The sequence below is a fragment of the Brucella cytisi genome (assembly GCF_038433355.1).
GTDB classification, from domain to species: domain Bacteria; phylum Pseudomonadota; class Alphaproteobacteria; order Rhizobiales; family Rhizobiaceae; genus Brucella; species Brucella cytisi.
Map to the genome: position 1 here is coordinate 1 of NZ_JBCAUP010000013.1, position 192,833 is coordinate 192,833.

Below are 192,833 nucleotides of genomic sequence, written 5' to 3' on the forward strand. Positions count from 1 at the left end.
GGACAATCTCGGCAGCCATAAGTCGGCAACCATCCGTCAATTGATCAAAGCCGCCGGTGCGCGCCTCTGGTTCCTGCCACCCTATTCGCCGGACCTCAATCCGATCGAACAAGCCTTTTCCAAGATCAAGCATTGGATGAGAAATGCACAAAAGCGCACCATCGAAGACACATGGCGTCATATCGGCAGGCTGGTCGAAACCATCCAGCCCGCCGAATGCCAAAACTATTTGGAAAACGCCGGATATGGTTCCGTTAAAAGGTGAAACGCTCTAGACACGGAAACTATCGGCCTGAACGGATCATTTCTCTGATTTTTACCGCTTTTTCAAAGTGATCAAGGGTATGGGTATTGATCCACCACTCTGCAGCTTCCATGAGCAATTCCGGATCCGTGTTCTTGTTGGCAAAGAAAGCATAGAACGAAATACCGACCAGCTCGCCTTTTTTCGCTATCTTCTCATCGCAAATGGCGATGGCTTTTTCTCTCAAGCTCGATCTCATGTTCAGCCAGTCTCGTTCTCGCACAATCTGTTGTTGGCTAATTTGGTGATATTCGCCCTTAAGGGTGAGATATGGGAATCGTAACACCTGCGAATCTCACCGCAACGTGAATTCCTATTGATTGCAGGACTTCTTACATAATAGATGTCAGCGACAATTATTGCAGGATGAAACGAAGTGATACTCCACGCCCCCTTCTATGGGACAGGTTCATGGCTTACCGGCGAGCATTTGCCCGGCTGGCGTAGCATCTGTGCCGTTCTGGGGCTGGCATTCACCGGCTGCATCCCCATGCAGGGGCCGGCCAAGGCACAAGACAGCGGCAAGAAGACCGCCGTTCTGGAGCTCTACACCAGCCAGGGCTGCAAGTCCTGCCCCAAGGCTGACCAGAATTTCGCGAAATATGCCGACGATCCCAATGTTCTGGCGCTGTCGTTCCATGTCAATTACTGGGATTATATGGGATGGCGCGACACGCTTGCCACCCAGGAAAACACCGACCGGCAGAACGCCTATCGCAACTCCTTCAATGCGCGCATGATCTATACGCCGCAAGCCATCATAAATGGTACGACGGAAGTGAACGGTCGCGACAGCGAAGCCGTTCAGGCGCAGATTGCGGCCAACAAGCTGGATGTGCCGGTTTCGATCACACAGCTCGATGATGGGCGCCTGTCCATCGATATCGGTGCAGGCAAGAAGCCGGAAGCGCCGGTGCATGTCGTGCTGTTCTATTTCCGCGATTCCGTGACCATTCCGATCACCGAAGGTGAAAATGCCGGTGAGGCTGTCACCTATCGCAACACTGTCCGCGACACCAATACGATCGGCATGTGGGACGGCAAGCCGCTGAAGATCGAAATCCCTGCGTCGGAACTGAAACGCAAGGATGTTTCAGGCTGTGCGGTGGTGCTGCAGGAAACGCGCGATGACAATTCGCTCGGCCCCATCCATGGCGCGGCCATGTTCAAGCAGAAGAAGCCGATCGGCCTTTGAGCATTCTGCGATCCTCATCGCTCTTGCGCGATTTACAGCAAGAAATGCGTTTCGATCAGATCGAACAGATTCTCATTTTGGGCTGATGTAGCGTCGGGCATCTGGGCGAGTGTTGCAACTTGGTTCAGCGGGGGCTGGAAAAGGTTGGTTCGGCTCGGGCAGTCCTTTGGGCGGGGGGCTTGGGGTCGGACATACCCGAACCGAACCGTCTCAGGCAACGTGTAGATGCTGAAGCCATAATCAGGCTGGAATGCGAAGCTGACAAGGCGAAAATGTGGCCGACAATCACCATTCCAAACAGGCATTCTCTTTTCGTGAATAACTAATATATAGCCCATAATCCCTATTTATTGGGGCTTTCCTTACTAGATAATTGGCGATGAAAACCGGCCTGCGAAAGCCTCCCCTTGAAATTGCTTCACAAAAGCATCACCCTGTTGTCATGCGCCGGTTCGGTTCGCTTCGTCGCCATTGCCGAATATCCAAACCGGTTGCGCGCAGTTTGTTCTTGATCCCGCCCGGTCTTCGGTCCGGCTCTGCAAAAGGCTGAAAGGAACGACATGAATACGTCAAGCGTGGCGAATGAGGATTTGTCATCCCCTTCTCCCTCGTCTGCTTCGCCAAAGGTCGTGACTATCGACCGTGTGCGACCGGCTCCCATCAGTTTCAACCGGCATGAACTCGCCAAAATCCTGAACATTTATGGCCGCATGGTTGCCTCCGGCACGTGGCGTGATTACGCCATTGATCATCTGGCTGACCGTGCGGTGTTTTCCATCTTTCGCCGCGCAAGCGAAGTACCGCTCTTCCGCATTGAGAAGAATCCGAAGCTGGCGCAGAAACAGGGCGCTTACTCGGTCATCGCTGCAAGCGGGCTTATCATGAAGCGCGGCCATGAGCTGGAACGCGTGCTGCGCGTGTTCGACAAGAGCCTCAAGCTCGTCGAAAGCTGATTTCGGCAGCGACTACAGGATCATGAAAGCGGCGGCGTCCCCGGCTCGATTGAACGCCCGCCGTTGAGCGGTAACTGCATCAACACCGTATCCAGCCAGCGTCCATGCTTGAAGCCGGAACCCTCGATACGTCCGCAATGGGTGAAGCCAAGGCTCTCATGCAGCTTGACCGAACCAATATTGTGTTCGCCATCGCCGATGATCGCCAGCAATTGCCGGAACCCCAATGCAGCAATACGGTCGATGAGTTCCCGCAGCAAAAGCTTGCCGATACCCTTTCCCTTCGCGTCCGGGGCGATATAGATCGAATCCTCCGCAAGCCAGCGGTAGGCAGGCCTGACGCGGAAATAACTCGCATAGGCATAGCCCAGAACCTGGCCGTCCTCCTCTGCGACGAGGATCGGAAAGCCCTGCTCTACGAATGCCTCAAAACGCTTCACCATTTCGTCCACTGTAGGCGGCTCGATCTCGTAAGATCCGGCGCCGGTCAGAACGGCTTCCGTATAGATTGTGGTGATCGTTTCGATATCGGCGGGCTGGAAATTACGGATGACGGGCATGGGAGGAACCGGAGTAAAGTGTTTTGATAAGGCTTCTACCATGCATCAGTAATCATATGGACAAAAGCAAAAAGGGCAGCGTTTCCGCTGCCCTTTTGTTCCATCACTCTTCAGTCGACTATTCACGGTTGCCCATGAACTGCAGCAGGAAGGTGAACATGTTGATGAAGTCGAGATAGAGACGCAGCGCGCCCATTACGACCTTGCGGCCATGCGCATCCGAAGAATCACCTTCGTAGTACATTTCCTTGATCGACTGCGTGTCGTAGGCGGTGAGGCCTGCGAAGATCAGAACGCCGATCACCGAGATAGCGAACTGCAGCGCGGTGGAGCCGAGGAAGATGTTGACGACCGATGCCAGGATCAGGCCGAACAGGCCCATGATCAGGAACGAGCCCATGGCGGACAGGTCGCGCTTGGTCGTGTAACCGTAGAGCGACAGCGCGCCAAAGGAAGCAGCCGTCACGAAGAAGGTGCGAACGATGCTCTGGCCGGTGAAGACCAGGAAGATCGACGACAGCGACAGGCCGACGAGAGCTGCATAGCCCCAGAAGACGGCGTTAGCGGTCGAGACCGAAAGACGTTCGATGCGGAAGCTCAGGAAGAACACTGCCGCAAGCGGCGCAAGCATCACGACCCAGCGAAGCGGAGACGTGTAGAGCGCTACACCAAGACCGGTGAGCATCTTGCCGTTGGCGAGCTGGGCGACGGCTGCGGACGGGTCCGTGGTCGTTGCGAGTGCTGCAACGGCAAATGCGGCAAGGCCGGTAACGGCCAAGCCGATAGCCATCATGTTATAGACGCCGAGCATATAGCTGCGCAGGCCCTGATCGATGCCTGCATCAGCGCGAGCGCCGCCTACCGGCCTCTGCTGCGCCTGAATATTGCGAAAGTCAGCCATGACTTAAATCCTCTTGCCATATCCCGTCCGGTGTCGGGGGCGCTCAAAAGGTCGAGCCGCCGCCAGGCGCCGCTGGCGGGACCCCAGCATGCCTGCCTGACATTATGGGGATTTCGGCCTTCGCGTACAAGTACCACCTGTAAAAAAACGTGATGCAGCAGTCTGGAAATGCAAACGCTTTCTCCATACGATCCAATGACTTACGTTTTTCTGCCCGTGACGATTACAAATCGTTCATATCGTCCTGAGTACCTGGGCAGGCTTTTGGCCGAGAACGCGCCATGTCCCGGCCAGGCCGAAACCGACAGTCAGCACCAGCGCGATGGCAACGGTCATCAGCGCGACATCAGGCAGGAAGCTCGCTTTCAGCTTCATGATTTCCACCACGACATACCAGCCCGCCACGCTGCCAGCGACGAGTGCGAAGACCGCAGTTGCAAGCCCGAGCAGCATATATTCAAGCACATAGGCCGTGATCAGCGTGCCGCGCGTGGCGCCCAGCGTCTTCAGCACCACGGCATCGTGGACACGGGCGCGGTTGCCCGCAGCCAGCGCTCCGCCCAGCACCAGAACCGATGCAGCCAGCGCGATGGAAGCCGCAGCGCGAATGGCGGTTGCAAGCTGGCTGATCAGATCATTGGCGACATTGAGCGCATCGGTCACGCTGACCGTCGTGACGGCGGGCCATGTCTTGGTGACCTGCCGCAGCACATCAGGCGCAAGGTTCTTCTGGCTATCGGGAATGGTGAGCGTCGCCAGCCAAGTCGCAGGCGCACCGGCAAAGGTATTGGGCGAAAACACCATGACGAAGTTCATCGCAAGCGTTTCCCACTGAACTTGACGAAAGCTTGCGATCTTCGCGGTGATGTTGCGGCCCAGCACATTGACCGTCACCGTGTCGCCGAGCTTCAGGCCCAGTTCCTTGCCCTCGCGCTCCGCGAAGGACACCAGTGGTTCGCCACTATAGTCGTTCGGCCACCATTCGCCTTCCGTCAGTGTCGAGTTTTCGGGGACTGTATCGGAAAAGGTGATGCCACGGTCGCCACGCAGCACCCAGGCTGCTTCCGGCGGGATGGTCATGTCGCGCACATTGGTGCCGTTGAAGGCAACGATACGCCCCCGCAGCATCGGACCGGAGGTCAATTTGCCATCAGGCACGATGCCGCTGACCAGCTTGGTGAAATCGCCGATGTCACGGTTCTGGATATCGACGAAGAAGAAGTCAGGCGCCTGCGCTGGAATGTTTTCCGTTACCTGGCGACGCAGATTGCCATCGATCAGCGCGATTGCCACCATCAGCGTCAGGCCAAGGCCCAGTGAAAGCACCACAGAGGGCGTGAGCGCGCCGGGTCGATGGATGTTGCCCACTGCGAGCCGGAGCGACGTCGAGCGCACGCGCGGAACCCGGCGGGCAAGCCAGCGGATGCCGTCGGCGACTAGCCGCAGCACGCCGAAAGCCGCAATGGCCGAAACGATGAAGATTGCGGCGATGCGTCGATCATAGGCGACGTAAAGCGCCAGCCCGGCGAGAGCTGCAATCAGCAGAACCGCCAATCCAAGGTAAAGCAGCGGTGGCAGGCCACGCTGCTCAAAACCCTGCTCACGGAAAAGCGCCGTCGCCGGAATATCCCGCGCCCTGCCAAGCGGAATGATGGCAAAAGCAAGCGTGGTAATGAGCCCGAAGACGGCGGCAAGTGCCAGCGCACCGGGGAAGAAACCGCCGCCACCGGCGACCGGCAGATAATTGGCGAGCGCCATGGCAGCGGCATAGGGGATAATCGCCGCCAGTATCAGCCCGAGAACAATGCCTATGAAGCCGATCACCATAATCTGCACGAGATAAACCAACACCGCGAAGCGCGCTGGCGCGCCGAGCGACTTGAAGGTGGCGATCACGCCGCGCTTGCCGTCAAGATAGGCGCGCACTGCATTGGCGACGCCGACACCGCCGACGATCAGGGCTGTCAGGCCCACCAGTGTCAGGAATTGCGAGAAGCGCTCGATATTGGCGCTCAGCGCCGGAGCGGCATTGGTGCGGGAACGGATGTTCCAGCCTGCATCGGGGAAATCGGCAGCGGCCTGCCGCCTGACTTCGGCAATTGCTGCATCCGGCGCACCATCTGTGAGGGCAACCTTGTAGATATGATCGACAAGGCTTCCGGGCTGAATGAGACCGGAAGCGCGCAGGCCATCCAGCGAAACCAGAAAGCGCGGCGCAAAATTGAAACCCGAAGAAAGCAGGTCCGGTTCGCTCTCGATCAGGCCACGCAATTCAAACACTTGCGAACCGAGCAGCACTTTTGCGCCAAGCGACAGGTCCATGCGATTGAGAAAGTCCTGGCTGACGGCAGCACCATAGGTGCCGTCTTTCTCGCCGGTCATATCGGCCAAAGATTGCTGCGGTTGAACCTTCAGTTCGCCATAAAGCGGATAGGCCGCGTCGACAGCCTTCACCTCGACCAGCGACTGGTCGGAACCATCGGGCATGCGCGCCATGGAGCGCATGGTGGCGCTTTCCGCCATTCTGCCCTGTTTTGCGATGAAGGCGCGCTCTTCCGCCGTTGCTTCCCGCTGATTGAGCGCGAAGCTGACATCACCGCCCAGAATGCTCTGGCCTTCCGATGCAATGCCGGTGCTGACCGACCGCGCCACCGAGTTGACGCCGCCGATGGCGGCAACGCCAAGCGCGATACAGGCGAGGAAAATATAGAAACCGGACAGGCCGCCGCGCATTTCACGCAGCGCAAAGCGGAGAGCAAGCGAGAACGACTTTGCAGCACTCATGCGCCAGCTGCCAGCGATTCGAGAACGGAGCCGCCCTGTGCAGGCTCTTCGATCCGGCCCGAGCGCACCGGAATTTCGATGTCGCAGCGCGCCGCAAGCGCCGGGTCATGCGTGACGAGCACCATGGTGAGGCCGTTTTCGCGCTGCTTGGCGAACAGAAGATCAGCAATCTGGCGCCCCGTCGTGGTATCGAGATTGCCGGTCGGCTCATCCGCGATCAGGATTTTCGGGCTTGGCGCAAGAGCACGGGCAATCGCAACGCGCTGCTGTTCACCGCCGGAAAGCTCCGATGGATAATGGGTGAGGCGCTCGCCAAGGCCGACGGCGCGCAATTCGCGTTCCGCCACCTCGAAAGCATCGCGACGCCCGGCAAGCTCCAATGGCACGGCGACATTTTCAAGCGCGGTCATGTTGGGAATGAGGTGGAAGGACTGGAACACGATGCCGATATTGGCGCCACGGAAAGCGGCGGCCTGATCTTCGCTCATCTGGCTGATCGTCTCACCGGCAATCTTCACAGTTCCGTTATCAACATGCTCCAGACCTGCCAGAACCATCAGCAGCGTGGACTTGCCGGAACCGGACGGTCCGACGATGCCAACCGACTGTCCTTGCGATATATGAAGGGAAACGCCCTTCAGCACATGCACCGATGAGGCGGCGTGACCAAGGGTTAGATGAACGTTCTCAAGTTCGATAATCGGGCCAACAACCTGTTCCGTCACGCGGTTTTTATCCTATATGAATCTTTAGAACCAAACAGCGCGCCACAAATTTGAACTTATGTTGCGCCAATTATTGAAGAGAAGTCCGGCGGGCCATTTGCCCACAGCCCCTCAAATATGGGTTTTCGACGATGCGTTTCAAACTCTCAATTCCGGCATGGCTCCCGATTTTTGCGATGATGGCGTCTTTTATGGCGGCAAGCCCCATCATTGCGGCAAGCGCGCAGGAAGATCCGACCGGCCTCGAAGACGCACTGCCGACCGAGCAGCTTTCACAGGTCAAGATCGTCGGTTTCGGCGACAGCCTCATGGCGGGCTATCTGCTGCCGGCCAATGCCGCCTTTCCGCAGCAGCTTGAAAAGGCACTCAACGACAAGGGTGTCGAGGTTTCGATCGAGAATGCGGGCGTGTCGGGTGACACGACCACGGGCGGGCTTTCGCGCATCGACTGGTCCGTTCCCGATGGCACCGATCTGGTCATCCTTGAACTGGGAGCGAATGACGCGCTGCGCGGCATCGAACCCGACATTACCGAAAAGAACCTCGATGAGATGCTGGCGCGCCTGAAGCAGCGCGGCATTTCGGTCATTCTTGCCGGCATGATGGCCCCGCCCAACATGGGCAAGGACTATGCCGCCAAGTTCAACCCGATCTATCCGAAGCTGGCACAGAAATATGGCGTGCCGCTCTACCCGTTTTTCCTCGACGGTGTAGCAACCAAGAAGGACTTTCTGCTCGAGGACGGAATGCACCCCAATGAAAAGGGCGTCGAAACGATGGTGTCTAACTTTATGCCCACTATCGAAAAGAGCCTGACAGATATGCAAAACAAGGGGACATCGGGAGGCTGACGCCGGTCGGGAGCATAAACAGCTTGCTCCCGGACTCAAACTTTGATTCGCTGCAGTTGCATCAACTTAACCGAATCAATTCGGCAGGTACGATGCACTGACTCTCTAGGCTAGAGTGTCCTTTATGCATCCTTTGGATGCCCGGCGCTCTGGCATGGAACGCTTCGAGGAGGATGCCTTATGCCGCGTCTTTTCACTGCCCTCGAAATCCCGCGCGACGCCGCGCTTTCGCTCTCGTTGTTGCGAGGCGGTCTTCCCGGCGCACGCTGGATTGATGTCGAAAACTACCACATAACGCTGCGTTTTATCGGAGATGTGGAAGGCCACGTGGCCGACGAGGTTGCCAATGCGCTTGATCGCGTGCGGCGGCCGGAATTCATGCTCAACCTGTCGGGTGTCAATGCTTTCGGTTCCAAAAAGCCGCACAGCATCTATGCGGGTGTATCCCCCTCGCCTGAGCTCAACGCATTGCAGGCGGAAATCGAACGGATCTGCCGGCGACTTCACATTCCCGCCGACCCGCGCAAATTCACGCCCCATGTGACACTGGCGCGGCTGAGAAATCCCCGCATCGAGGATGTGGTGCGCTATCTCTCCTCACGTGGCAACTTCGCGACGCTGCCCTTCAAGGTGGGACGGTTCGTGCTGATGTCGTCGCGCGATTCCGTCGGTGGCGGGCCTTATATCGTGGAGGAAGCCTGGCCTTTGGTTGCCCGTTCCGGCCAGAACTGGTCGGCAAGCGCGATGGAGGCTGCCAGAACCATCCGGTAAACCTTTTCGAAGTCCCCGGTCCCGCCATAATAGGGATCGGGGACTTCAACCGCCCGCCCTTCGGCAATCTCGGTGAAAAGCCCGATATGCGCGCTTGCATTTGCGGGCCTGCGCTCAGCGATCATCCGCATATTGTAACGGTCCATCCCAAGGATCAGGTCAAAACGGCTGAAATCACCGGCGATGAGCTGGCGGCAGCGCTGTGCGGAAATATCGAGACCATGATGCGCTGCAACGCTGATGGAGCGCTCGTCCGGCTCCTCGCCGGTATGATAGCCATTGGTTCCGGCAGAATCGACCAGCACATGGCGGATGCCCCGCTTTTCCAGCACATGCCCCATCACGCCTTCGGCAAGCGGAGAACGGCAGATATTGCCTGCGCAAACGAAAAGAATGCTGGTCGGGGCTTGTGCGGCTACGGATACGATCACGGAACTCTCGCGCTCATGATAAGTTAGTTCAGGAACCGCAACATAGGCGAAAGACGATGGCACGCAACCGGCTGACAGAAAATGAACTGAACGAAGCGCTCACTGAACTGGATGGCTGGCAGAAGGTCGACGGACGCGAGGCGATTGCCAAGAGCTTCAAGTTCAAGGATTTCAATGCCGCCTTTGGCTTCATGACGCGCGCAGCGCTCCATGCGGAAAAGCTCGATCATCACCCCGAATGGTTCAATGTCTACAACCGCGTCGATGTTACGCTCGCCACCCATAGCGAGAACGGCATTACGGAACTCGACATCAAGCTTGCGCGCAAGATGAATGCGATAGCCTGAATTTAGAGCTTTGAAATATAGACGTAAATCTTCCGGCGATCATAATTGAAGCTGCCATCTGGATTGCGGCTGGAATAGGGTAGAACGCGGGTAAGATTGATGCGATCCTGCCAGTTCTGCCCGAGTTTGCCGCCATGGACGCCGCGGATATGGACATCGCCAAGCGAAATGGCGGCATGGAAAATATGTCCCGCCTGAACATCATAGAAGCCGATTGCTCTGCCGAAGGGCAGCGCCGAATAACCGTTCCATTGTTCGCCCGCCCTGAAATTCAGGATCGGTATCCAGTTCTGGCTGGATGTGCCGCGCAAAGTGTTGAGCGAAATTCCGGCTCCGAAGAGAATCCGCAGATAGACGGCGGCATCGTAGCATCCCGCCTCCGACAGATCGACGGTGATGTAATTATCTTCGCTTCCAGCAGCCAGTAGCTGGTTGCCGCGAAACAGCCGTGTTGAACGGTCGCTGCGGATGAAATTTTCCCCATAGCCGGTCAAATGCATCAAAACCTCCATTCGTTCGGCATCGCTCCAGCGCGGTCCAAGCCGTTTGGTGAGCAATCCGGTCGAATCTGTATTTTGGGGATTTGACGGGGGCGTTGTAGCTGATGGTTCTTGCAGGATAGGACTACGGGGAAATCGAACTGGCCTTGCAAGAGCGATACAAACTCCCCATTTTTTACCGGTCAGAACCCGCATTCGACGATTGGAATCGGGACGACAGGAGTTGAACGAGAATGGATAACATCAGAATCGGTGAAATCCTCGAACCCGGCAGCGAGAGCGAATTCAAGAAGCGCAGCGAACGGGTGAAGAACGGATTCTGGAAGGCCGCGCGCCGCGCCGGTCGCATGGTGCCATTCATGGATGAGGTGGTGGCAGCCTATTACTGCGCGCTCGACCAGAGGACCCCAACCCGTGTGCGCATGACCCTGATGGCGGCGCTCGCCTATTTCGTCCTGCCCTTCGACGCCATTCCCGATATTCTGGCCGGTATCGGCTTCACAGATGACGTTGCTGTGCTGATGGCAGCGCTGACAGCCGTTCGTGCCCATATCACACCGGCGCACCGGCTGGCCGCGCGACAGGCACTTGAGGATGAGGGAGCAAGGGAATAGCGGCGGCTGATCACAGCTATGTGATTCTGGCTACTTTGCTTCAATTGCCCCCGCTTTTTTCCTTATTTCCCTAGTTCCGACATCCTATTCCCCTTCAACATATTGCCTTAATCCCCTGCTGCCTTATTGCCTTATCCCCACGAACACACTCTCGCCGCTTTCTTTTAATTCAAGTGGAGCCAAGGGATGGCGGGGCGACTTAGCTGCTCATTCAAGTTTTCTTTCGAAACTTCACCGTTTGGTAACCCAGATTAAGGCAATTTAATCGGCAACTGAGCGGGACGGCGTGATGAACGGCGGCATCCCGATATTCAAGTTTGAAGCAAACGAAAGAGAACCGGTAAAAACCAATGCTTGGAAAATCGATCGTCGCGGCTTCTGTGTTCATGATTGGGATGGCGGGTTCGGCACTCGCCCAGACCCCGAGCCAGATCAGCCAGTTCAATGCCTGGGGCGCCTACAGCTATCAGTCGGGCAACGGCAAGGTCTGCTATGTCCTCTCCGTACCGACCCAGAAGGCTCCGGCCAATGTCGATCACGGTGACAACTTCTTCCTCGTGAGCCAGAAGCCCGGCCAGAACATCTCGTTCGAACCGCAATTCATGGCCGGTTACGACCTCAATACCAATGCCAAGGTCGTCGTCTCCATCGGCAACCGCAACTTCAACATGTTCGTCAACGGCAAGTCCGGCTGGATGGAAAATGCAGCGGAAGAGCCGCAGCTCATCGCAGCCATGCGCGGCGGTTCGGAAATGAAGGTGCAGGCACAGTCGAAGCGCGGCACCAAGACCAACTATACCTATTCGCTGAAGGGTATTTCGGATGCGCTGAAAGCCATCCAGAAGTGCAAGTAATCCTCGCGATCGGACAACTTTCAAAGCCGGGCTTGCGCCCGGCTTTTTCTTTTGCAGCCTTGCTCCCCGCCGTCATGCATAGCAGACCGGATTTCATGTGGCCGGATTTCATGTGGGATGACGAATGCGATATTGTGTGCTAAGAGCGCGCGCAACAGGGGTCGCAAAGCCAAGTGACGGACCCTATTTATCCATGCATTCGGGCCAGATTATCTGGCGAAGCTTATCGACGCGCTTCAGCCGTCGTCTCCAACAGTTGAAAACAGATGTCCATTTCGTTCGACCTTACCATTGATGATACGCGCGACCAGCTTGCCCGCCATGCGCGCGCCAGCCTGGAGGCAAAGCCGTCGCTCATCGGCATGTCGCGCGAGGAAATGGCCGAAGCGCTGATCAAGGCCGGTGTGCCCGAGCGTCAGGTGAAGATGCGCATCAGCCAGCTCTGGCATTGGCTCTATGTGCGCGGCGTTTCCGATTTCGCCGACATGCGCAATATTTCCAAGGATTTGCGCGCCATGCTGGCGCAGCATTTCACCATTGCGCGGCCTGAAGTGGTCGAAGAACAGATTTCGCAGGACGGCACCCGCAAATGGCTGTTCCGTTTTCCGCCGCGCGGCGCAGGCCGTCCGGTCGAAATCGAAAGCGTCTACATTCCCGAAGAAGGCCGTGGCACGCTCTGCGTTTCCTCTCAGGTCGGCTGCACGCTGACCTGCTCGTTTTGCCATACCGGCACGCAGAAGCTGGTGCGCAATCTGACCTCTGAAGAAATTCTGGCGCAGCTTTTGACCGCCCGCGACCGGCTCGGCGATTTCCCGGACAAGGATACGCCCGACGGCGCCATGGTTCCCGCCGAAGGTCGCAAGATCACCAATATCGTGATGATGGGCATGGGCGAGCCGCTCTATAATTTCGAGGAAGTGAAGAAGGCTCTGCTGATCGCCTCCGATGGCGACGGCCTGTCTCTCTCCAAGCGCCGCATCACGCTTTCGACCTCCGGCGTCGTGCCGGAAATCTATCGCACCGGTGACGAGATCGGCGTCATGCTCGCCATTTCGCTGCATGCCGTGCGCGACGAACTGCGTGACATTCTGGTGCCGATCAACAAGAAGTATCCGCTAGAACAGCTCATCAAGGCCTGCCGCGAATATCCGGGCCTGTCCAACGCCAAGCGCATCACCTTCGAATATGTGATGCTGAAGGACATCAATGACAGCCTTGAGGATGCCAAGCTGCTGGTGAAGCTTTTGCAGGGCATTCCGGCCAAGATCAATCTGATCCCGTTCAACCCGTGGCCTGGCACCAATTACCAGTGTTCGGAATGGGAGCAGATCGAGAAATTTGCCGATTATGTGAACGCAGCTGGCTATGCATCGCCGATCCGCACCCCGCGCGGTCGCGACATTCTCGCGGCCTGCGGCCAGCTTAAGTCGGAATCGGAGCGCATGCGCAAGAGCGAGCGCCTTGCACTCGAAGCCATGATGATTGCCGGGCATGGTGAATAACGGGGTGAATAAACCGATGGGTGAGCGCGCTTGAACGATACTTTCGATTACATAACGCGCTTCGCCATCGTGGTATTCGGCTATTGCTGCGGTGTATTGACGGCAGGCTGGTTTCTCGCCGCCATCCTTTTCCGCACCCTCGGGATCGATTCCTTCATGAATGATTTCGTCATGATGGCAAGCGATGCGGATGCCGGTTCGCTCTTTGCAGCCACCAGCTTCTGGAGCGCCGTCTTCGTTGGCGGTTTTGCCATTGCAGCCATGGCTGGCGGATTCAGCTTTGTGCCCGCACTCATCCTCATCATTCTGGCTGAAGCGCGCGGTTACAAATCGTCCCTGTTCTATTGCGTTGCGGGCGCCCTGATCGGGCTTGCCGCCGCAGGCGCATCGCTTCCATTCAGCGATGGCCGGAGCGTGCCGGAAAGCTCGCTCTGGATCGCAGCCATTGCAGGTGCCGGCGTCGTCGGCAGCTTCGTCTACTGGCTGCTGGCAGGGCGCAATGCCGGACGGCTTTTATCCCGGCCGGCTGAATAAGGATTTACTTTGCCTGTGCTGTGATGATCTTCAGCGCGAAGGCCGAGAATACGCCCGCAAACATCCAGTCCACGATGCGCGTCACGGTCGGGTTCTTTTTCAGGAGCCCGGCGAAACGATCTGCCGCCACGACCATCGGAATGGTGAAGGGCAGCGCCATCGGAATGAACGACAGGCCGAGGAAGAACAATTTACCCATGGCATGCGGGTCATGCGCGGAGACGAACTGCGGCAGGAAAGTCATGTTGAACAGGATGATCTTCGGGTTCAGAAGGTTGATGCCAAGACCGGTCAGCCAGTTCTGGAACAGCGTATGCTTCTTGCCGCCATTCTTTTCCGGCGAGAAGGCCGATCCCTTGCGGATCGCCTGTACGGCCAGCCAGACCAGATAGCCCGCGCCCACCACTTTCAGCGCCGTAAAGGCTGCGGGAGACGCCAGAATCAGCGCCGAAAGGCCGAGCGCCACCATGGTTGTGTGAATGACGATGCCGGTGCTGGCGCCAGCCATGCAGGCAAAACCTGCGGCCTTGCCTTCGGACAGGGCGCGCCCGACGAAAAGCGTCATGTCGGGGCCGGGCGTGATGGAAAGGATCGCGGTTGCTATCGCGAACTGGACAAAAATCGTCCATTCGGGAATGAAGGTCAGGTTTGTCAGAAAAGACATCGAAATGTGCTCCAGGAGATGGCGCACGCTAGAATAATTTCCGGGCAAATGAAACAGTGGAATGGAGACAGAAATGCTGCTGATCGTGGGGACCGTCCGCCTGCCGCCGGAAAACCTCGCCAAAGCGCGTGAAGCCATGCAGCGCATGATCTCCGCCAGTCGGGCGGAGGATGGCTGTGTGGACTATGGCTATGCCGCAGATATTCTCGAACCGGGTCTCATCCATGTGAAGGAGATGTGGCGCGACCGTGCTTCGCTCGACCGGCATTTTGCCTCCGCCCATATTGCCGAATGGCGTGCGGCCTGGCCTGGGCTTGGTATTGGCGACCGCAATCTCGTTGTTTATGAAGTTGGCGAACCACAGATCACGTAATACCAAAACTCGATGAGTTTGACTCATCGAGTTTTGGTTAAGCCCGTGCGGCGACTGAGCATTTTCAGGGCGTGATGCGTTAGCATCTCAGCGCCCTGGTATAATCCGCATGAGTTTTCGCGATAAGTCTCGGCTTGCACGCGGCTTGGCAACTGCTAAAAGAACTACGGACAAATTTTGGGCGCCGCTCTGGAGCGCCTGATGAGACGGAAGTTTATTATGAGCAAGTGGAAAGACGTTAAGAAAGTCGTTCTCGCCTATTCGGGCGGCCTCGACACCTCGATCATCCTGAAGTGGCTTCAGACGGAACTCGGCGCAGAAGTTGTGACCTTCACTGCCGATCTCGGTCAGGGCGAAGAACTTGAGCCAGCCCGCAAGAAAGCGGAAATGCTGGGCATCAAGGAAATCTTCATCGAGGACGTGCGCGAAGAATTCGTGCGCGATTTCGTTTTCCCGATGTTCCGCGCCAATGCCGTCTATGAAGGCGTCTATCTGCTCGGCACCTCGATTGCCCGTCCGCTGATCTCCAAGCACCTGATCGAAATAGCCAGGAAGACCGGCGCCGACGCAATCGCGCACGGCGCGACCGGCAAGGGCAACGACCAGGTTCGTTTCGAGCTTTCGGCCTATGCGCTGAACCCGGACATCAAGATCATCGCCCCATGGCGCGACTGGTCGTTCAAGAGCCGCACGCATCTGCTCGAATTCGCTGAACAGCACCAGATCCCGGTTGCGAAAGACAAGAAGGGCGAAGCGCCGTTCTCCGTCGACGCCAACCTGCTGCACTCCTCGTCCGAGGGCAAGGTTCTGGAAGATCCGGCTGTCGAGGCACCGGAATATGTACATATGCGCACCATTTCGCCGGAAACTGCGCCCGACAAGGCAACGACCATCAAGATCGGCTTTGAAAAAGGTGATGCCGTTTCAATCAATGGCGAGCGCCTGTCGCCTGCGACGCTTCTTGCCAAGCTCAACGACTATGGCCGCGACAATGGCATCGGTCGTCTCGACCTCGTGGAAAACCGCTTCGTCGGCATGAAGTCGCGCGGCGTCTACGAAACGCCGGGCGGCACGATCCTGCTGGCAGCACACCGCGCCATCGAATCGATCACGCTCGACCGCGGTGCGGCGCACCTGAAAGATGAGCTGATGCCGCGCTATGCGGAACTGATCTATTACGGCTTCTGGTTCTCGCCGGAACGCGAAATGCTGCAGGCGGCAATCGATCACAGCCAGCGCCATGTCGAAGGCGAAGTCACGCTCAAGCTCTACAAGGGCAATGTGATGGTGATCGGCCGTGAATCGGACAAGTCGCTTTATTCCGACAAGCTCGTCACCTTCGAAGACGATCAGGGTGCTTACGACCAGAAGGACGCCGCAGGCTTCATCAAACTCAATGCACTGCGCCTGCGCACGCTTGCTGCGCGCGATCGCAAATAAGCATATCCAATCCGGACAAAAGCCCGCCTTCCGGCGGGCTTTTGTTTTTAGAGCGGGACGTGAATTTTGTCTTTCTATCCGGCCCTGCCTGTCTGCATTCTGCTCGGCATCTATCTACTGATCCGCTGCATACCCATTCTGTGGAAAATGATCATGCCGGATGTCCGCCACCAATTTGCGGGTAACGCCCGGCCACATATCTTTCATTTGCCGAAAGCCGGGCGCTACGCGATCAGCATCGTGTTTCCGCCGTTTACCGTTCTCACCGGAACAGCCTATTTCTCAACGCAGTTCGCGATCAAGGCGCGCGCATCTGGCGCCCTGATTGCCTATCATTCCACAAGCCGTTTTCTGTTGAGCGTCCGGCGGACGGACATGCGCGGCAATGCTTCTCACGCTTTGGGTTATTTCGACTGCACGACACCCGGCGACTACGAAATCACCTGCCTGACGCCTGAAAACATCAAGGCGAATTTCCGGCTGGAAATAACGCCCCATATTTCTTTCCTGAAACTCGCGCCCGCCATCGCAGGGACTATTCTTGCCGCTGGAATGAGTGTGGGCGGGACGATTGTCTTTGTGCTCTGGATGACCGGCAGGATCGCATGAGATCAAGCGGCGTGTCTTATACCCGCCAGCATCTTTTCCTCGCCGGGACGCAAGGTCAGCACCCGCACGCCATTTGAGGTGACTGCGACAGTATGCTCAAACTGCGCTGACAGTTTTCCGTCACGCGTCACCACCGTCCAGCCGTCCTTTTCGGTCTTCACCTTGGCCGTTCCCTGATTGAGCATCGGCTCGATGGTGAACACCATGCCTTCGCGGAGACGAACGCCGGTGCCCGGCTTGCCGAAATGCAGAACCTGCGGTTCCTCGTGCATCTCGCGACCGATACCGTGGCCGCAATATTCCCGCACGATGCTGTAGTCATGCCGCTTGGCGTGACGCTCAATGGCATGGCCGATATCGCCCAGCGTCGCGCCGGGTCGCACGGCGGCAATCCCCTTCCACAACGCCTCATAGGTCACACGGACCAGCCGCGAGGCAAAGGGAGCAACGTCACCGACCATGTAGGTCTTGCTGGAATCGGCGATATAGCCGTCCTTTTCCAGCGTGATATCGAAGTTGATGATCTCGCCGTTTTCAATGATCTCGTCATCCGACGGCATGCCGTGGCAGACGACTTCGTTCCTGGAACTGTTCAGCACATAGGGATAGTCATATTGCCCCTTGCTGGCAGGCCGCGCCTGCAATTCGCGGGTAATATAATCCTCGACCAGATCGTTGACCTGCATCGTGGTCATGCCCGCCAGCGGCGTGCGGTCGAGAAGCGCAAAAACGGAGGCGAGCAGCGCGCCGGATGCCGCCATCTTTTCCACTTCGGCAGGGGTTTTGGTCATGACGACTGCACAGTAAGAACGGGCAGAACCGGCAGCTCGACCTGTGCTGCGCGCAACTGCATCTGCACGATCTCGTTGAACGACAGGTCGGGATGGGCTTGTGCCAGCATGCCGATCTTCATCCAGTATTCAGCCTGCGCATTGATCGAACGGCACATGACGTCACTCGCCTTGCGCAGTTCCTCATGCAGTTCATCGCCGATTTTCACGATACCCATAGCATTGTCCAGACCATATAGTTCATATACGGATCATATATAAACCGTATATATCTATCGATCAAGCTCTCCACTGTTCCTGCTCAAGCAATCAAAGTCATTTGCATTTAGTATGGCGCCATACTATAAGTCGCCGTATGGAAATAATCGAGCAAAAGCACCACGCCCTTCTGAGCGAAATGGAACGCCGGCACAGCCCGTCCACCGACGCGCTGAAAGCCTGCTTTGAAGTTTTGTCACTTGCTGCGGCCATTGACCGGGATTGCGCCAACCGGCTTGCACCGCACAAGCTTTCGGAAGGCAAGTTCGTCCTGCTGTTTCTGCTGCACAATGCGCCCGACGGCCTCTCGCCGCACGAGCTTTCAGAACGCGCAGGTGTCACGCGCGCCACCATCACCGGCCTGCTCGATGGGCTGGAGCGTGATGGTTTCCTCAAGCGCCATGCAGACACGCAGGATCGCCGCAAGCTGACTGTCCGGCTGACATCCGAAGGGGGGCTGCTGGCGCAACAGCTTTTCGAACAACATACCGCATGGATTGCAAGCCTGATGAGCGATCTCTCGTCAGGCGAACAGCAGCTTCTCAGCACCTTGCTGCGCCGCATCTGGAGCCGCACCGATGCCGGTCGCTCTTTCAAGATCAATGAGACCCTAAGGGATATGACATGACCTATTACCTCGCCGAGCTTTATTCCCCGAAATCGAGCTGGCACGCGCTTGATGCTCAAGGCAGGCAGGCCTTCTTTGAGAAAGTCGGCGCGGGTATGGGCGGGCTTGGCGCGCTCGGTATCGAGGCTTTGGCATTAGGTCCCGTCGACGCGACAAAGTCTTTTGCGCCCAGCCAGAGTTTCTTCGCCATTTGGCGTTTCCCGGATGAAGCAGCTCTCGACATGCTGATTGCCGGAATCACCGCCACCGGCTGGCATGATTATTTCGACACGATCAATGCGGCTGGTGCAGGCACCGACCTTCCCGGCCATCTAGCGCAACTGGCAGGCGTGCCTTTCAGGGACGCCGCCTAATCCAAAACCACTATCACGATGATAGAGCGTATCCCGAAAAGTGTGAAACGCCTACGCAAGGAAATCAGTCCGCTGGACTGATTTCTGATCCCGCTTGACTCTTGCCTCGCTCGATTCAATACTAGAACATATAGAGAACAAAAAGATGGAATCTAGACGTGAGCGGCATCGACATCGCGGCGCTGCGGCGCATGGTTACGACCATTGAAGGCAACGATCCGCAAGGCAGTTTTGCAAATCAGGGGCAAACGGGCTTCGGGCGGGCGCGCAGTTTCACGCTCGGCCTTGCCGGAGCGGATGCCGCCTTTCCGCATGGCCTTGCAGGTGATGCGCTGCATGAGGTTTTTGCCGAAAACCCCGGCGCTCATATGGCCGCAACCGGCTTTGCGCTCGCCTTTGCCGCCCGTGCGGCAGAGCCTCGTCGCCCGATTATCTGGATCGAGGAAGAAAGCGCTGCAAGTGAATATGGCGGGCTTTATCCGCCGGGACTTCATGCCTTCGGGATCGATCCGTCGCGACTTCTGATGGTGCGCTGCCCCACGGCACAGGATGTGCTGAAAGCAGCAAACGATGCGCTGGAAGCCGGAACCGGCGGCAAGGCCTCGCATCTTGTTTCCGGCGTCGTCGCCTCGGTGACAGGCCAGCCGAAATGCCTCGACCTGACCGCTTCGCGTCGTCTGCTTCTGGCAACCGAAACCGCGCAGTTGCCCGTCATCCTGCTCCGGAGCCACCGGACAGGCGTGCAGAGCGCTGCCGTCAGCCGCTGGCGGGTGGCGCCCGCGCCGTCCCGTTCAAGCGGAGCGAACGCACCCGGCAGACCTGTCTTTTCGGCGGTTCTGGAGCGCAATCGCCACGGCACATACGGGCAATGGATCATGGAATGGAACAATGAAACCCAGGAATTTGGTGCTAACGAACGGGATGGCAGAACGTCTGTTTCTCGCCCTCTGGTTTCCGTTTCTGCCGACCGACCGGCTTCGCAGCAGCGTTCCGCCTGACGGCAAACCGCGCCTGCCTTTGGTTGTGACCGAACGCACGGCCAATGCGCTGCGCCTGACAGCAGTGGATGCCGGAGCGGCAAAGCTCGGCCTTTTTCCCGGTATGGCACTGACGGATGCGCGCGCCCGCGTGGAACGGCTTGAAGTGGCAACGGCAGCACCGGAACATGATGCGGCATTGCTCAAGCGTCTTGCCCATTGGTGCGAGCGCTACACGCCGCTTGTCGCCTTCGATGAACCGCATGGGCTGATGCTCGACATAACCGGCTGCGCGCATCTTTTTGGCGGGCTCGAAGCCATGCGTGCCGATGCAATCCGGCGTCTGGAACGAGCCGGGCTTGGCGTACAGGCGGCGGTTGCCGATAACAGTTTTGCCGCGCGGCTTCTGGCACGGGGAACGAAGGGCGGCGTTTTCAGCAGGGCGGAGGCCGACCGGCTGCTTCCCCGCCTGCCGCTCTCCGCGCTTGAACTGGCGCAAGCTGCCGAAACCGGCCTCAAGCGCGCCGGATTGAAACGCATCGGCGATGTGATGGGGCTTCCGCGCGCCGCACTCACCGCCCGCTTCGGCACCGATCTTGCCACCAGGCTCGACCGGCTGGCGCGGCAAGAACGCGCACCGATTTCCCCCTTGCGCATTATGCCGCTCAGTGCCGTCGAGCGCCGCCTGTCAGAGCCGGTTACCGCAATGGAACTGGTCGAACGCATCTTGCAGGAACTGGCGCAGGAGCTTTTTACGCAGCTTGAACCGGAGGGAAAAGGCGCGCTTCTGATTGAGTCCTCCTTCTTCCGTGTCGATGGCGAAGTGCGTCATATCCACATCGAAACCGGCCAGCCCTTGCGCAGCGACAAGGTTTTCCTGCGCCTTGCGCGTGAAAGGCTCAACGCCTTGACCGACCCGCTCGACGCCGGTTTCGGCTTCGACATGATCCGGCTGGCAGCGCTGAGCAGTGCGGCAATCGCCCAGCGCCAGACGGGGCTCGACCAGCATGAGGAAGATGAAGCGGGGTTTAGTCAGCTTGTCGACCGGCTTTCGGCGCGGCTTGGACAGAACCGCGTTCTCGTTTCCTTTTCGCGCAAAACGCATATTCCTGAACGGGCCTTCGGCCTGCGCCCTGCCCTGCACTCGGATGGCAAAGGCGAAGCCGATTACGAAAACACAGCAGCGCTTCCCGGCGACCCGCCAGCGCGCCCCATAAAACTGTTTCGCCCGCCGCAGTTGATCGAAAGCGTGGCGGAAGTGCCCGACAGTCCGCCTTCGTTTTTCCTGTGGCGGCGGGTGCGCCATCATGTGCGCCTTGCCGAGGGGCCGGAAAGGATCGAACCGGAATGGTGGCTCGCAATCGGTCACACGGTTCCGGAGCTGCGCGATTATTACCGGGTGGAAGACGAGAATGGCCAGCGCTTCTGGATTTTTCGCGAAGGCCTTTATGACGGCGCCAATCATCCACGCTGGTTTCTGCATGGACTGTTTGCGTGATGACTCATTATTTCGAAATGGCTGCCGCCAGCAATTTTTCCTTCCTGTGCGGCGCTTCGCATCCGCAGGAACTGGTAGCGCGTGCGCATGAGCTTGGCCTGTCCGGTATCGGCATTGCCGACCGCAACACGCTGGCCGGTGTGGTGCGGGCACATGCGGCATGGAAGGATTTTCGCGACAAGAGCGATTTCCAGCTTTTCATCGGCTGTCGCCTGTCTTTCACCGACGGCACGCCGGATATGGTCGTCTATCCGCGTGATCGCGCTGCCTATGGGCAATTGTGCCGCCTGCTGACGGAGGGCAAGGTACGCGCCGCCATCAAGGGCGAATGCCACCTCGAATGGAGCGACCTGCTGTTTCGCGCCCGGCAGTTCCAGATCGCGGTCTTTCCGCCTGAAGACGACAGGCCGGATTTTGCCGCACGCCTGACGGAGATTGCACAAGCTGCCCCCGGCTCGGTCTGGCTGATGCTCGCCATGCCGCATCAGGGCCATGACGGGCGCCGAGCCGAACGCATCACCCGTTTTGCAGCCGAAGCCAATGTGCCGCTGCTCGCCACCAATGACGTGCTTTATCATCATCCCGACCGCCGAGCGCTTCAGGACGTGCTGACGGCAACCCGCCACCACACAACTGTTTTCGCAGCCGGGCAGCTTCTCGAAAAGAATGCCGAACGCCACCTGAAACCACCAAAGGAAATGCTGCGACTGTTTCGCGACTACACTGAGGCCGTCGAAGCAACCGCCGATTTCGTCGCGCCCATCACCTTCCAGCTTGACGAGCTGAAATATGATTATCCCGACGAACCGGTGCCACCTGGCAAGACGCCGCAACAGCATCTGCATGATCTCACCTGGGCAGGTGCCGCCCGTCATTACGGCGCTAACAGCATCCCGCCGAAGGTGCAGGCGCTGATCCACAAGGAACTGGCGCTGATCGAAAAGCTGCAATATGCGGCTTACTTTCTCACGGTTTATGACATTGTGAGCTATGCCCGCCGAGAAGACATTCTGTGTCAGGGGCGCGGTTCGGCGGCCAATTCCGTTGTCTGCTTCTGCCTTGGCGTCACCGGTGTGGACCCGACACAGGTTGACCTCCTGTTCGAGCGCTTTCTTTCGGTCGAGCGAAAGGAACCGCCGGATATCGACGTCGATTTCGAGCATGAGCGGCGCGAAGAGGTGATGCAATATGTCTATGACCGCTACACCAGAGATCGCGCGGCCATTGTCGCAACCGTCATCAGCTATCGGTCCCGCAGCGCCATTCGCGATGTCGGCAAGGCACTGGGGCTGACTGAGGATGTGACGGCAGCACTCGCCAATACGGTCTGGGGCATATCGGGCGGCGGCATCGACAAGCAGCATATCAGACAGGCGGGTCTCGACCCCGACAACCCCATCATCCGGCGCGCGGTGGAACTGGCCATCACGCTGATCGGCTTTCCGCGCCATCTGTCCCAGCATGTCGGTGGTTTCGTTCTGACCCGTGATCGACTGGACGAGACCGTGCCCATCGGCCCGGCAGCGATGGAAGACCGCTCCTTCATCGAATGGGACAAGGACGATATCGACGAGGTGGGGCTGATGAAGGTCGATGTGCTGTCGCTCGGCATGCTCACCTGCATCCGCAAGGCCTTTGATCTCATTCACCAGCACAAGCCGGAAAAATATGATGGCAAGAAGCTGACGCTAGCGACCGTGGAGCAAAAAGACGAAGCCGTGTACGACATGCTGTGCAAGGGGGATTCGCTCGGCGTGTTTCAAGTGGAAAGCCGCGCCCAGATGAACATGCTGCCACGCCTGCGCCCGCGTGAGTTCTATGATCTCGTCATCGAGGTCGCCATCGTGCGGCCCGGTCCCATTCAGGGTGACATGGTCCATCCCTATCTGCGGCGGCGAAACAATGAGGAACCCTGCACCTTGCCATCGCCAGCGCCGGAGTACGGGCCGCCCGACGAGTTGCTGCAGATTCTCGGCAAGACCAAGGGCGTACCGCTGTTTCAGGAACAGGCGATGCGTATTGCCATGGAGGCTGCAAAATTCACACCGGATGAGGCCAACCAGTTGCGCCGCGCCATGGCCACTTTCCGCAAGATGGGCACCATTCATACGATGGAAACGAAGATGATCGAAGGCATGGTCAATCGTGGCTACGATCGGACCTTTGCCGAAAACTGCTTCAACCAGATCAAGGGTTTCGGCGAATATGGCTTTCCCGAAAGTCATGCGGCAAGCTTTGCGCATCTGGTCTATATTTCCGCGTGGATCAAATGCCACCATCCGGAAGTGTTCGCCGCCGCGCTTCTCAATTCCCAGCCCATGGGTTTTTACGCACCCGCCCAGATCGTGCGCGATGCCCGCGAACATGGTGTGACGGCGCTGCCCGTCGATGTGAACTTCAGTCACTGGGATAATATTCTGGAGGAAACACCCGATGTTCACCTGGCGCTCCGGCTCGGCTTCCGCCAGATCGACGGTTTTTCCAAACGGGACACCGAACTCCTGATTGCAGACCGGCAGGAGCCTTACCGCACCATTGAAGACATGCATCGGCGGCTCCGGCTCGACCGGCGCGCCTTCACGCTTCTGGCTGATGCCGATGCCTTCGGCTCGCTTGACATCGACCGCCGCGCAGCACTGTGGGCCGTGCGTCGTCTGCCCAATGACGAAACCCTGCCGCTGTTCCGCGCCGCCGCAACCAGCGAACTGGCGGAGGAACCGCGCACAAAGCTTCCTGAAATGGCGGCATCCGAACATGTGATTGCCGATTACGAGACGACGCGGCTTTCGCTGAAAGGGCATCCGCTGCAATATCTGCGCGAGGGTCTGGCAGCGGAAGGCGTTTCCACCTGTCGCGCAGTGCAGGAAGGTGCCGACGGACGCCGCATGAAAGTGGCGGGCGTCGTCACCGTGCGCCAGCGCCCCGGCAGTGCCAAGGGCGTGGTGTTTCTCACCATCGAGGATGAAACCGGCATCGCCAATATTGTCGTCTGGCCGAAGATTATGAAAGCGTTTCGCCGCGAAGTGATGGGCGCGCGGCTGATCCATATCGAAGGTCGCCTCCAGCGCAGCCCCGAAGGGGTCGTGCATCTGGTGGCGTCAAAGCTGCAGGACCGTTCGGCAGCATTGATCGAAATGAGCGGACGCGAAGCGCAGCGCCTCGTCGCTCCATCCCAGATGGCGCATCATCCGCGCAATGTTAAAATCATGCCAAACTCGCGAGACTTTCATTGAGCAATCACGCGCTCCGAAGCCCGTTCGCTATTTTGGCTATGACGCGACGAAAATGGTGCAATTCGAGAACCGGAGCGGAGTGTACTTTAAGGTACATGAGCACCGGAAGCGCAGAAGTGCGCCATTTGCAGACCGTCAGAGCCGAAATGGAGCGGGCTTCAGTTCCATGCGCCAACGAAAAACACCGCACAATAATGCAGTGCCGCGCCCACCACGACGAAGCCGTGCCAGATAGCATTCTGAAACCGCAGGCGCTCCCAGACATGGAAGATCACACCCAGCGAATAGACCATGCCACCGGCTGCAATCAGCCAGAAAACGGCTGGCGGCAGCGACTGCACCATGGTGTCATAGACCATGACACCGCTCCAGCCGAGCGCCAGATAAAGCAGGATCGACAGCCGGTCGAAACGACCCGGCATGAACAGTTTCAGCATGATGCCGACGAAAGCCACGCTCCAGACGAAAAGAAGCAGCGGGAGAGCGCGGTCGCCCATATGCATGGCAAAAGGCGTGTATGTTCCGGCGATCAGAAGATAGATCGCCGAGTGGTCAAAACGGCGCAGGAACCATTTGGTCGGCGAAACCGGCCAGATATTGTAGACAGCCGAAATGCCGAGCGCTGCCAGAAGGCTCGCGAGATAGACACCCGACGAAATCGAGGTCGCTGCAGGCATGTTCGGCAGGAAATAGATCAGCATGGCAATGGCGCCTGCAAGCGCCAGCCCGACACCCAGAACATGGATGACGCCATCGGCCCACAATTCGGCCCGGTCATATTTCCATTTGACTGGATGAGGCAGTCTTACATTCATGAAATTGCCCTGTCGTCGGTTCCAGAGCGCGTTTCGATCTGATTGGGTCAGATCGGCGCTCTAGTCCTTTGTTTTAACGCGCATCTTTTCCGAAAACCGTTTCACACTTTTCGGGATGCGCTCTCAACAGGAAACTGCCATCACTTTGCAGCGTCAAGATGACAGTTAGTTTATTGCCCCGCCGGTGCGTAGGAAGCCTGAATGGGAGCGACGCCGGGGAGCGGTGCTGCCCCGCCTTCCGGCAAGGATGCCGGCTGGATGGAAGCGGCTGCGTCGCGGGTCGGGCCACTGCGCTTCCAGCTTCCGTCGAGGCCGGTTTCCTGCAACAGTCCCTTGCGCTTGGCATCGTAATAATAGCCCCGCGCATAATAGCGGACTGCCTGGCTTTCATCACCGCCCGCGACCTTATAGGCGCCGGACAGATAGCGAACCGCATATTTCAGATTGGTTTCCGCATCGAGCAGGCCCTTGGCCGCGCCTGTATAGCCCATGCCGCGCGCAGTCGGATGGCTGATCTGCATCAACCCCCAATAAGGTCCGTTGCGGGCGCCCGGATTGAACCGGCTTTCGCGATGCACGACCCGGCGCACAAGACGTTCCGGCACATCATAGGCGACGGAATATTTGGTGATCAGCGCATCGAGTTCTTCCGGCGCATGATCCGGTGTCTCAAACGCCATATTGGCGGCAACGGATGCCGGCGAAGCGGCAGCCTGCGCACCGGCATAGGCCATCATCGGTTCGGACTGGCCACGAATGCCGGGAATGGGAACAACGGCAGGCAGGACCGGATCGGAAGGATCGGTCACGGCTGCGACAGTCTGCGTTCCGGCAGCAGCGCCCGCATCGCCAGTCGCCGTGCCTGCGGTATTGGCCGTGGCACTGGCAGCGCTGCCTGCTGCGGAAGCGGTCTGGCTGGAAGTATCGGTCTGCGTGATCAGCGCCGTTTTCACGGGCTTGCCGTCATTGGTGGTGTTGCAGGCGCTGAGCGCCACGGCACAACCAAGAAGCATGAGGCCCTTGCGGACCAGACCAGCGGAGGAAGAAGAGGAAAGCGCGTAACGCATGACCGGATCCGTTCTCAGGAATCGAAATCTTTTTCGATGCGTTTTTCAAGCTCGACCAGATCTTCAGGCAGAGGCAAACCGCTGGCCCGCAGCGTATTGAGCTTCTCGCGAACCGTTTCACGGATTTCATGAGCGTCTTGCGGCTGATTCACCATTTGCTCGAAAAGCAGCGCAATTTCCGCCTTGATGTCCTCGAATGCCATCCAGATCCTCTTGGCTTTACAGGCATCGGAAAGCGCCCGTTTCAGTCAATATTCTTTCGGTCGATGAGGATCATGTACCATGCAAAAGACGGCAAACGGAAGCGCTAAACGTCGGGGCTCTGCGAAAATGAATATTTCAAATGGTAACAAAAAGATTAACGCACTCACAAAATGCGCGGTGACACCGTATCTACCACATTGAAATCAAAAGCAAAAATACCGAGATCATCAAAGTCCAGACCGCCATTTGGATCGAAGAGATAAATGCTCATCCAGACGAGCGCGATCACGAGCACAATTGCCAGAATCATGAGAATCAAAAGGCGTCGCCCGAGCGCGGTCTTGCGACCCGCTCCTTCCGGCGGCTGTTTGGCCATAGTCAATTGCTGCCTTGTTCAATCGTCATTGGTCGCGTTCAGTTCATCCGGCGGTGTGCCGTGTTCGGGCTCCGCCGACAGATAGCCCTCGCGCACCAGCCATTTGCGCAGGATAAGCGTCATCGCCTCGGTCTGGTTGAGACCAGGATGCTTTTCGGCGATGAAGCGCTCCAGAGCGTCGTGCACGTCATCGGGAAGATAGATGCTCATTCATGCTCCTCCACGTGAAGAGAATCAGACTACGGTAACGGTGAGGGTTGCCACGCCGTCGACCTTGCCTTCCAGACGGTCGCCGCGCTTCACCGGCCCGACGCCCGCAGGCGTACCTGTAAAGATAAGATCGCCGGGTTGCAGCTCAAAGAGCGAAGACAGGTAGGAAATGGTTTCCGCCACCTTCCAGATCATCTGGTTGAGGTCGCCCGACTGGCGGGTTTCGCCATTGATGGCGAGCGAAATCGCAGCCTTTTCCGGGTGGCCGATTTCCGACACCGGCACGATGGCCGAACAGGGCGCGGAGTGCTCGAAGGCCTTGGCGACTTCCCACGGACGACCGGCCTTCTTGGCCACGGCCTGCAGGTCGCGGCGCGTCATGTCGATGCCAACGGCGTAGCCATAAACATGGTCCAGCGCCTTTTCGACAGCAATGTCGGTGCCCCCGGCCTTCAGCGCCACCACAAGTTCGATCTCGTGATGCACGTCCTCGGTCTTCGGCGGATAAGGGAAATCACCTCCTTCGATCACGAGGCTGTCCGGGTTCTTCTGGAAGAAGAAAGGCGGATTGCGGGTCGGATCACCACCCATTTCGATGGCGTGATCGGCGTAGTTCTGGCCGACGCAATAGATGCGATGCACGGGAAAGCGCGCGTCCGTTCCCTTCACAGGCAAAAAAGGCTGCGGGGGCGGCGCAAAAACATAAGTCGTCATGGGGAACTATTCCGGTCGGAAACTGATGAAGCGATTTTTCCCATCATGCAGACGCAAGCGCATCGCCGCAACCCTTGAAAGGTGCAATTCCCTGTTATCGCCCGTCCGAGACCACGACAAAATCCGCCTTGCGCGACTGCGCTACCACGAGTTCGGCATTGGGAATGTCGTTGGAAAGGGCGCGGTTTCGGGCGGTTTCGGCATCGAAGCCAAAGCTGAGCCAGCGTTCGTTCAGGCGGCGCTCCAGCTCTGCAAAGGGCACATCCAGATAGAGCGTCATGTCGAAAAAAGGTGCAAGCTGCACCCATGGTTGCTGATCGAGCAGCAGATAATTGCCTTCGACCAGAAGCACGCGATGCTCCGGGCCGACCACGGATGCCGCAGCGCGGGACAGCTCCAGAGAACGGTCGAAAACCGGAATGAAGATTTCGCCCTCTGCCTGTTTCAGTCGCTGCAGCAACACCGCAAATCCGGCGCAGTCGAAAGTGGGCGGCGAGCCCTTGCGGCTCAGCAATCCACGCTGATCGAGAATCCCGTCATCAAGATGAAACCCGTCCATGGGCACGACGATGGACGGCGTTTCGCCGCCCTTGTTGATGGCATGGAGCAGATAATCGGAAATGGTGGATTTTCCGGCTCCCGGCGGGCCAGCGATGGCCACGACCAGGCGCTTGTCGGTTTCCGCCAGCCGCGCAAGAATTTCCGAAGGCAGGGCTTCGCGCTCAATGGGCGTCATGTCCGGTTTCCGTGATTCGTCCTGTCACCGTGTTAAAGGCGCAGCAACCCTGTTCAAGCGCAAGTGGTCAAGCCGCTTCCTTCGGTCTCATCGCCCCGGTCATCAGCGCCACGGCATCCGACATGGAATATTCCTTCGGGTCGATGACCGTCAGGCGGCGCCCGAGCCGGTGAATGTGGATGCGGTCGGCAACCTCGAACACATGCGGCATGTTGTGCGAGATGAGGACGATAGGCATGCCGCGCCGCTTCACGTCCTGAATGAGTTCCAGCACGCGGCGAGATTCCTTGACGCCCAGCGCCGCCGTCGGCTCGTCCATGATGACCACCTTGGAGCCGAAGGCGGCGGCACGCGCCACCGCAACGCCCTGACGCTGGCCGCCCGAAAGGGTTTCCACCGCCTGACCGATATTCTGGATCGTCATCAGGCCCAGTTCGGACAGTTTTTCGCGCGCGATCTTTTCCATCGCACCGCGATCCAGCATGCGAAACAGCGAGCCAAGCGGCCCCTTGCGGCGGATTTCGCGGCCCAGAAACAGATTGTCGGCGATGGAAAGCGCAGGCGACAAGGCAAGGTTCTGATAGACCGTCTCGATGCCCGCCTGCCGTGCCTCCATCGGTGAATGAAAGCTGACAGGCTTGCCGTCGAGCAGGATTTCCCCCTCGTCGGGCTTGATCGCGCCGGACAGCGCCTTGATGAGCGAGGACTTGCCGGCGCCATTGTCGCCGATGACCGCGAGGATTTCGCCGGGATAGAGATCGAAGTCGGCATGATCGAGTGCGGTGACGCGACCATAGCGCTTGACCAGACCTTTGCCAGACAGAACAGGCGTGGTGTTCGTTTTCATGCGGCAGCCTTTCTGATCCACTGGTCGATGGCGACGGCAGCAATGATAAGAACGCCGATCAGGAGATAGGTCCATTGCGGATCGGTGCCCCACAGGCGCAGCCCCAGTGAAAACACGCCGACGATCAGCGCACCGAACATGGTGCCGAGAATGGAACCGCGTCCGCCGAACAGCGAAATGCCGCCGATCACCACCGCGGTGATGGATTCGATATTGGCGAACTGGCCTGCGGTCGGCGATACCGAACCGAGACGGCCGATCATCGCCCAGCCTGCAAGCGCGCAGATGATACCGGCCAGCACATAGACCGACATGAGGATCGGCTTGACCGAGACACCGGAAAGCTGTGCCGCTTCGGGATCGTCGCCAATGGCATAGACGTGCCGTCCCCAGGCAGTGTGGTTCAGCACATACCAGAACAGCAGAACCAGAAGCACCATGGCAATGACGCCATAGGTGAAGACCGCGCCGCCAAAGCGGATGCTCTCGCCGAAGAATTGCAGGATCGGCGCTTCAGCCGTGATTTCCTGCGCGCGGATCGTCTCGTTGGCGGAATAGAGGAAGTTTGTGGCGAGGATCACCTGCCACATGCCGAGCGTCACGATGAAAGGCGGAAGGCGGACATAGGCCACCAGAAAGCCGTTGATGAAGCCGCACAGCGCGCCCGTGGCAAAGCCGCACAGAACAGACAGTTCGGCGGGAAGCCCATAGCGAAAGGTGAACTGGCCCATCACCACCGATGAAAGGACCATGATGGCGCCGACCGAAAGATCGATACCCGCGGTCAGGATCACAAGCGTCTGCGCCACGGCGATGATGCCTGTGATGGCGACCTGTTGCAGAATGAGGGTCAGTGCGAAGGCGGAGAAGAACTTGCCGCCAAGCGTGATGCCGAACACCAGCAGCGACAGGACGAGCACGATCAGCGGCACGGCAGCGGGATTGTGATGCAGGAAATTCCGCATCCGATAAAGCAGCGACTGGTCGCCCGCATCGAAAGAGGCGACATCAGCCGCGCTCTGCGCCAGCGTCTTTTCATAGTCCTGCATAGACGGTTTTTGTGCAGCGGAAGCCGCCTGTGGCTCACTCATGTCTGTCTCCTGCCTTCACCTGCAGAAAGGTCCGGCAAATCTTCCGATCTGCCGGGCCTGAGTTTCAGAAAGGGGATCAGCCCCAGCACTTGTCGAGTGCGGTTTTCGTGTCGATGGACGGAACGCCCTCCACCGGCTTGTCGGTGACAAGCGACACGCCGGTATCGACGAAGTCCTTGCCTTCGGTCGGCTTCGGCTTTTCACCCGTATCAGCAAACTTCTTGATCGCCTCGATACCGAGTGCCGCCATCTGCAGCGGATATTGCTGCGAAGTCGCGCCGATTACACCGGCCTCGACATTCTTCACGCCGGGGCAACCGCCATCGATGGAGACGATCAGCACGTCCTTTTCACGCCCGACAGCCTTCAGCGCCTCATAGGCACCGGCGGCGGCAGGTTCGTTGATGGTGTGGACGACATTGATGTTCGGATCCTTCTGGAGAAGGTTTTCCATCGCGCGACGTCCGCCTTCTTCGTTGCCATCGGTCAGGTCGCGACCGGCAATGCGCGGATCATCCTCGTCACCGAGCTTGGTCTTGTCTTTCGGGTCGATGCCGAAGCCGGTGGCAAAACCCTGATCACGCAGAACGTCGACGCTCGGCTGCGACGCGGTGAGGTTGAGAAAGGCAACCCGCGCATCCTTGGCCTTGTCGCCAAGCGTTGCCGCTGCCCATTTGCCGACCAGCTCACCAGCCAGGAAATTGTCGGTTGCAAAGGTTGCGTCCGCCGCATCGGCAGGCTCAAGCGGCGTATCGAGCGCGATGATGAGCAGGCCCGCATCGCGTGCCTTCTGCAGCGACGGCACGATGCCCTTGGTGTCGGAAGCCGTGATGAGAATACCCTTGGCGCCATCAGCAATGCAGGTTTCGATAGCCGCAACCTGGCTTTCGGAATCGCCGTCGATCTTGCCCGCATAGGTCTTGAGATTGACGCCCAGCTCCTTGGCCTTGGCGATAGCGCCTTCCTTCATCTTGACGAAGAACGGATTGGTATCGGTCTTTGTGATGAGGCACGCGCCGACATCGGCGGCATTCGCTGGCAATGCGGCAGCGCCAAGCGCGAAGGCAGCAAAGGCTGCCGACAGAACTGTCTTCTTCATGGACTCCTCCCAGATTGAAACCGGTCCTCTTCCCCCGGCAGAAGAGAAGCAAAACACGGCTTCAAAACAGAGTCAATTAATAAATCCACTTGATTTATTAATATGCTGTGTCACTCTGGAAGACGGAGGAGAGAGGATCGAAAGAGGCAGGCACCGAGCCCGCTGCCGCGCCGCGTGATCGGTCTTAGAGACTGAATCAAAAAGCGGCAGGCCGAGGCGAAAATGGTGATTTTCGAGTACCGGAGCGGAGCGTACTTAAAGGTACGTGAGCACCGGAACGTAGAAAGGCGCCATTTGCAGACCGGCATGGTGACTTTTGGAGCAGGCTCTTAAGCGTTTGTTTTTATTTCATATCCCTTGCAAAGAGGGCTTTTTCTCCTTCGATGGTTGGTTTAGGAATTCCGGCATTCCATGGCTGCATTTCGAGATTGCATTCCATGGCACGGAATCTGGGAGAGGCTATGGTCAGGCATAAAGTTGAAGGCGAACCAGACAGCGGGTCTGCCGACACGCTTTCAGGCACTCTCTCCGGCACTCCGGGGCCTGCCATGCTTCAATTTGCCGGGCCGGGCGCGAGCGTCAATCGCGGTTCAAACCAGATCGGCGTGCGCGCCTATAATGAGCGGCTGGTTCTGGCGCTTGTGCGCCGGCATGGCGCGCTCGCCCGCGCCGACATTGCCCGCCTGACCGGACTTTCGGCGCAGACGGTTTCCGTCATCATTCGTGCGCTGGAAAAAGACGGCCTCATTACGCAGGGCGAACGGGTGCGCGGTCGTGTCGGCCAGCCTTCCATGCCGATGCGCCTTGCCGCCGACGGGGTTTTCTCCTTCGGACTCAAGATCGGGCGGCGCAGCGCGGAAATCATCCTGATGGATTTTCTGGGAGCGATCCGCGAACGGCGGCACATCACCTATCGCTGGCCTGTACCGGGTGAAATCCGTCGCTTCGCCGTCGAGAGCGTCGCCGCTTTCACGGCAGCCCTCGAACCGGCCAAGCGCGACCGCATTGCAGGGCTCGGCATCGCATTACCCTTCGAATTGTGGAACTGGGTCGAGGAAGTGGGTGCACCTGCCGAAGATCTGGATGCATGGCTCGGCGCCGATCTCGTCGGCGATTTCGCCAAGGCGTTTTCGTTTCCGGTCTTCGTGCAGAATGACGGAACGGCAGCTTGTGGTGCGGAACTGACCTTTGGTCGCGGGCCAGAATTCACCGACTTCGTCTATTTCTTCATCGGCTCGTTCATCGGCGGCGGTGTGGTGCTGAACAACACACTCTATCCGGGCCGCACGGGCAATGCGGGCGCGCTCGGCTCCATGCCGATGCGGATGCGCGGCACGTGGGAGCGCGGCGAAACCTTGCAGCTCATCGATACGGCTTCGCTGTTCGTCCTCGAACGCATGTTACAGGAGCGGCACCTGCCCTCCGACGATCTGTGGCTTTCACCGGAAAACTGGCGCAATTTTGGTACGCCGCTCGACGAATGGGTAGCGCTTGCCGCACGCGGGCTGGCCCATGCAACGGTAGCTGCCGCCTCCGTGATCGACTTTCCCGCCGCCGTCATCGACGGCTGGTTGCCGGGTAATGTGCGTCACCGCATCGTGGAAGCGACCCGCGTGGAGCTTTCATGCCTCGACTTGCAGGGCCTGCGCGCGCCGAAGATCATCGAGGGCAAGGTTGGTGTGCATGCCAAGGCAATGGGCGCGGCAAGCCTGCCGCTTTCCAACCGCTATCTGTTCGACCAGAGCGTCCTGTTCAAGGATGCAGGTTAGTTCCCTTTATGGCCTTGTCGATATCTTTCTTTGGGCCGTAAAGCGCTAGGCCGACCAGCTCGGGTGCGTCGGCATTTTCCGCCTTGAATACAGCGCGGTTGGCGACGTCATGCCCGGTCTCGAACATGGCGCGCACATAGGGCGCACGGATAAGATCGCGCTGGATCGATTGCTGCCATGCCCGTTGCAGGACGTCCGGTGTTGCCGAGAAGATCAGCATCGGCTGGCCGAGCAGACGCGTATGCTTGCGGCCTGCCGCATCTTCATAAGGATCGCCCATGGCGTGCGGCACAGCGCCGGATATGCCGGTCGCGATAAAGGCAGTCACGTTCAGCTTCTGCCAGACAGGCAGATCATGCAGGACAAGAATGGCTACTTTTGTATCGAAAATCATGAGCTTTTCCTCTTTCGAGGACAGGCCTAACGGCTTTTCACCGCAATTTCTGGAACGTTTGTGCGTCCCTTGCGATAAGCGGCAGGCGTCATGCCATAGGCGCGGCGGAACCAGCGCCCCATATGGCTCTGGTCGGCAAATCCGCTGAGCGCGGCCGCTTCCGCTGGCGCCACTTTTTCGCGCAACAGGCGCCGTGCTTCAGCAAGGCGCAACTGCACCAGACAGGCATGTGGCGAGGTGCCGTATTCACGCCGGAACCCACGTGAAAGCTGGAAACGGTCGGCGGCCCCGACCACTTCCGCCAGTTCATCGAGGCCGAACTCCTCGTCGAAGCGCGCCCGCAGATAGTCCATCGCGCGTGCTGCGACCGGATGTGGAGCCGACCCTTTTTCTGTCACGTCCTGCCCAAGATGCCGGGCCAGATGGTTCGTCACCTGATCGCGGCAGTCTTCAATCATCAGGCGCGGCGCTTCGAGGAAGATTGCCTCGCAGGCGCGGGCGACCGCATGAAACAACTGTCCGTCATCGGCCAGCGTCTCGCGAAAACCGATATACGCATCATTGCCACCCATCGCGCTTCTGACCAGCGATTGCGGCATATAAAGCATGTTATAGGCAAAACCGTCCGCGGCGACCGCCTGCCCGTCGTGGCGTTCGCCCGGCTCGATGAGAATCACTCGCCCCGGCGTGCTCTGCCGCCGCCTGCCCCGGCAGAAAAAATCCTGCACGCCCGCATGGGTCACGCCGACGAGCCATTCGTCATGAAAATGCATGTCATAGGCATGGCTGTGAAAACGGGCAGCCACGGCTTCCAGGCCGGTAGCGTCGTCGCGTTTCAGCCGCATCACATCGCGCGGGCCATTGATGGGGCGAGCATTGTCGGTCATGGCAGAATTTGTAGCATGGCCAGCGACAACCACACAGTTTGTTATTTTCAATCAATAAGTTTGATCTATGTTGTCTTGCAATGACCGCAAATGCCAACACATTGACTGCTTAATTCATTTAATCGAACGGGAAAGATATGACCGTCAAGACAATCGCCACCACGCCATACCAGGACCAGCAGCCGGGCACTTCAGGCCTGCGCAAGAAGGTTCCGGTTTTCCAGCAGCCCAATTACGCTGAAAACTTCATCCAGTCGGTTTTCGATGTGCTGGAAGGTTTTGCCGGCAAGACGCTCGTGGTCGGCGGCGACGGACGCTATTATAACCGCGAAGTGATCCAGAAGCTCATCAAGATGGCCGCCGCCAATGGCTTCGGGCGCATCATGGTGGGTCAGGGCGGCATTCTTTCGACGCCTGCCGCCTCCAACATGATCCGCAAATACAAGGCTTTCGGCGGCATGATACTTTCAGCAAGCCACAATCCCGGCGGGCCTACGGAAGATTTCGGCATCAAATACAATATCGGCAACGGCGGACCGGCACCGGAAAAGATCACCGAGGCGGTCTTCGCCCGCTCGAAAGTGATCGACCAATACAGAATCGCTGATGTGGCCGATATTGATATCGACACGATCGGCACGAGCCGGATCGGCGACACCGAAGTCGTCATCTTCGATCCTGTCGCCGATTATGCCGAGCTGATGGAAAGCCTGTTCGATTTCGACGCAATCCGCGCCATGATCAAGGGCGGTTTCGGTCTCAAATTCGATGCCATGCATGCGGTGACCGGGCCTTACGCCAAGGAAATCTTCGAGCACCGTCTAGGCGCGCCGGAAGGCAGCGTGATGAACTTCGTGCCCCTGCCGGATTTCGGCGGCCACCATCCGGATCCGAATCTCGTCTACGCAAAAGATCTCTATGATCTGCTCATGTCCGACCATGCGCCGGATTTCGGCGCCGCCTCCGATGGCGACGGTGATCGCAATCTCATCATCGGACGCGGCATCTTTGTCACGCCGTCCGATTCGCTTGCCATGCTGGCCGCCAATGCGCATCTGGCGCCGGGTTACAAGGACGGCATCAAGGGCATTGCCCGTTCCATGCCGACAAGTGCTGCCGCCGACCGCGTGGCTGACAAGCTCGGCATCGGCATGTTTGAAACGCCGACGGGCTGGAAGTTCTTCGGCAATCTGCTCGACAATGGCAAGGTCACGATCTGCGGCGAGGAAAGCTCCGGCACCGGGTCCGACCATGTGCGTGAGAAGGATGGCCTGTGGGCCGTACTGCTCTGGCTCAATATTCTGGCGGTGCGCAAGGAAAGTGTGAAAGACATCGTCGAGGAACATTGGGCGCGTTTCGGGCGCAATTATTACACCCGCCATGACTATGAAGCTGTCGATTCCGATATCGCCAAACAACTGGTGGCCGATCTTCGCGGCAAGCTTGCAAGCCTGCCCGGCACGACCGTCAATGGCCTCACAATCGAGAAGGCCGACGACTTCGCCTATCACGATCCGGTCGACGGCTCGATCAGCGAACATCAGGGCATCCGCATCTATTTCCCGGATGGCGGCCGTGTGGTGCTGCGCCTGTCCGGCACCGGCACGTCGGGCGCAACCATCCGCATCTATATCGAGCGCTATGAGGCTGATACCACCAGGCACAATCTCGATACGCAGGAAACGCTGGCCCCATTCATCGACGCGGCAGAACAGATCGCGCAAGTGAAGAAGCGCAGCGGACGGACAGAGCCGAGCGTTATCACCTGACAAAAGAAAAAGGGCCGTTTCCGGCCCTTTTTTCATTCGAAGACAATCGCCGGCGCGGGCTTTCCAGCCCCCTTGCCGCCCTTCATGTTGTCCCAGACCTTGCGGGCGATCCCGCGATAGATTTTCGCGTGTTCGCTGTCCGGTTCATGGACGGTGATCGGCGTGCCCGCATCCGAATAGGCGCGCACATCCATATGCAGCGGCACTTCGCCCAGGAACGGCACGTCGAGACGCTCCGCTTCCCTGCGCGCTCCGCCATTGCCGAAAATATCGTAGCGCGCGCCAGTATCGGGCGCGATGAAGTAGCTCATGTTCTCGACGATGCCCAGAAGCGGGACATCCACCTTGCGGAACATGTTCAAGCCCTTGCGCGCGTCGATCAGCGCCAGGTCCTGTGGCGTCGAAACGACCACAGCACCTGCCAGCGGCACCTGCTGCGCCATCGTGAGCTGTGCGTCACCGGTGCCGGGTGGCATGTCGACCACCAGAACGTCCAGTTCGCCCCAGGCCACTTCGCGCAGCATCTGCGTCAGCGCCGACATGACCATCGGCCCGCGCCAGATCATCGGCGTTTCCTCATCGACCATGAAGCCCATCGACATGACCTTGATGCCGTAATTTTCCATCGGCTTCAGGATGCGGCCCTCGACCGTTTCCGGACGACCGGAAAGGCCGAGCAGGCGCGGCATCGACGGCCCATAAATATCGGCATCGAGAATGCCGACCTTCAGCCCGTTGGCGGCAAGACCGAGCGCAAGATTGACCGCGGTGGTGGACTTGCCGACGCCACCCTTGCCTGATGCAACAGCGATAATCGCGCCAACGCCCGGTATGCCGGGCTTGGTCGCTGCGCGCTGCGGCTGTGGCGGGTGGCGATGCTGAACCGGAGCGGCTGCAGGTCTGGCCTGCGGCTTTGGTGGTGGGGGCGCATCGTCGCTGGTACGTCCGCCTTTCTTTTCGGCGGTGAGCGTGACCAGCGCGCCGGTGACGCCCGGAATTTCCTTCACGGCCTTTTCAGCGGCAAGCCGCATCGGCTCCAGCGCATCGGCGCGCGCTGCCGGAACCGTGATGGAGAAGAAAACCTTGCCGTCGGCAATAAAGATATCCGACACCAGTCCGAGCGACACAACATCGCTTTCGAAATCCGGTCCCGTCACGGTCTTCAGCCGTTCCTGAACCTGTTCGCGTGTTACGCTTGTCATTTCGATTCCTTTAATGAAGGCAGCAAGGGAATACCGAAGTAAGGAAGCATGTCCGATGTAAGAACATATTGCCCTACTCCCCTATTCCCTTTTCATCAAAAGGCCAATGCCCGTTTCAGACCTCTGTCAGGCTGCCTCCTCGCAGACGGCAGCCTCGGGACGATGCCCCATTAGGTAGAGCGCGCAGGTGGTGCGCAGCATGGAGGCAAAATTCGGGATCGCGCCATTGGCCTCCAGCGCTTCGTCGTAAAGCGTCGATATGAAGCGGGGCGTGGTCAGGTTCTGGCTGGCCGCGATCTCATCCAGCAGGCGCCAGAAGGTGGCCTCCAGCTGAATGCTGGTGGAATGGCCGCCTATGCGCACGGAGCGATTGATCTGCCGGTAGCCTTCCGGGTCCTGCTCGGCGAAAACCTTGCACATGGGTTCCTCCCTTCATTAAGAGCACGAACTTGGCTGTGGTAGCCGATTGCCACCACGCCGTCGCTTTTTCTTTCATAATCGACAACCAGCAAGACAATCGCAAGCCGCTTTTGAGGAAGCGGCAAAAGAAACAGGAGTAGCTTGTGGCTAAAGCCATTCATTCGATGATCCGTGTTCTCGACGAGGAAAAATCCGTTTCCTTCTATAATCAGGCTTTTGGCCTCGATATTGCCGAGCGCATTGATTTCGAAACCTTCACGCTGATCTATCTGCGCAATGCCGAAGCCGATTTCGAAGTCGAGCTGACGGTCAACAAGGGCCGCACCGAGCCTTACAATCTGGGCGACGGCTATGGTCATCTCGCCGTGGCGGTCGATGACGTCGATGCCGAACATGCCCGTTTCACGGAACTTGGCTTCAAGGTCGGCAAGCTTGTCGATTTCAAGAATAACGGCGTGCAGCTTGCCCGCTTCTTCTTCGCGGAAGATCCGGACGGCTACAAGATCGAAGTTCTGCAACGGGGTGGCCGCTACCAGTGAGCCGCTCCCCATCGTCTTTTCTGGCCGGGAGGAGCGGCCACGGAAGACGAGAAAGCAAGCATTCCCGGTGGTGAAAATCTCCGGGAACGCATAGCCAGCCAGCCCATTCCGGACGGGCAAGCAAAGGAGGAGAACCGAATGACTACCGTTTTTAACGGTCTTTCCACCCGAGAGAAAAAGACACTGTCCCGCCGCGATATTCTCAAGCGCGGCGCAGGCCTCAGCCTCGGCGCCATGCTCGTTGTCAGCGGCAATGCCGTTATCTGCCCGCAATTCGCATGGGCGCTTGAAACCACCACGCTCAAGCCCGAAACCATGGCGACCCTGATCCAGCTTGCGCGCGACATCTATCCGCATGACAAGCTTCCCGACCGTTTCTATGCCATTGCCGTCAAACCTTATGACGCGGATTCCGCCAAGGACGAGACGCTCAAAAAGCTGATCGAGGACGGTGTTGCCGATTTGAACAAGCGGGCTGGAGCCGGAGGCTATCTGGGGCTTGGCTGGGAGGAAGAGCGCGTCGCGATCCTGCGCGAGATCGAGAAAAGCCCCTTCTTCCAGAAGGTGCGCAGCGGGCTTGTGACCGGCCTTTATAACCAGAAGGATATCTGGCCGCTCTTCGGCTACGAGGGCGAAGCCTATTCCAAGGGCGGTTACATCCAGCGCGGCTTCGACGATATCGAATGGCTCTAGGCGCCCCCGGCGCAGGACATACCAATTTCAAAGCGGCACCACCGTCCTGCAAGCGCCTTGCGTTTTGCGGAAACGGGAAAGCATTGGGAGGAAACAATGGCTGCTCCATACAATCTCAAGGACGACAAGGTCGTCGTTATCATCGGCTCGGGCGCTGGCGGCGGCACGCTCGGCAACGAACTGGCCCAAAAAGGCATCGACGTCGTCATTCTCGAAGCCGGAAAACGCCACGAGTTCGAAGATTTTATCAATGATGAATGGGATAGTTTTGCCCAGCTCGCCTGGCTCGACAAGCGCACGACATCGGGCAGCTGGCGCGTGGCGCACGATTTCCCGAACCTGCCCGCATGGATCGTGAAGGCTGTCGGCGGCACCACCACCCACTGGGCTGGTGCATCCTTGCGTTTTCAGGATTACGAGTTCGAGACCCTGACCCATTACGGCAAGATCGAGGGGGCAAATCTGCTCGACTGGCCGATCACGCTGGCCGATCTGGAGCCTTACTACGCCAAGGCCGAGGACAAGATGGGGGTCACCCGCACCAACGGCATTGAAGGTCTGCCCGGCAACAATAATTTCAAGGTTATGAAAGCCGGTGCCGACAAGCTCGGCTACAAGGAATGCCATACGGGTCGCATGGCTATCAATTCCGCGCCGCGCGACGACCGCATGGCCTGCCAGCAGACCGGCTTCTGCTTTCAGGGCTGCAAATGGGGCGCGAAATGGTCGACGCTCTATACGGAAATTCCCAAGGGCGAGGAAACCGGCAGGCTGGAAGTTCGCCCGGAATGCACGGCGCTCAAGATCGAGCACAATGCGGCTGGCAAGGTGACGGGCGTGCTCTATGCCGACAAGGATGGCAAGCAGCACTTGCAGAAGGCGCGCGTCGTCTGCGTGGCAGGCAATTCGATTGAAAGCCCGCGCCTTCTGCTCAATTCGGCTTCGTCGAAATTCCCGGACGGCCTCGCCAATTCGTCAGGACAGGTCGGGCGCAACTATATGCGCCACACCACCGGTTCGGTCTATGCCTCGTTTGAAAAGCCGGTTCACATGTATCGCGGCACCACCATGGCAGGCATCATCCGCGATGAGGCTGCGCATAATCCGAAACGAGGCTTCGTCGGCGGCTATGAGATGGAAACCGTTTCGCTTGGCCTGCCTTTCATGGCTGCCTTCCTCAATCCGGGCGGTTGGGGGCGCAGCTTCACCTCGGCACTCGACGATTATGTCAACATGGCCGGTCTCTGGATCGTCGGCGAAGACATGCCGCAGGAGAAAAACCGCATCACGCTGAGCAAGGACGTGAAGGACGAACACGGCTTGCCGGTTCCCGACGTCTATTACGACGATCACCCGAACGATATCGCCATGCGCGATCATGCCTATGCGCAGGGCAAGGCGCTTTATGAGGCCGTTGGTGCCGTCCGTACCTTCCCGACCCCACCCTATCCGTCAACGCATAATCTGGGCACCAACCGGATGAGCGAAAAGCCGCAGGATGGCGTCGTGAACAAGCACGGACAGACGCATGACATCAAGAATCTGTTCGTTTCCGATGGCAGCCAGTTCACAACCGGCGGCGCGGAAAACCCGACCCTGACCATCGTGGCTCTCGCTATCCGTCAGGCTGATTATATCGCGGAACAGATGAAGAAGCGGGCGATCTGACTTCCAGATCTATTCTCCCGACCGCTGGAAAACAGAAACGGCGCGACCAATTCGCGCCGTTTCTGTTTGATGCTTGGCAAAGACAGCTCCTTTAGGCTAGGTAAATTCGGCTTGAATGGAGAAGCTTTGAGTTGAAGACAAGCATCGGCCAATATCGGATATCCTTGGCTATACGCGTCCTTAGCGTATTCGCCCTGATGTTCGTCGCCTTTGCGCACAAGCCCATCGACCTCAATGCGCCCGACAGCTACCTGCTTGCCCAATACCAGTTGCCTGATGGAACCTACCCGGTGCTCTGCATCGGCGATCATGGTTCCGATCCCAACCATCAGGGTCACGACAAGCATCTGAGCAACAATAGTTGCGAAGCCTGCCGGATTTCATCGGCCTTCCTGTGCCCTGCGCCTGCGGTTTCAACCGGTGCTGCCCCGCATATCGCCATGGCGGACGGCCTCGTGCCGCCACAACCGATCCTGCAGCACAACACCTATCCGCCAGCGGCACCGCCGCAAGCGCCGCCCCTCGCCTGAATAATATCGTTTGAGCGAATGCGCTCCCCGGATCGCATTCGGAAATGAAACGCGCCCGAACCCTGTTCCCCCGAACTTGGTACCGGTGTGCCTTCCAATGATTATTCAGGTTTGACACAATGAAGAACTATCGTCTTTTCGCCTCCGCCATCTCGATTGCCGCACTGTGCGCCTCTGCTGGCCTGGCCCAAGCCCACTCCTCCCTCGACCAGAGCGAAGCCAAGGCAGGTGGCTTCTACAGGGCAACCTTCCGCGTACCGCATGGCTGCGACGGCAAGGCCACGACCGAAGTGAAGGTCGAGCTGCCTGAAGGCTTCATTTCGGCCCAGCCGCAGGTCAAGGCGGGCTGGAAGATCGAGACCGTCAAGGGTGACTATGCCCAGAGCTACAAGGTGCACGGCAAGGATGTGACTTCCGGCGTCCGCGAAGTCCGCTTCACCGATGGCAACCTGCCCGGTGATTTCTACGACGAGTTCACCGTTGTCGGCCAGCTCGCCAAGTTCGACAAGGATACCACCCTCTCCTTTCCCGTGACGCAGGTCTGCGGAAGCGATGCGTCGGTTGCGTGGACGGAAGTGCCCAAGGATGGCCAGAACCCGCACGATCTGGCGCATCCGGCACCGCAGCTGCTGGTGAAGGCCGCAGGCGCCGACGATGGGCACGGCGGCCATGGTGGGCACGACAAGATGGGCCAGATGGATGGGGCCTCCATGCAGGCAGCAGTGCCGACGAAGCTTGGCGAACTGGAAATCACGGCACCTTCGGTGCGCGCCATGGTTCCCGGTGCCAAGGTTGCAGGCGGGTTCCTGACCATCGCCAATGACGGCAAGGACGCTGACAAGCTGGTTTCCGTCACTACCGGCGGTGTCAAGCGCGTCGAAATCCATGAGATGTCGATGCAGAACGACGTGATGAAGATGCGCCAGCTTGAAGGCGGTCTGGATATTCCGGCAGGCGAGAAGGTCGAGCTGAAGTCCGGTGGTTATCACCTCATGTTCATCCAGCCGGAAAAGCCATACAAGGAAGGCGAGACCGTTGCTGTCACGTTGGAATTCGAAAAGGCCGGCAAGGTCACAATCGACTTCCCCGTCACCGCCCAAAGCGGTCAAAAGGGCGGCCAGAAAGATGGAGAGCATTCGGGTCACTAGAGCGCGTTTCGATCTGACTGAATCAGATCAGCGCGTCTCGGCTTTTTGTTCCAAAGCGCATCCTGAAAACCGTTTCATACTTTGCGGGATGCGCTCCAGCGCTACAGTTGCAAATTCGTCAGGCCGTGGCGAGAAGAGTGATTTTCGAGTACCGGAGCGGAGCGTGCTTCCAGGCATAGTCCCGAAAAGTTGCAGACTTTTCGGATAAGGCTACGCGCCAGAGAAAGCTACGTGAGCACCGGAACGGGGAAGATTGCTATTTGCAACCCGGCATCACGAAGAATGCGACTGTGGTGTTAGCAAAGGGGCGAATGATCCGCGTCCTCTCTCCTTCGCGCATTATGCGCCCGTTTGCCGCAACCGCTGCTCCCCCACAGCGGTTGCGTTCCTTCTCGAATGCTGTAAACATGAGTATTAAAGTCTAGAATAATTCCAAACAATTGAAATCTAATAAGATTTTAAACCTGAGTAATTGACTCCAGATGGATTTTCTGGCTTTTATGCATGGTGCAAATTCACAACCTTTGATGTCTGGGCCTTGAACCCTTTCGATTGGAGGACCCTATGATTGGTCTCGGCGAATGCCGGTCCGCAAATGTCGACGGCCTGCCCTGGCAGCTCAGTCTCTTGCCGACCGGATATTGCAATGTGCGGGGGGAAACCGAACGTCCCTCTGTAAAAGTGCAGGGTTCACACCCCGCATGCATGTCTTCATTCCGTAGCTTCTACAGGAGGCGGACATGAATATGCGCATATCCCAACTGAACGGCGCCAACACTGCGGGCTATTTCGATCGCCTGCCGGAAAAGCTGGTGCTGGAAGGTTATCGCCGCTGGACTGCGGGTTTCGAGACAGGCTCGATCATCCCGTGGGAAATGACCTGGGGCCTCTATTCGGAAGTGCTTGGGCCTTCGGAAGCAAAACGCGCGGTGGGCGAGCTGTCGCATTTCATCCGCGTGCTGCGCCATTGCGCTAGCTGCCAGTTGCGTGCTTTCCCTTTCGACTCGCACTATGTCTGCCGTGAGGAATGCCTGACGCTGGGGCTGATTTCCGGCATTCAGAATCAGGACGCGTTGCTGCTTGATACCTGCCTTGAAGCCATTGCCTGTCATCGCCGCTGCGACGATGTGGCAGGGGCTGCCCGCAATTTTGCCGACACGCTGGCTGATTTCGGCCAGACTTTGTTGCCAATACCGATCCATGCCATCGACAGCGCTTTGAATTTTACGCCGCGCGCGACTTTTCACTGATTGACCCAAGATCGGCCCCAGATCGATCCTTGGCCGGAAAGTCCCAGCGTTTTGCGAATGAAGATGATTCCAGATTTCAAGTCGCCGTTACCCGGCGCAAGGAGATAGAAATGCAGGCCAGAACCGAACGACGCCTCGGCATTGCCGCCGCCCTCGTCCTGACCGCAGGAGCGTTTGTCATGCCGGGCGTATCCACCCAGATCGTGCAGAACGATGTGGTGCCGCAGAGCCAGATTCATATGGCTTCGGCAGAAAATCTGCGCGCCGAGCTGCGCCATTTCGTCAATCTCGGCGAGGCCATGCCGAAGTCGGTGCGCTACGAGTAATCGTATCGAACCTGATACAAAAAGGCCGCGCCAGATCTGGCGCGGCCTTTTTATTTGCAGCAGAAACGCTTCAATTTCCAACGGACGCTGATGCACCGTGCGGACCGTTGAGATTTCGGTTATGACGAGCCGAAAATGGTGGAGTGCGAGCACCGGAACGCAGTGTACTTTAGGTACATGAGCACCGGAAGCGCAGCACAACGCCATTTGCAGGCCGTCAGAGCCGGAATTCCTCCGGTCCGGTTATCCGACGATGATCGGAGCCTTGCCCTGTACGCGGTTATAGAGATCGATGATGTCCTGGTTCATCAGGCGGATACAGCCGGATGACATGGACTGGCCGATCGACCACCATTCCGGCGAGCCGTGGATGCGATAACCGGTGTCCTGCCCATTCTGGAAAATGTAGAGCGCGCGCGCACCCAGCGGATTTTGCGGGCCAGGTTCCTGACCGTTACGATATTTTGCCAGTTCCGGCTTGCGCTGGATCATTTCCGGTGGAGGCGTCCAGACCGGCCATTGCTTCTTGTACTGGACATTGGCAGTGCCCGACCACTCAAAGCCCGCCTTGCCGATCCCGATGCCGTAGCGCAGCGCTTCTCCGCCCGGCAGAACATAGTAGAGAAGATGATCCTTGAGGCTGACAACAATCGTTCCCGGCGCCTGCCCTGTCGGGTCCGGCACGATCTGACGGCGGAATTGCTTCGGCACCTTCTCGTATGGAATTGCGGGCAGTGAATACGGCCCTTCCTGCACGGCGGCGTACATGACATCCGGCGTCGTGATATCGCGGTCGACGCTGATCTGCGGACGCATCGGCGTAATTCCGCCCGTCGACATCGGATCGACATTCATCTGGAAAGCCGACATATCCATCGTTTGGTTACAACCGGCAGCACCGGTGAGGAGGACGGCACCGGTGCCGAAAAGGAAGCGGCGGCGGCTCAGATCGTCAATGAACTTGGTCATGCAAATTACCCGGACAGAAGTGTTGAAACACAGCCGTCAAGCGACCGCCATACTCAACAGCAATTTGCATTCTTATGGTTGAAGAACGGTTAAACAACTCGCGCAAACGTGTCTGAAAATTCCGTTTGAAAGCATAAATTGCAGTGAATGTGAAAACTTAATCGATTTAATTTTCATGGCAAATGCGGCGAACGTATGTATCTCATGGCTATTTAATGGCGAAAATGTGGCTTTGTCTCAAAACCGCTATTCTGAATTGTAGCCGGATAGCAAAAGGCCGGGTCATGAAACCCGGCCTTGATTGCCTTCAATAATTTGCGGCGATCAATAATCTTTTTCGTAGAAGATACCGCCGCTTGAATCGCCTTCCGCTCCCAGCGATCCCTTGGCTTTCAGGTTGCGGGTGATGTCGAGATTGACGGTGCCCTTGGTCGAGCCGCCTGAACCCGCTTCCACACCCAGATAGATATTGTCGCGGATATAGCGACCGGCACGAACTGCCGTCTGGCCCTTGTCATCCGTCACGACATCAAGATCATCGAGACCTGTCCCGGCGCGCAGCTTGTTCATGAGCGAGTTGTTGGAGCCGCCCGCAAGTTCAGCGGCGGCAGCGGCAAGCTGTGCGATCTGGAAGGCCGACAACTCGCCGATGGAGCGCTTGAAGATCAACTGCGCCAGCACTTCATCCTGTGGCAGTTCCGGCGTCGACGAGAACTTGATGTCGAGATTATCAACCGTGCCCGTCACCGTCACGATTGCGGTGATTTCATTGCCTTCCGAACGGGCGACGAAGTTGAGCTGCGGATTAAGATCGCCCACCAGCGTGACATGGCCTTCATCGAAGGTAATGCGCTGCCCGAGAATACCGATGCGGCCGCGGATCATGTCGAACGCGCCGACCGGCTTGATATCGGTCACAGGCCCGGTCAGGCGAAGACGTCCGCCCAGTTCCGTATCGAGGCCGCGACCGCGCACGAAAATCTGGTTGGGCGCGTTGATGACAACGTCGAGGCGCGGTACGGTCGGACGCGCTGTCGGCGTCGGCACTTTGCTGCGACGCGTTTCGACCTTGGCACGATCAAGCGTCACCTGAACGTTCTTCGGCGTGTTCTTGTGGCGAACCGGAACATAGGCTGCGCCGCCGCCCAGATTTTCCGGCACCGAAATTTCAGCCCTGTCGACATCGATGCGGCCTGAAATCAAAGGATCTCGCATCAGCGGTCCGCTGATCGTGATTCCGCCGTCGACGGTCGCCACGACCAGCTTGCCGTCGGCATAGCGGGCACGATTGAGCTTGATCTCGATATTGGCCGGGAAACTCGCTTCGGCATTGGTCGAGATCGTACCGCTGGCGGAAACCGATCCGCCGCTGCCGAGCGCGGCATTGACCTGACGCAGCGTGACGGTTTCGCCATCCAGGCTGCCCATGACATTGATATTGTTCAGGCGAACATTGGTGTCCGGATCGACAAAGGTTGCGCCATTGGTGGAGAACATGCCGCGCAATTGTGGACGGTTGAAGCCGCCCGAAACGCTGGCCGTCAGCGTCAGCGTACCGTTTACCTGCGCACCGCGATCCGCCAGGAAGCGGTTGGCGAGCGCCAGCGGAATGCTACCATTGACATTGACTCCAAGCCCCTGCCCCGAGAACGGAACCTTGCCATTGGCGGTGACATTGAGGCCGCGTGGACCGTCGACGGTCAGCGACGAGAAGTCGATAGCCATGGCCGCATAGCTGCCTGCAGCTTGCAGGGTGAGCGGCGCAAGTCCGTTATCGCGCAGCGGCTTGGCCGCAAGGCCTGTACCGCGCAGATTGAAGCTTGCAGCAGGATTGGTGAGCGGTCCTGTGACACGCGCCGTTCCGGTCACATTGCCCGCGAGATCCTGTCCCTTGACCGCACCGTTCAGCGCCGTCAGCGGAAGATTGGCGAGATTGACGTCGATGGCAAGGTCTCCCTTGCCGAGCGGCACGCCGCCATTGGCGCGAACATCGATGCCGCCTCCTCCGGTTACATGCGCATCGACATTGAGCCGGTTATTGGCCGAGGTGCCTTTGGCATCGGCATTGAGAGCCGCAATGCCCTGCTTCTTGAGCTCCGCGGCCGTCACGCCTCGCGCCGCCATGTCGAAAGCGACATTGGGCGCTTCTTTCGTGCCGGTGATGCGGGCTGTGCCGTTGACCGTGCCGCCAAGCCCCAGTTCCGGCTTGAACGTATTGGCCAGAGCCAGCGGCAGATTGGAAAGGGCGACCGAAAGATCGAGACGACCATCGACCACGCCATTGACCTTGACCTGCCCGGCGCTGGCATCTGCGCCCGTATTGATGATGATATCCCCGAAGGAGATTTCCTCGCCCTTCATGGAAATGGTGGCGGGCGCGGCCAGATTGGCGCTGAGTGTGCCCTGCTTCACATGAGCCGAAGCCAGTCCCAGTTCAAAACCGCCATTCTTCGGCTCAAGCGAACCAGCCGCGCTGGCGACTGTGCCGATTTTCAACTTGGTATTGGCAGTGAAATCGGTTTTCGACCCGGTCGCATTGGCCTTGGCATCGAAGCTGTCGATGCCGAAAGTGCCGACCATTATGTCGCGCGCCGCAGCATTGCCGTCCACCACCGGCACGCCGAACAGGTCCTTTGCCGTCAGGGCAATATCAGCCGAGGTGATACGATTGCCATTGACCTTGATGTCCTTGGCATTGGCAGTGACCGATGCATTCTGGCGACCGTCATTGGCGTCGAGCTTGATATCAGCATTGGCCGCACCGGTCGCCTCTGCCAGCGCCAGGGCTGCTGCAGTGGAGATATCCGGCGCATCGAGCTTCAGCGCGCCGGTCAGGAGACCTTTCGCGGTCTGGGTGACATTGCCCGAAAGATGCGCACCGCCTGCATTGAAGACGAGGTCGGTCAGACGCTTTTCGTCATTGACGATGTCGATGAGCGTTCCAAGATCAACACGCTGGCCATTAAGGAATGCACTGCCAGCAAGCTTGCCGGAAAGGGCAGCACCTGTCTTTGCATTTCCATCGAGCATGGCATTGAAATCGAGACCGCCTTCGGAAAGCTTGCGACCGGCCAGAGTGCCCTCCGGCGCATCGGCGCGCAGCGCCAGCGCGATCAGCTTGTCGTCGCCACGCGCACTGCCCTTGACGGTCATCCGCCCCGATGCCTGATCGGAAAGAAGCTTGAGATCGGACAGCATGACGCCGAAATCAAAGCTTGCCTTGTCGGACGCAAAGGAACCATTGGCAGTGATCTCGCTCAGCTCATTGCCGATGCGGAAATCCCGCGCCGAAAATCCCTCGCTGCTGCGGCCAAGCGCGCCGCTGAGATTGACGGCACCATCGAGAATGCGGTCGACCGCTTCCGTGCCGGTGCGCATGTTCTGTGCTGTGCCGTTAAGGTCGAGCTGGAATGCACCGCTGACCGGGCGAACAATGCCCTTGGCGTTGACATCGATGCTGCCTGCAAGGTCACGGTCAGCCAGAGCGCCGAACGGCGCAAGGCTTGCAATCTTGGCGGCGATATCGCCATTGAAGGCAAAGTCGTCGATATTGCCCTTGAGATCGAGGCTGAGACCGTTACCGGCAATATTGGCTTGCGCCAGTTCGACCGGCGAGCCGGCGCGCCATGCGCCATCGATGGCGAGCGCAATCTTGCTGCCAAGCGCCTCGGCAATTTCCGCCCGTTCTGCCGAAATGCCATCCATCCCGCCATTGACCTTGAAGGTGATATGGCGATTGGCGGCATCGCTCAGGTTCTCGGCAACGCCGCCCATGTCGAGCGCGATGCTGTCGGCGGAAATCGTTGCGTTCTTGAGACCGGCAATTGCAAGCGTTCCCGTCCAGTCATTGGTCGGGCGATCACCGTAAGCGACCTGGAGCTTTGCATTGTCGATATAGGTTTCAGCGCCCTTGACCGGCAGGAGGACGCGGCCCTTGCTCTCATCGGCAATGGAGGCATCGATGCGCAGCTTGTTCAGGAAGCGGTCATTGCCGGTTTCGGCAGAAGCCTTCAGTTTCAAGGCAGCGCTGTTCAGCGCCAGATCATCAAGGCGGAAGCCGCCTGCATCCTTCAGGAAGCCATCCGCCGACAGTACGGTTTCGGCACCGAAGAAATCGCGGAATACAGGCGGTACAAGAACCGCGATCGGACCGTTGAAACGGGCAGAGAAAACACGTCCGCCATCGGGCGCCTGACCTTGCCGGTTGAGCGCGAATTCGCCTGTCAACGTGCGGCTGCCATTGGTGTCGAGCGCAAGATCGACCTTCAACTCGTCAAGCGGACCGGCGCCTTTCAAAGTAAGATCGACCGGAGGACGACCATCGATGTTCAACAGGTTGGCGACGATGCCGTTAGCCGGTTCCGAGACTTTAAGGTCGAGATCGACCTTCTGGTCAGAATTGGCATAGGCCGCGCGAAGGGCAAAATTTCCGCCGGGACCGTCGAGACGCTTGATGTCGAAATTTGAATCGAGCGAACCATCGGCAAGCGACAGGCTGCCATTGGCAGAAACTTCCGATTCAAGACCGAAAATGTCAGGCCCGAAATGCAGGCGCGCAATGGCGAGCTGGTCGAGGCTGATTGAAATCGGCAGTTCCGGCAGGCTGAACGTGGACGATTCCGGCGACGGCAGGCTGTTGTCAGGCAACGGCTTGCGAATGATATCGATACGCTCGGCAGCAAGCGACTGGATGCTGAGACGACCAACAAGAAGTGCGGTACGGCTCCAATTCAGCTTGGCATTCTCGATGCGCAGCCAGACGCCTTCGCGGTCGGCAATGGTGATTGAGCCGACGGTTGCTTCCGAAGACAGAACACCGCTGATGCCGGAAATGGAAATACGGCGGTTCGGCGCGGAAAGCTGGCTTTCCACGAAGGACAGGAAATAGGATTTCTCTTCTTCTGCTGGTGCTTCTGCCTGTTCCTGTCCAGAGGCCTGATCTTGAGCCTGAGCGGGAACTTGAGCTTGAGCCTGCAACTGTTTCTGCTGTTCCGGCCAGCCGAAGATGACTGCCGTGACGGAGAAAGCGACGAAGGCGATGATTGCGAGAAATCTGGTCAAAACGCCTGTCCTATACCTACGTACAAGCCATAGCTCGGGTCACCCGAGCGGCGGTTGAGCGGAACGGCGACATCGAGGCGGATCGGTCCGAGACCGGTCAGATAGCGCAGACCGCCACCGACGCCGACGCGCATCTGTTCCGAGAAATCGGGAAAAGACTTTTCACCGACATAACCGGCATCGACGAATGCCACCGCGCCGATGGAATCGGTGATGCGGGTGCGCACTTCGCCATTGGCCTCGACAAGCGAGCGCCCGCCGATAATCTCGCCATCGCCCGCGCTGACGCCGATATTGCGATAGCCATAGCCGCGAACCGAGCCGCCGCCACCTGCCAGGAAGAGCTGGCTCGGCGGCAGGTCCTCGATGGACGCGCCGACGATCGAACCGAACTTGAGACGGCCTGCGAGGATCACGCGATCCTTTTCGCCAAAGCCGTAATAGGTGCGGCCTTCGGCGGTGAAACGGGTGGCGAAATTGCCGTACTGGAATTCGTAGAAGGGCTGGATATTGCCTTCCAGATAGAAGCCCGAACTCGGATCCGGCTTGTTGTTGCGGCTGTCATAAAGAAGATTGCCCTCAAGACCCGCCGTCGTGAAGCTGCGCGAGCCGAAGACGTCATCGTCGAAATGACCCTGGCTCGCCTTGGCATAGAGCGCGCCTGACAGCTCGTCGCTGAATATCTGCGTGAAGCCGGTCTTCGCATTGACCGATGTTTCGGTATAAGCATCCAGCACTTCGCGCTTGGCATCAAGCGATGCGACAAAATCCGTATCCGGTGTATAGACGCCCGGCTTCGTGAAGCTCGTACCCAGAAGATAGGTAAAGTTCTTTGGATCGAAGGAATTGTCCTGCGTGCCGCCGATACCGCTGACCTTGGCGTCGAAACGCAGGCGCTCGCCGCGTCCGAACAGGTTGCGGTGCATCCAGTAGCCGGTCAGGCCGAAACCATCGATGGTCGAATATTCGGCACCGAAGCCGAAACGGCGCGGCTTGCGCTCCTGCACGTTGAGCGTCATCGGCAGGCTGCCGTCCCGCTCGATCTTTTCGGCTTCCTCGAAGCTCATGGCGCGGAACACTTCCATACGACCGAGACGCTTCTTGGCTTTCTCGATATCGTCGGGATCGTATTCCTGGCCTTCTTTCAGCCCGGTCATCCAGGCCACGAATTGCGGGTCCATGCGCGCGGTTCCGACGACGCTGACCGGGCCATAATGCGCCTTCTGGCCGGGATCGAGCGAAACATCGGCAGAAACCCGGTTATCGGCATGGTCCGCGACGATATCCTCATCGGTAATCCGCGCCTTGGCATAGCCTTGCTGGCGCCACGCCTCAACGGCAAGGCGCTCCGCCTTGATGACCGTGCCCGAACGCGCCACCTGTCCCGGTGCGAAGCCCGCATCTTCGGGCGACTGCACCTGATCGCGCTTGTCGACCGGCGGTGGCGCAATATTGGAAATGGCCGTGCGCGAGAACAGAAATTGCGGGCCGGGGTCAACCGAGATCGCGACCTTCGCATCATTGGGGATTTCCGCGTCGGGCGGAATGTCGTTCGCCTCACGGCCATCGACTTGAATAGAAATCGTACCGCCATAGCGGCCTTCGCCATAGAGTGCGGCCAGAATGCGGCGATAATCGCCGCGCGCCTTGGCCAGCAGTCCGGCAGAGCCCGAAGCTGGTCTCTCCGCATCCGAAACGAGGCCTGAAGCGCCTTCAATGGTGGATTTCAGATCGGCTTCCGTGCCGTCCGCATTCTTGCGGTCGCCCGTGGTCGTGACCTCGACGGAGTAGGTCTTCGGGTCGATGATGTCAGGATCTTCCTTCTTGTCCTCGCCCCACAGACGAACACCAAAGATCTCGAACGCCAAAGCAGGCGACACGATGAAAGAGGAAAATTGAGCCGCCAGCAAAAGCATGGCGATGCCCCTTCCCTGTATCGTCCTGTTACTCCAAGTCATACGCGCTACTGTCCGGTTCCTGTCTATGCGGTCGCCTGGCGGCGTCCCGTTCATTACCCCCAAGCCCAGGACGATTCAGGGATTACCATAGGGAGAACGGAAGTCCAAGCAACAACGCTAGATATGGACCATTTCAGTCAATGGAGTATTAACGTTACCACACCATTGCAACTTCCCGCGCAGATTGAAGCGCTTTGTGTTCGCATTCCGCATTGATTGCAGGGCGCGATCAGAAAATTGTAACGGCTCGCCGGCGGGGTGCTGCCGGCGAGCTGTCCATCAGGCCATTGGGAGGAGGGAGAACGACCTGATCAAAATAAGTTCTGGCACAAGCACACCGGATGCCGTCAGCGGCCAGCGTGCATCGGGCGCATATTTCCGAAATGGAAACCGCCGCCGCCCATACCACCGCCGCCAAAGCCGCGGTTGAAACCACCAAAGCGGGTCGGAGACATGACCGAACCGCGACCCCAGTTGCGACGTATCTGGCCCTGCGGCCATCCACGCCCGCCCCAGTTGCCGCCGCCGCTCCAGCGCGGGCCATGGCCCCAGCGCGGATTCCAGCCGCTGCGATTGGACTGGCAATTGCGGCCAATGCAGCCATTGACGTAGTTCGGTCCGCCGCGCCAGCCTGGACCCCAACCACCGCCCCAGCCGGGACCCCAATAGCCGCCGGTCGCCCAGCCGATACCAAGTCCGAGGCCGAAGCCGTCATCGTAACCGTCATTATTGACGATCACCGTAGTGCTGGACGGCGCGGCATAAGCGGGGCAGCTATAGGCGCCGAGACCCAGCCAACACGGCTCCCGTTATAGATCTGGCACCAGCCATTGCGGCAGGAACTGGCATTGACCGTCGCACCGGCGGGGAGCGCAACAAGCCGTCCGTAGTTGGAACCGGGGGCCGAACGGACATTGACCGAAGCCGAGACATAGGCTGTTGCAGCGGAAGCAATAGCGGGCGTGAACAGGGTTGCAGCAATAACAGCCGCACCAAGAATACGATTATTAGTAAGCATTCCCGTAAATAAAGGCATCGCACCTTCTCCAGATTAGCGGCCGAACAGAGACGCAATAAGTATAAAACACGAGATAATTTAGGTTAATATATTACACTATGCAAACAATATGTGTAATAATGGTAAATTTAGGGCGTATAATATTATTTTCTACACTTATATATTGATTGCAATCATCTTTATTTCACAAAATACAACGTCGCACTTAAAGCATTTTTGATTAAAATTTTACAGGAAATGTTACTCTCACCTCTTTGACGGACAGTCAAAAAGAAAGGCGTCCCGGAGGGAACCGGGACGCCACGCGGCTTTGGGGGGAGAGAGGGAGGATAAAGCCGCGATCACGGGCCGTCAGGCCAGTTGTTTTGCGAGGCTCACAGATGCATTCCCTGCAGCGTTGTGGTGCAGGGAATGTGTTTGACGAGCCTTTTATAGCAGGGCGCTAAGATGCTAGCGCTATCCACGCCCTGAAAATGCTCTATCACCGCACGGGCTTAACAAGTCTCGCTGAGTCAAACTCAACGAGACCTGATATTACGGCAGATTACGCACGTCTTCCGGCGACATGTACATCGGCATCATATTGGTATCGAGGTGATGCATGACCCAGATGGAGCCGGCAAGAACGATAGCCAGAATGATGACCGTGAAGATGAGTGCCAGAATATTCCAGCCGCCTTCCGACTTCGGATCGAGGTGCAGGAAGTAAACCAGATGCACCAAAATCTGAACGACGGCGATACCGAGCACAATTGCTGCGGTGGTTCCCGGCGTGAAGTAGCCGTTCATGGCCAGCATGAATGGAACGACGGTGAGAACGACTGCCAGCACGAAGCCGATCAGATAGGTCTTCAGGCTGCCGTGGCTCGCGCCGTGATCATGTGTTTCGTGTGCAGAGCTCATCACAGTACACCCAACAGATAGACAAGGGTAAAGACGCCGATCCAGATAATATCCAGGAAGTGCCAGAAGAGGCTGAGGCACATCACGCGCGTCTGGTTCTTTTCCGTCAGACTGTCACGCAGAAGCTGGGCCGAAAGCACCAGAATCCAGATTAGGCCCGACGTGATGTGAAGACCGTGGGTTCCCACCAGCGCAAAGAAGGCCGAGAGGAACGCGCTGCGGCCCGGACCTGCACCTTCATGGATCAGGTGATTGAACTCATAGACTTCCATCGCGAGGAAAGCAGCGCCCAGCAGGAAAGTCACGCCCAGCCAGAACAGAAGGCCGGCACGGTTCTTCTTGAACATCGAAAGCGTGGCCAGACCATAGGTCAGCGACGACACCAGCAGGAGCATGGTTTCGATCAGAACAAAGTTCAAATCGAACAGTTCACGGCCGGTCGGACCGCCCGCAAACTGATGCGCCAGAACGGCATAGGTTGCAAACAGGCCCGAAAAGAGGACGCAGTCGCTCATCAGGTAGATCCAGAAGCCGACCAGCGTGGTCGACCCTGCATCGTGATGGTCCTCATGAGCGGGGTGTTCGTTCCCGCCCGTGAACGGAGCGGTGGTTGAAATGCTTGCGCTCATCGGAATCAGGCCTCCTGAGCAGTGAGTTGCCGGGTACGGAGGTCTTCGACTTCCTGCACCTCTTCGGCCGAGACGTAAAAGTCTCTGTCATTATTGAAGGAGTGAGCGATGGCAACGGCCAGCACAGCGACGGCGGAGGCGATTGCCAGCCACCAGATGTGCCACACCAAGGCAAAGCCGAGCGGAATGTTCAGAATGCCGATGATGAAGCCGGTGCCGGTGTTCTTCGGCATGTGGATGCGCGCGAACTTTTCGGTGCGGCGCACATAGCCGTTCTGCTTCATATCCCACCAGCCGTCATGATCGCGCACATGCGGAACTTCGGCGAAGTTGTAGAAGGCAGGCGGCGAAGCCAGCGACCATTCCAGCGTACGGCCCGTACCCCAGCTGTCGCCATTGTTGTCGCGCAGCTTTTCGCGGTCGCGGATCGAAACTGCGATCTGCAGAACCTGGAACACGATACCGCAAAGGATGATCGCAACGCCGATGGCGGCAATGATGAGGTAGATATGCCATGCCGGGTTTTCGGTGTGGTTCAGACGACGGGTCATGCCCATCAGCCCGAGCACGTAGAGCGGCATGAAGGCCAGGATGAAGCCGACGAGCCAGCACCAGAATGCGTTCTTGCCCAGACGTTCGTTCAGCTTGAAGCCGAAAGCCTTCGGCCACCAATAGACGAGACCGGCAAAGCAGCCGAACAGCACGCCCGAGATGATCACATTGTGGAAGTGGGCGATCAGAAACACCGAGTTGTGCAGCACGAAGTCTGCTGGCGGAACTGCGAGCAGAACGCCCGTCATGCCGCCGACAACGAAGGTGCACATGAAGCCGATGGTCCACATGACCGGCGTTTCCATGCGAACGCGGCCCTTATACATGGTGAAGAGCCAGTTGAAGACCTTCGCCCCCGTCGGGATCGAAATGATCATGGTTGCCACGCCGAAGAAGGCGTTGACGTTGGCACCGCCACCCATGGTGAAGAAGTGGTGGACCCAGACCAGGAACGACAGAACCGTGATGGCCACAGTGGCATAAACCATCGACTTGTAGCCGAACAGGCGCTTGCCGGAGAAGGTTGCCACGATTTCCGAGAAGATACCGAAGCACGGCAGAACCAGAATGTAGACTTCCGGGTGACCCCAGATCCAGATGAGGTTCACATACATCATCGGATTGCCACCGGCATCATTGGTGAAGAAGTGGAAATCCAGATAGCGGTCCAGCGAAAGCAGGGCCAGCGTGACGGTGAGGATCGGGAAGGCTGCGACGATCAGCACGTTCGAGCAGAGCGCGGTCCAAGTGAAGACCGGAACCTGCATCATGCCCATGCCGGGCGCGCGCATCTTGATGATGGTGGTGATCAGGTTCACGCCCGAAAGCAGCGTACCCATACCGGAAATCTGCAAGGCCCAGATATAATAATCCACCCCGACATCCGGGCTGAATTCCTTGCCGGAAAGCGGCGGATAGGCCAGCCAGCCAGTCTTGGCGAATTCGCCGACACCGAGCGAGATGTTGATGAGGATCGCACCGGCAACCGTCAACCAGAAGCTGAGCGAGTTGAGGTACGGGAAAGCCACGTCGCGCGCGCCGATCTGAAGCGGCACTGCGAAGTTCATCAGGCCGACGATGAAGGGCATCGCAACGAAGAAGATCATGATCACGCCATGGGCGGTGAAGATCTGATCGTAGTGGTGCGGCGGCAGGAAGCCTTCATTGGCGCCGGAGGCGATTGCCTGCTGGGCGCGCATCATGACCGCATCCGAGAAGCCGCGGAACAGCATCACGAGTGCCAGAATGATGTACATCACGCCAATGCGCTTGTGGTCGACGGACGTCAGCCAGTCGTTCCAGAGCGGAGCCCATTTGCGGTAGTAGGTAATGGCTGCAAGAATAGCGAGCGCCCCGCCAGCCACCGCGGCCAAAGTGACCATGATGATTGGCTCGTGATAGGGTATCGCTTCGAGCGTAAGTTTTCCGAACATTTTTTATCACGCTTCGATTTTAGCAATTCCGGGACGGCGCAAGACGCGCCATCTTTCCGGAACCGCGTGAAACAAAGGATTGAATGCGGATGGCCGTGACCTCCTGCGAGATCACGGACCTATCGGCACATCAGTTTTCGAGCTGCGAGAGGCGCTGCGGCTGGACTGCGCAGATGATGTCGCTCGCCCACTGGCTGAAATCGACAGGCGACGACTTGCGCAGATTGGCACGCGCTTCGCGGATCATCTGTTGACGATGCATTTCATCGTCGAGGCAGACGGACTTGCCGTCCCAGCAGCGGTTCACGATGTTGTGGAACAGCGCCTGGTCATTATAGGTGAAGAACTGCGGCGGAACCTTCTCGCTCGGCTGAACCAGCGAGGCGTAACGGTCGCGGCTCAGCTCTTCGCCATTCGCCTTGGCCTTCACATCGGCAACCCACTTGTCGAAGTCGGCCTGATTGTAGGCATGCGCCTTGAAGCGCATCTGGGCAAAACCCTGACCGCTGTAATTGGCGGAGATACCGTCGAACTCGCCAGCATGATTGGCAATCAGATGCAGCTTCGTCTGCATGCTCGGCATCGTGTAGACCTGACTGCCGAGCTGCGGGATGAAGAAGGAATTCATGATGTTGCTGGAGGTCAGCTTGAAGTTGACCGGCACATCGACCGGCATTGCCATTTCATTGACGGTGGCGATGCCCTGGTCCGGATAGATGAAAAGCCATTTCCAGTCGAGCGCAACGACTTCGACATTGATCGGCTTTGCATTCGATTCCAGCGGGCGGTACGGATCGAGCTTGTGGGTGGCAATCCAGGTCACGGAGCCCAGAACGACGATGATCGCCAACGGGATGAGCCAGACGGCGAGCTCGATCTTGGTCGAGTGGTGCCAGTCGGGCTGGTAATCCGCCTTCTCATTCGAGGCGCGGTACTTCCATGCGAAGTAAAGCGTCATGAAGATGACGGGAAGCACGACGAGCAGCATGATGCCGGTCGCAAAAAGCATGAGATCGCGTTCTGCCATGCCGATTTCCCCTTTCGGGGAAAGCAGGACCTGGTTCTCGCAGCCTGCGAGAAACGCCGTGAGGGCCAAGACGGCGAACGAAACGATCGTCCGGGGGGTGCCGTGTTTCATTTGTCTTTCCATCCTGCGCGCGGAGTATCATCTCCGGCGCATGCGTCATTTCCTAGTTTTCGGTAAATTCTGAAATTTCCAAAAGTACCGTTATAACGAATAATCCCGTTTGTCACGTGCCTGACGAAAATTGTGCTGGATCGTAATGTCGCGCCCAAAAGCGGGCATTTTGTCTGAACAATCCGGCCAGATCGCTGATGCGGGCCATGTTTTGGGCAATGCATAAATGCAATAAATCCATCGGCCCTCTCAAGGGATCGATGTCCTGACCGGCGGTCTGAATGGGTCACCAGTTGTCAGGTGCGGCGGAGCGAATAGGCCCAAAGGAAAGGGTTTGCAAGATGAAAACCGCCATCTACCCCATGAATAAACGGGATCGTGATGGGAATTTACCGAATTTGACGCGAATTGCGCGCATCTCGGAAAGTGTTAAACGGTTTTCGGACAGCCGCTCCGATCCATGTCCGACGTTTTGTGGCGGCACGATCCTCGGCAAAATAACCCCGGGGCGCAGAGACGGTTTATCTTCCGCGCTGTGTATGCTTATTGAAAATGCGCGAGGGAATTGGGGATAGAAATGATATTTGCCGAAATGCCGCTTGATGAAGCCGAAGGTGCAATTCTCGGCTATGCCATGACGGCAGGTGCGCTCACTTTACGCAAAGGCACAGTTCTTGATGCCCTCAATCTTGCCCTGTTGCAGGAGGCAGGTATCAGCTCGGTTCTGGCTGCGCGCCTGGAAAAGGGCGATATCGGCGAGGATGAGGCCGCACTCGCCATCGGACGTATGCTTATTTCCGGCGAAGTGGAGATCGGCAGCCCCACAACCGGACGGGTCAATCTGCACGCCCGGAAGAATGGCGTATTTTTGGTAGATGCCGACCGTATTGATGCGATCAATGCGCATGATGCGCGCATTTCCATCGCGACGCTGCGCAATCATGTGCGGGTGGAAGCCGGACAGATGGTCGCCACAGTCAAGATCATTCCTTTTGCTGTGCCGGGGATCCTTTTGCGGGACATCGGCCTCGATGCACGGCCTGCGCTGCGCATCCATCCCTTCAACGGCGCGCGGATCGGGCTGATCCAGTCGCGCCTTCCCTCGATACGCGAAACGGTTCTTGAGAAGACCCGCGAACTGATGGGAAAGCGGACTGCTCGAAATGGCGGGACACTTGTTTGCGAGAAGCGCGTCGCGCACGATCAGGTTGCGCTGACAGCGGCAATCGCGGAAGTGAGCCGCACCTGCGATATTATCGTGATCTTCAGCGCATCGGCGGTTGCCGACGAGGCAGATATCGTGCCGCAGTCGATCCGCATGTCGGGCGGTGAAATCCTGCGCATCGGTATGCCGGTCGATCCGGGCAATCTGCTGGTTTTGGGCCGGCATGATGGCAAATATATTGTCGCCGCCCCCGGATCAGCCCGCAGCGCCCGCGAAAACAGCCTCGACTGGGTGCTGGATCGCCTGATGGCGGGGATCACACTTTCCGCCGACGATCTTTCCCGCATGGGGGTTGGTGGACTGGTTCTCTAGAACGCGTAGTCGAAAACCAATATGCCCTCGATGCCACCTTCAGCGGCTTCGACGAGGCTTTTGCCGACCTTCGCGTGTTCGGGATGCGGAAGATAGGCATCCCGCGCCGCGCTATCCGTGAAATCGACGACAAAACCGTGCCGGAAACCCTTTTTCGAGATTTTCCAGACTGTTGTTTTCGCCAGCCGTAATGGACAGGATGCCACCGATCTTGTCCTTGAGGGCCACAACGGCCTGCAGCTTCTCGTCGATCTGCGCGGCTCCGAGTTCGGACCTGAATTCGACGAGAACGATATGGCGTATCATGAACGGTTTCCGTGATTGAAAATGAGATCGCGCGGCCTCCAGAAATGGCAGCAGGCAACCTCTTTCATACGGTATTTATCGAGCGGGGAAAATGTTTCCTGTCATGCGTCACTGAAACGGAACCGCACCGAAAGCCATTTCGCAATTCCATGCGGCCTCGACCGGAACTCGCCTGACGGCAGTACTCCAGAGCGGTTCCAGTTAAAAACAGAGCCGCTGAACCGCTGCAAGTATTTGTTTCGTCGCATTATCCAACGCATCGAAGCGAGATAAGAAACCAATCCCGTGGACCGGTTCCCGGCAGGGACACGTCATTCTTTCCGGAAAATACGCTAAAAACGAAAAAGGCCGGGTTGAACCCGACCTTCCGCTTTCACCTGAGTTGCGCCAGTACATCCGTGGTCACGACCCCAAGTGAATTCCCGATACGCATATGGATATAACCCGTCTGCGTTTCAGGAATATGACATTGCGGGCAGCGGCCAGATTACTCCAAAACCGGTTCAACCCGGCCCTGCCCCGACAGTTTCGACCCACAAACCGTTGCCTGAAACTGCCGTATTCTTGCGTGGGCGCCTAATCACGCCCATGTAGTCCGCGTTCATCCCGCTTCCGCAGATCGACGCTTGTGATATCCGTTTCCGACGTCTGAAGCTTTGCGCCCAAAGGGCTGCAGAACCTGTCGTCAGGCCGCCATCGGCGTTTCCGCCACATCGGGGTGGTTGTAATTCCACACCTCGATCAGGCATTGCCGCATCAAGTCGAGATCGACCGGACCGATCCGGCTCAGTACAAGATCAAGTTCGTCGGGCTCTACGCCCCTGTTGAGCAACTCAACAATCGCCTCGATCAGAATTCTTTTATCGTCAAATCTGTAGCGCTGCATAAACCTGCTCCGCTATCTGCCCCAGCACATGGTCATAGATTAAACAGTCATGGTTAACCGAAGCTTAAGCCACGAAAAACCAACGCGATTTACTGACACCACAAACTGACGCAGACGCTTGCTCCAAAAATTTTCCGCAAGAACCTGCGGAATGCATTTCAAAAATAAATTAAACAGAAAATTGAAGACCTTGTTCTCGGACAAGATTAAGTCCAAATCCTAGTATATTTCCCGCGAAAACCAAGAAGAAATTTTCAACTCGCTATGTTTTATTATTTGCTTTCGTTCGGATGAGGCCCCTATGTCGTTCTTTCGGAAATACGTCGATTGGTCCTTTACTTATGCCCGGATGGCCGGGCTGGGACTGCTCGTCGGCTCAAGCGTCATGGGCGGCTATCTGTACACGCTGCAATATAAGGGCAACGTCCACACCATCATCGACGGACAGGCCTATCGCTCCAACCAACCTGATCCTGCACGCATCGCATCCCTGCAGAAGCTTTATGGCATCAAAACGATCATCAATCTGCGCGGCCCGGAGTCGGGCTCGAAATGGTATGACGAAGAGATCGCAACCGCGAAAACGCTCGGCATCAAGCATGCCGATTTCGAAATGTCGTCAAGGCGGGAGTTGACCCCTGCACAGACGAGACAGCTAATCGCCCTGATGCAGAATGCAGAAAAGCCGGTGCTCATCCATTGCAAATCCGGCGCCGACCGCACCGGTCTCGCTGCAGCGCTCTATGTGGCAGCAGTCGCGAAGGGTAGCGAAGGCAAGGCCGAGCGGCAGATGTCCATCGCCTACGGACATTTCGGTTTTCCGCTCAGCCCGACCTACGCTATGGAAAAGACCTTCGAAGCCATCGAGGCGGAACTCGGCTATACCGGTTCCTGATGGTTTTCAGCTCCACAAATGCAGAACGCCGGGGATAACCCCGGCGTTTTGTATTCTAAACCACGACAATCTTATTCGAGGCCGACGATCTTGCCGTCATCCCACTTGAAGATGTCGAAGCTTGGCGAGCTAAGGTCGCCGTTTGCGCCATAGGTCAGCGTGCCAATAGCGGTTTCGATAGGCTTGCCATCATGCAGAGCCTTGGCGACGGCAGCAGAATCATCGGTCGAATCGGCGCGTTCGATGCCGGCCTTGATGACTTCCACAGCGGCATAGGCGTTCATGGTGAAGGCTTCAGCCGGGATACCCTTGGCCTTGAGCGCTTCGATAGCATCCTTGGAAGCCGGGTTCTTGGTGGCGTCCTTGGCGTTGGTAAAGAGCGTGCCCTGTGCGTTGGTGCCGCCGATTGCCCAATATTCGGTGTTGGACAGGCCTTCGCCGCCGAGCACAAGTGCCTGCATGCCAGCGTCATGCAGCTGACGCGACAGGAGGCCGCCTTCGGCATGGTAGCCGCCGAAATAGACGACGTCAGTGCCAGCAGATTTGAGCTTGGTGACGAGCGCGCTGAAATCCTTGTCGCCCGGCGTGACCGAATCGTAATGGACTTCCGTGATGCCGCCCTTGTTGATCGCCGCCTTGAAAGCGTCGGCCAGACCCTTGCCATAGGCACCCTTGTCATGGATCACGGCGACCTTCTTGTCCTTGAAGTTCTTCAGGACATAATCGGCCATGACTTCAGCCTGCTGGTCGTCGCGACCGCAAGTGCGGAACACGTTTTCCAGATTGCGCGCGGTCAGATCCGGGCCGGTGGCGGTCGGGGTAACCATCAGAACACCGTTTTCCGAGAAGACGTCGGAAACAGGGATGGCGACGCCGGTCGTGACCGGGCCGACGACGAACTTGATGCCGTCGCCAACGATCTGGTTGGCGGCGGAAACGCCCTGCTTCGGTTCACCGGCATCGTCTGCAAACTTCAGAACGACTTTCTCGCCCTTGATGCCGCCAGCCTTGTTGATGACTTCAACGGCGGTTTCCGCGCCCTTCTTCACCTGGTCACCGAAAGCAGCGACAGGGCCCGTCAGCGGTGCAACGACGCCGATGGTGATGTCAGCATAGGCGGCGCTGGCAAAGCCGAGTGTAGCTGCGAAAGCCACGCTGGACAGAAGTTTCAGGTTCATTCTTTTTCTCCTTTGTAGGGCAGCGTCCTCCGACGGCCCCGAGACAACCCTTGCCGGTCAAATCTCAACGCGTCTGCGCTGCCGAATTGCCGGGCCCTCCCTTTTGTTCATCACATGATCTCAAAGGGTCAATCCAAAAGCACACCGCACCGCCGCCTCGAAGAGGTCAGAGCCATAATATTATCCGAAATTGCATCTGCCCTTTCGGAATCATGCTCCGGAACGGGAGCGAGCTTTCATGATGTAATAAGAATGCATTTCCGGCTTCCGATTGCAAGGGGCCAAGTGCCCGCAACTACAACGAAAATCGGCTCCTCCCAAATGTTCAGTTCCCTCCCTTCCATGATGGTGATTTCTTCGCAAAAAAGGCCGCGATTCCCTCCGCGGCCTCTGGCGTTTCCCATGTATCGGCAAGACGGGTCAGCGTCATTTCGATGACGCCCTCGTCTATCGGCGCGCCCAGCGCATGAACCAGCCTCTTGGAGGCGGCAACCGCTGCAGGCGCGGTGGCAAAATAGGGTTTAATCTCCGCCTCCACCGCCGCATCGAGACGTTCCGCCTCGATAACGTCATGCACCAGCCCGATCCGCCGTGCTTCCTCGGCATCGAACAGTCGCGCCGAAGTGAATGTGCGCAGCGCATTCGCCTGACCGATGCGCGCTACCACATAGGGGCTGATGGTGGCCGGTATCAGGCCGAGCCTGGTCTCCGTCAGCCCGAAGCGCGCGCCGGATGCAGCGATGGCCGCATCGCAGACGCTGATGAGGCCGACGCCGCCGCCATAGGCCTGCCCGTTGATGCGCCCGAACAGCGGTTTTGGCAAATCGCGCAGCGCTTTCAGCATGAGGGCGAGCTTGCGCGCTTCCTCAATGCGCTGCGCGCGTGTGGCTTTGACCTGTTCCTGCATCCATCCCAGATCACCGCCTGCACAAAAACTGGTGCCATTGCCGGTCAGGACCACGAGGCGCACGGCGTCATCATCCGCCAGATGCAGCGTCGCCGTCAGAAGCTCATCGATCATCCGACCGGATAGCGCATTATGCTGCTCTGGACGGTTGAGCGTCAGTGTCGCGACGCCGCGTTGATCTATCGCAATCTGGATCGTTTCAAACGCCTTCATGCGGCTTTGTCCTGACGCAGCGCCTGCGCGAACAAGGCCGCTGATCTGAGCTTGTCCAGATTGAGGCCGGTTTCAAAACCCAATCCATGCAGCATTTCGACGACGGAGACCGTATCGACATTGCCCTTGGCGCCCGGCGCGAAAGGACAGCCGCCGAGACCGCCGACCGAAGCATCGAACACGCGCAAGCCCTTCTCCAGACTGACGCGGATATTGTCGAGGGCCCGCCCGCCCGTGTCGTGATAGTGGCCGGCAAGGCTGTGCGCAGGCGCAATGGCCAGCACGGCATCCAGCATGGCTGCCACCTTGTCCGGCGTACCACGCCCGATCGTATCGCCGAGGCTTACTTCGTGACAGCCCAGCGAGAAAAGCTGTTCGGTCACATCGGCAACCGCTTGCGGGGCCACCGGCCCGTCATAGGGGCATTCCACGACGCAGCTAACATAGCCGCGAATGGCCAGACCATCATTGATCGCAGCACCGATGACCGGCGACAGCCGCTCGATGCTCTCAGCAATCGTGCAATTGATATTGGCTTTCGAAAAGCCTTCCGAGGCGGAAATGAAAACCGCAATCTCGTCAACATTTGCAGCGGCAGCAGCTTCATAGCCCTTCATGTTGGGCACCAGTACCGAATAGCGCACGCCATCAGCACGGCGAATCCCGGCCATGACTTCTGCGGCATCCGCCAGTTGCGGCACCCATTTCGGGCTAACGAAACTCGTTGCCTCGATGCGGGCATAGCCGCAATCCGACAGGCGGTCGATCAGTGCGACCTTGTCCGCTGTCGGCACAAACCGCTTTTCATTCTGCAGGCCATCACGCGCAGCCATTTCAACGATTTCTACGTGTTCAGCCATGTTCTTCCTCCAGTTCTACAAGAAGGATGCCTTCATTGACCTGATCGCCCGCTACAACAGTTACGGACAAAACCTTGCCGTTGCGCGGCGCGGTCAGTGACAGTTCCATCTTCATCGCTTCCATCGTTACAAGCGGATCGCCCTTGGCGACGCTCGCCCCCTCCACGACGGAAACCAGTCGCACCAGTCCCGGCATCGGTGACAGGATGCGGCTTTCACTCGAAGCATCCTCTTCCGCGCCAACAGACTGCACATGATGAAATATGGTGTCGCGACCTTCGAGTTGCACCGTCACATCATGTCCGATGCGCACGACGGACGCCTCTGAAACACGGCCATTCACAGCAAAGCGAACCAGCCCGTTTTCATGGAAACGGATTTCGATAGTGCCGAAAGCAAAGCCGAAATGCCTGTCACCCATGGTCGTGAAGCTAACAGTGTGGCGCTCGCCATGATGATCGATAAGGGCCGAGCGCGATGCGTCACCCCACAAACGAAAGCCGCGCAAGCTCGTCCACGGATCGCCTGTCACTGGGGTATCCAGCAGGTCGAGTGCACCAAGGGCGGCAAGCGCAAAAGCAATGTCCGAAGGCCGCTCATCCGTGAACAGAACTGCCGTCTCGCGTGCGATCAGGCCGGTATCGACATCACCGGTGCGGAAAGCTTCAAGGTTGCAAAGCGCCGACAAAAATTGGCGATTGGTGACGAGGCCAGCAATCCGGGTCTTGTTCAGGCTCGCATCAAGCCGGTTTAGTGCCTCATCGCGCGTTGCGCCATGGGCGATGATCTTTGCGATCATCGGATCATAGAACGGCGTGATCGTATCGCCGGTTCGCACACCGGAATCGACACGGGCATTTTCAGGCGGCGCGAACAGAGCAAGCTTGCCGGTTGCGGGCAGAAAATCCCGCGCCGGGTCTTCGGCATAAAGTCGCGACTCGAACGCCCAGCCATCTATGGAAAGTTCGTCCTGTCGTTTCGGCAAGACTTCGCCGGAAGCCACGCGCAATTGCCATTCGACAAGATCAAGGCCGGTAATCGCTTCCGTTACCGGATGCTCGACCTGCAGGCGGGTGTTCATTTCCATGAAGAAGAAGCGGTCCGGCCGCAGCCCTTCAGAAACATCGGCGATGAACTCCACCGTGCCCGCGCCGGAATAGCCAATGGCCAATGCGGCCTTGACCGCCGCCTCGCCCATGGCGGCGCGCATTTCCGGCGTCATGCCGGGTGCAGGTGCTTCCTCGATCACCTTCTGGTGGCGGCGTTGCAGCGAACAATCGCGCTCGAACAGATGCACGGCATTGCCATGATTATCGCCGAAGACCTGCACCTCGATATGGCGCGGTTTCGCCATGTATTTTTCGACCAGCACGGCGCTATCGCCGAAAGAGGCTTCCGCCTCGCGGCGCGCGCTGTCTAGCGCCGCTGCAAAATCCGCCGACTGATCGACGCGGCGCATGCCCTTGCCGCCACCGCCTGCCCGTGCCTTGATGAGCACCGGATAGCCGATCCGGTCCGCTTCGCTTTTGAGGAAGGCTCCATCCTGATTGTCGCCGTGATAACCCGGAACGACAGGCACGCCAGCCTTTTCCATCAGCGCCTTGGCGGCATCCTTCAGCCCCATGGCGCGAATGGCTTTGGCCGATGGGCCGATGAAGACAAGTCCCGCTGCTTCGACCGCATCCACGAAACCGGCATTTTCGGAGAGAAACCCATAACCCGGATGGATGGCCTCTGCGCCAGTTTCCTTCGCAGCCTTGATGATAGCCTCGACATTCAGATAGCTTTGCGCAGAAATGGCAGGACCGACGCGCACCGCCTCATCGGCCATCTCGACATGAAGCGCATTGGCATCCGCATCCGAATAAATTGCGACGGTGGCAATACCCAATTCCCGCGCCGTGCGAATGACCCGGCAGGCAATTTCTCCGCGATTGGCAATCAGTATCTTTTTGAACATCTGATTGCTTCCTTACATCCGGAACAAACCAAAGCGCGTTGGCTCAACTGGTGCGTTCAGCGTGGCGGAAAGCGACAGACCAAGCACTTCGCGGCTCTTGCGCGGATCGACGATACCGTCATCCCAAAGTCGGGCAGAGGCATAAAGCGGATGACTCTGGCGTTCGAACATTGCGAGCGTCGGGCGCTTGAACTCCGCTTCCTCATCCGCCGACCACGTGCCGCCGGTGCGCTCGATCCCGTCGCGCTTGACGGTTGCCAGCACGCCTGCCGCCTGTTCGCCGCCCATCACCGCAATGCGGCTGTTCGGCCAGGTCCACAGGAAGCGCGGCGAATAGGCCCGCCCCGCCATGCCGTAATTACCCGCACCATAGGAAGCGCCGATCAGCATGGTGATCTTGGGTACATTGGCCGTCGCCACCGCCGTCACCAGCTTGGCGCCGTGTTTCGCGATGCCTTCGGCTTCATATTTGCGCCCGACCATGAAGCCGGTGATGTTCTGCAGAAACACCAGTGGAATGTTGCGCTGGCAGCAAAGCTCGATGAAATGCGCGCCCTTCAAGGCCGCTTCCGAAAACAGCACACCGTTATTGGCGATGATCCCCGCCGGCATGCCATAGACGCTGGCAAAACCGCAGACCAAAGTGGTGCCGTAGCGCGCTTTGAACTCATCGAAGTCCGAACCGTCGACCAGCCGCGTGATAACCTCGCGCACATCATAGGGAATGCGCGTATCGGCGGAAACGACGCCCAGAATTTCCTCCGGATCATAAAGCGGGGCGGCACTATCGCCGCGCGGAATAAACTCACACTTCTCGCTGTTGAGATTGGCTGCAATGGCGCGCGCAATCTGCAATGCATGGGCGTCGTCATTGGCCAGATGATCGGCCACGCCGGAAAGCCTTGTGTGCACATCGCCGCCGCCGAGGTCTTCCGCGGTCACTACTTCGCCGGTGGCAGCCTTCACCAGCGGCGGACCGGCCAGAAAGATCGTGCCCTGCCCCAGCACGATCACCGTCTCGTCGCTCATGGCAGGCACGTAAGCACCGCCTGCCGTGCACGAACCCATGACCACGGCGACCTGCGGAATGCCTGCCGCCGACATCTGCGCCTGATTGTAGAAGATGCGCCCGAAATGGTCGCGGTCCGGGAACACCTCATCCTGATTGGGCAGATTGGCCCCACCGGAATCGACCAGATAAATGCAGGGCAGACGGTTCTCGCCCGCGATCTCCTGTGCGCGCAGATGCTTCTTGACCGTGACCGGATAATAGGTGCCGCCCTTCACGGTCGCATCGTTGCAGACGATCATGCAGTCCCGGCCCGATACGCGCCCGATGCCGGTGATGATCCCGCCCGAAGGCGCCGCCCCGCCATACATGCCATGCGCTGCCGTCAGCCCCACTTCCAGAAAGGGCGCCCCCGGATCGAGCAGTTGCGCCACCCGCTCGCGCGGCAGAAGCTTGCCACGCGCGACATGGCGCTCGCGCGCTTTCTCGCCGCCGCCATCAATCGCAATCCGCGAGGCTTCACCCACCACGTCGATCGCCGCCAGCATCGCCTTGCGGTTAGCCTCGAAGCTGGCGCTGCGCGTCGAGATTTCCGATTTCAGAACCGCCATCAACGGGTCTCCTGAAAGAGTTCCCGTCCGATCAGCATGCGCCGGATTTCCGATGTGCCCGCGCCGATTTCATAAAGCTTGGCATCGCGCAAAAGACGGCCCGTCGGATAATCATTGATGTAGCCATTGCCGCCGAGAGACTGGATCGCCTGCAGTGCCATCTGTGTCGCATTTTCCGCCGTATAGAGAATGCATCCCGCCGCATCCTTGCGCGACGTCTCGCCCCGGTCGCAGGCCGCCGCCACCGCATAAGTGTAGGCACGCGAGGCATTGAAGGTCACATACATGTCGGCAAGCTTGCCCTGCATGAGCTGGAACTCGCCAATCAGCTGGTCGAACTGCTTGCGCTCATGCACATAGGGTACCACGACATCGAGGCAGGCCGCCATGATGCCGAGCGGACCACCCGCCAGCACCACGCGTTCATAGTCAAGACCGGACATCAGCACATTGACGCCCTTGCCTTCTGTCCCGAGCAGGTTTTCGGCAGGCACTTCACAATCCTCGAACACCAGTTCGCAGGTGTTGGAACCGCGCATGCCAAGCTTGTCGAGCTTCTGCGCGGTCGAGAACCCCTTGAAACCTTTTTCAACGATGAAGGCGCTGATACCGCGCGGGCCTGCTGCCGGATCGGTCTTGGCATAGACTACCAGCACATCGGCGTCCGGGCCGTTGGTGATCCACATCTTGTTTCCGTTGAGAACGTAACGGTCGCCGCGTTTCTCGGCGGCAAGTTTCATCGAAACGACATCGGAACCCGCGCCCGACTCGGACATGGCGAGCGCGCCGACATGCTCGCCGGAAATAAGTTTTGGCAGATATTTCGCGCGCTGGTCGGGAGAACCGTTTCGCTTGATCTGGTTGACGCAGAGATTGGAATGAGCGCCATAGCTGAGACCGATGGAAGCGGAAGCGCGGCTGATTTCTTCCATCGTAATACAATGGGCGAGATAGCCCATGCCAGCGCCGCCATATTCTTCTGGCGCCGTAATGCCGAGTACGCCAAGCTCACCCAGTTCACGCCAGAGATGCATGGGAAATGCATTGTTGCGGTCGGTTTCAGCGGCCAGCGGCGCAATGCGGCTTTCCGCAAAACGGCGCACCGTATCGCGAAGGGCTTCGATCTCCTCGCCAAGACCGAAATTGATGCCCGATGCAAACATACTCGTCCTCCACAAGTTCTGCCCGGCAACCACCGCTTTCGCGATGGGCTATGTCCAGGCCAGAGTGTCCCGTGGCGGTCAATTAGGCAATGGCCTTGCGTGGCGTTCTGTGGCTATTTATTACCCGATAACGAAATTTTGTTGCGTCCGTTACCCGGCAACTCCAAGCAATTGGAGGGTGATCAAATCAATCCTCATGAAGCGCGGCAATATCGCGATAAAGCTCCAGCGCTTCGGGGTTTGCCAGCGCCTCGCGATTCTTCACATCGCGCCCATGCACGATATCGCGCACGGCAAGCTCCACGATCTTTCCCGACTTGGTGCGCGGAATATCCCGGACAGCAACGATTTTCGCCGGAACGTGACGCGGCGTGGCGCCGGTGCGAATCTTGGTCTTGATGCGCGCCTTGAGGTCGTCGTCCAGCGCCACACCTTCGGCGAGCCGCACGAACAGCACCACCCGCACGTCATTATCCCAATCCTGCCCGACACAAAGCGCCTCGGCGATCTCCGGCATCTGTTCGACCTGATTGTAAATCTCCGCCGTACCGATACGCACGCCGCCGGGGTTGAGTGTCGCGTCCGAACGACCATGGATGACGATGCCGTCATGCTCGGTCCATGCGGCAAAATCGCCATGGCACCAGATATTGTCGAAGCGCTCGAAATAAGCGGCCTGATATTTCGCGCCTTCGGGATCGTTCCAGAATTGCAGCGGCATGCAAGGGAATGCCTTGGTACAGACCAGCTCGCCTTTCTCACGGCGCACCGGCTTGCCGTCATCGTTCCAGACGTCGACGGCCATGCCAAGGCCCGCGCCCTGAATTTCACCCAGCCAGACAGGTTCCGTCGGAACGCCCAGCACGAAGCAGGACACGATATCCGTACCGCCGGAAATGGAAGCGAGATGCACGTCCGGCTTAATCGCTTCATAGACGAAGGCAAAGCCTTCCGGCGACAGCGGTGAGCCGGTCGAGGACACCGTGCGCAGTGCCGAAAGATTATGTGTCTCGCCGGGCTTCAGACCGGCTTTCAACACCGCGTCGATGAATTTCGCCGAAGTGCCGAAATAGGTCATGCCCTCGGCGGCGGCATAGTCGAACAGCACATTGCCATCGGGATAGAAGGGCGAACCGTCGTAGAGCAAAAGCGTAGCGCCGGAGGCGATACCGGAAGCCAGCCAGTTCCACATCATCCATCCGCAGGTGGTGAAATAGAAGAAGCGATCACCGTCGCGAATATCCGCGTGCAGGCGGTGTTCCTTCAAATGCTGCAACAGCACGCCGCCTGCGCGATGCACAATGCATTTTGGAATGCCCGTCGTGCCGGACGAAAACAGGATACAAAGTGGATGATCGAAGGGGAGCCGCGTAAACTCGACGTCTTTGGCCTTGAACGGTTCCAGAGCCGCATCAAGCGCAATGCCCTTTTCAGCGCGGTCAGCAACGGCTTCCGCTTCGCCGAGATAGGTGACAATGACCGCACGTTTCAGCCCCGGCAGCTTTGCCGTCACTTCAGCAACCTTGTCGGCCACCTCGATGCGCTTGCCATTGTACCAATAACCGTCACAGGCAAAAAACAGCTTCGGCTCGATCTGGCCGAAGCGGTCGAGCACGCCCTGTATGCCAAAATCCGGTGAGCATGAAGACCACACCGCACCGATGGACGAAGCGGCCAGCATCAAGGCCACCGCCTCCGGCATATTGGGCATCATGCCCGCCACGCGGTCGCCCGGCTGAACCCCTTCCGCCAGCATGAATTGCTGCAGTTTCGAGACCAGCGCGTGAAGATCGTCCCATGTCAGGCGGCGCTCGACCTTGTCCTCACCGCGAAAGACGATGGCTTCCTCGCCACCCTCATGGCGCAACAGGTTTTCGGCAAAGTTGAGTCGTGCCTCGGGGAAGAATTTTGCGTCACGCATATGGCCTTTATCGACAAGGGCTGGTTTGCCACACTCGCCGATAACCTCGCAGAAATCCCACACAAGCTGCCAGAAGCCGCCGCGATCCTCGACCGACCAGCGATGCAGCGCGGCATAATCCGGCAGGCTCAAGCCCGTGCGCTGTTCTGCGCGAATACGGAATTGCTCCAGATTGCTGGCGGCGATGCGCCCCGCATCCGGTTGCCATAGCGGATGGTCATGCGAAAACCGCGTGGGGACTGCGTTGGTGCTCATCATTCCTCCCAGAACCATGTGGAATTAGACCCTCTCCCGATCAACTCCGACACGAGTTTCTAAAAGAGAGTTTCCGATACGTCCATGCTTTTCCCGTGACTTGGCTATCAAAGGCTCATCCCTTGTGTTGTCCTGCACTCAATTGTGATTGCCGGACAGGCAGGCAGAACCTAGCCTGCACCTTGCTTTATGGGAAAGCGTAACATAACTACAGCCCGCGTCGGAGTTCATCCTGATGTCCTTCGGTGCAAACGAAATATCCAGTTCTCAGGGCGGGGCGAAACTCCCCACCGGCGGTAACGGACCAGGTGTCCGAAGCCCGCGAGCGCCTGACACGGCAGACGTGTCAGGGTCAGCAGATTCGGTGTAATTCCGAAGCCGACGGTCATAGTCCGGATGAGAGAGAACGAGGTTGGAATCATGCTCGGCTGGACGGCTTGCCGTCTTCGTCCTGCAGTCTTTCTTCCCGTACCCTGAGGTAACAGGCTTGCCAGAGCAAGTTCCGCCTGAAGCGGAACGCTCTGTCCATTTGTTTTGCCGCATTTATGCGACGTCAAATGTTTCCATTTGGCTGCAAAATGCTCCGAAGGAAGAAACCGTTGAGTCAACTTGCCTCTTCGCCAACTTTGAAACCGACCATTCGCGGAGCAGCGCTGATGGTCGCGGCCTGTTCGGCCTATGCCGCCGTCAATGTCGCCACCCAATGGGCGGGAACGCGTACCGGTATTCCCTCCGTCATCATCGCCTTCTGGCAATATGTGATCGCGCTGGTGCTGACCTTGCCCCTGCTCATTCGCGACGGCACGAGAGCCTTGCGTACCAGGCATTTCGGTCTTCACGTCATTCGCGTCGCGCTGGCTGCCGCTGGCGTACAGGTCTGGATTTATGCGCTGACCCATGTGCCGATCTGGCAGGTGGTCGCGCTGTCCATGACATCGCCATTCTTCGTCATCCTGTGCGCACGGCTCTTTCTGCAGGAAAAGGTCACGCCGGCACGCCTGATGACCACATTCACCGGATTTATTGGCGCACTGATCATCATCGCACCCTGGTCGGATTCCTATACGGTCTATTCGCTCCTGCCGATTCTGGCCGCAGCGTTGTGGGCCGGCTATTCGGTGATGACCAAATATCTGACCCGTTTCGAAAAGCCCGCCAGCATTTCGACCTATATGCTGGTACTGCTCACACCCATCAACGCGGCACTCTGGCTGGCATCCGGCTTAAGCATGTCCGCAATCACCGCTCCGGGCGTCGAAATCTGGTCCATATTGATCGTCATCGGCGCATTCACAGCTCTCGCCCAATATTTCCAGACGGCAGCCTATTCGATAGCGGATGCGGTCTATCTGCAACCGTTCGATGACCTGAGACTGCCGATCAACGTGATCTTCGGCTGGATCGTGTTTGCAGCAGCGCCAAGCATCAACTTCTGGCCGGGGGCGGCGCTGATCATCGGCGCATCGCTCTATCTGATGCGGCAAGACAGCGGTACGTCGCGCACCGACTGATCGATCCGGTGAGGATGCCTGCCTATCGGGAGACAGGCAGGCCGTTTCGCGTAGAACCAGAAAACCCGCTTGAGCCTTCCGATCTGCTGACCCATGCGTCAATTCTTTTCACCAGCCAGCGGTGAACGGGATTTTCGAACAAGTGATAAGAGGCAATGGCAGTCAACACGCTTGCAAGAACACCTGCAGCGATGAGCGGGACCGCGCCTGCCGTCGCCTCGCCCCATCGTTGCGGAGCAGCTTTGAAGAAAACCATTCCGACCGCAGGATGTAGAATGACGATGCCGAAGCTGTAACGGGAAAGCCTTGTGAATCCGCGCCATTGCAGCGGTGTATAAATGCCCCGAGTGGATGCGGCATAAAGCACATAGACATCCGCATAGAGGAAGGCCAGCCGCCAGGGGCCTTCAAGCGTGTGCGGTTCGTCCGGCCCGTTTGCCGGGTGATAGAACAGAAAGACAATCAGGCAAGCGGCAAGCAATGCCTTGATTGCCGGTGCCGGCATCGGTGGATGTTCCCGGCGAGCAAGCCGCATTCCAAAGACAAAGGAAGGCAAGGCTCGCAAGACCCCGGCATCGGACAATTGAAGCGTGTGAGTGACAATACGCCGAGCTGTTGCGCCAGATAATCACCGCCCACGGCTGCAGCCATCACACCGACAAGAACCCAGCTCCCGAAACGACGACACAACATATCGAACAGCGGAAAAGCGAGATATATGGCAAAAAGGGCACTCAGCGACCAACTGACATAATTGTAGGACAAGGTGCGCCCAAACCCCAATTATGAATCAGCAGTAACTGGGGCAGCCCGTCTCACCAGCTCATGCTGGGTTCGACCAGAGGATGCAGAATTCCCGCTGCTGTCAGGACAGAAAGTAGCGCGAAACAGGAGAACGTCACCACGTGCAGCGGATAAATCCGCGCGAGCCGCTTCCCAACGAAAGCTACATAGCGCGGCCAGCTCCAGAGATAATTTCGTCGCCTCGCCAGAAATAATCCAGGCACATTAAAAAAGACATCGGTAAAATAAGAAAATGTTAATATAAAAGAATTCAGAATCTCATTATTTACCGTAACCCGGAATTAAAAATGGAAAATTGCGATTCCTATACATAATAAAGATCGCACTTCATCAAAATCTTGGAGTCTTTTCATTTAAAAACACTGGAACTACTTAACACAATTTCTGTTTAGCAATTTTTTAAGAATTGTCGAATGCAACTTGAGCGTGAAATAGCGCGATCATGCTAATTTCAATGAGAGCGTCAGTCCGCTGCAGCAAAATGTTCCATCTGGTCGGTAAAGGCTTTCTGGAATGCGGGCCGTGCCGTCGCGCGCCCGACATAGGCCCGGCAGACCGGGTGCTGCGCCAGACCGTCGAAATGGTCGACCAGACGCAATACGTCGGCCATCAGAATATCGGCAACCGAAAACTGATCCGTGAGCCATTCGCGGCCTGACAGCGCCTGCTCCATGTGCGCCAGCCGACCGGCAAGGAAGCTGTCCATGAGCTGACGCCCCGGTGTCTGCTCCTCATCACCGGTGAATTTATAAAGGGCGAGCGGCAAGGCGGCCATTTCGACCGAGTTCAACGCCGCGAACAGCCATTGTATGACCTCGTTGCGTGCCCTCGGATCAGGCGGCAACAGCGCATCGCTCTTCTCGGCGATATGAAGCAGGATGGCGCCGCTTTCGAAGACCGACATATCACCGTCGATCAGCCATGGCACTTGCCCGAAAGGCTGATGGGTGAAGTGTTCCGGCCCGCGATTCTTGAATGGAACGCCTTCGACACGATAGGGCAATCCGGCTTCTTCCAGCGCCCAGCGCACGCGAAGATCGCGGACGAAGCCACGCGGCATTTTGGGAACCCAGTCGAATGTCGCCAAAATCATCTCTGTCATGGGAAACGACATAGCGCTCGGACAGGCTTTGTCCACCGACAGCTATTGTGCCGACCGATGACGGTGTCCGTTCTGGTTACTTGAGAAGAAACATTTGGTGGAGCCAAGCGGGATCGAACCGCTGACCTCCTGCATGCCATGCAGGCGCTCTCCCAGCTGAGCTATGGCCCCATCAGACCTCTTTCGAGGCGCATCAGGCAGGACTTGCTGCCCGGTGTGGCGGCTTATTAAATGGCGTTTGTCAGAAGATCAAGAGCTAAATCGCAACTCTTTTCACATCTGCCGAAAATAATTCACAGATCACGCCGAAGCCCAATCCGGGATATGCTCCAAACGCAGCGAGGCGACCTGAAGGTCGCCTCGCAAAAGCATCCGGTCTTGATCTATGTAACAGATCAGCCTTCCTCGTCTTCGCCGCCGACGCCGCCGCCGAGAATGCCCGACATGTCGTCGTCCTCGTCTTCCTCTTCTTCGAGGAAGGTGTCTTCATCGTCGTCGCCGAGATCGACATCGTCGTCGTCCATATCCGGCAGATCGTCGCCGCTGCCCTTCGTTTCGTCGTCGGCATCCTCGAGAGAGACGAATTCCGGCTTTTCGAGTGCCGTATCCAGTTCTTCCTCTTCGGTTTCCTCTTCGACAACGCGGCTTTCAAGCGTGGAGTCGAAATAGGAACGTGGATAGGAAATGCCGGTGTAAGGCGAAACGATCGGGTCGCGATTGAGATCGTAAAATTTCTTGCCCGTTTCCGGGTCGATACGCTTGGTACCAAGTTCAGCTTTTGCCACGTCTAGCCTCGTTAATTCGCACGGGGACACAAATTCATAAAATCGCGCCGGAATGCCTGCCTTGAAGCATATAGCCCTTTACCATGCTGTTCACGGAGCCATATGGCAAGGGGCAAGTCTTAAGCGCGTTTATATTGTTGTCCGGTGCATAAACGCAATTTGGCGCGTTTGTCAAAGCCAAACGCAAAGGGATGTGCAGACTCTTGGCTCTCCCTCCCGATTATGGGTGTCGCCCGCACCGCGTATTCGCGGATGACCGCACAATATTACTATGCTAGGGAAGCCCGGCTTATCTCTCAATCCCGGCGCGCGTCCGCGCCAAAAATGTGACTGTGAAAAATCCATGTCCCATTCTGCATCCCCGAAACCAGCAACCGCCCGCCGCTCGGAGGCACTTACGGGCGAAATTCGCATTCCGGGTGACAAATCCATCTCGCATCGTTCCTTCATGTTCGGCGGTCTTGCATCGGGTGAAACCCACATCACCGGCCTTCTGGAAGGCGAAGACGTCATCAATACCGGTCGCGCCATGCAGGCCATGGGCGCGAAAATTCGCAAGGATGGCGATGCCTGGATCATCAATGGTGTCGGCAACGGCTGCCTGTTGCAGCCCGAAGCAGCGCTCGACTTCGGCAATGCCGGAACCGGTGCGCGTCTCACCATGGGCCTTGTCGGCACCTATGACATGAAAACCTCCTTTATCGGCGATGCCTCGCTTTCCAAGCGCCCGATGGGTCGCGTGCTGAATCCGTTGCGTGAAATGGGCGTTCAGGTGGAAGCAGCCGAAGGCGACCGCATGCCGCTGACGCTGATCGGCCCCAAGACGGCCAATCCGATCACCTATCGCGTGCCGATGGCGTCCGCGCAGGTAAAATCCGCCGTGCTGCTCGCCGGTCTCAACACGCCGGGCGTCACCACCGTCATCGAGCCGGTTATGACCCGCGACCACACCGAAAAGATGCTGCAGGGCTTTGGTGCCGATCTTTCGGTTGAAACCGACAAGGACGGCGTGCGCCATATCCGCATCACCGGCCAGGGCAAGCTTATCGGCCAGACCATCGACGTACCGGGTGATCCATCGTCAACGGCTTTCCCGCTCGTTGCCGCCCTTCTGGTCGAGGGTTCGGATGTTACCATCCGCAACGTGCTGATGAACCCGACCCGTACCGGCCTGATCCTGACGTTGCAGGAAATGGGCGCCGATATCGAAGTGCTCAATGCCCGTCTTGCCGGTGGCGAGGATGTCGCCGATCTGCGCGTGAAGGCCTCGAAGCTGAAGGGCGTTGTCGTTCCGTCGGGACGCGCTCCGTCGATGATCGATGAATATCCGGTTCTGGCCATCGCCGCGTCCTTCGCGGAAGGCGAAACTGTGATGGACGGTCTCGACGAACTGCGCGTCAAGGAATCGGATCGTCTGGCAGCGGTTGCGCGCGGTCTTGAAGCCAATGGTGTCGATTGCACCGAAGGCGAGATGTCGCTGACGGTCCGCGGTCGCCCCGACGGCAAGGGACTGGGCGGAGGCACCGTCGCAACCCATCTCGATCACCGCATCGCGATGAGCTTCCTCGTCATGGGCCTTGCATCGGAAAAGCCGGTGACGGTTGACGACAGCACCATGATCGCCACGTCCTTCCCCGAATTCATGGACATGATGCCGGGACTGGGCGCCAAGATCGAACTGAGCGACGCGCGATGACGCCGTTCATCGTCGCTATCGACGGACCGGCAGCCTCGGGCAAGGGAACCCTTGCCCGGCGCATCGCCATTCACTACGGCATGCCGCATCTGGATACGGGGCTGACCTATCGCGCTGTGGCCAAGGCGCTGATCGACAAGGGGCTGCCGCTCGATGATGAAGCGGTGGCGGCTGACGCCGCGCTCAATCTCGATCTGCGCGAGATGGACAAGGCGGTCCTGTCCGCTCATGCGATCGGCGAAGCGGCATCGAAAGTCGCGGTCATGCCGAAGGTCAGACGTGCGCTTGTCGAAGCGCAGCGCAATTTCGCCAATGCCCTGCCCTCAAGCGTGCTTGACGGGCGCGATATCGGCACCGTCGTCTGTCCCGATGCTGCCATAAAGCTCTTCGTCACGGCGTCGCCGGAAGTGCGCGCCGAGCGTCGCTTTGAAGAAATCGTGGCACGCGGCGAGAAGGCAGATTTCGCGGAAATCCTGGCCGACCTCAAGAAGCGCGACGAACGCGACACGAACCGTATCGATTCTCCGCTCAGGCCCGCTGAAGACGCGCACTTGCTAGATACCAGCGAAATGAGTATAGAAGCGGCATTTCTAGCCGCAAAAAAGCTGATCGATCATGCTTTGGCGCAGCATCGGGGATGAAACCGACAAGTTTTTAGACTTTTTGGATCTCATTATGCCCCGAAAAGCTGGATTATCTTGAGTTCGGACCTATATAGGTTGCACTCATACTGAAAGCCTGACTTCGCGTTCCACGCGCCGGTTGTCTGCAAAGACGGGGCCGAGGTCGGGCATAACGCAACACTAACCCCCGGCGCCGCATCCGATGAATTTTCCGGATGCACCAGGAGTATTCATGTCAGAATTCAATCCATCCCTCGCAGACTTCGAGTCGCTGCTGGCGGAATCCTTTGCAACGAACGACCTTGCTGAAGGTTATGTCGTCAAGGGCCGCATCGTAGCCATTGAAAAGGACATGGCGATCATCGACGCCGGTCTGAAGGTCGAAGGCCGCGTGCCGCTGAAGGAATTCGGCGCAAAGGGCAAAGACGGCACGCTGAAGCCGGGCGACGAAGTGGAAGTTTACGTCGAGCGCATCGAAAACGCTCTGGGCGAAGCTGTCCTGTCGCGCGAAAAAGCACGCCGTGAAGAAAGCTGGGTCAAGCTCGAGCAGAAGTTCGCCAATGGCGAGCGCGTCGATGGCGTCATCTTCAATCAGGTCAAGGGTGGTTTCACCGTCGACCTCGACGGCGCTGTTGCCTTCCTGCCGCGTTCGCAGGTCGACATCCGTCCGATCCGCGACGTCACCCCGCTCATGCACGTCCCGCAACCGTTCGAAATCCTCAAGATGGACAAGCGTCGCGGCAACATCGTTGTCTCGCGTCGTACCGTTCTTGAAGAGAGCCGTGCGGAACAGCGTTCGGAAATCGTCCAGAACCTTGAAGAAGGTCAGGTCGTTGAAGGCGTCGTCAAGAACATCACCGATTACGGTGCGTTCGTTGACCTCGGCGGCATCGACGGTCTCCTGCACGTTACCGACATGGCATGGCGCCGCGTCAACCATCCGTCGGAAATCCTCACCATCGGCCAGACGGTCAAGGTGCAGATCATCCGCATCAACCAGGAAACCCATCGTATCTCGCTCGGCATGAAGCAGCTCGAGAGCGATCCTTGGGATGGCATCGGCGCGAAGTACCCGATCGGCAAAAAGATCACCGGCACCGTCACGAACATCACCGACTACGGTGCGTTCGTTGAAATCGAGCCGGGCATCGAAGGCCTCATCCACGTTTCCGAAATGTCGTGGACCAAGAAGAATGTCCATCCGGGCAAGATTCTTTCCACCACGCAGGAAGTCGAAGTCGTTGTGCTCGAAGTTGATCCGGTCAAGCGCCGTATCTCGCTGGGCCTCAAGCAGACCCTCGACAATCCGTGGACGACCTTTGCCCAGAAGTACCCTGTCGGTACCGTTGTTGAAGGTGAAGTCAAGAACAAGACCGAATTCGGCCTGTTCATTGGCCTCGACGGCGACGTTGACGGCATGGTTCACCTCTCCGACCTCGACTGGAACCGTCCGGGCGAACAGGTCATCGAAGAGTACAACAAGGGTGAAGTCGTCAAGGCTGTCGTTCTCGACGTCGATATCGACAAGGAACGCATCTCGCTCGGCATCAAGCAGCTTTCCGGCGACAAGGTCGGCGAAGCAGCAGCTTCCGGCGAACTGCGCAAGAACGCCGTTGTGACCTGCGAAGTGACCGCCGTTACCGACGGTGGCCTCGAAGTCCGTCTCGTCGACCACGATCTCGAAAGCTTCATCAAGCGTTCGGATCTGTCGCGTGACCGCGACGAGCAGCGTCCGGAACGCTTCACGGTCGGTCAGAAGCTTGACGCTCGCGTCATCGCTTTCGACAAGAAGACCCGCAAGCTGCAGGTCTCGATCAAGGCGCTCGAAATCGCTGAAGAAAAAGAAGCTGTCGCTCAGTACGGTTCGTCCGACTCCGGCGCTTCGCTCGGCGACATCCTCGGTGCCGCTCTGAAGAAGCAGGAAAAGAACTAATCTTTTCTTCTTCGATCGAACATGAGAAAGCCCGCCTCCTGGCGGGCTTTTTCTTTATCAGATAAATTTATGGTGATTTCTCCGCCACGAAATAGTCACGAACCGGCACAATTTTACATGATCGACCAATATTGATTCATTATCTTCTTTTCCAATTCGGCAGATAAGCGGCTAATAAAGCTTTCTCTGTATTAGTTGTGAAGGATAAAAGCTTCCAATCCGCCTATTCATAGCAAAATATCTATACAGAATTACTTTTGAATGGATTGCATAAGATGATTTCCAGAACCACCACCCTGACCGCAATGTTGCTTTCAACTGCGCTGCTGAGCGCTTCCTTTGCCGTGCCAAGCTTCGCCGAAAGTGCAACAAAGTCGAATGCCCCGGCGACAGAGAGCATGAAAGCTGCACAACAGGACGCCATCAAGAAGCTGGATGCCATTTCCGGCGATGGCCTTGCAGCGGTGCGCGGCGTTACACTGGCGCGACTGGCCATTTTTCAGGGAACACCCGACCAAGCCAAGGTCATTCTGTCGACGGTCAAGGATGATCTGGACAAGGCGCAGAAAGACACTCCATCCCTGCTTGACAAGATGAAAGCGGCTGGCGCTCCAGCCAACTAAGTCGCCGAAGTTCAGTCGGGCACATTGCCGGTCGATATGGAAGCCGGTGTGGTCGATGACTACAAGCTGACGCCTGAAAAGGCTGCCCACCTGAAAAAGGCCAATGAACATATCCAGCATGGCCGCAAGAAAGAGGCTCAGGATGAGCTGAAACTCGCGGATGTCGATCTGGTGATAACCGAAACGACAGCCAATCTGCCTGCCATAGACAATGATGTCGATCTGGCACTGGAACAGCTCGGCAACGGCAAATATTACGATGCCAACCTGACTCTCATCAAGGCGGAACATATGGTGACGATCCGCTCCAACATGTCCGGTGATGACAAGAAGGACGCCAGCAAGACAGTCAATGCATCAGTCGACGCAAAGCCGACTGATGCGGCCAAGAAGAGCTGACCATCGCTTGTGAGAATAAAGGCCGGGATGTGAACCATCCCGGCCTTTTTATGCAACGCTGAGCATATGGATCAGGCCAAGGCTGATGATGCACAGCGCAACCAGCGAAAGCACCGCGGTCAGTGTCACCCGACCGCCTGCCGATGCCACGGAGCGGATATCGACGCCAAGGCCAAGGGCCGCCATCGAAATGATGGTGAGTATGGTCGAGGCATATTGAATGCCAGGCAGAATCGTTTCCGGTATCAGATGCAGCGAATGCAGCGCCATCATGCCAAGGAAGCCGAGGATGAACCATGGCACCAACTGGAAGAAGCCCGGCTTGGCATTCGCATCCTTGTTACCGGCGAGAAGCGCCAGCGCAAGAATAACCGGTCCTAGCATCAGAACGCGCACGAGCTTCACCAGCGTGCCGAGCTGGACACTGATCGTCGCGACCGGCGCGGTGGCCGCCAGAACCTGTGGCACTGCATAAACGGTCAGGCCCGCCAGCACGCCATATTGCGTGTGCGACAGCCCCAGAACCGGCACCACCAGTGGCAGAAGCAGCACGACGACCACGCCGAGAATAGCGGTAAAGGCGATCGAAGCCGCCACGTCCTCGCTTCCCGCGCCGATAACCGGTGCGGTTGCGGCAATAGCGGAATTGCCGCAAATGGAATTGCCGCAGGCGACCAGCACGGCCATCCGATGCGGAAGCTTCAGCAAACGCCCGATCCCGTAGCTGAGCGTAATAGCCAGCACCACGACGCCTGCAATACCGAAAATAAGTCCCGAACCCGCGGCCACCACCGCGCTGGCGCTGATCGACGCGCCAAGCAATACCACTGCAATTTCCAGAAGGAGCTTGGCGGAAAAGCCGATGCCCTTGTTGAAATGCTTGCCTGGACGCAGGAACGTCCGCACGACCGTGCCGAGGAGGATGGCTATCACCAGCGCTTCGAGCCAGGCGCGTCCTGCATAATGTTCCTCGACTTTTTCGAGTCCGATCGCCGCAATTGCAACGGCAACGCTCAAGCCAAGTCCCGGGAGGATGTTCTGGATTTTGGAGTAGGTCATTTTCAGCATTTCAAATCTGACAGTCTGCATTTTTCGCATTGTCCTGCGCAAAACCGCTTCGCACTTTTGCTGGAAATGCTCGTATGAGAATTATTTTCTGATTAGATGCCTGTTTTTCCCTGTTCAATCCATTTCATTATATGGCATATTTCATTCGATAAAATCGAACGATTATCGCTATGACACTGGAACAGCTACGAATTTTCATTGAAGTCGCCGAGCGTGAGCACCTCACGCGAGCCTCGGAAGCCCTGCATCTGACCCCTTCGGCGGTCAGTTCAGCCATCCGCACCATGGAAGATCGCTACGGAGCGACGCTCTTCAACCGCATCGGGCGGCGGATCGAGCTGACCGGTGACGGGCGCATGTTTCTGGACGAGGCACGCGCAACGTTTGCGCGCGCCCGTTCTGCCGAGCGGATGCTATCGGAACTTGGTGGCGGCAAACGGGGCATTCTCGCCATTCATGCCAGCCAGACCATCGCCAGCTATTGGCTGCCGTCCTTTCTGGCACGGTTTCACGCCGCCTACCCCTTGATCGACGTGCGACTGACGCTTGGCAATACGGAAAGCGTTACCGAGGCGACACAGGAAGGCGTCGCCGATATTGGCCTCGTCGAAGGTGCTGTGCAGGCGCCGTCGCTATCAATCAGCAAGGTTGCAAGCGACCAGCTTATTCTGGTGGCGCGCCCCGATCATGACTGGGGTACGGGCGGCAAGCTCACCTGGGATCGGCTGTTCGAGGGAAAATGGATCTTGCGTGAACAGGGATCGGGAACGCGCAGCGTTTTCGAGGATGCGATGCGCGCTTCCGGTTATAATCCAGCGCGACTGCATGTGGCGCTGGAACTGCCATCGAACGAAGCCATCTGTTCGGCGGTGCGCTCCGGTGATTACGTGACGGCCATATCGGAACTTGTCGCCGCCCCGCATCTTGCTGCCGGAACGCTGGTAAAGGCGGATTTTGCTCTGCCGCAGCGCCAGTTTCTCATGCTGCAGCACAACGACCGCTACAGGACGAAAGCGCTGCAGTCTTTCGCCAACTTGCTGAGCGACGGGGATCAGCGGATCTGACGTAATAGCTCCGGCTGCGGGAAGCAGGTTGACGCCATGCCGTTCTTCGCCTGCCACAGGCCGATCGAGCGACGGGTCTTGAAGCCGGGCAGACCGTCCGGCTTGCCGACATCATAGCCCAGCACCTGCATGCGTTTCTGCATTGCGCCGATATCAGAGCGATACATGGAGCCGACGTCGCCCCATCCACGGTTGAAATCGCCCGCACCATAGGCGATACGATCACCGACGTGACCGATGAAGAGCGCGTAGAGATCGCTCATATTATAGTCTTTGAGCACGTAGAAATTCGGGCTCACGACAAAGGCCGGACCGTAGCGACCGGCGGGCATGAGCAGAAAGCCCTCGCCCTTCATTTCATTGGCCGGAAACGGTTTGCCATTCACCCGCGTAATGCCGAGCTTTGCCCATTCGGCAATCGTCTTGCCCTGATCCGGACCTTCCAGCGAGCAGGATACGTTCTGCGGGACGCTCACTTCAAAGCCCCAGTCACGCCCCTTCTGCCAGCCATACAGCTTCAGATAATTGGCGATGGAGGCAAGCGTATCCGGCACCGAGTTCCAGATGTCGCGCTTGCCGTCACCGTCGAAATCGACAGCATGTTTCAGATAGGAAGTCGGCATGAATTGCGGCTGGCCGAGTGCACCCGCCCATGAGCTTTTCATAGCGGCTTCGTCGATATAGCCCTTGGAAGCGATTTCGAGCGCAGCAATCAGTTCCTTCCGGAACATGTCCTTGCGAGTGGCCATAAAAGCCTTAGTTCCAAGAACCTCATAGGCATTGTAGGGAATCTTCACCGTACCGAAGCCGGATTCGCGGCCCCATACGGCAAGCAGGATCGGCCCCGGAACACCGTATTTCTGTTCGATGCGCTTCAGGAGATTGGCATATTGGCCATAGCGCGCCTTGCCGCCGCTTGTGACCGCGCCCATCGTCTTTGCATTGAAATATTTGCCGGGTGCACCGAATTCCGCCTGTTTCTGCTCTTTCGGTGTCGAGGGCTTTTCGCCGGGGATGACAAGGTCTGGCAGCTTCCAGTTGATCGAGATGCCGGCAAAAGCCTGATCGAACACGGCGCGCGATACACCTGCTGCCTTCGCTTCCGGCCAAAGGTCCTTTTCGAGCCAGTTGCGATACTGGCTTTCAATCTGCGCCTTGGACGGTGCGGCAATGGCGGGAGAAATGGCAAGGCTGGCAACCAGTGCGAGACCAATCTTCAGGCTATGCTTCCAATTTCCCGCTGCCATGCCTTCTCCATTAGTTCTAAAGGGTGGTTCTTGCCCGCAAGGCGGCAGCCAGCGTGCCTTCATCCAGATAATCAAGCTCGCCGCCGACCGGGACGCCATGGGCAAGCCGCGTGACACGAACATCGAAGCTCGACAGCTGGTCGGTGATGTAATGCGCCGTGGTCTGGCCTTCGACGGTAGCGTTGACCGCGAGAATCACTTCCTTGATCTCACCCGTGGAAACCCGTTCCACCAGTCCTTTGATGTTGAGATCGTCCGGGCCGATGCCATCGAGCGGTGACAGGCGACCGCCGAGAACATGATAGCGCACATTCATCGTGCCTGCCCGCTCCAACGCCCAGAGATCGGAAACGTCTTCCACCACAATAAGAGTGGTGGGATCACGACGTTCATCGGTGCAGATCGTGCATGGATCGGACGTATCGACATTGCCGCAGCAAGAGCAGATGCGTACCTTTTCGGCAGCTTCCTGCATGGCGCCACCAAGCGGTACCAGAAGCGCTTCTTTCTTCTTGATGAGATGCAGCGCCGCACGACGGGCCGAACGCGGCCCAAGCCCCGGCACGCGGGCCAGGAGCTGGATAAGACGTTCGATTTCGGGACCGGCTATTCGTTTGGACATCTTTTAAGGCAATACGGCAATAGGGCGGTAAGACAATAAGGAAAGCAGAGGCAGCAACGTTTCGGGCAGATAAAACATACTGCCCTAATGCCTTAACTGCCCTACTCACTTAAAACGGCAGCTTGAACCCCGGAGGAATCGGCAGACCAGCGGTGAGCGACTGCGTCTTCTCGGCCATGGCCGCTTCAAGCTTGGCCTTGGCGTCGTTATGCGCCGCGATGATCAAGTCTTCGAGGATTTCCACCTCTTCTTCCTTCATCAGCGACGGATCGATTTTCAGCGCCGACAGGGTGCCCTTGCCGGAAAGAGTGATCGTCACCAGCCCGCCGCCCGAAGAGGCTGAGGCTTCCATGGTGGCGATCTCGTCCTGCATGGCCTTCATCTTGGCCTGCAATTCCTTCGCCTGCTTCATCATGCCCATCATGTCACGCATGGGTTCACTCCATCATTCCGTAAATCAGTCGTCTTCAGACGGTGCGCCCGGTGTTTCCACCACGGCATCGAGGTCAATGTCCTCGTCGTCATTCTGTTCCGGTACGGCAATGCGCACGTCGGTGATTTTTGCCCCCGGAAAGGCCGCGAGAATAGCGGCGACATCGGGATCGGCGCGGGCATCGGTCACCAGATTGTCGCGTCGCTCGGTTTCCGCCTCCGAAATGGTCTGCCCGGCCACCTCACGCGCGACCGTCACCACCCAGCGAATGCCGGTCCAGTTCAGGAGGCGTTGGGAAATATCGCTCGGCAGAGATTTCGGCGCATCGTCGGTCAGTCCGATTTCGAGCCGCCCGGGTGCAATGGATGCAAGGCGCACGCAACCCTTGACCAGAATCTTGAACTGCATGTCGCGGTGCTTGTCGGCAAGTGCGACGACATCATGCAAGCTGTTGACCGGCACCGAAGGCTGCGGCGTGTTCTCGACAAATTGCTGCGGTGCGGCTGACGGCTGAACCGGCTGTGGTGGTGTTTCCACGATACGCATGGCCGTTGCCGGTCCACCGGAAGCTGGAGCCATCGAAGACGATCCAACCGCATCGGCGGCAAAACGCGCTTCCGGCGCACCACCGCCGCCATTCGGCCGCGGATTGCCCGGCTGCGGACGCGGCGCCGAAACGGAGCCATTGTCGAGACCGCGAATCGCCTCGTCCAGCGTCGGCAGATCTGCGGCATGGGCAAGCCGGATCAAAAGCATTTCTGCAGCCTGAACCGGTCTCGTCGCCGTATCGACTTCCGCAATGCCCTTGAGCAGCATCTGCCAGGTGCGCGACAGCACACGGACAGAAAGTTTCTGCGCGAATTCACGACCGCGCACGCGCTCATCTTCCGACAAGGACACGTCTTCGGCCACATCCGGCGTGAAACGCAGTCGTGTCACGAGATGGTTGAAATCGGCAAGATCGGTCAGCACGACCGACGGGTCGGCACCGACATCATACTGCGCGCGAAATTCCGTCAGTGCGCCAGCCACATCGCCACGCATCAGCATCTCGAAGAGGTCGATGATACGGGCACGGTCGGCAAGGCCCAGCATGGAGCGCACGGCTTCCGCCGTGACAGTACCCGCACCATGCGCGATGGCCTGATCGAATATCGACAGCGAATCGCGTGCCGAGCCTTCGCCTGCGCGTGCGATCATGGCGAGCGATGTATCATCCACCGCGATCTGTTCCGCTTCCGCGATGCGGCGCAGATGCTGCGCCAACGTGCCCGATTCGATACGGCGCAGGTCGAAGCGCTGGCAGCGCGACAGAACCGTGATCGGAACCTTTCGGATTTCGGTGGTGGCAAAGATGAATTTGACGTGCGGCGGTGGCTCTTCCAGCGTCTTCAACAGGCCGTTGAAAGCTTGATTGGAGAGCATGTGCACTTCGTCGATGATGTAGACCTTGTAGCGCGCCGAAACCGGGCGGTAACGCACCTGCTCGATGATCTCGCGGATATCGTCAATGCCGGTATGCGAAGCGGCATCCATCTCGATCACATCGACATGACGGCCTTCCATGATCGCCTGGCAGTTTTCGCCCTGCACGGAAAGGTCGATGGTCGGCTGGTCGATCGTATCGGTCTTGTAATTGAGCGCACGCGCCAGAATGCGCGCTGTCGTGGTCTTGCCGACCCCGCGAACGCCGGTAAGCATCCAGGCCTGCGCGATGCGGCCCGTCTCGAACGCGTTCTTGAGCGTGCGAACCATCGGCTCCTGGCCGATAAGGTCGTTGAAATTCTGGGGGCGATATTTGCGGGCGAGAACGCGATAGGCGCCATCGGCGGATTTTGTGTCCATAGCGACCCTTCCGTTCTTCCTGTTCCGCTTTTTCTCAGTCGCCAGTTTGGACCGGACGCATGAGCGGCGTCAACCAAAGAGGCAACCCATCAACAGTCGTCGGCGTAGCGAGAAAGGGTGGGAGGCTGGCACGATGACCCGTGCCGTGGCTCGTTAGGGCTGCTTCCTTCCGGACCTGACCCGGTTGGCGAGTGGCTCGTCCACCACCAACCTCCCACGCTGCATATCGTCAATTGTGAAGCAAAAAGCAAGGAGGGCGCCACGCAAAAAGCAAGCGCTGGACGAAAAAAACTGGTAAATGTCGGCCTATGGAACAATTCGAACTCGATAAACGGCTCAATGCCGACACTTTTTCCGTGGCCAAGCTCGGCCTGTGCGAGCTTCGGTTGATGAACGACCGGCGCTGGCCATGGTTGATCCTGGTGCCGCGCCGTCCTGGCCTAGCTGAAATCCATGACATGACGCCACTCGACCAGACCATGCTGACCTTCGAGTTGGGCATCGTTACGCAGGCACTCAAGACTGTGACGGGTTGCCAGAAAATCAATACGGGCGCGCTCGGCAATATCGTTCGGCAGCTGCATCTGCATGTGATCGCCCGCAATGAAGGCGATGCGGGCTGGCCCGGCCCTGTCTGGGGCTTTGGCACCCGCGAGACCTATGACGAAAAAGACGCCCGCCAGCTGATCGCCGACATTCGTACGGCGCTTTAATTTGCTTTCACGCGCATCTTTTCCGAAAACCGTTTCACGCTTTTCGGGATGCGCTTTAATCCCCCAACAATTCCGAGATAGATATGACTTTCCGTCTCTACGATCTGCCGGAAATCGAACCGAGCCGATCTGTCGGATTTTCCGGCAACCGCATCGACCGCCAATCCGAAAAGCGGCAGGATGATTCTGCCTTCACGGCGCTGGAACTTCCCGAAACGCGAATCATGTTGCTTGGCGGTAACCGGCTGCTTCTCGACTACGCCGATGAAAAAGCCCCACGCGCATTGTTCCGCCTCGGTGAGGCGAAGGACTTTGCGCCCGATCTTCACGAGCCGATTTTTCTCGGTCTTCAGGACGGCGCGCCGCTTGTCGCTTTGACGACACCGTTCGCCCCCGAGACGATGGAAGCGCCTTTCCGTCTGCAGGATTATCGCAGCATTTATACCGAAGGGCTGGTATCCGCCGACCTGCTCGGCGCGCTGGCGCAAGCCGCAGCGCTGACCGCATGGCATGCCAATCACCGTTTCTGCGGACGCTGCGGTGCAAAAACCGACATGCGCGCTGGCGGTGCCAAGCGGCAATGCCCGAACTGTGGTGCGGAACATTTCCCGCGTACCGACCCGGTAGCGATCATGCTGCCGGTGCGCGACGAAAAATGCATTCTGGCCCGCAGCCCGCATTTCGCGCCCGGTTCCTATTCCTGCCTCGCAGGCTTTATCGAGCACGGCGAAACAATCGAGGCCGCCGTGCGCCGCGAAAGTGTCGAGGAAATGGGGCTCTCCATCGGTCGCGTTGCCTATCATGCGAGCCAGCCCTGGCCGTTTCCCTATTCGCTGATGATCGGCTGTCATGCCGAGGTTTTGAGCGACGACTTCACTATCGACCGTTCGGAGCTGGAAGACGGTCGCTGGTTCTCGAAGGCCGAAGTGCGGACAATGCTGGAAGGCACACATGAAAATGGGTTGCGGGTGCCACCGTCCGGCGCCATCGCAACCCATCTGATAAAGGCCTGGGTCTACGACGCAGGCTGATTATTCTGCTGCCAGCAGATGCGTATCGCGGATATCGCTGCCCTTGTAGACGCCGAGAATCCGCACTTCCTTGGTGAAGAACCGCAATTCTTCCAGCGCAAGCTGCAGATTTGCGTCTTCCGGGTGTCCTTCGACATCGGCATAGAACTGCGTGGCAATGAAACGCCCGCCGATCTGATAGCTTTCGAGCTTCGTCATGTTGATGCCATTGGTGGCAAAGCCGCCCAGCGCCTTGTAGAGCGCAGCCGGGACGTTGCGCACGCGGAAGACAAAAGTCGTCACGATGCGTTCGCCATTTTCGGGACGCTGTGCCCATTGCTTGTTCTTGGACAGAACAACGAAACGGGTCACGTTATCTTCCGAATCCTCGACATTTTCTTCCAGAATATCGAGACCATAGAGCTCGGCGGCAAGGCTTGGTGCCAAAGCCGCCATGGAACGATCTTTCATATCGGCGACGAGGCGAGCCGCTCCCGCCGTATCGCCTGCGATGACGCCCTTCCAGCCATTCTGGCGGATGACGTTGCGGCACTGGCCAAGCGCATGGACATGGCTGTGTACCGTCTTGATTTCCTCGCGCTTGACGCCCGGAAGCACCATCAGTTGGAAATGGATCGGCAGGAAATATTCGCCAATGATATGCATGTCGGCGAGCGGCAGCAGATAATGAATATCGGCGACGCGACCGGCCAGAGTGTTCTCGATCGGGATCATGGCGAGGTCGGCAGCGCCGGTTTCAACCGCGTTGAAGGCATCCTCGAAAGTCGGGCACGGCAAAGGCTCCATATCGGGAAACATGTTGCGGCACGCCGTATCGGAATTTGCGCCCGCTTCACCCTGAAAGGAAATCCTGTTGGTTTTCATCGTACCGTGCTTTCTTAAATGCCACTCATCGGTGGCCCGTTAGATACCCTGTGCTACAAGAATGCGCGCGCGGTCAAGATCGGCCTGCGTATCAACGCCGAGCGGCACCGTCCTCACAAGTTCCACATCAATACGCATTCCGGCTTCAAGAGCCCGCAATTGCTCGAGTTTTTCGCGCTTCTCCAAGGGAGACGGCCCAAGCTTCACAAAGCGTTCAAGCGCTGAGCGGCGATAGGCGTAAAGGCCGATATGGTGATAAAGCGGGCCTTCACCGTAGGGCGCGGTTGCGCGGGTGAAATAAAGTGCGCGCAGGCGGCTGTTGCCGGCAAGCGGGGAGCCGACGATCTTCACCACACTCGGATTGGTCTTCTCCGACTCTTCCTCGATTTCGACGCCGAGCGTTGCAATGTCGGCAGGTCCGTCTTCCAACGGCAGAAGCGCACGGCGGATGATATCGGGGTCGATGGTCGGCAGGTCGCCCTGAACGTTCACCACGGCATCGAGCTCGCCCGCCGGATCGACTTTCATCAATGCTTCATAGATGCGGTCGGAGCCGGATTCGTGATCCTCACGCGTCATGATGGCTTCATGGCCATGCGCGGTAACGATTGAAAAAATCTCTTCGCTGTCGGTTGCAACCACCGTCCGGCCCAGCTTTGCAGCCGCTGCACGATCGGCCACATGCACGATCATCGGCTTGCCGCAAATATCGGCGAGCGGCTTGTTCGGCAGCCGCGTGGACGCCATGCGTGCCGGGATAAGAGTGAGTGTCTTTAATGTCTGAAGCATCATCGCCTCTTGAGATCGATAAGGTCGCGGACGTCTTTTAAACCGCTTTCGAGGCGCTGGAAATGCATCAAAAGTGTCAAAAAGTCACGGGTCTAGTTACCGTTATAGGTGTTGCATCGCCCTGGTAAAAGACCTAGTTTCCGCCCGATGCCGGGGAGAGAATTGCGACCTTTATTGAAGGTTTGCATGCCGGCTAGGAGAGCGTTCTCGGGGAGAGCGTTTTGGTAGAGGGAGCGCTGACCGGCGATGAATTCAACCCGGACTAACAAGTTTATCATGGCTTTTCTGGCAACGGTTTTCGTTGTCATGACGACGGGCATCCTGTCCGATTCGCTGTTTCACTCGCCTGCGCCCGAAAAGCCGGGCTTTATCATCGAAGCGGCGGAAGCCTCGACCGGTGAAGGGGGCGCTGCACCGGCCAAGGAAGAAGTTTCCATTGCGACGTTGCTGCAGTCTGCCGATCCGGCGCGCGGTGAAACCGTCTTCAAGCGTTGCGCTGCATGCCATACCGGTGAAAAGGGTGGCGCCAACAAGGTCGGTCCGCATCTGTGGGATGTCGTGAACCGTCCGGCTGCCTCTGTTGAAGGTTTCGGCTATTCGGCTCCCATGAAGGAGTTTGGTGCTGCGGGCAACAAGTGGGATTTTGAACATCTCAACAAGTTCCTGACCTCGCCGAAGGGCTACATCAAGGGCACGGCCATGGGCTTTGCTGGCGACAAGAAGGACAATGAACGCGCTGATCTGATCGCTTATCTGCGCACACTGTCCGACAATCCGGCTCCGCTGCCGACCGCTGATGCGGCACCTGCCGCTGGTGGCGATGCAAAGCCGGCTGAGGGCGGCGAAGCCAAGCCAGCCGAAGGCGAAAAGCCTGCAGAAGGTGCACCGTCAAGCGCCCCGGCAGGCGGCGAACAGAAGCCTGCAGAACCGGCACCCGCCAATTAGGCCTGCAGGATAGAAACATGATCAAAGCCCGGTTCGCCGGGCTTTTTTCGTGCCCGCATTAAATTTCTTGCCCGCATGCCTTTCTTCCTCCGCAAAAACCCATAAAACTCGTTCGAATAGATCCGAAACAGGAACGGAGAGGCTGGATGAGAGCTTTTTGGGCGGGTGCGTTTGCGGTGGCCATGCTTGCGAGCACGGTTTCAATTGGTCGCGCAAATGACGCGGAACCCCAATGGCGATATTCCTCCAGCCTGCTTGGCGAGCCCAAATATCCTGCTGATTTCAAGCACTACGACTATGTGAATCCCGACGCGCCGAAAGGCGGCACGCTGAACATGGTCGCCGTTGGCACCTTCGACAGTCTCAATCCGTTTGTGGTGCAGGGGGTCGCAGCCGCTGGCCTGTCCGATTTCGGCGGCGGTCTTCTCTACGACACTCTGATGACGGATTCGCTCGATCAGGGATCGACGCAATACCCGCTCATCGCCGAAGCCCTGCAGTATCCCGATGATTTCTCCTGGGTTAAGTTCAAGCTCAATCCAAAAGCGAAATGGCACGATGGCCAGCCGATCACCGTCGATGACGTGATCTGGTCGTTCGATGTGCTGAAGAGGCAGTCGCCGATGTACAACAAATATTATGGCGACGTGGAGAAGGCGGAAAAGACTGGCGAACGTGAGGTGAAATTCACCTTCAGCCAAAAAGGCAATCGCGAATTGCCGCAGATTCTGGGACAGCTTGCCGTTCTGCCCAAGCACTGGTGGGAAGGCAAGGATGCACAGGGCAAACAGCGCGACATTACCCGCGCGACGCTTGAAATCCCGCTCGGCTCTTCCGCCTACAAGATCGACAGCATGACGCCCGGACGCTCCATCACCTGGGCGCGCGTCGATGACTATTGGGGCAAGGATTTGGGCGTCAATGTCGGGCGCAATAATTTCGACCGCCTGCGCTACGAGTACTATTTCAACGAGGATGCAACCTGGGAAGCCTTCAAGAAGGGCGGACAGTACGATTATCGCAACGAGAATCGTGCCCAGCGCTGGGCTGAACAGTATAATTTCCCAGCCGTACAGCGCGGCGATGTCGTGAAGGCTTCGTTTCCCTTCCATGCCGCCGGACGTATGCAGGGCTATTTCCTGAACACGCGCCGCGACAAGTTCAAAGACCCGAAAGTGCGTCAGGCGCTGACCTACGCCTTCGACTTCGAATCGATGAACCGCCTGCTGTTCTTCAACCAGTACAAGCGCATCAACAGCTATTTCGCAGGAAACGAGCTGGAGCTGAGCGGCCCGCCGACACCCGAGGAACAGGCCATTCTGGAAACGGTGAAGGATTCGCTTCCTGCTGATGCACTGACGAAGGAATTCAAGCTGCCGGTCTATGACACACCGCAAGCCACCCGCGAAAATCTGCGCACCGCGCTGAAACTCTTTTCGGAAGCCGGCTGGACAGTGCAGGGCAACAAACTCGTCGATGCCAAGGGCAATCCGTTCACCATCGAATTTCTCGGCAAGGACCCGACGGACGAGCGTATTTACAATCCGTTCGCAGCAAGCCTGCGCAAGATCGGCATCAACGCGACCGTGCGTATCGTCGACACGGCGCAATATCAGGCCCGCGTCAATGATTTCGACTATGATGTGGTCACCTCAGTCATCCCGCAGAGCAGTTCACCCGGCAATGAGCAGCGCGACATGTGGGGTTCCAAGGCCGCCGACTTCAAAGGCAGCCGCAACTATGCCGGTATCAAGAACCCGGCCATCGACAAGCTGATCGACCATGTCATCTATGCCAAGGATCGTGAGGAGCTGGTCGCCTCGACCCATGCGCTCGACCGGGCGCTCCTGTGGAACTATTACGTCATTCCGCAATGGTACTCAGACCACATCAATGTGGCCTACTGGAATAAATTCGGAATGCCTGAAAAGCAGCCGGACTATCTTGGGATTGACCCGTTCTCCTGGTGGATAGACCCTGCGAAGGAAGCCAAGCTCAAAACCGGCAGTGAATGAGGGCGGAGCGAGAATGACAATCCTTCGCATGAACCGCCGCCATTTTCTGGGGCTTTCGGGAAGTGCCGCCGTTGCAGCCTTCCTGCCGCCAAGGGCCTTTGCCGACATCCCGACAGGCAAAGCGCTGCATGGGCTTTCGACTTTCGGTGACCTGAAATACGGTCCCGATTTCTCCCATTTCGACTATGCCAGTCCCGAAGCACCGAAGGGCGGCACGTTCAATTTCGCACCGTCGAGCTGGGTCTGGAACCAGAATGCCGACACGTTCAACACGCTCAATACCTTCACGTTCAAGGGTGATGCGCCGCCGCGCATGGAGCTGACCTTCGATACGCTGATGGCTTCGGCGCTGGACGAGCCGGATTCTGTCTACGGCCTGATCGCGGAAAGTGCGACGCTTTCGAAAGATCGCCGCAGTTGCACGTTCAAGCTTCGCAAGGAGGCGCGTTTTCACGATGGCTCGCCTATTGAGGCGAAAGACGTGTTGTTCACCTATGCGACCATCAAGCAGAAAGCTCATCCAACGCTGCGCCAGTATCTGGCAGGCGTCGAAAAGGTGGAGGCAACCGGCAACCGAGAAGTGCGCATGCGCTTCGTCGAAGGGCGCGGACCGAACGCCATCCTTGATGCCGTGGCCGTGCCGATCCTGTCGGAAAGCTGGTTCAAGGATCGCGATTTCGAAGCCACGACCATGGAGCCGGTGCTGGGCTCAGGCGCTTACAAGGTCGGCAATTTCGCCGCCGGTCAGTTCATCGAGTATGAGCGCGTCGAGGATTATTGGGCGAAAGATCTGCCGGTGCAGAAGGGCTTCAATCATTTCGACCGCATCCGTATCGAGTTTTTCCGCGACCGCCAGCCGCAGTTCGAAGCCTTCAAGAAAGGCAGTATCGACTACCGGGAGGAGACCGTCTCCAAGAACTGGGCGACGGCCTATGACTTCCCGGCCATCCAGCAGGGAAAGGTCATCAAGCGCACTTTTCCGAAAGAGAAGCGCCCGCTGATGCAGGCATGGGCGCTGAACCAGCGCCGCAAACGGTTCCGCGATCCGCGCGTGCGCGAAGCAATTGCGCTCTGCTTCGACTTCGAATGGACGAATGAGAACCTTTTCTACAAGGTCTATGCCCGCTCGCAGTCGTGCTTCAACGGATCGGATTTTCAGGCGAGCGGCATGCCGACGCCCGATGAACTGAAAGTTCTTGAACGTTATCGCGGAAAACTGCCGGATGCGGTTTTCAGTGAAGCCGTGCTAATGCCGGTATCGGACGGAACAGGCCGCGACCGCGCGCAGTTCGCGCAGGCCATCAAGCTGTTGGAGGAAGCGGGTTTCGAGCGCAAGAACGGCCAGTTCCACGACAAGGACGGGTCGAAATTCGCGCTGGAGATTCTTTCCAATTCGGAAGCCTTCACCCGGGTCTACAATCCTTATGTGCAGAAGTTGCGCGCCATCGGCATTGACGCCAGCCTGCGGTTTGTCGATGCAAGCCAGTATCAGGTACGGATGCAGGACTTCCAGTTCGACATGGTGGGTATGGCGTTGCAGTTCAGCCCCACGCCGACGCAGGAATCGCTTGCCGGGATGTTTGGTTCCGAATCGGCCAAGGTTCCGGGCAGCTATAATCTTCCCGGCACGGAAGACCCGTTGATCGATGCGCTGATTGCGGATATCGGCAAGGTTTCGACGCGTGAAGAACTCGTCGCCACGATGCAGGTGCTCGATCGGTACTTGCGTATCCGGCGCGACTGGATTCCAAATTGGACGACAGCGAATCATCTCGCGGCCTATTGGGACCGGTTCGGTTTCAAGGAGCCGAAGCCCGATTATGGCTTTCCCGTCGAGACGCTGTGGTGGATCAAGACGTGATTTCGCGAAACCGAAACCGGTTTTCGAGGTCACGCTCTATAATGAAAAGGCAGAAGCTGTTGGCAAGCCATAAGATAAACCTGAACCTGCGGAGAAAACCGGGCTGATGGGCGCATATATTCTCCGCCGTCTGCTTCTGATGATTCCGACGATACTCGGCATCATGGCTATTTCCTTCGCTGTGGTTCAGTTCGCCCCCGGCGGTCCGGTCGAGCGCGTGATTGCGCAGCTTTCAGGCCAGGGCGGCGACGCTCTCGACCGCCTTTCTGGCGGTGGTGGCGATTTCGGGCAGAGTGCCGTCGACAGCGGCTCGGTCAATTCCAAATATCGCGGCGCGCAGGGGCTCGACCCGCAATTCATTGCCGATCTGGAAAAGCAGTTCGGTTTCGACAAGCCGCCGCTGGAACGGTTCGGTCAGATGCTGTGGAACTATCTGCGCTTCGATTTCGGCCGCAGCTATTTTCGCGATATCAGCGTGATCGACCTCATCAAGGAAAAGATGCCGGTTTCAATCTCGCTCGGTCTGTGGCTGACTTTTCTGTCCTACATGATTTCGATTCCGCTCGGCATTCGCAAGGCAATCAAGGATGGTTCGCGCTTCGACACCTGGACCAGCGCCGTCATCATCGTCGGTTACGCCATCCCAAGCTTCCTGTTTGCGATCCTGCTGATCGTGCTGTTTGCGGGCGGCTCGTTCTTCGACTGGTTCCCGCTGCGTGGCCTCACCTCTCCCGATTTCGCGCAAATGTCGTTCTGGGGCAAGATCGGCGACTATCTGTGGCATATGGTGCTGCCGGTGACTGCACTCGTGCTTTCCGCCTTCGCCACAACGACGTTGCTGACCAAGAATTCGTTTCTGGAAGAAATCCGAAAGCAATATGTAACCACGGCGCGCGCCAAAGGGCTGACCGAGAATCAGGTTCTCTATCGGCACGTCTTCCGCAATGCGATGCTGATCGTGATCGCCGGTTTTCCGGGCGCCTTCATCTCGGCCTTCTTCACCGGTTCGCTTTTGATCGAAACCATCTTCTCGCTCGACGGGCTTGGACTGCTGGGCTACCAGTCGGTCATCAACCGCGATTATCCGGTAGTCTTCGCCAATCTCTTCATCTTCTCGCTGATCGGCCTTCTGGTCGGCCTCCTGTCCGATCTCACCTATACGTGGATCGATCCGCGCATCGACTTTGACCGGAGGGACGTGTGATGACCGACACCACCCTCACCCCTGTCGTGCAACCGGTAAAGCGCCCGTGGCTTTCACCACTCAACAAGCGCCGCTGGCAGAACTTCAAGGCCAACAAGCGTGGTTACTGGTCGCTGTGGATCTTCCTGTTCCTGCTCATCGCAGCGCTTTGTTCCGAGTTCATCGCAAATGACCGGCCCATTCTCGTTTCCTACAAGGGCGAGTTGCTGATGCCGGTTTTCGTGGACTATCCGGAAGAAAAATTCGGCGGCTTTTATGCCGTCACCGACTATCGCGACCCGGTGATACAGGATGAAATCAACAACAATGGCTGGGCCATCTGGCCGCCGATCCGCTATTCCTACAACACCGTGAACAACGAGATACCGGAAGCCGCGCCTTCCAAACCGTTCTGGCTCTATTCGGCGGAAGAGCGCTGCCAGCGCTATCCGCAAGGAGTGAGCGATCCCAATTGTCGCTTCGGCAATTTCAATCTGCTCGGCACCGACGATCAGGCGCGCGATGTATTCGCACGCGCACTCTACGGCTTCCGTATTTCGGTGCTGTTTGGCCTGATTCTCACCTTCTTCTCCGCCATCATCGGAGTGACGGCAGGCGCGGTTCAGGGCTATTTCGGCGGCTGGGTCGATCTTCTGTTCCAGCGCTTCATCGAAATCTGGTCCTCGATCCCGGTTCTCTACCTGTTGCTGATTATCGCGGCGATATTGCCGCCCGGCTTCTGGGTGCTTCTGGGCATCATGTTGTTGTTTTCATGGGTGGCTTTCGTCGGCGTCGTGCGCGCGGAATTTCTGCGAGCACGAAACTTCGAATATGTGAACGCGGCGCGTGCGCTCGGCGTGAAGAACGGCACCATCATGTGGCGGCATCTCCTGCCCAACGCCATGGTCGCGACACTGACCTTCCTGCCTTTCATCCTGAACGGCTCGATCACCACCCTCACCTCGCTCGACTTCCTTGGCTTCGGCCTGCCTCCCGGTTCAGCTTCGCTGGGCGAACTGCTCGCACAAGGCAAGAACAATCTGCAGGCACCCTGGCTCGGTATTACCGGCTTTGTGGTCATCTCGCTGATGCTGTCGCTTCTGATCTTCATCGGTGAGGCAACACGCGACGCCTTCGATCCGCGAAAGGCATTTCAATGAGCGGGTCAATGATCGAATCAGGGAACAATATCCTGCTGTCCGTTCGCGATCTGTCCGTCGCATTCCGCCAGAATGGCGAGGAACGCATTTCCGTCGACCGCGTATCCTTCGACATTGCCGAAGGCGAAACGGTTGCCCTTGTCGGCGAATCGGGATCAGGCAAATCCGTCTCGGCCTTGTCCATCCTGAAGCTGCTGCCTTATCCGTCTGCCAGCCATCCTTCCGGAGAAATTCTTTTCAATGGCAAGGATTTGATGAAGGCTTCGGAGCCGGAACTGCGCCGTGTACGCGGCAACGACATCACGATGATCTTTCAGGAGCCGATGACATCGCTCAATCCGCTGCACAGTGTGGAGCGGCAGATCGGTGAAATCCTGAAAATGCATCAAGGCATGGGGGAGCAGGCCGCACGGACACGGACGCTGGAACTTCTGAACGAAGTCGGCATTCGCGAACCGGAAAAGCGCCTGTCGGCCTTCCCGCACCAGCTTTCCGGCGGCCAGCGCCAGCGCGTCATGATCGCCATGGCGCTTGCCAACAAGCCGAAGCTGCTGATTGCCGACGAGCCGACCACAGCGCTCGATGTCACCGTGCAGGCCCAAATCTTGAAGCTGCTGGCCGAGCTTAAAGCCGCACAGGGCATGTCGATGCTCTTCATCACCCACGACCTCGGCATTGTGCGCAAGATCGCCGACAAGGTCTGCGTGATGAGCAAGGGCAAGATCGTCGAGGCCGGGCCGACCAAAGAGATTTTCGAAAACCCGCAGCATCCCTACACCAAGCACCTGCTTGCGGCTGAACCGAAGGGCGAGCCGCCTGCCGCCGATCCAGCAGCAAAAACGGTGATGGAAGGCAAGGATATCCGTGTCTGGTTCCCGATCAAGAAGGGGTTCATGCGCAAGACCGTCGACCATGTAAAGGCGGTGGACGGCATCGACGTAAACTTACGCGCCGGACAGACGCTCGGCGTCGTCGGCGAATCGGGTTCCGGCAAGACGACGCTTGGCCTCGCACTGTCGCGCATGATTTCATCCAAGGGCGAGATCAGGTTCGACGGGCGCGATATCGCCAAGTTCAGCTTCAAAGATATGCGCCCGCTGCGCCGCGAGATGCAAATCGTGTTTCAGGACCCATTCGGCTCGCTCTCTCCGCGCATGACCATCGCGGACATCATCGCCGAAGGGCTTCTGGTGCATGAGCCTAAACTGTCGGCAGACGAACGCGATGCGCGTGTCGTTGCCGCGCTCAACGAGGTCAATCTCGATCCGGAAACCCGCTTCCGCTATCCGCACGAATTTTCAGGTGGCCAGCGCCAGCGCGTCGCCATTGCGCGCGCCATGGTGCTGAACCCGAAATTCGTTATGCTGGACGAACCGACCTCCGCGCTCGATATGAGCGTGCAGGCGCAGGTGGTCGATCTGTTACGCGCATTGCAGAAGAAGCATGATCTCGCCTATCTTTTCATCAGCCACGATCTGAAAGTGGTGCGGGCGCTGGCAAATGACGTGCTGGTGATGCGCAACGGCAAGGCGGTCGAATATGGCGCGGCGAAGGATGTTTTCGCCAACCCGCAGACCGACTATACCAGGGCGTTGATGGCGGCGGCCTTCCGGATGGAGGCAACAGAGGGAGGAGCAAGACAATGAGCGAAACCAAGGGCAACATCCTTTTGGCGATCACCGACTGGGACCCTGAAATCTGGCTGAAGACGTTTCGGGATCACGCGCCGGATCGTCCGGTGGTGACGGATCGCACGGAAAAAGATCCGTCCGTCAAATATGCGCTCGTCTGGAAGCAGAAGCCGGGCTCGCTTGAGAACCTGCCCAATCTGAAGGTGATCTTCTCGCTGGGCGCAGGCGTCGATCACGTCTTCCGCGATGACCGGATTCCCGATATACCACTGGTGCGCATCATCTCTGACGATCTCACTATGCGCATGACGGAATATGTCGTCTGGCAGGTGCTGGATCATCACCGCCTCGGACAGCGCTATCGCAAGCAACAGCAGAATCATGTCTGGCATGAGGATCGCCGCCAGCCTGCTGCTCATGAAGTCACTGTCGGTATCATGGGCCTCGGAGTGCTGGGTCGCGACGCGGCTGAAAAGCTGAAGTTGCTCGGCTTCAATGTCACCGGCTGGAGCCGTCGCCCGCAAGAGATCGATGGCGTGCAGACCTATCACGGCAAGGACGGCTTTGGGAAATTCCTCAAGACGGCTGACATCTTCGTCTGTCTGCTGCCGCTGACGCCCGACACAAAGGGCATCCTCTCCATGTCGATGTTCGCGCAATTGAAGAGCGACGGGCCGCTCGGCGCGCCGGTGCTGATCAATGCCGGACGAGGCGGTCTGCAGAACGAGGCCGATATTCTGGCCGCACTCGACCGCGGGCTTCTTTCGGCAGCTTCGCTTGACGTGTTCACGCAGGAACCGTTGCCGACCAGCAGCCTGCTCTGGGATCATCCGCGCGTGACGATCACTCCACACGCGGCGGCAAGCTCATCCGCAACCGCTCTTGTGCCGCAGATCATCCGGCAGATCGAAGCCTTCGAGCGGGACGGAACGCTGGAACATATTGTAGATCGCAGCACGCAATATTAGGCAGCAATCCCAATTGCTCCATCCTCGCCGACCGTCACCCGATGGCCGGCGAGTTGCTTTTGCGCCTCGCAGTCGAATTCAACGGCGATAGGCACATCATGCCCCATTTCACGAGCCACGATGAGGCCAAGGAGCAGGATCGCATCCGGTTCATGCAGGACAATGGCCGCCGGCGCATGACCGCTATGGACCAGCTCCAGAAGAACGGCTGCTGCCGATGACGACCCGATGGTTCCGGGCAGGCACAACACACGCCCGGCGATGCTCCGCCCATGTTCCGGATGGCGCACATCGGCAATCCGCCCGCTCTTCGGATCGACACCGCCCCAGAAGCTAATCGGCGCGGAGAGAACCAGCGCCTCAGCATCTGCGCCTTTTCCTGCGACGAGTACAGTGCTTTCCCCGATGCTCATGCCGCCTGCCTCCCGAAAACCGGCCTGCCTGCGACAGCGCTTTCCACGCATTCTTCCAGCGAACCGTAAAGCACGCCATAGCCTGTATTGCCAGGTGCATAATGGGCGAACTTGCCAGAGTTTGTCATCAGAACCGCATCATTCTTAGCTGGCAAAATTGGTGTAACAACCACGCATGTGTCGGCGACAATCACGACGCCTGCTTTTTCAAGCACCTGCCTGCGCCCGTCTTTCTCCAGCTCAACCAGCGCATGACGGCCCGTGCAGGCATAAAGCGGCACCGCGAGCTTGCGTTCCGCTATGGCGCGCTCCAGACGGTCGAATTCGGTTATCGAAAGATGCGGACTGCCAATGGCTACTGCATCGATATGATCCACCTGCCCGACAGTTGAAAGCCGCTTGCGCGTCGCCTCGATCATTTCTTGCGTGACGTGGATAACACCTTCCGGCTTCTGATGCTGCAAAGCCGTTTCAAGATCGGGGGCTTCGGGCGTGACACCAGCAACATGGAACAGACCAACTGCGCCAACCGATGCCGATGCCGCGCCGAAAGCCTTGAGATCGTCTTCATCGGGATGGACCGGACTGCCTGCAACGACACCAATATTCGTACCCACGCTGCGACCAAACAGATTGCCGAGAATAGGCCAGGCGATTTCCGAAGACAGAAACGCCGGGTCCAACCCTGAAATATCGATCACCACCGTAGCGCGACGGTTTTCGCTGCGATGCAGACCATAATCGGGCGCGCGGCCAGCAATCGCACAGGCAATATCGAGGAAATCGCCATAACGATTGGTACGCGCACCCAGAACCGAATTGCAGAACACGACTGCATTGGATTCACCCCAGGCGACATCTGTGCCCTTTGCTGGCCTGTGTCCCGCTTGATACGGAGCGCAGGTCCAGGTCGGCTCGCAACCAAGCTTGATATATGCGCGCATCATGCGCTTGGCCATATCAGCTTCGTGAGCCGGCAAAAGATTATGCGAGCAGCCAGTCAGATCGATGGAACCGACATTAAGCGTTGAGCGGACTTTGACCTTTGCACCACCCTCAACCAGCTTTTCTGCGAAAAGCGTTCCGCTATCGCCGTGATAAAGCGCTCCGTCAATATGTGCCGATGCAACCGGGATCAGACGCGGCGCGCCCATCAGCTTTGCTGTTTCGGCCACAATGCGCATGGCCATCGCAGCGCCTTCTCCCTGTTCCCCGGCGGCTATCGACCGCTCTTCATGGGTTAATGTCAATGCCATGCTCAGCCCTTCTTGCGTGCCTTGTAGCGAATGGTTTCAAAACGGACATTCAGTGCATTATAGAGTAGAAGGCGACCAACCAGCGGCTCGCCGATGCCAGTGATAAGCTTGATGACCTCCATCGCCTGCAGACTGCCGATCACACCCGGCAGGACGCCAAGCACACCGGCTTCGGCACAGGTTGGCACCGTTCCGGGTGGCGGCGCTTCTGGAAAGAGATCGCGATAAGATGGGTTCTGCGTACCATCCGGCCCAGTCGTATAGGGCATCAGCACGGTGACCGTGCCATCAAAACGGCCCATGGCGCCCGTCACTAGCGGTTTTCCCACCCTGGCAGCAGCATCGGCCAGAATATAACGCGTGGTGAAATTGTCCGAGCCATCCACCAGGACGTCATAATTGCCGATCAACGTCTCAACGTTGTCCGCATCAAGGCGAAGCTGGTGTCCCTCGACCTTCACATGCGGGTTGATGCGGGCAATGGTGGCAAGCGCGCTTTCCACCTTTGGCAGGCCAACGCTTTGCGTATCGTGAATGACCTGTCGCTGCAGGTTCGACAGCGATACAGTGTCGTCATCGACGATGCCGAGCGCGCCGACACCGGCAGCCGCCAGATATTGCAGCACAGGCGCGCCAAGACCGCCTGCGCCGACGATCAGCACGCGAGCGGCCTTCAGCTTCTGCTGGCCCGGACCGCCGATTTCTGGCAGCACGATATGGCGCGCATAGCGTTCAAGTTCTTCGGACGAAAATGGTCTGGATGGTGCATTCATACCTCCAAACATATGCCTCTCCCAAGGCGCTGTCAGCGGATATTTTGCCTCACGGCGCGATCCATAAAATGGAACCGGTTCTCGGATCAGGCATCAGACAGTCTCGTGAGATGACCGGCAGAGACGTTGAAGAATTGCGCTTCCCCTTCGAGCGCTTCGAAAAGCGCGCGATCCGTGCCCGTCATGAAGGCCTGTCCGCCAAGCTCATCAAGGATGCCAAAGAGCGCGGCGCGGCGCCCCGTATCGAGATGCGCGGCGATTTCATCGAGCAGGAGAATCGGAGCCATGCCGGAAAGCTCTGCCGTCAGTCGGGCATGGGCAAGCACGAGACCAATCAAAAGCGCCTTTTGTTCGCCCGTGGAACAGAGCGCGGCTGGCATGGATTTGGGCCTGTGCTGAACGATCAGATCGGTGCGATGCGGGCCATCGAGCGTGCGGCCTGTCGCCCGGTCCCGCGCGCGGCCATCGCGCAAGGTACGGCGGAAGTCCTCTTCAAGATCGAGCGCCGCCTCGACATTGATTCTCTGCTCCAGCGCGCCTTCCAGAAAGCAATCGGCCTTTGGAAATGGTCCTTCGGCAGGCAGCCGTTCGATCATCGCCGCAATCAGGCGCATGGCTTCGGCGCGGGCAGCGGCAATGGCTGTGCCCAGTTCCGCCATCTGACTTTCAATGGCGTCCAGCCATTGGTCGTCATTACTGCCATCGTTCAGCAAGCGGTTGCGACTACGCATCGCTTTTTCGTAATCGAGCACGCGCTTGCCGTGGGCGGTATCGATAGCAAGCACCATGCGGTCGAGAAAACGCCGGCGATCAGAAGCGCCTCCAGTGAAAAGCCCATCCATCGACGGCACCACCCAAAGGATGCGCGCATAGTCGAGCATGTCGTCGCCGGAACCCGCAATACCGTTGATACGAACCTTGCGCGCCCCCTCGCCGCCGCCTGCTGTGCCGGTGCCGACTTCCGCTTCGCCATAAATCATACAGTCGAGCGCCGCATGAATGGCAAAGCCGTCGAGCGAGTTGGTGCGGGCAACATCGTCATAGGCAGCGCGACGCAGGCCGCGTCCCGGCGACAGAAAGGAAATTGCTTCGATCAGATTGGTCTTGCCGGAACCATTTTCGCCAGTCAGCACGACATGGCCGGGCCCAAGCGGCAGTGATAGTTCCGCATAATTGCGGAAATTCACAAGCTTGAGCCGCCGGATCGAAACACGTTCCGGGCGGCTTTGATTAGGCTCAGGCGTATTCACTTTTCTGTTCTTTAAACACGCATAGGCATCAGGACGTACAATACGTCTTCATCGCCGGTGTCGCGCACCAGCGTCGGCGAACCTGCATCGGCCAGCATGAAGACCGCGTCCGAACCCGAAAGCTGGCTCGTAATGTCGAGCAGGTATTTCGAGTTGAACCCGATATCGAGCGGATCGGCGTCATAGTCCGCCGCAAGCTCATCAGTTGCGCTGCCGGAATCGGGATTGTTGACGGTGAGCGTCAGTTGGCCATCGGCGATTGAAAGCTTCACCGCGCGGCCGCGTTCGCTCGAAATGGTCGAAACGCGATCCACGGAGGCCGCAAACTCCTGGCGTCCGATGGTGAGCTTCTTGTCGTTGCCAGACGGAATCACGCGCTGGTAATCCGGGAAGGTTCCGTCGATCAGCTTCGAGGTGAGGACCACCGATCCAACCGTGAAGCGAATCTTGCCGTCCGACAGTTCAACCGTAACGACCACATCCGGCACATCGACCAGCTTCTGCAGTTCGGCAACCGTTTTGCGCGGGATGATAATGCCCGGCATGCCTTCCGTGCCGGACGGTGCTTCCAGTTCGGCGCGCGCCAGACGGTGACCGTCGGTCGCGACAGCGCGCAGCTTCAGAGCACCCTCGCTTTCGATGGCGTGAAAGAAAATGCCATTGAGGTAATAGCGGGTTTCTTCCGTCGAAATCGCAAACTGCGTGCGGTCAATGAGACGCTTCAGAGCCTGCGCCTCGATCCGGAAGGAATGGGTAAATGCACCAGCGGTCAGTTCCGGGAAATCGGACTGCGGCAGGCACTGGAGGCGGAAAGACGACTTGCCGGAAATGACCGAAATGGAACCACCATCCGGATTGGTCGACAGCATGACTTCAGCGCCATCCGGCAGCTTGCGGACGATGTCATAAAGAAGATGTGCCGGAACCGTCGTAGCGCCTGCCTGTTCCACCATGGCGGCTGTCGCTTCGTTGACCTCAAGATCAAGGTCGGTCGCCTTGAGTGCGAGGCTTGCGCCCTCCGCCTGCAAAAGCACATTCGACAGGATAGGTATCGTGTTGCGACGCTCCACGACGCGATGGACGTGGTTGAGAGATTTGAGAAGGTTCGATCGCTCTAGGGTAACACGCATGTTCAAACGCACTCGCTCGCTGGGACAGGACAACTGCATCTGACGGGCAGGCAGGCGGCCCCTGTCGATAAGGCGCCGGGGGCGCCAGAAGGTCCGTTAAAGTGGCAGATTTTTAAGGAGAAAAGCAAGCCCGCGCCATGTCGGAAAGCGACAGGGCCCGGGCTTTTTGTTGATAACCGCGATTGATAGCGGGGAAGCTACTGTAATCAGGCCGCCTGATCGTTGATGAGGCGCTTCAGAAGCTCCAGTTCCTGCGCCAGCTTGGTGTCGGCGCCCACCAGATCTTCGATCTTGCGCACGGCATGAAGAACCGTGGTGTGATCGCGACCGCCGAAGCGGCGACCGATTTCCGGCAGGGACCGTGGCGTCATCATCTTGGCAAGATACATTGCCACCTGACGCGGCTTGACGATGGTGCGCGTGCGGCGGTTCGACAGCAGGTCCTGCTTCGAGACATTGTAATGACGCGCCACGATGCGCTGGATTTCCTCGATGCGGATACGCTTCGGTTCGCCAACGCGGGTCAGATGACCGAGCAGCTCATCGACGCGGTCGATGGAGATGTTCGGCTCGAAGGACTGACGGAACAGAAGCTGGTTGAAAGCACCTTCCAGTTCGCGGCCCGATCCGGTGACGGTGCGGGCAACGTGGGAGAGAATCTCTTCACCAATGTTCAGGCTCGAATCTTCTGCCTGCGCGACGGCGAGACGACGGCGCAGCATCTCGACACGCATGTCATAATCAGGGGCCGCCACTTCGAGCGCAACGCCACCCTGAAGACGCGAGCGAACACGCACATCGAGTGATTCCAGTTCGGACGGCGCACGGTCAGCAGCGACAACGACCTGCTTGGCGCTGTCGAGCAGCGTGTTCAGGAGGTGGCAGAACTCATGCTGGATCGACTTGCCCTGCAGGAACTGCATGTCGTCGATGACGAGAAGGTCGATATCGCGCAGCTGTTCCTTGAAGGACAGCGCATTGTTGTCGCGGATCGCGGTGGCGAAGCGCCACATGAAATACTCAGCCGTCAGATAGACAACGCGGGCCTTTTCCTGCCGCTGGAGCGCGGCGGCGGCGATTGCCTGCAGAAGGTGCGTCTTGCCGAGACCGACGGAAGCATGGATGAAAAGCGGATTGAAGCGCACCGCGCTGGAACCAGCTTCAGCAATGGTGCGAGCGGCGGCAAGGGCCACGCGATTCGATGCGCCATCGACAAAGCTGTCGAACGTATAGCGCGGGTCGAGCGGCGAACCCAGAACGGAACCCGATGCCGATTCTGCAACGACTGCAGAACCGCGCTTCTCGCCGAGCGACTGCCCAACGGGAAACACCATCTTTTCGCGCGGAGCCACAGCAGGCTTGGTTTCAACTGCTTCGCAGGCTTCCACTGGAGCTGCGCTGCGCACCACGCGGCTTACACCGCGAACCACGACTTCAACTTTCAGGATCTGCGAGTTTTCTTCCTGCCACAGCTCGGTCAGCAGTTCGGAATAGTGATTGTTGATCCAGGAGCGCAAAAATGCTGTCGGAACCGACAGGCGGACAATGCTCTTGGAAATATCGTCGAGCTTCAGACGACCGAACCAGCTGGAATAAATCTCGGTGCCGACGCGGGCTTTCAGCTTTGCCGTGAGGCGCTCGAAAACCTCGTCACTTGCATTGCCGCTCAACTCGACCAGGCTCTTTTCATTTCCGGTAGCAGAAGATCCATGGATACGGTTCGCATGTGCATCATCACCCATCGTTGCCGTCGATTTGCCGGTCATCATTGCCATCGTCTCGCCTGCCTTCACATTCGTACGCGCCGTTTTTTGGCGCTTGTCATTTTTTCCTGTCCGAACCGCGGATTTTTTATCCGTCTGGCCTGGCAGGTACTCACTCATAAAGCCCGGCTCTACAGCTCTGGGCCAAACACAAACTCAAACGGTCCCATCAGGACCAACACCCGGATACTCCTTCCCGGCGACCTTTTTACGACTCACAACACTTTTACCGGAGGCTGATTGCCCGGAAAGAAATCCGCCACAACCATTCAATTGTCGGGGACATGCCTAAAACGGCATTCCGGTTAACGAACGGTAAGCAAACAACCATGAGGAACAGGACCTTACGACCAGAATATAACACCCGCGGGCTGTGATGCCCACGCCGACAAACTCGCTATTTGATGCTAACTCCGGGCCGGTGGCCCACCCCTCTTATGCCCTGACTTTAGCGAAGCCTCGCAGCAAAGGGCAAGCCTAAGAAAGCCACATTTTTTTGCCGATAGCCCTTGCAGGGGGACTCGACAAAAGTAGGGAATCGGACGCCAGCGAAATAACACCTTTGGATTCAATGTGTTTTCGTGGGGCAATTTTTAGGTGATCTTGATATGTTCTTCCTAAAAATAAATTTAAAAATATTCCTTGACTCAAACCCCCTTCCGAGTCCCTAAACCCGCCTGTGGATAACAGTGGATAATAATCCGCAACCATTTGAAAATACTACTTAAATAGCCTCATGCGAGAATAACCGCTCTCTGAAATATTCCAGCTAGGCATTGAAAAATCTCTACAATTCAGGGTGGTATGAAAGAATGCCAGTGCTCTGAGAAACGCTCAAAAAAGAAAACCCGGCTAACAATGAGCCGGGTTTCGAAAACAATCCATAAAAATGGATGAATGCTTAGGCGTTCAGAGCCTTAACGCGCTGAGCAAGGCGAGACACCTTACGCGAAGCGGTATTCTTGTGCATCACGCCCTTGGAAGCAGCGCGCATCAGTTCAGGCTCAGCAGCCTTGAATGCGACTTCTGCAGCCTGCTTGTCGCCGCTCAACAGAGCGTCTTCCAGCTTGCGCACGAAGGTACGAACGCGCGAACGGCGGGACTTGTTGATTTCGGTGCGGGCAGCGATCTTGCGCACTGCCTTCTTGGCCGAAGGAGTATTGGCCATAAATGCCTCTCTTTTTTCTGTCAGCTAGCCAGGGGCAAAAACCGCCGGGCACAAAACCTCTAGGGCAGCCGAGAAAATCCCTTGAAGATCCCTGGGGGCCGCCGATCCGTGGCGGGCTTATAGATCAGCTTTGGCACGGCGTCAACGTGGATTCTGCCCCAAAGCTCGATCAAAAAGCCGCAAACCCGGCCTGAAAGCCCGCCGAAAGCGACCGGAAGGCTCCCATGATGCTCTTGTCAGGGCCGTCACTCGACCACCAGCCGATCAATTAGAGCGGTTCCAGCTAAAACCGAGTCATTGAAACTGCTCTATCTATTTGTCTTTTCAAGCATGTCTTTATCCCGAAACCGGTTCCCACTTTAGGGAGACAAGCTTTAGCGATTCTTGAACGACGGCGTACGCTTGTCGATGAAGGCTGCCATGCCTTCCTTCTGGTCTTCCGTCGCAAACAGCGAATGGAACTGGCGCCGCTCGAAGCGGAGTCCTTCGCTCAGCGTCATTTCGTAGGTACGATTGACCGCTTCCTTGACCATCAGCACGGACGGACGCGAGAAGGATGCAATGCGTTCTGCGGCCTTCAGCGCTTCGTCAAGAAGCTCCTCCGGTGCAACGACGCGCGAGACGAGACCGCTGCGTTCTGCTTCCGCCGCATCCATCATGCGTCCGGTCAAGCACATATCCATCGCCTTGGACTTGCCGACATAGCGCGTGAGACGCTGCGAGCCGCCCATGCCGGGCATGACGCCAAGCGTGATTTCCGGCTGGCCGAATTTTGCGTTGCTGCCCGCGATGATGAAATCGCACATCATGGCGAGTTCGCAGCCGCCGCCCAGCGCATAGCCCGAAACCGCCGCGATGATCGGCTTGCGGACCCGATCCACTTTCTGCCAGTCAGCGAACATGTCCTGAAGATAGGCATCCACGAAATCGATCGGCTGCATTTCCTTGATGTCGGCACCGGCAGCGAAGGCCTTTTCTGAACCGGTGAGAACGATAGCGCCGATCTTGCCGTCCGTATCGAAAGCGCCGAGAGCTTCCGTCAATTCGTCGAGAACCTTGCGGTTCAGGGCATTGAGCGCCTGCGGGCGGTTGAGGCGGATGAGGCCGACGCCGCCACGTGTCTCGACGATGATCGTTTCATAGGCCATGGATTGAACTCCTCCTTCGGACAGATCAAGCGTTTCCTGTTTTTCCTGAAACACGGGAAATGCTCTATCTTTTCGGTTTGAACCGCGCATCTTGGCCGCAAACCGTTTCACACTTTTCGGATGCGCTTTCGCTGGTTGGCGGGCAAAGTGGACCGGCGTCACTTCTTTTTCAAGGCCTCATTGCTGGCAAGAGGCACAGAAAAAAGTCGAACGTCCCGACTGTACCGCCCGTTCCACAATGCCGTTGCAGGCAGGGTTTTTGCAAGACTCTCCCTCGCGCCCATAGACGGAGAAGGAGTGTTGGAAATAGCCAAGCGCGCCATCTGCCTGAATATAGTCCTTGAGGGTTGAACCGCCTGCGGCAATGGCTTCCGCGATCACTGTGCGGATATCGGCAGCCAATTGCTCCATGATTGCGGGATCCTGCGCAACAGACCCGGCTGTCTGCATGGGCGACAGGTGGCTGCGCCAGAGCGCCTCGCAAACATAGATATTACCAAGACCAGCTATCAGCCGCTGATCGAGCAGCGCCGCCTTGAGCGGCGTCCGACGCCCCTTGAAGAGTTCGGCCAGAATGGTGCCCGAGAGCAGATTGCCTGTCGGCTCTATGCCGAGGCTTGCCAGCAGCGGGTGGCTATCGAGCGTGCCTTCTTCCGCAAAAAGCATGAAGCCGAAGCGACGCGGATCGTTGTAGACGATACGGGCCGGAGCGCCATCGGCTCGCAGAAGATGAAACACGACATGGTCATGCGCACTCAGTTTGGAGCGCTCATGATGGAATTCGCCGGGCGTGCCGCCGTCATCATCGGTCTCGATGCGAAACGAACCCGACATGCCAAGATGGCTGATGACGGATAGGCCGTCATTGAGATGGATCGTCAGATATTTCGCGCGACGTCCAAGCGCCAAAATGCGCCGACCGGAAAGCCGTTCGACAAAGCGGTCGGGAAAGGGAAAGCGCAAGTCCGGGCGTCGTTGTTCGACTTGGCTGACGGTCGCGCCCTCCATGACGGGCTGCAGACCACGGCGAACCGTTTCGACTTCTGGCAATTCGGGCATAGAAAACTGATCCTGAACAAGAGCCATGCATTGGCTTTGCCCTTATATGTTCAGTTTTGTCCGCAATGCCAAGATGTTCAGCAATTGGTACAGGGAAGCGTGTTCGTATAGCGGGGCGCCAGATAATAGGTTTCGCTCATCGGAATGCTCGTGGAAATCCATGCATTGAGCGGCTTGTAGTCGAGTTCGACGTCGACTTTGATGAAATACGATCCTTCATCCAGAAGGCTTGACGGAATATCGCCGACATCCCCCTTCTTGGCGGCAAAATCCGCAATGTTGGCATAGGACCAATCGACCTCCGGCGTCAGGTTGCTGGCCCTCGCCGTTCCGTCAATCCTGATTGCGGTGATCCTTATCTTCGGGGTGCTCCGACAATAGGGCAGCAGTGACGCGCGACTGATGTTGAACATATCGTTCAGATCATTCTTCGTGACCGACAATTGGCGAGCAACCAGATCGGCGAGGCTGCTCGCCGAGCGCGACACTTTCTTGTTCGTGTCGACCCCGTCAGCCAAATCAACCGAGCCAAGATAAATCAGAAGCAGGGCGGGCGCGATCAGTGCGAATTCAACCGCACCCAATCCGCGTTTATCATTCAGGAATTTTCGAAGACAATTACGCATGGCAATCGATCGCTCCAGAATGCATTCCGAAAAGTGCGAGGCGATTTTCGGGATGCACATCAGTTGTTTTAGTTCGGGAAGGGTTCGTTCTGCCAGGTGAGGGTCGCAAAGAGCGGCATGGTGCCCCCTGCAGCATGTGGATTTTCGATCAGATAAAGGATGTTTGTCAGCACGGGCCAAGCATAAACCACGTTGAGCTGATTGATCGTTGAGGTTCCACTGGTCCCGATAATACCTGTCCGTGTGAGCTTGCCCTCACCGTCGAGAATCTGGTCAATCGGAACCTTGTCGAAGCCTTCGTAGGTTCCCAGATTGAGCGAAAGATTGGGGCAGCCTTGCGCGACCATAAACTGCATCTGCTGACAGAGTTCGGTGCGCAAGGTTCCTTCGCTGATTTGAGCCCCTCTGATCTGCCCCGTCTGCAATCGGCGTGCAACAGTCTCTGTCGCATTGGATATGACCTGACGCGCCACAAAACTCATACCGATTTCGATCGTCGCAAAGATGATGATCAGGAACGGAACGATGAGCAACGCGAACTCCACCGCCGCCACACCATGTTGTGCACGGGCAAAACGGCGTAAGTTCGCGCTCGCCCCTGCAAGGCCAAGCGCCAAAATCCGGAAAGTCATAACCCCACCCAACTTCACATGAATTCGATTGGGAGTATCGTTACAACAGGACAACCTGAAAGAGTATTAACGGAACAGGGACTCACGACTGAATAGCGTTACTTGTCGTCGAAGCCGTTCTTCGTTGAGGCTTTTTCGCAGTAAGGCGTACAGGAAAGCGTTTGCACTTCGGCCTGCCGGTAAATTCGCGTCGTGCCGCGTGCATTGCGGGAAACTACCAGCTCACGATCGAGGATTGGTTCGCCCTGCTTGTCCATGACGACAATATTGGTGACGCCAAAATCCTTGCCAGTCAGAACAATAGTCTGTGCATCCTGAACGACGGCATCGGCAATCGACGGATTTCCGATCACGACACTGTCGGCTGGCCGCGCGAGCCGCAAGATGCGCGCCTGGCTTGTTTCAAGGGCAATGTAGTCTTCTGCAGACGCCGGTTTGGCCGCAAAGACCGTCATGAAGGCAATGCCCATGGCAGACACCTTGCCGAAGCCACCCAAAGCAAACAATCGACGCGTCACGCGACATTCCCCCGCAGATATAGTGGGCTCAGCGAATGGAACCCCATCAATATAATGAGCAAAGAATGAAGGGGATTGGTGAAGGAAGAATTAAGTCGCTACTCTTCCGTGCAGACCGCGTTCACAATTCGCCAAAGATTAACCAATCGTGCGATTGCAGTGATCCGGAAAGCGTCGAAACACTTCATTAACCCTGATTGTTAAGAGGGCCACAATTCCTCTCTCTTATGCTTCAGCTCATCCGAAATTAGAGCGCGTTCCCAAAAACCAGCGCAATCGGAACAGCGAGGAGCATGTGATGCCGACATTGATGACGCGCTTCATGAAGAACAGGGCCGGTTCGACAGCAATCGAATATGCGCTGATCGGCACACTCGTTTCCATAATGATCATCAGCGGCGTTGCGCTCGTGGCTGGCAATGTCGGCGAAAAATTCAATGACACGGCCATACAGTTCGAACAGGCGACGAACCGCTAATCATCAAAGCGCAACTCCGTGCAAACGGTGACCAAATGATGGGATGACAGGCGACGCGGGGGCATCGGCAATGACAGCAGCAGCCATGACCGCAATCTTTGCTCTGGCAATGGTGACGGCCATGATCACCGACTTGACCTCGATGACCATCCGCAACCGCGTTTCCATCGGACTGAGCCTGGGCTTTGTCCTGCTCGCACCGCTCTGCGGAATTTCCCTCGCAGACTATGGCTGGCATCTGGCTGTCGGCGGTATCGCGCTCATCATCACCTTTTCGCTCTTTTGCCTGCGCGCCATGGGTGGTGGTGACGCCAAGCTCATTGCGGCAACGGCCTTGTGGTTCGGTCCCAATGCCAGCCTCATGGATTATATTGTGATGGTTTCGATCCTGGGCGGCGCGCTGACACTCACGATCATCCTCTACAGGATGATCCCCCGTCCGCTACTGGCGGATCGCTATGCCTTCTTGGGAACGCTCGCCCGCAAGGATGTGGGCATTCCCTACGGCATTGCACTTGGAGCTGCCGGTCTCTGGACATTTCCACTGTCGCCAGTCGGGGAAACGATGAAGACCTATTTGACAGGGGCATTTTAAGCGCATTTATGCGCAACTTTCGCGTGTATTCCCAATCTTTCTTTATTCGAATAAGATTATATTAACCATAATTACACGATTCCCAGTGCAATTTTGGAACACGTCATCAAGACGTGGGGATTTGCGCGGGGCACATCATGAAATCAGCTCGACTGCTCATTTTAGGAGTGGCCGTTCTTGCGGCAGGTGGCGCTGGCTATATTGCCATGAACCTCGCCGCACCGCCGCCTGCTCCCATTGTCGTCGCGCCTGAAACGCCGCAGATGAAGCTGGAAGACGTGTTGGTTGCCACCGAAAATCTCGGTGTCGGCGCAGAGCTGACATCGCAGATGCGCTGGCAGCTCTGGCCTGCCGAAGCTGTCAGCGACGGCTATATCACCCGCGCAAGCGAACCCGACGCCATCAATCAGTTGAGTGGCGCAACCGTGCGCCTACAGTTCTTCACGGGCGAACCGATCCGCAAGACCAAGCTCATCGGTCCGGGACAGAGTTTCATGTCGTCGATCCTGCCGCCCGGCATGCGCGCCGTCGCGACACAGATCAATGCCGAAAGCTCGGCAGGCGGCTTCATTCTTCCCAATGATTTCGTCGATGTCATCATGACCCGCCGCAAGCCGGACAATGGCGATAAATCGCTGACACCATTCACCACGGAAACCGTGTTGCAGAATGTGCGTGTTCTGGCCATCGATCAGGCCATTCAGGAAGACGAGCAGGGCCGCAAGGTCATGGTCGGCCAGACCGCGACGCTCGAAGTCACGCCGGAACAGGCCGAAATCATCACCGTCGCCCAGCAGATGGCGGACCGCCTGACGCTGGCGCTTCGCTCGACACAGGACGTCGAGGACAAGGATATCAAGCAGGCCGACTATCTGGTTTCCTCGCCGACCCGCAGCGGAACGGTCAAGGTCATCAAGTCCGGCAGCGTTACAGAAATAGGACCGCGCTCATGAGAAAGACAAAACTCGTGCGCCCATATTCCGCAAAAGTCGCACTTTTAACCAGCGCGCTTGCCGCCTTCTCACTGCCGCTCACCGATATGTCCGTCATGGCGGCGGCGGGTATCGTCAAGGTCGGCAGCCAGCAGCGTTCGCAGACGATCAAGCTTGGCCTCAACAAGTCGGTCGTGCTCGATCTTCCGCAGGATGCTTATGACGTTCTCGTCTCCAACCCGACAATAGCCGATGCGGTGACGCGTACGTCGCGACGCATCTATCTTTTCGGCAAGCAGGTCGGACAGACCAATATTTTCGTTTTCGGTCCCAATGGCGAACAGGTCGCATCCATCGATGTCGAAATCGAGCGCGATGTGAGCGGGATTTCATCCCAGCTGAAGCGCCTCATTCCCGGTTCCGATATTCGCGTCGAACTGATCAACGATAATGTGGTGCTGACCGGAACGGTGCAGACCCCACAGGATTCGGCACAGGCCGCAAAACTTGCAGGCCTTTTCGTTTCCGGTGGCGAAGCAACAACCGGTCAGTTCACCACGACTGCGTCCGCGCCAACGGATGGCGGCGGTGTTGCTATCAACAATCCCGACCGAAACCGCCGCGCGAGCGCCATCGTCAATATGCTGACTATCGTCGGCGAGGATCAGGTGACATTGAAGGTCACCGTCGCGGAAGTCAGCCGCTCCGTCATGAAGCAGCTTGGCGTTAATATGGCAGGCAGCGGTGTTTCGAACGGCATTTCCTATGGGGGAATTTCCGAGAGTATTGCCGGAGCCATTGGCAACAACCTGTCCGATACCGGATTCGGCCTCGCGACAAGCAATTTTTCCACCTATCTGCGGGCAATGGAATCGGCAGGCGTCATGAAGACACTCGCCGAGCCGACCCTGACCGCAATCTCCGGCGAAAAAGCGGCCTTCAATGTCGGCGGCGAATATAATGTCATCAACAGCGTCAAATATGATGATGACGGAAAGCGCACCAATGAACTGGCCAAGATCAACTACGGCATTGGTCTCGAATTCATGCCGACCGTGCTGGGGCCGGGACGCATCAGCCTGAAAATCAGAACCTCCGTCTCTGAGCCGACGACAGAAGGCGCAGGCACCACCAACAAGATGGATGGCGTTGGCGCAAGTGTTCTATCGCTGCGCAAGCGTGTCGCCGATACGACGGTCGAACTTCCGTCCGGCGGTTCCATGATGATCGGTGGGTTGATCCGCGATGAAGTGCGCCAGTCGGTTTCCGGCTTTCCAGGCCTTACCAAGATTCCGGTCCTCGGCGCGCTGTTCCGCAGCAAGGATTTTATCCGCAACGAATCCGAACTGGTGGTGATCGTCACACCTTATCTGGCGCGCCCCGTTGCCCGCCAGCAGCTTGCGCGGCCCGACGACAATCTCAATCCGGCCAGCGATGGCGCGGGATACATCCTTGGCAAGGTCAATCGCGTTTACGGCACGATGGAAACCAAACTGCCGCCCGGTCGCTACAACGGCGTCGTCGGTTATATCTACAAGTGAGCGGGGACAGATCATGACATATTCAGTCAGAGGCTTTTGCAGGATTTCCACCCGACCAGCGCTTGTCGCTCTGTCACTGGCCCTCCTCGCGGGTTGTGCGAACCGCCAGCATGTCACCGTTGGCGCCTTGCCGGACGATTATCGTACCAATCATCCGATCACGATTGCGGAGCGGGAGCAGGTCATCGATATTCCGGTTGCACAGGCCGACCAGAAGCTGAGCCCGATGCAGCGCGGTATCGTTCAGGGCGCTATTGCCAATTACCGGCGCGGCGGCTCAGGCATGCTCTATGTGCTGGTGCCTTCAGGCACCTCCAATCAGGCGGCGGCCTATCGGTTAAGCACCGAAGTGTCGGCTATGCTCCGGCGCGGCGGCATCAAGGCAAACAATATCGCCATCGAAAACTATCCCGTTGAAAACCCTGAAGCGGCAGCGCCCATCAGGATCAGCTATTATGCGATGACCGCGGGCACGACGCCGTGCGGTCGCTGGCCGGACGATCTCGCCAGTACCCCTGAAAACAAGCATTATGCCAATTTTGGCTGTGCCTCGCAGAACAATCTTGCCGCTCAGGTCGCCAATCCGGCCGATCTTCTGGGACCACGCGTCATGTCGCCAATCGATTCGGACCGCACGACCGAACGTCTCAACGGCAAGCAGGGCTACGTGAAGATGTCGCCCGCACAGACGGATAACTGGAAAGAACCCCGTAGCACGCAGGCCGAGTATTAAGAGGGCGCCATGAGCAACTTCGCTTTCGAACCGGCGGAAGAAGAACAAGGCCCCGAGACGGGCCGCGCGCCGATCATGCTGGAAAATGTGCGTCCCATTCCGCGCATTTCGATCCAGGCCTTCTGCGTGAACGAAAGCGTCGCCATCCCGATCGAGCGCGCGGGTGGCGACCGGCGCATGGCCAAAACCCATCTGAAAGTCATGATGGGCGGCGTTGCAGCGGCAATAGAATTTTATCAAACAGCCTCCACACCCAATCTGATTATTGTCGAATCGGCGTCCGAACCCAATGTGCTGCTTGAAGAACTGCAGCAATTGTCAGAGGTATGCGATTCCGGTTCAAAAGTTATGGTGATCGGTCATTCCAACGAGGTCTGGCTTTATCGCGAATTGCTGCGGCGCGGCGTTTCAGAATATATCGTGGCGCCTGTCTCGCTCGCAGACATTCTGGCCATCGTTTCCTCGATTTTTCTCGATCCCGGTGCGGAACCGCTGGGCCGTTCCATAGCCTTCATCGGTGCAAAAGGCGGTGTCGGCGCTTCAACAATCGCACACAATGTCGCCTGGTCGATCTCCGACCTGTTCCGACACGATGTCGTGCTGGCAGACATGGACCTGCCCTTTGGCACAGCAAACATCAATTTCGATCAGGACCCCACGCTCGGCATCGCCGATGCCGTTTTCTCGCCGGAGCGGATCGACGAGGTCTATCTCGACCGATTGCTGGTTCAATATGGCGATCACCTTTCGATCCTCGCTGCACCTTCGAGTCTGGAACGGACATTCGATTTCGGCGAAGACGCCTTTGCCGAAATGATCGATGTTGCCCAACGCAATTCTCCGCTGATTGTGCTGGATGTGGCGCATGGCTGGAGCGGATGGACGCGGACCACATTGATGCGCGCCGATGAGGTCGTGATCGTGGCAACGCCCGATCTCGCCAATCTGCGCAACACGAAGAACCTTCTCGACACGCTGGCGCAACTGCGACCGAACGATGTGAAACCGCATCTCGTCCTCAACCAGATGGGCATTCCTAAACGGCCGGAAATTGCGCTCGCAGATTTTGCCGAGCCGCTCGGCATCGACCCTGTCGCGACTATAGACTTCGATCCGCAGCTTTTCGGCAATGCAGCCAACAACGGCCGGATGATCGCAGAAACCAATCCGGAAAGTCCGATTGCCGAAGCCATCAGCCATATTGCGCATGTCGTGACTGGCAGGGCCGATGTGCAGCCGCGCAAGAAGAGCAGCATTTCGAGCCTACTCGGCAAATTTGCACGCAAGACCAAGTAACGGCAGGAAATCATGTTCGGCAGAAGAGGCAACGATACGGGAAACAAGCCGGAAAGCGGAACGCGACCGGCTGTGCCGAAACCTGCCAGTTCCGCTGCGATGCCTGCTCCGACCCAGCCCGTCGTGCAACCGTCCCGCATGCAGGCAGCCGTACCAAGCACTCCGGCGAAATCCCATACCCAGACGGGTACGCAAGGGCGCGAGAAGACCGAAAGCTATTACGACACCAAATCGCAGGTCTTCTCGGCACTCATCGACACAATCGACCTGTCGCAGCTTTCCCGCATGGCGCCGGATGCCGCGCGTGAGGAAATCCGCGACATCGTCAACGACATCATCGCCATCAAGAACTTCGTCATGTCGATTGCCGAGCAGGAAGAACTGCTCGACGATATCTGCAACGATGTTCTGGGCTACGGCCCGCTGGAGCCGCTTCTTTCTCGCGACGACATCGCCGATATCATGGTCAACGGTTCGCGCCGCACCTATATCGAAGTGGACGGTCTGCTGCAGGAAACCGGCATTCGTTTCCGCGATAACCAGCAGCTTCTGAACATCTGCCAGCGTATCGTGAGCCAGGTCGGACGCCGGGTCGACGAATCGAGCCCGATCTGCGATGCGCGCCTGCCCGACGGCTCGCGCGTCAACGTCATCGCGCCACCGCTGTCGCTCGACGGCCCCACCCTGACCATCCGCAAGTTCCGCAAGGACAAGCTGACACTCGACCAGCTGGTGCGATTCGGCGCCATATCGAATGCCGGGGCGGAACTGCTGCAGATCATCAGCCGGGTGCGCTGCAATGTCATTATTTCCGGCGGCACCGGTTCGGGCAAAACCACGCTTCTGAACTGTCTGACACGCTATATCGACACGCATGAACGCATCATCACCTGCGAGGATTCGGCTGAACTGCAATTGCAGCAGCCGCACGTAGTGCGTCTGGAAACCCGCCCGCCCAATCTGGAAGGCGAAGGCGAAGTCACCATGCGCGATCTGGTTAAGAACTGTCTGCGTATGCGTCCCGAACGCATTATTGTCGGTGAAGTGCGTGGATCCGAAGTGTTCGATCTTTTGCAGGCCATGAACACCGGCCACGACGGTTCGATGGGCACGATCCATGCCAACAGTCCGCGTGAATGCCTCAACCGTATGGAAGCCATGATCGCCATGGGCGGCTATGTGCTGCCACAAAAGACCGTGCGCGAGATCATCGTCGGTTCTGTCGATATCATCATTCAGGCCGCACGTCTGCGCGACGGCACACGCCGCATTACCCACATCACCGAAGTGGTGGGGCTGGAAGGCGACGTCATCACCACTCAGGATCTCGTTCTCTACGATATCAAGGGAGAAGATGCCTCTGGCCGTATTCTTGGCAACCATAGTTCGACCGGCATCGGGCGACCTGCCTTCTGGGAACGCGCCCGCTATTATAATGAGGATAACCGCCTTGCTTCTGTGCTCGACAGCATGGAAAGGGCAAACACATGACAGGATCCGGTGCCAGCATTGTGATGTTCATCGTGCTCGCCGTTGTCGCCTGCGCGGCTCTGTTCTATGCGCTCTTTTATGAAAAGCTCGGCAAGAAGGACCACGCAGCACGGCGCTTTGAAACCGTGCGCAACAGCGGTTCAGAACGGGCGATAACGCGTAGCGAACGCGACAGAAACGCCGACATCCAAAAGCGCCGCAAGCAGTTGCAGGATAACATCAAGGATCTGGAAGCGCGGCAGAAGCAGCGCGAGAAGAACCAGAAATATCCGCCCCTGCGCATTCTTCTGGCGCAGGCGGGGCTGAGCCTCACTTTGCAGAAATTCTACATCTATTCCGGCATGGCGGCGTTTCTCGCAACATTCATCGCACTGATTTTCGGCGCGCCGCTGCTTTTCCTGCCAGGTATCGCAATTGCCGGTTTTTTCGGTTTGCCGCGCTGGTTCGTGCTGCAGAAGCGCAAGCGTCGGCTGAAGAAATTCCTCGAAGAATTTCCCAACGCGCTTGATGTCATCGTGCGCGCAACCCGGGCAGGACTGCCGCTTAATGACGGTCTGAGACTTATTGCGAGTGAGGCGGTTGAACCGGTCAAGAGCGAGTTCAAGAAGGTGGTCGAGGCACAGCAGATCGGCCTTTCTATCCCTGAAGCAGTCGGCAAGATGCCCGATTCCATGCCCTGCCCGGAAACCAACTTCTTCGCCATCGTCATCCAGATACAGGCGCAGGCAGGCGGTAATCTTTCCGAAGCGCTCAATAATCTTTCAAAGGTTCTGCGCGACCGGAAGAAGATGAAGGCCAAGGTCGATGCGCTTTCCATGGAAGCCAAGGCTTCGGCTGCGATCATCGGCGCGCTGCCTTTCATCGTTATGGTTCTCGTCTATCTGACGAGCCCGCAATATATGACGCTGCTTTTCACGTCATCCACCGGCCATATGCTCCTGGGCATTGCAGCCGTTTTGATGCTGACCGGCATCTTCATCATGAAGAATATGATCAATTTCGATATGTGAGGCACCGGACATGTTTTCTCTCCTCACACAAAAATTGACCGACCCGCAGTTTCTCATCGGCGTTTTGATCACGGTTGCGGTTTTTGCAACTGTAGTAACGATCATCATGCCGGTTCTGAGCGGCAGCGCACTCAAATCACGCATGAAATCGGTCGCCACCGAGCGCGAAGCCATTCGCTCACGGGAGCGTGCCCGTCTTGCAGCAGAAAGCGATCGCCGCAACAGCCTGCGGCATCAGCAGAAACAGGGCATCCGCGAATTCGTCGAAAGGCTTGATCTCAAGCGCGCGCTTGCCGACGAAAAGACGATCGCTTCGCTCAGACAAGCAGGCTTCCGGGGACAAAACCCTCTCAACATCTTTCTGTTTCTGCGCTTTGTGCTGCCTTTCGGCGCCATGTTGATTGCCGCCATCTACATTTTCATGCTCGGTGTGCTTGCCGATCAAACCTTCTTCGTTCGTTTGCTCGTCTGCGTTTTCGCGGGCTACGCCGGTTTCTATGCGCCGAACCTCTACGTCTCCAACAGGGCAACCAAGCGCAAGCAATCCATCCGTCGCGCATGGCCGGACGCGCTCGACCTGATGCTCATCTGTGTCGAATCGGGCATGTCCACGGAAGCTGCCTTTCGCCGGGTGGCCGATGAAATCGGTATTCAATCCGTCGAGCTTGCCGAAGAACTGATGCTGACCAATGCCGAGCTTTCCTTCCTGCCGGAGCGCCGTCAGGCCTATGAAAACCTCGCCAATCGCACGGGGCTGGATCCGGTGAAGTCCGTAACGCAGGCACTGATTCAAGCCGAGCGTTACGGCACCCCGGTGGCGCAGGCGCTTCGCACGCTTTCTCAGGAAAGCCGCGATTTACGTCTGCTGGACGCTGAAAAGAAGGCTGCGGCCCTGCCGCCAAAGCTGACCGTGCCGATGATCGTTTTCTTCCTGCCGGTACTCTTTATCGTCATCCTCGGCCCGGCCTTCATCCAGATTTCGGCGCAAGGCGGATTGTTTGGCGGTAACTGATAACCGGTCATTCAGACATGACGAAAACTAAGAGAGGCCTCAGCCCTTCGGCTTGTCCTTGAGCATGTTCCAGGAGTTCTGCTGGGCCAGCATGGAACGAAGATAATCCGTATTGGCCTTGGCCTGTTGCGGAGAAATCTCGCGCGCGGCAATCGCTTCCGCCTCCTGAAAGCGGCCTTGCAAACCGACTGACAGCGCGAGGTTCTGACGCACGCGGCTGTCGGCGCCTGGAGCGTCAGCGGCCTGCTTGAAATAGGTTTCGGCAGTTCGTGCATCGCCTGCCAGAAGATAGGACATCCCCATATTGGAGATGATCGACGGTTCATTCGGCTGAAGCTGCAGCGCCTTCTGATAAGTCGCGCGCGCTTCTTCCTTCCTGCCCATCTGGTCGAGAATGGCGCCTTCTGCGGAAACCAGTTTCCAGTCGGGATAGGCCGGGTTTTGTGCGCGGCGAATGGCATCAAGTGCGCCTTCAAACTGGCCTGCACCCGCAAGCGCCTTACCATAAGCCGAAAGAACAGCCTGATCTTTCGGATAAACAATGGCGAGCGCCCGCATGACGGCCAGCGCCTGATCGTTGCGGCCAAGGCGCGCCAGCACATTGGCGTAGTTGAGCGCCGTCTGACGGTCCTTCGGATTGCGCTCGTATTGCGCCCCGAGCCGCCCGGCCATCGCAGCAAGCTGCGTGTCGTTCATGTGATCGAAAGTGGCGACCGTCGCCGCACGGCGGACCGAACCGGTCGTGGTTCGGTCGACGGATGTGCAGCCGGAAAGAACCAATGCTGAAAGAATGCAGGCGAAACCAAGACGTGTTGCGATAACGTCTTTTCGAACGATGTTCAGCATCCCGCCTCTCCTGCTAAAGCGTGTCGCGCATCCAACATGCTTTAGTCTCTGGTTTTCACCCTCAAGCCCAATTCCTGCTAAATCAATAATCTGTTAACCCTAATGATTGGTTAATATAGCGATTGCGGTTTCTGTTTCCGCGCGGCAATAATCACGCTATCTGTTTGTTTTAGCGCGCATCTTATCCGAAAGCCGTTTCACACTTTTCGGGAGGAGCGATATCTGTTTGTTTTATGAACTTCCGACAAAATGCCAGCGCTTTTGCCGGACATCGCTTACTGGTCAGAAAGAGCATCATGTCTGTCGAACTTCTTTCCCAAAAATCCGAACAAAGCCGTCCGATCTGGTTTACGCCGAAAGGCGGACTGGAAACCGCCGGTCTTCCCGCCGATGCAATTGCATGGGCTAGGGCCAACGGGTTTGACGACGAAGCCGGACGAGTGCTCGTCCTCCCCGGCGCAGGCGGAGCGGTGTCAGGTGCACTTTTCGGAACAGGCAGCGAGGAAAAGGGCAGCCAGTCGCAGCTTCTGGCCGGAAAGCTGGCGCGCAACCTTCCGGAAGGAGACTGGCATATCGAAGGCGCGGTCGATGAGGCGGCACTTGCCGTTCTCGGCTTCCTAATGGGCGCTTATAGTTTCACGCGTTATCGCAAGGCGAACGGCAAGGCGATCCGCCTCGCTCTGCCCCATGGCGTGGACGAAGCGGAAATCCGCCGCATCGCCGCTGCGGTTATGTTGGTGCGCGATCTCATCAACACGCCGACCAACGATATGGGACCAGATGCTCTCGAGAATGCGGCCCGTGAACTGGCGTCCAAGTACAAAGCCGATATTGCCGTTACCGAAGGCGATGCGCTTCTGGAGAAGAATTTTCCGATGATCCATGCGGTCGGTCGTGCTGGCGCTATTGCGCCACGCCTGATCGATCTTAGCTGGGGCAAGGCAAGCGACCCGAAAATCACGCTGGTTGGCAAGGGCGTCTGTTTCGATACCGGCGGCCTCGACATCAAACCGGCAAGCGGCATGTTGCTGATGAAGAAGGACATGGGCGGAGCCGCCAATGTGCTGGGCCTCGCCTCCATGATCATGGACGCGCAACTGCCGGTGCGGCTGCGTGTATTGATCCCGGCGGTGGAGAATTCGATTGCCGGTAATGCCTTCCGTCCGGGTGACGTGTTGCAAAGCCGCAAGGGCTTAACCGTCGAAATCGGCAATACCGATGCCGAAGGCCGACTGGTTCTTGCCGACGCGCTTGCGCTTGCCGACGAGGAAGAACCTGCACTCCTGATCGACATGGCGACGCTGACGGGCGCGGCACGTGTCGCACTCGGTCCCGACCTGCCGCCATTCTACACGCATGATGACGGACTTGCTGCTTCCATCGCGCAAAGCGCGGATTCCACAGCAGACCCGCTATGGCGCATGCCACTCTGGAAGCCCTATGCGCAGAAACTGTCTTCACGGATCGCCGACATCAACAATGTCACCACCGACGGCTTTGCCGGATCGGTCACGGCTGCGCTCTTCCTCAGCAAATTTGTCGAAAAAGCTCAAGCATGGGCGCATTTCGACATTTTCGGTTGGGTGCCGGTCGAAAAACCCGCTTCCCCGGTCGGCGGCGAAGCGCAAGCCATTCGCGCTCTTTACCAACTTTTGAAGGAGCGTTACCCGGCGCGCTGAATCCACTTGCCTGAAACGCCGAAAACGGATTGAATAAAACGGTTCCGAAACAATCCCCATTTGGGTGGAACCGGATGCCAATTGAGCTGAAGCCGTTGCAGGCGCTGACATTGCTGAGAACCCTGTCGCTGGAACAGGTACGTGATGAGATGCCCGATCTCACCACGCGACAGGCAGCCATTCTCCTGACCATCTATCTGGAGCCCCCGCCGCATACCGTGCGGGGACTTGCAGCAAAACTGAATGTCACCAAGCCGGTGATTACCCGCGCGCTCGACACGATGGGCGCGCTTGAACTCGTCTCCCGGCATCGTGATGAAAAAGACCGGCGAAATGTGCTAGTAAAGAGGACAGTCGCCGGTGCACTTTATGTTGAAAGACTGGGCGATCTGGTGATCGCCAAAGCCAGGGAGTTACCACTTTGACCATGCTCGACCGCCGCCTCAACGCTTATCGCCCCGACCTCGCCGACGAACGGCTGACCGGTCGGGTGGAAGCGGCGCGTTTTACCGCCGGAGCACCAATGCAGGTTTCCGCATCCGTTGTCGATCTGCGCGCCGAACCGCGTATGGATAGCGGTCCGCAGACACAGATGATTTTCGGCGATCCCGTTCGTGTCTTCGAGGAAATGGACGGCTGGTCGTGGGTCCAGGCAGAACGCGACGGCTATACGGGTTATGTCTCCTCTGCCGCGCTGGAGCAGACTGCTGGCGCCGAAACACATCTGGTCATTGTGCCGCGTACTTTCGTCTATCCCGGCTCTGATCTGCGTTTCCCGCACACCAAGGCACTGTCGCTCGGCTCTCGCGTACGCATCGTCGGCGCAGCCGAAACGCGCGGTACGAAATATGCGCTGCTGGAAAGCGGCGAGGCGCTGATCGCAAGCCACCTTGCGCCAGTCGGTGAACATGCAGCCGACTATGTGGCGGTCGCCGAAACCCTTCTTCATACGCCTTATCTGTGGGGCGGCACATCAGGCTTCGGCATCGACTGCTCCGGCCTTGTGCAATTGTGCATGTGGGTGGCAGGCCGCAAGGTTCTGCGCGATTCCGACATGCAGCAGGATACGCTCGGCGAAATCATCGAACCCGATGCGACCTATTCGAATTTGAAGCGCGGCGATCTGGTCTTCTGGAAGGGCCACGTCGCCATCTGTGCCTCGCCTGACATGCTGATCCATGCGAGCGGTCATACGATGACCGTCACGCTGGAACCGCTGCAGGACGCCATCAAGCGCATTGCCTATCTCTACGATCTGCCGACGCTTATCCGCAGCCCCTGAAAATGAGACCGGGGATCCATGAAGGGAAAGACCACATTAACGATAGCCGCTTTGCTGATCGGCTTTGTTTTGTCTTTTCCATCCCCCGTTTCACCTGAGAGAATTGCACGCATGACCATTCCCGCGTCGCCTGCCGTCTTTGCCGAAGTCAACGGCATAGAAATGTATTACCGGATCGTCGGCGAAGGCTCGCCAATCCTGCTTATTCCTGGCGGCCTGTCCGACCAGCATGTATGGGATGCACAGCTTCCAATCCTTGCGCGCGACCACACCGTAATCGTTGCCGACAGTCGCGGACAGGGACGCTCCACCCGCACCGATGATCCGATCACCTATGGACTGATGGCCGACGACTATGTGGCGCTGCTCGACTTTCTCCACATCGACAAGGTCGATCTAGTCGGCTGGAGCGATGGCGGCATTATCGGCCTCGACATCGCCATGCGCTATCCTGAACGGCTGACAAGCCTGTTTGCGCAGGCGGCAAACGTCACGCCTGACGGCAATACCGGTTATGCCGAGGCCCGCGCCGAAGGAAAACCGATACCGGAACTACGCCACTATGAGAGCATTGACAAGGAAATCCACGCGCTGTGGGCGAACGAGCCGAACTTCACGGACGAGGACTTGTCCGGCATCAGCGTGCGCACGGCGATTGTGATCGGAGACCGCGATACGGCCATCACACGCGAACATACGGAGTTCATCGCCAGCCAGATATCGGGTGCTGAATTGATCATTCTGCCCGATGCCGGGCACGGCGTCCCGGTCGAAAACCCGCGTCTCTATGCGCATACGGTGCTTCGTTTCATTGACGGCAAAAACGCCGAAGAAACGAAGACCGCGAGCCGGAAAAATTAAACCCGGTTCGGCAATACGCGATCGGGCGGGCGGTGCCCGTCGACAAAAGCCTTGATATTGATGATGACTTTGTCGCCCATATCGATGCGGCCTTCCATGGTGGCCGATCCCATATGCGGCAGCAGGACGACCTTGCCCTTTTCGGCAAGCGCCAGCAGCCGCGGATTGACCGCCGGCTCGTTCTCGAAAACATCCAGCCCCGCCCCGGCAAGCTTGCCTTGTTCGATCAGCTCGATCAGGGCATTTTCGTCAATGATCTGGCCGCGTGCTGTGTTGACCATATAGGCGGTCGGCTGCATCAGCGCGATGCGGCGTGCGGACAGCAGATGGAATGTGGCAGGCGTCGAAGGGCAGTTGACCGAGATGATATCCATCCGGGCCAGCATCTGGTCGAGGCTATCCCAATAGGTCGCTTCCAGTTCTTCCTCGACTTCAGGATTGACGCGCTTGCGGTTGTGATAGTGAATGGAAAGCCCGAAAGCCTTGGCGCGGCGGGCGACAGCCGTGCCGATGCGTCCCATGCCGACGATCCCGAGGCGCTTGCCCCAGATGCGCCGTCCGAGCATCCAGGTCGGAGACCAGCCTGGCCATTGTCCGTGGCGCTCGCCCAGCACATTGGCACCTTCCACCAAACGTCTAGGCACGGAAAGCAAAAGTGCCAAGGTCATATCCGCCGTGTCTTCGGTCAGGACATTCGGCGTATTGGTGACGGTGATTCCACGCTTTGCGGCGGCCGCGACGTCGATATTATCCACGCCATTGCCGAAATTTGCGATGAGCTTGAGATTGGGGCCCGCCTGTTCGATCGCAGCTGCATCGATGACATCTGTGATGCAAGGCACCAGAACGTCCGCTTCCTTCATCGCAGCGATGATTTCCGGCTGATTCATGCGGTGGTCGTCTATATTCAGACGCGCATCAAACAGTTCCCGCATTCGGGTTTCCACTGGGTCCGGCAATTTTCGCGTAAGAACGACCAGCGGTTTCTTCTTGTTCGACATCTCCACCCCATCGTTGAGCAAAGCCCCCGGAACAGCCCGTATTGTAACCAACTGGCAGGGCACGCTCCAAGAAATTTCCTGCACATTTCCAGCGGAAAACCGACTCCCACTTTTCCCGAAAATGCGTTAACCGAAGCTTCATGTTGAGACCTCCTTAACCAAGGCGGTGCAATATGGGATATTGCTTCGGCTGAACATCTCTATCAAGGCGAAGCGGCAAAGACAAAGAAAAACCGGAAACTTCAGGTGTCTCTTGGAAAGTCCACATCGATTTTCTGAAAAGATACATTTAAAATCAAACAATTAGATCGCTTTCGATCTGTTCCACACAGACGGATGTGTGATCTGAAAACAGGACGGCAACGTCGCCTCGCAGCCCCCTTAAACTGCTGAAGCTACTACCGTGCTGTCGTGACAGGACGGCGAGAGGTCGCAGTTTGTACAGAGTACTTTCGCAACGCTTTTGGATAGCCATGCTTGGCTTTCTGGCATTTTTTCTCATTCTGGCGCCGCTTGGCGCTTCACACAGGCATGCCGCACGGGCCGCAGAGCCCGCGGGCACGACTGTCGGCGCAAGCGGACTTCCCGTGCCACGTTTCGTCAGCCTTAAACCCGCACGCGTCAATCTGCGCATCGGTCCGGGGCGCGACTATGCGGTTTCATGGCTTTTCATGAAGGCGGGACTGCCCGTCGAGATCATCCAGGAATATGACAACTGGCGTCGTATCCGCGATGCGGACGGCACGGAAGGCTGGGTCTACCAGTCGCTGCTTTCCGGAAAGCGAACTGCCATCACAGCCCCCTGGCTCAAGAACAATCAGGGTTCGATGATCAATATGCGCCGCGATGCCGCCGACACATCGGGACTTGCTGCCGAAATCGAACCGGGTGTAGTCGGCACCGTGCGTGAGTGCACCGGTCAATGGTGTCGGGCGGACATGGGCGGCGTACGCGGCTGGATCAAGCAATCGGACCTGTGGGGTGTTTATCCGGGCGAAGTCTTCGACTGACTTCGGTCTCACGGAGTTGGATAAGGGAAACTGGCCGAGCTTGACTTCGCCAGACACGAACCGATATTGCGATCAGAGCGTCGATCTCATTCAATCAGATCGAAGTGCGCTCTGAATTGAGTTTGAAAGGAGTTTTATGCGCAGACGTTCATCACGACCGTTTTAACGGATTTGAACCTGCCCGTACGGCGGAACTCTTGTGCATATTCAAAACTCTGGAAGACCATGAAAGATCATGACGTGATAATCCGCGCCTATCAGGCGTCGGACTAGCCATCCCTGTCGTCCATCTGGTATCGCGCCTCCCTGGAGGCCCATTCCTTTCTCGGAGGAGATCGGCTTCAAGACCAGCGCAAACTCATCGAAGACGTCTATCTCGAGAAGGCAGAAACATGGGTTGCCACGATCAATGACAGGCCGATTGGCTTTATCGGCTTGCTGGATAGCTTTATCGGCGGGCTGTTTGTCGATCCTGACGTGCAAGGCTGCGGAATAGGGCGAATTCTGATCCGCCATGCCTTGGCATTGAACGGCGAGTTATCGCTTGAAGTTTATGCCGACAATGAGCGGGCATGTCGTTTCTACAGCCATCTCGGCTTCAAGATAACCAGTCAGCGATCGGAAGACGATGAAGGCCTTCCCTTTCGCAACATCCGGATGGAACTGAAGGGCTGATAAGCGAGCGGGGCGAAAAATCGCCCCGCCTCCACCTCGGAATATCACCAGGCAGGCGCCACCGATCCCTTGAACGTCGTGGCGATAAATTCCTTCACTTCATCGCTGTGGTAGGATGAGATCAGGGTTTTCACCCAGTCGGCATCCTTATCGGCGGTGCGAACGACGAGAATATTGACGTAAGGCGCTTTCTCGCCTTCCCGCACCAGCGGATCGGTTGCCGGGTTCAAGCCAGCTTCCATGGCATAGTTGGTGTTGATGACGGCCGCATCGACGTCTTCCATCGAACGCGGAAGCTGTGCCGCATCGAGTTCAACGAATTTGAGGCTCTTCGGGTTTTCAACGATATCGAGGGCACTGACCTTCAGCCCCTTGGCCGGGTCGATTTTGATGATTTCGTTTTCAGCAAGAACCAGCAAAGCGCGACCACCATTGGTTGGATCATTGGGGATCGCAATTGTCGCGCCGTCGGCCAACTCCGAAATATTCTTCAGCTTCTTTGAATACAGCCCCATCGGAAAGTTGACCGTCTCGGCAACGCTAACAATGTCGAAGCCGCGATCGGCAACCTGATTATCGAGATAAGGCTTATGCTGGAAAGAGTTGGCTTCCAGTGCGCCATCCGCAAGCGCCATGTTCGGGATGACATAATCCGAGAATTCCTGAATATTGATTTCAAGACCGTTCTTCTCGGCGACTTGCTTCACCTTTTCCATGATTTGAGCGTGCGGCCCCGACGTTACTCCGATCCGGACGGTCTTTGCAAAGGCGCTGCCAGCGGTAAACACAGCGAGAATGGTCGCGGCGACAAGTAGCTTACGCATGATATCTCCTTCGAATGTGCTCCAGCCAGGCTTGGGAGGCGATTCAGCCGGGGGTGCAGAACTTTATCCCTTTTCAGCCCTATACGGTCCAATAGGCAACAAAAAAGCGGCCATGGCCGCTTTCTTTTCATGTCCAACTAAAAGGAGCGCTCGTTACTGGCTCTTGCGGCGCAGGCGAACGATAATATCCACGTTCACGATTTCCATGCCATGCGGCGCATCCGGCATGTTGGCAACCGTAGGTTGACCTCTTTCGCCGTGTGGAATATCGAACACGACATTTTCCCCTTCGAGGAAGAAATGCTGGTGATCCGAGATATTCGTATCGAAATAGGTCTTCGAGCCCTCAACCGCGATGATACGCAGCATACCGGCTTCCGTGAACTGGTGCAGCGTGTTGTAAACCGTCGCCAGAGACACCGGCACGTCGGCCATCACGGCCTCTTCGTGCAGGTCTTCTGCAGACAGATGGCGATCGCCCTGGGCGAAGATCAGGCTCGCAAGCGCAACGCGCTGCCGCGTCGGACGCAGGCCCGCGCGGCGGAGCTGCTCTTCCATCGAGACCGTCGAGTGGGTATGTGAAGACTGCATATTCACCGTTGGTTCCGTCACAAGCTTGTTGCAAAATCATCAATCGTCAAACGGGCTGTTGCCCATTGCATACTGACATTGATATATGCCGTTGCGAAATAAGTATCAATAGGCTTGGGAATTGGCCGGTTTTTCGGATAAACCCCCAAATAACTCAATGCATGATTTTACTGCCGGAAACAGTCTGTGGTAGGGATGTTCCGGTGAAACCTACAACCGGGCCGGATTGCCGGTCGATACAGAATGAACCTCAAGGGAGGCGTAATGGCAGAACAGAAATCAAGCTATGGGTATGAAGAACTCCTGGCCTGCGCACGCGGCGAGATGTTCGGCCCCGGCAATGCTCAGCTTCCCCTGCCTCCGATGCTGATGGTCCATCGCATCACCGATATTTCCGAAACCGGTGGTGAGTTCGACAAGGGCTATATCCGCGCCGAGTATGATGTGCGCCCCGATGACTGGTATTTCCCGTGTCATTTCATGGGCAATCCGATCATGCCGGGCTGCCTCGGTCTTGATGGCATGTGGCAGCTGACCGGTTTCTTCCTCGGCTGGCTTGGCGAGCCGGGTCGCGGCATGGCTCTCTCCACCGGTGAAGTGAAGTTCAAGGGCATGGTGCGTCCGCATACCAAGCTTCTCGAATATGGCATCGATTTCAAGCGCGTCATGCGTGGCCGCCTTGTGCTCGGCACGGCTGACGGCTGGCTGAAAGCCGATGGCGAAACCATCTACCGGGCGTCTGACCTGCGCGTCGGCCTGTCGAAGGACAGCGAGGGCCAGTAAGGCGCCTCAATCACCATCATCCACGAGCGCGACTGCAAAAATGTGAACAGTTTTCATGCGGCCGCGCTCAAAACATGCGAAGATCGCACCTATGTAACCGCGAACAGGCGGCAGTCCGCATGATGGACACGTCGCTCACGGATCAGGTGTAAAGGAGAACGCGATGCGGCGTGTGGTCGTAACGGGTATGGGGATCGTATCCTCGATTGGTAACAACACCGAAGAGGTCACGGCTTCGCTGCGTGAAGCAAAGTCCGGCATCTCCCGCGCTGAGGAATATGCCGACCTCGGCTTCCGTTGTCAGGTGCACGGCGCTCCGAATATCGACGTCGAAGCACTGGTCGATCGTCGCGCGATGCGCTTCCATGGCCGTGGCACGGCCTGGAACCATATTGCGATGGATCAGGCCATTGCGGATGCGGGGCTTTCCGAAGAGGAAGTCTCCAACGACCGCACCGGTATCATCATGGGTTCCGGCGGTCCATCGACCCGCACCATCGTCGATTCTGCCGACATCACCCGCGAAAAAGGCCCAAAGCGCGTCGGCCCGTTTGCCGTGCCAAAAGCCATGAGCTCGACGGCTTCCGCGACGCTTGCGACCTTCTTCAAGATCAAGGGCATCAACTATTCGATTTCTTCGGCCTGCGCGACTTCCAACCATTGCATCGGCAATGCGTTCGAAATGATCCAGTATGGCAAGCAGGACCGCATGTTCGCAGGCGGCTGCGAAGACCTCGACTGGACGCTTTCGGTCCTGTTCGACGCCATGGGCGCCATGTCGAGCAAATATAACGACACGCCATCCACTGCATCGCGTGCCTATGACAAGAACCGCGACGGCTTCGTCATTGCTGGCGGTGCTGGCGTGCTGGTGCTGGAAGACCTCGAAACCGCACTGGCCCGCGGCGCCAAGATTTACGGCGAAATCGTCGGCTATGGCGCGACGTCCGACGGTTACGACATGGTCGCCCCGTCCGGCGAAGGCGCGATCCGCTGCATGAAGATGGCCCTTTCGACCGTCAAGGGCAAAATCGACTATATCAATCCACACGCCACCTCGACGCCAGCTGGCGACGCCCCGGAAATCGATGCGATCCGTCAGGTCTTCGGCTCAGGCGACGCCTGCCCACCGATTGCTGCGACCAAGTCGCTGACCGGCCACTCGCTCGGTGCAACCGGTGTGCAGGAAGCGATCTACTCGCTTCTGATGATGCACAACAATTTCATTTGCGAAAGCGCACATATCGAAGAACTGGACCCTGCCTTCGCGGACATGCCTATCGTTCGCAAGCGCATTGACAACGCTCAGCTCAATACCGTGCTCTCCAACTCCTTCGGATTTGGCGGCACCAATGCGACGCTGGTTTTCCAGCGCTATCAGGGCTGAGGGAGAGGGAAAATATGGAAGGTTTGATGAAAGGCAAACGCGGCCTCATCATGGGGGTCGCGAATAATCACTCACTCGCTTGGGGAATTTCAAAGCAACTCGCAGCACAGGGCGCCGAACTGGCCTTCACCTATCAAGGTGATGCACTCGGCAAGCGCGTAAAGCCGCTGGCCGAACAGGTCGGCTCTGATTTCGTACTGCCTTGCGATGTTGAAGATATCGAATCGGTCGATGCGGTTTTTGCCGAAGTCGAAAAGAAGTGGGGCAAGCTCGATTTCATCGTTCACGCCATCGGCTTCTCCGACAAGACCGAACTGAAGGGTCGCTACGCAGACGTCACCACGCGCGAAAATTTCAGCCGTACAATGGTGATTTCCGCCTACTCCTTCACGGAAATGGCACAGCGCGCTGAAAAACTCATGAAGGACGGCGGCTCGATCCTGACGCTGACCTATGGCGGTTCCACGCGCACCATCCCGAACTATAACGTCATGGGCGTTGCCAAAGCCGCGCTTGAAGCCATGGTGCGTTATCTTGCTGCCGATTACGGTCCGCAGGGCATCCGCGTCAACGCCATTTCGGCCGGTCCGGTGCGTACGCTTGCCGGTGCCGGTATTGGCGACGCACGCGCAATCTTCAGCTATCAGCGCCGTAACTCGCCGCTGCGCCGTACCGTCGACATCGATGATGTCGGCAAATCGGCAGTTTATCTTCTGTCTGATCTCTCGAGCGGTGTCACCGGTGAAGTCCATTATGTGGATTCCGGCTACAACATCGTCTCCATGCCGACGCTTGAAGAGCTGAAAAGCTCTGACGCGGAGCGCGGTGAATAAGCCAAGCCATCTTGTAAAAAGGCCGCCTTCCGGGGGCCTTTTCATTTATTTCTTCGCATCGAAGATTTTGAAACCGTTCGCCTCTTCGAGAAGAGTCACATTCTTGAACAGTCCTTTGAGCGTCGTCTCATAAGGCAATTGCCGGTTTGCGACCATAAGCAGACGCCCGCCCGGCTTCAGGCGTGATGCGGCAGCGGCAATGAACGCCTGACCAAGCGAAACATCCGTCACCCGCCCCTCATGGAACGGTGGGTTCATAATCACGGTGTCGTAGATGCCTGCCATCTTTTCACTCGTCACATCGAACCAGTTGAAGCTGATCGGCACTGATGCACCAAGCCGCTCCAGATTGCCGCGCGCCGCTTCCAGCGCCTCATAATCGGCTTCATAGAGATCGATAGACTTGATGCGATCCGCAAACTTCAAGCATTGCGCCGCAAGATAGCCCCAACCGGCGCCAAGATCGGCGACGTTACCAAAAACAATCTTTTCCATATGCGGCACGAGCAGCGCCGAACCCTTATCGATAACACCGTGCGAGAACATGCCGGGTTCTGTGCGGAACACATCGTCAATATCGGTCGCAAGCGGCTTCAGAGCCGCGATGAATTCATCGGTGAGGTCGGCTGGTCGTCTGAGCCAGAACGCCACGGCATGGTTCTTCGACATGCGGTCGCTGATCTCGGCGATATTGTTGGCCCATTTTCGAAAACTGTCAATGCCGAGCTTCTTGTCGCCTGACACGGCAATCCACCCACCCGGCTCAACACGCGCCAGAAGCTCCGCAAACCACGCCTCATTGCGCCCGCGATGTTTTCCGAGCAGCAGTAGCCCGCCGGAAAAACGCTTCTCCTCGCCCAATCTGGGAACTGTCTTGAAGCCCTCCTTTTCCAGCACCAGCCAATCGGGGCGCCAGGGCTGGAGGAAGGTGAGCGCTTGTTTCCATTCGTCCTCAAGACGCCGATCCGCAGAAAGACCACACGCAAGAAAGGATTGCCCCGCTTCGGGCATATCCAGAATGTCCTGATCGAAGGGGAGAAAGAGAGTTTGTTGTGCCGGTGTAATCATGGCTCATCCATGGTCTTGAATTGATTCCCATGCGACAAAAAAGCGCGCCACAAGAGCGCGCTTTCGATTGATTTACAGTAGCAGAAACGCTTATTCAGCGTCGGCTTCTGCCTTCTTTTCAGCAACAACTTCCTTGCCGGTTTCCTGATCGACGACCTTCATCGACAGGCGAACCTTGCCGCGTTCGTCGAAGCCCATGAGCTTGACCCAGACCTTCTGGCCTTCCTTGACCACATCGGTGGTCTTGGCAACACGGTCGGCAGCCAGCTGCGAGATGTGAACCAGGCCGTCGCGCGGGCCGAAGAAGTTCACGAAAGCGCCGAAGTCGGCGGTCTTGACGACCGTGCCTTCGTAGATTTCGCCGACTTCCGGCTCGGCAACAATCGAGTGAATCCACTTCTTGGCAGCTTCGATTTCCTTGCCGTTCGACGAAGCGATCTTCACCGTGCCGTCGTCTTCGATGTTGATCTTGGCGCCGGTCTTTTCCACGATTTCGCGGATGACCTTGCCGCCAGAACCGATAACATCACGGATCTTGTCGGTCGGGATGTTCATCACTTCGATGCGCGGAGCGAATTCGCCGAGTTCTTCACGCGACGTGGACAGAGCCTTCGCCATTTCGCCGAGGATGTGAACACGACCGCCCTTGGCCTGTTCCAGAGCGACCTTCATGATCTCTTCGGTGATACCGTCAATCTTGATGTCCATCTGAAGCGCGGTGATGCCGTTGTCAGTACCGGCTACCTTGAAGTCCATGTCGCCAAGGTGATCTTCGTCGCCGAGGATGTCGGACAGAACGGCGAAGCGTTCGCCTTCCTTGATCAGGCCCATGGCGATACCGGCAACCGGACGTGCAAGCGGAACACCTGCATCCATCAGAGCAAGCGAGGTGCCGCAAACGGTCGCCATCGAGGAGGAACCGTTGGATTCGGTGATCTCGGAAACCGAACGGATCGTGTAAGGGAACTGGTCGGCAGCAGGCAGCATCGGATGGATAGCGCGCCATGCGAGCTTGCCATGACCAACTTCACGACGGCCCGGCGAACCCATACGACCGGTTTCACCGACCGAATATGGCGGGAAGTTGTAATGCAGCATGAAGGATTCTTTGTACGTGCCGGTCAGGGCATCGATCATCTGCTCGTCTTCGCCGGTGCCCAGCGTGGCAACAACGATCGCCTGTGTTTCGCCGCGGGTGAACAACGCCGAACCGTGGGTGCGCGGCAGAAGGCCAACTTCCGAAACGATTGCACGAACGGTCTTCAGATCACGGCCATCAATGCGACTGCCGGTGTCGAGAATGTTCCAGCGAACGATCTTGGCCTGCAGATGCTTGAAGACGGTCGCAAATTTTTCAGCCGAGAATTCCGGCTCTTCCACGCCTTCCGGGAAGAAGTGAGCCTTCGCCTTGGCCTTTGCAGCGTCGACAGCAACGTAACGAGCCTGCTTTTCGGTGATCTTGTATGCATCGCGCAGGTCGTTTTCGACAACGGCAAGCATCTTGGCTTCGAGGTCCGAAAGATCTTCCGGCTGGAAGTCGCGCGGTTCCTTGGCAGCAACTTCAGCAAGCTTGATGATCGCGTCGATCACCGGCTGGAAGCCCTTCTGGCCGAAAACGACGGCGCCCAGCATGACTTCTTCAGAAAGCTCCTGCGCTTCCGATTCAACCATCAGCACAGCATCGGCGGTACCGGCAACAACCAGATCGAGCTTCGATTCCGGCATTTCGTCGATATTCGGGTTCAGGACGTATTCGCCGTTGATGTAACCAACGCGCGCACCGCCGATCGGCCCCATGAAAGGAACGCCGGAAATGGTCAGCGCTGCGGAAGCTGCAACCATCGACAGAACGTCGGGGTTGTTTTCGAGGTCGTGCTGAACAACAGTCAGGACAACCTGCGTGTCGTTCTTGTAGCCATCGACGAAAAGCGGGCGGATCGGACGGTCGATCAGGCGCGAGACGAGCGTTTCGTTTTCGCTCGGACGGCCTTCACGCTTGAAGTAACCACCAGGGATCTTGCCGGCGGCATAGGTCTTTTCCTGATAGTTGACAGTGAGCGGGAAGAAATCCTGGCCCGGCTTCGGCTCCTTGGCAGAAACGACAGTCGCCAAAACAACGGTTTCGCCATAGGTTGCGAGAACTGCACCGTCAGCCTGACGTGCGATCTTGCCGGTTTCGAGCGTAAGCGGACGACCGCCCCATTCGATTTCTACTTTATGGGTATTGAACATATCTTGTCCTCATGTGGTGATGCCGCGCAAAAGCGCCTGAAGGCATCGCCTCGGTTGGCGGACGGGCCACGGGCAAGACAACGGGAAGTTCGTTATGTGTCAGAACATTCGCTCCCGAATATCCTCTGACACGAACTGCCTGCAATCCTGCCCCATGACTGGTCCAGGTCATGAGCCTTTTGGCTCTTCATCGGCATGACGGAATGCACCCGGTGCGTCGTTTCATGCCAGCGGGCATTCGCCCGATAGAGCGGATGCGCTCACATATGTTCGCGCTTCCGCTCTATCTGTTTGTTTTTACGCATGTCTTTGTCCCAAAACCGGTTCCCACTTTTGGGAGACATGCTCAAGTGTCGCATTTTATCTGTAAGCGGCTATCCGCACGACAAAATGCCGAATAAATCAAATGGGCGACGTTTTGAGACGTCGCCCGATTTTACCGTTAGCGGCGCAGGCCGAGACGGCCGATCAGCGCCTGGTAACGTGCCTGATCGATGCCCTTGACGTAGTCAAGAAGGCGACGACGCTGCGAAACCAGCTTCAGGAGGCCGCGACGCGAATGATTGTCATTCTTGTGGCCCTTGAAGTGTTCGGTGAGGTTGGCGATACGCTCGGAAAGAACGGCAACCTGTACTTCTGGAGAACCGGTGTCGCCTTCCTTGGTGGCGTATTCCTTGATAAGTGCTTGCTTGCGCTCAGCAGTAATCGACATCGTAACACCCTTTCTAGATGAGAGGAAAACCAGACGCCCGGGCCGGGATGTCGTCCAGCGCGGGCCATTTACACGATCTGACATGCTTTTACGCACGATCGATGAAGGGGCATATAGTGCAAAATTGGCGGGAACGCCAGTCTCAATTCAATTTGCCGCCTTATCGCGATCTTCTGACGAAACGTCAGCCCGTTGTGAAAACGCGTTTCGGTTTGAACTGCCCGTGCTCGATGTAACCGATGGCGAGCAGTTTTCCGTGTGTCGTGACACACGCTTCGTCTGCTTCCAGAGGCGCATCGCGTCCGCGCAGGATCACCGGATTGCCAAGACGCACGCGTTGCGCCTGATCGTCGGTAAGCGGCACCTGCGGCAGACAATCGAGAGCAGCTCCCGTATCGATAACCAATGCATCAATCGCCGAAAAGTCGCGACGCGGAGCGGGTTCGACGACATTGCCATCCTCATCCTTGGGCGGAAGCGGCGGCCAAGCCTGTTCAAGTTCTGCCAGTGTTACAGCGTCTTCTTCCGTGAACGGCGCAACTTCTATCCGGCGCAGCTCTGAAATGTGTCCGTAGCAACCTAGATCCCGGCCCATATCGCGTGCGAGAGAGCGCACATAGGTGCCCTTGGAGCATTCGACCTCGAACTCGGTGCGATCAGCATCCGGAATACCAACGATCTCCAGACGGTCAATCTCGACTTCACGGGAAGGTATCTCGACCGTCTCGCCTTCGCGAGCAAGATCGTAAGCGCGCTCGCCATCAATCTTGATGGCGGAAAACTGCGGTGGAACCTGCGAAATGACACCGGTGTAGTTCGGCAGCAATGCCTCGACATCGGCGCGCGACGGGCGCTTTTCGGAGTTCTTGGTGGCAACACCTTCCAGATCGTCCGTTGAGCGTTCCTCGCCCCAGCTTACCGTGAAACGGTAGATCTTGGTTCCATCCATGACATAAGGCACGGTTTTGGTCGCCTCACCCAACGCTATGGGCAACATGCCGGAAGCAAGCGGGTCAAGCGTACCGGCATGACCGGCTTTTTCAGCGTTGAACAGCCACTTGATCTTCGAGACCGCCTCGGTCGATCCCATCCCTTTCGGCTTATCGAAAATAACCCAGCCGGATATCGGACGACCTTTTTTCTTGCCCCGTCTTGCCATGCTTTATTCGTCTCCATTGCGGGAAGCCTTGTCTGCCTCCCGGTCTTCTTCATCGTCATGCCCAAGATCGCGGGCGACTTCCGGCGAGCGGAGCAGCGCATCGATCTTGGAAAAATTGTCAAAGCTCGTATCGGCCCGGAAGCGGAATTCCGGCATATATTTCATCTGGCTGAGGCTTGGCGCTATGCGACCACGAATGAACTTTGCGTTTGCAGCCAGCGCCTTGATAACCGCTTGCGTGTCGGCGTTACCAAGCGGAGTGATGAAACAGGTCGCAATCTTAAGATCGGGCGACATACGCACTTCCGAGACGGAAATCACGGTATGGGTGATAAGGTCGTCGCGAATTTCACCGCGCTGAAGCACCTGCGCCAATGCGTGACGCACCTGCTCGCCGACGCGAAGCTGGCGCTGGGAAAGGCCACCTGAGCCTTTTGGATCTGGAGAACGTGCCATAGCTAAATCCTCGATAAACAGCCGCCAATCGGCATCCAGCCGCGAAGGACTGTCCGACAACATGACTACAAATTGGCAGGCGTAATAATACGCAACTTACCACAATCCAGCTGGGAGTCAGACCCTCTGGACCGGATAATGAAAAGCCGGGCCACCTCTCGGCAGCCCGGCGGGATAGTACCTAAAGCGTGCGCGAAACGTGTTCGACGCGGAAGGCTTCGATAACGTCGCCTGCGCGAATGTCGTCGTAGTTCTCGAACGCCATACCGCATTCCTGACCGGCCGGAACTTCCGACACTTCGTCCTTGAAACGCTTGAGCGTCTTGAGCTTGCCTTCGTGGATAACCACGTTGTCGCGGATGAGGCGGACGCCTGCACCACGCTCGACCTTGCCTTCGGTGACACGGCAACCGGCAACCTTACCGACCTTGGTGATGTTGAAGACTTCGAGAATCTCGGCATTGCCGAGGAAGGTTTCGCGGCGTTCCGGCGACAGGAGACCCGACATCGCTGCCTTAACGTCATCGATCAAATCATAGATGATGTTGTAGTAGCGGATTTCGATGCCCTGCTGATCAGCTGCGTCACGTGCCTGCTTGTTGGCGCGGACGTTGAAGCCGATGATGGCAGCGTTGGAGGCTTCGGCCAGCGACACGTCGCTTTCCGTGATACCACCGGCGCCCGAATGCACGATACGTGCACGCACTTCGTCGGTGCCGAGCTTGTCCAGTGCATTGGTGATAGCCTCGATAGAACCCTGCACGTCGCCCTTGATGACGAGTGGGAATTCCTTCGTGCCCGACACCTGGAGCTGGTTCATCATCTGCTCGAGCGAACCACGCGCACCGGACTGGCGAGCAACGGCCTTGTCGCGGGCCAGACGCTGACGGTACTCGGCAATTTCGCGCGCCTTGGCTTCGTTGGCAACCACGGCAAAGCGGTCACCGGCCTGCGGCGTGCCCTGAAGGCCGAGGACTTCCACCGGCATCGCAGGACCGGCTTCCTTCACATGCTCGCCACGGTCGTTGACCAGTGCGCGCACGCGGCCCCATTCGCTACCGGCGACGAGGATGTCACCCGGATGCAGCGTACCCGTCTGAACCAGAACGGTTGCAACCGAACCACGGCCACGATCGAGCTGGGCTTCGACGACAACGCCTTCAGCCGTACGCGACGGATCAGCCTTGAGATCAAGAATTTCAGCCTGCAACAGAATTGCTTCAAGCAGTTTGTCGAGGTTGAGCTTGTTCTTGGCCGACACTTCGACGTCGAGAACTTCACCGCCCATCGATTCCACAAAGACGTCATGCTGCAACAGAGCAGTACGAACCTTCTGCGGATCGGCAGCCGGCTTGTCGATCTTGTTGATCGCCACGATGATCGGAACACCTGCCGCCTTGGCATGGTTGATCGATTCAATCGTCTGCGGCATCACGCTGTCATCGGCAGCCACCACGAGGATGGCAATGTCGGTCGCCTGCGCACCACGGGCACGCATTGCAGTAAAGGCAGCGTGGCCCGGCGTATCGATGAAGGTGATCTTCTGGCCGTTCTGCTCGACCTGATAAGCACCGATATGCTGGGTGATGCCACCGGCTTCGCCCGAAACAACATTGGCGTGACGGATCGCATCAAGCAGCGAGGTCTTGCCGTGATCGACGTGACCCATAATGGTCACGACCGGAGGACGGGAAACCAGCGCAGCCTCGTTGTCGGCAACACCGAAGATGCCTTCTTCAACGTCCGATTCCGCAACGCGCTTGACGGTATGGCCGAATTCTTCAGCAATAAGCTGCGCCATATCGGCATCGATCACGTCGCCCGGCTTCATCATCTGGCCCTGCTTCATCAGGTACTTGATGATATCGACCGAACGTTCGGTCATGCGCTGTGCAAGTTCCTGAAGCGTAATGGTTTCAGGAATGGTCACTTCACGCGAAATCTTTTCGCGTGTTTCCTGCATCTGCGAACGCTTGAACTTTTCCTGACGACGACGCATCGCCGAAAGCGAACGCGAACGACCTTCATCCTCAAGATTGCTGGAGATGGTCAGCTTGCCACGACGGCGATCATCTTCGGTCTTGACTACTTTTGGCGCGCGAACTTCCGGCTTGGCCGGAGCACCGCGACGGGCAGCAGTCAGGCCACCGCCACGACGGTCGTCATCGTCAGATGCAACAGTCTTGCGAAGCTGGCTCTGCGGAAGCGGCTTGCCCGGGATCGGGGCAGCATCGGCAAGGCTTGGCGCAGCCGAGCGCGGGCCACCCTGCTGCGGACGGCCACCTTGCGGCGGACGATTGCCCTGAGGACGACCGGCCTGCTGCGGGCGATTGCCCTGCGGTGCCGGGCGCGCATCGTCGCGACGCTCGGTACGGGCTTCGGGCTGCGGCATACGCTTGGCAGCCTCTTCCTCGGCCTTGCGGCGGGCATCGGCCTCGGCCTTGAGGCGAGCTTCCTCTTCCGCCTGACGACGGGCAGATTCTTCACGCTCCTTGGCGCGGCGGGCATCTTCCTCGGCGCGACGCTTGGCTTCCTCGACAGCGCGTGCGCGTTCTTCAACTTCACGGACCTGCGCTTCTTCGAGCGCACGGCGACGTGCATCCATTTCGGAGCGCGACAGCGTGTTCAACACCATGCCGGAGCGGTCGGACGGGCGCGGACGCTGTGCCTGTTGGCCGCCGGGACGCTGCTGTGTCGGGCGCTGCTGTGCGACATGCGGCTTCGTTACCGGAGCAGCAGGGGCTGCTGGCTTCGGTGCCGGGGCGGCTGGTGCTGGCGCGCGCACTACCGGCGCGGCTTGTGCAGGCTGCGCGGCTTGTGCCGGTGCAGGAGTAGATGCCGCAGGCGCGGGAGCAGCAGGTGCCGGAGCTGCTGGCTTCGGCGCCGCTGCCTCGACTTCCGGCTTCTCGTCAGGCCGCGAGAATTTGCGCTTTTTCGTTTCAACGACGACAGCCTTCGTGCGGCCGTGGCTGAAATTCTGGCGCACGGTGCTCTGCTCGACGCCCGGCCGCTTCATGGTCAGCGTCTTCTTCGTATTAACGCTCAGCGTCTTGTCGTCGTTCGTTTTATCGCTCATTACGTTTCCGTTTCCTTCGCGGCTCCGGCCGCTCTACTCGAGCTTTATCCAACGTGACCGGGTCATGTTGGATAAAACTCCAGTCATCCGCCTCAACGCGCAATCCGATCCGGGGTCTGCCAGGCCCCTCCAAAATTGCGCTCTAATCCGGGTCCGATGCGCTTTCACCGCGATAGCGATGCAACATAAGCGCCCGCTTTACGAACCCGGCCGCCGCCTTTCCTTCAAGTACGGCTGCATGTATCACATTTCCGCCCCCAAATGCCAAATCCATTTCTTCCCCCGTAAAAAGAGTGAAAGAAGGGATTTCTGGACCATCCAGATGCACCACGGCACGGCGAGCCTGATCGAGCTTGCGTACGCCGTCGGCGGCGGCTTCCTTTGCGTGCAACACCATGGCGGCTGTCCCGGTGCGGATCGCCTGATCCACCTTGGTCGAGCCAGATACCACAGCCCCGGCCTTGCGAGCCAGCGCGAGGCTGCCAAGGGCAGATTTCGTCAGCAACTGGTCCACCAGCGCGCCAAGATCCGCCTGCGGCGTTACACCTTCCTTCAGCGCCCGCGCAAAAAGCTTGCGCTTGACCGCTTCATCCACCAGACGGCGCTCGGCCTTGACCCAGCACCCCCTGCCCGGCAGAGTTCTTTTCAAGTCCGGCACCACGGAACCGTCGGGACCGGCCACGAAACGGATCAGATCATCGGCAGAACCGCTTTCGCGCGTGACGATACAGGTTCTGTCATTCATATCCTGCTCCACGCGAACTCCAGTCTTGCCATATTGCGGTCTGCCCGCACGTCGGACGTAACGCGGGCGCTGTACCAGAGCATAAGCCCCACCACAACCCGGAACATGTCCGAAACCTGAACTGGCCAATCAATTCGAATGAATGACGACCATTTTTTCAGGGATGAATTGCAAGAGCCGCATAGCTTACGCCTGAATTACACCAGACGTAAGAAGCCATGCGGCTCTTTTTATTCCGGCCGCTTCTTAGGAAGCAGCTTCCTCTTCACCGACTTCGGCTTCTTCTTCCTGAGCCGATGCCAGTTCTTCTTCCGTGATCCATCCTGCCTTCAAACGCGCAGTCAGGACCATCTGTTCCGCATCGACGCGCGAAACATCGAAGGAAGAGAAGATACCGCTATGAGCGACGGTTTCACCGTCCTTGCGTTCACGCCAGCCCACCAGATCATCGACGGCATAGCCGGCAAAGTCTTCCATCGTCTTGACGCCGTCTTCACCGACGGCCACGAGCATTGCCGTGGTGATACCCGGCAGTTCGCGCAGTTCGTCTTCGACGCCCAGTTCCTTGCGGCGATCATCCTGTTCGCTCTCGATGCGATCCAGATATTCGCGGGCACGTTCCTGGATTTCGCCAGCCGTATCCTCATCGAAACCATCGATGGAAGCGATTTCGCCCGGCTCAACATAGGCCAGTTCTTCAACAGATGCGAAACCTTCGGAGGCCAGAACCTGACCAACCATCTCGTCAACGTTGAGGGCATCCATGAAGAGCGTCGAACGCTCGGTGAATTCCTTCTGGCGACGTTCGGATTCTTCGTCTTCCGTCAGGATGTCAATGTCCCAGCCGGTGAGCTGGGAAGCAAGGCGCACGTTCTGACCGCGACGACCGATTGCAAGTGATAGTTGGTCATTCGGAACGACAACTTCAATACGTTCAGCATCTTCATCGAGAACAACCTTGGCAACTTCAGCTGGCTGAAGCGCGTTGACGATGAAGGAAGCAGCGTCCGGCGACCACGGAATGATGTCGATCTTTTCACCCTGCAGTTCGCCCACAACGGCCTGAACGCGGGAGCCACGCATACCGACGCAGGCGCCGACCGGATCGATGGACGCATCACGCGACACGACGGCAATCTTGGCGCGGGAACCCGGATCGCGGGCAACCGACTTGATTTCGATGATGCCGTCATAGATTTCTGGCACTTCCATGGTGAAGAGCTTTGCCATGAAGGACGGATGGGTACGCGACAGGAAAATCTGCGGACCACGCTGTTCGCGGCGCACATCGTAGACATAGGCGCGGATGCGGTCACCATAACGGAAAGCTTCACGCGGGATCAGTTCATCGCGGCGCACGATGGCTTCGCCACGACCGAGATCGACAATCACATTGCCATATTCGACGCGCTTGACGGTGCCGTTGACGATCTCACCAACGCGATCCTTGTATTCGTCATACTGGCGGTCACGCTCGGCTTCACGCACTTTCTGCACGATGACCTGCTTTGCCGACTGGGCAGCAATACGGCCGAAATCCATCGGCGGCAGCTGATCGGCGATGAAGTCGCCGACTTGTGCGTCCGGGTTGCGATCGCGCGCGGTGAAGAGCGAAATCTGCGTCGCGTAATCCTCGACATGCTCGACGACTTCGAGCAGGCGCTGCAGCTTGATCTCGCCGGACTTCGCATTGATGTCCGCGCGGATGTTGCTTTCCTGGCCGTAACGCGAACGCGCCGCCTTCTGGATCGCATCGGCCATGGCCGCAAGAACGATCTCGCGGTCGATCGACTTCTCGCGTGCGACCGCATCGGCGATCTGCAGAAGCTCCAGCCTGTTAGCACTGACTGCCATTGGACTCTCCTTGGTGTCGCACCCGGCTCCTCTAGATGCCGGACGCCAGAAACTTATTCTTTATCTTCAGCTTCGCCCGATGCGGTTTCATCGGACTGCTCGCCCGCTTCTTCGCTACCGAGGTCGTCACCGGGAATGCGGCCTTCGCGCAGAGCCTTGTCCTTGCGCAACGCATCGCGGATCAGGTCATCGGTCAGCACGAGGCGTGCATCAGAAATCAGATCGAATGGAATGCGGACGACAGGTTCGCTGCCGTAGGAAATCTGGTCGCTTTCGATCACGACCGATTCCGCATCCCCCAGGACGATGCGACCACGGAATTTCTTGCGGCCTTCGTGCACGACGGAGGTTTCCACCTTTGCGATGTGACCGGCCCAATCGGCAAAGTCCGACTTGCGAACCAACGGGCGGTCGATACCGGGAGACGAAATCTCCAGATGGTATTTTCCACTGATGGGATCTTCCACGTCGAGAACCGGGGCAACCGTACGGCTGACCAGTTCGCAGTCATCGACCGTCATCGTGCCATCGGGACGTTCGGCCATGATCTGCAAGGTCTGGCCATTGAGCCCCGAAAGGCGCACGCGTACCAACCGAAAGCCCAGCGTATTGATGACGGGCTCGATGATGGAAGCCACTTTCGCATCAATACCCGTCTCGCGAATGATGCGTTCATCCGCGCCTGCTGCGAGCGTTTCTGCTTCGTTTGCCTGAACCTGTTCCGTCAACCTAAAAACCTTTCAAAAGGCCGGAAAGCCCCTTCAAGTTAGCCGTAAGTAACAAAAAAGAGCGGGACCGGGTGGACCCACTCTTGTTCAAACGACCAAGAATTTGAGACTTATATACCAGCGGAAGCGGATTTTTTCAAGACCGCTTCTGCTGTTCGATTCATTCCGTTCGCTGCTGGTAGCTTCAACGACGGATGAAGGTCAGATAGGCTGCACGGCGTCCTTCGCGAAAAGCCTTTGCCTCATAGCGCGTGCCAGGCCAGCCTTCATAGGCGTCGTTCCAGTCGGACGGGCCTTCTGCCTGCCAGTCGAATGCAGGATGACGGCGACAATGCTGGAGAGTCCAGTTGACATAATGTTCAATGTCGGACGCAAACCGGAATTTCGCGCCGGGTTTCAGGACACGGGCGAAGCGGTCGAGATTGGCATCGCTGACGAAACGGCGCTTCCAGTGGCGACGCTTGTGCCATGGATCGGGATAGAAGAGATCGATACCCGACAAGGAGGCATCGGGCAGCCAGTCCAGAACCGCCGTCGCATCCTCGTCGTAGAGACGCAGGTTCGGCCGCGGTTCCCCGTCCAATGCCGCAAGCATCTTGGCCATGCCGTTGACGAAAGGCTCGACGCCAATGAAACCCGTTTGCGGATAACGGCCTGTTTCATGGTGCAGGTGCTCACCGCCGCCAAAACCGACTTCCAGACGCACTGCATCGACCTTCGCTTCAAAGAGCGTGCGCAGATCCTGTGGCGCTGGGCTTTCGACGTTGATCTTGAGGCGCGGCAGAAGATCCTCGAACAGGTTCTTCTGGTGGCTTCGCAAAGGCTTGCCGTGGCGACGGCCGAAGAAATTTCCGGCACCGCGCAGAGGATGAGATTCTTCGGTCATATTTTATCCGTCGGCATCATATCGGTGTTCTATTTATTCGTTTTGACGCGCATCTAGCGCGAAAACCGTTTCACACTTTTCGGGATGCGCTCCAATAGCAGAAGAGCGCGATCCAAGACCGCGCTCCTCGAAAATCGTCGGGACACATAACGCCAAGCGGCTTGCGATGCAACTTTCCGCCAAGAAAGTTACGCCACCGCGGCCTTCAGAGCCTTGGTCAGGTCCGTCTTCTCCCAGGAGAAAGAACCGTCACGACCCGGCTTGCGGCCGAAATGACCGTAAGACGAGGTCTTGGCATAGATCGGCTTGTTGAGGTCGAGATGCTTGCGGATGCCGGTCGGCGACAGGTCCATGACCTCGCGAAGCGCTTCCTCAACCGCAGATTCGGCTACCTTGCCCGTGCCATGCAGATCGACATAGACCGAAAGCGGCTGTGCCACACCGATGGCATAGGAAAGCTGGATCGTGCAGCGGTCGGCAAGACCGGCAGCAACGACGTTCTTGGCGAGATAGCGCGCGGCATAAGCGGCGGAGCGATCCACCTTGGTCGTATCCTTGCCCGAAAATGCGCCGCCGCCATGCGGAGCGGCGCCGCCATAGGTATCCACGATGATCTTGCGGCCAGTCAGACCAGCATCGCCGTCCGGTCCGCCGATGACGAACTTGCCGGTCGGATTGATGTACCAGTTGCAAGTGGCTGCGATCGGAAGCTCGCCGAGCGCATCACGGATATAGGGTTCGACAACCGAACGAACCTTTTTCGAATCCCAGCTTGCATCCAGATGCTGCGTGGACAGAACGATCTGCGTGACCTCAGCGGCCTTGCCGTTCTCATATCGCACTGTGACCTGGCTCTTGGCGTCGGGGCCGAGTTTGCCTGCGTCGCCTTCACCCTTGTGACGAGCTTCGGAGAGCTTTTCGAGAATCTTGTGCGAATAATAGATCGGGGCCGGCATGAGGTCGGGGGTTTCGCGGCAAGCATAACCGAACATGATGCCCTGATCGCCTGCACCTTCTTCGCCCTGACGATCGGCGGCGTTGTCCACGCCTTGCGCGATATCGGCGGACTGCGGATGCAGAAGCACGTCGATCTTCACCGACTTCCAGTTGAAACCGTTCTGCTCGTAACCGATTTCCCGGATTGCCTTGCGGGCTGCCGAGCGGAAACGCGAAGGATTGATCAGCGGATGCCCTGCAGCATCATGGGCGACAGTGCCGTCCTTATTCTTCTTCAGGAACGTATCCGGCACGCGCACTTCGCCGGCAATGACCACACGATTGGTGGTGGCAAGCGTTTCGCAGGCAACACGGACAGACCAGGGATCAACGCCGGTGCGACGCGCTTCCTTATAGATCATGTCCACGATTTCATCGGAGATGCGGTCGCAAACCTTGTCCGGATGTCCTTCGGACACAGATTCGCTAGTGAAGAGATAAGAACTGCGCGACACGGGTAACCCCTCTTGAAAATCCAACGGAGAATATCTCCGCCATGGAAACACAGTAGCGCCCGGAACAGGCTTTCAGCGTTCCGGGCACGGTAATGTGTTAGCGAAGTTGGGATTAAACCGTCAATGCATATTCTTGTTGCGACAGCGCATCAGCAGGAAAATTCATTCCGGATGGCATTTTCTGCCTGTTCAGGCACTGTAAATCGCAAAAACCGGCGGGACATGTCTATGTCCCGCGCTTACTGCACTTTTCGAATTCTGAAATCAGTCAGCGTCCGCAGCGAGCGACTTTACGAGATCGATGATCTTGCGGCGCACTTTCGGATCTGAAATTTTCGTGAAGGCGCGGGTCAGCTGAACACCTTCGTTGGAATTCAGGAAATCGACCACATAGGTTGCTTCATTGTCTTCTGCAAAACCGGCCTGGTTCGAGGAACCTGGTGCGTCTTCAAAAAAGAAGGAAACCGGGACATTGAGAATTGCCGAGATTGCCTGAAGGCGGCTTGCACCGACGCGGTTGGTGCCTTTCTCGTATTTCTGGATCTGCTGAAACGTAATTCCAAGGCTTTCGCCAAGCTTTTCCTGACTGAGGCCCAGCATGTTACGACGAAGACGGATGCGGCTGCCGACATGCACGTCAATTGGGTTGGGCTTCTTTTTATTCTCAATCATACAACTGTCACTCCTCGCAGCTGCGAGCTTCCATTCATGCTCTGTTCATCCGAACAGCGATAACAATAAGTTTTGGGAGGTAGTCTGACGATTTTCCGCAAAAACCGTCGCCGCCGCGCCATAACATCGTAACAATATTAGTCTGTCAATGAAAACGCCTGCCGATTGGCAGTCGGAAAGCCATGCTCAACACGAGTAAGGTTAACAGCGCTACCAGAGATTGTCGTGAGCCATGTGGCGTGCCCCAAAATGGTGCACGAGATGACGGTAGGTAAGCGTCAACGACCCCGACGGCGTCATGTGCAAGTCCGTCGGTGATTCGACCATAAGCATCAACGACAGCTGAAAGACCATTGTTAGCTGCACGAATGAGGGGGAGCCCTTGTTCCACCGCGCGAACCTGTGCCTGGCGAAAATGCTGGTACGGACCCGGCGTATCGCCATACCATGCGTCGTTTGTTACATTGATGACGGCGCTGGCTCTTTGGCCCGTATATCCAAGCTCATCCGGAAAAATGGCTTCGTAACAGATCAGCGGCAGAAAGGTCTGGCCGTCTTTGACGTTCAGCGCCCGACGCGACGCACCGGCGGTAAACCCGCCCGGCATTTCCACCACTTCCTGAAGTCCAAGCCTGCGCAAAAAACTCTCATAAGGCAGATATTCGCCAAAGGGGACGAGGTGCACCTTATCGGCGGCATCAACAATCACTCCACGATCATCAATCGTATAAATTGAATTATAATAGCGCGGTTCACCGCCCCCTGATGCCTTCTCTTCACGAACGGCACCGGTGAGCAGCATCTGCCCGTCCTGTAGAACCTCGCCGATGCGGGACAGAGCCTCGGGCGTCGAGGTGAGAATATAGGGAACAGCCGTTTCCGGCCAAATGACCACATCGGGTTTCGGCTTGCCTTCCGCTGGCACTTCGCCCGTCAGCGACACCAGCTTGTCGAAGATAGACCGGCGCTCCGCATTATCCCACTTCATGGCCTGGGCGATAGACGGCTGTACGATGCGAACCGCGAGCGTTCCTTTTTCTTCACCGATTGCCGGCGCTTTTGAAAGCGTCCAGGCACCGAACCCGACATGCACTGCTACCAGCAACAGGGCGAGAACAATGCCTGTCTTGGCAAACCGCCCACCAATCAGCAGAGCCGGTGCGGCAAAGACAAAGACGGCCAATGCGCTCATCCCGATCAGACCGAGCACGGCAACCGATTGCATCAGCAGCGGCGTCGGCATGATGGCATAGCCGATCGCATTCCACGGAAAACCGGTGAACAGGAAAAGACGCAGCCATTCCGCCAGCGCAAAACCAAACGCTAGCGCGAAGATACGCCCCAAGCCGTCCGACCAGAAGATGCGCGCAACCATGGCTGCAAACGCATAGAATAGAGCCAGAAATGCAGGCAGGCCTAGAACCGCCAGCGGCAAGGCCCAGGCAAACTGGTCCGCATCAACCAGCAGCGCCGTGCCGATCCACCACAGTCCGGAAACGAAATAGCCAAACCCGAACCACCAGCCAACCATGGCCGTTGGCAACAGACGGCGAACCGGTCCGGCATTCGCTTTCGCAATGGCCCCGTCAATCAACCAGACCAAAATGGGGAAAGAAACGAAACCCGCCACAAAACCATCGAAGGGTGGCTGGGTCAGCGTGGCGAAGGCACCGCTCAGGAAAGCGGCCAACGCTCGACGCCAGCCGCTCGAAAGAATGATTTTCCCCGCCAGCCTTTCGATCATCAGGCCTCTTTGGGAGCGTCGGTTATGGTTTCAGCCTCTATAGGCTGGTCACCCGGCTTGGCGGATACGACAGCACGCTGCTGGCGACGGCGATCAGCCGCGGAAAGCGGCACAATACGCACTTTCTTCACCCGGCGCGGATCGACTTCCAACACATGGAATTCATAGCCCGGAATAGCCTGCACCACTTCACCGCGAACCGGAATACGCCCCAGGACCGAAAAGATGAGGCCGCCGACTGTGTCGACATCCTCGCCATGTTCGCCGACTTCGAAGGATGGGCCGATTTTCGCGGCGAGCTCTTCCAGATCGGCGCGCGCATCGACAACGAACACGCCATCGGCTTCTTCGGCGATCATGATTTCTTCGTCGTCATGCTCGTCTTCGATATCACCGACAACCATTTCGACAATGTCTTCCAGTGAAACCAGACCGTCGGTACCACCATATTCATCAATGACCAGCGCCATCTGGATATGGGTCGCCTGCATGCGCGCCATCAATCCGCTTGCCATCATGGATGGCGGCACAAACAGAACCTTGCGCATTAGATTGAGTTCACCGATCGTCTTGGTGAGATCGATCCGGCCCATGTCGAATTTGGCGGCCTTGTCTTCGGCCGTCGCCTTGCTGCGCGCGCTGCTACGGCGCGTGGTCTTCTGGCGGGCCTGCTTGGTAATGTAATTGAGAACATCACGGATATGGATCATGCCGCGCGGATCGTCCAGCGTCTCGGCATAGACCGGCATACGCGAATGGCCGGATTTTTCGAAAAGCTCCAGCACTTCCCAGAGCGGTGTGGAAATTTCCACTGCCTCGACATCGGCGCGCGGGATCATCACGTCTTCGACGCGAATCTCGCGCAGGCGAAGGATGTTATGCAGCATCGCCTTTTCTTCAGGCGAGAATGCTGAATCCTGTTCGCTTGCCGTGCTGGAAAGGGCATCGGCCAGATCTTCGCGCAGGGAAGATGATTGGCGCGAGCGCATGAATGGGAAAATATTAGACAAGAGGGAACGCTTCTCGGCCACTACGGGCCGTTGCGTACTTTGCCCTTCGGCGTCTTGAGTCTCGCTGCGATTTTCGCCAGCGGACGGGGGGTGCGATGTTTGATCAGCCATGGTCAATCGTTGTTAAGGTCTTATTCGGATACAGCATAAGGGTCGGGGATGGCAAGAGCATGAAGGATTTCACGCTCGCGCCCCTCCATAACCTCCGCTTCCGCATCGGTTTCGTGATCGTAACCCAAAAGGTGCAAAAAGCCATGCACGACGAGGTGAGCGAGATGGTTTTCGAGCGGCTTGCCCTCTTCACGGGCCTCACGCTCGACAGTTTCGCGCGCGATGATGATGTCGCCCAGCATCGGGCCCGGCTGCGCCCCGGTCTTGACCGGAAACGCCGGAAACGACAGCACATTGGTCGGCTTGTCCTTGCCGCGCCATTCCGCATTCAGGCTCTGGATCGAGGCATCGTCGGTGAAGACAACACTGAGCTCACTTGCCGCGCTTTTCAGGCCAAGATTGGCCCAGGCGGCCTCGACCGACTTTCTGACGAGCCCTTCAAGGACGGTTTCATCCGGCCAGTTGCCAGCTTCAACCATGATATCGATATGGATCGCGTTATTTGACACGTTCTGCGGCGGCTCTCCGTGCTGGCTAGCCGCATCATCCTTTCAGTTACAAGAAAGCTGTCTGCCAAGAGCGGTTCCCACTTTTGGGGACACGCTCGAAAAGGCAGACAGCTTTTCTTAAATCGTGATTCCAATAGGCAATTGCAAGATCATTCCGAACGCGCGTGCTGTTTGCCGTCGCGGTCGTAAGCTCCGACGATTGCCGCCACCAGCGGATGACGAACAACGTCTTTCTCCGTAAAGCGCACCTTGATGACGCCTTCGACATCGTCCAGCACGCGAAGCGCTTCAACGAGACCTGATTTCTGGCCCGGCGGAAGATCGATCTGACTCGGATCACCATTGACCATCATGCGCGACCCCTCGCCCAAGCGAGTCAGGAACATCTTCATCTGCATGGACGTCGTGTTCTGCGCTTCATCGAGAATGACCGCAGAATGTGCCAGCGTGCGCCCGCGCATGAAGGCCAGCGGCGCGATTTCGATCACACCTGCCGTAATGGCACGCTCAACCTTTTCGGCAGGCATCATGTCGTAAAGCGCATCGTAAAGCGGGCGCAAATAGGGATCGACCTTTTCCTTCATATCGCCCGGCAGGAAGCCCAGTCGTTCGCCGGCCTCGACAGCCGGACGTGACAGGATGATGCGCTCCACCAGACCGCGTTCCAGCAGCATCGCCGCATGGGCGACGGCAAGATAGGTCTTGCCGGTACCTGCGGGGCCGACGCCGAACACCAGCTCCGACCGGTCGAGCGCACGCATATAGGCATCCTGCGTCGGCGTGCGGGCAAAGATGGTCTTTTTGCGCGTGGAAATCTGGGCAGCAGAGAGCTTGCCCTTGTTTTCCATGGTCGGCAGCGTCAGCTGGTCGTCCGCAGCGATTGCCATGCGCAAGGCGCCGTCGACATCCGACGTCGTCAGCTCATGACCTTTCTGCAGCGATTCATAAAGATGATCGAGTGCACGCCGCGCCTGCTCGGTTGCGGTCGGCTCCCCCCGGATCGAAAGCTGGTTTCCCTTGGAGCGGACATCCACGCCAAGCTTCTGTTCGATACGGGCCAGATTCTCATCGAACTGACCGTAAAGCGCGATGGCAAGACGGTTATTGTCGAAAGTGAGCACGATGTGGGCCATATCCGAGGCCCCGGTCGTCGGGCTTTTTTGCGTTTGATTGGTTGGCTTGGCAGACTTCAGCTTTTCCGTAGCGCTCAACCGTATCTCCTTAAAGCACAATCCTGAAAAGTTGCGACTTTTCAGACCAGATTATGCGTGAACGCAAACCGTTCACGCATTGCAATCGAAGTCTCGACAGGATTACCGGCAAGCGACTCAATACGCCGAAATTTTCTGCCTCGACATCATCATGCCTTCAGGCCAGTTTTTGCGCAATAAGGCTATTGGTCCCTGTGGATGTGATTTTCACATGAATGATGTCGCCGACCCGGTCATTGCTGTCATCGATGATGACAGGCAGGAGCCATGGCGAACGGCCCACCATCTGGCCTGCGACACGACCCGGCTTTTCAAGCAGCACATCCATCTCGCGACCGATCATGGAATCCTGAAATGCATATTGCTGTTCGGACAGGAGAGCCTGAAGGCGCTGAAGACGCTCATCCTTGACCGCTTCCTCTACGTGATCGTCGAGATCGGCACCCGGCGTGCCGGGGCGAGGCGAATATTTGAACGAATAGGCCTGCGCGTAATTGACTGCGCGCACCAGCCGCATCGTGTCTTCGAAGTCCTGATCGGTTTCACCGGGGAAGCCGACGATAAAATCACCCGACAGCGCCAGATCCGGCCTCACTTCGCGGATGCGTTCGATCAGACGCACATATTCATCCGCTTTGTGACGACGGTTCATCGCCTTGAGAATGCGGTCAGAACCGGATTGTACCGGCAGATGCAGATAGGGCATCAGCTGGCGCAGATCACGGTGGGCGGCAATCAGGCTGTCGTCCATGTCGCGCGGATGGCTGGTCGTATAACGAAGCCGGGCAATGCCCGGAATGCGCGCCAGGCGAAACAGGAGTTCGCCCAAGCCCCATTTGCGACCATCGTCACCAGCGCCGTGCCAGGCATTGACGTTCTGGCCAAGCAAAGTGAGTTCACGCACGCCGCTGTCGGCAAGGCGCTCGGCCTCTGTCACGATCTGCTTCACGCTGCGCGAAACTTCCGAGCCGCGTGTATAGGGAACCACGCAGAAGGTACAGAACTTGTCGCAGCCTTCCTGCACAGTGAGGAAGGCAGAAACACCGCGCTTGCGGGTTTCCTCGCGCTTGGGCGACGGCAGGTGTTCGAATTTATCTTCGAGAGCGTATTCGGTCTCAACCACCTTTTCGCCGCTGCGGACCCGCGCAAGCGCATTGGGCAGGCGATGATAGGTCTGCGGACCGATGACGAGATCGACATTCGGCGCCCGGCGCAGGATTTCCTGCCCTTCGGCCTGCGCCACGCAGCCCGCAACACCGATGGTCAGTTCCTTGCCATTCGCTTCACGCGCATCCTTCATCTTGCGCAGACGGCCAAGCGCGGAATAGAGCTTTTCCGACGCTTTTTCGCGAATGTGGCACGTATTGAGCAGAACCAGATCGGCATCGTCCGGCGTATCGGTCGCAACATAGCCTTCCGCTGCAAGGCTGTCGGCCATGCGCTGGCTATCGTAGACGTTCATCTGGCAGCCATAGGTTTTTACGAAAACCTTACGCACATTGGGACGCTCTGCCGTGGGTTCGAGATCGGTGATGTTGTCGCTCATGCGCGGCTATCTACAGCTTTTGTCACCATTTTGAAAGGTGACAATCTGAACACTTGGCTGAACACCCGATGGAGCAGTTGTTACTCTTCGGGAATCTCGCGCCCCAGCAACGCACTTTGCAAGAGCGAGCGCACACGGTTTTCCATTGTGCGAGCCAGCGCCTTGCGGTCTGTCTTGGCCGTTACGACGACCGGCTCGCCAAAACGCACTTCAACGTCGATAGCGCCTTCACGCAAGATACCTTTCAGGTGCGGCATCAGCTCGACGTCGCCCGGCCATGATGCGATCGGGCGGAAATAACGGCCCATGGCCATGCCATGCACGCCCGTATAGGCAATGGCAACCGGCTGAACCACGACTTCAGGTACATTGGCTTCCTTGATCGCGGCATGCGCGGCACCAAAAAGCGCGGTCTTGAACGGCAGAACGCGATTACCATCCGAGGTCGTGCCTTCCGCAAACAGCACCATAGCGTCGTCGGTTACCAGACGCCTTGCGATTTCGGATGTCTGTTCACCCGTTTTGCCCCGCCGTTCCCGCTCCACGAAAACGGTGCGCTGCAAAACGGCGAACATACCGAAAACAGGCCACTTCCTGACTTCCGACTTGGCGATGAAGGAGACCTGACCGACCGTCGACAGAACAATAATATCGCTCCACGAAGTATGGTTGGCGACGAGTAACAAAGGTCGGCCCTCGTGTATCTGGCCGACGGTCTTGATGCGAAAACCGAACAGGCGTGCAGCAATACGATGAAAAAGGGTCGGCAGACGCCGCTTCCAGTTGTTCTTCAGCTTAAGCAACAGATACTGAACTGGAATAAGCGACAGGCTCAATGCGACCATTGCCGCGACGACGAGAAAGATGCGGATTGCTCCGATCATCGTGGCCCTGCCGGAGTACGGCTCAGGTCGCGGCGCAATATCAGCGCAGCCGAACGCCCATTGGCGGTTTCATAATAAGCGGGTCTGTCGCCAACCTTTTGGAAGCCGAGACGGCGATAAAGCGCCTGGGCGGCAACATTGGCCTCATCCACTTCCAGAAAAAGCGTTTCGGCGCGCTCCTGATAGAGATGGCGCAACACGGCATCCATCAGCGCGCGCCCGACGCCCTGGCGTTGCACATCACGCGCGACGGCGATCGTCAGGATTTCCGCCTCACCTGCCACCAGACGAGCCAGCACGAAACCACAGGCATCGTTCGGTCTGCCTTCCGCACGGGCAACAAAACCGAAAACCGTATCCTGTGCGATCAGCGATCTGAAATCGTCGGAACTCCAGCCGTGATGGAAAGCGACTGCATGAATACGCTGAATCGCATGACTGTCCTGTGCGCCAAGCGGCTCCACCGAGATTTGTCTGCGACCGAAACGCCCAAACGGCAAGCCCATCATCGGCTATTCTCCGGTAGCCTTGCGCGGCAGCGCAAACCCGACCTGCGGCTTCGCATCAGGTCCACGCATGTAAAGCGGCTTCGGCGCATCGCCCGGCTGGCGCAAGCTTGCCAGACGCGCATAGATGCCGATTTTAGCGGTTGGCTCTATTGGGCCCAACTCGAAACGGCCACCAAGCACGTCATTGATCGCAGCGGCTGCAGAACCTGCAAGAACAGTATTTTCCGCTTGAGAAACAGCAAGAGCCTCCGCTTCCTCTCGCGACAGAACCAGCGGCTTCGCGTCCGGCAACCCTTTTGCATCGAATGATTGCGCATAAATCTCGCCACGATGCGCGTCGAGGAAAACCAGAATTGGCTTTTCCGGGGACAGTATCTGTGTTTCCGCAGCCAACGCTTCGAACGCCGTTATGCCGATAGCAGGAACGTCGAGCGCCAATGCAAAGCCACGTGCTGCCGAGACACCGATACGAACTCCGGTAAACGATCCCGGTCCGATATTGACCGCTATCCGATCCATATCGCGGAGCGACAGTTTCGCCTCAGTCACAGCACGTTCGATATAGTCCATCAATACTTCCGCATGTCCCTTGCCGATGTTTTCGCTCACATCGGCAAGCACGACCTCGCCGTCGGCATTGTAGACGGCAACGGAACACCACGAAGCGGCAGTATCAAGCGCAAGTATCTTCATGCGCAACCGGGTAAATCAGATTTTAGCTCGCGACAAGTCAAGTCTTGTCCAAAGGCTGGATCAGTTTCGTTTTTAAGCCCTTCTCGCGGAACAAAACTTGGCGATATGCGTTTGAAAACCGGGTGCGGCAACGTTTTTGCTTTGTCCTGACGGCGACAAGGCCCATCCGGCAATCGAGCCTTACAATGATCTGGCGGGTTCGTTTGCGTTTGGAACACCCACCCGTGACGATGAGCGACATCTCCCAGCCGCTCCAAGCCGGATTGAACAACAGGATATGAGGATAAAATGTCCAAGAAGTCGATGCATGCAACCCGCAACGATCTTCCTTCCAATACGAAGACGACAATGATCGCGCTGCTCAACGAAAATCTAGCCGCGACAATCGATCTTGCCCTCATCACCAAGCAGGCACACTGGAACCTCAAGGGACCGCAGTTCATCGCAGTTCATGAAATGCTCGATGGCTTCCGCGCCGATCTCGATGAACATGTCGACACGATTGCGGAGCGTGCCGTGCAGATCGGCGGAACGGCCTATGGCACCACGCAGGTCGTGGCCAAGGAAAGCAAGCTCAAGCCTTATCCGACCGACATCTATGCCGTTCACGACCATCTGCTTGCACTGATCGAGCGTTATGGCGACGTTGCCAATCTTGTACGCAAGTCGATCAAGGATGCAGATGATGCAGGTGACGACGATACGGCGGATATTTTTACCGCCGCTTCCCGTGGTCTCGACAAGGCATTGTGGTTCCTTGAGGCCCACGTTCAGGAAAAGAACTGACCTCACAGATGCAATGAAAAGGCCGGGAACTCCCGGCCTTTTCTATTCGTGATAATCAGTTGGCCCATTCGCCGCTGCGCATCACTGGCTCTCGGGTTCCATCCGTATTGATGCCATCGACGTCGATCTGGCCGGAGCCAATCATCCAGTCGATATGGATGAGACTCGAATTGCCACCCTGCGCCTTGATCTGTTCCGGCGTCAGTTTTGCGCCGTCGATAAAGCACTTGGAATAGCACTGGCCAAGCGCGATGTGGCTTGCGGCATTTTCATCGAACAACGTGTTGTAGAACAAAAGCCCACTCTGCGAGATCGGCGAGGAATGCGGCACCAGTGCCACCTCACCCAGATGACGGGCACCTTCATCCGTATCCAGCACCTTGTTGAGCACTTCTTCACCACGGCTTGCCTTCGCCTCGACAATTCGTCCACCTTCAAAGCGAACCGCGATATCCTCGATCAATGTGCCCTGATGCGACAGAGGCTTGGTGCTCGTCACATAGCCCTCGACCCGTAGTGCATGAGGTGTGGTGAACACTTCTTCCGTCGGAATGTTCGGATTGCAGGTAATCCCATTCTTCGCCGTAGACGCCCCGCCGTGCCATTCATGACCGTCGGCAAGTCCGACCGTCAGATCGGTGTTCGGACCTTTGAAATGCAGGGCGCTATAAGCCTTGCCGTTCAGGAAGCGGGTGCGGGTGCGAAGCGCTGCATTGTGTGCCGCCCATGCGCCGACCGGATCGTCGACATCGACACGCGAAGCCGCGAAGATCGCATCGGCTAGCTTGCGGGTCGCGATGTCCGCCGGTTCGTTCGGAAACATAAGCTTCGCCCATGCCGGATTGGGATAGGAGACAATGTTCCAGTTGATGTCGAAACCGGCAATCTTTTCGAGAGCCGGCTGATAAGCCTTCGAGTTGGCCCGGTTGGCGCGTGAAACCTTGGCCGGATCCTGGCTGGAGAGGAGCATCGGATTGTCGGCAGCAATAGCCAAACGGGCAGCGCCATCCGAATAGGCCTTCGCCATTCCCTCATAGAGCCAGCTCGCCGCACGATCGAAACTTGCGTCGGATGCGTTCTCGTAACGCGCAAGTGCCATTTCGTCATCCGCGAAGAATGGCGTTACCAGTCCGGCCCCAGCCTTGTAAGCATGCTTGGCGATAAGGCGAACCAGCGGCAAGGCCACGACCGGTGCGGTAATGACGAGATCCTGCCCCTCGCGCAATTGCAGACCAACGCGAACGGCGACTTCCGCGAGACGTTCGAGTTTCACCGGATCGATGACTGGGTTCAGCTGTTCATGAGCCATGGGTGGAAGACCTTTTTGGATATGGAATCACCGACAGTTTATCAGACGGCATAATTTCACCACCTTTTTTCCTGCCTTTGCAGTATAGTAATTCTGCGGTCAGTTGCAGGAGAAAGCAGACAGTAATGAATAAGAAAGTGCTTATCTTTCTGGGCGTTAGCGGCCTTCTGGCGGGCTGCGTGACCATGACACCTGAACAGCGTCGTGCGGCCGACGAACAGACCTGCCGCAGCTATGGCTTCAAGGCCAAGACTGACGCTTTCGCCAACTGTCTCATGCGACTGGATCTCGATCGCAGAGCTGACCGGCGTGCCTGGCAGAATCAGGTTGATTTCTACGACACTCCGATGGTGATCTATCGCCCGATCTATCGCTGAAACTTTCGCCGAAAAGCGACGACAATCAGCCAGAAAATCAAAACGCCGGTCAGGTAGAACTAGACCGGCGTTGCAGATTATCTGATTGTAAAATCGCCTCTTATAGCGGTGCTTCTGGACGGTCCTGGGACAGAAGTAGCGCGCCAATGGCGTCAGCCTGCTTCTGGCTTGCCGGAGCATAGCCAAGCGATGTCGGCTGCGGGGCTGTCGTATCGAATTGCGGCTGGTAGGAGGCCACCTGCATATGCTGTTCCTGCTGAGGTGCAGCCACACCGCGATGGCGTGCCAGTCGTTCGCCACGGGCCTGCGGACCGGCACCAGTGTTCTGGTCCACACTTTGAGCCTTTACCGCTTCCGCGAGTGCCACCTGAACGGTCGGTTCCGTTCCCGGAACTGGGCCGGTTTGTGGCAGGGTCACATCATAAGACGGATCCTGTGGAACGGAAGGTGATTGCGGCGAATAGGCCATAGCCAGATTGTATGGCTCCTGCGGAACCGGATTTTGCAGCGAACCGTCGCGATTGCGCTTCTCGTAGAAGGAATTTCCACCGGCTACGAGCACGTAATGCATATTGTTGTAAGGGAACTTCAGACCCGCCGTGTGGAAGAACATGGCGTTCTTGAGCTTCGGATGACGCTCACCCTTCAGAACCGCGTCGGCAGCGGCCTGAACATCAGGCAGCGCCTTGGAATTCATCTGGCGGGTAAGCACACCGGGCGCAAACTGGTTCTTCTGACCGACGACACCGCAAATCGTATCCGGATAACGTCCCGACGCGAGACGGTTCATGACCACCGTACCAACAGCCAGAAGACCGTCGGAACTCGAACGATTGGATTCGAAGAACATCGCACGTTCAAGGCAATTCTTGTCCCGTGCGGTGTAGGTGTAGGTCTTCACGCCATTGACGGATTTGACGTGGCTTGCCGCCGTCTTTTCCGAATTGGCTTTTCCCGAGGTTCCGGTTGTCGTGCAACCGGTCACCACGAAAGGCGCAATCACCAGCCCGATAAGAGCGGGCAATTTCCACTTCGCGGCGCGCGTCAATGGCTCAGTCTCATATTAGGACCCTTAACTGATCCAGTCATCCATTCAGGCGAACACATCTGGAATGATGCGCGCGAACGTCTGACTGCGGTGCAAGTCAAAGAGGACGAAGATCAAAATCTCACGTCCTACAGTCGCTCAATCGAATTCAAGGTTTTGGAATTTTTAGGCCAAAAAAAGGCAACAGGTCAAATCCCAACAATGCTGGAGACCGCTGAAAAGTCCTAAAACAATTCCGAATCGAGATTGCGAATGTGCCTACAAGCCCTTTAAATATATTAATAATTCCTTAACGAGAATTAGCAATTCAGGTAAGATATTGATTTCACGAGATTCAAAGTCTCGCAATACACGCCATATCGCTGCCTTAATTCACTTTTTCTTGTACTTTTTTTGCATACACATTTGTGGCGTTTCAAATCTTCTGTAGAATTTCTGCTTCCAGGCCGGTTCCATTGCTCTTTGTCAACTTTGACAACAGATTTGTAACATCGCGTGAGATTGTGCTTTTGAGACCCGTTTCGGGTTGTTGCAATGCGAATCGGGCGAGCACGATCCGCACCTTGCAAAGCGGGGTCTTAAACAAAAACGACCCGCCACGGATACCGTGGCGGGTCGGACAAGTTCAGTTCCTGACGCCGAAATGACCGCAGCGGTCACCCGAAAGAATAACCCGCACCCCGAACGGTACGGATCGGATCGAGCGCACGACCGACATTGATCGCCTTGCGCAGCCGTCCGACATGGACGTCCACCGTGCGGTCGTCGACATAGATGTCCGGTCCCCAAACGCCATCCAGAAGCTGGCTACGTGAGAAGACACGACCGGGCGACATCATGAAATATTCGAGCAGGCGGAATTCCGTTGGTCCGAGACGAACTTCCTTTTCCTTGCGATAGACACGATGCTGTTGACGGTCGAGAACCAGGTCGCCCACTTTCAGCACATGCGAAAGAATGCTCGGATTCGACCGGCGCAACATCGCCTTGACGCGCGCTAGCAATTCCGGCGTCGAAAATGGCTTCACGACATAGTCGTCCGCGCCGACGCTCAGGCCCCGAACACGTTCGCTTTCCTCGCCACGTGCCGTCAGCATGATGATGGGCAGGCGTTCGGTTTCCGGCCATTGGCGCAGGCGACGGCAGAGCTCGATGCCCGATACGCCCGGCAACATCCAGTCCAGAATGAGCAGATCCGGTACGTTCTCGCGCAAGGCGATCTCGGCTTCGTCGCCGCGCAGCATTGTATCGACCTGGTAGCCCTCTGCCTCAAGATTATAGCGAAGAAGAACGCTCAGCGCCTCTTCGTCTTCTACCACAGCGATTTTGGGTGCCTGTGACATCCAGTATTTCCCTATCCAAATTCGGCGGGCGGTAGATACAATCCCCCAATCGACCGCGTGCCGCCGCGCTATTCACTCATTCTCAACCGCCGGACCGTGTGGTCCGGTCGGCTGCAGTTCAGGGTTTACGCGCCTCATCCACGACAATACCGTGGCTCAGGTCTTCCTTGGGTCGTTCGGCCGGCATTTGCAGGCCGGTCACGATGTAGTAGACGGTCTCCGCAATATTGGTCGCGTGATCGCCGATACGCTCGATATTCTTTGCGCAGAACAGAAGATGCGTGCAGGCGGAAATATTGCGCGGGTCTTCCATCATGTAGGTCAACAGCTCGCGGAACAGTGACGTGTACATGGCATCAATCTCGTCGTCGCGGTCGCGAACGACATTGATCTGCTGCACCGAGCGCGACGCATAGGCGTCGAGAACATCCTTGAGCTGGGTCAGCGCCAGCTCAGCGAGTGTTTCGAGCCCACGATAAAGCTTTACCGGCTGGCGCGATTCCGAAACGGCGGCAACGCGCTTGGCAATGTTCTTGCCCAGATCGCCCACGCGTTCCAGATCGGCAGAGATGCGGATCGAGCCAATGATTTCGCGCAGGTCCACAGCCATGGGCTGACGCTTGGCGATAATCATCACAGCCTTGTCGTCAATCTCGCGCTCGCTGGCATCGAGAATGAGATCGTCGGAGATGACGCGCTGTGCGAGCGCATTGTCCGCATTGACGATAGCGGCGACCGACTGCTCGACCATACGTTCCGCATGTCCGCCCATTTCGGCGATCTTATGGGAGAGAAACTTCAATTCCTCGTCGTAGGAGCGAACGGTATGCTGAGACGGCATAGTAGACCTCGTAATATAAATTGCGGGGAAGCCGCACTGTCTATCTGTTGAAGCGCAGTTGCGGATCAGCCGAAGCGTCCGGTAATGTAGTCCTGCGTGCGCTTTTCGGTCGGCGCGGTGAACATGGTTTCCGTGTCACCCACTTCGACCAGATTGCCGAGGTGGAACATGGCGGTGCGCTGCGAAACACGCGCGGCCTGCTGCATGGAGTGCGTGACGATCACGATCGTATAGTTCTGGCGCAGTTCATCGATCAGCTCTTCCACCTTCGCGGTCGCAATCGGGTCGAGCGCCGAGCACGGTTCGTCCATGAGAATGACTTCCGGGCTCACCGCAATCGCGCGTGCGATGCAAAGACGTTGCTGCTGGCCACCCGAAAGACCGGTGCCCGCATCGTGCAGACGATCCTTCACTTCCTCGAACAAGCTCGCCTTCTGCAAGCTCGTCACGACGATTTCTTCAAGATCGGCCTTGGTGCGGGCGAGACCGTGAATACGTGGGCCGTAGGCGACATTTTCATAAATCGACTTCGGAAACGGATTCGGCTTCTGGAACACCATGCCGACGCGGGCGCGCAGTTCGACGACATCGATCTTCGGATCGTAGATGTCTTCATTGTCGAGCGTGATCTTGCCACCGACCTTGCAGCCTTCGATCGTATCGTTCATGCGGTTAAGCGAACGCAGGAAGGTAGACTTGCCGCAACCCGAAGGGCCGATCAGCGCCGTGACCATCTTTTCCTGGATTTCCAGATCGACGTCGAACAGCGCCTGCTTCTCACCATAAAATACGCAAACCTTGTCGCCGCGCATCTTTATGGAATTGGCGTTGGCGTTCATCTTTTCTCCTACGGCTTTCTCGAGAGATCGTTCAGTCATCAGGTTCATAGCTTTCGACTCCCGTTTACCAGCGGCGCTCGAAGCGGCGGCGCAGAATGATTGCTGCAATATTCATCACGGCAAGGAACAGAAGCAGGACGATGATAGCGCCTGACGTGCGTTCCACAAAGGCGCGTTCTGCTTCATTCGCCCACATGTAGATTTGTACAGGCAATGCCGTCGCTGGATCCATTGGCGTGGACGGCACGTCGGCGACGAAAGCCACCATGCCGATGAGAAGAAGCGGCGCGGTTTCACCAAGCGCATGGGCAAGGCCGATGATCGTTCCCGTCAGGATGCCGGGTGCGGCAAGCGGCAGGACGTGGTGGAACACCATCTGTGTTTTCGATGCACCAAGACCGAGGGCCGCAGCGCGGATCGACGGCGGCACCGCGCGAAGGGCGGCGCGGGTCGCGATAATGATGGTGGGAAGCGTCATCAGCGTCAGCACCAGACCACCGACCAGTGACGCGGAACGCGGCAGGCCGAAGAAATTGATGAAGACAGCAAGCCCGAGCAGACCGAACACGATGGACGGAACCGCTGCCAGATTGTTGATGTTCACCTCGATCATGTCGGTGAAACGGTTCTTCTTGGCGAACTCTTCCAGATAGATTGAAGCGGCGACGCCGATAGGCAGCGACAGGCCGAGAACGATCAACATCATGTAGAGAGAGCCGACCAGTGCGACACCAAGACCGGAGGTTTCCGGACGGCTGGAGGCACCGAAAGTGAAGAGACCTGTATTGAAGGCCTCCTTCATGACGCCTTCTTCCGAAAGCATCTTCATCCAGCCCACCTGACGGTCAGAAACCTTGCGGCTCGTCTCCGGCACGGAAAGGTCGATCTGCCCCTTGAAGGCGGAATCGATATCGGCGCCGGCCAGAACCGGAACAGTCTGCGTCGTGCCGATGAGCGATGGATTGTCCATCACCAGCTTGCGCAGCTGAATGCGCACGCCGTCGGAATAGAAGCGGCCCAAATCACGCATTGCCGGACGGTCTGTCGCTGCAACACCCAGTTTTTCGGCCAATGCATTGCGCACCAGCAGCGGATAATTGGCCGTGATCAGCACATTCGGATCGGTCGCGCGCTTGTTGCCCGGGTCAATCACCTTCTCTTCAAGCTTGACCGGCAGATAAAGCGTCGTCTGCCAGAAGGCTGTATAGCCCTTGGAAAACACCGAGAAGAGAAGTGCGCACAGAAAGAACACGCCGATGGCGATCGCAGCAATACCGTAATAGCGGAAGCGACGTTCGGCAGCGTAGCGGCGTTTCAGTCCGATATCGCGGCGCGTCGGCTGTGCCGTGGCGCCGCTGGCGTTGAAGGTCGTATCGGTCATTATTCGTACTGCTCCCGGTACTTGCGCACGATATGCAGCGCAAAGATGTTCATGATCAGCGTCAGGACGAAAAGCGTGATGCCGAGTGCAAAGGCCACCAGCGTTTGCGGCGAGTTGAACTCAAGGTCGCCGGTGAGCTGGTTGACGATTTTCACCGTGATGGTGGTCATCGCTTCGAAAGGATTGATATTGATGCGTGCCGCAACACCGGCGGCAAGAACCACGATCATGGTTTCGCCGATGGCACGGGATGCGGTCATCAGAAGCGCGCCGACAATTCCGGGCAAAGCGGCAGGAAGGACAACACGTTTGACGGTTTCGGAGCGGGTTGCGCCAAGACCAAGCGAACCGTCGCGCAATGTCCGCGGCACGGCTGTGATAATGTCATCGGAGAGCGAGGACACGAAGGGGATCAGCATCACACCCATGACGAGACCAGCGGTCAGAACGCTCTGCGCCATGATGAAGCCCTGACCGCCTGCAATGGCAATCGAGAGATCGCGCAGGAAAGGTCCGACTGTCACAAGGGCGAAGAAACCGTAGACGATGCTGGGAATACCGGCCAGAAGCTCAAGGACCGGCTTGACGATCGTGCGCACTCGGGGCGACGCATATTCTGCCATGTAGATGGCCGAAAACAAGCCGACTGGAACAGCGAACAGCATGGCCACAAGGGCGATGTAAAGTGTACCAGCCAGAAGCGGAATGAGACCGAACTGGCCTGTCTCACCACCCGAGCCGGCGGCGGCAAAGCGCGGGTCCCATACAGTGCCGAAGAAGAACTCCCACGGCGAGACTGACTGGAAGAAACTGATCGTCTGGAACAGCATCGAGCAGATGATGCCGACGGTCGTCAGAATGGCGATACCGGATGCGGCGATCAGCCCCCAGAGAACGATCCGCTCGACATTGTTGCGTGCACGCATGCGGCGGCTGATCGTGGAAAGGCCGAAGATCAGGCCTGCGATGGCGATCACCAAGGAAACAGCTGAACCGATGGTGTGTGTCAGCGCCGTTGCCTTTTTCAGGTAAAGCGCGATAGGCACCATGTAATCCTGGCCTTCAGTCGCGAGCGCCACGCCCTTGGATGCAAGAACGGCGCGAGCATCCTGATAGTTTGCCGGGAAGCTTTCCAGTTCGGCAGGCGTCAGCCGGTCAAGCCCGTTGGCCAGACCACGCACCATGCCAAGCTGCAGGCTGCGATTGGTGAAGGAGCCGTCCTCGATAGCATCCGGCAGACGGGCGGTCGCGCTGTGATCGAGATAGACCGACGTTCCAACGGCCCATACAGCGAGAAACAGAATCGCAGGCAATGCAGAAACGAGGAAAACCCACCAGCCATGATAATGCGGGCGGGAATGCATTTTCTCGGTCGGCGAGGCTTTTGCGGAAGCAGACTGCGCCTTGTCCAGTGCAACGGCACGCTGGCGGCCTATGAAGAATCCGATCAGCCCGATTGCAACGATACTGACGAGAACCAGAAAGAAGGACATTCAATTTCCCCGGTTGCCCTGATGAATGCGGACGGTTTTGAGGTGCAGCTTCCACCCATACCGTTCCACGCGGATGCGCCTGTCATAGTGCAAAGGCGCGAAAGGAGAAGAACGCGGAGATTCGTCATCCCCGCGTTCCACAGATTAAAACTTACTTCGCAGCCAGCGTCTTGCCTTCGGTGAAGGCGGCGCGCTGTGCTTCACGTTCTGCGTCCGGAGCCGGAACCAGACCATATTCGGCGAGCGGGCCGTCAGGACCGATCATCTGGTCATTCAGGAAGAACTCAACATATTCCTTCAGACCTGGGATAACGCCTAGGTGAGCCTTCTTCACGTAGAAGAACAGTGGACGCGACACCGGATATTCGCCCGAAGCGACGGTTTCAGCCGAAGGGGTGATGTCGTTGACGGTCGCAACCTTCAGCTTGTCAGCGTTGTTTTCGAAGAAGTAGAGGCCGAATACACCAACGCCGGTCTTGTTGGAGTCGATGCGGGCGAGCGTTTCGGCATAATCGCCGTCGATGTCGACAGCTTTGCCGTCCTTGCGCACTGCGATACAGGCGGAAGCGGCAGCCTTGTCGTCAAGACCGGTCTTCTTGATTTCGTCCAGAGCGCCGGAGTGCTTGCAGCCGTCGGCAAGAACCTTTTCTTCAAACACTTCGCGGGTGCCGTGCTTTTCGCCTGGGATATAGGCAGCAATGTCCCAGTCCGGAAGGTTCGGGTTGACCTGGTTCCACTTGGTGTTTGGATTGTCGACCAGCTTGCCGTCGACGACGAGCTTGGCTGCGAGAGCCTTGTAGACATCTTCCGGCTTCAGCTTCCAATCCGGACCCTTGGCGTCGGTCGCGAAGACGATGCCGTCATAGCCGAAGCGCACTTCCTGAACATCCTTGACGCCAGCGTCGATGCATGACTTCAGTTCCGAGTCCTTCATGGCGCGCGATGCATTGGCGATATCGATGGTGTTTTCACCGACGCCCTTGCAGAATTCTTTGATGCCTGCGCCCGAACCGCCCGATTCAACAACCGGTGTCTTGAAGTTCGGAAAGGTTTCGCCGAACGTTTCGGCGACGATTTTTGCATAAGGCAGAACGGTCGAGGAACCGGCAACCTGAATCTGATCGCGCGCCTGAGCGGCGGAAACCGACATAACAGCAGCGATGGCAATCGCTGCGGTCGAGGAAATCATCTTGTTCATGAGCTGCGGCTCCTGTTGTAAAAGACATATGACGATGTGGCGTCGTTAGCCCTCTACGCGCTCTATATTACATTCATATGACACTATTGTTACAGGTTTGTATCAGAGCCGCTTGCCAGTGATTTTGTGGGGTTCTGCCGGTCCCTGAACCGGCAAAGATTTCAGCGCTTGAGCGGTTCCGGTTAACACAGAATCGCGGAACCGACCTATCTCTTTGTTTGTATGCATTATCCGACGCAAAACCACTTCGCACTTTTGCTGGAAATGCTCTTAGAAATGCGGCAAACGCGCACCGAGATCTTCAATCCCCGAAACATCGACATTGGCGAAGGCAAAGCGCAGAAATGCTTCCTGCCCATCACCGAAGAACCGGCCCGGCAAGGTGATGACGCCAAGTGACTTCGCAAGGCGCTCGGCAACCTCGACCGATGAGGCATCAGGATATGGGTGACGGACGAAGGCGAAGTAGGCTCCAACCGCCTCCACATGCCAGCCTTCGATATTGGCCATGACCGACCGCAATGCAGAGGCACGCCTTGCAATCTCGCCGCGATTATCGTCACGCCAGCCGGTCAACGGCTCGATGGCGCGTGCAACTGCGATCTGTGGCGCGCGGCCTGCGCATATCTGCAGATTGTCCATGACTTTTGCAACGTTCTCGACCATCGCCTGGCCCGCGACAATCGCACCAAGCCGGTGCCCCGGAATGCAGAACGATTTTGAGAAGCTGTAAAGCTGGATCAGATGCGACGGCCAGTCCGCCTCGTCAAAAAGCCGATGCGGCGGTTCATTGGGATCAGCCATAAAATCGCGATAGGTCTCGTCCAGAATGAGCCATGTTCCATTGTCGCGGCAGAGAGCATAGATTTCCGATAACAGTCCCGCCGAATAAATCGCCCCGGTTGGGTTGTTCGGGGAAACAAGCGCCAGCGCCGCAATACCCGGACGAAGCACAGCCCGGAAATCTTCCGCGCTTGGGATGAAACCATTCTGGGCATGGCAGGGCACCGAACCTGAATCGATGCCGAGCATTTCCAGCGATGAACGATGGTTGAAATAGAATGGATCGGTGGTCAGCACCCTATCGCCGCTTTGCGCCACACACATGATGGCAGCGATAAAGGCCTGATTGCAGCCGGATGTAATATGGACGTTGGAGGCATCGATCTGCGCGCGATAGAGTTGTCCGACATGCGCAGCATAGGCTTCGCGCAGAACCTTTTCGCCCTCAATCGGACCGTAACCGGCAGAGGCGACCGATCCGGCTGCCTCGCCGAGAAAGTGCAGCATGTCTGGATGCGGAGGATAGCCGGGAACAGCTTGCGACAAATCAATCAGAGCACCACGCGACCCGTCATAGTCCCGCGCCCAGGCCTGCACCGCTGGAATGGGCGGCGCGGAAAGGCGATTAATCAGCGGATTGACGGCAGACAAGGACATTGGCGGCTCCCATGGTGGTTTCGGCCACTCTTATCGCGATCGCTGGTGTGGTTGAAGCCATTATTCGCTCGGACGCGAAAGCACGTAAACAGCCGAGCCGAGCATGAAAACAGTTACCGATGTTGCCAGCAGCCAGCCGGGTTTCGCGCCCCACCAGAACAGGCCATAACCGACCGTCATACCAAGACAGGCATAGAGCTTTGCACGTGGCGGAATGGCTCCACGCTCACGCCATTTTATGACCAGAGGACCAAAACGCTGATCGGCAAGCAGGCGAGCCTCAAGCTTCGGCGATGATCGTGCAAAGAACCACGCGGCAAAAATGATGAAGATCGTTGTTGGCATGACCGGCAGGAAAGCACCGATGATGCCAAGCGCCAGCATCAGGAAGCCGAGGCAAAGATAGAGTATCCGCTTACCCGCCGAAATTGCTGGTGAAGCGGTCTCGATCCTGTCTTTTTCCGGGTGGTCCTGCATGGCGTTCCATCGTCTGATCTGGACGCTTATAACAGGATTCTGGCGCTTTCGTGCAGGTTCACAGCGGTCAAAGAAATGTCATCCCACTGCCTTTCAGCCCCTGTGGATAACTTTTTGAGACCGGTAAGGAATTGTAAAACACAGTCATAAATTGCAGCTTTGCCCCCGAAATGCCTTATTTCCTTAACTTTGCCACTCAGGATGAAAACTTGTTCTACAAATAAAAATTGCAACGCAATCGCACCGAACCTCCGTCCGGGTAAGCAGTTCTTCTTGCAATCAATGCGCGAAAACAAGGCGCAGCAAAGGTTGCCGCAGATTCCTAACGAATCGTAAACGGCACGACAGCAACCAAACAGAATCTTTCCTAATATTCCTTGGTTATGTTTATCTGATTAAATAAACAACGTTTAGTATAGGATGATTTTCCCGATGCGATATAGATTCAATTATCGCATAATGTTCTCATTCAAACCACGCCAGCGCCACATTTAGATTCCAGTTCGCGATTGTCTTTCTCAGCGACAACTGTGGGACACCCCGTTAACAACTAGTGGATCTGGCATGACTTTCAAGACCCGTATGGCTATGCTCGCCGTTGCGGCAACCGGTCTTCTCGCGACCACCGCAATCGAGGCTTCAGCACAGCAATGCGGCGGTGCCTCGTGGTACGCCCTCACTTCCCGTACGGCTTCGGGTGAACGTATGAACCCAGCCGGCCTGACCGCAGCACACCGCACCCTGCCGCTTGGCAGTAAGGTCAAGGTTACCAATCAGAGAAACGGCAAGTCACTCGTCGTGCGCATCAACGATCGCGGCCCGTTCATCAAGGGACGCGTCCTCGATCTGTCGAAGGGTGCCGCAGGCCGCCTTGGCTTCATCGGCGCGGGACACACCAAGGTCTGCTTTACGCCGCTTTGATTTTGGCGACATTTCGTCCGACTGTTGGATATGGAGCATTTCCGATCTAAGTTCGATCGTTAGAAATGCTCCATCGAATTGTTTTCGGCATTTCCTCGCCCCAAAATAGGTTCCCACTTTTGGGTGAGATGCCTATTTCCGATCCAGCCGGTCGGTGAACCAGCGGGTCAGCTTGATCCAGACCTCGTCCTTTTCGGCGGCATCCTCGATCCCGTGTTCAAGATTGGGATTGTCGTTGACCTCGATCACCACCACGCCATCGTCCGTTTCCTTCAGATCGACGCCATAGAGCCCGTCGCCGATGCAGCGTGCCGCGCGTAGCCCGGTTTCCAGAACCGATGGCGGCGCATCGCCCAGCGCATAGGAACGAAACCCGCCTTCCAGAGGCTTGCCGCCCGTATCGTGCTTGACGATCTGCCAATGGTTCTTGGCCATCATGTACTGGCAGATGAAAAGCGGCTTTCCGTCGAGAACGCCAACACGCCAGTCGAACTTCGTCGGCATGTATTTCTGCGCCAGCAGAAGATCACTATCCTCCAGCCATAAAGTGGCGAGCGCTTTCAGTTCGGCAAAATCCTTCACCTTCTTCACGCCGCGCGAAAATGACGAATCCGGTATCTTGATGACCATCGGAAAGCCGAGCATGTCGGCAGCGCGTTCCAGATCCTCCTCACCTGCAATCATCACCGTCGGCGGAACCGCCACGTCGTTCGCCTGCATCAATTCGTGCAGATAAACTTTGTTGGTGCAGCGGATCATGGAAATTGGATCATCAATCACCGGCATGTTTTCCTGCTGCGCCCGCCGGGCGAAACGGTAGGTGTGATTGGAGATCGATGTCGTCTCACGGATGAACAGTGCGTCATAGTTGGCAAGCCGCGGCAGATCGCGCTTGCCGATCGGCTCTACTTCCACTCCGAGCCGGGCTGCGATTCTTGCCCAATGCTTCAGCGTTGAAACGGTCGAAGGCGGCATTGGCTCTTTCGGATCGCATAGCGTTGCGAAGGAATAGCGCGCCGGGACCTTTGGTCGCGCGGCGCGCCACTCACGCTGGGTATAGCGATCAAGTGCGTCCTCGAAGCGTTCCTTCTGCGCCTTGGTAAACTTGGTGATATTCGCAAAGCCGATCTTCTGGATGCGCGCCCATTCACCGGGCTTGACCGTGACTTCCAGCGACGGCGCGCGAAACCAGTCGAAGAGCAGCCGTCCGAAGCGCTCAAACTCGGGGTTATCGGCAAGACCGAAATGCACGTGGATTGTTTCGGGCGCCCTGTCCGGATGCTTGCCGAGCGCCTTGTTCAGCATGTCTTCGAGTTCGGGAATAGCGTTTTCATAAAGTCGCCGTTCCGACAAATCGATCATCGTTTCCACAGAGGGGATGATGCGATGCCCCCGCGCTTCAGCCAGAAGCGAAGCGTAATAGCCACGGCTTTGATAGGCGTAGGAGCGCGACAGGTTGATGATGCGCGGGTGCAGCTGCCCATTGAAGAGAGCGGGATGCGCGAGATAGTCACGCGTGGTCATGACCTTGTGCGGCGTCGCCCCATTGTCGATATCCGAGAGGCGCCCTACCAGAATGACGCAGATCGTCATCAGTCCGTCCTTTTTTCCAGAATAACGGCCGCCCTGAGCCCATCACTGCCGAACCGTGCGATGCGGTCGAAAATGTGGAAGGGAACAGGGACATTTGCAGCATCGGCAATGGTTTCGCCGAGCTCTTCCTCCACCCAAGGGTCATGAATGAGAATATGCCGCCCATCTTCACCATGGGCGAGCACCCAGTGCGGCACTTTCTTGCCGAACATATGATAACCGCTGATCAGCACGATCACTGCCGCCCCACGGCGCAAGGCAGCGAGAATGTCGTGCAGCGTGAAACCGCGATAGTCCACCGGAATTGCATAGGCTTCTGTACGCTGGCGGAAATCGGTCTGCGCCAGTTGCATCACCTTGCGCTTTTCCTCCGAACGCACCGACTGCAGGAAAAGCATGTCCTCGATGGAAACGATGATCGATGCTTTCAGACCGCGCTCATGCGCAGCGACCGCAAGCCCAAACGGCTCACAACCGCCCGGCCCCGACATCATGTAAATCGTCGTCGCATCGCGCCAAAGGCGGACTTCCAGCACGGGGTCGAGCTGCGTCTCCCGATTGTGCCGGGCAAGCACCATCATCAGGCAGGCTGCACCGCAGGTAAAATCAGTCGTCTGCTCGTAATAGGGAAAGGCCGTGACGGGTGAAATGTCACCGCGAACCGTCTTTTCGAAACGCAACGCATCCGAATGGTCAGCGTAGTAATCGAGATAGCGTCCAATGGGGCGGTAGCCATGCCGCTTGTAAAGCGCGATACCGCGTTCATTATCCTCGCGCACTTCCAGCCGCAGCAACGGACGGTCGTGGTCGTAAGCTGCCGTTTCCGCCGCTTGCAACAGAAGAGAGCCGACGCCCTTGACCTTGGCCTCCGGGTCGACGGCTATCGAGTAAAGTCGCGCAAGCGCGGTGCCATGGCGGAAAAGAATCATCGCATAGCCGATGACCGTGCCATCCATTGTTGCAACAATGGTTTCTGCGGTTGGTCGTGCGATGAGGGCGCGAAATGAACGGCGAGAAATCCGGTCCGTCTCGAAACAGCGCTCCTCGATGCGCAGGAGCGCATCTATGTCGTCTGCCGTGGCCTTGCGCGTCGTTGCGCCTGTCATCTTTTGGCCTTTGCAAAGGGATCGTTACGATCCGGTCGACACCAACATTGGCTTATTCGAGGCAAAAGACAAGCGCCCGGACCGTGGCAAAATTATGAGTGATTTTTACCGCCTGATCGGTTCCGCTCAGCCGCTAAATTCAATCAATAATTGCAATTTTTGGCACCACCCTCGTTAACCATTAATTAAGAAGTCCGGCGTGCCCAAGGCGAACTGAATTGACTCTGGAGTATTTCAGACATTAACGTTTCGTTAACAAATGAGTAACTGGCGAGAGCCAAAGGGCGTTGAGTATGTTTTGCGTTGTTCGCTCGACCACAAAGATTATGGCAGTCGCCGGTTTTGCAGTTTCGCTGCTGATGGCAAGCTTTGGTGCGGAAGCTGCCTCCGGCGACTTCATGCAGACCGGCAAGCTGACCTCGCAGCCGATTGGACATTATGAATTCTGCAAGCGCGAAGCCAAGGAATGCGGCATCACCAGTCGCGACACCCGCACACTGCAGCTCAACCATTCAAACTGGCAGCGCATCGTCGAGATCAATCTTTCGATCAATGAACGCATCAAGCCGATGACCGACATGGAAATCTATGGCGTCGAGGAATACTGGGCTTACCCGACGACCGTTGGTGACTGCGAAGATTACGTCCTGCTGAAGCAGCGTGAATTGCAGAAGGCCGGCATTCCGATCACCGATCTTCTGATCACTGTCGTTCGCAAGCCGGACGGCGAAGGTCATGCAGTCCTCACCGTTCGCACGGATCGCGGTGATTTCGTTCTCGACAATCTGACCGATGAAGTCATGCGCTGGAACGAGACCGATTATACTTATCTGAAGCGTCAGGCAGCCAACGATACCGGTCGCTGGGTTACCATCGAAGGCCCGGACAATCTCCTCGTCGGTTCGGTACGCTGACACAAAACCTTCCCCATATGTTTTTGAAAACGTCCCGGAATGTGCTATTCATTCCGGGTCTAAAAAGGAGAGGTCGGTGCGGTTAGCCCGATCCCCGTTGCAAAGCGGGTGCTGGCCTTCGCAATTGTTTTCATTTCGGCAAATGCGTCGAGTCCCTTGACCTTACACTCCGATGCAATGGTGCATTGGAGAATAAAAGGTCTTGGTCATGAAACAGCAAATCTCCGTCATTACGCTTGGCATCGCCGATCTTGAACGCTCACGTCGTTTTTACACGCAGGGCTTCGGCTGGGTGCCTGTTTTCGAGAATGAAGAAATCATCTTCTATCAGATGAACGGTTTCGTTCTCGGAACCTTCCTGAAAGCTTCGCTCGAAACCGATATGAACCGCAAAGGCCTACAGCAGCCCGGCGCATTTTCTCTTGCACATAATGTGGAACTGGAAACGGATGTCGCGCCACTGATGGACCGGTTGGTTGGGGCTGGTGGCAAACTGGTGCGTTCGGCTGACGCGCCGAGCCATGGTGGTTTTCGCGGCTATGTCGCCGATCCTGACGATCACGCCTGGGAAATTGCATGGAACCCGGCCTGGGCCATCGATGAGAATGGACTTGTAACTTTCGGAATATGAACTCAATGGGTTGGCAACAGGGCGCGAAATGCGCCCTGTTGTTTACAATGATACGGCTATTGGGGGGCGTATGAAGAAAATCTACTTTATCTCGCATGCGGAAGTCGTGATTGATCCCGCAAAGCCTGTTCCGTCGTGGAACCTGTCGGAGCGCGGAATTGAACGGATGCGCTCCTTTGCCAACCAGCCTGAACTGCAATCGATCACATCGATCTGGTCCAGCACGGAAGCAAAGGCAACTGAAGCTGCTGAAATTCTTGCGGATATTTTGAGAGTCGGTCCATTAACCAACAGCCGCTTTAACGAGATCGACCGAAGCGCCACTGGCTTCCTGCCCGCCGAACAACACGAGACTGTAGCCGACCAGTTCTTTTCCGCACCCGAAGCAAGTATTCACGGCTGGGAGCGGGCCATCGATGTGCAACGACGCATCGTGGACGGTTTCGAAGCAGTGAAATCATCTCCGGCCTCCGGAGACATCGCGATTGTCGGCCACGGTGGTGCCGGTACGCTGCTGCTCTGCTTTCTGGCCGGACGTCCAATCAGCCGCCAGTATGATCAGCCCTTTCAGGGCCATTACTGGTGTTATTCTTGCGAAGACAGGTCCGTCCTCCATCACTGGAAGCCGATAGCGCCACGCTGAAATTTCCTCGTCATACTGTCTAAGCTACATAGCAGTTCCGCAGACTGACCATTTGCGTTATTCTCCGATTCTGGTTGCTTCCAAGCCTCCCCCCTCCGTTCGGGAAAGCATTTTTCATGCAGGAAGATGAAATCATCGAACCAACTGTTCGGGCACATGCACAAGGAGGGACTGCAATGACAGCTCGTCACAGGAGGTTTATCGATGCGGTTATCGTCCCCTATCTATCACCTGAAGCGGCTTGCCAAGCGTTTGGCAAATGATGCTGATATTCCACTTCACGAAGCGCTTGATCGCGTTGCCGCGCAGGAGGGTTACAGAAGCTGGAGCCTGCTCGTTAACAACACATCCGCTCCCGTTTCTGCTCGCGAAATCTATGGCTATCTCAAGTCCGGCAGCATGGTGCTGATTGGCGCCAGACCGGGCCATGGCAAAACCCTGTTCAGCCTTGATATAATGATTGAGGCCATGCGAGATGGCAATTACGGCCTTTTCTTTTCGCTTGAATACACTGAGACGGATATCGCCGGACGCTTCAAGGCACTCGGCGTCGATCGCGATAACTTCCGGCATCTATTCCGTTTCGATTGCTCGGATGCCATCTGCGCCGATTATATGATAGCCAAACTCGAGGCTGCTTCGGCTGGAACCATCGTGATCGTCGATTATCTGCAGATTCTCGATCAGAAGCGAGAAAAACCCGACCTGTCGACCCAGATTGCGGCACTCAGGTCATTTGCTTCAAAGCGAAGGCTCACCATTCTGTGTATATCGCAAATCGACCGTTCCTTTGATCCAGCGGCAAAGCCGTGCCCAGGGATCGAGGATGTTCGGCTTCCCAACCCGCTTGATCTCACATTGTTCGATACATGCCTCTTTCTCAACAATGGCGAGATTCGCGTGCAATCGCGTGATCGGATGAAGACGCTTGAAAACGTGACGTCGTAGAAGATGTTCAGGCTGCGGAAACCAGCCTTTCCGCGCCCATGCGATAGGATATGGCGCTGGCCAAATGAATGCGACCGACTTTGTCGCTCCCGTCTAGATCGGCCAGCGTCCGGGCGACCTTCAGAATGCGATGATAAGCGCGGGCAGAAAAACGCATCTGCTCGCTTGCGTCACGCAAAAGCTTGAGGCCTGCCGCGTCCGGCTCAGCAACCTGTTCGATCAGTTTGGCCGAGCAATAGGCATTGGTCAGGGACGGCTTCAGACCGAGCGCTGAATAACGCTGGGTCTGAATCGCACGAACGCGGGAGACGCGTTGCGCGACCGTCTCGCTCGTTTCCGATCGGGATGGCTTGATGAGATCGAAGGCAGAGACGGCAGGCATATCCACCCGCAAGTCTATACGGTCGAGGAGCGGCCACGAAATACGCGCCTGATAATCGGCCTGACAACGGGGGCCCCGCGCGCAGACATGACCGGGTTCGCCCGCCATACCGCAACGGCAGGGATTCATGGCGGCGATCAGTTGAAAGCGCGCTGGATAGCTGGTGCGATGATTGACGCGTGCAATGAGACATTCACCGGTTTCGAGTGGCTGACGCAAGGAATCCAGCACCTGTGGCGAGAATTCCGGAAACTCGTCCAGAAACAGCACGCCGTTATGCGCAAGCGATACCTCGCCCGGGCGCGCGCGCAGTCCACCGCCGACCATTGCCGCCATGGACGCCGAATGATGCGGCGCACGGAACGGACGGCGATCTGACAGTTTTCCACCCGAAAGCTCACCCGCAATCGAGGCGATCATCGATACATCCAGCAATTCACGCGGAGAAAGGCGAGGCAGAATGGATGGCAATCGCTGAGCAAGCATGGATTTGCCGGATCCCGGTGGCCCGACAAGCAACAGATTGTGATTGCCCGCAGCAGCGATCTCAAGCGCTCGCTTGGCGGTCTCCTGCCCTTTGATATCGGCAAGATCGAGTTCCGTTTCACCGGAAAGCCGCATGGATGGTTCCGGTCGGGTCAGAACCTGCGTGCCGCGAAAATGGTTGGCAAGGGCGATAAGACTGCGCGGAGCCAGGATATCGATATCGGCACCCGCCCAGGCTGCTTCTGGCCCGCAGGAATACGGGCAGATAAGCCCTTTCTCATCCCGGTTCGCACCGATTGCGGCAGGCAGGACGCCAGCCACCGGTGTTATCGAGCCGTCGAGTGAAAGTTCACCCAGAACGAGATAGGACTGGATTGCATCCGCCGGGATAGCGCCGATCGCCGCCATAAGCCCGACAGCAATGGGCAAATCGTAATGCGATCCTTCTTTCGGCAGGTCGGCAGGCGCCAGATTAACCGTCACCCGCTTGGTCGGCATGGAAAAGCCCGAGGCGTGCAATGCCGCCTGCACCCGCTCGCGGCTCTCCGCCACGGCTTTGTCCGGCAAGCCGACAATGGACATGCCCATCTTGCCCGGCGCGACCATCACCTGCACGTCGACAGGCACAGCTTCTATGCCTTGAAAAGCAACTGTTCCAACCCGCGCGACCATGTGCCCCCGCTCGCCACGCAATACACCTCTTAAGTGAGTAAAAACTCAAATACAACTTAGAGAGTTAAGCACGAGCGAGCGGTAAATTCAAGAACGTTAAGAGAACAAATTAACGTTTGGCTTCGACCGCATCCCAGAACAGGGCTGCGATGTTGGTCCCGTCGAAACGCTGGATTTCGCGGATACCAGTTGGAGAGGTAACGTTGATTTCGGTCATGTAGTCGCCGATCACATCAATGCCGACCAGAATGAAACCACGTTCTTTCAACGATGGGCCAATGCGCTCGCAAATCTCGCGTTCACGTGGCGTAAGCTTGCTCTGTTCCGCACGCCCGCCGACATGCATGTTGGAACGGGCATCGGTTTCCGACGGCACGCGATTGATTGCGCCGACAGGTTCGCCATCAATCAGGATGATGCGCTTGTCGCCGGCGCGTACGTCCTTCAGATAACGTTGTGCAATGAACGGCTCCTTGAAGAGCTGACCGAACATTTCCAGAAGCGATGTCAGGTTGCGGTCACCATCGGCCAGATGGAAGACGCCCGCACCGCCATTACCATAAAGTGGCTTCAAAATGATGTCGCCGAACTCGCGACGGAAATCCATGACTTCCTGCGGGTCCTTGGTGATGAGCGTTTCCGGCATCAGGTCGGGAAACTCTGTCACAAAGATTTTTTCGGGACTGTTGCGCACCCATGCCGGATCGTTGACGACCAGTGTTTTCGGGTGAACCCGCTCCAGAAGATGGGTGGTGGTGATATAGTTCATGTCGAAGGGTGGGTCCTGACGCAGAAGCACCACATCCATTTCCGACAGGTCGCGGCGGATCGGCTCACCCAGCGTATAGTGATCGCCCTTGACGTCGCGCACTTCCATCTTTTCCAAGCGGGCGGAAACGACGCCATCGCGCATCGAAAGCCGGTCTGGCGTATAATGGTAAAGCTCATGACCGCGCTTCTGCGCCTCGAGCGAAAGGGCGAATGTGGTATCGCCCGCAATGTTCACCGTGCTGATATGGTCCATCTGGACCGCGACTTTGAGAGCCATGATTTCCTCGCGATTCGAAGTTGCGGGAAATCTAAAACGGAATGACTGGGCAACATAGTCCTTTCTCTCAATCCGTTCTCGGGTGTCTGTTGTGCACTTACAATGCTTGAAGTTGAACTGGATCAGCTTTCATCCGTTGATTATGTTGGATTCAATCGCTTCGAGCGTCTCGGGAGGAAAAAGTGACCGTCGTTAAAACTACCCTGTTTGCCGACCATGTAGCAGAACTGGGCGAAGGCCCCGGCTATGATCCACTGAGCGGAAATGTCTGGTGGTTCGATATTCTCGGCCAGAAACTGATCGAGAAGAACTGGGACAGCGGCGAAATCCACGTCCATGCGCTCGGCATGAAAGCCAGCGCTCTCGCCGTCATCGACCGTGACCGGCAATTGATCGTCAGTGAGCATGGGCTGTTCATCCGGGAACGGGCCAACGGGCGATTGACCCTCCATCATCCACTTGAAGCCGACAATGAGGTTACCCGTTCCAATGATGCGCGCGTGCATCCATCAGGATCGTTCTGGATTGGCACGATGGGCAAAAAGGCCGAGACCGATGCAGGCTCGATCTGGTGGTATCGTGAAGGCCAGGTGAAAAAGCTGTTCTCAGGTATCACGATCACCAATTCAATCTGCTTTTCTTCCGATGGAAAGATCGCCTATTTCGCAGACACGGATCGCAACATCATCTGGCGGGTCGATACAGACCCTGAGACAGGATTACCGATATCCGACAAAAGCGTCTTCCACCACCGGGCCGAAGAAGGCGGTGTCGATGGCTCGGTCGTTGATGCGGAAGGCACGCTGTGGAATGCCTGTTGGGGCGGCAGTTCGCTCAATGCCTATTCACCGCAAGGCCGCCTGATCCGCTCGATTTCACTGCCGGTCCGCCAGCCATCATGCCCCGCTTTTGTCGGACCGGATGCGACGGTGATGATCGTGACCAGCGCCAATGAAGGCCTCGACGAAGAGGCTCGCCGTTCCGATCCCCATGCCGGAAAGGTTCTGCTGCTCGATCTGACGCTTGCCGGACGGCACGATCCGCCAGTCCGGCTCTAAACAGCAAATAAAAAAGAGCCCCTGCGGGCCCTTTGATCTTAGAGCATAATCCGACCGAAATGAAACGAGGATCGATAAGATTATGCTTAAAATATAATAGGTTAGAGTTCCGATCAGATCCTATCTGATCGGAGCTCTAAACGCCTTCGACGATGACGATTTCACCATCCGCAACCGTCTGGCGGATCGCCTTCGCCGCCTGATATTCCGGCGAATTATAGCAATCGAGCGCGTGCTGCATGGTTTCGAATTCGATGATCACGTTGCGGGCACGACCTTGTCCCTCAACTGCATCAGCCGTGCCGCCACGAGCGATGAAATTTGCACCATAACGTTCAAATGCCGGTTTCGCCGTTGAAACATAATCCTTGTATCGCTCGGGATCACGGACATCCACACGGGCAATCCAGTAGGCTTTGGTCATGCTGTTTCCTCCACTAGCTCGCAGTTTTTTCCACCGCATTATACCGCGCAAAACCGCTTCGCGCTTTTTCTGGAAATGCACTAGGCAACGGAGCGCATTTCGTCGAGAATGGCAAGGGCTGCGGCTTTGCGATCAACCGCGCCGACAATTGGACGGGCAACGACCAGATGGCTGGCTCCGGCCTTCAAGGCATCCGCAGGGGTCATGACCCGTTTCTGGTCGCCCTTTTCCGAACCGGCGGGACGAATGCCCGGCGTGACGATGGCCATGTCCGGGCCGACCGCCTGACGGATGGCTGCCGCTTCGACCGCGGAAGCAACAATGCCGCCCATACCAGCCTCACGCGCCTGAAGGGCGCGTTTCAGCACCAGCGTTTCGGCATCATCAGAATAACCTGCTTCCCGCAGATCGGCATTGTCCATTGAGGTTAGAACCGTCACGCCCAGGAGGCAGAGGTCCGATCCCTTGGCGGCTTCCACCGCTGCCCGCATCGCTTTCGGATAGGCATGAAGCGTGAGCATGGAAACACCCATCTTCGCGACATTCTCAACACCCTTCGCGATGGTGTTATCGATATCAAGCAGCTTCATGTCGAGGAAGACTTTCTTCTTCGCCGCCACAAGGCTTTTTGCGAAATCGAGACCACCCGCAAAAACCAGCTGATATCCGATCTTGTAAAAGGAAACAGCGTCGCCCAGCTCTTCGACCGCCTTCTCAGCATCGGCGATGGTCGGCACGTCGAGGCCCACGATCAAGCGCCCGGATGCTTGATCGCGCAAATCTGTCGTCGTCATGAGAGTCTCCGTGGTGATTTTTATTCTCTTCGCACAACAAGACTCGTTACGAAAGAGACGGAATCAGCTTTTTGCTTCTTCCACCCGTGCGATGAGGCTGCGGCAGACAGCTGAGAGCATTCTCGCGCTGCGTTCTTCTTTCAGCGTACCATCGTCATTGAACGCCACCGACGCATGACCGACCGAGCATTGCTCGGTGACGATCTGTACGCCGACATTCATCAGAACGGCGCGCAAGTGGTAGAGTCCACGCATACCGGCAAACATACCGTCGGAGCTGGAACAGAGACCGACAGTCAGACCGGCATAAGGCCTGAACGGCCTGTCTCCATCCCTTGAAATGCGACTGACCCAATCGATGGTGTTTTTCAGAAGCGGCGGGATCGATGCATTATATTCCGGCGAGCAGATCATCAGACCGTCCTGTTCGGCAAACAGGCGACCGAGCCGCATGGCGTTCTCGGGAACGCCATGCTCGTTTTCCAGATTCTGATCCATGATCGGCAGCGGATAGTCGGCAAGCGTGATACGCGTGACTTCAGCACCCTGCGCCCGTAGTTCCTTCTCGGCGGCATCTGCCATATGGCCGGAAAACGCGCCGATGCGAACTGAACCCGCGAAGACGAGAATACGTGCAGTCATGAAAAGCCTCGTGCAAAACTAGTGGATTGAATTTGACGTTTGAATCCCGACTGAATGAGATGCTGTTTCAAACGTCAAATTCGAAAAATCCACTAGATACATAAAGTTACTAGTGGTCTTTGCGATTCCGACATTCGCTCGGCGCTTGTATCAGAGGGACGCAAATGTCGGAATCAGGCCACTAGACCAATGGGCTGCGATAAACCCAAAGCTGCGCCGGTGGCACATTGCGCACCACGAAATCATAGTGCTGGACGGTATAGTTGCCGCGACCGGCTGGAACCGGTGGCAAGGGACCATAGGTGATCTGCATCAGAGGCCGTCCGCGTGGAATGCGCGAAAGCAGGCTTTCCACGAGCTGGATGCGCTTGTCCATCGGGAAATTGAGCATCGGTACCGCAGAGATGATGCAGTCGAATTTCTGGTCTTTCTTCTCACCCAACGCGCTATCGAGATCGAAGGCATCGCCCTGAATGATGTTGACCTCCGGAAAGATCGTATTCAAGTGATCCACGAAGTCCTGCGAATATTCGATGGAATAGAGGTCGGCAGGTTTCACGCCCTGTTTCAGGATCGCCTTGGTAATCACGCCCGTGCCCGGTCCGAGTTCCAGAACCGGAAGACCTGAACCGGTATCGATGATGCTCGCCATACGGCGCGCGGTAATGGAACTCGTCGGCAAAATAGCGCCGACCGCTTTCGGCCCGTCTATCCATCCCTTGAAAAAACGGATCTCCTCATCGAACTTAGCGGCCAGTTTCCTGCCGAGCTGTCCTGCCATTCTTGCTGCTCCCATTGTCGTTATTGGACAAGTTTATGCCGCTTTGAATTCCCTAAGCAAGGCGTGAATAAGGAAAAGAACAAAAAAGGGAGCCAAAAGGCTCCCTTTATTATTCACCGATACCTTCAAAGAATTCTTTCATCCTTGAGAAGAACCCCGCTGATTTCGGGCTGTTCTCCTGCGAGGAAAGTTTTTCGAACTCTTCCAGTAGTTCACGCTGGCGTTTGGACAGGTTCTGCGGCGTCTCAATGTCGATCTGTATATAAAGATCGCCAACAGCGGCCTGACGCAGAACCGGCATGCCCTTGCCCTTGAGGCGAAACTGCTTGCCGTTCTGTGTACCGTCCGGAACCTTGACCCTTGTCTGCGTGCCATCGAGTGTCGAAACTTCGAACTGGCCGCCAAGTGCCGCAGTCGTCATCGAGATCGGCACCTTGCAATAAAGGTCGGAACCGTCGCGCTGGAAAAACTCGTGCGGCTTGACCGAAAGGAAAATGTAAAGATCGCCCGATGGGCCACCGCGCATACCGGCCTCGCCTTCACCGGAAAGACGGATACGGGTGCCATCCTCAATGCCAGCCGGAATATTGACCGACAGTGAACGTTCCTGGGTGACGCGGCCCTGACCATGGCACTTGCCGCAAGGGTCCTTGATCATCTGTCCGCGACCGTTACAGGTCGGGCAGGTGCGTTCCACCGAGAAAAAGCCCTGGGCAGCGCGAACGCGGCCCGAACCCGAACACATGGTACAGGTAGTCGGCTGGGAACCGGCCTTTGCCCCGGAACCGGAACATTCGTCGCAGGTGATGGAAGTCGGAACGCGAATCTGCGCGGTCTTGCCCGCATAGGCTTCTTCCAGCGTCACTTCCATATTGTAGCGAAGATCGGCGCCGCGTTCGCGTCCGCCATTGGAGCGACGACGACCGCCACCCATCATCTCGCCAAAAATGTCTTCGAAGATATCGGCAAAACCGCCAGAGCCACCAAAACCGTTGCCGAAACCGCCGCCCATGCCACCATTTTCAAAGGCTGCGTGGCCGAACCGGTCATAAGCGGCACGCTTCTGCGGATCCTTCAGCGTTTCGTAAGCTTCGCCGATTTCCTTGAACTTGCGTTCAGCTTCCGGATTGTTCGGATTGCGATCCGGATGGTACTCCATCGCGAGCTTGCGAAAGGCGGTCTTCAGCACCTTATCGTCTGCCGTTCTTTCAACACCCAAAGCTTCGTAGTAGTCGATCTTCATCAGTTCGTTATCCCGGCGGCAGGAACGCGCCTTTTGCTTTCACGGACATCGTATCCCGAAACCGGTCCCCAGATTCGTGCGACACGCCCCAAAGCGTTCAACACTTGTCAGGGGCCAGCGTTTCCAATTGTTCATCTATCGAAGCGCCTTCCGACTCAATGCGACAGAGCAGCACTCCGGGTTTCAGCGTCAACACCACTTTGCCCGAAACCGTCTCATGCTTTTCAAGATGTATGCAGGCCAGCGCGATTTTTCAAACAGAGGCTGATCTGCCTGATATTTCCATCGGTACTTTCTACCGATACTGGCCAATATGCAGGCTTATACAAAACCTGCGAATATGAACATCTTGAAAAATTGGCAAAAGCCCGGGGCAGAGCCCCGGGCTTGAGCGTATAGAGCCCGAAATTATGACTTCTTCTTGTCGTCGTCGATTTCTTCGTAATCGGCGTCGACAACATCGTCGTTCGAAGCAGCTTCTTCGCTACCGCCGGCAGAACCGGTTTCAGCAGCCTGAGCAGCCTCATACATGGCCTGACCAAGCTTCATGGAAGCTTCGGCGAGCGTCTGCGTCTTCGCCTTGATGTCCTCGGCATCGTCGCCTTCAAGCGAGGTCTTAAGGCTTGCGAGAGCATCCTCAATGGCCTTCTTGTCGTCAGCCGAAACCTTGTCACCATATTCGCTCAGCGACTTTTCGGTCGAATGAACGAGGCTTTCGCCCTGGTTCTTGGCTTCCACGGCGTCACGGCGCTTCTTGTCCGCTTCGGCATTCGCCTCGGCGTCCTTGACCATCTTTTCGATGTCGGCATCGCTCAGACCACCGGATGCCTGGATGCGAATCTGGTGTTCCTTGCCCGTGCCCTTGTCCTTGGCCGTCACGTTGACGATACCGTTGGCGTCGATGTCGAAGGTCACTTCGATCTGCGGCACGCCACGCGGTGCGGGCGGAATACCGACGAGGTCGAACTGGCCGAGCATCTTGTTGTCGGCAGCCATTTCACGCTCGCCTTGGAATACGCGGATCGTCACGGCCGACTGGTTGTCTTCGGCGGTGGAGAAGGTCTGCGACTTCTTGGTCGGGATCGTGGTGTTGCGTTCGATCAGACGGGTGAACACGCCGCCCAGCGTTTCGATACCCAGCGAAAGCGGGGTAACGTCGAGCAGCAGAACGTCCTTGACGTCGCCCTGCAGAACGCCTGCCTGAATTGCCGCGCCCATGGCGACGACTTCATCAGGATTAACGCCCTTGTGCGGCTCCTTGCCGAAGAAGGCCTTCACGACTTCCTGAATCTTCGGCATGCGGGTCATGCCGCCGACCAGAATCACTTCGTCGATTTCGCCAGCCTTCAGACCGGCATCCTTCAGCGCTGCCTTGCAAGGCTCTATGGTGCGCTGGACGAGATCGTCGACCAGGCTTTCGAACTTGGCGCGCGACAGCTTGATGGCAAGATGCTTCGGACCGGTCTGGTCGGCCGTGATGAACGGCAGATTGACTTCGGTCTGCTGCGCGGACGACAGTTCGATCTTGGCTTTTTCGGCAGCTTCCTTGAGGCGCTGCAGAGCGAGCTTGTCGTTCTTGAGGTCGATGCCGCTTTCCTTTTTGAACTCGGCCACGAGGTATTCGACCAGACGCATGTCAAAGTCTTCACCGCCGAGGAAGGTGTCACCATTGGTCGACTTCACTTCAAAGACGCCGTCACCGATTTCGAGGATCGACACGTCGAAGGTACCGCCGCCAAGGTCATAAACAGCAATGGTCTTGCCTTCGTTCTTGTCCAGACCGTAAGCGAGTGCAGCAGCCGTCGGCTCGTTGATGATACGCAGCACTTCAAGACCGGCGATCTTGCCGGCATCCTTGGTTGCCTGGCGCTGAGCGTCGTTGAAGTAGGCCGGGACGGTGATAACCGCCTGCGTAACCGTTTCGCCGAGATAAGACTCAGCGGTTTCCTTCATCTTCTGAAGGATCATCGCAGAAACCTGCGACGGGGAATATTTCTTGCCGTGGACTTCAACCCAGGCATCGCCATTGTCGCCCTTGACGATCTGGTATGGGACAAGGTCCTTGTCCTTGGTAACCATCGGGTCGTCAAAGCGGCGGCCGATCAGGCGCTTGACCGCAAAAATGGTACCTTCCGGATTGGTGACTGCCTGACGCTTGGCAGGCTGGCCGATAAGACGTTCGTCACTATCCGTGAATGCAACGATCGAAGGGGTTGTACGCGCACCTTCGGCATTTTCGATGACCTTCGCGTTTTTGCCGTCCATGACGGATACGCAGGAGTTGGTCGTTCCCAGATCGATACCAATTACTTTAGCCATATTTCTCTCCATTCAGCAAACCGCCAAGACCTCTACCGAGCGTTCCATGGGCGGTTCCTATCGGTTTCACAATGCGCTTTTCACGATGCTTGTCCAGATACCGGGCCGGTTTCCAGACGCACATCAATGCCCTGTGCGAGGCGTATATAAGAAACGCGGTTTTTTACTGCAAGTCACAACAGCCAAGCTGAGGCAGATTCCGCACCCGGAAATACTGACAGGGACCTATCGATGTACGAAATAGAGGTCGCCGCTGCACTACATAGTGCGCGCCGACCATCATACCATAGCCGATCTGCCGTCTTTTGCCGCTTGGTAGATCGCATCGATAAAGTTCTGGTTCGCCTTCGAGTTTTCAAGCGAGAAAAGTCGCGCGCCCCTATCGCCGCGCGCAGCACGCACAAAACTCTCGGCCTGAAGCTGATAATGATTGGCGTCACCGAACGACCATTCCGTCGCCTTCGTGTGACCGGCATCGAAAAGCGCGATGCTGCCATGACCATATTTGCCGGTATTGAACGGCGCATAGACTTCGATGAAGCCCTTGTCGCCGTGGAAGACCATCGCCTGTCGAGCGCCAAGTTGCGTGGCGACATAGAACGTCAGGTCAAAACCGTCGAAACGCGCCGAAACATTGGCATAACGGTCGGTGCCGAAGGCCGGATCATATTCGACCGACGCCTGAACCGACACCGGTTCCTGACCGGTAACCATACGAGTTACCACGGTCGGATAGACGCCAATATCCGGCAGGGCGCCGCCGCCCAGTTCCGGCTGGTTGCGCATATTGCCCGGATCGACATTGAAATAGGAAAAAGCGCCCTGCACATGGCGCAACTGGCCGATAGCGCCTTCGGCCAGAAGTTCTTGCAGCTTGATCCACTGTGGATGGTAATAGACCATGAAGGCTTCAGCCATCGTAACCTTGTGTTTGTCACGCGCGGCAATAAGCTGGTCGATATCGTCGGCCTTGAGTGCAATCGGCTTTTCGCACAGGACATGCTTGCCTGCTTCAGCCGCCTTGAGGCTCCATTCGATGTGCTGCGAGGTCGGCAGCGGTATATAGACGCCATCGATAGCGTCGCTGGCCAAAAGTTCTTCATAGGAACCGAATGCCAACGGTGCACCGAAACGGTCGGCGACGGCGCGCGCCCGCGACAGGTCGCGGCTTGCAATGGCATGAACAACGCCATTTTCGGACGCGCAAAGCGCTGGAATTACCTGCGTGACGCCAATCTTGGCAGTTGAAAGGATACCCCAACGAAACATGCTGTTCCCTCTTTCATTCAAAGCAAGAACCGGGCTCATTCCGGCGTGTCCCAGTCCTGAACTCTCAGTTCCGGCCAGAATTTCAGCGCGCGGGTTGCCTTGATCTCATGCGTTTCGCGGTTATCGATGGCACGATTAGGCCGAATGCGAAATGAAAAAATATCATCAAAGCCGAATGGAGCGTGGATGAGCAGCCCATCCTCCGTCGCCTCGCCCTCTTTTGCCAGCCGCGCACCCACACAATGGGCAATCGTCGAATAGCGTTCTATCGATTCGGTCGCAGAGCGAAGCGGTGCATAGGGCTGTCCAAAGCGCTTTTCGAACCACAGATGCACCCGCGCCTGATTGCGAATTTGCACCGGAAGCGGAAAGCCGCGGAAGACGTCAGCCCCGCGGGTGATAACCGCATCCTCTGCTTCCCAGGAAAGATCGCTGCCGTCGAAATAGATAATATCGAGATCCTTGATCCTATGCAGAGCCTGTCGCCCGGTCAACCGGTTCCAGATGGTGTTGTAGAGGGCACCGGAGACGAGCCAGAATGTAGATGATTCCCCGCCGAGTTCATGCAGCCGATGCAGCGCATCCGTCAGCAGCGGGCTCTCCAGAATCATCTGTGAAAAGATATCCCGCTGCCGTGCGAGTGGCAGACCGGCATGACGCAAATGGTTCGACGTTGCCTTCATTGACCGCTCCCCGCCCCATGGCGATAAAAGTCGATGAATGCGCGCAAGGCCGGGCGCATCTGGCGGCGGCTTGGATAATAGAGATAAAGTCCGGCGAAAGGCTGGCACCAGTCTTCCAGGACCCGGACAAGACGTCCATTCGCCAATGCATCGTGAACATAGGCTTCGAACAGATAAGCAAGCCCCGTACCGTTCAGGGCTGCTTCCAGAATAACCCTGTCGTCATTGACAATCAGAGGTCCCTCAATGGCGATTTCCTGCACTTCGCCCGCTTTTTCGAACTCCCAGCGATAGGTTCGCCCGCTCGGAAAGCGATGGCGAATACATGCGTGCTGCAAAAGATCGCGCGGTTCGACGGGAGCTGGACGGTTATCGAAATAAGCCGGTGCCGCGACGATAGCCGCACGAACATGCCCGGTCAGCCGCGTTGCAATCATGTCCGCTTCGAGGCTTTCACCGAGACGCACGCCTGCGTCGAAGCCCGCCGCCACGATATCGGTGAAGCCGTTTTCCACCCGCAGGTCGAGTGTAATATCGGGATAAGCTCTGGCGAATTCGCCCAGACGCGGTGCAATGACAAGCTGCGCCGCCACATAAGGCGCCGTGATACGCAACACCCCCGACGGACGATCCCGCGAATCGACTGCGGCGCCCAAAGCCGCATTGATCTCCTCAAGCGCTGGTGCCAGCCTCTCCAGCAATTGCCTCCCGGCCTCCGTCGGGGCAACGCTGCGCGTTGTGCGCGCAAGAAGACGTACACCCAGACTGTCCTCCAGTGTTGCCACTGCGTGGCTGACGGCTGAAGGTGCGATCGCCAATTCCCGTGCTGCGCCACGGAAACTTCCATGCGCAGCAACGGCGGCTAGAACGGCAAGCTGTGACAGTTGACTTCGATTCATTATTACAAATTACAGAACAAGCCGTGAAAATAAATCGGTATTATCGAACTGATCACCCTGTTTTATGGTTCGCAACATGATCCCGGGCTTGGGCGCAGGCAGCTTGAAGGCGCGTCCACCCAGAATCTCCTCCCGATCCTCCCGCACAATTTTCAGTACTTTCAATCAGCCATTCGAAAGGAACTACAATGCAACAGCGCAAACTCGGCCAGCAATTGAGCATTTCCGCCCTTGGTTTCGGCTGCATGGGAATGACACACGCCTATGGGGGGCAGGACGAACAGGATGCAATCCGCACGCTGCACCGCGCCGTCGACCTTGGCGTGACATTTTTCGATACCGCGGAGGTCTATGGCCCGTTCGAGAATGAGAAACTCGTCGGCAAGGCGCTCAAGCCATTCCGTGAACGGGTGACGATTGCAACGAAGTTCGGCTTCAAGATCGAAGACGGTCAGATGAAGGGTGTCGATAGCCGTCCTGAACATATTCGCGACGTAGCCGAGGCCTCCCTGAAGCGGCTCGACATTGATGTGATCGATCTGTTCTACCAGCACCGCGTCGATCCATCCGTGCCGATCGAAGATGTGGTTGGCACTTTGAAAGACCTGATCGATGAGGGAAAGATACGCGCCATCGGCCTTTCGGAAGCAGGTAGCACCACCTTGCGCCGCGCACATGCGGTCCATCCGATCGCCGCGCTGCAAAGCGAATATTCGCTATGGGCACGCGATCCGGAAGACAATGTGCTGCCAGTCTGCCGTGAACTTGGTATCGGTTTCGTACCCTATAGCCCGCTTGGGCGCGGTATGCTGACCGGCACGTTGCGTTCACAGTCCGATCTCGCCGAAGACGACTTCCGCAAGACCCTGCCGCGTTTCCAGCCGGGCAATCTGGAAGCCAACAACCGGCAGGTGGATCGTATCGTTGAGATCGCACAGGAAAAGCAGGTCACGCCCGCACAGCTGGCGCTGGCATGGGTACTGAGCCGGGGCGACTTCATCGTGCCGATCCCCGGCGTCCGCAAGATCCATCATCTGGAAGACAATGTGAAAGCCGTGGACATCGCACTGACACCACAGGATTTGCAGCGTCTGGACGAGGTATCCGCAGCCGACCTGATCGCAGGCAAGCGTTACAACGAACAGCAGCTTGCTTTGACCGGTCTTTGATAAATGCTCCAAATAAAAGGGGAGCCCGTCGGGCTCCCTTTTTTACATCCTGCGCAGAGCTGGCGGTGCAAGCGTCAGAAGCCCGGCCAGTGCCATGGCAAAGCCGACCCATAGTGGTGCATGCAGGCCATAGCCTGCCTCCATTGCCTGTCCACCAACCCACGGCCCAAGTCCGAGACCGATATTGATGACCGATGCATGCATGGCGTTCACCAGCGCGCCCGGATGCGCGATCCGCATCACCCTCGCGATAAAGGCAGGATTAAGTGCTATGCCCGTCAGGCCGATCATCACGATGGCAAGGATCGTAGCCAGTTTCAGCTCGGCGAAAAGCGCGAAAATCAGCATGGCCGACAGCATCAACACAAGACCGATGGCGATAGTCGGGATCGTGTGACGGTCGGCAAAGCGACCGGTGACATAGTTGCCGACGATATTGGCGCCACCATAGACGGCAAGCAGCAGTGGCACCTGCATCGCGGAGAAACCGGCAAGCTCCACCGTGATCGGTGACAGATAGCTATAGACCGCGAAAGACGAACCGATGACGAGCGCGCTCGTGGCGTAGGCGGCCCAGAGTTTCGGCTTGCGCATTTCCTTCAGTTCAGAGCGCAGATCGGCCTGCGGCGTATCGGGCGACGATTCGATCTTGAAGGCGATGACAAGGGCGCAGATCAGAACCAGAACCACAATGGCCCAGAAGCTCGCCCGCCAGCCGAACGCATTGGTGATCGCCGTCGCTATGGGCACGCCGAAGACGGTGCAGAGCATGAGACCGGCAAAGACCAGCGATGAAGCTCGCCCGCGCAGTTCCGGTCCGACGAGCTGTGCCGTAATGGCAAGCATCAGCCCGAAGCTCGTTGCCGCCGCCATACCGGTCAAAACACGGGCGATCAGCAGAATTTGGAAGCTGCTTGTGGACGCGGCCACGCTTTGCGCCGCCGCATAAAATACAAGCAGAATCAGAAGTCCCCGTTTGTTCTCGATCTTCAACGCCAGAAACAGGATCGTGACCAGCGGTCCGCCGATCATCATGCCAAGCGCATAAAGCGAAATGAGATTGCCTATATCAGCGATGGAACGGTCGAACGCCACCTGAAGTGAAGGCAGCATGCCCGAGATCATGAGTTCGGAAGTCGTGAGCGCGAACACGCCCAAGCTGAGGCAATAGACAACCAGCGGGATCGCTCGCGCCTTTTGCGAAGACGCAGAAACCTCTTCCGCCGCAAGGGCGGATTCGCACGTATCGTTCATGGGACGAATCCTATTTATATAGTGTTGACTACATAATTAGTATCGCCTTGCCCGAAAGGGTCAAGAGAATTATATAAGGATGATTACAGAAAGGGAGAAAAATGGTTCCACGCGGACGCCCGCGCAGCTTCGACCGCGATGCAGCGCTGGACAAGGTGATGAAGGTTTTCTGGGCCAAAGGCTATGAGTGCGCCCAGATCAACGACTTCACGACCGCCATCGGCATTACGCCGCCAAGCTTCTATGCCGCCTTCGGCAACAAGGAGCAGGCGTTTCGTGAAGCCGTCGACTATTATCGCCGCACCATCGGCGCCGCTCCTTTCGTTGCATTGGAAAACGCGACCACCATACAGGATGGCTTACGCCAATGGCTGGAACTGAGCGCAGACAGCGCTTTCGCCTGCCCGGCGGGCGGCTGTATGATCAGTGTCAGCTCAATCCAGTGCAAACCGGAAAATGTGCCTGTGAAGGAGTTTCTCCAGGCTATCCGACACGCAAATCATGAGCGGCTTTCCAAGCGCTTGCAGCAGGCGGTAGGGGCAGGTGATCTACCCTCCAATGCCGATACTGCACAGATGACCGAATTCTATCACATGATCCAGCAGAGCATTTCTTTTGAAGCCCGCGATGGCAATTCGCGCGCCGCGGTACAAAAGATCATCGATATGGCGATGATAGCTCTGCCAGCAAGGACGAGACAGGCCGCTGAATAGCGCTATGAAAAAGCCCGCCAGATGGCGGGCTCAGACCACTGACAAACCCGTCGATATTTTCGGCGGGTTTTGTTCTTGGGACTATGCTGTTTTCGGCGGCGGAGTTTTGACGCCGATCGAGAAGGGTGTATCCAGCTCACGCGATGGCCGGTTTTGGCCCTTTGGTGAGCGCCATTGCGATCTTCTTGATGTTCTGGGCACTCGCGGCCAGCAGGCATTGCCATTTGACCTTGATGAGGCCACGGAACCTGGCATAGCGATGTCCATGCAACTGCTTGGCATCGGCAAAGGAACGCTCCACCGTCTCCTTGCGTCGTTTGTAGATGGCCTTGCCCCAAGGCGTGAGGCGGTGGGTGTCGGTGCGCTCGCGGGCATCGGCCCACACATGGCGGGTGATGGTGCGTTCCGCCCTGGCGTTGCTGGTGCAGGAGGCGAGAAGCGGGCAGTCGCCGCAGATGGCCGGGTCGGAGCGATAGTGGCGATAGCCGTTGCGGTCGGTGGTGGCATAAGTCAGGAGTTGGCCTTCAGGGCAGCGGTAGCCGTCAACCGCGCCGTCGTAGACGAATTTCGACTTGCGCATCATGCCGGGTTTGGGCGGTGTTGGATTGCGATAGCCGGTGACACCGAGGATGGCGCGCTCCTCCAGTCCCCTGGCGATGCCGGATGTGGTATAGCCGGCATCGAGCCCGACGGCACCGACAGCAAAGCCGAAGCGCTCACGCTGCCGGTCAAGCCGCCCCAGGTAGACGATGCTGTCATGGACGTTTGCCGGGGTGACATGGGTATCGGTGATGATGGCAAGCCGGCCGTCCACCGTGCGATGGTCGAGATAGAAGAAGCCCTTCGGCTTGCCGTCGCGCACCATGTAGCCGCTGTCAGGATCGGTGCGGCTGACCTTGGTCTCCGTCACCTGCGGCGCGTGCTCTTTTTCCTTCAATGGCTTCTGGCCGTGCAGCGCCCGCTCGGCCTCGATCGCCCTGTCGAGAGCGGCCCAATAGTCGGCGCGCGACTTCTCGATCATGGCCAGATCATACTTGCCCTTGTTGGCATTGGCCTTCAGATGGGTCGAGTCGGTATAGAGCACCGTCCCGTCGACCAGCCCATGGCCAATCGCCTGTTCGACGATATGGTCGAAGATGTCCTGGGCCACCGATGCGTCGTTAAAACGCCGGCGGC

Annotated in this window: 182 protein-coding genes, 1 tRNA gene, 1 other RNA gene, 3 pseudogenes and 1 riboswitch; of the genes and pseudogenes, 72 read left to right on the forward strand and 115 right to left on the reverse strand. The window is 57.5% G+C overall.

Features of this window, described 5'->3' with window-relative positions:
* A partial coding sequence (locus tag AAE521_RS13845; RefSeq protein WP_342061607.1) for a transposase occupies nucleotides 1-265 on the forward strand: 265 nt, incomplete at its 5' end.
* Nucleotides 266-284: 19 nt separating this feature from the next.
* Here AAE521_RS13845 and AAE521_RS13850 read toward each other — a convergent pair.
* Nucleotides 285-503 carry a DUF6500 family protein gene (locus AAE521_RS13850; protein ID WP_342061608.1) on the reverse strand — a complete coding sequence of 73 codons (219 nt, stop codon included), beginning with the start codon at nucleotides 501-503 and terminating at the stop codon, nucleotides 285-287.
* Nucleotides 504-764: 261 nt separating this feature from the next.
* On the opposite strand from AAE521_RS13850, the gene AAE521_RS13855 reads away from it, so the two are divergent.
* Both AAE521_RS13855 and AAE521_RS13860 read left to right on the forward strand, forming a co-directional pair.
* Nucleotides 765-1,499 carry a DUF1223 domain-containing protein gene (locus AAE521_RS13855; RefSeq protein WP_342061707.1) on the forward strand — a complete coding sequence of 245 codons (735 nt, stop codon included), beginning with the start codon at nucleotides 765-767 and terminating at the stop codon, nucleotides 1,497-1,499.
* Between the two features lie 560 nt (nucleotides 1,500-2,059).
* The gene (locus tag AAE521_RS13860) at nucleotides 2,060-2,452 is read left to right on the forward strand and encodes a DUF2794 domain-containing protein (protein WP_342061609.1); all 393 of its coding nucleotides are present in this window, start codon (nucleotides 2,060-2,062) and stop codon (nucleotides 2,450-2,452) included.
* A 20-nt stretch (nucleotides 2,453-2,472) separates the two neighbouring features.
* On the opposite strand, the gene AAE521_RS13865 is transcribed toward AAE521_RS13860, so the two are convergent.
* The 4 genes from AAE521_RS13865 to AAE521_RS13880 form a co-directional block, all read right to left on the reverse strand.
* Nucleotides 2,473-3,012 (reverse strand): GNAT family N-acetyltransferase, encoded by a 540-nt coding sequence (locus AAE521_RS13865; RefSeq protein ID WP_071632870.1) that lies wholly within the window; start codon nucleotides 3,010-3,012, stop codon nucleotides 2,473-2,475.
* 118 nt (nucleotides 3,013-3,130) lie between these two features.
* On the reverse strand, nucleotides 3,131-3,913 hold the full coding sequence (locus AAE521_RS13870; protein WP_011982324.1) for a Bax inhibitor-1/YccA family protein: 783 nt from the start codon (nucleotides 3,911-3,913) through the stop codon (nucleotides 3,131-3,133).
* A gap of 234 nt (nucleotides 3,914-4,147) precedes the next feature.
* Nucleotides 4,148-6,697, reverse strand: coding sequence for an ABC transporter permease (locus AAE521_RS13875; RefSeq protein WP_342061610.1), 2,550 nt, complete (start codon nucleotides 6,695-6,697; stop codon nucleotides 4,148-4,150).
* Nucleotides 6,694-7,422, reverse strand: coding sequence for an ABC transporter ATP-binding protein (locus AAE521_RS13880; RefSeq protein ID WP_011982322.1), 729 nt, complete (start codon nucleotides 7,420-7,422; stop codon nucleotides 6,694-6,696). Before AAE521_RS13880 ends, AAE521_RS13875 begins: the two co-directional genes overlap by 4 nt.
* 131 nt (nucleotides 7,423-7,553) lie before the next feature.
* Here AAE521_RS13880 and AAE521_RS13885 point away from each other — a divergent pair, with 131 nt between their 5' ends.
* Nucleotides 7,554-8,273, forward strand: a complete 720-nt coding sequence (locus AAE521_RS13885) for an arylesterase (RefSeq protein WP_071632868.1) — start codon at nucleotides 7,554-7,556, stop codon at nucleotides 8,271-8,273.
* A 180-nt stretch (nucleotides 8,274-8,453) separates the two neighbouring features.
* Nucleotides 8,454-9,044 carry an RNA 2',3'-cyclic phosphodiesterase gene (gene thpR / locus AAE521_RS13890; RefSeq protein WP_010657900.1) on the forward strand — a complete coding sequence of 197 codons (591 nt, stop codon included), beginning with the start codon at nucleotides 8,454-8,456 and terminating at the stop codon, nucleotides 9,042-9,044.
* Here the strand turns inward: thpR and AAE521_RS13895 are convergent.
* Nucleotides 8,954-9,475: a low molecular weight protein-tyrosine-phosphatase gene (locus tag AAE521_RS13895; protein WP_143132808.1), complete on the reverse strand. Its 522-nt coding sequence runs from the start codon at nucleotides 9,473-9,475 to the stop codon at nucleotides 8,954-8,956. The genes thpR and AAE521_RS13895 overlap by 91 nt on opposite strands.
* Nucleotides 9,476-9,531: 56 nt before the next feature.
* Here AAE521_RS13895 and AAE521_RS13900 point away from each other — a divergent pair, with 56 nt between their 5' ends.
* On the forward strand, nucleotides 9,532-9,822 hold the full coding sequence (locus tag AAE521_RS13900; RefSeq protein ID WP_010657898.1) for a 4a-hydroxytetrahydrobiopterin dehydratase: 291 nt from the start codon (nucleotides 9,532-9,534) through the stop codon (nucleotides 9,820-9,822).
* A gap of 2 nt (nucleotides 9,823-9,824) precedes the next feature.
* On the opposite strand, the gene AAE521_RS13905 is transcribed toward AAE521_RS13900, so the two are convergent.
* Nucleotides 9,825-10,322, reverse strand: a complete 498-nt coding sequence (locus AAE521_RS13905; protein WP_342061611.1) for a hypothetical protein — start codon at nucleotides 10,320-10,322, stop codon at nucleotides 9,825-9,827.
* Between the two features lie 233 nt (nucleotides 10,323-10,555).
* Between AAE521_RS13905 and AAE521_RS13910 the strand changes: the two genes are divergently transcribed.
* The 4 genes from AAE521_RS13910 to AAE521_RS13925 all read left to right on the forward strand — a co-directional run bounded on the left by AAE521_RS13910 (nucleotide 10,556) and on the right by AAE521_RS13925 (nucleotide 13,826).
* Entirely contained in the window at nucleotides 10,556-10,936 is a 381-nt protein-coding gene (locus tag AAE521_RS13910) for a YkvA family protein (protein ID WP_342061612.1), read from the forward strand.
* Between the two features lie 350 nt (nucleotides 10,937-11,286).
* Nucleotides 11,287-11,790, forward strand: a complete 504-nt coding sequence (locus AAE521_RS13915; protein ID WP_010657895.1) for an invasion associated locus B family protein — start codon at nucleotides 11,287-11,289, stop codon at nucleotides 11,788-11,790.
* Nucleotides 11,791-12,056: 266 nt separating this feature from the next.
* A complete protein-coding gene (rlmN, locus tag AAE521_RS13920) occupies nucleotides 12,057-13,292 on the forward strand; it encodes a dual-specificity RNA methyltransferase RlmN (protein WP_011982317.1) in 1,236 nt (411 codons plus the stop codon).
* 30 nt (nucleotides 13,293-13,322) lie between these two features.
* The gene (locus AAE521_RS13925) at nucleotides 13,323-13,826 is read left to right on the forward strand and encodes a hypothetical protein (protein ID WP_071632866.1); all 504 of its coding nucleotides are present in this window, start codon (nucleotides 13,323-13,325) and stop codon (nucleotides 13,824-13,826) included.
* Between the two features lie 4 nt (nucleotides 13,827-13,830).
* Here the strand turns inward: AAE521_RS13925 and AAE521_RS13930 are convergent, their stop codons facing one another.
* Nucleotides 13,831-14,490, reverse strand: a complete 660-nt coding sequence (locus AAE521_RS13930) for a LysE family translocator (RefSeq protein ID WP_010657892.1) — start codon at nucleotides 14,488-14,490, stop codon at nucleotides 13,831-13,833.
* Between the two features lie 73 nt (nucleotides 14,491-14,563).
* On the opposite strand from AAE521_RS13930, the gene AAE521_RS13935 reads away from it, so the two are divergent.
* From AAE521_RS13935 to AAE521_RS13945, 3 genes are all read left to right on the forward strand, one after another.
* Entirely contained in the window at nucleotides 14,564-14,863 is a 300-nt protein-coding gene (locus AAE521_RS13935; protein WP_342061613.1) for a putative quinol monooxygenase, read from the forward strand.
* 219 nt (nucleotides 14,864-15,082) lie between these two features.
* Entirely contained in the window at nucleotides 15,083-16,303 is a 1,221-nt protein-coding gene (locus tag AAE521_RS13940; protein WP_342061614.1) for an argininosuccinate synthase, read from the forward strand.
* Between the two features lie 66 nt (nucleotides 16,304-16,369).
* A complete protein-coding gene (locus tag AAE521_RS13945; protein WP_342061615.1) occupies nucleotides 16,370-16,912 on the forward strand; it encodes a hypothetical protein in 543 nt (180 codons plus the stop codon).
* A gap of 2 nt (nucleotides 16,913-16,914) precedes the next feature.
* Here the strand turns inward: AAE521_RS13945 and map are convergent, their stop codons facing one another.
* Nucleotides 16,915-17,703, reverse strand: coding sequence for a type I methionyl aminopeptidase (map, locus tag AAE521_RS13950; protein ID WP_342061616.1), 789 nt, complete (start codon nucleotides 17,701-17,703; stop codon nucleotides 16,915-16,917).
* Nucleotides 17,700-17,921, reverse strand: coding sequence for a ParD-like family protein (locus AAE521_RS13955; protein WP_011982312.1), 222 nt, complete (start codon nucleotides 17,919-17,921; stop codon nucleotides 17,700-17,702). The genes map and AAE521_RS13955 overlap by 4 nt, the downstream gene beginning before the upstream one ends.
* Nucleotides 17,922-18,058: 137 nt before the next feature.
* On the opposite strand from AAE521_RS13955, the gene AAE521_RS13960 reads away from it, so the two are divergent.
* The 5 genes from AAE521_RS13960 (at nucleotide 18,059) to AAE521_RS13980 (ending at nucleotide 24,650) form a co-directional block, all read left to right on the forward strand.
* Nucleotides 18,059-18,589, forward strand: a complete 531-nt coding sequence (locus tag AAE521_RS13960; protein WP_071632864.1) for a MarR family winged helix-turn-helix transcriptional regulator — start codon at nucleotides 18,059-18,061, stop codon at nucleotides 18,587-18,589.
* The gene (locus tag AAE521_RS13965; protein WP_342061617.1) at nucleotides 18,586-18,942 is read left to right on the forward strand and encodes a DUF6616 family protein; all 357 of its coding nucleotides are present in this window, start codon (nucleotides 18,586-18,588) and stop codon (nucleotides 18,940-18,942) included. Before AAE521_RS13960 ends, AAE521_RS13965 begins: the two co-directional genes overlap by 4 nt.
* A gap of 158 nt (nucleotides 18,943-19,100) precedes the next feature.
* Entirely contained in the window at nucleotides 19,101-19,940 is an 840-nt protein-coding gene (locus AAE521_RS13970) for an ImuA family protein (protein WP_342061618.1), read from the forward strand.
* Nucleotides 19,876-21,417 (forward strand): Y-family DNA polymerase, encoded by a 1,542-nt coding sequence (locus AAE521_RS13975; RefSeq protein WP_342061708.1) that lies wholly within the window; start codon nucleotides 19,876-19,878, stop codon nucleotides 21,415-21,417. The genes AAE521_RS13970 and AAE521_RS13975 overlap by 65 nt, the downstream gene beginning before the upstream one ends.
* The gene (locus AAE521_RS13980; RefSeq protein ID WP_342061619.1) at nucleotides 21,417-24,650 is read left to right on the forward strand and encodes an error-prone DNA polymerase; all 3,234 of its coding nucleotides are present in this window, start codon (nucleotides 21,417-21,419) and stop codon (nucleotides 24,648-24,650) included. Before AAE521_RS13975 ends, AAE521_RS13980 begins: the two co-directional genes overlap by 1 nt.
* A 158-nt stretch (nucleotides 24,651-24,808) precedes the next feature.
* On the opposite strand, the gene trhA is transcribed toward AAE521_RS13980, so the two are convergent.
* The 10 genes from trhA to AAE521_RS14030 all read right to left on the reverse strand — a co-directional run bounded on the left by trhA (nucleotide 24,809) and on the right by AAE521_RS14030 (nucleotide 31,809).
* Nucleotides 24,809-25,465, reverse strand: coding sequence for a PAQR family membrane homeostasis protein TrhA (trhA, locus tag AAE521_RS13985; protein ID WP_010657882.1), 657 nt, complete (start codon nucleotides 25,463-25,465; stop codon nucleotides 24,809-24,811).
* Between the two features lie 170 nt (nucleotides 25,466-25,635).
* Nucleotides 25,636-26,532 carry a transglycosylase SLT domain-containing protein gene (locus AAE521_RS13990; RefSeq protein WP_342061620.1) on the reverse strand — a complete coding sequence of 299 codons (897 nt, stop codon included), beginning with the start codon at nucleotides 26,530-26,532 and terminating at the stop codon, nucleotides 25,636-25,638.
* 14 nt (nucleotides 26,533-26,546) lie between these two features.
* Nucleotides 26,547-26,735: a hypothetical protein gene (locus AAE521_RS13995; RefSeq protein ID WP_010657880.1), complete on the reverse strand. Its 189-nt coding sequence runs from the start codon at nucleotides 26,733-26,735 to the stop codon at nucleotides 26,547-26,549.
* Between the two features lie 164 nt (nucleotides 26,736-26,899).
* On the reverse strand, nucleotides 26,900-27,112 hold the full coding sequence (locus AAE521_RS14000; RefSeq protein ID WP_071632859.1) for a hypothetical protein: 213 nt from the start codon (nucleotides 27,110-27,112) through the stop codon (nucleotides 26,900-26,902).
* Nucleotides 27,113-27,130: 18 nt separating this feature from the next.
* The gene (locus AAE521_RS14005) at nucleotides 27,131-27,322 is read right to left on the reverse strand and encodes a ribbon-helix-helix domain-containing protein (RefSeq protein WP_010657878.1); all 192 of its coding nucleotides are present in this window, start codon (nucleotides 27,320-27,322) and stop codon (nucleotides 27,131-27,133) included.
* Nucleotides 27,323-27,346: 24 nt separating this feature from the next.
* Nucleotides 27,347-28,036 carry a fumarylacetoacetate hydrolase family protein gene (locus AAE521_RS14010; protein WP_011982304.1) on the reverse strand — a complete coding sequence of 230 codons (690 nt, stop codon included), beginning with the start codon at nucleotides 28,034-28,036 and terminating at the stop codon, nucleotides 27,347-27,349.
* A gap of 94 nt (nucleotides 28,037-28,130) precedes the next feature.
* Nucleotides 28,131-28,772, reverse strand: a complete 642-nt coding sequence (locus AAE521_RS14015) for a nucleoside/nucleotide kinase family protein (RefSeq protein ID WP_342061621.1) — start codon at nucleotides 28,770-28,772, stop codon at nucleotides 28,131-28,133.
* A gap of 67 nt (nucleotides 28,773-28,839) precedes the next feature.
* Nucleotides 28,840-29,619, reverse strand: coding sequence for an ATP-binding cassette domain-containing protein (locus tag AAE521_RS14020; RefSeq protein WP_010657875.1), 780 nt, complete (start codon nucleotides 29,617-29,619; stop codon nucleotides 28,840-28,842).
* On the reverse strand, nucleotides 29,616-30,710 hold the full coding sequence (locus AAE521_RS14025; RefSeq protein WP_010657874.1) for an ABC transporter permease: 1,095 nt from the start codon (nucleotides 30,708-30,710) through the stop codon (nucleotides 29,616-29,618). The genes AAE521_RS14020 and AAE521_RS14025 overlap by 4 nt, the downstream gene beginning before the upstream one ends.
* 76 nt (nucleotides 30,711-30,786) lie before the next feature.
* Nucleotides 30,787-31,809 carry a sugar ABC transporter substrate-binding protein gene (locus tag AAE521_RS14030; RefSeq protein ID WP_071632856.1) on the reverse strand — a complete coding sequence of 341 codons (1,023 nt, stop codon included), beginning with the start codon at nucleotides 31,807-31,809 and terminating at the stop codon, nucleotides 30,787-30,789.
* 461 nt (nucleotides 31,810-32,270) lie between these two features.
* Between AAE521_RS14030 and AAE521_RS14035 the strand changes: the two genes are divergently transcribed.
* Nucleotides 32,271-33,578 (forward strand): ROK family transcriptional regulator, encoded by a 1,308-nt coding sequence (locus AAE521_RS14035; RefSeq protein ID WP_084094322.1) that lies wholly within the window; start codon nucleotides 32,271-32,273, stop codon nucleotides 33,576-33,578.
* Here AAE521_RS14035 and AAE521_RS14040 read toward each other — a convergent pair.
* Both AAE521_RS14040 and AAE521_RS14045 read right to left on the reverse strand, forming a co-directional pair.
* The gene (locus tag AAE521_RS14040; RefSeq protein WP_084094320.1) at nucleotides 33,562-33,972 is read right to left on the reverse strand and encodes a DUF2000 domain-containing protein; all 411 of its coding nucleotides are present in this window, start codon (nucleotides 33,970-33,972) and stop codon (nucleotides 33,562-33,564) included. The two genes, AAE521_RS14035 and AAE521_RS14040, sit on opposite strands and share 17 nt — an antisense overlap.
* 26 nt (nucleotides 33,973-33,998) lie before the next feature.
* Entirely contained in the window at nucleotides 33,999-34,859 is an 861-nt protein-coding gene (locus AAE521_RS14045) for an AraC family transcriptional regulator (protein WP_342061622.1), read from the reverse strand.
* A gap of 137 nt (nucleotides 34,860-34,996) precedes the next feature.
* Here AAE521_RS14045 and AAE521_RS14050 point away from each other — a divergent pair, with 137 nt between their 5' ends.
* On the forward strand, nucleotides 34,997-36,628 hold the full coding sequence (locus AAE521_RS14050) for an alpha-D-glucose phosphate-specific phosphoglucomutase (RefSeq protein ID WP_071632855.1): 1,632 nt from the start codon (nucleotides 34,997-34,999) through the stop codon (nucleotides 36,626-36,628).
* Nucleotides 36,629-36,660: 32 nt separating this feature from the next.
* Here AAE521_RS14050 and apbC read toward each other — a convergent pair whose 3' ends face one another.
* A complete protein-coding gene (gene apbC, locus AAE521_RS14055; protein WP_342061623.1) occupies nucleotides 36,661-37,830 on the reverse strand; it encodes an iron-sulfur cluster carrier protein ApbC in 1,170 nt (389 codons plus the stop codon).
* 126 nt (nucleotides 37,831-37,956) lie between these two features.
* Nucleotides 37,957-38,250 (reverse strand): ribbon-helix-helix domain-containing protein, encoded by a 294-nt coding sequence (locus AAE521_RS14060; protein ID WP_006471202.1) that lies wholly within the window; start codon nucleotides 38,248-38,250, stop codon nucleotides 37,957-37,959.
* Between the two features lie 143 nt (nucleotides 38,251-38,393).
* Here AAE521_RS14060 and AAE521_RS14065 point away from each other — a divergent pair, with 143 nt between their 5' ends.
* The 7 genes from AAE521_RS14065 to AAE521_RS14095 all read left to right on the forward strand — a co-directional run bounded on the left by AAE521_RS14065 (nucleotide 38,394) and on the right by AAE521_RS14095 (nucleotide 44,404).
* Complete coding sequence (locus AAE521_RS14065) at nucleotides 38,394-38,789, forward strand: VOC family protein (RefSeq protein WP_011982294.1); 396 nt, start codon at nucleotides 38,394-38,396, stop codon at nucleotides 38,787-38,789.
* A 138-nt stretch (nucleotides 38,790-38,927) separates the two neighbouring features.
* Nucleotides 38,928-39,482 (forward strand): gluconate 2-dehydrogenase subunit 3 family protein, encoded by a 555-nt coding sequence (locus AAE521_RS14070; protein WP_342061624.1) that lies wholly within the window; start codon nucleotides 38,928-38,930, stop codon nucleotides 39,480-39,482.
* 96 nt (nucleotides 39,483-39,578) lie between these two features.
* A complete protein-coding gene (locus AAE521_RS14075; RefSeq protein WP_010657865.1) occupies nucleotides 39,579-41,150 on the forward strand; it encodes a GMC family oxidoreductase in 1,572 nt (523 codons plus the stop codon).
* A gap of 131 nt (nucleotides 41,151-41,281) precedes the next feature.
* Nucleotides 41,282-41,680: a hypothetical protein gene (locus AAE521_RS14080; protein ID WP_071632024.1), complete on the forward strand. Its 399-nt coding sequence runs from the start codon at nucleotides 41,282-41,284 to the stop codon at nucleotides 41,678-41,680.
* 119 nt (nucleotides 41,681-41,799) lie between these two features.
* The gene (locus AAE521_RS14085) at nucleotides 41,800-42,828 is read left to right on the forward strand and encodes a DUF1775 domain-containing protein (RefSeq protein ID WP_342061625.1); all 1,029 of its coding nucleotides are present in this window, start codon (nucleotides 41,800-41,802) and stop codon (nucleotides 42,826-42,828) included.
* 740 nt (nucleotides 42,829-43,568) lie between these two features.
* Nucleotides 43,569-44,078, forward strand: coding sequence for a hypothetical protein (locus tag AAE521_RS14090; protein ID WP_342061626.1), 510 nt, complete (start codon nucleotides 43,569-43,571; stop codon nucleotides 44,076-44,078).
* Between the two features lie 110 nt (nucleotides 44,079-44,188).
* Nucleotides 44,189-44,404 carry a hypothetical protein gene (locus tag AAE521_RS14095; protein ID WP_011982288.1) on the forward strand — a complete coding sequence of 72 codons (216 nt, stop codon included), beginning with the start codon at nucleotides 44,189-44,191 and terminating at the stop codon, nucleotides 44,402-44,404.
* A 243-nt stretch (nucleotides 44,405-44,647) separates the two neighbouring features.
* Here AAE521_RS14095 and AAE521_RS14100 read toward each other — a convergent pair whose 3' ends face one another.
* The 8 genes and pseudogenes from AAE521_RS14100 to cyoA all read right to left on the reverse strand — a co-directional run bounded on the left by AAE521_RS14100 (nucleotide 44,648) and on the right by cyoA (nucleotide 58,065).
* Nucleotides 44,648-45,373, reverse strand: coding sequence for a L,D-transpeptidase (locus AAE521_RS14100; RefSeq protein ID WP_010657860.1), 726 nt, complete (start codon nucleotides 45,371-45,373; stop codon nucleotides 44,648-44,650).
* A 324-nt stretch (nucleotides 45,374-45,697) separates the two neighbouring features.
* Nucleotides 45,698-50,434: a translocation/assembly module TamB domain-containing protein gene (locus AAE521_RS14105; protein WP_342061627.1), complete on the reverse strand. Its 4,737-nt coding sequence runs from the start codon at nucleotides 50,432-50,434 to the stop codon at nucleotides 45,698-45,700.
* Entirely contained in the window at nucleotides 50,431-52,392 is a 1,962-nt protein-coding gene (locus AAE521_RS14110; RefSeq protein WP_445433032.1) for an autotransporter assembly complex protein TamA, read from the reverse strand. Before AAE521_RS14110 ends, AAE521_RS14105 begins: the two co-directional genes overlap by 4 nt.
* A 347-nt stretch (nucleotides 52,393-52,739) precedes the next feature.
* Nucleotides 52,740-53,428 (reverse strand): annotated as a pseudogene (locus AAE521_RS14115) (SH3 domain-containing protein).
* Nucleotides 53,429-53,944: 516 nt separating this feature from the next.
* The gene (locus AAE521_RS14120; RefSeq protein WP_010657856.1) at nucleotides 53,945-54,313 is read right to left on the reverse strand and encodes a cytochrome o ubiquinol oxidase subunit IV; all 369 of its coding nucleotides are present in this window, start codon (nucleotides 54,311-54,313) and stop codon (nucleotides 53,945-53,947) included.
* Entirely contained in the window at nucleotides 54,313-54,942 is a 630-nt protein-coding gene (gene cyoC / locus AAE521_RS14125) for a cytochrome o ubiquinol oxidase subunit III (RefSeq protein WP_342061629.1), read from the reverse strand. The genes AAE521_RS14120 and cyoC overlap by 1 nt, the downstream gene beginning before the upstream one ends.
* Nucleotides 54,943-54,947: 5 nt before the next feature.
* The gene (gene cyoB / locus AAE521_RS14130) at nucleotides 54,948-56,927 is read right to left on the reverse strand and encodes a cytochrome o ubiquinol oxidase subunit I (RefSeq protein ID WP_010657854.1); all 1,980 of its coding nucleotides are present in this window, start codon (nucleotides 56,925-56,927) and stop codon (nucleotides 54,948-54,950) included.
* A gap of 130 nt (nucleotides 56,928-57,057) precedes the next feature.
* Nucleotides 57,058-58,065: a ubiquinol oxidase subunit II gene (cyoA, locus tag AAE521_RS14135; RefSeq protein ID WP_342061630.1), complete on the reverse strand. Its 1,008-nt coding sequence runs from the start codon at nucleotides 58,063-58,065 to the stop codon at nucleotides 57,058-57,060.
* 577 nt (nucleotides 58,066-58,642) lie between these two features.
* On the opposite strand from cyoA, the gene AAE521_RS14140 reads away from it, so the two are divergent.
* Complete coding sequence (locus tag AAE521_RS14140; RefSeq protein WP_342061631.1) at nucleotides 58,643-59,602, forward strand: molybdopterin-binding protein; 960 nt, start codon at nucleotides 58,643-58,645, stop codon at nucleotides 59,600-59,602.
* Here AAE521_RS14140 and AAE521_RS14145 read toward each other — a convergent pair.
* From AAE521_RS14145 to AAE521_RS14155, 3 genes are all read right to left on the reverse strand, one after another.
* On the reverse strand, nucleotides 59,599-59,808 hold the full coding sequence (locus AAE521_RS14145) for a Dabb family protein (RefSeq protein ID WP_342061632.1): 210 nt from the start codon (nucleotides 59,806-59,808) through the stop codon (nucleotides 59,599-59,601). The genes AAE521_RS14140 and AAE521_RS14145 overlap by 4 nt on opposite strands.
* On the reverse strand, nucleotides 59,714-59,908 hold the full coding sequence (locus AAE521_RS14150; RefSeq protein WP_342061633.1) for a Dabb family protein: 195 nt from the start codon (nucleotides 59,906-59,908) through the stop codon (nucleotides 59,714-59,716). Before AAE521_RS14150 ends, AAE521_RS14145 begins: the two co-directional genes overlap by 95 nt.
* A 685-nt stretch (nucleotides 59,909-60,593) precedes the next feature.
* Nucleotides 60,594-60,794, reverse strand: a complete 201-nt coding sequence (locus AAE521_RS14155) for a hypothetical protein (RefSeq protein ID WP_010657850.1) — start codon at nucleotides 60,792-60,794, stop codon at nucleotides 60,594-60,596.
* Between the two features lie 301 nt (nucleotides 60,795-61,095).
* On the opposite strand from AAE521_RS14155, the gene AAE521_RS14160 reads away from it, so the two are divergent.
* On the forward strand, nucleotides 61,096-61,689 hold the full coding sequence (locus AAE521_RS14160) for a tyrosine-protein phosphatase (RefSeq protein ID WP_342061634.1): 594 nt from the start codon (nucleotides 61,096-61,098) through the stop codon (nucleotides 61,687-61,689).
* A gap of 71 nt (nucleotides 61,690-61,760) precedes the next feature.
* Here AAE521_RS14160 and AAE521_RS14165 read toward each other — a convergent pair whose 3' ends face one another.
* The 7 genes from AAE521_RS14165 to AAE521_RS14195 form a co-directional block, all read right to left on the reverse strand.
* The gene (locus AAE521_RS14165; RefSeq protein WP_010657848.1) at nucleotides 61,761-62,867 is read right to left on the reverse strand and encodes a branched-chain amino acid ABC transporter substrate-binding protein; all 1,107 of its coding nucleotides are present in this window, start codon (nucleotides 62,865-62,867) and stop codon (nucleotides 61,761-61,763) included.
* A 325-nt stretch (nucleotides 62,868-63,192) separates the two neighbouring features.
* Nucleotides 63,193-63,987 (reverse strand): crotonase/enoyl-CoA hydratase family protein, encoded by a 795-nt coding sequence (locus tag AAE521_RS14170; protein ID WP_342061635.1) that lies wholly within the window; start codon nucleotides 63,985-63,987, stop codon nucleotides 63,193-63,195.
* Nucleotides 63,984-64,847 carry a hydroxymethylglutaryl-CoA lyase gene (locus tag AAE521_RS14175; RefSeq protein WP_029926080.1) on the reverse strand — a complete coding sequence of 288 codons (864 nt, stop codon included), beginning with the start codon at nucleotides 64,845-64,847 and terminating at the stop codon, nucleotides 63,984-63,986. Before AAE521_RS14175 ends, AAE521_RS14170 begins: the two co-directional genes overlap by 4 nt.
* Nucleotides 64,840-66,807, reverse strand: coding sequence for an acetyl/propionyl/methylcrotonyl-CoA carboxylase subunit alpha (locus AAE521_RS14180; RefSeq protein WP_342061636.1), 1,968 nt, complete (start codon nucleotides 66,805-66,807; stop codon nucleotides 64,840-64,842). Before AAE521_RS14180 ends, AAE521_RS14175 begins: the two co-directional genes overlap by 8 nt.
* 12 nt (nucleotides 66,808-66,819) lie before the next feature.
* Nucleotides 66,820-68,427 (reverse strand): carboxyl transferase domain-containing protein, encoded by a 1,608-nt coding sequence (locus AAE521_RS14185; protein ID WP_342061637.1) that lies wholly within the window; start codon nucleotides 68,425-68,427, stop codon nucleotides 66,820-66,822.
* Complete coding sequence (locus AAE521_RS14190) at nucleotides 68,427-69,590, reverse strand: isovaleryl-CoA dehydrogenase (protein ID WP_342061638.1); 1,164 nt, start codon at nucleotides 69,588-69,590, stop codon at nucleotides 68,427-68,429. The genes AAE521_RS14185 and AAE521_RS14190 overlap by 1 nt, the downstream gene beginning before the upstream one ends.
* A 187-nt stretch (nucleotides 69,591-69,777) precedes the next feature.
* Nucleotides 69,778-71,766 (reverse strand): acetoacetate--CoA ligase, encoded by a 1,989-nt coding sequence (locus tag AAE521_RS14195; RefSeq protein WP_071632038.1) that lies wholly within the window; start codon nucleotides 71,764-71,766, stop codon nucleotides 69,778-69,780.
* A gap of 259 nt (nucleotides 71,767-72,025) precedes the next feature.
* Nucleotides 72,026-72,178: riboswitch (FMN riboswitch) on the forward strand.
* 187 nt (nucleotides 72,179-72,365) lie between these two features.
* On the opposite strand from AAE521_RS14195, the gene AAE521_RS14200 reads away from it, so the two are divergent.
* Nucleotides 72,366-73,277 carry a DMT family transporter gene (locus tag AAE521_RS14200; protein WP_268875479.1) on the forward strand — a complete coding sequence of 304 codons (912 nt, stop codon included), beginning with the start codon at nucleotides 72,366-72,368 and terminating at the stop codon, nucleotides 73,275-73,277.
* A 22-nt stretch (nucleotides 73,278-73,299) separates the two neighbouring features.
* Here AAE521_RS14200 and AAE521_RS14205 read toward each other — a convergent pair.
* From AAE521_RS14205 to AAE521_RS14220, 4 genes and pseudogenes are all read right to left on the reverse strand, one after another.
* Nucleotides 73,300-74,434: pseudogene (locus AAE521_RS14205) on the reverse strand (acyltransferase family protein).
* Between the two features lie 110 nt (nucleotides 74,435-74,544).
* Nucleotides 74,545-75,183, reverse strand: coding sequence for a glutathione S-transferase family protein (locus AAE521_RS14210; protein WP_029926094.1), 639 nt, complete (start codon nucleotides 75,181-75,183; stop codon nucleotides 74,545-74,547).
* A gap of 95 nt (nucleotides 75,184-75,278) precedes the next feature.
* Nucleotides 75,279-75,354, reverse strand: a tRNA-Ala gene (locus tag AAE521_RS14215).
* Nucleotides 75,355-75,578: 224 nt separating this feature from the next.
* On the reverse strand, nucleotides 75,579-75,968 hold the full coding sequence (locus AAE521_RS14220; RefSeq protein ID WP_010657838.1) for a TIGR02300 family protein: 390 nt from the start codon (nucleotides 75,966-75,968) through the stop codon (nucleotides 75,579-75,581).
* 343 nt (nucleotides 75,969-76,311) lie between these two features.
* Here AAE521_RS14220 and aroA point away from each other — a divergent pair, with 343 nt between their 5' ends.
* From aroA to AAE521_RS14240, 4 genes and pseudogenes are all read left to right on the forward strand, one after another.
* The gene (gene aroA / locus AAE521_RS14225; RefSeq protein ID WP_071632039.1) at nucleotides 76,312-77,664 is read left to right on the forward strand and encodes a 3-phosphoshikimate 1-carboxyvinyltransferase; all 1,353 of its coding nucleotides are present in this window, start codon (nucleotides 76,312-76,314) and stop codon (nucleotides 77,662-77,664) included.
* On the forward strand, nucleotides 77,661-78,305 hold the full coding sequence (gene cmk / locus AAE521_RS14230; protein ID WP_071632040.1) for a (d)CMP kinase: 645 nt from the start codon (nucleotides 77,661-77,663) through the stop codon (nucleotides 78,303-78,305). The genes aroA and cmk overlap by 4 nt, the downstream gene beginning before the upstream one ends.
* Nucleotides 78,306-78,519: 214 nt before the next feature.
* Nucleotides 78,520-80,220, forward strand: coding sequence for a 30S ribosomal protein S1 (gene rpsA, locus AAE521_RS14235; RefSeq protein ID WP_010657835.1), 1,701 nt, complete (start codon nucleotides 78,520-78,522; stop codon nucleotides 80,218-80,220).
* 398 nt (nucleotides 80,221-80,618) lie between these two features.
* A pseudogene (locus AAE521_RS14240) lies at nucleotides 80,619-81,242 on the forward strand (YfdX family protein).
* Nucleotides 81,243-81,290: 48 nt separating this feature from the next.
* On the opposite strand, the gene AAE521_RS14245 reads toward AAE521_RS14240, so the two are convergent.
* Nucleotides 81,291-82,310 carry a YeiH family protein gene (locus AAE521_RS14245; protein WP_342061709.1) on the reverse strand — a complete coding sequence of 340 codons (1,020 nt, stop codon included), beginning with the start codon at nucleotides 82,308-82,310 and terminating at the stop codon, nucleotides 81,291-81,293.
* Nucleotides 82,311-82,480: 170 nt separating this feature from the next.
* On the opposite strand from AAE521_RS14245, the gene AAE521_RS14250 reads away from it, so the two are divergent.
* Complete coding sequence (locus AAE521_RS14250; protein ID WP_342061639.1) at nucleotides 82,481-83,374, forward strand: LysR family transcriptional regulator; 894 nt, start codon at nucleotides 82,481-82,483, stop codon at nucleotides 83,372-83,374.
* On the opposite strand, the gene AAE521_RS14255 is transcribed toward AAE521_RS14250, so the two are convergent.
* The 5 genes from AAE521_RS14255 to ffs all read right to left on the reverse strand — a co-directional run bounded on the left by AAE521_RS14255 (nucleotide 83,362) and on the right by ffs (nucleotide 87,736).
* Entirely contained in the window at nucleotides 83,362-84,621 is a 1,260-nt protein-coding gene (locus AAE521_RS14255) for a lytic murein transglycosylase (protein ID WP_342061640.1), read from the reverse strand. The two genes, AAE521_RS14250 and AAE521_RS14255, sit on opposite strands and share 13 nt — an antisense overlap.
* Nucleotides 84,622-84,637: 16 nt before the next feature.
* Nucleotides 84,638-85,243 (reverse strand): recombination mediator RecR, encoded by a 606-nt coding sequence (gene recR, locus AAE521_RS14260; RefSeq protein ID WP_010657830.1) that lies wholly within the window; start codon nucleotides 85,241-85,243, stop codon nucleotides 84,638-84,640.
* Between the two features lie 109 nt (nucleotides 85,244-85,352).
* On the reverse strand, nucleotides 85,353-85,676 hold the full coding sequence (locus AAE521_RS14265) for a YbaB/EbfC family nucleoid-associated protein (protein ID WP_010657829.1): 324 nt from the start codon (nucleotides 85,674-85,676) through the stop codon (nucleotides 85,353-85,355).
* A 24-nt stretch (nucleotides 85,677-85,700) separates the two neighbouring features.
* Complete coding sequence (locus AAE521_RS14270) at nucleotides 85,701-87,521, reverse strand: DNA polymerase III subunit gamma/tau (protein ID WP_342061641.1); 1,821 nt, start codon at nucleotides 87,519-87,521, stop codon at nucleotides 85,701-85,703.
* A gap of 117 nt (nucleotides 87,522-87,638) precedes the next feature.
* Nucleotides 87,639-87,736, reverse strand: an RNA gene (gene ffs, locus AAE521_RS14275) — signal recognition particle sRNA small type.
* Between the two features lie 93 nt (nucleotides 87,737-87,829).
* Between ffs and AAE521_RS14280 the strand changes: the two genes are divergently transcribed.
* Both AAE521_RS14280 and nudC read left to right on the forward strand, forming a co-directional pair.
* Nucleotides 87,830-88,234, forward strand: a complete 405-nt coding sequence (locus AAE521_RS14280) for an HIT domain-containing protein (protein ID WP_342061642.1) — start codon at nucleotides 87,830-87,832, stop codon at nucleotides 88,232-88,234.
* Nucleotides 88,235-88,317: 83 nt separating this feature from the next.
* The gene (gene nudC, locus AAE521_RS14285; RefSeq protein WP_342061643.1) at nucleotides 88,318-89,265 is read left to right on the forward strand and encodes an NAD(+) diphosphatase; all 948 of its coding nucleotides are present in this window, start codon (nucleotides 88,318-88,320) and stop codon (nucleotides 89,263-89,265) included.
* Here nudC and AAE521_RS14290 read toward each other — a convergent pair whose 3' ends face one another.
* Both AAE521_RS14290 and AAE521_RS14295 read right to left on the reverse strand, forming a co-directional pair.
* The gene (locus AAE521_RS14290; protein WP_011982259.1) at nucleotides 89,266-90,129 is read right to left on the reverse strand and encodes a prephenate dehydratase; all 864 of its coding nucleotides are present in this window, start codon (nucleotides 90,127-90,129) and stop codon (nucleotides 89,266-89,268) included.
* Nucleotides 90,130-90,168: 39 nt separating this feature from the next.
* Entirely contained in the window at nucleotides 90,169-90,918 is a 750-nt protein-coding gene (locus AAE521_RS14295; RefSeq protein WP_342061644.1) for a 3-deoxy-manno-octulosonate cytidylyltransferase, read from the reverse strand.
* Nucleotides 90,919-91,164: 246 nt separating this feature from the next.
* Here AAE521_RS14295 and AAE521_RS14300 point away from each other — a divergent pair, with 246 nt between their 5' ends.
* The 7 genes from AAE521_RS14300 to AAE521_RS14330 all read left to right on the forward strand — a co-directional run bounded on the left by AAE521_RS14300 (nucleotide 91,165) and on the right by AAE521_RS14330 (nucleotide 100,681).
* Complete coding sequence (locus AAE521_RS14300) at nucleotides 91,165-91,863, forward strand: c-type cytochrome (RefSeq protein WP_342061645.1); 699 nt, start codon at nucleotides 91,165-91,167, stop codon at nucleotides 91,861-91,863.
* Between the two features lie 146 nt (nucleotides 91,864-92,009).
* Nucleotides 92,010-93,878 (forward strand): extracellular solute-binding protein, encoded by a 1,869-nt coding sequence (locus tag AAE521_RS14305; RefSeq protein ID WP_342061646.1) that lies wholly within the window; start codon nucleotides 92,010-92,012, stop codon nucleotides 93,876-93,878.
* A 13-nt stretch (nucleotides 93,879-93,891) separates the two neighbouring features.
* Nucleotides 93,892-95,739: an extracellular solute-binding protein gene (locus tag AAE521_RS14310; protein ID WP_342061647.1), complete on the forward strand. Its 1,848-nt coding sequence runs from the start codon at nucleotides 93,892-93,894 to the stop codon at nucleotides 95,737-95,739.
* A 106-nt stretch (nucleotides 95,740-95,845) separates the two neighbouring features.
* Entirely contained in the window at nucleotides 95,846-96,943 is a 1,098-nt protein-coding gene (locus tag AAE521_RS14315) for a microcin C ABC transporter permease YejB (RefSeq protein WP_010657819.1), read from the forward strand.
* Nucleotides 96,943-98,082, forward strand: a complete 1,140-nt coding sequence (locus tag AAE521_RS14320; protein WP_029926121.1) for an ABC transporter permease — start codon at nucleotides 96,943-96,945, stop codon at nucleotides 98,080-98,082. The genes AAE521_RS14315 and AAE521_RS14320 overlap by 1 nt, the downstream gene beginning before the upstream one ends.
* On the forward strand, nucleotides 98,079-99,728 hold the full coding sequence (locus AAE521_RS14325) for an ABC transporter ATP-binding protein (protein WP_342061648.1): 1,650 nt from the start codon (nucleotides 98,079-98,081) through the stop codon (nucleotides 99,726-99,728). The genes AAE521_RS14320 and AAE521_RS14325 overlap by 4 nt, the downstream gene beginning before the upstream one ends.
* On the forward strand, nucleotides 99,725-100,681 hold the full coding sequence (locus AAE521_RS14330; RefSeq protein WP_342061649.1) for a 2-hydroxyacid dehydrogenase: 957 nt from the start codon (nucleotides 99,725-99,727) through the stop codon (nucleotides 100,679-100,681). Before AAE521_RS14325 ends, AAE521_RS14330 begins: the two co-directional genes overlap by 4 nt.
* Here the strand turns inward: AAE521_RS14330 and AAE521_RS14335 are convergent.
* The 12 genes from AAE521_RS14335 to AAE521_RS14390 all read right to left on the reverse strand — a co-directional run bounded on the left by AAE521_RS14335 (nucleotide 100,678) and on the right by AAE521_RS14390 (nucleotide 112,417).
* Nucleotides 100,678-101,094 (reverse strand): aconitase X swivel domain-containing protein, encoded by a 417-nt coding sequence (locus AAE521_RS14335; RefSeq protein WP_342061650.1) that lies wholly within the window; start codon nucleotides 101,092-101,094, stop codon nucleotides 100,678-100,680. The genes AAE521_RS14330 and AAE521_RS14335 overlap by 4 nt on opposite strands.
* Nucleotides 101,091-102,350 (reverse strand): aconitase X, encoded by a 1,260-nt coding sequence (locus AAE521_RS14340; RefSeq protein WP_342061651.1) that lies wholly within the window; start codon nucleotides 102,348-102,350, stop codon nucleotides 101,091-101,093. Before AAE521_RS14340 ends, AAE521_RS14335 begins: the two co-directional genes overlap by 4 nt.
* Before the next feature lie 2 nt (nucleotides 102,351-102,352).
* Complete coding sequence (locus AAE521_RS14345) at nucleotides 102,353-103,135, reverse strand: molybdopterin-synthase adenylyltransferase MoeB (protein ID WP_342061652.1); 783 nt, start codon at nucleotides 103,133-103,135, stop codon at nucleotides 102,353-102,355.
* 74 nt (nucleotides 103,136-103,209) lie between these two features.
* Nucleotides 103,210-104,373 (reverse strand): DNA replication/repair protein RecF, encoded by a 1,164-nt coding sequence (recF, locus tag AAE521_RS14350; protein WP_342061653.1) that lies wholly within the window; start codon nucleotides 104,371-104,373, stop codon nucleotides 103,210-103,212.
* An 11-nt stretch (nucleotides 104,374-104,384) separates the two neighbouring features.
* Nucleotides 104,385-105,503: a DNA polymerase III subunit beta gene (gene dnaN / locus AAE521_RS14355; RefSeq protein ID WP_445433031.1), complete on the reverse strand. Its 1,119-nt coding sequence runs from the start codon at nucleotides 105,501-105,503 to the stop codon at nucleotides 104,385-104,387.
* A gap of 206 nt (nucleotides 105,504-105,709) precedes the next feature.
* On the reverse strand, nucleotides 105,710-107,272 hold the full coding sequence (gene dnaA, locus AAE521_RS14360) for a chromosomal replication initiator protein DnaA (protein ID WP_342061710.1): 1,563 nt from the start codon (nucleotides 107,270-107,272) through the stop codon (nucleotides 105,710-105,712).
* 895 nt (nucleotides 107,273-108,167) lie between these two features.
* Nucleotides 108,168-108,434 carry a 30S ribosomal protein S20 gene (gene rpsT, locus AAE521_RS14365; protein WP_010657809.1) on the reverse strand — a complete coding sequence of 89 codons (267 nt, stop codon included), beginning with the start codon at nucleotides 108,432-108,434 and terminating at the stop codon, nucleotides 108,168-108,170.
* Between the two features lie 374 nt (nucleotides 108,435-108,808).
* Nucleotides 108,809-109,582: an enoyl-CoA hydratase gene (locus tag AAE521_RS14370; protein WP_010657808.1), complete on the reverse strand. Its 774-nt coding sequence runs from the start codon at nucleotides 109,580-109,582 to the stop codon at nucleotides 108,809-108,811.
* A 177-nt stretch (nucleotides 109,583-109,759) separates the two neighbouring features.
* Complete coding sequence (gene mutM, locus AAE521_RS14375) at nucleotides 109,760-110,641, reverse strand: bifunctional DNA-formamidopyrimidine glycosylase/DNA-(apurinic or apyrimidinic site) lyase (RefSeq protein ID WP_342061655.1); 882 nt, start codon at nucleotides 110,639-110,641, stop codon at nucleotides 109,760-109,762.
* A gap of 77 nt (nucleotides 110,642-110,718) precedes the next feature.
* On the reverse strand, nucleotides 110,719-111,267 hold the full coding sequence (locus AAE521_RS14380; protein ID WP_342061656.1) for a TadE/TadG family type IV pilus assembly protein: 549 nt from the start codon (nucleotides 111,265-111,267) through the stop codon (nucleotides 110,719-110,721).
* Between the two features lie 68 nt (nucleotides 111,268-111,335).
* Entirely contained in the window at nucleotides 111,336-111,899 is a 564-nt protein-coding gene (locus AAE521_RS14385; RefSeq protein ID WP_125300470.1) for a TadE/TadG family type IV pilus assembly protein, read from the reverse strand.
* Nucleotides 111,900-111,997: 98 nt separating this feature from the next.
* Complete coding sequence (locus AAE521_RS14390) at nucleotides 111,998-112,417, reverse strand: pilus assembly protein N-terminal domain-containing protein (RefSeq protein WP_342061657.1); 420 nt, start codon at nucleotides 112,415-112,417, stop codon at nucleotides 111,998-112,000.
* Nucleotides 112,418-112,715: 298 nt separating this feature from the next.
* Here AAE521_RS14390 and AAE521_RS14395 point away from each other — a divergent pair, with 298 nt between their 5' ends.
* The 9 genes from AAE521_RS14395 (at nucleotide 112,716) to AAE521_RS14435 (ending at nucleotide 121,505) form a co-directional block, all read left to right on the forward strand.
* The gene (locus tag AAE521_RS14395) at nucleotides 112,716-112,895 is read left to right on the forward strand and encodes a Flp family type IVb pilin (RefSeq protein ID WP_010657803.1); all 180 of its coding nucleotides are present in this window, start codon (nucleotides 112,716-112,718) and stop codon (nucleotides 112,893-112,895) included.
* A gap of 70 nt (nucleotides 112,896-112,965) precedes the next feature.
* Nucleotides 112,966-113,490: an A24 family peptidase gene (locus AAE521_RS14400; RefSeq protein WP_342061658.1), complete on the forward strand. Its 525-nt coding sequence runs from the start codon at nucleotides 112,966-112,968 to the stop codon at nucleotides 113,488-113,490.
* Between the two features lie 137 nt (nucleotides 113,491-113,627).
* A complete protein-coding gene (gene cpaB, locus AAE521_RS14405) occupies nucleotides 113,628-114,443 on the forward strand; it encodes a Flp pilus assembly protein CpaB (RefSeq protein ID WP_342061659.1) in 816 nt (271 codons plus the stop codon).
* Nucleotides 114,440-115,963 (forward strand): type II and III secretion system protein family protein, encoded by a 1,524-nt coding sequence (locus AAE521_RS14410; protein ID WP_342061660.1) that lies wholly within the window; start codon nucleotides 114,440-114,442, stop codon nucleotides 115,961-115,963. Before cpaB ends, AAE521_RS14410 begins: the two co-directional genes overlap by 4 nt.
* Nucleotides 115,964-115,976: 13 nt before the next feature.
* The gene (locus AAE521_RS14415) at nucleotides 115,977-116,696 is read left to right on the forward strand and encodes a CpaD family pilus assembly protein (protein ID WP_342061661.1); all 720 of its coding nucleotides are present in this window, start codon (nucleotides 115,977-115,979) and stop codon (nucleotides 116,694-116,696) included.
* A gap of 9 nt (nucleotides 116,697-116,705) precedes the next feature.
* Nucleotides 116,706-117,992: a CpaE/TadZ family protein gene (locus tag AAE521_RS14420; protein WP_342061662.1), complete on the forward strand. Its 1,287-nt coding sequence runs from the start codon at nucleotides 116,706-116,708 to the stop codon at nucleotides 117,990-117,992.
* A 12-nt stretch (nucleotides 117,993-118,004) separates the two neighbouring features.
* Complete coding sequence (locus AAE521_RS14425) at nucleotides 118,005-119,483, forward strand: TadA family conjugal transfer-associated ATPase (protein ID WP_342061663.1); 1,479 nt, start codon at nucleotides 118,005-118,007, stop codon at nucleotides 119,481-119,483.
* Nucleotides 119,480-120,493, forward strand: a complete 1,014-nt coding sequence (locus AAE521_RS14430; protein ID WP_342061664.1) for a type II secretion system F family protein — start codon at nucleotides 119,480-119,482, stop codon at nucleotides 120,491-120,493. Before AAE521_RS14425 ends, AAE521_RS14430 begins: the two co-directional genes overlap by 4 nt.
* A gap of 10 nt (nucleotides 120,494-120,503) precedes the next feature.
* Entirely contained in the window at nucleotides 120,504-121,505 is a 1,002-nt protein-coding gene (locus AAE521_RS14435; RefSeq protein ID WP_342061665.1) for a type II secretion system F family protein, read from the forward strand.
* 39 nt (nucleotides 121,506-121,544) lie between these two features.
* On the opposite strand, the gene AAE521_RS14440 is transcribed toward AAE521_RS14435, so the two are convergent.
* On the reverse strand, nucleotides 121,545-122,351 hold the full coding sequence (locus tag AAE521_RS14440) for a tetratricopeptide repeat protein (protein ID WP_342061666.1): 807 nt from the start codon (nucleotides 122,349-122,351) through the stop codon (nucleotides 121,545-121,547).
* Between the two features lie 296 nt (nucleotides 122,352-122,647).
* Between AAE521_RS14440 and AAE521_RS14445 the strand changes: the two genes are divergently transcribed.
* The 4 genes from AAE521_RS14445 to AAE521_RS14460 all read left to right on the forward strand — a co-directional run bounded on the left by AAE521_RS14445 (nucleotide 122,648) and on the right by AAE521_RS14460 (nucleotide 126,173).
* Nucleotides 122,648-124,030, forward strand: coding sequence for a leucyl aminopeptidase family protein (locus AAE521_RS14445; protein ID WP_342061667.1), 1,383 nt, complete (start codon nucleotides 122,648-122,650; stop codon nucleotides 124,028-124,030).
* Between the two features lie 74 nt (nucleotides 124,031-124,104).
* Nucleotides 124,105-124,455 (forward strand): MarR family transcriptional regulator, encoded by a 351-nt coding sequence (locus AAE521_RS14450; protein WP_010657792.1) that lies wholly within the window; start codon nucleotides 124,105-124,107, stop codon nucleotides 124,453-124,455.
* A 2-nt stretch (nucleotides 124,456-124,457) separates the two neighbouring features.
* Complete coding sequence (locus AAE521_RS14455; protein WP_342061711.1) at nucleotides 124,458-125,312, forward strand: C40 family peptidase; 855 nt, start codon at nucleotides 124,458-124,460, stop codon at nucleotides 125,310-125,312.
* An 18-nt stretch (nucleotides 125,313-125,330) separates the two neighbouring features.
* Complete coding sequence (locus tag AAE521_RS14460) at nucleotides 125,331-126,173, forward strand: alpha/beta fold hydrolase (protein WP_342061668.1); 843 nt, start codon at nucleotides 125,331-125,333, stop codon at nucleotides 126,171-126,173.
* Here AAE521_RS14460 and AAE521_RS14465 read toward each other — a convergent pair.
* On the reverse strand, nucleotides 126,170-127,174 hold the full coding sequence (locus AAE521_RS14465) for a 2-hydroxyacid dehydrogenase (protein WP_010657789.1): 1,005 nt from the start codon (nucleotides 127,172-127,174) through the stop codon (nucleotides 126,170-126,172). The genes AAE521_RS14460 and AAE521_RS14465 overlap by 4 nt on opposite strands.
* Nucleotides 127,175-127,611: 437 nt before the next feature.
* Here AAE521_RS14465 and AAE521_RS14470 point away from each other — a divergent pair, with 437 nt between their 5' ends.
* Both AAE521_RS14470 and AAE521_RS14475 read left to right on the forward strand, forming a co-directional pair.
* Nucleotides 127,612-128,184, forward strand: coding sequence for an SH3 domain-containing protein (locus AAE521_RS14470; protein ID WP_342061669.1), 573 nt, complete (start codon nucleotides 127,612-127,614; stop codon nucleotides 128,182-128,184).
* Between the two features lie 279 nt (nucleotides 128,185-128,463).
* Entirely contained in the window at nucleotides 128,464-128,859 is a 396-nt protein-coding gene (locus AAE521_RS14475; RefSeq protein ID WP_342061712.1) for a GNAT family N-acetyltransferase, read from the forward strand.
* A gap of 44 nt (nucleotides 128,860-128,903) precedes the next feature.
* On the opposite strand, the gene AAE521_RS14480 is transcribed toward AAE521_RS14475, so the two are convergent.
* Nucleotides 128,904-129,683, reverse strand: coding sequence for a MetQ/NlpA family ABC transporter substrate-binding protein (locus AAE521_RS14480; protein ID WP_342061670.1), 780 nt, complete (start codon nucleotides 129,681-129,683; stop codon nucleotides 128,904-128,906).
* Between the two features lie 153 nt (nucleotides 129,684-129,836).
* Nucleotides 129,837-130,274, reverse strand: a complete 438-nt coding sequence (gene irrA, locus AAE521_RS14485; RefSeq protein ID WP_012090985.1) for an iron response transcriptional regulator IrrA — start codon at nucleotides 130,272-130,274, stop codon at nucleotides 129,837-129,839.
* Between the two features lie 264 nt (nucleotides 130,275-130,538).
* Between irrA and fabA the strand changes: the two genes are divergently transcribed.
* From fabA to fabI, 3 genes are all read left to right on the forward strand, one after another.
* Entirely contained in the window at nucleotides 130,539-131,057 is a 519-nt protein-coding gene (fabA, locus tag AAE521_RS14490) for a 3-hydroxyacyl-[acyl-carrier-protein] dehydratase FabA (protein ID WP_010657784.1), read from the forward strand.
* A 163-nt stretch (nucleotides 131,058-131,220) separates the two neighbouring features.
* The gene (fabB, locus tag AAE521_RS14495) at nucleotides 131,221-132,444 is read left to right on the forward strand and encodes a beta-ketoacyl-ACP synthase I (RefSeq protein WP_342061671.1); all 1,224 of its coding nucleotides are present in this window, start codon (nucleotides 131,221-131,223) and stop codon (nucleotides 132,442-132,444) included.
* A 14-nt stretch (nucleotides 132,445-132,458) separates the two neighbouring features.
* Nucleotides 132,459-133,277: an enoyl-ACP reductase FabI gene (gene fabI, locus AAE521_RS14500; RefSeq protein ID WP_010657782.1), complete on the forward strand. Its 819-nt coding sequence runs from the start codon at nucleotides 132,459-132,461 to the stop codon at nucleotides 133,275-133,277.
* A 45-nt stretch (nucleotides 133,278-133,322) separates the two neighbouring features.
* Here the strand turns inward: fabI and AAE521_RS14505 are convergent, their stop codons facing one another.
* The 20 genes from AAE521_RS14505 to tsaB all read right to left on the reverse strand — a co-directional run bounded on the left by AAE521_RS14505 (nucleotide 133,323) and on the right by tsaB (nucleotide 156,533).
* Entirely contained in the window at nucleotides 133,323-134,345 is a 1,023-nt protein-coding gene (locus AAE521_RS14505) for a class I SAM-dependent methyltransferase (protein WP_342061672.1), read from the reverse strand.
* Nucleotides 134,346-134,435: 90 nt separating this feature from the next.
* Nucleotides 134,436-136,577: a polyribonucleotide nucleotidyltransferase gene (gene pnp, locus AAE521_RS14510; protein ID WP_342061673.1), complete on the reverse strand. Its 2,142-nt coding sequence runs from the start codon at nucleotides 136,575-136,577 to the stop codon at nucleotides 134,436-134,438.
* A 442-nt stretch (nucleotides 136,578-137,019) separates the two neighbouring features.
* A complete protein-coding gene (gene rpsO / locus AAE521_RS14515; protein WP_010657779.1) occupies nucleotides 137,020-137,289 on the reverse strand; it encodes a 30S ribosomal protein S15 in 270 nt (89 codons plus the stop codon).
* Nucleotides 137,290-137,473: 184 nt separating this feature from the next.
* Nucleotides 137,474-138,448: a tRNA pseudouridine(55) synthase TruB gene (gene truB, locus AAE521_RS14520; protein WP_342061674.1), complete on the reverse strand. Its 975-nt coding sequence runs from the start codon at nucleotides 138,446-138,448 to the stop codon at nucleotides 137,474-137,476.
* Nucleotides 138,449-138,451: 3 nt separating this feature from the next.
* Nucleotides 138,452-138,904, reverse strand: a complete 453-nt coding sequence (rbfA, locus tag AAE521_RS14525) for a 30S ribosome-binding factor RbfA (protein ID WP_342061675.1) — start codon at nucleotides 138,902-138,904, stop codon at nucleotides 138,452-138,454.
* 181 nt (nucleotides 138,905-139,085) lie between these two features.
* Nucleotides 139,086-141,980, reverse strand: a complete 2,895-nt coding sequence (infB, locus tag AAE521_RS14530; protein WP_342061676.1) for a translation initiation factor IF-2 — start codon at nucleotides 141,978-141,980, stop codon at nucleotides 139,086-139,088.
* 142 nt (nucleotides 141,981-142,122) lie between these two features.
* Nucleotides 142,123-142,737 (reverse strand): RNA-binding protein, encoded by a 615-nt coding sequence (locus AAE521_RS14535; protein WP_226622371.1) that lies wholly within the window; start codon nucleotides 142,735-142,737, stop codon nucleotides 142,123-142,125.
* 234 nt (nucleotides 142,738-142,971) lie between these two features.
* Nucleotides 142,972-144,579 (reverse strand): transcription termination factor NusA, encoded by a 1,608-nt coding sequence (gene nusA / locus AAE521_RS14540; RefSeq protein ID WP_012090993.1) that lies wholly within the window; start codon nucleotides 144,577-144,579, stop codon nucleotides 142,972-142,974.
* 53 nt (nucleotides 144,580-144,632) lie between these two features.
* Nucleotides 144,633-145,307 carry a ribosome maturation factor RimP gene (rimP, locus tag AAE521_RS14545; RefSeq protein ID WP_012090994.1) on the reverse strand — a complete coding sequence of 225 codons (675 nt, stop codon included), beginning with the start codon at nucleotides 145,305-145,307 and terminating at the stop codon, nucleotides 144,633-144,635.
* A gap of 184 nt (nucleotides 145,308-145,491) precedes the next feature.
* Nucleotides 145,492-146,193, reverse strand: a complete 702-nt coding sequence (gene trmB, locus AAE521_RS14550; RefSeq protein ID WP_342061677.1) for a tRNA (guanine(46)-N(7))-methyltransferase TrmB — start codon at nucleotides 146,191-146,193, stop codon at nucleotides 145,492-145,494.
* 188 nt (nucleotides 146,194-146,381) lie between these two features.
* Nucleotides 146,382-147,644 (reverse strand): methionine adenosyltransferase, encoded by a 1,263-nt coding sequence (gene metK, locus AAE521_RS14555; protein WP_342061678.1) that lies wholly within the window; start codon nucleotides 147,642-147,644, stop codon nucleotides 146,382-146,384.
* A gap of 264 nt (nucleotides 147,645-147,908) precedes the next feature.
* A complete protein-coding gene (locus AAE521_RS14560) occupies nucleotides 147,909-148,316 on the reverse strand; it encodes a helix-turn-helix domain-containing protein (protein ID WP_010657769.1) in 408 nt (135 codons plus the stop codon).
* Nucleotides 148,317-148,461: 145 nt separating this feature from the next.
* Entirely contained in the window at nucleotides 148,462-150,060 is a 1,599-nt protein-coding gene (lnt, locus tag AAE521_RS14565; RefSeq protein ID WP_342061679.1) for an apolipoprotein N-acyltransferase, read from the reverse strand.
* A complete protein-coding gene (locus tag AAE521_RS14570) occupies nucleotides 150,060-151,181 on the reverse strand; it encodes a hemolysin family protein (protein WP_029926167.1) in 1,122 nt (373 codons plus the stop codon). Before AAE521_RS14570 ends, lnt begins: the two co-directional genes overlap by 1 nt.
* Before the next feature lie 20 nt (nucleotides 151,182-151,201).
* Nucleotides 151,202-151,690 carry an rRNA maturation RNase YbeY gene (gene ybeY, locus AAE521_RS14575; RefSeq protein ID WP_342061680.1) on the reverse strand — a complete coding sequence of 163 codons (489 nt, stop codon included), beginning with the start codon at nucleotides 151,688-151,690 and terminating at the stop codon, nucleotides 151,202-151,204.
* A gap of 149 nt (nucleotides 151,691-151,839) precedes the next feature.
* Nucleotides 151,840-152,901, reverse strand: coding sequence for a PhoH family protein (locus AAE521_RS14580; protein ID WP_029375821.1), 1,062 nt, complete (start codon nucleotides 152,899-152,901; stop codon nucleotides 151,840-151,842).
* Nucleotides 152,902-153,058: 157 nt separating this feature from the next.
* The gene (gene miaB / locus AAE521_RS14585) at nucleotides 153,059-154,447 is read right to left on the reverse strand and encodes a tRNA (N6-isopentenyl adenosine(37)-C2)-methylthiotransferase MiaB (protein WP_342061681.1); all 1,389 of its coding nucleotides are present in this window, start codon (nucleotides 154,445-154,447) and stop codon (nucleotides 153,059-153,061) included.
* An 80-nt stretch (nucleotides 154,448-154,527) separates the two neighbouring features.
* Nucleotides 154,528-155,331, reverse strand: a complete 804-nt coding sequence (olsA, locus tag AAE521_RS14590) for a lyso-ornithine lipid O-acyltransferase (protein WP_342061682.1) — start codon at nucleotides 155,329-155,331, stop codon at nucleotides 154,528-154,530.
* Nucleotides 155,328-155,840 (reverse strand): ribosomal protein S18-alanine N-acetyltransferase, encoded by a 513-nt coding sequence (rimI, locus tag AAE521_RS14595; protein WP_342061683.1) that lies wholly within the window; start codon nucleotides 155,838-155,840, stop codon nucleotides 155,328-155,330. Before rimI ends, olsA begins: the two co-directional genes overlap by 4 nt.
* Before the next feature lie 3 nt (nucleotides 155,841-155,843).
* Nucleotides 155,844-156,533 carry a tRNA (adenosine(37)-N6)-threonylcarbamoyltransferase complex dimerization subunit type 1 TsaB gene (gene tsaB / locus AAE521_RS14600; protein WP_342061684.1) on the reverse strand — a complete coding sequence of 230 codons (690 nt, stop codon included), beginning with the start codon at nucleotides 156,531-156,533 and terminating at the stop codon, nucleotides 155,844-155,846.
* A gap of 288 nt (nucleotides 156,534-156,821) precedes the next feature.
* Here tsaB and dps point away from each other — a divergent pair, with 288 nt between their 5' ends.
* On the forward strand, nucleotides 156,822-157,319 hold the full coding sequence (gene dps, locus AAE521_RS14605) for a DNA starvation/stationary phase protection protein Dps (protein ID WP_012091005.1): 498 nt from the start codon (nucleotides 156,822-156,824) through the stop codon (nucleotides 157,317-157,319).
* Between the two features lie 55 nt (nucleotides 157,320-157,374).
* Here the strand turns inward: dps and AAE521_RS14610 are convergent, their stop codons facing one another.
* Nucleotides 157,375-158,628: an aminopeptidase gene (locus tag AAE521_RS14610; RefSeq protein WP_342061685.1), complete on the reverse strand. Its 1,254-nt coding sequence runs from the start codon at nucleotides 158,626-158,628 to the stop codon at nucleotides 157,375-157,377.
* A gap of 125 nt (nucleotides 158,629-158,753) precedes the next feature.
* On the opposite strand from AAE521_RS14610, the gene AAE521_RS14615 reads away from it, so the two are divergent.
* Nucleotides 158,754-159,005 (forward strand): hypothetical protein, encoded by a 252-nt coding sequence (locus AAE521_RS14615; RefSeq protein ID WP_342061686.1) that lies wholly within the window; start codon nucleotides 158,754-158,756, stop codon nucleotides 159,003-159,005.
* Between the two features lie 100 nt (nucleotides 159,006-159,105).
* Here the strand turns inward: AAE521_RS14615 and AAE521_RS14620 are convergent, their stop codons facing one another.
* From AAE521_RS14620 to AAE521_RS14660, 9 genes are all read right to left on the reverse strand, one after another.
* Nucleotides 159,106-160,053 carry a cell wall hydrolase gene (locus tag AAE521_RS14620; RefSeq protein ID WP_342061687.1) on the reverse strand — a complete coding sequence of 316 codons (948 nt, stop codon included), beginning with the start codon at nucleotides 160,051-160,053 and terminating at the stop codon, nucleotides 159,106-159,108.
* 656 nt (nucleotides 160,054-160,709) lie between these two features.
* A complete protein-coding gene (phoB, locus tag AAE521_RS14625) occupies nucleotides 160,710-161,396 on the reverse strand; it encodes a phosphate regulon transcriptional regulator PhoB (protein WP_006468130.1) in 687 nt (228 codons plus the stop codon).
* A 118-nt stretch (nucleotides 161,397-161,514) separates the two neighbouring features.
* Entirely contained in the window at nucleotides 161,515-162,237 is a 723-nt protein-coding gene (phoU, locus tag AAE521_RS14630) for a phosphate signaling complex protein PhoU (RefSeq protein ID WP_010657755.1), read from the reverse strand.
* A 65-nt stretch (nucleotides 162,238-162,302) separates the two neighbouring features.
* Nucleotides 162,303-163,076 (reverse strand): phosphate ABC transporter ATP-binding protein PstB, encoded by a 774-nt coding sequence (pstB, locus tag AAE521_RS14635; protein WP_010657754.1) that lies wholly within the window; start codon nucleotides 163,074-163,076, stop codon nucleotides 162,303-162,305.
* Between the two features lie 64 nt (nucleotides 163,077-163,140).
* Nucleotides 163,141-164,457, reverse strand: a complete 1,317-nt coding sequence (gene pstA, locus AAE521_RS14640; RefSeq protein WP_342061688.1) for a phosphate ABC transporter permease PstA — start codon at nucleotides 164,455-164,457, stop codon at nucleotides 163,141-163,143.
* Complete coding sequence (gene pstC / locus AAE521_RS14645) at nucleotides 164,457-165,950, reverse strand: phosphate ABC transporter permease subunit PstC (RefSeq protein ID WP_010657752.1); 1,494 nt, start codon at nucleotides 165,948-165,950, stop codon at nucleotides 164,457-164,459. The genes pstA and pstC overlap by 1 nt, the downstream gene beginning before the upstream one ends.
* 151 nt (nucleotides 165,951-166,101) lie before the next feature.
* Nucleotides 166,102-167,148 (reverse strand): PstS family phosphate ABC transporter substrate-binding protein, encoded by a 1,047-nt coding sequence (locus tag AAE521_RS14650; protein WP_010657751.1) that lies wholly within the window; start codon nucleotides 167,146-167,148, stop codon nucleotides 166,102-166,104.
* A 270-nt stretch (nucleotides 167,149-167,418) separates the two neighbouring features.
* Complete coding sequence (locus AAE521_RS14655; protein WP_342061713.1) at nucleotides 167,419-168,582, reverse strand: aminotransferase; 1,164 nt, start codon at nucleotides 168,580-168,582, stop codon at nucleotides 167,419-167,421.
* Between the two features lie 66 nt (nucleotides 168,583-168,648).
* Nucleotides 168,649-169,065 (reverse strand): YbaN family protein, encoded by a 417-nt coding sequence (locus AAE521_RS14660; protein WP_010657749.1) that lies wholly within the window; start codon nucleotides 169,063-169,065, stop codon nucleotides 168,649-168,651.
* 564 nt (nucleotides 169,066-169,629) lie between these two features.
* Here AAE521_RS14660 and AAE521_RS14665 point away from each other — a divergent pair.
* On the forward strand, nucleotides 169,630-169,986 hold the full coding sequence (locus AAE521_RS14665) for a septal ring lytic transglycosylase RlpA family protein (protein ID WP_010657747.1): 357 nt from the start codon (nucleotides 169,630-169,632) through the stop codon (nucleotides 169,984-169,986).
* Between the two features lie 132 nt (nucleotides 169,987-170,118).
* On the opposite strand, the gene AAE521_RS14670 is transcribed toward AAE521_RS14665, so the two are convergent.
* Together AAE521_RS14670 and AAE521_RS14675 are read right to left on the reverse strand one after the other, a co-directional pair.
* The gene (locus AAE521_RS14670) at nucleotides 170,119-171,579 is read right to left on the reverse strand and encodes a RimK family protein (protein WP_342061689.1); all 1,461 of its coding nucleotides are present in this window, start codon (nucleotides 171,577-171,579) and stop codon (nucleotides 170,119-170,121) included.
* Entirely contained in the window at nucleotides 171,579-172,685 is a 1,107-nt protein-coding gene (locus tag AAE521_RS14675) for a peptidase C39 family protein (RefSeq protein ID WP_342061690.1), read from the reverse strand. The genes AAE521_RS14670 and AAE521_RS14675 overlap by 1 nt, the downstream gene beginning before the upstream one ends.
* 293 nt (nucleotides 172,686-172,978) lie before the next feature.
* Here AAE521_RS14675 and AAE521_RS14680 point away from each other — a divergent pair, with 293 nt between their 5' ends.
* The 4 genes from AAE521_RS14680 (at nucleotide 172,979) to AAE521_RS14695 (ending at nucleotide 175,821) form a co-directional block, all read left to right on the forward strand.
* Nucleotides 172,979-173,599: a transglutaminase-like cysteine peptidase gene (locus AAE521_RS14680; protein WP_342061691.1), complete on the forward strand. Its 621-nt coding sequence runs from the start codon at nucleotides 172,979-172,981 to the stop codon at nucleotides 173,597-173,599.
* Between the two features lie 208 nt (nucleotides 173,600-173,807).
* Nucleotides 173,808-174,230: a VOC family protein gene (locus AAE521_RS14685; protein ID WP_342061692.1), complete on the forward strand. Its 423-nt coding sequence runs from the start codon at nucleotides 173,808-173,810 to the stop codon at nucleotides 174,228-174,230.
* 70 nt (nucleotides 174,231-174,300) lie between these two features.
* The gene (locus AAE521_RS14690) at nucleotides 174,301-174,873 is read left to right on the forward strand and encodes a histidine phosphatase family protein (RefSeq protein ID WP_342061693.1); all 573 of its coding nucleotides are present in this window, start codon (nucleotides 174,301-174,303) and stop codon (nucleotides 174,871-174,873) included.
* A 204-nt stretch (nucleotides 174,874-175,077) separates the two neighbouring features.
* Nucleotides 175,078-175,821, forward strand: coding sequence for a DNA helicase (locus AAE521_RS14695; RefSeq protein ID WP_342061694.1), 744 nt, complete (start codon nucleotides 175,078-175,080; stop codon nucleotides 175,819-175,821).
* A gap of 7 nt (nucleotides 175,822-175,828) precedes the next feature.
* Here the strand turns inward: AAE521_RS14695 and AAE521_RS14700 are convergent, their stop codons facing one another.
* Together AAE521_RS14700 and gshB are read right to left on the reverse strand one after the other, a co-directional pair.
* The gene (locus AAE521_RS14700; protein ID WP_342061695.1) at nucleotides 175,829-177,361 is read right to left on the reverse strand and encodes a YifB family Mg chelatase-like AAA ATPase; all 1,533 of its coding nucleotides are present in this window, start codon (nucleotides 177,359-177,361) and stop codon (nucleotides 175,829-175,831) included.
* Nucleotides 177,362-177,470: 109 nt separating this feature from the next.
* Entirely contained in the window at nucleotides 177,471-178,409 is a 939-nt protein-coding gene (gshB, locus tag AAE521_RS14705) for a glutathione synthase (protein ID WP_342061696.1), read from the reverse strand.
* Nucleotides 178,410-178,591: 182 nt separating this feature from the next.
* Between gshB and AAE521_RS14710 the strand changes: the two genes are divergently transcribed.
* Complete coding sequence (locus AAE521_RS14710) at nucleotides 178,592-179,467, forward strand: SMP-30/gluconolactonase/LRE family protein (RefSeq protein WP_342061697.1); 876 nt, start codon at nucleotides 178,592-178,594, stop codon at nucleotides 179,465-179,467.
* 136 nt (nucleotides 179,468-179,603) lie between these two features.
* Here the strand turns inward: AAE521_RS14710 and AAE521_RS14715 are convergent, their stop codons facing one another.
* The 9 genes from AAE521_RS14715 to AAE521_RS14755 all read right to left on the reverse strand — a co-directional run bounded on the left by AAE521_RS14715 (nucleotide 179,604) and on the right by AAE521_RS14755 (nucleotide 188,521).
* Complete coding sequence (locus AAE521_RS14715) at nucleotides 179,604-179,891, reverse strand: DUF1330 domain-containing protein (protein WP_010657716.1); 288 nt, start codon at nucleotides 179,889-179,891, stop codon at nucleotides 179,604-179,606.
* 80 nt (nucleotides 179,892-179,971) lie between these two features.
* The gene (pyrF, locus tag AAE521_RS14720; protein WP_342061698.1) at nucleotides 179,972-180,685 is read right to left on the reverse strand and encodes an orotidine-5'-phosphate decarboxylase; all 714 of its coding nucleotides are present in this window, start codon (nucleotides 180,683-180,685) and stop codon (nucleotides 179,972-179,974) included.
* A gap of 63 nt (nucleotides 180,686-180,748) precedes the next feature.
* Nucleotides 180,749-181,327 carry an NADPH-dependent FMN reductase gene (locus AAE521_RS14725; protein ID WP_029926247.1) on the reverse strand — a complete coding sequence of 193 codons (579 nt, stop codon included), beginning with the start codon at nucleotides 181,325-181,327 and terminating at the stop codon, nucleotides 180,749-180,751.
* A 181-nt stretch (nucleotides 181,328-181,508) separates the two neighbouring features.
* Nucleotides 181,509-182,108: a phospholipid N-methyltransferase PmtA gene (pmtA, locus tag AAE521_RS14730; protein ID WP_342061699.1), complete on the reverse strand. Its 600-nt coding sequence runs from the start codon at nucleotides 182,106-182,108 to the stop codon at nucleotides 181,509-181,511.
* A 109-nt stretch (nucleotides 182,109-182,217) separates the two neighbouring features.
* The gene (gene dnaJ / locus AAE521_RS14735; RefSeq protein ID WP_010657712.1) at nucleotides 182,218-183,351 is read right to left on the reverse strand and encodes a molecular chaperone DnaJ; all 1,134 of its coding nucleotides are present in this window, start codon (nucleotides 183,349-183,351) and stop codon (nucleotides 182,218-182,220) included.
* A gap of 408 nt (nucleotides 183,352-183,759) precedes the next feature.
* Nucleotides 183,760-185,670: a molecular chaperone DnaK gene (dnaK, locus tag AAE521_RS14740; protein WP_010657711.1), complete on the reverse strand. Its 1,911-nt coding sequence runs from the start codon at nucleotides 185,668-185,670 to the stop codon at nucleotides 183,760-183,762.
* A 279-nt stretch (nucleotides 185,671-185,949) separates the two neighbouring features.
* Complete coding sequence (locus AAE521_RS14745) at nucleotides 185,950-186,939, reverse strand: Gfo/Idh/MocA family protein (protein WP_342061700.1); 990 nt, start codon at nucleotides 186,937-186,939, stop codon at nucleotides 185,950-185,952.
* A gap of 35 nt (nucleotides 186,940-186,974) precedes the next feature.
* The gene (locus tag AAE521_RS14750) at nucleotides 186,975-187,622 is read right to left on the reverse strand and encodes a nucleotidyltransferase family protein (RefSeq protein ID WP_342061701.1); all 648 of its coding nucleotides are present in this window, start codon (nucleotides 187,620-187,622) and stop codon (nucleotides 186,975-186,977) included.
* Nucleotides 187,619-188,521, reverse strand: coding sequence for a LysR family transcriptional regulator (locus AAE521_RS14755; protein WP_342061702.1), 903 nt, complete (start codon nucleotides 188,519-188,521; stop codon nucleotides 187,619-187,621). Before AAE521_RS14755 ends, AAE521_RS14750 begins: the two co-directional genes overlap by 4 nt.
* Nucleotides 188,522-188,709: 188 nt before the next feature.
* On the opposite strand from AAE521_RS14755, the gene AAE521_RS14760 reads away from it, so the two are divergent.
* Nucleotides 188,710-189,690 carry an aldo/keto reductase gene (locus AAE521_RS14760; RefSeq protein ID WP_342061703.1) on the forward strand — a complete coding sequence of 327 codons (981 nt, stop codon included), beginning with the start codon at nucleotides 188,710-188,712 and terminating at the stop codon, nucleotides 189,688-189,690.
* A gap of 42 nt (nucleotides 189,691-189,732) precedes the next feature.
* Here AAE521_RS14760 and AAE521_RS14765 read toward each other — a convergent pair whose 3' ends face one another.
* Entirely contained in the window at nucleotides 189,733-190,944 is a 1,212-nt protein-coding gene (locus AAE521_RS14765; RefSeq protein ID WP_342061704.1) for an MFS transporter, read from the reverse strand.
* 101 nt (nucleotides 190,945-191,045) lie between these two features.
* On the opposite strand from AAE521_RS14765, the gene AAE521_RS14770 reads away from it, so the two are divergent.
* On the forward strand, nucleotides 191,046-191,657 hold the full coding sequence (locus AAE521_RS14770) for a TetR/AcrR family transcriptional regulator (RefSeq protein WP_342061705.1): 612 nt from the start codon (nucleotides 191,046-191,048) through the stop codon (nucleotides 191,655-191,657).
* 136 nt (nucleotides 191,658-191,793) lie between these two features.
* On the opposite strand, the gene AAE521_RS14775 is transcribed toward AAE521_RS14770, so the two are convergent.
* On the reverse strand, nucleotides 191,794-192,833 hold a 1,040-nt coding region (locus tag AAE521_RS14775; protein WP_342061706.1), incomplete at its 5' end, for an IS1182 family transposase.

Bases quoted from the DNA above. Each gene is read 5' to 3' on its own strand.
- AAE521_RS13850 (WP_342061608.1), bottom strand. From the start codon at position 503: ATGAGATCGAGCTTGAGAGAAAAAGCCATCGCCATTTGCGATGAGAAG.
- AAE521_RS13860 (WP_342061609.1), top strand. From the start codon at position 2,060: ATGAATACGTCAAGCGTGGCGAATGAGGATTTGTCATCCCCTTCTCCC.
- AAE521_RS13865 (WP_071632870.1), bottom strand. From the start codon at position 3,012: ATGCCCGTCATCCGTAATTTCCAGCCCGCCGATATCGAAACGATCACC.
- AAE521_RS13870 (WP_011982324.1), bottom strand. From the start codon at position 3,913: ATGGCTGACTTTCGCAATATTCAGGCGCAGCAGAGGCCGGTAGGCGGC.
- AAE521_RS13875 (WP_342061610.1), bottom strand. From the start codon at position 6,697: ATGAGTGCTGCAAAGTCGTTCTCGCTTGCTCTCCGCTTTGCGCTGCGT.
- AAE521_RS13885 (WP_071632868.1), top strand. From the start codon at position 7,554: ATGCGTTTCAAACTCTCAATTCCGGCATGGCTCCCGATTTTTGCGATG.
- thpR (WP_010657900.1), top strand. From the start codon at position 8,454: ATGCCGCGTCTTTTCACTGCCCTCGAAATCCCGCGCGACGCCGCGCTT.
- AAE521_RS13900 (WP_010657898.1), top strand. From the start codon at position 9,532: ATGGCACGCAACCGGCTGACAGAAAATGAACTGAACGAAGCGCTCACT.
- AAE521_RS13905 (WP_342061611.1), bottom strand. From the start codon at position 10,322: ATGCATTTGACCGGCTATGGGGAAAATTTCATCCGCAGCGACCGTTCA.
- AAE521_RS13910 (WP_342061612.1), top strand. From the start codon at position 10,556: ATGGATAACATCAGAATCGGTGAAATCCTCGAACCCGGCAGCGAGAGC.
- AAE521_RS13915 (WP_010657895.1), top strand. From the start codon at position 11,287: ATGCTTGGAAAATCGATCGTCGCGGCTTCTGTGTTCATGATTGGGATG.
- rlmN (WP_011982317.1), top strand. From the start codon at position 12,057: ATGTCCATTTCGTTCGACCTTACCATTGATGATACGCGCGACCAGCTT.
- AAE521_RS13930 (WP_010657892.1), bottom strand. From the start codon at position 14,490: ATGTCTTTTCTGACAAACCTGACCTTCATTCCCGAATGGACGATTTTT.
- AAE521_RS13935 (WP_342061613.1), top strand. From the start codon at position 14,564: ATGCTGCTGATCGTGGGGACCGTCCGCCTGCCGCCGGAAAACCTCGCC.
- AAE521_RS13940 (WP_342061614.1), top strand. From the start codon at position 15,083: ATGAGCAAGTGGAAAGACGTTAAGAAAGTCGTTCTCGCCTATTCGGGC.
- map (WP_342061616.1), bottom strand. From the start codon at position 17,703: ATGACCAAAACCCCTGCCGAAGTGGAAAAGATGGCGGCATCCGGCGCG.
- AAE521_RS13955 (WP_011982312.1), bottom strand. From the start codon at position 17,921: ATGGGTATCGTGAAAATCGGCGATGAACTGCATGAGGAACTGCGCAAG.
- AAE521_RS13960 (WP_071632864.1), top strand. From the start codon at position 18,059: ATGGAAATAATCGAGCAAAAGCACCACGCCCTTCTGAGCGAAATGGAA.
- AAE521_RS13965 (WP_342061617.1), top strand. From the start codon at position 18,586: ATGACCTATTACCTCGCCGAGCTTTATTCCCCGAAATCGAGCTGGCAC.
- AAE521_RS13980 (WP_342061619.1), top strand. From the start codon at position 21,417: ATGACTCATTATTTCGAAATGGCTGCCGCCAGCAATTTTTCCTTCCTG.
- trhA (WP_010657882.1), bottom strand. From the start codon at position 25,465: ATGAATGTAAGACTGCCTCATCCAGTCAAATGGAAATATGACCGGGCC.
- AAE521_RS13990 (WP_342061620.1), bottom strand. From the start codon at position 26,532: ATGCGTTACGCGCTTTCCTCTTCTTCCTCCGCTGGTCTGGTCCGCAAG.
- AAE521_RS13995 (WP_010657880.1), bottom strand. From the start codon at position 26,735: ATGGCATTCGAGGACATCAAGGCGGAAATTGCGCTGCTTTTCGAGCAA.
- AAE521_RS14000 (WP_071632859.1), bottom strand. From the start codon at position 27,112: ATGGCCAAACAGCCGCCGGAAGGAGCGGGTCGCAAGACCGCGCTCGGG.
- AAE521_RS14005 (WP_010657878.1), bottom strand. From the start codon at position 27,322: ATGAGCATCTATCTTCCCGATGACGTGCACGACGCTCTGGAGCGCTTC.
- AAE521_RS14010 (WP_011982304.1), bottom strand. From the start codon at position 28,036: ATGACGACTTATGTTTTTGCGCCGCCCCCGCAGCCTTTTTTGCCTGTG.
- AAE521_RS14015 (WP_342061621.1), bottom strand. From the start codon at position 28,772: ATGACGCCCATTGAGCGCGAAGCCCTGCCTTCGGAAATTCTTGCGCGG.
- AAE521_RS14020 (WP_010657875.1), bottom strand. From the start codon at position 29,619: ATGAAAACGAACACCACGCCTGTTCTGTCTGGCAAAGGTCTGGTCAAG.
- AAE521_RS14025 (WP_010657874.1), bottom strand. From the start codon at position 30,710: ATGAGTGAGCCACAGGCGGCTTCCGCTGCACAAAAACCGTCTATGCAG.
- AAE521_RS14030 (WP_071632856.1), bottom strand. From the start codon at position 31,809: ATGAAGAAGACAGTTCTGTCGGCAGCCTTTGCTGCCTTCGCGCTTGGC.
- AAE521_RS14035 (WP_084094322.1), top strand. From the start codon at position 32,271: ATGGTCAGGCATAAAGTTGAAGGCGAACCAGACAGCGGGTCTGCCGAC.
- AAE521_RS14040 (WP_084094320.1), bottom strand. From the start codon at position 33,972: ATGATTTTCGATACAAAAGTAGCCATTCTTGTCCTGCATGATCTGCCT.
- AAE521_RS14045 (WP_342061622.1), bottom strand. From the start codon at position 34,859: ATGACCGACAATGCTCGCCCCATCAATGGCCCGCGCGATGTGATGCGG.
- AAE521_RS14050 (WP_071632855.1), top strand. From the start codon at position 34,997: ATGACCGTCAAGACAATCGCCACCACGCCATACCAGGACCAGCAGCCG.
- apbC (WP_342061623.1), bottom strand. From the start codon at position 37,830: ATGACAAGCGTAACACGCGAACAGGTTCAGGAACGGCTGAAGACCGTG.
- AAE521_RS14060 (WP_006471202.1), bottom strand. From the start codon at position 38,250: ATGTGCAAGGTTTTCGCCGAGCAGGACCCGGAAGGCTACCGGCAGATC.
- AAE521_RS14070 (WP_342061624.1), top strand. From the start codon at position 38,928: ATGACTACCGTTTTTAACGGTCTTTCCACCCGAGAGAAAAAGACACTG.
- AAE521_RS14075 (WP_010657865.1), top strand. From the start codon at position 39,579: ATGGCTGCTCCATACAATCTCAAGGACGACAAGGTCGTCGTTATCATC.
- AAE521_RS14085 (WP_342061625.1), top strand. From the start codon at position 41,800: ATGAAGAACTATCGTCTTTTCGCCTCCGCCATCTCGATTGCCGCACTG.
- AAE521_RS14090 (WP_342061626.1), top strand. From the start codon at position 43,569: ATGAATATGCGCATATCCCAACTGAACGGCGCCAACACTGCGGGCTAT.
- AAE521_RS14095 (WP_011982288.1), top strand. From the start codon at position 44,189: ATGCAGGCCAGAACCGAACGACGCCTCGGCATTGCCGCCGCCCTCGTC.
- AAE521_RS14100 (WP_010657860.1), bottom strand. From the start codon at position 45,373: ATGACCAAGTTCATTGACGATCTGAGCCGCCGCCGCTTCCTTTTCGGC.
- AAE521_RS14110 (WP_445433032.1), bottom strand. From the start codon at position 52,392: ATGACTTGGAGTAACAGGACGATACAGGGAAGGGGCATCGCCATGCTT.
- AAE521_RS14120 (WP_010657856.1), bottom strand. From the start codon at position 54,313: ATGAGCTCTGCACACGAAACACATGATCACGGCGCGAGCCACGGCAGC.
- cyoC (WP_342061629.1), bottom strand. From the start codon at position 54,942: ATGAGCGCAAGCATTTCAACCACCGCTCCGTTCACGGGCGGGAACGAA.
- cyoB (WP_010657854.1), bottom strand. From the start codon at position 56,927: ATGTTCGGAAAACTTACGCTCGAAGCGATACCCTATCACGAGCCAATC.
- cyoA (WP_342061630.1), bottom strand. From the start codon at position 58,065: ATGAAACACGGCACCCCCCGGACGATCGTTTCGTTCGCCGTCTTGGCC.
- AAE521_RS14140 (WP_342061631.1), top strand. From the start codon at position 58,643: ATGATATTTGCCGAAATGCCGCTTGATGAAGCCGAAGGTGCAATTCTC.
- AAE521_RS14150 (WP_342061633.1), bottom strand. From the start codon at position 59,908: ATGATACGCCATATCGTTCTCGTCGAATTCAGGTCCGAACTCGGAGCC.
- AAE521_RS14155 (WP_010657850.1), bottom strand. From the start codon at position 60,794: ATGCAGCGCTACAGATTTGACGATAAAAGAATTCTGATCGAGGCGATT.
- AAE521_RS14160 (WP_342061634.1), top strand. From the start codon at position 61,096: ATGTCGTTCTTTCGGAAATACGTCGATTGGTCCTTTACTTATGCCCGG.
- AAE521_RS14165 (WP_010657848.1), bottom strand. From the start codon at position 62,867: ATGAACCTGAAACTTCTGTCCAGCGTGGCTTTCGCAGCTACACTCGGC.
- AAE521_RS14170 (WP_342061635.1), bottom strand. From the start codon at position 63,987: ATGAAGGCGTTTGAAACGATCCAGATTGCGATAGATCAACGCGGCGTC.
- AAE521_RS14175 (WP_029926080.1), bottom strand. From the start codon at position 64,847: ATGGCTGAACACGTAGAAATCGTTGAAATGGCTGCGCGTGATGGCCTG.
- AAE521_RS14180 (WP_342061636.1), bottom strand. From the start codon at position 66,807: ATGTTCAAAAAGATACTGATTGCCAATCGCGGAGAAATTGCCTGCCGG.
- AAE521_RS14185 (WP_342061637.1), bottom strand. From the start codon at position 68,427: ATGGCGGTTCTGAAATCGGAAATCTCGACGCGCAGCGCCAGCTTCGAG.
- AAE521_RS14190 (WP_342061638.1), bottom strand. From the start codon at position 69,590: ATGTTTGCATCGGGCATCAATTTCGGTCTTGGCGAGGAGATCGAAGCC.
- AAE521_RS14195 (WP_071632038.1), bottom strand. From the start codon at position 71,766: ATGAGCACCAACGCAGTCCCCACGCGGTTTTCGCATGACCATCCGCTA.
- AAE521_RS14210 (WP_029926094.1), bottom strand. From the start codon at position 75,183: ATGACAGAGATGATTTTGGCGACATTCGACTGGGTTCCCAAAATGCCG.
- aroA (WP_071632039.1), top strand. From the start codon at position 76,312: ATGTCCCATTCTGCATCCCCGAAACCAGCAACCGCCCGCCGCTCGGAG.
- cmk (WP_071632040.1), top strand. From the start codon at position 77,661: ATGACGCCGTTCATCGTCGCTATCGACGGACCGGCAGCCTCGGGCAAG.
- rpsA (WP_010657835.1), top strand. From the start codon at position 78,520: ATGTCAGAATTCAATCCATCCCTCGCAGACTTCGAGTCGCTGCTGGCG.
- AAE521_RS14245 (WP_342061709.1), bottom strand. From the start codon at position 82,310: ATGCTGAAAATGACCTACTCCAAAATCCAGAACATCCTCCCGGGACTT.
- AAE521_RS14250 (WP_342061639.1), top strand. From the start codon at position 82,481: ATGACACTGGAACAGCTACGAATTTTCATTGAAGTCGCCGAGCGTGAG.
- AAE521_RS14255 (WP_342061640.1), bottom strand. From the start codon at position 84,621: ATGGCAGCGGGAAATTGGAAGCATAGCCTGAAGATTGGTCTCGCACTG.
- recR (WP_010657830.1), bottom strand. From the start codon at position 85,243: ATGTCCAAACGAATAGCCGGTCCCGAAATCGAACGTCTTATCCAGCTC.
- AAE521_RS14265 (WP_010657829.1), bottom strand. From the start codon at position 85,676: ATGCGTGACATGATGGGCATGATGAAGCAGGCGAAGGAATTGCAGGCC.
- AAE521_RS14270 (WP_342061641.1), bottom strand. From the start codon at position 87,521: ATGGACACAAAATCCGCCGATGGCGCCTATCGCGTTCTCGCCCGCAAA.
- AAE521_RS14280 (WP_342061642.1), top strand. From the start codon at position 87,830: ATGGAACAATTCGAACTCGATAAACGGCTCAATGCCGACACTTTTTCC.
- nudC (WP_342061643.1), top strand. From the start codon at position 88,318: ATGACTTTCCGTCTCTACGATCTGCCGGAAATCGAACCGAGCCGATCT.
- AAE521_RS14290 (WP_011982259.1), bottom strand. From the start codon at position 90,129: ATGAAAACCAACAGGATTTCCTTTCAGGGTGAAGCGGGCGCAAATTCC.
- AAE521_RS14295 (WP_342061644.1), bottom strand. From the start codon at position 90,918: ATGCTTCAGACATTAAAGACACTCACTCTTATCCCGGCACGCATGGCG.
- AAE521_RS14300 (WP_342061645.1), top strand. From the start codon at position 91,165: ATGAATTCAACCCGGACTAACAAGTTTATCATGGCTTTTCTGGCAACG.
- AAE521_RS14305 (WP_342061646.1), top strand. From the start codon at position 92,010: ATGAGAGCTTTTTGGGCGGGTGCGTTTGCGGTGGCCATGCTTGCGAGC.
- AAE521_RS14310 (WP_342061647.1), top strand. From the start codon at position 93,892: ATGACAATCCTTCGCATGAACCGCCGCCATTTTCTGGGGCTTTCGGGA.
- AAE521_RS14315 (WP_010657819.1), top strand. From the start codon at position 95,846: ATGGGCGCATATATTCTCCGCCGTCTGCTTCTGATGATTCCGACGATA.
- AAE521_RS14320 (WP_029926121.1), top strand. From the start codon at position 96,943: ATGACCGACACCACCCTCACCCCTGTCGTGCAACCGGTAAAGCGCCCG.
- AAE521_RS14325 (WP_342061648.1), top strand. From the start codon at position 98,079: ATGAGCGGGTCAATGATCGAATCAGGGAACAATATCCTGCTGTCCGTT.
- AAE521_RS14330 (WP_342061649.1), top strand. From the start codon at position 99,725: ATGAGCGAAACCAAGGGCAACATCCTTTTGGCGATCACCGACTGGGAC.
- AAE521_RS14335 (WP_342061650.1), bottom strand. From the start codon at position 101,094: ATGAGCATCGGGGAAAGCACTGTACTCGTCGCAGGAAAAGGCGCAGAT.
- AAE521_RS14340 (WP_342061651.1), bottom strand. From the start codon at position 102,350: ATGGCATTGACATTAACCCATGAAGAGCGGTCGATAGCCGCCGGGGAA.
- AAE521_RS14345 (WP_342061652.1), bottom strand. From the start codon at position 103,135: ATGTTTGGAGGTATGAATGCACCATCCAGACCATTTTCGTCCGAAGAA.
- dnaN (WP_445433031.1), bottom strand. From the start codon at position 105,503: ATGCGTGTTACCCTAGAGCGATCGAACCTTCTCAAATCTCTCAACCAC.
- dnaA (WP_342061710.1), bottom strand. From the start codon at position 107,272: ATGATGACCGGCAAATCGACGGCAACGATGGGTGATGATGCACATGCG.
- rpsT (WP_010657809.1), bottom strand. From the start codon at position 108,434: ATGGCCAATACTCCTTCGGCCAAGAAGGCAGTGCGCAAGATCGCTGCC.
- AAE521_RS14370 (WP_010657808.1), bottom strand. From the start codon at position 109,582: ATGGCCTATGAAACGATCATCGTCGAGACACGTGGCGGCGTCGGCCTC.
- mutM (WP_342061655.1), bottom strand. From the start codon at position 110,641: ATGCCCGAATTGCCAGAAGTCGAAACGGTTCGCCGTGGTCTGCAGCCC.
- AAE521_RS14380 (WP_342061656.1), bottom strand. From the start codon at position 111,267: ATGCGTAATTGTCTTCGAAAATTCCTGAATGATAAACGCGGATTGGGT.
- AAE521_RS14385 (WP_125300470.1), bottom strand. From the start codon at position 111,899: ATGACTTTCCGGATTTTGGCGCTTGGCCTTGCAGGGGCGAGCGCGAAC.
- AAE521_RS14395 (WP_010657803.1), top strand. From the start codon at position 112,716: ATGCCGACATTGATGACGCGCTTCATGAAGAACAGGGCCGGTTCGACA.
- AAE521_RS14400 (WP_342061658.1), top strand. From the start codon at position 112,966: ATGACAGCAGCAGCCATGACCGCAATCTTTGCTCTGGCAATGGTGACG.
- cpaB (WP_342061659.1), top strand. From the start codon at position 113,628: ATGAAATCAGCTCGACTGCTCATTTTAGGAGTGGCCGTTCTTGCGGCA.
- AAE521_RS14410 (WP_342061660.1), top strand. From the start codon at position 114,440: ATGAGAAAGACAAAACTCGTGCGCCCATATTCCGCAAAAGTCGCACTT.
- AAE521_RS14415 (WP_342061661.1), top strand. From the start codon at position 115,977: ATGACATATTCAGTCAGAGGCTTTTGCAGGATTTCCACCCGACCAGCG.
- AAE521_RS14420 (WP_342061662.1), top strand. From the start codon at position 116,706: ATGAGCAACTTCGCTTTCGAACCGGCGGAAGAAGAACAAGGCCCCGAG.
- AAE521_RS14425 (WP_342061663.1), top strand. From the start codon at position 118,005: ATGTTCGGCAGAAGAGGCAACGATACGGGAAACAAGCCGGAAAGCGGA.
- AAE521_RS14430 (WP_342061664.1), top strand. From the start codon at position 119,480: ATGACAGGATCCGGTGCCAGCATTGTGATGTTCATCGTGCTCGCCGTT.
- AAE521_RS14435 (WP_342061665.1), top strand. From the start codon at position 120,504: ATGTTTTCTCTCCTCACACAAAAATTGACCGACCCGCAGTTTCTCATC.
- AAE521_RS14440 (WP_342061666.1), bottom strand. From the start codon at position 122,351: ATGCTGAACATCGTTCGAAAAGACGTTATCGCAACACGTCTTGGTTTC.
- AAE521_RS14445 (WP_342061667.1), top strand. From the start codon at position 122,648: ATGTCTGTCGAACTTCTTTCCCAAAAATCCGAACAAAGCCGTCCGATC.
- AAE521_RS14450 (WP_010657792.1), top strand. From the start codon at position 124,105: ATGCCAATTGAGCTGAAGCCGTTGCAGGCGCTGACATTGCTGAGAACC.
- AAE521_RS14455 (WP_342061711.1), top strand. From the start codon at position 124,458: ATGCTCGACCGCCGCCTCAACGCTTATCGCCCCGACCTCGCCGACGAA.
- AAE521_RS14460 (WP_342061668.1), top strand. From the start codon at position 125,331: ATGAAGGGAAAGACCACATTAACGATAGCCGCTTTGCTGATCGGCTTT.
- AAE521_RS14465 (WP_010657789.1), bottom strand. From the start codon at position 127,174: ATGTCGAACAAGAAGAAACCGCTGGTCGTTCTTACGCGAAAATTGCCG.
- AAE521_RS14480 (WP_342061670.1), bottom strand. From the start codon at position 129,683: ATGCGTAAGCTACTTGTCGCCGCGACCATTCTCGCTGTGTTTACCGCT.
- irrA (WP_012090985.1), bottom strand. From the start codon at position 130,274: ATGCAGTCTTCACATACCCACTCGACGGTCTCGATGGAAGAGCAGCTC.
- fabA (WP_010657784.1), top strand. From the start codon at position 130,539: ATGGCAGAACAGAAATCAAGCTATGGGTATGAAGAACTCCTGGCCTGC.
- fabB (WP_342061671.1), top strand. From the start codon at position 131,221: ATGCGGCGTGTGGTCGTAACGGGTATGGGGATCGTATCCTCGATTGGT.
- fabI (WP_010657782.1), top strand. From the start codon at position 132,459: ATGGAAGGTTTGATGAAAGGCAAACGCGGCCTCATCATGGGGGTCGCG.
- AAE521_RS14505 (WP_342061672.1), bottom strand. From the start codon at position 134,345: ATGATTACACCGGCACAACAAACTCTCTTTCTCCCCTTCGATCAGGAC.
- pnp (WP_342061673.1), bottom strand. From the start codon at position 136,577: ATGTTCAATACCCATAAAGTAGAAATCGAATGGGGCGGTCGTCCGCTT.
- rpsO (WP_010657779.1), bottom strand. From the start codon at position 137,289: ATGTCGATTACTGCTGAGCGCAAGCAAGCACTTATCAAGGAATACGCC.
- truB (WP_342061674.1), bottom strand. From the start codon at position 138,448: ATGGCAAGACGGGGCAAGAAAAAAGGTCGTCCGATATCCGGCTGGGTT.
- rbfA (WP_342061675.1), bottom strand. From the start codon at position 138,904: ATGGCACGTTCTCCAGATCCAAAAGGCTCAGGTGGCCTTTCCCAGCGC.
- infB (WP_342061676.1), bottom strand. From the start codon at position 141,980: ATGAGCGATAAAACGAACGACGACAAGACGCTGAGCGTTAATACGAAG.
- nusA (WP_012090993.1), bottom strand. From the start codon at position 144,579: ATGGCAGTCAGTGCTAACAGGCTGGAGCTTCTGCAGATCGCCGATGCG.
- trmB (WP_342061677.1), bottom strand. From the start codon at position 146,193: ATGACCGAAGAATCTCATCCTCTGCGCGGTGCCGGAAATTTCTTCGGC.
- AAE521_RS14560 (WP_010657769.1), bottom strand. From the start codon at position 148,316: ATGATTGAGAATAAAAAGAAGCCCAACCCAATTGACGTGCATGTCGGC.
- lnt (WP_342061679.1), bottom strand. From the start codon at position 150,060: ATGATCGAAAGGCTGGCGGGGAAAATCATTCTTTCGAGCGGCTGGCGT.
- AAE521_RS14570 (WP_029926167.1), bottom strand. From the start codon at position 151,181: ATGGCTGATCAAACATCGCACCCCCCGTCCGCTGGCGAAAATCGCAGC.
- miaB (WP_342061681.1), bottom strand. From the start codon at position 154,447: ATGAGCGACAACATCACCGATCTCGAACCCACGGCAGAGCGTCCCAAT.
- olsA (WP_342061682.1), bottom strand. From the start codon at position 155,331: ATGATCGGAGCAATCCGCATCTTTCTCGTCGTCGCGGCAATGGTCGCA.
- rimI (WP_342061683.1), bottom strand. From the start codon at position 155,840: ATGATGGGCTTGCCGTTTGGGCGTTTCGGTCGCAGACAAATCTCGGTG.
- tsaB (WP_342061684.1), bottom strand. From the start codon at position 156,533: ATGAAGATACTTGCGCTTGATACTGCCGCTTCGTGGTGTTCCGTTGCC.
- dps (WP_012091005.1), top strand. From the start codon at position 156,822: ATGTCCAAGAAGTCGATGCATGCAACCCGCAACGATCTTCCTTCCAAT.
- AAE521_RS14610 (WP_342061685.1), bottom strand. From the start codon at position 158,628: ATGGCTCATGAACAGCTGAACCCAGTCATCGATCCGGTGAAACTCGAA.
- AAE521_RS14615 (WP_342061686.1), top strand. From the start codon at position 158,754: ATGAATAAGAAAGTGCTTATCTTTCTGGGCGTTAGCGGCCTTCTGGCG.
- phoB (WP_006468130.1), bottom strand. From the start codon at position 161,396: ATGTCACAGGCACCCAAAATCGCTGTGGTAGAAGACGAAGAGGCGCTG.
- phoU (WP_010657755.1), bottom strand. From the start codon at position 162,237: ATGCCGTCTCAGCATACCGTTCGCTCCTACGACGAGGAATTGAAGTTT.
- pstB (WP_010657754.1), bottom strand. From the start codon at position 163,076: ATGAACGCCAACGCCAATTCCATAAAGATGCGCGGCGACAAGGTTTGC.
- pstA (WP_342061688.1), bottom strand. From the start codon at position 164,457: ATGACCGATACGACCTTCAACGCCAGCGGCGCCACGGCACAGCCGACG.
- pstC (WP_010657752.1), bottom strand. From the start codon at position 165,950: ATGTCCTTCTTTCTGGTTCTCGTCAGTATCGTTGCAATCGGGCTGATC.
- AAE521_RS14650 (WP_010657751.1), bottom strand. From the start codon at position 167,148: ATGAACAAGATGATTTCCTCGACCGCAGCGATTGCCATCGCTGCTGTT.
- AAE521_RS14660 (WP_010657749.1), bottom strand. From the start codon at position 169,065: ATGCAGGACCACCCGGAAAAAGACAGGATCGAGACCGCTTCACCAGCA.
- AAE521_RS14665 (WP_010657747.1), top strand. From the start codon at position 169,630: ATGACTTTCAAGACCCGTATGGCTATGCTCGCCGTTGCGGCAACCGGT.
- AAE521_RS14670 (WP_342061689.1), bottom strand. From the start codon at position 171,579: ATGACGATCTGCGTCATTCTGGTAGGGCGCCTCTCGGATATCGACAAT.
- AAE521_RS14675 (WP_342061690.1), bottom strand. From the start codon at position 172,685: ATGACAGGCGCAACGACGCGCAAGGCCACGGCAGACGACATAGATGCG.
- AAE521_RS14680 (WP_342061691.1), top strand. From the start codon at position 172,979: ATGTTTTGCGTTGTTCGCTCGACCACAAAGATTATGGCAGTCGCCGGT.
- AAE521_RS14685 (WP_342061692.1), top strand. From the start codon at position 173,808: ATGAAACAGCAAATCTCCGTCATTACGCTTGGCATCGCCGATCTTGAA.
- AAE521_RS14690 (WP_342061693.1), top strand. From the start codon at position 174,301: ATGAAGAAAATCTACTTTATCTCGCATGCGGAAGTCGTGATTGATCCC.
- AAE521_RS14695 (WP_342061694.1), top strand. From the start codon at position 175,078: ATGCGGTTATCGTCCCCTATCTATCACCTGAAGCGGCTTGCCAAGCGT.
- AAE521_RS14700 (WP_342061695.1), bottom strand. From the start codon at position 177,361: ATGGTCGCGCGGGTTGGAACAGTTGCTTTTCAAGGCATAGAAGCTGTG.
- gshB (WP_342061696.1), bottom strand. From the start codon at position 178,409: ATGGCTCTCAAAGTCGCGGTCCAGATGGACCATATCAGCACGGTGAAC.
- AAE521_RS14715 (WP_010657716.1), bottom strand. From the start codon at position 179,891: ATGACCAAAGCCTACTGGATTGCCCGTGTGGATGTCCGTGATCCCGAG.
- pyrF (WP_342061698.1), bottom strand. From the start codon at position 180,685: ATGACGACGACAGATTTGCGCGATCAAGCATCCGGGCGCTTGATCGTG.
- AAE521_RS14725 (WP_029926247.1), bottom strand. From the start codon at position 181,327: ATGACTGCACGTATTCTCGTCTTCGCGGGTTCAGTTCGCATCGGCGCG.
- pmtA (WP_342061699.1), bottom strand. From the start codon at position 182,108: ATGGCAGGACAGCTCGGCAGGAAACTGGCCGCTAAGTTCGATGAGGAG.
- dnaJ (WP_010657712.1), bottom strand. From the start codon at position 183,351: ATGAAGATCGACTACTACGAAGCTTTGGGTGTTGAAAGAACGGCAGAC.
- dnaK (WP_010657711.1), bottom strand. From the start codon at position 185,670: ATGGCTAAAGTAATTGGTATCGATCTGGGAACGACCAACTCCTGCGTA.
- AAE521_RS14745 (WP_342061700.1), bottom strand. From the start codon at position 186,939: ATGTTTCGTTGGGGTATCCTTTCAACTGCCAAGATTGGCGTCACGCAG.
- AAE521_RS14750 (WP_342061701.1), bottom strand. From the start codon at position 187,622: ATGAAGGCAACGTCGAACCATTTGCGTCATGCCGGTCTGCCACTCGCA.
- AAE521_RS14755 (WP_342061702.1), bottom strand. From the start codon at position 188,521: ATGAATCGAAGTCAACTGTCACAGCTTGCCGTTCTAGCCGCCGTTGCT.
- AAE521_RS14760 (WP_342061703.1), top strand. From the start codon at position 188,710: ATGCAACAGCGCAAACTCGGCCAGCAATTGAGCATTTCCGCCCTTGGT.
- AAE521_RS14765 (WP_342061704.1), bottom strand. From the start codon at position 190,944: ATGAACGATACGTGCGAATCCGCCCTTGCGGCGGAAGAGGTTTCTGCG.
- AAE521_RS14770 (WP_342061705.1), top strand. From the start codon at position 191,046: ATGGTTCCACGCGGACGCCCGCGCAGCTTCGACCGCGATGCAGCGCTG.